Below are 230,686 nucleotides of genomic sequence, written 5' to 3' on the forward strand. Positions count from 1 at the left end.
GCTATAGGTCACTTTGTCGAAATTAAAGGTTGGGATGTCGCTATTGATGCGTTTGCTATTGTTAATAAGCGTATGCCAAATACAAAATTATTATTAATTGGCAAGAAAACATCAGAAAGCTTTTATCAAAAAATCAGTGCTCAAATTGCTGGATATGGCTTACAGGAACAAGTGATTATTGCAGGTAATCGAAGTGATACACCTGAAGTACTTAAAGCGAGTGATATTTTTATACTGCCTTCACGGTCAGAGGGCACCCCTGCCGCGCTGGTTGAGGCGATGGCTGTTGGTTTACCTTGTGTCGCCACTGCAACTGGTGGAATTCCGGAGGTAATAGAAGATGGTGTAAGTGGATTACTCTTTGAGCGAGAAAATGCAAATGAGCTTGCTGAAAAAATTCTTGAACTTGCGTCTAACCCGACATTTAAGGCCCAAATCATCGATAATGTGCAGAAAGGTTTACATAAATATTCGATATCGGCATATGTTGATACGGTGTTTGGGCATTATCAGCACTTATTAGAAAACAATAAATAATGTTATTCAGTATAAGTTTTGAAAAATTTTTGCAGTTTAGCCTTTGGCCTGTGTATATTGGAGCTTGTGATGAAAAGTAAGCGGTTTTGTAAAAAAATGCTAGCCACTTTCTTATCGAGAACTGGATTTCTCTCTTTTTTACACCATAAAAATCGCCATAAAATTTGCGTCTTGATGTTACACGGTGTGATGGAAGAAAATTACAAAGCAAGCTGGACTCCATTACGGCCTCAATTAACCCCCGGTGAATTAAAAAGAACACTTACGCTTCTTTCTAAGAATTATCAGTTTGTTACTATTGAGCAAGCGGTTGATATGCTGTCTGGAAAGCTTGCATTGATTGATAACGCAATGCTTATCACTTTTGATGATGGTTACCGCAATAACTTAAAATTTGCTTTGCCTATTTGTGAGCAATTCTCTATCAAGCCTGTATTATTTTTAACCACTGGCAATGTTGATTCAAGGTTACCATTTTGGGTAGATCGGTTGGATTATGCATTACAACAACATATGGGGGAGATCATTTCTTTTTCATATGGTGGCATTACTTATCAATTTGATGCGACTTCTCGCCAATCCCTTAAAAAAAGCTATAAACAGTTTCGTGACGGCTGTAAAAATAGATTCAGTGATGAAATAAAGATGAACCAATTGATTGACGCACTATCTGAAAAGCTTGAGCTACAGTCGGGTAAGGCGCTCGCTACGATATGTGAACAAGATGATTGGTCTGCTATCGTTGCTTGGGATCAACTAAGAGATGTGGTGAAAAGCAAGCGTATTGATGTAGCAAGTCATACTGTTGATCATTGGCGGTTAAACTGCCTTCCTGAAGAATATATTTCATCACAATTACAGCAATCAAAAGTCCGCATAGAGCAGGAGTTAGCAGTAAAATGTCAATTTTTTTGTTATCCTAATGGGAATTACAATGATGTTGCTATTAATCTTGTAGAAAAAATAGGTTATAAAGCCGCTTTTTCTACAGATGTCGGGCTGTGTGGTCTCAAGGATGATTTAATGACGTTAAAACGTTTTAACTTCCCTTCTGATAAATCAGAGTCTGAATTATTGTATTTGCTCAATCGATAATTATTAGAACTTGTACCTCTTTACTTTTTAATTTTCAAACGCTTAGGTTTATAAATAATCATGTTAAACATATGTCTGGTTGCACATTTTGCATACGATGCGGTTAAAGGTGGCAATAATGGCTTTATTGGTGGCGTAGAGCGTCAAACCACATTAATGGCAAAATGGCTTGCAGCAAAGGGGCATAAGGTTTCTTTACTCACTTGGTCTGATGGTAATCGCGAAGATGAAGTCATTGATGGTATTCAAGTTATTAAAATTTGTCGAAGCGATGCTGGTATACCAGGGGTACGATTTTTCTATCCTCGTTGGAGTGGTTTAATTAGTGCGATGAAGCGTGCTGATGCGGATGTATATTATCAAAACTGTGGTGAATACATTACCGGCCAGATAGCAATGTGGTGTAAGCATAACAATAAATCCTTTTTATACTCGCTTGCCAGTGACGCTGATGCCGATCCTGCTCTGCCTGTCATGACAAAGCTACGAGAACGTGTTTTATATCGGTATGGCTTGCGTAATGCTGATTATATTTTATCGCAAACGGAAAAACAGGTAGGCATGCTCTCTTCTGGATTCCAATTACAGTCAACCGTTATGCCGATGCCTTGTCCTGGGCCCGGAGACGATGAGTATCAACCACTAGCGTTTAAAGAAGGTAAGCCGACTGTATTATGGGCGGCAAGGATCCACCCGTGTAAAAGGTTAGAGCTTTTACTAGAGGTTGCCACATCATTACCTGAGTTTAATTTTGTTGTTGGGGGAAGTCCTTTAGAAGAGGATGATTATTCAAGATCCTTATTAAGCAAAATGCAAAGCTTAGAAAACGTGTCTTATCTTGGCATGGTAGGTCGTGCCGATATGCCCGCTTTATATCGTTCAAGCTCTGTATTCTGTTGTTCTTCTGCCTATGAAGGTTTCCCAAACACATTTCTTGAAGCATGGAGTCAAGGGCTTCCTATCGTTTCTACTTTTGATCCCGATAATCTAATTCGTGATAAACAGCTTGGGTTTCCTGCTGATAATAAAGATGAACTGATTGCTGGTATTAGAAAACTATGCACAGATAAAGCATTGTGGTTAGCGCATTCGGCTAATGCACGTGCTTATTATCAAAATAACCATGCTGTGGATGAAGTGATGCAACGCTTTGAAAATATTTTCCTTAATTTATCTAAATAAGAACCAACAATATGACCGTTACTAAACTTGCTTTTGTTACTCAATTTCCGATTGATTCAGATCGTCCTTTAGGTGGTGTGGAAGCGGTTAGTGTTAACCTAGTTCGCTCTCTCTCAGCTTATACCGATCTACAGATTGATGTGTTGACGCTGTGCCCTGAAACATCAAAGCAAACAACGGAAAGTTGGGGGAAAGTAAAAATTCATCGTTTACCTAAGCCTAATGGAAGTGAGCTTCTTAATGCCGTCACTAAAAGTAAAGTATTAATCGAGCGCTACATCAAACAGCTACAGCCGGACTTGATTCATGCGCATGATACCTACGGAATAATGGTACAAGATATTGATATTACGAAAGCCTTTACAGTACATGGTTTTATTTACGGTGATACGCTGTTTTCTAATGGTAAGTTTAGGTGGTTACGCTCAAAAATATGGGAAAAAATAGAAAAAGGCAGTTGGGCTAAACAACCCAATATTATCTCTATTAGTCCCTATGTGCGTGAGCGAGTCTCGCCGGTTTCTGATGCTATTGTTTATGACATTGACAACCCTATTTCTGACCAATTTTTTAATTTAACACGTGATGAAATAGCCGGAAGAATATTTACTTCTGCTGTGATTTGTCCTCGCAAAAACACCTTACAATTGGTTAAAGCAGTGAAGTTACTCGTGGATGACAATATCGCAGTCGAGCTTCGTATTGCAGGGAGTGTTGGTGATGAACAATATATGCAGGAGATGTTGGATTATATCGCGCATAACAATCTCGATAAGCACATTAAAATTCTCGGGCGAATATCGACGACAGAGGTGATGAAGGAGCTGATGCATTCATCGATTTATGCACTCGCTTCACTTGAGGAAAATTCACCAATGGGCATTGAAGAAGCGATGGCTGTTGGTATTCCTGTGGTGACCTCAAATCGTTGTGGAATGCCATACATGGTTAAAAATGGTGAGACGGGTTATCTTGTTAACCCATTTAATGAACAAGATATTGCTAACAAATGTAAGCGCATTTTGGTTGATGGTGAATTAAAGGATGCGATGGCAAAAAAATCGACTGAATTAGCAAGAGATCTGTATCACTCTGAAAGTGTCGCAAGACGAACTTATGCGGTATACCAAGAGTTAAGCATGAATGCTGAGCGTAAATTTTGATAGCGCCTTCGAAGGTCATCAATTTAGTTGCCTTAATCGGTTTAGCATTGATTTTCTTTATCAATGGCGCAGTTTTGCTTACCATTTTTGATGAGTGGAATAGCAACGGCCCCTTTAGCCATGGTTTTCTTGGTTTTGCAGTGGTGTTGTATATTTTATGGTTAAAGCGTGACTTTTTTCAAACTGCTACACATCAACCATCTATAGCTGCCACTGGCTTACTGCTATTAAGTGCATTTGGCTTGCTAGTTAGCCAGTTAGCGAGCGTGCAACAGCTTCAGCAGCTGATGTTATTTGCGCTGATGACTTCCTTCTTAATTAGTATTTATGGTTTTCGTCTTTTACGAGACCAGTTTTTCCCACTGCTAATGTTAGCGTTGATCTTGCCCGTCTGGAGTCTCTTTCAAACACCACTACGAGAGTTATCCACAATTGCCGGTGATATTGGCCCGAGTATTGTTGGTATTGAGGTATTACGTGACGGTTACCGACTCTCTACCTATGGCGGATTATTTGATGTTGAGCCTGCTTGTTCTGGCTTAGGGTTCTTTATGGTTGGCGCGCTTTTTGCGGCTTGTGTGAGCTTCTTTAACCATCTTTCTCTGAAAAAGAGCATCCAATTTTTAGTAATTTGTCTCTGCTTTGCTATTTTTGCGAATTGGGTACGTATTATATTGATTATTATTGTGGGCAGTTATACTCACATGCAACACTTTATCGTACAGGATCACTTAACCTTTGGTTGGGCGGTCTTTGCTGTGTTCCTTGTGCCACTTATTTATCTATCGCGTCACTTCTTCGATAAGCCGATTGATGAGCAGGTTAAACCTGTAAAAACAACGAATCAGAATGTAGCGATCAATAAAAAACAGTTGTTATTTAGTTACTCCATCCTACTTGCTTTTATCTTTGCGAGTTACTGGATCCCATCGCGTTTCGATGCAAACTATCAATTTAAAATGCCTGCATTAGAAGGGTATAACCTTGTTAGTACAAATAAAACATCAAGTCCCAATTGGAAGCCTCTCTCACATGGCGTGAGCTCTGAGAACTTCAGTTTCTTTGTTAAGGGTGAGGTTGGGATTCAAACTTATCTGGCGAACTATGTTAAACAAAGCCAAGCGCATGAAATGATCTTTGTGGAAAATAAACTGTTTGATAAACATCGCTGGTCAATTGTCGATCATGACTCTCTGTACCTTGATAACAGTGAAGTGAAGCTGTTTACCCTGAATCGCAGTGGCGAGCGAGGGCGTTTAATAGCCTATTGGTATGTTGTTAATGGAGTGCATACCAGCAGTAAAAAGTTAGCAAAGCTAGAGGAAGTGAAATCGGCGATTTTAGGCACGCCTGGTGCGACATTAATCGCATTCGCCATTGATTATCGAGCGGGTGGTCATGGTCAAGCTGTTACCCAGATACAACATTTCACACAAACATTTTTTAATCAGATAGAGCAATAAGAGAACTTCATGCAATCAATTACTTGGTACGTTAAACGCATTCAAATGATGTCACCTAAAGAGATCATCTGGCGTGTCACTTCACTCACCGATGCATTTGTGGAGCGCGGGCGCGTGCAGTTTAACTTAGTGCCAACAGAGAAATATCAACCTTCTTACGATCCCGATGCTAATTTTGTTGGTGGATTCGAAGTGTTCACCGGCGAGGTAGAACAATTTCAAAATGAGTGGAAAAATGAACTTATCAAAAAGTCTGAGATGATTCTTGATCATAAACTGAGCTACTTTGATCTAAAAGAGCACGATCTTGAAACACCTATCAATTGGCATAAAGATCATTCCGCGAATATATTTTCTAGCTTGAATCATATTGTTTCCGTAAATTATCGTGATTTTGCCAATAATGGCGACTGTAAGCTTGTGTGGGAGCCTAATCGCCATCATCAGCTAGTCGTTCTTGGCCGTGCGTATAAAGTCACTGGCGATACAAAATATGCGCAGGGTGTGATTGATCAGCTAACAGCATGGCTAGATGCAAATCCTTATGGCTATGGCATGAATTGGCGAAGCCCATTGGAGCTTGCTATTCGTTTAATCAGTTGGGTTTGGGCTATTGATTTAATTAAGGGCTCTGGACTTTTTGCAGGCGACATAAAAGCACGACTACTCAACAGTGTATTTCTACACTGTAGAGATGTTGACGGTAAGTATTCACAGGGGACTTCTGCGAATAACCACTTAGTGGGTGAGGCTGCCGGCGTTTATATCGCAGCTAGCTATTTCGATATGCTTACGGATGCACCACAATGGCAGGCGAGAAGTAAAGCGGTGCTTGAACGTGAGATTCAAGCACAAAGTTTTGCCGATGGCTGTACGAAAGAGCATGCTTTTTCTTATCAATTTTTTGTTTTTCAATTTTATCTATTCACCGCATTAACTGGAAAATGGCGAAAAGATGATTTCTCTGCTCAGTATTGGCAAACCTTAAGCAGTATTAGTCGCTTTATTGCTCAGGTTGCAGAGGGAGGTAAACACTACCCAATGCTTGGCGATCAAGATGATGGTTATGTATTAGACTTGGGCGATCATGTCCATAATATCAATGCGCTGTGTGACATTTCCGGTTATTTCTACAGTGATGAAATATTCAATACTGGCTTTAAAAAATCCACTGAGTCTGCCTTTTGGTTGTTTTCTGGCAGAGACACGCGTTTATCACCTTCCGTTAATGATACTAAGCCCTTAAGCTCTGTTGCTTTTAAAGAATCTGGTTATTACCTATTGCAAGCAGGCTCATTAGCGCAAGGTAATCAGGCGAGTGTTTTGTTTGATTGTGCTGAGCTTGGTTATACTGCAATTGCCGCGCATGGCCATGCGGATGCGCTAAGCTTTGTGATGCGTATTAACAAGAATGATCTGTTTGTTGATACCGGTACCTACGATTATTTCAGTCATCCGCAATGGCGTAACCACTTTAGAACCACTAAAGCGCATAACACCTTAGAAGTAGATGGTGTCGATCAATCTGTGATGACCGGGCCTTTTATGTGGGAGCAGCACGCACAGGCAAATTGTATTGAATGGTCCCCTACTAATAATGGTGGAACAGTGTTTGCTGAACACAGTGGTTATCTTCGCCTGAGTGAGCCCGTTAATCACCAGCGTGCAGTACAGCTCGATGTTGAGCAGAAGAAGATTATAATTAGCGATCATGTATTAACCAGTGGCACGCATGATATTGCATTATATTTTCATCTCTCTGAAGATTGCCAAAATATTGAGCTGAATGAAGGTGTTTGCACACTAAAACTGGGTGATGATCAGATTGCAATACAGTTACCGATGGGAATGCGAACTGAAGTTGTGACTGGCCAAGAGAGCAATGATAAAGAAACGCCCGCATTAGGTTGGCTGAGCCGTGGATATCATCAAAAAGTGGCTATTTCTACGTTAGTTTTAAGAACAAGAGTCTCTGCTGATAGTAAGTTTGAAACGATTATCAACTGGTAAAAGTAGCTTAACGCGTTGCTATTCTTAGCAACGCTTTATAGCACTAAGCCTCATTAAGATATGCGCCCGTGGGCCAAATCTTTTTTAGCTTGAAAGGTAAATTTTTAAGCTTATTAGGAAAAATAAAAACATGGCAACCCTGACGTTTTTCCGCTAACCAGCGACGTTTATGGTTGCTATAAACACCTAAAAAATCATATTCTGCGATCTGTTCCTGCAGGTTTTTTTGAAAAGAAAAATAACGTAATACTTGCCCCGCACCGGCTAAAAAATCGGGATTAAATCCTTCTTGAATCGCTAAAAATCGATTGTTATATACATAGCCGATTTGCATGGCTTGAATTTCCCCCTCAACTTCTAATTTTAACAATCTCAACCAGCCTGTTTTGAGAGCATGTTGTGCAAACTGTTGATAAAAAGAGGCCATTGCTGGGCGTCGTTCAAAGGAGCCTTTTAGGCCAGCTTGTTGCCAGCGCTTATTGTGCAGTGAAAACAGGGTATTAAGATCATCTGATAAAGTAGATAGATCTTCGGTTACTGATACCTGCCATTCTCCTTGGCGCGATAAATATTTTTGAGTTTGTTTAATATTGGTTCGTAAGCTTTTAGAGAGGCTCGGCAGTATATCGTTATTCAATGATGTTAATGGCGTTGCGCTAAAATCAATTTCACGCTGGTGGAAATTAAGTTCGTTGATACTGTTGAGAGAGGTAATTAAGTTTTTTCCTCCCGTTGTCCACTGCTCAATATTGGTTAGCCAAATAAAATCCCACTCTTTTTTATAGGCCAGTAAAGCCTGCCAACACTGTTTTTTTAGTGGCTCACTATTATCGCGTTGTACAATAAAATTACTGTATTCTGAGCCAATACCTTGATCACCTGCAAAGCGTAACGCGTTGTATTTTAATCCATTTACTAAGCGGTAGGGTTGTTTATAGAAGGGGGCGATAGCAACAATATGACCATCTTTTTTTAAAATAACAATATAGGGGCTGATCGGGGTTGCACTGGTTTTGCGCCAGCAGTTTAGCCAATCCCAACGTAAAAAAAGATTATCTGCATCAGATTGAACTAATAGATCATCCCAAATCGTCTGTAACGACTCAAACGCTTCCCAGGTTGTTAGTAGTTCACTTTTTACGTTCATTCTTACACCTCATATCAACAGGTGTGATGATACTTAGATTTTTTTTAAAAGTAAGTGCTTTTATATAAAAGGGAGAATAGCGCCACTCTATAAAAGAGGGCGCTATGAAGATCGGTTAATTAAGCGATATCTTTGCTAAATTGAGGGCCTGCACTGACAAGATCTTTACCTTGTTGTTTATCGGTGTAACGTTCAAAGTTATCGATAAACAGTTGCGCTAACTTTTCAGCTTTTTCATCCCACTGTTGTCTATCTGCATAGGTATCGCGTGGATCAAGAATCGCACTATCAACACCTGGTAATGCGAGTGGTATGGTAAGGTTAAACAGAGGTACCTGTTTAGTTTGTGCCGTTTCGATTGAACCATCCAAAATAGCATCAATGATGCCACGTGTATCTTGAATTGAGATACGTTTGCCAGAGCCATTCCAGCCAGTATTCACTAAATAAGCTTCAGCACCACAGGCTTCCATACGTTTCACCAGTTGCTCCGCATATTGTGTTGGGTGTAACGTTAAAAACGCTGCGCCAAAACATGCAGAAAAAGTCGGTGTAGGTTCTGTAATACCACGTTCAGTACCGGCTAATTTTGCAGTGAAGCCAGACAAGAAATGATATTGTGTTTGCGCCTTAGTGAGCTTAGAAACGGGTGGTAATACGCCAAAGGCATCGGCAGTTAAAAAGATCACTTTCTGTGCGTGACCACCTTTAGAAATAGGTTTTACAATGTTATCAATATGGTAAATAGGGTAGGAAACGCGTGCGTTTTCAGTTTTGCTCGCATCGTCGTAGTCAACGACGTTTTGTGCATCGATCACGACATTTTCAAGCAACGCATCACGACGGATTGCCCCGTAAATATCAGGCTCCGCTTCTGCACTTAAACGAATCGTTTTAGCATAACAGCCACCCTCGAAGTTAAATACTCCATCATCATCCCAACCATGCTCATCATCACCGATTAAAGCGCGTTTTGAATCGGTAGAGAGTGTTGTTTTTCCTGTCCCAGAAAGACCGAAGAAAATGGCTGTATCGCCTTGTTCACCAATGTTTGCCGAGCAATGCATCGATGCCATGCCATTTAACGGTAAAAGGTAGTTCATTACTGAAAACAGACCTTTTTTCATTTCGCCACCGTACCATGTGCCACCAATGACTTGCACTTTTTCTGTGAGATTAAAGGCAACAAAATTTTCGGAGTTTAACCCCTGTGCTTGCCAATCGGGATTGGTGGTTTTAGAGCCGTTCATCACCACAAAATCAGGTTCAAAATCGACTAGCTCTGCTTCGCTAGGGCGAATAAACATATTTTTGACGAAGTGTGCTTGCCAAGCCACCTCAACGATAAAACGTACTTTAAGACGAGAACTTTCATTGGCACCACAATATGCATCAATGACAAACAGTCTTTTATTAGATAACTCAGTACAAACTAATTGTTTAAGGTGACTCCAAGTGTTTTCATCGATAGGTTTATTATCGTTTTTGCCTTGATCGTTCCACCAGATGGTATCGCGAGTAGTATCATCTTTTACGATGTACTTATCTTTTGGTGAGCGTCCTGTGAAGATGCCTGTGTCAACAGCTACCGTGCCGTTTGAAGTGATAATTCCTTTTTCAAACCCCGTTAAACTATCCGCCATTTCCTCTTCGAAAAGGGTTTCGTAGCTAGGGTTATACACAATCTCAGAAACACCGGTTATGCCATATTTGCTTAACGAATTCGTTGCTAATTTAGTCATATTCAGTTCCTCTTAAGTGATTGAAATATCACTATTGAGAGTAGGGGAATCTGAGGGAAATAGGTGAGATCTAAGTCATAAAAATGATTAAAAAATAGTCGTTATGTAAACTAATTGCTGCAATGTTAAGCAGTTTCTTTGATAGGCAATAAATTCAATTTAATTACCTACCAAAGCACAAGTTTTGGCATTCTTAATGTTGTTGGTTATCTGTACCACCAAGCAATATTTGTAAGTCATTTACCTCAAAACGATAATCTGATGCACAATATTCACAATGCATCTCAATGGCGCCATGCTCTTTAATTAGCTCATTTATCTCTTCTGGTGCGATAGAAGCAAGAGATGATAAACAGCGCTCTTTTGAACATGAACATTTGTAAGTGATTGGCTGCGTGTCGAAAAGACGAACAGTTTCTTGATGATATAAACGAAATAGGAGATCTTCAGGAGTTAAATCATAAAGTTCTTCTGCTTTTACGGTATGTGCTAATGCGCAAACGTGTTGAAAATCTTCTTCATGGGTTTCACTGCTTGCAGGCAGTGTTTGAATTAAAATCCCTGCAGCTTGTGCTTTAGGTGCAATGCCTGCATGTAAAATAACACGCGTCGGTAATTGCTCTGATTGCTGGAAGTAATTTTCCAAACAGCTACTTAATGAATCATTGTTTAAATCAACAATACCTTGATAACGTTCACCATCATCTGGGGTAATGGTGATCATCATATGTCCTTTACCGACAAGTTGTGAGAAAGACAGCCCTGCTGTTTCTCCCTCTACACGTGCTGTACCACGTACTTGTAAATTTTGATCGGCATTAATGACTGCCATTTTAAGTGGGCCATCGCCTTGTAACTGTACCGCGATTTTTCCTTCGAATTTTAGCATCGCAGTAAGTAGTGTGGTCGCAACGAGCAACTCACCCACTACATTGGCAACCTCTGGCGTAAAATCGTGATTTTTGACGATTTCATTAAAGCTATCATTAGCATGTGCGATTTCGCCACGGATTTGGAAGTCATCAAAAAGGAATCGTTGTAATTGATCTGTCATTATCATTATCTCTATTTAGTCAAAGTTAGCGCTATTACGTTGGGCTTTTGCTTGTATTAGTTCTCTGCGCTGTTTTTTGTTCGGTTTTTTGTCTGGGTGAGGTGCATTTTGCAAACTGAGTTTGCGTAAAACGGAGTACTCTTCACGTTTTTTAATGCTATCGCTGGTTTCTTGATAAAGGGTTGTTGCGATAGGTGCACCGCGTCGTTGATCTGATAATATTTCAATATTGACTTGTTTAGACACATCGCCTTGGCGAATGGTTAATAGGGCGCCTAGCTCTACTACTTTACTCGCCTTAGCCCGCTGACCATTATAGTGTACTTTGCCACCATTAATCATATCGCGTGCAATGCTACGTGTTTTATAGAAGCGTGCTGCCCATAACCATTTATCTAAGCGAATTTTTTTATCAGACATCGTTACCCACTTGTAAAATATTGTGTCATTAAATCAACGACATTTAACCTTAACCCCGAAGTGGCTCTAGTCGTGCTGTATTTTGCCATAAATTAGTGTAAATGGGCATTGATGTCGAGTGTTTATTACTTGCTATTAAAGTAATCGTTAGAGATTAGTGTCACTGTAATTTTGTTTGCGTATGTGAATAGATAATGTTGCACCTATCTATTAATAAGAAGATTTACTGTTTTTTATTTTTATTGTCATTGCGGGGATGTTAAGCCTTCCATTATTGCCAGAAACAAACTTAATGTATCCATGTAGTCTATTTTTTATATATTGCAAATAAAAAACTATTTTTTTTGGGCTAAAATACACTGTTTCGCGATGATTAATCCTCCTAGCCCACATAATTCGAGTGATTTGCTTGTTGCTAACGCAGCCCTGAGGTAGCATGCTAAACTATTATATTTGTATGAAAACAGGGTTGTTACTCGTGCCATTAGCTACTTTTTTACAAAAATCACCAATGGTTGTTTTGGCAATTATTGCATCGTTATTAGCCTATCAGCTGGCTATTTTAACATGGGCATTTGTGCCTGATCAGAAACCTGCTTTGTTATGGAAGCCGGTTGCGAGTAATAAGCAACAAAAAGGTTCGCAAGTTAATACATCGCAATTACAACAGCAACATCTGTTTGGCGTTAAAGCAAAAGAAGCGAAACCTGTCGTGCCTAAAACGACCATTGATAATGCACCTAAAACACGCCTAAACTTAAAATTAGTTGGTGTCGTCGCCGCCACAAACCCCAAAAATTCAAGTGTAATCATCGACCAAAAAGGTAAGCAAAGCAGTTACTTTATGGATTCAAAAATCGATGGTACAAGTGCAGTGATTACCCAAATTTATCAGGATCGTATTATTTTAAAAGTGGGTGGTGGCTATCAAACGTTGATGCTTGATGGCGTAGAAAAGCTCGATCAGCAACATAAAAATCATGAAAAGAATCGTCCGGCGAAGCCGAGAAAAAAAGATAATAAAAGCGTCTCAAAGCCAATTAAAGGCAAAGTGAAAACGGTTAATTTAGATCGTCAAGCGTTACTTAGTAACCCTGGGAAATTAACCGATTATATCCGCATATCTCCGGTACGAGAAAATGGTGTAGTAAAAGGCTACCGAGTTAAACCGGGTAAAGATAGAGCCCTTTTTGAAGCGTCTGGCTTAAAAAGCGGAGATTTAGCTGTTGAATTAAATGGGGTTGATTTAACGGATACGCAACAAGCATTTACTTTAATGAAAGAGTTTCCAACTATGACTGATATGACCTTGTCTGTTGAGCGTGGTGGGCAATTACATGAGCTGTATTTCAGCATCCCTTAGGGTGTGAGAACTTTTATTAAATTGTAACTTTACAAAATTAGTGACATCTGGAGTAGTATTAAATGGTATTTTTAGGGATGAAAAAGAGAGTTGGCAAACTGCTTAATTTAGGGCTTTTTGCGACCGTTTTGAGCGTTGGTTATGCTACTTCTGCAGTTGCCGCCGAGTATTCTGCAAGCTTTAAAAATGCGGATATTAACGAGTTTATCAATATTGTTGGTAAAAACCTCAATAAAACAATTGTCTTAGATCCAACAGTACGTGGCAGCATTAATGTGCGTAGTTACGACTTGTTGAATGAGAAACAGTATTATCAATTCTTTTTAAATGTATTAGAAGTATATGGTTTTGCTATCGTTGAGATGGAAAACGATATCATCAAGGTCATTAAAGCTAAAGACGCCAAAGTGTCTGCAATCCCTGTGGTTGATGATGGCAACCAGTACAAAGGTGACGAAATGGTTACCCGTGTTGTGCCAGTTACCAATGTTTCTGTAAGACAACTTGCGCCACTACTGCGTCAGTTAAATGATAATGCCGGGGGCGGTAACGTTGTCCATTACGATCCTTCTAACGTAATTATGATCACCGGCCGCGCAGCAGTGGTAAACCGTTTGGTTAAAATTATTGCGCGTGTTGATAAAGCTGGCGACCAAGAAGTTGATATCGTTAAACTTAAGTTTGCAAGTGCACTTGAGATGGTAAAAGTAATCAACTCGATTCAAAAGCCTGCCACAGGTGGCAAAAATACTACGCCAAGTATCTTAATGCCACGTCTAGTTGCTGACGAGCGTACCAACTCCCTTATTATTAGTGGTGAAAAGAAAACTCGCCAACGTATCATTGAACTGGTTAAAAAGCTGGACAATGAACTTAAGAATAATGGTAATACACGTGTTTTTTACTTGAAATATGCCAAAGCAGAAGAAGTGGTCAATGTATTAAAAGGTGTGAGTAAATCATTAGAAAAAGCAGAAGGTAAGAAAGCAGCAAGCGCTTCTAGCCGTTCAGAATTAAGTATTGAATCACATGAAGGAACCAACTCCGTTGTTGTTTCAGCACAGCCTGCCTTAATGTCATCACTAAGCAATATTATTCGTCAGTTAGATATTCGTCGTGCGCAAGTATTGGTTGAGGCGATCATCGTAGAAGTTTCAGAGGGTGACGGTATTAACTTGAGCGTACAATGGGCCTCACCCGTTGGCGGAACACAGTTCCAAGATAATGGTGTAACGACCGGTGAAGTGCTTGGCGCAGCTTATCAAGTGCGAAATGATGAAGATGATTTAAGTGCAGTTGTGAATGTTATTTCTAAAGTAGCCGGTGGTGTTGCCGGATACGTTGGTGATGACTGGGGTGTAATGTTGCAAGCAATTAGTACTAATTCATCATCTAATATCCTTGCGACGCCAAGTATTACCACCTTAGATAATCAAGAGGCAAGCTTTATTGTTGGTGACGAAGTGCCTGTATTAACGGGTGCAACCTCAAGCTCATCGAATGATAACCCTTTCCAGACCATTGAGCGTAAAGAGGTCGGTATAAAATTAAAAGTAACACCGCAGATCAATGATGGTGATGCGGTACAGCTGGTAATTGAGCAGGAGGTTTCAAATATTAAAGGTGAAACTTCAGTAGATGTTATTTTTGCTACGCGCTCAGTAAAAACTAGCGTTTTAGCGAAATCGGGAGAAACCATTGTTATTGGTGGTTTAATTGATGAGAAAGTTAGCGAAAGTGTTAGTAAAGTTCCTCTATTAGGCGACATTCCATGGTTGGGTCACTTGTTTAAATCAACTAAGAGCAGTACTGAAAAACGTAATTTAATGATTTTCTTACGCGCGACCATTATTCGAGATGATCAAACGATGAGTAACCTGAGTACACGTAAATACGGTCTAATGCGTGAGATTCAATTAGGTCGTCGTGAAGATGGCATTGGTCTAATGCCTAATACAAACGCACCAGTATTACCGGCATGGGGTGAAAGTCATGAAATAAACCCTGCTGATTTTCTTCCAGAGAAAACACGTGCTAAAGCTCAGCAAGAGTTAACTGAAAAAGAGCAATCTGCTGTGCTTGATGAGGGTGATAAGTAATGACTGCGCTTGATGTAGATGGATTAGAAGGGATCACTGACATGGTTTCAGACCATGCTGATGTGACCCCGCGTGGACAGCTACCCTTCCCGTTCTCTAAAAAGCATTCTCTAGTGGTGTTTTATGAGGGGGAGAAAAGCGAACTGTGTTTTAAAGAGATGCCAAGTGCAGATCTGCTATTAGAGGTGCGTCGCGTATTAGGGCATACCTTTAAATTGACCCAAGTCGACGAAGCTCGTTTTGATCACTTAGTTGGTATCGCTTATCAGTCATCTTCTTCAGAAGCGCAGCAACTGATGGAAGATATTGGTAGTGAAGACTTCTTTACACTAGCAGAGGAGCTTCCGGGCGAAGAGGATTTACTTGAAGCAGAAGATGATGCCCCTATTATCAAATTGATCAATGCCATGCTGGGCGAAGCGATCAAAGAGGAAGCATCGGATATTCATATTGAAACCTTTGAAAATTCATTAATCATTCGTTTCCGTGTGGATGGCGTTTTACGTGAAATCCTTAAACCGCAACGTAAATTAGCCGCGTTACTGGTTTCGCGTATTAAAGTTATGGCGAAACTTGATATTGCTGAAAAACGTATTCCACAAGATGGTCGTATTTCACTGCGCATCGGTGGCCGTGCTGTAGATGTGCGTGTATCGACGATGCCTTCAAGTCATGGCGAACGTGTCGTATTACGTCTGCTTGATAAAAATGCGATTAAATTAGATTTAGATACCTTAGGAATGACCACCGCGAATCATCACATGTTGCGTGATCTTATTCATAAGCCACACGGTATTATTTTGGTGACGGGCCCAACGGGTTCGGGTAAAAGTACCACCTTGTATGCCGGCCTATTAGAAATTAACTCGCGCGATCGCAACATCTTAACTGTTGAAGACCCGATTGAGTATGCGATTGATGGCATTGGTCAAACGCAAGTAAACAGTAAAGTAGATATGACCTTTGCGCGCGGTTTACGTGCCATTCTTCGTCAAGATCCCGATGTGGTTATGATTGGTGAGATTCGTGATTTAGAAACTGCACATATTGCGGTACAAGCGAGTTTAACGGGTCACTTAGTATTATCAACATTGCATACTAATACCGCTGTTGGTGCGGTCACACGTCTGCGTGATATGGGGGTTGAACCTTTCCTACTCTCTTCGAGTATTCTCGGAGTATTGGCACAACGATTGGTGCGCCGTTTATGTAAAGAGTGTCGCGAAGCTCATCCTGCTACAGAAAAAGAGCTACAGATTTTAAATATGAAAGCTTCAGATAACCCGATGGTTTATCGTGCGATAGGTTGTCCGAAATGTAATAACAGCGGTTATAAAGGGCGTACCGGTATTCATGAATTGTTAGTAGTGACTGATGAAGTGCGTGAGCTGATACAAAATGGAGCCAGTGAACAAGCTGTTGAAAAAGTGATTCGTAAAACCTCTGCCAGTATTCGTGATGATGGCCTTGCTAAAGTATTAGATGGCCAGACAACACTGGAAGAGATCTTACGTGTAACAAGAGAGGATTAAGGTGGCAACTTTTGCTTATAAAGCCTTTGATGCGAATGGCAAACAGAAAAAAGGCACATTAGAGTCTGACTCTGGACGCCTCGTACGACAACAGTTACGTGCAATGGGTTTAACCCCTATTGAAGTTGAGCCTGTTGCAAACAAAGCTACAAAATCAGGCTCAAATTTATTGCGCAGTAAAATTAAAACCTCTGAATTAGCACTTATTACACGTCAGCTTTCAACATTGGTTGCTTCCTCTATTCCTATTGAAGAGTGTCTAGGCGCGGTTGCAGATCAATGTGATAATCCGAAAATAAAAACCATGGTCTCTTCGGTGCGTAGTGCAGTGATTGAAGGTAATACACTGGCTGACAGTATGCGTGGTTTTCCGCTTATCTTTGATAACCTCTTTTGTGCGATGGTAGCAGCAGGTGAAAAATCGGGGCATCTTGATAAAGTATTAGATCGCTTGGCTGATTATGCAGAGCAACGCCAAGAGATGAAAAGTAAAATGATGCAGGCGATGATCTACCCAATTGTTTTAACTTTAGTTGCTGTGTCGGTAGTGGCTATTTTGCTTACCTCTGTAGTACCTCAAGTTATTGGCCAATTTGAACATATGGGTGCTGACCTCCCTGGATCAACACAATTCTTGATTGCTGCTAGTGATGCCTTAAGTGATTATGGATTGTATTTTGTCATCTTTGTTATTGGTTGTATTTTTGCCCTGAAATTATGGCTAAAAAAAGAAAAAAACCAACTTCAGTTTGATCAATATCTCTTAAAAGCGCCAGTGATTGGACGTGTTGCCAATGAACTAAATACCGCCCGTTTTGCACGTACGTTAAGTATATTGAATAGTAGTGCGGTACCATTATTAGAGGCGATGGGGATTGCCGGCAACGTGCTTAGTAATCAATTTATTCGTCTGAAAGTAGGCGAGGCGACCAACTTAGTACGCGAAGGAACGAGCCTGGGTCGTTCACTTGAGAGTACCAAGCTTTTTCCACCTATGATGTTGCATATGATTGCCAGTGGAGAAAGAAGTGGAGAATTAGGCAATATGTTGGAACGATCTGCAGATAATCAGGACAAACAGTTCTCGGCACAGGTAACTGTTGCATTGGGGATTTTTGAACCTGCACTTGTTGTTTCAATGGCGGGTGTGGTGTTGTTTATTGTTGCTGCTATCCTGCAACCAATTTTACAGCTTAATAATATGGTATCAGGCTAATTGTCTTTTCTGATGCTATGACATTTATATTTAATTTTTGATAAGGAAATATCGTGAAACATAATAATAAAAAACAGACCGGTTTTACATTGCTAGAAATCATGGTTGTTATCGTGATTCTTGGGGTACTTGCTTCAATGGTTGTACCAAACTTAATGGGTAATAAAGATAAAGCTGACCGTCAAAAAGTGGTTTCAGATATCATTGCATTAGAAAATGCACTCGATATGTACCGATTAGACAACAGTCGCTACCCAAGTACTGAACAAGGGTTAGAAGCATTACAAAGTAAGCCAAGTGGCGATCCTGAACCACGTAACTATCCAGAAGATGGTTACATCAAACGTTTACCAGAAGATCCATGGGGTAACGCTTACATTCTTGTTAGCCCTGGGGAAAAAGGGAAAATTGATGTGTTTTCAGTGGGTCAAGATGGTGAAGAAGGAACTGATGATGATATCGGTAACTGGAATCTTGATGGCAAAGAAGATAATTAATTAAACGTGCTTAAAGCTACCCCCACTTCCTATTTCCAGCAGGGTTTTACTTTGTTGGAAATCATGTTGGTTTTAGTCTTGATCGGAATGGCCTCGGTTGGTGTCATGATGGCCATGCCCCAGCATACCAATGAAAAAGAGAGTGTGGACTGGCAAGCACAACGCTTCAGCACTTTATTACAGTTTGCTGAAGATGAAGCGCTAATATCAGGAAAAGAGTTAGCGCTTGTTTTTAAAGATAATACTTATCGATTTGCAGCTTACGACTATGAAACTAAAAAGTGGTTGGCGCTAGAATCGGAACAAATTGGCGAGATTATTGAAATCCCTGAATCGATGCGTTTTGAATATACGTTGTTAGGCTCTGTGTGGGATGAGATAGAAACGCAAGATGATGACGTTTTTATCGATGAAGAATATTTAGTACAAATAGACGGCGATGAAGACGAAGTAAAAAGCTTAGAGCCTCAAGTCTTTATTATGTCTAGCGGTGAAGTGACTCCTTTTCGAGTGATGTTTGTGGAGGCTGATACAGGGCCTGATAAACGTAAAAGTCTATTGGAAGTGAGTATGAGTGGCGCAATAACAAACCCAGAGTCGGATGAGCAATGAACTGGTTTCGTTCGGTTAAAAAACAGCAAGGGATGACGCTTTTAGAGGTAATGTTAGCACTGGTGATTATGGCCACCTCTGGCGTGGCAGTAATGAATGCAGCTTCTGGTGCATTAAATAGCCAATCGCACTTACAAAACAAAACCTTTGCGTTATGGGTTGCGAGCAATCGTTTAACTGAAATTAAATTACAAAAAATATGGCCTGCTGCAAGCTGGCGGTATGATACGACAGAGCTTGCCGGTGTCACGTGGTATTTACGTTACAAAAGTGTTGAAACTGGCGATGCAAATTTTAAAGCGTTAGATATCGAGGTTAGTGATGTTGAGCGTGGCCGTGCACTCGCTTATATGAGGACTTACATTGCAAAACCGTAACGCTTCTAGGCGAATACAAGGGTTTACGCTTTTAGAAGTACTTATCGCTATCTCTATTTTCGCATTAATGAGTATGGCGGCGTATCAAGTGTTACAAGGTGTTATTCGTAGCGGTGAGTTAAGTAAGCGGCACAGTGATAATCTCATACAAATACAGCGCGCGATGTTGATTATTGAACAAGACTTTACGCAAATTATTGCACGTGCTTCGCGAGATGAAAGTGGCGATAGTGAAAATATTCGTCTACTGACAGCGGGAAAATCTCGCTTTGACTCAGAAGATGAAGGCATTGAGTTTACCCGCTTAGGCTGGGCCAACCCATTAAATTTGTTACCTCGTTCCAATTTGGTGCGTGTACGTTACCGACTTTTTGATGGGCAACTACAGCGTCAGTATTTTTTATACCCAGATATTGTGGCTGGGCAAAAACCTGAAACACAGATTTTACTTGAGGATGTTGAAAAACTGTCTTTCCGATATTGGTCTGAAGGGTGGAAAACATCGTGGAATGATGGCAAAAAACTACCAACTGGTATCGAGATAAGTTTTACCAGCAAACAATTTGGTGAAATAAGTCGCATGTTTCTTGTCTCTGAAAGTAAGGCTGGCAAGTAATGAGACAAGTAATGCAAAAGCAACGCGGTATTGCACTCATTACAGTGTTAATGATTTTAGCCATCATGGTCACCATTGCCTCGACAATGACAGGCCGTTTGACTTTGAGCTTGAAGCGTACAGAAGGGCTTATTTTTTCACAAAGTGTATATTGGTATGGGCAAGCTGCTGGTGACTTTGGGCGCATGGTTTTAAATCAGGACTTCAGTGACAGTGATGTAGTCAGTTTAGATCAAAACTGGGCAATGCCTGATATGGTTTTCCCGCTTGAAAATGGCAGTATTGCAGGCGACTTTAAAGATATGCGTAGCTGTTTTAATCTCAATGCTTTAGATGTAAAAGATCAAGGCAATGTGCGTGCTACACCTGTCACACAGTTTCAGGCTTTATTAGAAGCAATTGGTGTCAACGACTACACCTCAGAGATGATTGCTGAATCGGCACGTGACTGGGTTGATCAAGATGATATTAGTAATGCGGCGCAAGGCGCAGAAGACAGTATTTACCAAGCGCGCGCAGTCTCTCATTTAGCGGGTAATAACATGATGGTAGACATCAGTGAATTACGTGCAGTGCAAGGTGTAGGGCAAAAGATTTATGAACGAATTGAACCATATCTTTGTGCTATTCCAAGCGTTGATCAAAAGATTAATGTAAATACTGTCAAGGTGGAACATGCTGCAATTATTTTTGCCATTTTTGATCGTGATTTTGACTTGGCATTAAGTGACTTTACGCGTGTATTAGAAGAGAGGCCGATCAGTGGCTGGAATAATATTGATGATTTCTTAGCTAACAGTGTTTTTAGTGGTTTAGCGATTTCGGAAGAGATAAAAAAACAACTCAGTGTGAGTAGTGAGTATTTTCAATTAAATGGTGCGGCCGAGTTTGAAGATCGTATTACCGCAGTACAGATATTATTTGAAATGGATTCAAACAAGGCCAAAGTGATCCGATACCAATCGGGCGGGCTTAAATAGATGGAGAGTATAGGTGAGTGAACGATTAATAATCCGCCTAGCAAGTGAAGCTTCGCAAAAACAGCATTGGCTGATCTGGTCTGATAGTGAAAAAGAGATCATCGCATCGGGCGAAATTGATAATGCTGAACAGCTAAAAACATTAACTGAAAAAGCAGCCACGCGTCATGTTGTCTGTTTGTTACCAGGTGTTGATGTTGCCATTAAAGCCGTGCCAATCACGGGAACATTCAACCGTCAGATGCAACAAGCTTTACCTTATTTGATTGAGGAAGAGTTAGCTGGTGATGTTGAAAAATTACACTTTACTGTCGTTGCTAAACGTACCGATATGGTGCATGTTGCGGTATGTGATAAACAGCGTATGTATAACTGGTTAGGTTGGTTAGCAGATGCACAAATTGTATGTCGACAGTTTATCCCAGAAGGGCTGACGTTGCCTTTTCCTGCAGACAGAAACTGGCAGGCAGTGCAGTTGGACAATTACTGGATTGTTCGTGAGAGCAAAGAGGTTGCATGGAGCTGTGAGCTTTCCATGCTTGATGTGATTTTAGCCAGTAAAATCGAAGAAGATAGTAAGCAGATCATCGAAAGTTATAGTCCCATCTTAGAAGATCACCGTGGTGATTGGATGAATGATTTCCCAACTATGCCAATGGAATTATTAACGTCAGGGACTATTGGTTGTAAAATTAACCTCCTAACTGGTGAATTCAAAGTAAAAAAAGCGGTTAATCAAAATTTATTAAAATGGCGATTACCGGCAATTTTGGCTGCTTTATTCTTTGTAGTTAGTTGCATTAACTTATATATCGAAAGCTATAAAGTAGAAGCACAGGTTGACCTTGTAAAAGGACAAGTCGAAAGTGTTTATAAACTGGCTTTTCCAAACCAAAGTAAACTTGCTTATTCACGCATCAAACGAAAATTAACCACCATGCTTGGTGAAATTAATGAGGGTAATGGATCGGCGCAATTCTTAGAGATGCTTGATGATCTTGCGCCTGTATTTAAAAACAATAAACAGCTCACGCCAAGCACGTTGAAATATGATGCTCAAAAGCAGGAGATGCGAATTCTTGCTGTTGGTGCTAACTTCCAAGCATTTGAAAAGTTTGCAAGCGCATTACCTAAGCCTTATGCAGTGCAACAGGGCGCATTAAACAGCAGTAAAAACCAAGTAAGCGGTTTACTGACAATAAGGAAAGAGTAGCCATGGAACAATTTAAAGCGTGGTGGGAAAGCATTTCGCCAAGAGAACAGCAACTCGCTGTAGCCAGTGCGGTTGTGATAGGCATTGCAGTATTGTATTGGGGTATTTGGACGCCACTATCAAATCAGTTAAGTGAAGCCCAAAAACAATTAACGCGTGCTGAAACAAGACTGGCCTGGACACAAGAAAAAGCAACGCTATTACTCAAGTCCGGTGCAGGTAAAGCGACTAAAAGACGTGGTAACTTGACACAAATTTTAAATAGTAGTGCAAGACAAAACCAGATAACCTTTTCTCGTATCGTCAATAAAAAAGATAAGATTGAAGTGTGGATAAATGAAGTAGAGTTTGATGCTTTTTTAGCATGGCTGACCAAGCTGAGTAATCAACATGGTGTTGCCGTCTTAAATGCAGATTTAGCAAAAACCGATCGTACCGGTTATGTCAAAGTTAACCGCCTGTTACTTGGCTATTAATAGGTGAGAGAACCATTATGAAATTAAAAATTAGTTTAGCGTTTGTAGCGCTTTATCTTATCTCGTTAGTGCTTACTGCACCGGCAAGTATGATAACGCGGTTTATTCCTGCTGATGCAGGTATTCAAGTCGGTTATGTTTCTGGGTCAATCTGGAACGGAAAACTGTCACAGGTTGATTATCGTAATCAATTTCAATTGCAAAGAGTTACTTGGCAATTTGATTGGTTGGCACTGCTGACCTTAAAGCTCAAAGCAGATATTAAATTTAATAATGGCCGTAAAATATTGAATGGGACAGGAGCTGTGGCCTATGGCTTTTCAGGTTTGACTTTATCCGACGTTAATGTGGATATGAAAGCAACTGAAATTATTCCTTATTTAAAACTACCTGTGCCTGTGACACCATCTGGTAAATTTACGCTAGTAATTGAAAATGCGACACAGGATTTACCCTACTGTAGCGAGTTAGATGGCTATTTAGTGTGGCATGAAGCCAGAGTAAAAAGCCCAATGGGTAATATTGATTTCGCTACTCCAAGTGTAGACTTAAGTTGTTCAGAGGGGAATTTGGTAGCTTCTTTAAAGCAACATTCAGAGCAACTTACCACTAATGCCAATATTTTATTACTAGAGGGTGGTGCGTATCAGCTTCAGGGTAATATTATTGGACGTGAAAAACTTGACCCATCAATTTTACAAGCTCTTTCATGGCTTGGGCCGAAAGATGAATCGGGTGCTACTGCGCTTAATTTCAAAGGACGATTATAGTTCAATGAATCGTAATGCTTATCTTGCTTTCTTGGTTGTCATATTATCTGGTTGTTTTAACAATGAAAGTCAGCAACTGAGTCATCTCTATGATGATGGTAACGATCAAGCGGAAGCACTTTTAAAAGGTGCTGAACATATCGAATTTTTATATAAACAACAACGTGGTGGTGTATTAGTCACCAGCGTTGGGCGCATTACAAAGATATTGGATAATCAACAAACGCCATATGTTTCGCAACGTATACTTATTCGCCTCAGTTCTGGTCGAAAGATACTGATTCAGCATAACCTCAACGAAGCTCCAGCAGTAAATAATTTAGCGATAGGTGAAATGATCACTTTTAGTGGAATTTATAACTGGAATAGCCAAGGCGGTATGATCAATGCCACACATCAAATAGCTGATCTTCCCCAGCGCTCTGGTTGGTTAAAATATCAAGACATTACTTACCAATAGGTTTATTAACCTTAATTCTGACTAATGGAAGCGTTATCGTTTTTTGAGCCAGAGAATGATGATTTTTAATATACAGCGCCGTTATAGCAAACGAAATAAATCGCTGATCTATTTTACTGGTTAAAATATCTCATCTCTTCGTGAGCTTTCTCAAATGTAATAACCATTTACCCTTTCGGCTAAGTTATTTTCCAGCGCAAAATTTGGCTTACATGCTCCTTTCGATTGGTATTAGCTTTGCGTAATTCAAGGTGAATAATCGTCACAATAACGGGTTATTGGTAGATGATTTAACGCCAAAATTCGCGCAAATAACAATATCGTAACGTTTTGCTTATCCATAAATGAGGTTTATTACTCAGATCGCTAGAATATTACTCTGTATAGATATACACTGTGTATGTTTACAGTCAATAATTGATAGCGGGGTAAGTAATGAAAGATTTAACTAAACGCCAAGGTGAAGTATTAGATGTGATTAAAGATTGCATCAATAAAACGGGCATGCCTCCAACGCGCGTTGAGCTGGCAAAAATTCTTGGATTTCGAAGTGCCAATGCAGCAGAAGAGCACTTAAAAGCTTTGGCCCGTAAAGGCGCAATTGAAATTTTATCGGGTACCTCACGTGGTATTCGTATTGTTGAAGAGCATAAAAGCAATGTTATCCCCATTGAAGAGGGATTGCCTTTAGTGGGCATGGTTGCTGCTGGTGAGCCAATTTTGGCTGCTGAGCATGTAGAGTCTCATTATGATGTTGATCCTGCTCTATTTCACCCCGCTGCTGACTTTTTATTACGCGTGCAAGGCGAGAGTATGAAAGATATCGGTATTATGGATGGTGATTTGCTCGCGGTGCATAAAACCAAAGATATTAATAACGGACAAGTTGTTGTTGCCCGAGTTGAAGACGATGTGACCGTGAAGCGTTTTTACCGCGAAGGCAGTCAAGTGACATTAAAAGCGGAAAATGTTAAATTCTCTCCTATTAAAGTAGATCTTGAACATCAAGTTTTTGATATCGAAGGGATCGCCGTGGGTGTGATTCGTACCGCTGATTGGATGTAGGAAAAATAATGAAAAAAGGTTGGGTAATTGGTTTGCTTGTGGTCGCCACAGCACTGCTGGGGTTTATACTATTTAATTCAGTAAAAAATATTTCCGATAACCCTTCCTTGGTATTACAGAAAGAGGGTAAGCGGTTACCCGATTTCAAATTTGAAATGGCTAATAAACAGACATTTACCAACCAAAATTTACAAGAACATTGGACACTTTTTTTCATTGGCTATACCTTCTGCCCTGATATCTGTCCAACTACTTTATCTGATTTAGATCGTGTCTACCCTGAATTAAGCAAGCCCCCATACGAGAATGTACAAATTGTTTTCGTTTCTGTTGATCCTAATCGAGATAAAGCCAATAACCTTGCTGAATACGTGAATTATTTTAATCCTGCCTTTATTGGCACCACTAGTACCCATGAAAAACTGTTCCCATTTTCACAGGATCTCGGGCTTATTTATAGCATCGTTGAAGAGGGCGATAATAAAGATGATTACTATCTAGTCGATCATAGCGCTTCCCTGGTACTAGTAAATCCCCAGGGCGAGCATCAAGCAACCTTTAAAGCGGTATTGAATGAAGATGGTATTCCTCATGTGGATATGGACTTGATGGTAGAAGATATCCACAAAATCATCGAGCTAAATCGATAGCGACTAAACGAACGGTCGATTTTTATTAATCGGCCATTACCTACTTTGTAAGCGTTATCATGTTAAAAAGTGCCTTTCTAAATTTCAGTAATCATCAAAAAATTTTCGCCATTGCTTTACCAATGATGCTCTCTAATATTAGTGTGCCTTTGCTAGGGCTAGTTGATACTGCAGTGATAGGTCACCTACCTGAGTCCTATTATCTCGCGGGTGTTGCGGTGGGGTCGATGGTAGTGACATTAACCTTCTGGATTTTAGTCTTTTTACGTATGTCGACTACTGGACTTGTGGCACAAGCGGTAGGGGCGAAAGATCATCTACAGGTATTACGCCTGTTAATGCAATCCATGTTTATTGCTTTGCTACTTGCGCTTACCATTCTGATGTTGCAAAGCCTCATTTCTGGTATCGCTTTTCATTTTGTACAAGGGAGTGAAAAGGTTCTATTTTATGCACAACAATATTTTGATATACGTATCTGGAGTGCGCCAGCAGCCCTATTGAATATGGTGCTACTAGGTTGGCTATTAGGCATGCAAAACGCCAAAGCACCGATGTTACTGTTGATCGTAACCAATAGCGTTAATATTCTCTTAGATATTGTATTCGTAGTATTTTTTGAGTGGGGTGTAGCAGGTGTTGCATGGGCCTCATTGTGTGCTGATTATATTGCCCTTACCTGTGGTCTTTGGATTGTCTACCGACTTGCTCGGCCCTTTTATAAAAAAGGCGATTTTACTCGCCTAAAAAAAGAAGCGATTCGCATTGAAGCACTTGCCCCTTTTATTCTTCTAAATCGTGATATTTTTATTCGTACTTTATGTTTGCAGGTAACTTATACCTTTATGACAATGCAGGGTTTAAAATTGGGTGATGATATAGTATCAGCTAATTCAGTATTGATGCACTTTTTGCTTATTATCTCTTTCTCTATGGACGGGTTAGCCTATGCAGTAGAAGCGTTAGTAGGTAAAAATATTGGTAGACGTTGCTTGGATAAATTAAAAGAGAGTATCTATTTGACTCTCTTTTGGGCGTTTATTTTTAGCCTATTACAGCTATTAGGTTTTTATCTTTTTGGTGTTTGGATAATTGAACAGATCACCTCCATTAAAGCAGTGCAGCTCGAAGCGATCAATTACCTCCCATGGTTAATATTGATTCCGCTTACTTCGATGTTGGGGTTTGTTTTTGATGGCGTATTTATTGGTATGGCACGTGGTACTGAGATGCGTAACAGTATGTTGTTTTCATTGCTGGTGGTGTATTTTCCTGCTTGGTTTCTGTTTGCAGAAACAGGCAATCATGCGCTTTGGATCGCGATGAATGCCTTCATGTTGGCACGTGGCCTGAGCTTATGGTGGATCTTTAGAAAATTAGAGCGTAAGCAACAGTTAATCCTTTAAAGATTTACTCCAAAATAGAGCACTACCATGTGTCGGATCTAGCTGATAATCAGAATACCCCTGTTTAATATAGGCATTTTTAGCGATCTCATTGCCAGAAAGCACCTCAAGCGTTATTTTACAATAATCACGTTGCTTAGCTATTTTCTCAATTTCAGTGAACAATAGGGTCGTTAACCCTAAACCTCTAAACTCCTTAAATACTGCAACATCATGGATATTAAACAGTGGCTTACAAGCAAATGTTGAGAATCCTTCAATGGCCGTTAGTAGTGCGGCTGGTTGCTTATCTTTAAATACCAACAAAATAACCACATCGCTACGTTTTAATAATGTACTCACTAAGTTCTGCTTGGCGAAATCAGATAGATCTTCAGCGCCTCCCATCGGATCACATGCGTAATGTGACATAAGAGTTAAGTACGCATTTGCATGCGCTTCATTGGTTAAATCGGCTTCAACAATAGTAAACATTTCAGGTCCTTATATTCATTTGGAGCTTTGATACTATCATCAATCATCAATTGGGGTTAGATAATAAATGTGTGTTCACTTGAAAATGATGTTAGACTTCTAGATGGCTAAATTAAAGTTATTAATCTATGGAGTTGCTAATGCCTATTCGTATCCCTGATGATCTACCTGCTTCTGGTATTTTAAAATCTGAAAATATCTTTACCATTTCTGAATCGCGTGCAAGCCATCAAAATATTCGCCCACTTCGTGTTTTAATTTTAAATTTAATGCCAAAAAAAATTGAAACTGAAACGCAATTAATGCGCTTGTTATCTAATACTCCCTTGCAAGTTGATATTGAATTGGTTCGAGTAGATGCACGTGCTTCTCGTAACACGCCACAGGAACACCTTGATAAGTTTTATGGTGATTTTGACCGTGTTAAAGACCAAAAGTGGGATGGCTTTATCATCACAGGCGCACCATTAGGTAAAATTCCTTTTGAAGATGTTTACTATTGGGATAAATTTAAAGAGATTGTTGATTGGTCTCACCACAACGTCACCTCAACACTTTTCCTATGCTGGGCAGCACAGGCCGCGCTTAATCACCTTTTTGATATCAAAAAAGAGACGCGTAAAAAGAAACTTTCTGGTATTTATAAGCATACAACCTATAACCATCACCACCCTTTAGTTCGAGGTTTTGATGATCAGTTTTGGGCGCCACTGTCTCGTTTTGCAGAGTTTAATGCCAAGGCGATCAAAGCCAATAGCGACCTGACTATTTTTGCTGCCGAAGCGGAAGCAGGGGTATATTTAGCCGCTAGCCCCGATTGCCGTCAGGTATTTATTTCTGGTCACCCTGAGTATGATGCAAATACTTTAAATAATGAGTATCTCCGTGATCTTGATGAAGGGCTAAAACCTGAGTTACCAGCTAATTATTATCCAGAAGATGATGAGAACCAAATTCCGCGTGCTAAATGGCGTAGTCACGGTAACTTATTGTATAGTAACTGGTTAAATTATTGTGTTTATCAGGTCACGCCATACGACCTTAATGAGCTAAAATAAAAACTGTGATATAGCTTAAAAAGCGTTTTTAAAACTACCTTTTTTTATTGGCATTAATTAGCTTACATTCTACACTTATTAGTAATTCAATGAGTGAGAGGAGATTAAAAATAGTACCTAGCACAGCAATCAATGAATGGCCTTTTAGGCAACTGACAACTCACGAAGTTCGACATAATAGATGCAACTTCACCTCGCTTTAATTGCGAATATTGTCAGAAGATTTTTTTGTTGAGAATCTAAAATAAAGAGGAGGAGCATTATTACTTCTTATCAGTTTTTAGTAAGGCATACACCCACTTTGAAGTTATCTAGGTAACTTATTTGTCCAACGGGACACTCGGGAAAAGCCTTTTTTGTTTTATCAGTTAGCTAAGTGAGTAACAGTTAAAATAAAATGCTGGTTGTCGATTCAATCATTACATGGAGGAATAATTATCAGTACTTCATATCAGTTTTTAGAGAAGCGTAATAAATTTCTGGGGATTGTTTTTTTAAACAGCTCAACGCCTTAATAGGCTTTTTAGTTATGCTTCTTTACTACACGTGATAGTTGGTTATAAATTAAATATTTATTGTTTTAGTGTGGATTTTTCACGTTACCATCTTTATTAGCAAGTCTGTTTTTTGTAAACACTTTCTTGATTTAAGTTTATGTTTATTAAGGCAATGGAGTAGAAATGCTTAAGGAAGGCGAAAGATGAGAAGCACTGGAAGGTAAACTTATTTAATATAATGACATTACAAACGCTCTTTTAAGATAAAGCGAACTTGTTTAAGTTCGCTTTTTTTATGTCCTAAATTTATCACTCGATTTTCTCACGTTGTTTATAGAAATATTTCAATTTAATGATCACGCATAGAGAAGTACTGTTTGTCACTTTTATGTTAAACTTCGCGTTCTATTTTTATGAATAAGACGTAAGGGAACATAATGTCAGTCAGCGATCGCAGTGCATTAATCAAATCACAGCTAGAAAAACACATCCTGCTTATTGATGGTGGTATGGGTACCATGATTCAAGATTATAAGCTTGAAGAGAGCGATTACCGTGGTGAACGCTTTGCGCAGTGGAAATGTGATGTTAAGGGTAATAATGACCTGCTCGTTTTAAGCCAGCCACATATCATTGAAAATATTCATAAAGAATATTTAGACGCCGGTGCCGATATTCTTGAAACGAATACCTTTAATGCGACAACGATTGCAATGGCTGATTATGAGATGGAATCGCTGTCTGCTGAAATCAACCGAGAAGCTGCGCGCATTGCACGTAAAGTGGCAGACCAAAAAACGGCTGAAACACCAGATCGCCCTCGTTTTGTTGCCGGTGTTTTAGGCCCAACTAACCGTACTTGTTCTATCTCTCCTGATGTAAATGACCCCGCTTTTCGTAATGTCACTTTTGATGAGTTAGTTGAAGCTTATACAGAGTCGACTTTAGCGTTAATCGAAGGGGGCTCTGACCTTATTCTTGTTGAAACTGTTTTTGATACGTTAAATGCAAAAGCCGCCGTGTTTGCGATTAGTGGTGTTTTTGATCAGTTAGGTTATAAGTTACCTGTGATGATTTCTGGCACTATTACCGATGCCTCTGGTCGAACGCTATCAGGTCAAACCACCGAAGCATTCTATAACTCACTGCGCCATATTGAGCCAATCTCATTTGGTTTAAACTGTGCATTAGGCCCTGATGAATTACGTCAATATGTAGCGGAGATGTCGCGTATCTCTGAAACCTATGTTTCTGCGCACCCTAATGCTGGTTTACCTAACGCCTTTGGTGAATATGATCTTGAAGCTAAAGAGATGGCAACACATATTAAAGAGTGGGCTGAAAGTGGCTTTTTGAATTTGGTTGGTGGTTGCTGTGGAACAACTCCTGCGCATATTCGCGCTATGTATAAAGCGGTTGAAGGTATTACACCCCGTGCGATTCCTGAAATAGAGGTTGCATGTAGACTGAGTGGTCTCGAGCCATTAACGATCAGTAAAAGTTCGTTATTTCAAAACGTAGGTGAACGTACCAATGTTACCGGTTCAGCACGTTTCAAGCGTTTAATTAAAGATGAACTTTATGATGAAGCCTTAGATGTTGCACTGCAACAGGTAGAGGCGGGCGCTGATATTATCGATATTAATATGGATGAAGCGATGCTTGATTCATTGTATGCGATGAAGCGTTTCTTAAACCTATGTGCCTCTGAACCGGATATCTGTAAAGTGCCAATTATGGTCGATTCTTCTAAATGGGAAATTTTAGAAGAGGGGCTTAAGTGTGTGCAAGGTAAAGGTATTGTTAACTCAATCAGCATGAAAGAGGGGGTGGACAACTTTATTGAGCAGGCCTCGCTGATTCGTCGTTATGGTTTCGCAGTTATCGTAATGGCCTTTGATGAAGTTGGTCAAGCTGATACGCGCGAACGTAAATTTGAAATCTGTCAGAAATCCTACGATATCCTAGTTAATCAAGTGGGTTTCCCACCTGAAGATATTATTTTCGATCCGAATATTTTTGCTGTTGCAACGGGGATTGAAGAGCATAACAATTATGCCGTTGATTTTATTGATGCAGTAAAAGACATTAAAGATAACTTACCGCATGCGATGATTTCAGGTGGTGTTTCCAATGTATCTTTCTCGTTCCGTGGTAATAACCCGGTGCGTGAAGCGATACATGCCGTATTCCTGTATTACTGTTTTAAAAATGGTATGGATATGGGCATCGTGAATGCCGAACAGCTTGCTATTTATGATGATATCCCTAAAGAGCTAAAAGATGCGGTTGAAGATGTTGTTCTGAATAAAAATCCTGATGCGACCGATGCGTTGCTTGATCTTGCTGAAAAATACCGTGATTCAGGGCAGGAAAAAATAGACGATGGCAGTGCTTTAGAGTGGCGTAACTTGCCAGTCAATGAGCGTATTGCACATGCCTTAGTAAAGGGTATCACCGAATTTATTGAAGAAGATACCGAAGTCGCACGTCAAAATGTAGATATGCCAATCGAAGTAATTGAAGGGCCGTTGATGGACGGTATGAATATCGTTGGTGATCTGTTTGGTGCTGGTAAAATGTTCTTGCCTCAAGTTGTTAAATCAGCACGTGTAATGAAGCAGGCAGTTGCCTACCTAAACCCTTATATTGAAGCGACTAAAGCGGTTGGTGATACCAACGGTAAAATCGTAATGGCGACCGTGAAGGGGGATGTACACGATATCGGTAAAAACATTGTTGGTGTTATTTTACAGTGTAATAATTATGAGATTATCGACCTTGGTGTCATGGTACCAACGGAAACGATTATTAAGACAGCGATTGCTGAAAATGCAGATATGATTGGTCTTTCTGGATTAATAACGCCTTCATTGGATGAGATGGTTTATGTTGCCAAAGAGATGCAGCGCCAAGGCTTAAAACTGCCGTTACTAATTGGTGGTGCAACTACCTCAAAAGCCCATACAGCAGTAAAAATAGAGCAAAACTACGATGAGCCTGTGGTCTATGTTTCGAATGCATCACGTGCGGTAGGTGTGTGTCAGTTATTGCTTAATGATAAAACCAAACCTGCCTTTGTTGCAAAGTTGAATACAGACTATGAGCGTGTTCGTGAACAGCATGCCAACAAGCGCCCACGCAGTAAACCTATCTCATTAGAACGTGCGCGTGGCAACGCAGCTAAAATTGATTGGACTACCTACGTGCCTCCTGTTCCTAATAAATTAGGTACTCAGGTGATTACTAAGATGTCGATTGATACCTTAAGTGAATATATCGATTGGACGCCTTTCTTCATGACATGGGGCTTAGCAGGAAAATACCCGCGTATATTGACCGATGAAGTGGTTGGCGAAGAAGCAACACGCCTGTTTGCTGATGCACAAAAAATGCTAGAAACAGTAAAAGCAGAAGGTGAAATTTCAGCATCTGGTATTGTGGGTATTTTCCCTGCGAATAGCGTTGGTGATGATATTGAAATATATACCGATGAGTCTCGCACTGAAATTGCACAAATCAGTAACCAATTACGTCAGCAAACTGAGAAAAAACCACCATTTGTTAACCATTGTTTAGCGGATTATGTTGCTCCTAAATCGTCAGGTGTTGCGGATTATATTGGTGCCTTTGCGGTAACGGGGGGGATTGGTGAGCGCGAAGTGGCAAATCGTTACAAAGAAAATAACGATGACTATAACGCTATTCTTGTGCAAGCTGTTTGTGACCGTCTTGCAGAAGCTTTTGCAGAATACCTACACCAACAGACACGTAAAGATTACTGGGGCTTTGCAGCCGATGAAACCTTAGATAATAACGACATGATCCGTGAAAAATACCAAGGCATTCGTCCAGCACCGGGTTATCCTGCTTGTCCTGAACATACGGAAAAACAGATCATTTGGGATTTGATGGACGTTGAAAAAGAGATTGGTATGGAGCTGACTTCTAGTTATGCAATGTACCCAGGCGCCGCAGTTTCTGGTTGGATATTCTCACACCCTGAAAGCCGTTACTTTGCAATAGCGCAAATACAGCACGATCAAGTGGAAGATTATGCACAGCGTAAAGGCTGGGATTTACTGACTGCCGAGCGTTGGTTAGGTCCAAACATTAGCTAGTTTTTTCATCTTCAAGATTGTAATAATGCTACCTTAATCGGTAGCATTATTATTTTTAGCCTTTATCGCTTTCTACATTTTGGTACTGCTCAGTTTTTATTAGGCGTGCAAAGCCACTCACTTCAACACGTTTAATGTTTCCCGCATCCACCACGACCTTAGCCTGCAATAATGAAGGGCTATCCATTGATGCCCCTTGCTCAAAAGTGAAAGTGGTCTGTTGTAAATGCTGATAAAGATAACAAGCTAAAGCGCCACATGCACTGCCTGTCGCAGATTCTTCTTCTATACCGACAAGTGGTGCAAAGTTGCGACAATTTGCTGTTATCGCGTTTGTTGGCGTATTTAATTCAAAGAGGTGTAAGCCAACAATGTCATGTGTCGAGCAAAAGGCCGTTATCTTTGTTAGATCGGGCGTGATGTTATCTAATATCCCGAGTGGAACTGGAATAATAAGATCGCAAAGGCCAGTTGATAACGCTTCAATAGGCAGTGTGGATGACAACTGTTCTGTACTGAGGTTTAACATCGGTGCAATTTGCTGAGCAGAAAAACCTTTCAGTCTCTTGGGGAGTTGTTGTTGCATGGTCACTAAACCATTGGATGCTATTGTCACTGTAAAAATACCGGCCTGTGTAATAAAACGATAACTGCCTGTTGTTATCCTTTGTTGCTGGTGGAGTAAATAAAACAGTGCAAGGGTTGCGTGACCACAGAATGCGACCTCTTCAGTCGGTGTGAAAAAGGAGATAGAAAAGTCTACATTTTGAGGGGTATTAGTTTCCTCAGTGAAAGCACTTAAAAAAACCGTTTCAGAGTAGCCTAGGTAACTAGCAATCTGTTGTTTTTGATCTCGTGAAAGGTTATCGGCATCAAATACGACACCCGCTAAATTGCCTCCCAGAGCATTTTTGGTAAAAGCGCTGACGGTGTGCAGTGTAATGGTCAAATCAACTCCTTGATAACAACAAATGAAAAACATTCATTATTACAGTTGCGTCTGTTATGTAAACGTTTCCGTGTGATTTAGGGAAAAAGAGTTTCATTTTAAAAATAACTCATTTTTTAATTTTGATGTTACAAATAACTTTTTAGGCCTTCCTTTCTAGGCAATATCTCTCTATCATTAATGATCCATTTTTACAGTTGGTTACCTAGATGCCTAAGATCACTCAGCAAGACATTTCCACCAGTTTTGGTCGTAATATTATCGACCGCGGCAGCCGTTATTTTAAAGAGAGCCGAGTATTATCTTGCGAGTTTGATGAACAAAATAGTAAGTTAAGTGGTAGCGTTAAAGGTAGCTCTGAAACGCCTTATCAAACCAGTGCTACGATCAAGCCTTCGAATAAAGGTGGTTTTATTATCCACAGTACCTGCTCTTGCCCTGTGGGTTGGAACTGTAAACATGCCGTTGCACTCTTGCTTGCTTATCAAGCAGATACTCCAAATTATAATATAGAAAACAGCTACCAAACTTGGTTTGAAATGTTGCAAGGGCAATTAGATAAAAAACAACCTGCGCCTGTTGTTAGTGCCTACGAAGGTTACTTTCGTCTCTCCTTTGTAAAAACGGCCTACAACCACGCATTACAATATATTCAAGTGGAATATGGCTCGGTGCGTTTTCTAAAAAGTGAAAATGTCAGTGTCTTTGCAGAAAAAGATCTTATTTCAGTGGTTGATAATGAAACTTGGATGGAAAGTTATAAGTGGGTAAAACCTGAAGATATTAGTATTTTACAACTGTTACTTGCTAAAGAGGGGCGAGTTACTAAGCTAGCAAAAACCACATTACATACTCAGCATGATCAGCTTGCTCTACAGCAAATATTAACCACAGGACGCTGTTTCTGGCGTGAAATTACCCTGCCTTTGACTGAATCTGAGCCTAAAGCATTGCAATTAGACTGGCATGATGAAGAGGATTTAAAACAGCTTGATGTCTCACTATTAGGCTGTGAAAACTGGTTATTAATCCCAACGCCGACACCTTATTATATCGATACCGATAATGGTCAGATTGGTCAAATTGAGAGTGAGTTTGACCGTGATTGGATCCTTTCTCTGATTCAAACGCCACCTTTAGCGGCTGAGCAGTGTCAGCACTTTACAGAGCAAGTTTCTCTGCGTTTTCCACATGCAGTGCTACCTAATCCTATTCGTTATGCAACTCGTACCTTAGATGATTCATTACGCATCGAATTTAGTTTAACAAGCAAAATAGTGAAGGGTAACCCGCTATTTATCGCTCGCCTGTCATTCTTTTATGGAGAGTTGCGCTTAGACCCCAATGTACTTGACGATAAAACGCGTAATCAATTTATGTTAGAGGGTGAGATAGCAACTATACAGCGTGATGTTGAAGCGGAGATGATTGCACTTAAAGAGTATCAAAATCTATGCTTATTAGATCTATTTACCTACGATGATAAACAACCGAAATCCAACCAATTATTGGGTATTTTACCTCCTGAGCTTGGTGGTTCGCAGCAATTCCAATGGTTGTCTTTTCTGACCGCACACAAAGCACGTTTAGAAGTATTAGGTTGGCAGTTTAATATCGACAGCGATTTGGTATTAGAAAGTGAGCAGATTGATAGCATCGATATCGCCATTGCTGAGCAAGGGCATTGGTTCGATTTAGGCGTATCGATTGAAGTTGAAGGTAAACGTATTGAGCTATTACCACTGTTATTGGAATGGTTACGTAATAACGAAGACTGGCAGCAAAACAATTTTGATATTTTATTAGCACAAGCTAATGGGCGTCCTTTGCGTGTGAAACGTAGCTCGATTCAGCCGATCTTGTCGATTTTACAAGAGCTGGGTGAGGTGAATAATGACAATATCAAGTTGCCTCAAAGCCAAGCTGCACTCTTAGCGCAGTTACCTGAGATAAACAGATGGGTGGGCGGTAGTCACGTGAAAGCGTTGGCAGATAAACTGACTAACTTTAGTGGTATCGAGGCGGTTGATCCTCCTACTGACTTGCAAGCAACTTTGCGTGATTACCAGTTAAGCGGATTAAATTGGTTAGTATTCTTAAATGAGTACGGATTTTCTGGCGTCTTAGCAGATGATATGGGCCTAGGTAAAACGGTTCAAACTTTGGCTTATCTACTTTATAAAAAACAACATCAGCAATTAGATAACCCTGCGATTGTGATTTGTCCGACCTCTTTAGTCGGGAACTGGGTCAATGAAGCGACAAAGTTTACGCCAGATCTATCGGTACTGGTGTTACATGGTGCGGAGCGACATAAACATTTTGATAGCATTGCTAATTATGATCTGGTGATCACAACTTACCCGTTGGTAGGGCGTGATTTTGCACAACTTGCGCCATTAACATTTTCTGATCTTATTTTAGATGAAGCACAAACCATTAAAAATCCGTTGGCTAAAATGACCAAAAGCATTAAACAGCTGAATGCTAAGCAACGTTTATGTTTAACGGGTACACCGATGGAGAATCATCTGGGTGAATTATGGTCGTTATTTGATTTCTTGATGCCCGGTTTCTTAGGCACGCACACCACTTTTAATCGTTTTTACCGTAAAGGCATTGAAGGTGAAGGCAATCAACAGGTGCAAGATTGGCTAATTCAGAAAACGCAGCCATTTTTACTGCGTCGTACTAAGGATGAAGTGGCAAAAGAGTTACCCGCTAAAACAGAAATTGTGCATAAAGTGGTACTGCCAAATGATCAGCGTACATTGTATGAGAGCATCCGTATTACGATGGAAGCGAAGGTACGTGACCTGTTAAAAGAGAAAGGCATGGCGCGAAGCCGTATTGAATTTTTAGATGCGCTGCTTAAATTACGTCAGGCTTGTTGCGATCCTCGTTTAGTGAAGCTTGAACATGCGCAAGGGATTAAAGGCTCTGCGAAGCTAGATTTCTTGATGGAGATTGTCCCTGAGATGATTGAAGAGGGCAGACGCATTTTAATCTTCTCTCAGTTTGCCACCATGTTAGGTTTAATTGGCGATGAGCTAGAAAGCCAAGGCATTAACTTTGTTAAACTCACGGGACAAACCCGTAACCGCAGTGAAATTATCGATAAGTTCCAAGCGGGAGAGGTGCCTGTTTTCCTTATATCGCTTAAGGCTGGTGGTGTTGGATTAAATTTAACCGCAGCAGATACGGTTATTCATTATGATCCATGGTGGAACCCTGCTGTTGAAAATCAAGCGACGGACCGTGCTTACCGTATCGGCCAAGATAAACCTGTTTTTGTTTATAAGCTGATTTGTGAGCAAACGGTTGAAGAGCGTGTGCTAGCGTTACAGGCACGTAAGCAACAACTTGCTGATAGTGTTTATGGCAAAGAGCAGGAAGATAAATTTGCACCGGATAGCAGTGATGCATTACTGAAACTATTTGAGCGATATTAATAGTTTAGTGTCTGATAATATAAAGCGAAGCATCGCTTCGCTTTGTATTTAACCTCAATTCTGGTTAATAGAAGCGTTATTGTATCGCTATGCTTATCCAGCATTGAGGTTATTTAATCTTTTATCACGCCTTGTTTTATTAAGCGCATAAACAGCGAGTTTGCTTCTTTAAATCCGTCATCCATTTTGATCATACGACTATTTTTATTACACTTCCCCACCACTTTCATTGCTGGTCGAAAGAATAATTTATAGTGCTTTTTATCCTCCTGTAGACAAAACTCATCCTCAGAAAAGTCACTATGTTCTTTCAAGTCATAGGTACTAAAGATATCTACGAGTGCTCCCATTGTTGGGCCTGAAATTGTATGTTGAGCTAATGTCATGCCAGCTGCATTTGATATCATCACTTCAAAAGGAGTGCTCCGATAGGCAAGAGTGGTATAAAGTTTACGTAGTTGTTTAGAGGTGGGTTTAACGGCTGTGTGGATACGACCATCGATACAGAAACGGATCAGCTTTTCCTGCGCCATAAAAGCGATCATATCAGTATCAATAATGGAGTGTTCTTGTCCTAAGAAATCTGGCAGTAGCTTTAAGACATCGAGATGATTTTTACGTTTAAAACAGTTGCTCCGATCGAGATGCAAAAGGCGACCATCGGGTAAAATATAACCCGCTTCATGAATATCATTGGTTAAACCAAGCACTTCAATGAGCTTGTCTGTATCATTCGTTGGAATCTCGCTATGATCGTGTTCTGTTTCCATGCAAACCCTTATTATTAATGATTCAGTTTAATATCCGACAGTGGAATGCAACTGCAAGCAAGAACATAACCCTGCTCTATTTCTGTTTCCGTGAGCGCTTCATTGCTGAGTGTTAATACTTCGCCATCAACTAGTTCGACTTTACAACGTCCACATTTTCCACCTCGACAAGAGTAAGGGATGTTAACGCCCGCTTGCTCTGCTTGATCTAATAATAGTTGCTGATTATCACCTGTCACGGTAATGGATGATGTTTGATAATTAATTTGCAGCGAACGGTTTTTATCGCTCTGCATACCCGCTTGTGACCCATATACAATCGCTTCTTGCGTTGCTAATACCTGCACTTCGTCACCGGCTCTTATTATGCCTGTGTTAAGCGGTATCAAGTTCTGTCCAAAGTCGATATCGCCTTGGTGGTAACGAAAAGACGCGAGTGTTGCTAGTGGTTCATTCTTTGCTGCAATGCCTGTTTTTGGATCGACATTGGTAAATAAGCAACGAGAGCAAGGTTTGCTTACCTCAAATTCAACTTCACCAATTTTGATCCGTGCCCAGCTATCTTCAATAAAAGGTAGTTCACCTTCGATAACAATATTAGGGCGAAAGTGTAGTGCGCTTACAGGCTTGTCGAGTTTAGCATTTAACTTAGCAACCGATGTTTGATTGATCAATAGTAACGGATAGCCATCGGCAAAAGTGACCGGAGCTGTTTTGTTTTTAACGCAACGTTGGCTATGTTCTGCAAAAAAGACCAGTTGGCAAGGTTGCTGCAAATATTGGCTAAACCAGTTATCGTAATCATAATGACAATGTAACGCGTTAACGTTGTCGCCCCATATTTGAGAACGTTGTACTTCACTTGAAAATGTTTCTGGATCAATAGTCAACGTATTCATTTTTGGCGCGTTTATTATCAAGGTGTTTTTTGAAAACTGAACATCTATCTGTGTTAACAGTGGCTGAGTTCGCCCTGTAATAAAAGCTCCATCTTGGTCAACCAGCATATAACGACGATCAAAACGAATTCCTGCTTGTTCAACAAATGCTGCTGGCTGGCTAATTGCTTTAACTGATTTAATTGGGTAGATATATATATCCGTTAAGGTCTGCATCTATTTGACTCGCTCTGCTAAATAGCCATGGTAATCTGGAATACGGGTATGATAGCTTTCATTAATATGCAGTGAATCCATAATAAAGTCTGCGGTAGAAATATTGGTGGCAACAGGAATGTTCCAAACAGCTGCTAACCGTAACAGTGCTTTTACATCCGGGTCATGCGGGGCTGCATTCATGGGATCCCAAAAAAAGATTAGCACATCTATTTCTCCTTCTGAAATCTTTGCCCCTAGCTGTTGATCTCCTCCCATTGGCCCTGAAAATAGACAGGTGATCGGTAACGAAAGTTGGCTTGATAAAATAGAGCCCGTTGTACCTGTGGCGTAAAGGTGATGTAATTTAAGGACTTCTATTCGCTCTTTAGACCACTTTAAGAGTGACTCTTTCATATTATCGTGGGCAACTAATGCAATACGTTTATGTTTCTTTAATTCTCGAGTGGTGTAGTTCATATTGAGTCCTGACAAACTTGTAAAGTGAGGGTTATAGATTAAGCTAATAGTGCAACAAACTTAAATGATTTTGGAGTTTCTATGTCAAATGGTGATCAATTACCGCTTTATACTGCAACGCAATTGCCTGTGTTATTTAGTGACGATGCAAGTTGTAAATTTATCGCGTTAAAAATCAAAAGTGAAGAAGACAATACTGCATTACATGCTATCTATATTGAGCAACAGTCGCAGCCTATTGAGTTTCCATTTGGCGCTTTGATTACGGTCACTGAGTGGGAAGGCAAGAGTGAGCGTGAAGAATTTTTTATTGAGGCAGAGAGTGTCGAACTGTTAATGGAGAAACTTCAACGCTTTGATGAAGTTAATAGTTTCGTTTTTCTTCAGGTTCCTAATTCTGTGACTATTGATACGGTGACTATGCAGCCACAGCAGCTATTCTGTTTGTTATTTCCTGAATTAGGGGGCTTTAATTCAGATGCGCCTGAAGAGATTAGATTTGGTTTGAAAAATAGCTCGGTAGCCTTGCTACACCGTTTAGAAAGCAGTAAAAGTAATATTTAACATCAATTCTGGTTAATGGAAGCGTGATGGTGTTTAAAATTATGGTGTTGCTACTTTAATAAAGTGCCGTTAGTTGACCGTAGTTCAAGGTAAATTATTGTTGCAATAAGGGGTTATTGGTAGGTGATTTAACGCCGAAATTAGCGGTATTGTATCATTTTGCTTATCCAGAACTGAAGTTATTTAAATTATCAATCTAAGAAAAGGGGCTCACTAATGAGCCCCTTTTATTTATGCTTCGTAATGATTATCTTTAAACATCCATTTGTACATTAACCAAATAGCTAATAATAGCGTGATAGTAATGGAGATAAAGTTTGACCCAAGCTCAGGGTATAAGGCACCCGTAAAAGCTGAATAAGCAAAAATGCCCATAAAGAACGTTGCCCAGGCAGGACGTATACTGACTTCATTATTCGCTTCTTTAATGTAAAAGCCGTAAAAGTGATTAACTGTAAAAAATAGGGTAAAGAACGGGAAGATAGAGAATTCGACCTGTGAAATGGTGAAAATAGATAAGCAGGCATTGAGTGATAAGCCAATTAAAAAAGTATAAAAGATCCATTTTAGCGATATCGAGTTTTTACTCATAGAGGTACCCTTAGCAAAGAAGTTGTAGATTAAAAATAACACGAAGGCTCAGATTTTTCCCCTTTTTTTAGTGCTTAATTTTTTATCAACTGCACTGCTCACGATTTGTTACTCCAATGTGTGACAAATGCAAATCAATTGTTAATATCAGCTTTTATTTTCTGCAGTTAAAGGTTCATCATGTCTAAATCAAAAAATAGCAACAATGCCACACCAAGTTATGATTACGATGCCATTGTGATTGGTACAGGCCCTGGCGGAGAAGGGACGGCAATGAAACTAGCCAAAGGCGGTCTCTCAGTTGCTGTGATTGAAAAATATAAAGATATTGGTGGTGGTTGTACCCACTGGGGGACGATTCCCTCAAAGGCGCTTAGACACAGTGTTAGCCAGTTAATTGAACTTAAAAATAATGCGCTGTTTGTTAATAATTACCCACAAAAAGCCTCTTTTACCTTTGCAGATGTGCTGCGCCATACAGAAGGTGTCATTAGTAAACAGGTTAATATGCGCAGTAACTTTTATAACCGTAATAACTGCACCCTGATTTTTGGTGAAGCCTCTTTTGTTGATAACCATAGTATTGCAGTGAAGGGCCGAGATGGCACCATTGATACGATAACAGCAAAAGATATTGTTATTGCGACAGGTTCGCGACCTTATCACCCTGATGATATCGACTTTGAGGCTGCCAATATTTATGACAGTGATACCATTCTTTCTCTCGACTACCAACCACAGCATATTGCTATTTATGGCGCAGGTGTTATTGGTTCAGAGTACGCATCTATTTTTAGGGGGTTAGGAGTAAAAACAGATCTTATTAATACACGTGATCGCTTACTCTCTTTCTTAGATGCTGAGATGTCTGATGCGCTTTCGTACCATTTCCGCCATTCTGGTATTATTTTGCGCCATGATGAAGAGTATGAAAAAGTGGAAAGTACTAAAGATGGGGTGGTCTTGCACTTTAAGTCCGGTAAAAAAATGAAAGCGGGTTGTTTGCTTTATGCGAATGGTCGAACAGGTAATACTGATAAGTTAAACCTTGAAGCGGTTGGCTTAAAAGCAGATGGTCGAGGCCAACTTGCTATTAATGAGTATTACCAAACTGAGACGAAGAATATATATGCGATTGGTGATGTGATTGGTTACCCAAGTCTTGCCAGTGCTGCTTATGATCAAGGGCGAATTGCGGCTCATGCTATTTTGATTAAAGAAGGTAAGAAGAAGCTGATAAAAGATATTCCAACGGGTATTTACACGATTCCAGAAATAAGCTCAGTGGGTAAAACAGAGCAGATGTTGACGCAACAGAAAGTACCTTACGAAGTTGGACGAGCACAATTTAAAGATCTTGCTCGTTCGCAAATATTAGGCTCTGATGTCGGCAGTTTGAAGATTCTTTTTCATCGTGAAACCAAAGAAATTTTGGGCATTCACTGTTTTGGTGAGCGTGCCGCAGAGATTATTCATATCGGACAAGCGATTATGCAACAAAAGGGTGAAGGCAATAATATCGAATACTTTGTTAATACTACCTTCAATTACCCTACGATGGCAGAAGCCTACCGTGTTGCCGCTTTAAATGGCTTAAACCGTCTCTTTTAAAGCTTTCATTGCTAATAGAAGCGCTGCGATACTACGCGCTTCTTGAAAATCATCACGTGCCAACAATTCATCTATTTTTGCAATAGGCCACTTTATCACTTCAAGTGGCTCGGGTTCATCACCCTCTAGCTGTTCAGGATAAAGATCAAATGCCATAAACAGGTGCATTTCGCTGCTAAAATAGCTGGGCGCCATGCTGACTGTTTTTAATGGTTGTAAACGTTGTGCGCCAAACCCTACTTCCTCTTTTAATTCTCTATTAGCGGCTACATCGGGCAATTCACCAGGATCGATAATGCCCTTAGGAAAGCCTAAACCATAACTGTGTGTGCCTGCGCCATACTCTCGAATCAATAATAAGGTCTCGTTATCGTAGAATGGAACCACCATAACTGCACCTTGGTTATAGCCCTGCATACGCTCAAATTCACGTTGCTCACCGTTGCTAAATTTAAGTTGAACAGCCTCAATTTTAAAAAATCGGCTACTGGCAATTAAAGTCCTTTTAAGAATTTCAGGTAATTGTTTCATGTTATCGGCCTCCTTGAACAGGTATCATAGTAGCTTATATGAGAATCGATGGAAAAGTTATGTTTATTCGCACTGAGATTGACGCTGTTTTATTAGATATGGATGGGACATTACTGGATTTACATTACGATAACCACTTCTGGCTACAGTTTGTTCCGCAGCAATATGCTCTGAAAAATAAATTGCCTTTAAAACAAGCAGAGCAGCATGTTTATGCTCAGTATGAAAAGGTACAGGGAAGTTTGAGTTGGTATTGTTATGATTATTGGAGCACTACTTTAGGGCTTGATATCCATGGCCTGCAACATAAAACTAAACATAAAATTCAAGTACGTAGTGATACTTTATGGTTTTTAGATAAACTTAAGCAACTTAACATTCCTGCTTATATCCTAACGAATGCACATCGCAGTGGTGTGCAGTTGAAAATGCAGCAAAGTGATTTAACCCCTTATTTCAAAAAAATCATATCTAGCCATGATTATCAGATTGCTAAGGAAGATTTACGTTTTTGGTCGTCGGTTGAAGAGGAGTTACAGTGCGATTTTTCTCGTTGTTTGTTTATCGATGACAGTGAAAAAATATTAGCGGTGGCTGAACAGGCAAAGGTGGGATATTTGCGTGGTATTGCAACACCAGATAGCGAAAAGCCTGCACAAAAGATGCAGGCTTATAAAGTCATTAAGCAATTTTCTGAGCTATTTTAGCGATTTTTGCGTTGCATTTGCATCTCAGCATATTGCGCTTTCTGTTCATCAGTAAGTAGTTGAAACATTTGATGTTTAGCTTTCATTTTTGCGAGTTTACGTTCGCCTTTTTTAGTTTGCTGCTTATTAATGAGTTCTTTCGCCTTAGCTTCATCAAAGACTTCAGCATGCATTAATGCTTGCATCTCTGCGCGTTGAGCTTGTCTTTCACTGTCACTTTTTGTGTTTTTCCCTTTTTGAGATGACATAATCGATTTCATCTCTTGTTTTTGCTCTGCGCTCAGGTTTAGTTTTTCAAAGCCCATTTGCTTGTTTTTATGCTTGCCGTGATGTTTTCCACGTTGCTTTTTATCCATCATACTACAGTCTTGCTTGCCATTCTGAGCTCCATCTTGATTTCCTGCAACTGCGTATGAAAGCCCACCAAGCGAAAGTGTGGTTGCGATAATGATTGCGCCAATAGTTTTAGTTTTCATGATTAACTCCTTGATAATTGAATTGATTGCTATGCTCTTTGCATGTTTATATTTAAGCACTTAGATTTGTCAGGAATTTGTCCAAAAGCGAGAAGTTTGTAATAGTTTGTGACGATTAGGCTATTTGACATACTTTGACACAAATTATTCGCAAAAATAGCGTAATCTTCATTTATACCAATCGAATGACTACGCTTGGTATTACATAGTGCAAAGCAGGAATGCCCCTTTAATCATTACCACTTAGTTTCAAAGTAAGGACAGAAAATGCACCAGCCTCATCTATTAATTGTCGATGACCATCGTGAAATTAGAGAACTATTGCAACGTTTTTTTGTACAGCATAACTATCGTGTCACGGTTGCTAAAGACGGTAAAGAGATGAAGCAACGGTTAAAAGGGGCACAAATTGACTTAATTGTATTAGATCTCATGTTACCGGGGGAAGATGGTTTAACATTATGCCGAGATTTACGATCTTCTTCGAATATCCCTATTGTAATGTTGACGGCAATGGGCGATGAGATGGATAAAATTATTGGTCTTGAAATGGGGGCGGATGATTATCTCGCTAAGCCTTTTAATCCACGTGAGTTATTGGCGCGCATTAAAGCGGTTTTACGCCGTGTTAATACACTTAAGTCGCCAACTTCACAGGTAGATGCTTACCATTTTGCCCAGTGGACTATCGATATCCACAAACGCGAATTAACAGATCAAGCGGGGGTGATGGTTACTTTAAGTAGTGCAGAATTTGATTTGTTAAGAGTTTTTCTTGAGCACCCGCAACGAGTGCTAAGCCGTGACCAGCTACTAGAGCTAAGTAAAGGACGAGATGGCGGTGTTTATGATCGTGCTATCGATACGTTAATCAGTCGTTTACGTAAAAAGCTGGAGATTGATGCTAAGCATCCTGAATTAATCAAAACGATTTGGGGGGGAGGGTATCAATTCACTTGTGAGGTTAACCATGATCAATAAACTACTTCCTAGTAGCTTGGTCGGGCAAATTAGCCTAATCATGTTACTGGGTGTATTACTGGTGTTATCTGTGTCGTTGCAACTTTACTCACAAGATAGGCAGCGAGCGCTGAATTTTGTCTCGAGTGATAGTACCTTAGAGCGAGTAAGCTCATTAATTACCATATTGAATAACACGCCAATTGCGTTACATAAAGAGATTATTAGTGCCAGTCAAGGACGTGGTTTTTACCTTTCATTAGACACTAAAGCAGTGGTCCTAGAGCAAGGAGAGCAGACCCTATCGAATAAGCTTAAAGCATTAAATCCTGATTCTACTATTGAAGATGTTCGCATTGTCACTGCACAAATTAAACGCCCTCCACGTAAAAACGGTAAACCTCACCCTCACGATGAGCGCCGATTAGAGAAGAAAAAAAAGCAACGCTATAACATTAAATTAACTGGTTCAGTTTTATTGTCTGAGCAACATTGGTTGAATTTTAGCTCGGCAATTGATGAACAGGTGGCGCACTTACCATTAAAAACAGTGCTTTGGGTTGTGTTGTTTACCTTGCTTATTCTTTTGTTGATGGCATGGACGGTAAAACGTGCATTAAAGCCTATCGAGACGTTGGCAAAAGTGGCTAAAAAAGTTGGCAGTGAACGAGACTTTAAAAATATTAATGAAACTGGGCCAAGCGAAGTTATCCCCGCTATTATTGCCTTTAATCAGATGCAGGAAAATTTGGCGAGCTTTATCGATGATCGCAGTAAAATGTTGGCTGCTATTTCTCATGATCTGAGAACTCCCATTACCAGTTTACGTTTGCGCTTAGAATTTATTGAACCCGGTGAAGATCAAAAGCGGATGTTGGAAACAGTACATCAGATGGAAAAAATGCTTAAGGCGACCTTGGACTTTGCTAAAGATGATGCACATAAAGAGGTTAAACAAGAGCTTGAAGTTGTGAGCCTATTAACCACTATCTGCGATGAATACCGTGATCAAGGCATCGATATTCAATTATCGAGTGCTGATAGATTGATTGTGCGCTTATGGCCTATTGCATTTCGTCGTGTAATTGAAAATCTTATTAATAATAGTGTCGCTTATGGCCAAAACGAGGATGGTAAGGTTTGTATTAGCATTGATGTGCACTTAGAAGCTGAAAACTTAGTGATTGCAATTAGCGATACCGGGCAAGGTGTTGAAGAGTCGTTTTTTAGTGAAATTATCAAGCCTTTTGTTCGTTTGGACAAAGCACGTGATACAGAGGACTCAAGTGTGGGCTTGGGACTTGCGATAAGTCATGGCATTGTACATGCACACGCTGGTGAAATGCTGTTTAGTAACCTAGCGAGTGGTGGATTTCGTGTTCAAATATCGCTTCCTAGGAATTAGGGCTGCTGATCTTTTTTTAATACACCGTGTTTTTGCTTTGTGTTGCGTGCCGTTGACTGGTTAAAGTGACTCATTGCGTCGTTGAAAATTTCGTGAAGGGAGTCATATACGTATTGAGTTAAGGCACTTTTCCTGCGCAAAATGTAGATCACATACTTAATTCGATTATCATAAGTAGTATTGTATTTTGAAGGCCATTACTATCTGATTCAAAGTACTATAACCCTCCCATTAAGTGGCATTGAGATTAGATAACCGCCCTTTATGAGAGCGGTTATCTAATATAGACTAAAATAGTTCGTTTTCTCCACTATAAGATGTTTCACCTTCTTGTGTGCTTCGCTGGGCATCAAAGTCATAGCGTGCAGGTGGTTCAACATATTCTGTTGGCATAGTGCCTCGTTTAAAGTATTCAAATAGACTCGTGTGATCCGTTTGACGAGTTAACAGCCCTGTTACAGCATCAATGCGCGCTGTGGAAATGGTATTAGGAATTGTCTTTCTAACGATGGGTTGTGAAAGTGCAGTTTGTTGCATAAAGTCTATCCAAGCGGGTAGAGCTGTTCGAGCGCCAAATTCTCCGCCATAGGTCTGCTCATCTCCAAGGTTTCTATTGATACTAGCTCGGCCTAAATCACGATTGTAGTTATCGAAACCTACCCATGAAGTAGCAACAACATTACCTACATAACCAGAAAACCATGCGTCTTTTGAATCGTTAGTTGTTCCTGTTTTTCCACCAATATCATGTCGTTTTAAAGCACGAGCTGCACGCCAGCCTGTTCCATTCCAACCTGTTTTATGTTGCCAACTTCCACCACCCCAAACCGCGCTGTAGAGCAGTTCTCGTGTTAAAAAAGCGGTTTCAGGGCTAATAACAGATGGTGCGATTTGATCTTCGCTAATCGGGGAAATCTTACAGATCTGTTGATCTGTATACTGCTCATAAGCGGGGGTATCATTTTCTGCTTGCTGTTCATATAAACGCGTACACTCTTCACAAACAATTTTGGGGTTAGCTTGATAAATCACGGTGCCATAAGCATCTTCGATACGTTCGATTGCATAGGGTTCGATAGCGTAGCCACCATTAGCAATGATTGCGTACCCTGTCGCTAATTTAAGCGGAGAGAGAGAAGCTGAGCCCAGTGCAATCGTATTACTTTCTGGTACTTTTTCGGTATCAAACCCATATTTCCCAAGTTGCTCTATTACTTTGGGGATGCCTAAATCTTGAACTAAACGGACGGAAACAACATTTTTTGATTGTCCTAAGGCACGCCTTAGGCGGATTGGACCATCGTAAACAGCTGGTGAATTCTTAGGTCGCCATGCTGCACTACCACTCCATTGATTGATTGGAGCATCATTTACTAATGTCGCTAAGGTATAGCCATTTTCTAATGCGGCAGAGTAGATAAATGGTTTAATGTTTGATCCAACTTGACGGTCTGCTTGCGTTGCACGATCAAATTTACTTTGAACAAAACTAAAACCGCCAACTAGGGAGGTAATTGCACCATCTGTGGGGTTTAATGAAACAAAGGCAGCACTGGCGTCTGGATATTGGGATAACTCTAGTTTTTCATCCACTTGACGCACCCAAATAAGTTCCCCAACGGCAACGATATCACTGGCACTTTTGGGCTCTCTGCCTTGTTTGGTATCGCTAATATAAGGACGTGCCCATTTTAAACCGTCCCAATCAATTTGTAGGCTAGTTTCTCCGCTAGTCTTACTTATCACTTTGATCGATTGTTCATCCACTTCGATAACAACAGCAGGTTCAAGGTCGGCAAAAGAGGGTTCTTTTTTTAGCTTGTTAATGATTTCTTCATTTGTCCAATTATCTTCAGGCGCTTCCCAGAGAATATCTGTTGCACCTCGGTACCCGTGTCGCATATCGTAATTATGCAAATTAGTCATTACTGCTTTGTTAGCCGCTTCCTGTGAAACTTTATCGATGGTTGTGTAAACGTTAAAGCCTTCGTTATATGCACGTTCTTTACCGTAAAGTTCAAGAAGTTTTTTATGTGCCATCTCGGCAACATAATGCGCTGATAATGTAATTTCGGCACCATGATATTTACCTGTTATTGGTGCTTGAGTTGCTGCTTCATATTCTGCTTTAGAAATATGCTTTTCTTCAAACATGCGCATTAACACAATGTTACGACGTGCTTTAGCATTGCTAGGAGAGTAGATAGGGTTATTGCTAGATGGTGCTTTTGGTAAACCGGCAATGACAGCCATTTCTGGGAGTGTTAACTGGTCGACTGTTTTTCCATAATAGACTTGTGCCGCTGCACCAATACCAAAGGAGCGATGACCTAATGAAATCTTATTTAGATATAACATTAAAATTTCATCTTTAGTAAGTAGTTGCTCAATTTGAACGGCAATAAAAATCTCTTTAATTTTACGTATAAAGGTTTTTTCACGGGTTAAAAAGAAGTTACGGGCTACCTGCTGAGTGATAGTACTTGCACCTTGTTTGGCATGACCGGAAGAGGCGTAAACAAAGGCTGCACGGGCGATGCCGATAGGGTCAATACCATAGTGTTGGTAATATCGGCTATCTTCAGTTGCTAAAAAAGCATTAATAAGTTGCTCGGGTACTTCATTGCGTTGAAGAGGAATACGGCGCTTTTCACCAAATTGCGAAATAAGCTCGCCATCAATGCTGAAAATTTTCATTGGCACTTGTAGCTTAATGTCTTGGATTGTTGCTACGTCAGGCAAGTCTGACTTCAAGTGGTAGTATATTCCCACAATCGATCCTAGGCCTAAAAGAAGCATTAACGCTGATGCGATGAATAAGCGTTTAATCCATTTTTTCATTTTATGTTTACCTTTAAAAAATTTGATAACTAACTGATATAACTCTACCTGTTTTTCACAGTATATAGTGATAATTAAGGATATAAAGAGGGAAGTGTGACTTATCACCTTGGAACTTGAATGATTTAGTCTTATCATTAAGGTCTATAGTAATCGTATGTTTTTCTGATAAATGTTAAAGAAAATCTACTTGCTAGAACCTACTTATACTAAAAGATGGCAAGGATGTTATGTTTTCAAGTCTTAAAAAAAGCTCAAATGCCCTAATTGGCATCGATTTTGGGTCAAATTCAATAAAGGCGGTTGCCATATCAAAAGGTAAAGGAACCTTTAGAATTGATGCTGTGGCTGAGGCCCCAATCCCTAAAGGCTTGATTGTTGATAATCACTTTGAAGATATTGCTAAACTTACTCAAATTATCAAACAGTTAAGAAAGAATTTTCCCGCGTCTTATAAAAACGTGGCGATGGCGGTTACAGGCGCAGATGTCATTACTAAAGTGATTGCGATGAACGCCAGTTTAAATGAACTTGAACTTGAAGCGCAGGTTGAATTAGAGGCTGAAAATAGCATCCCTTTTCCTTTAGATGAAATCTTTTTAGATTTCGAGGTGATTGCTCCCAATGCAGCGGATAAATCACTTCATGATGTATTACTTAGTGCCGCCCGAAAAGAAACCGTATTATCCCAAGTAAATTGTGTTGAAGATGCTGGGTTAACAACCAAGGTTGTTGATGTAGCAAGCCATGCTCAATCTCGAGCATGTGAGTTACTATTTGATCGTGCAGATTATGATAAAGGCATTGCTATTGTGGATATTGGTGCTTCGCAAATGATGCTTAATATTGTTCATCAAGGTAATGTGATTTTTTCACGTTCAAAAAACCATGGTGGTGCGACTTGCACACAGATGATGGCAGAGCATTATAGTATGAAGTTTGTAGAAGCTGAAAAAGCAAAAGTTGATCATGAGTGGCCCGTCGATTGTGATGTTGATGTTGTTGCTCCTTTTATCAATATGACCGTCAACCACCTTCGCTTCGATCTACGCATGTTTACTAATGCACCAAATAATATTCAAGTTGAAAAGGTTATTTTGACGGGAGGTTGCCAATTATTACCAGGTTTAGTTAGGCAACTTGAAGAGGAATTGGAGCTTGATGTTGAAGTTGCTAATCCGTTTATTGGTTTTGAATACAAGAATGATTCAGATAAAACCTTACTTCATAAAGTGGGTACAAAATACATGATGGCGCTTGGGTTGGCATTAAGGGGAGTTCAATAATGTCTAATATTAATCTACTGCCATGGCGTGAAGAGCATAAAAAGAAAAAGAAAAATGCCTTTTTTGTTGTTTTGCTTCTCAGCTCAATGTTTGTATTAGGGCTTTCTTATGTCGGAAAAATCTATATAGATTCAATGATAAGTGCACAAAAACAACGTAATCAATATCTACAGACGCAAACCATCATTTTAGATCGACGTATTGCAGAGATACGTAATATCAAAAAAGAGAAAGCGGAGCTGGAACGACGTATTAAACTGATTCAAAAACTAGAAGAAAAGCGTAACTATGCCACCCGTTTGTTTAACACTCTGGCTGAGCATGTGCCGGGTGGTGTTTATTTGAAAACCATTACTTTTAATGCTGAAAAGGTGGTGGTACAAGGTGACGCAGAGTCTAATAATCGCGTGACACGCATGATGAGAAATATTGATGGTTCCGGATGGCTAGGGGATTCATACCTACGCAACATTAAAGAGGGCCCAAGAAAACCGATTAAACTGTATAACTTTGGTATGGACTTCAGAGTTGTTCCTGAGAAAAAGGGAGCTAAATAATGGATATTAATGATTTAGATTTTGAGAATGTTGGAAGCTGGCCTGCGTTGTATCGCGGTGTCTTTATTGCTTTAGCTGGTGCGCTTTTTGCGGGAGCTTTTTATTATTACGTGACTATTCCGCAACTAGAGCAGTTGAAGGTTGTTGAAGATAAGGAGCACACATTAAAAGAAAACTTTAAAGTAAAAGCTGCCTTGTCTGCAAACCTTGAAGCATATCGTGCACAAATGGTTGAAATAAATATTATTTTTGAAGGGTTGATTAATAAACTACCTAGTACAAAAGAGATTGCCAGTTTACTTGATGATATTAGCTTTATTGGTGGTGATAACGGCTTACAATTTAAAAGTATCAACTGGGGGGCTAAAAAAGATGTTGGTTTATCCGTTGAAGTACCGATTAGTATCCAAGTCGTTGGAACCTATGATCAGCTTGGGAGTTTCGCTGCCGATATCGCAGCCTTACCGAGGATTGTTATTTTAGATAATTTGCGACTTTCAAAAGGCAGTAAGGAGCTACTCACGTTAAATGTGATTGCTAAAACTTACCGATATAAAAATAAAAAAGCTAAAAAGAAAAAGGGGAAGAAATAAATGAGAATTTTAATCACTTTGTTTCTCTCTTTTAGCCTTTTCTCCTGTGTCGAAGTTAAAACAGATGATCTTAATGCTTTTGTTGTTGACGCAAAATCGAAGGTTTATCCAATTAATGATAAAATACCTGAGTTGAAAAAAATCGATGCATTAGCTTTCACTGGTGATGAGTATAGAAATCCATTTACAAAACCTAAAGCGGAAGTTGTTGCACCAGTTAAAAATGCGCCGAAAAGTTGTCCTCAGCCTAATTTTAAACGTAAAAAACAGGCATTAGAGATGTATTCTCTTGATAATTTGCTGATGCGCGGTACATTACTGATAAATGAAGAATTGTGGGCATTAGTTCAAGTGTCTGGCGGTGAAATTCATAAAGTAAGACCAGGATATTACCTTGGTTTAAATCACGGCAAGGTACTAAAAATTACTAAAGCTAAGATAGAACTATTGGAGTTAGCTTCAGACAAAGATGGTTGTTGGCAAGAGCGAATCACGCAAATTACGCTACAATCACAATAAGCTTAGAACAGGGATGAGATTAAAATAATGAAAATAATAAACAGAAAAAAGCTAGTTACTCTTTTTTCAATAGCGGGGTTGTTGCTGAGTTCGTCTATTGCATTAGCAGAGTCACAGTTAACTAAGCTGAATGTAAATCCACTTACCGATGGTAAATTTGAGCTTAAGTTTGAATTCAATGAAGTCATTTCTGGATATACAGATAAGTTACATTATCGCCCTAATCAACTTGTCGTTGATGTAGAAGACGCTAGCTCAGTACTTAAATTAAATCCGATTAAGATTGAGAAAAGTGGAGTGAATAATGTTGAAGCTGAGCGCACTACTGATGGGCTTCGTTTAGTTATCGCTTTAGATATGTTAATGCCATATCGTATCGTGCAAGAAGATAAAGTTCTCTTTGTTCGTTTCGGTGAAAGTGTAGCTGCAACCACAGAAACAGATTCTGCTGAAACCGCTTTAGCAGCTGCGATTACACAGGATACAGGAAGTCAGACCGCAGTTACTCCAATGGCTAACAGTCAGAAAGAGAAAGCACCGGTTGCGGACACAATGAAAGAAACTCCAAAGGGCTATGTTAATAGTGTGAAATCTATTGACTTCAAACGTGGTTCTGAGGGGCAAGGGAAACTATTAGTTTACTTAGATAATTCAAGCGTAGCTGTCGATATTCGTCGTAGAGACCAACAGTTAATTGCAGAATTCCAAAGCACACATATTGCTAATGAATTTTTATACATCATGGATGTAGTGGATTTCGCAACATCTGTAGAAAAAATTGAAACCTTTAAAGAAGATGGTAAAACACGTTTTGTTTTCGACATTAAAGATGAATATAACTACCGCTATGATCAATTAGACACTCTGTTTATGATTGAGGTTTCTAAGAAGCTAGAAAATCAAAAAGAGAGCGTTTATCAAGGCAAGGCTATCTCACTTAACTTCCAAGATATACCTGTTCGTACAGTACTACAGTTAATTGCTGATTTTAACGGTTTTAACTTGGTAATTACTGACTCTGTAAGTGGTAACATCACATTACGTTTGGATGATGTGCCATGGGAACAGGCTCTTGATATTATTTTGAAAGTAAAAGGGCTTGGTAAGCGAATGGATGGCAACGTGTTAATGATTGCACCTGCTGTTGAATTAGCTGCTAAAGAACGTGAACAGTTAGAAACAGATAAGGAAGTAGAAGAGCTGGCGCCGCTTTATGCAGAGTTCATTCAAATTAACTATGCAAAAGTGAGTGATATTGCGTCGATGTTATCAAGTGGTAATGCAAGCTTATTATCTGCCCGTGGCGCTGTTAGTACAGACCAGCGTACTAATACTTTGTTATTAAAAGACACAGCTGCAGTTATTGATGCCGTGAAAGACTTGGTAAAAGTATTGGATATTCCTGTACGTCAGGTTGTTATTGAAGCTCGTATGGTTACAGTGAATGACTCTGTTGGTGAAGAGTTAGGTATTAAGTGGGGCGTGACTGCGACGGGAAGTGATAGTGCAACATCTGGTTCATTAGAAGGTGCAGATGCAGCTAATGGTGGCACGGTAGCCAGTATTGATGATCGTTTGAATGTTAACCTACCGATAGCTGGGGCTGCTGGCACAATTGCATTCCAAGTAGCTAAGCTTGCAGACGGGCAACTTTTAGATCTTGAGTTGTCAGCGTTAGAGCAAGAAAATAAAGCAGAAATTATTGCTAGTCCACGTATTACGACTGCTAATCAACAAACAGCTTATATCGAGCAAGGTACTGAAATTCCATATGTGGAATCAGCATCATCAGGTGCAACTTCGGTTAGCTTTAAAAAAGCAGTATTAAGTTTAGAAGTAACTCCGCAGATTACACCTGATAATAAAGTAATTTTAGATTTGGTGATCACGCAGGATTCGGTTGGGGAAACGGTCCCTACTGGTATTGGTTCTGCAGTTGCGATTAATACTCAAGAGATTGGTACACAAGTATTGGTTGAAAATGGTGAAACCTTAGTATTAGGTGGTATCTATCAACAACAAATTACAACAGGAATTCAAAAAGTTCCGTTGCTAGGCGATATCCCATACCTAGGTTACTTATTTAGAACAACTGCAGAAAATAGCAGAAAAGCTGAATTGTTAATTTTTGTTACGCCACGTATCGTTATGCAAACTAAGTATTAATTTATCTAGTTTTGATTAAAAAGCCTGAAGTTATATTCAGGCTTTTTTCGTTTTAGTAAGTCCTGTCAGCTACCTTGTAGTTTAGATCCTTTTATTCTATTCAAACTATACACCTCCAAAGTCTGCTGGTGTGGTAATATGACTTGCAATCAGTTATCAACAATTGCGATAATACGCAGCATTTCTTTTTTCAAAGGGAATTTCCAACACCCATTACAATAACTAATCATTGAGTACAAATTCAACATGGCAGAACAACGTAATATTTTCTTAATTGGCCCTATGGGGGCTGGTAAAAGCACAATTGGACGTCACTTAGCACAAATGTTACACCTTAATTTTCATGACTCGGATGCTGAAATTGAGAAAAAAACAGGTGCAGACATCGCTTGGATCTTCGATGTCGAAGGTGAAGAGGGCTTCCGTAATCGTGAATCAGACATGATTGATGAATTAACTCAGAAACATGGTATTGTTTTAGCAACAGGTGGTGGCGCAGTTGTACGTCCTGAGAATAGAGCATATCTTTCTGCACGTGGCATTGTGGTATATCTAAAAACCAGTGTTGATAAGCAGTTAGCGCGTACTTTGAAAGATAAGCGACGTCCGTTACTGCAAACCGAAAACCCACGCGAAGTGCTAGAAAATCTAGCGGAAAGCCGTAATCTACTTTACGATGAAGCAGCTGATTATACAATTGAAACAGATGAACAAAGTGCTAAAGTTGTGGCTAGTCAAATCATTACATTACTGGATTTCTAATGGATAAATTAACGGTTGATTTAGGCTCTCGTAGCTACCCTATTTCGATAGGTGAAAATTTACTTGCGCAGAGCGATCTTTTTGCAAGCGCAATCACTGGCAAAAAGGTGATGATTGTTACTAATGATGTCGTTGCGCCACTATATTTAGAAAGCTGTAAAGCGAGTTTAAAGCAGTTCGCGATTGATGAAGTCATTTTAGATGATGGTGAGCAATATAAAACACTCGCAACATTCGAAGTTATTTTGAGTGCATTACTTGAGAAAAAGCATGCACGAGATACTACTATAATCGCATTAGGTGGCGGTGTAATTGGCGATATGGCTGGATTTGCGGCTGCTTGTTACCAACGTGGTGTTCCCTTTATCCAAGTGCCGACAACTGTTCTCTCACAAGTTGACTCATCTGTAGGCGGAAAAACAGCTGTTAACCATCCGCTTGGGAAAAATATGATTGGAGCATTTTATCAGCCTCAATCGGTCATTATCGATATCAGTTGCCTTAAAACATTGCCAGTTCGAGAGTTTGCCGCTGGCATGGCAGAAGTCATAAAGTATGGCATTATCTATGATGCAGACTTTTTTAGTTGGCTTGAGCAGAATGTTCAGCAGATAAAAGAGTTACAACCTGAAGCGCTCACCTACATGATTAAACGATGCTGTGAAATAAAAGCAGAAATTGTTGCGCTTGATGAAAAAGAGCATGGTGTTCGTGCACTACTGAACTTAGGTCATACCTTTGGACATGCGATAGAAGCAGAGCAAGGTTACGGTAACTGGTTGCATGGTGAAGCTGTGGCTGCGGGTATGGTGCTAGCTGCTAAAACCGCGCTTATTTTAGGTTTAATGGAGCGCGCTCAAGTTGAGCAAATTATGTTGTTGATAAAACAATTTGAATTACCTCTTAATGCCCCTGAAAAAATGAGTTATGAACATTTTGCACAGCATATGCAACTTGATAAAAAAGTCTTAAATGGACAGTTACGATTAATACTTCCAACCTCTATTGGCAGTAGTGAGATATTTTCTGATGTCAGTGAAGCGGTGCTTCGTAGCGTAATCGAACATTAAAGAGCATGGTTGAACGTACTTTAATTTCATTTCCTTCTCAGTTGCAACTGATAGAAAGGTTGCAACATCTAATCTACCTATCTTCATCGATGGTGTTTATTTCTGGTGAAAAAGGCAGTGGAAAAAGTACTTTAATTGAACAGCTCTCAAATCAACTTCCTCACAAAACTCGGCAAGTTTTTATTACGCTTTCTGAGACAATCTCTATTCAGCAGGCGCGCTTAAAAATAATTTCACAGCTATTCGAACAACCTCTTTTTGATGCCGATGATAGCCTTTTAAATATATTGGTATTATTAAAAAAACAACAACCTGCAGATTTAGCCCGTGTTGTTGTAATTGACAATGCAAATTGGCTACCAGTAGAAATAGTTGATGAATTAGCGCAAGTGATTCATCAGAAAGCGTTGTTTACTGAAAACGAAATAAACTTTATCCTCGTCGGAGAAGAGCCAAGTAATCGCTCAATGGTGGACCGAATAAAGCATTTACCTGAACTGGAAAATGTCGCTACGTTAGCGTTTACGTTACCACCGCTTATTTTTAGTGAAGCTCAAAAGTTACTCTCTCATTGTCTTTCTCAGGCCGGTTATGTCGCAAAAGTACAACACCAAGATGCATTAGCAAAACAGTTGAAAAATTGCCAAGGAATCCCTGAAAAAATACTCGCGTTAGCATCAGAGATAAGCAACGGTGGTATTGAGGATAGTAACCCTTCTTGGCTAAAGCAGCGTTTCCCTGCTCTTCTGCTGATGGTTGTCATGCTTGCTATTGCAGGTGGACTTGCTTTTGTATTGTACCCACAGTTTATAAAAAAACAGGTAGAGTTTACCGAGATAGTTGAAACGCAAGAGGTACTACTAGAAGATATTCCATCTATCGGCATATCTCCTGATGAAAGTAGTCATTCACAATTAACTGAACCTTTAGCCGGAGAATGGTCTGCTGAAACCTCTGTAGTAATTGATAGCGAATTGAGCGTTGGTATTGCAGATAATGAAGAGCGCATAACGATTCCTGAAAGCGAGTTGCTCGAGATAGCCACTTCTGAAAGCTTAGCAACGATCGAAAAACAAGATGTTGAAATATCAGAGATTAATATTGCTCCAACTGATCAAGTTTCAGATGAATTACTTATATTTAGTGATGAGAGTGAGTCAATCAAAGATGAGGTAAAACTTGATGGATCCCGATCGAATGAAGTAAATCTTAAAGATGAGCTGGTAACTGAAGAGCCATTAATCACAGTTCAGCCTCTGAATGAATTAATCACTTCATCGAAAGATGCAACAACAGCTTCAAAACCTGATCATCAAGCAATAGATAACAACTTTTTTACTGCGAAAGAGCAACTCTTAGCTGTTGATGAAAATTTATATACGCTTCAGCTTTCTGGAATGAGCTCTTATAAATCATTACAAGATTTTATTAAAGTCCATCAGTTGCCTCAAAAGGATCTATACCTGTACCAAACGATGCGTAATGGTAAAAAATGGTATGTTGTTATTTATGGGCAATATCAAAATGTTCAAGCTGCGAATCGTGCTGCCAAACAACTTCCTGGTACATTAAGTCGATTAGATAGCTGGGCTAAAAGGTATGCCTCAGTGCATCAGGATCTTAATTAAATGAGCCATATCAAACATCGTGCTTTCCTGAAATGGGCAGGGGGGAAATTCTCTCTTACCGAGCAGATAAATCGTCGTTTACCAGAGGGTAAGCGCCTTGTTGAGCCCTTTGTTGGTGCGTGTTCTGTTTTTCTTAACAGCGATTTTGATGAATACCTTCTCAATGATATTAATGCTGACTTGATTGCTATGTATAACATCATCAAACGCAGGCCTAAGCAGTTTATTATTGATACTAAACACTACTTTCAGCCACAATATAATAATGAGCAAGCCTATTATAAAATTCGTGAGCAATTTAACGCCACAGATGATCCATACCTGCGCTCATTGCTATTTTTATACATGAATCGTCATGGTTACAATGGCCTGTGCCGATATAATCAAAGTGGTGGTTTTAATGTTCCCTTCGGACGTTATAAAAAACCTTACTTTCCTGAAAAAGAGTTGTTGTTCTTTGCGGAGAAAGCTAAAAAAGCAACTTTTGTTTGTAAACCTTATCAAAAACTTTTCCAATACTTACGTGATGATGATGTGTTGTATTGCGATCCGCCTTACGTACCCTTGAGCAAAAGCGCGTCTTTTACCGGTTATGCCAAAGAGGGGTTTAGCTTAGATGATCAAGCTAATTTAGCGCGCCTTGCACGAGAATCAAAGTGTGCCGTATTGTTGAGTAATCATGATACGACGTTAACACAAGAGCTATATCGTGATGCACAGTGCGATAAAATACAGGTGTCGCGTACAATTAGTCGTAATGCTGAAAGTCGTGAGCCAGTCGGTGAGATATTCGCCCTATTTAGTGCTATTGAAACTAATAAAAAATAGTTTGTTTTGCTTTGCTTCGGTAGAATAGCTATCACATTCTGCTACAGGTAAAAAACATGACTGATTATTTAATTGCTCCCTCTATTCTTTCTGCTGATTTTGCTCGCCTCGGTGATGATGTAAAAAAAGTCCTTGATGATGGCGCCGATGTTGTCCATTTTGATGTGATGGATAATCACTATGTTCCGAATTTGACCATTGGACCAATGGTGTGTAAAGCGCTTCGCGATTACGGCATTACTGCGCCAATTGATGTGCATCTGATGGTAGAGCCTGTTGATACTATGATTGTTGACTTTGCCAATGCTGGCGCTTCAATTATCACCTTCCACCCTGATGCTTCAAAGCATGTCGATCGTTCATTACAACTCATTAAAGATCATGGTTGTAAGGCTGGTTTAGTGTTAAATCCAGCGAGCTCGCTTGAAGAGTTAACGCATGTGATGGATAAGTTAGATGTGGTTTTATTAATGTCAGTAAACCCTGGTTTTGGTGGGCAATCGTTCATTCCACATACACTTGAAAAAATCCGTCAAGTGCGCAAACTGATTGATGCAAGTGGTCGAGATATTCGTTTACAGGTTGATGGTGGTGTTAAAGTTGATAACATTAAAGAGATTGCACAAGCTGGCGCTGACATGTTCGTGGCCGGTTCTGCTATCTTTAATCAACCTGATTACAAAGCGGTCATCGATGAGATGCGTAGTGAGCTAGCAAACGTATAGCCATGGCAAAGATAGAAAATATTAAACTGATCTGTTTTGATCTCGATGGCACACTAGTCGATAGTGTGCCTGATTTACGCTTAGCATTGAATGCAATGATGGATGATTTTCAACTACCTCACTGCCAAGACGAGCAGATCAAAACGTGGGTCGGTAATGGCCTACCAAAATTGGTTGAGCGTGCACTATTGCATGTTGGTAATCAAACAGTGAGTCAATCACAGGCGCTTAGCTGTTTCGAAACTCACTACCAGCATTACCTCAACAGCGCTTCCTGCTTATACCCCGAAGTTGCTGATACATTGCGCGCACTAAAAGCGCGGGGTTATCAGACAGCCTTGATCACAAATAAAGCAGAGCAATTTTTGCCTGAATTACTACAACACTTTGAAATCAGTGATTGTTTTGATTTGCTATTAGGCGGAGACACACTAGCTAAAAATAAACCGGATCCGATGCAAGTTGACTTTGCATTAGCCCATTTTAATGTGCAAAAGTCTCAAGCTGTGATGGTGGGCGATTCTAAAAATGATATTTTGGCTGGACAAAATGCAGGCTTGATAAGCATTGTACTGACCTATGGGTATAACTATGGTGAGCCAGTCTCATTATTAAACCCTGACTATATTATTGACCAATTTAATGATTTATTAGTGCTACTTTGAAGCACAGCAAGGAATAAAAAATGACTAAACCAATTGTATTAAGTGGCTGCCAGCCTTCAGGTTCTTTGACTATCGGTAACTACATGGGCGCATTACGCCAATGGGTGAAAATGCAAGAGACCAGCGACTGTCTTTTTATGTTGGTCGACCTTCATGCTATTACAGTACGCCAAGATCCTAAAGCGCTACGCAATGCGATTTACGATGGTTTAGCCATGTATCAGGCAATTGGTCTAGACCCGAAAAAAAGTACTATTTTCCTACAGTCGCAAGTGCCAGAGCATGCAGAGCTTTCATGGGTGTTAAACTGTCATACTCAGATGGGTGAACTCAATCGTATGACTCAGTTTAAAGACAAGTCGCAAAAGAACGTCACTAATATTAATGCCGGATTATTTAGTTACCCAGTATTAATGGCTGCAGATATTTTATTATATGGACCAAAACATGTTCCTGTGGGCAGTGATCAGAAGCAACATTTAGAGCTAGCGCGTGATATCGCAACACGTTTTAATAATGCTTACGGTAATACCTTTGTCGTACCAGAGCCCGCTATTCCAGAGCATGGCGCACGTATCATGAGCCTACAAGAGCCGACTAAGAAGATGTCTAAATCGGACGATAACGAGAAAAACTTTATCGGTCTATTAGAAGATCCGAAAAAAATAGCTAAAAAGATAAAATCTGCAGCGACCGACTCAGACGAGCAAGCACGTATCTATTTTGATAGCGCTGAAAAACCAGGCGTGTCTAACTTACTTACGCTATTGTCATGCTCAACGGGCACGAGTATTGAAAGTCTGATCCCGCAATACGAAGATAAAATGTATGGGCATTTAAAAGTTGATACAGCTGATGCGGTAGTTAACTTATTAGAGCCAATTCAAGCACGTTATAAAGAGTTACGTGAAGATGAAAGTGCATTACAAGCGATGGCGCGAGTAGGGGCAGAAAAAGCACGCGAACGTGCTGCGACGACTTTAGCTACTGTTTATGACCGTGTGGGTTTTTTGCCAAAATAGAGTCAAATTTATAAACAATAAATAAGGCCAGCATTGCTGGCCTTTTTTTATTTTTAGTTATCTAAAATATTAAATAGACTACAACTCGTTAACAATTAAAGTGATTGTTATTTTATTGGTGAGTTCTGTACCAAAAAGTGACATTAAGTTATGGTCAATGAAAGATTTAACTTATAATCATTGGAATCTTATTTTTACTTATACTATAAAAAGGAATTTGTATGCGATCTTTCTCCCTTTCCATAATAACACTATCGACGGTATTACTTACCGCGTGTGGTGGTAGTCTGGACGGTAACTCAAAAGAAACTACAACATCGACCGTTGCGGCTACATCATCTGCAGTTGCGACAATAGTTGCCCCCATTGTAGAGGAAGTATCAGGTGATCCTTCATATTTCACTTATGTAGGTGCGACCCCTGAATGGATTTCAATTAAAGGGACGGGTGGGTTTAACCGCAAAGAAACTGGAGCTGTAACTTTCAAATTAGTAGATGATAATGGTGAGCCTGTTGATGCACAGCCTGTTACTTTTGAGCTTTCAGGGCCAGATGGGGCGACAATTGCGATAGAAGAAGATATTAGTGATTCAGATGGTTTAGTGACTACTTTAATTAAAGCGGGTAATGCTGCTGGGCCCGCAACAGTTAAAGTTATTCTAGTTAATGATCCGACTCTTTTTAACACCTCTACAGGGTTATATATCTCAACGGGTTATCCAGATCAAGGTAGCTTCTCTATTGGAGTAGATAAGTCATCTGTTCCAGGAATAAATCACAACGATGCCAAAGTTGCGGTTACGGTTAATTTTGCAGATGCAGATGGAAATAATCCTATTCCAGATGGAACTGCTGTGTCATTTAGAGCCGAGGAGGGGAGAATTGAAGATAAGTTAACTGGTACAGTTGGTTCATGTACAACTATAAAAAGCGAATGTGTCATGACCTGGACATCAATTGGTGATATGCCTTCGGATGGTAAGGTAACTGTTTTAGCTTATGCTTTAGGTGTTGAAAGTTTTGCAGATGTTGCCCCTTCTAATGGCGTTTTTGATGAAGGAGAAACATACACTGATAATGCAGAGGTTTTCCACGATACAAACTATGATGGTATTTACAATGATGGTGAATGGTTCCATGATGTAGAGGATGCATCAGGACCAAAAGATCAAGCATATACACTTGGTGATGGTAAGTATACTGGCATGCAATGTACTAGTGATGTTGCTTATTGTGACCAACGTTTTATTCATATTTATAAACAGATAGAAATTACAGCAACCACTGATGAGTATCAGTGTAACTTTTCTGTCAGTAGTGTTGAGCTGACTGGATCAGCAAAACAAGCTATTGTAACTGTTGAAGTTTCTGATATGAATAATAATACGCCAGCAGTGGATACTGTGATCACTGCCTCTACAACGAATGGTTCGATAAGCGGAGATACTTCATGGACAGTGCCGAATGCAAGTGGGCCTTACTCATTTGATGTGGAATTGAGTGCTGACGACGAAACTAGCAGTGGTTTCTTGGCCATTAAGTCTGCAGCTCCTGAACCATCATCTCTTATAACGACCTGTAAATTACCGGTTAATGATTAATCGGTAATCCAAGAATGCACAACAAAAAAGGAGCCTCGGCTCCTTTTTTAATATCAGCATAAAAATGATTAATTAGCTTTTATGAAATTCACTCTGTAAAGCAAATTGAGTTAGCTCTTCAATCACTTGCCTTTTAATCTCAAGCTGCTCGTTGGCAGGAATATCATAACGTTCGCTTAACAGCTGGTAGTCATCGCCACTTAAGCTAACGGTTAAACGCGGGCGCTTGGGCTTTTTATGCGTAGGCAGGTCTAATAGATGTCGAATCTGCTCTGAAGGGCTAACACCTTTATCAAGTGCACTGCGACGAATACTGTATTGGAGCTTACTGTCCATATCAAAGGCAATCTGTACCGCTTTGACGACTTTGGCTGACTGTTGCCATGTTTCAGGTAATTTACCGTGTGGCATGATCACTCTCCTTTACTTTTTGGTTATTCATCTTTCGCCCATAACTCTGCAATTTCATTAGCAGGTCGTAGAAATGAAAGGTACACATCTGTGTCGCCATTTTCAAATATAAATATATCAATAAAGCGCTTTTCTTGATCGCCTTGTAGTGAATAATATTCAAACTCTTGGCCATGGCTATCTTCATTAAACTGCGGTGGTGTTGAGTTACGATAATCTTGACGATGGAAATATCCGGTGGTCATGAAATCTTGCTGAATATACTCCTCTGCAACCATATCCGCATAAGGGTGGTTTTTAGTGATTGGCGTTAAACGCGCATGGCCGGGCTGTTCGAAAATCTCCGAAAAATCATCCATATCGAACAATGCTTCAACCTCACTACGAGTCAATAATAGACTATATTTGATCATCTTTTGTGGATTATCAGGAAAGCTAAGGTAGACCAATTGTGAGCCACTACCTTGAGCAATTATCTGCGCATAATGGCTATGCTTGAACTCTAGGGTGTTAATATCAGTAACTTGAAGTTGCATTTTTCGCATAGCTTGGGGTAATGCAAAGCTATCTCCAAAGGTAAAAATATCTTTAATCTGTAATTCTGAAGCATGACTTAATGTACGTGTTGGTACTGGCTGTTTCTTTGCAAATAGTGATTTAAAAAAGCTCATCGGTTACCCCTTTTAAAACGCAAAAAACACGAGCCCTTAGAAAGGGGTCGTGTTGTTATTACGACTTTACGTTATTTAGTTTTTAAACGGTCTAAAATCGATTGTGCGCTTGATTGCTGTGCGCCAATGCCTGCTTCTTGTAGCTTAGTTTTTAACGAGCTATCGCCACTTTCTGCATCTAACTGTTCTGCTGCTTTTAACTTGTCATCAAAGTTAGCTTGTTTCTTTTTGATGCGCTCTAATGAGTCTTTAGCGCTCAACAGTTTCGAATTACTTGCTGAGAAGTTGTCAGTAATTGCAGACGTTGCTTTTTGCACGCTATCCGTTGTTTTAACCATGCTTAATTGACGTTTATAGTCAGTCAGCTGGCGCTCACTCTTTTTAATGAGCTCTTTAAGGCGATCGGCGCTTTTTAGAAAGCTTTCATTTGCTTGCTGTTGCTCTGCTGCGTTTGTTTCAAGCTCTGAAATTTTCTCTGCAACTTCAATCGCTAATGCTTCATTGCCTTGCTCAAGCGCTTGTAATGCGTAACCTTCATGCTCTTTAATACTGGTCTGTAATTGTGCTAACTCGCGTGCTGCTTGCATCTGTTTTGCCATTACATCGGTTAAATCACGTTTTGCGATAGTGATATGTTTTTCGCTATCACGGATCTCTTGTTCAAAAATACGCGTTGCATTTGCATCTACAATTGCTTCACCAGCTTCACTTGCTCCGCCACGTACTGCGGTAATAATTTTTTTAAATATGCTCATTATATTTTCCTTACTTATTTTAAATAAGTGTCCATTTCGCTGATCACTTCTAAGCTATTATCGCTTAATGTTACAATTTCAAGTTCAATATCATCAAGACTTGAGTTGATAGATAATGCGCCAAATACCACGTATTTCTCTTCAACTTTTGCAAAAGAGGAAAGTGGCATAGGAATATTCATTTCTAGCATTGCTTCCATCATATTTGCTTTTAATTCGGCTTTAACTTCATCTTCGCCCCATAAATAAGCGATACATAGGATTTGGTTATCACTGATAGAGAGGAAAATAGGGATCTCTTCACGACCGACGATTTCAACCTGCAATACATCAATGTCGCCATCGATAGGAGTGCAGTCAAAATTAAAACCAGTTTCTGTTTCGTCTTGTAACTGATTTAAGTGAGTCGCTATTGTATGAATATTCATAATGCTCCTTAGAGTAAAGACATTTAATGTCTCGTTGAAAGCTAATTTAGTCCGCTAGTCATTATATGTCAAGCAGTTCATTGATATTATTTTGTCTACCCCAGTAATATTGCGGAGTTAGCGCTATTTTTCAATGTTTAAAATCATTTATTACTGATCATCTGCCACACAACTGCTAAGTTAAACGCTTTAATGAACACTAATTAGGTAAATGTTATGACGCTAATTGTCGATTGTGCTTCTCATCATCTTAACCGTCTTCGCGAACGTATCGATCTCTCTTTTTGCAGTGCTGAGCAATTAGCTGAATTACAACAGGTACTTGGTTTAAGTGATTTTATTGCTGAATCTTTAATGAAACAGCCCAGTTTATTAGCTGAGATTTTGGCAAGTGGGCTTTTGTCATCAGCAGAGCGAATAGACTCTTTAAAAAGTGAGTTACAAACTCGATTGGCTGATACCAGTGATGAGTTGCAGTTGCACAAAGTATTGCGCCTATTTCGACGTAAACATATGGTTATCATTGCTTGGCGTGAACTACTGCGAAAAGCCGATTTAGCTGAGAGCTTTAAGCATATCTCGTTGCTGGCGGATGAGCTTATTTTGCAAGCGATGAACTGGTTGTATGAAAAACAGTGCACTGAACAGGGGACACCTTTTAGTCGTGATGGCGTACAACAAAGTATGTATATCTTTGCAATGGGAAAGTTAGGAGGAAGAGAGCTTAATTTCTCATCGGATATTGATCTTATCTTTACCTATCCTGAACATGGTGAAACCAAAGGTGGGCGACGTGTAATCGGTAACCAGCCTTTCTTTATCAAGCTTGGACAGCGATTAATTGCAGCTCTACACCAAATAACTGAGGATGGTTTTGTTTATCGTGTTGATATGCGTTTGCGCCCCTTTGGTGAGTCTGGTCCTTTAGTGACGAGCTTTGCATCGATTGAAGACTATTACCAAAGTCATGGTCGAGAATGGGAACGCTACGCGATGGTCAAAGCGCGTGTAATTGGAGCTGAGGGCGACTATAAACAAGAGCTAGAGGCAATGTTACGTCCTTTTGTTTATCGTCGTTACATCGACTTTAGTGCCATTGAATCATTGCGAAAAATGAAAGCGATGATTAGTGCAGAAGTGCGCCGTAAAGGGTTAAAAGATAACATTAAATTAGGCACCGGTGGGATTCGAGAAATTGAGTTCGTTGCACAGGCATTCCAGCTGATTCATGGTGGAAGAACGCCTGCGTTACAATGCAAAGGCTTACAACAAACTCTGAGAGTGATTGCTGAAATTGAAGCTTTGCCAGAAAATCGTGTTGAAAACTTATTAAATAGTTATCATTTCTTGCGTCGTGTAGAAAATGTTTTACAGCAAATTGGAGACCAACAAACACAAACGCTACCGACCAGCGAGTTAGATAAGCAACGTTTAGTTGAGGTCATGCAATTTAGCGATTGGCATCGCTTTTATGAAACCTTAAACGAAGTAATGGAAAACGTGCATGATGAATTTAATTGGGTTATCGGAGAAAGTGAAGAGGAACAGCAGTCAGATCAGGATCTAAATGAGTTATGGGCGCTTGAGTTAACTGCGCAGGAGACCACGACGCTGTTAGTCGATAAAGGCGTTGCAGAGCCTCTTGCGGAAAAGTTAACGACTATATTACTGAGTTTTAAAGATGATATCAGTAAACGCCCTATGGGCCCTCGTGGCCAAGAAACGATGGCGAAACTCTTACCAAAAATAGTAGAAAAGATAGCTTGTTATCAACACCCTGCCGCTTTGATGGAACGTATTGCTGATCTTTTATTGCAAATTATGCGTCGTACTGCTTATTTAGAGTTATTGAACGAGAATGATGGTGCACTAAATCAGTTGTTAAAACTGTGCCATGCGAGTCCGCGCGTTAGCTTGCAACTAGGTCGCCATCCAATATTGTTAGATGAGTTGCTCGACCCGCAACACCTTTATCATCCGACTAAAATAGGAAATTATAAGGCTGAATTGCACCAGTTTATGTTACGTGTCCCCGAAGAGGATATGGAGCAACAGATGGAAGCGTTACGCCAGTTTAAACAGATGCAATTTTTACATATTGCAGCAGCTGATATAGCGCGTGCAATTGAACTGCCTAAAGTAAGTGATCACTTAACTTATTTAAGTGAAGCGTTGATGGACTTTGTGGTACAAATTGCATGGGCGCAGATGGTCGAAAAATTCGGTGTTCCAAGTAATGTCGCGGGAACTGATCGTAAAGGTTTTGCTGTTATTGGTTATGGAAAAATGGGTGGATTTGAATTGGGGTATGGATCTGATTTAGATGTGGTGTTTTTACATGATAGCGATATCAGTGGACAAACGGATGGACGACGTGTAATTGATAACCAGCTCTTCTACTACCGTTTAGGTCAACGTATTATTCACCTGTTTAGTGCTCGTACTAACTCTGGTATTTTGTATGAAATAGATATGCGCCTTCGTCCTTCCGGAGATTCAGGCCCTTTAGTTGCAAGTATCGCAGGATATGAGAAGTATTTACGTAACGATGCATGGACATGGGAACATCAAGCACTTGTTCGCTCACGCGCCGTATTTTCAGATAAGCAAATTCTAACGCAGTTTAACAAAGTAAGATCTTCGGTGTTAGCTTTGCCGCGTGAAAGTGCTACCTTAGCTAAAGAGGTGCGCGAGATGCGTTGTAAGATGCGAGATCATCTTAACCGTGCTAAGCAGGGAGAGTTTGACCTCAAACAATCACCCGGTGGTATGGTGGATATTGAGTTTTTAGCACAATTTTTAGTACTAGATAATGCCGCCAGGGTTGATGACTCTTTGTGTCAGTGGTCAGATAACCTACGTATTTTTGAAACCTGCAAACAGTTAAATTTACTTACAGAAGTTCAGGAAAAAGCATTAACGGAAGCGTATTGCGCAATTCGAGATATGGCTCATCGGTTAACACTGAATAAAGAGACGCGGATTATTGATGCCACGCCTTTTGATAAGCAGATAAAAGCAGTTCGAGAAATTTGGCAACAGTTTCTTGAGCAGTAATATTATCAATAAAGGGTATGAAGTTTATCTTCATATCCTTTATTATAGAAATGTTACGAGTAGACTGAGGCTTCACCTTCGGGGCGAGTTTTGAAGCGTTTATGCATCCACATATATTGATCATCACACTCTAATACCATCTTTTCTATCTGCTGATTGGTAGCTGTGGTATCCGCTTCGATATCTTTGCTCGGGAAGTTCTCCATTGCAGGATAAAACACTAACTCATAGCCCTGTGAGCCAGGTAAACGTTTTAAAAATACAGGGATAACACAACTGTTTTTAACGCGTGCCAAAGTGCTTGTACCTGCAACCGTATTTGCATTTTCCACTTCAAAAAAAGGCGCAAAGATACTACTTTTATGTTTACCGTAATCGTGGTCTGGTGCATACCAAAGTGCATCGGCATTTTTTAATACACGTAACATGCCTTTAAAATCTTTTCTGTCTAGCATTGCTCTATGTTCACGCATCCTTCCCCAGTAAAACCAGTAATCTAATACGGCGTTACTGTGTTTACGGTACACCGCATTACAGGGTTGGGTAAGTCCTAATGCACGCGCCCCCATCTCTAAAGTGAGAAAATGAGCCCCTAAAAACACAATGCCTTGACCATTTATAATTGCTTTTTCTACGTGTTGAACATCTCGAATGGTGACTAAATTACGAACTCGCCAGCTTGGCCAAAACCATGCCATGCCCATCTCAAGTAATGCGATACCACTATTTTCAAAGTTTAAACGTACCTTTTCATCAAGCTCTTGTTCGGATAGTTTCGGGAAGCATAATGCGATATTACGCTTTGCGATGTGACCCCGTTTCTTTGCAAAAAAAGAGGCGCACTGTCCCATTAAACGACCTAAAAATAAGAGTGTGCTATAGGGTAATAAGGAACTTATAAACAGGGTTAAAATACCCAGCCAAGCAAGCCAGTATTTGGGGTGGCAAAAAGATGCGTTAAGTTTATATGCGTTCATAATCATCACTTAAATGTAAGGTAAGAAAATAATTCTACCGAATTATCTGATAAATGCCTATTTTGTCTCGGATTCTTTTCTGTGTTTTACTTATAATTGTTATTTTATATTAGACTGTTGATGGATTGATGGATGCTACATACTAAAGGTAACCGTTATTTTGAGGTGTTTTTTGCGCTATTAGGCCTGATTTTTTTCATTGGATTGGTCTATTTTGCAAATGATAATCAAGGCCAGGAGGCTCAGGTTAAACATGCACAAAAAGCGATCGAGCGATCTTATGGTAGTGCAATGGAGCAGAATAAAGACGCAGCGATTCTTCTATTTGAATTACAATTTAATGAGCCTGTTATTGGTGGCTTACTAAAGCAGGCAAGTGAAACAAATGACGCGCAACATTTAGAGTCATTAAAAGACAGTCTCTTTAAAGCATTGCATCTTAAATTTCAAACTAGCCGGGAGTATTTCCCTCAGCAGCAGATATACCTTGTCGATGGCCACCCTTTGTTACGTTTAGATTCGCCCTACAAAGAGTTTGATAAAGACACCGTTTATAATGTCGGCTTGCAAAAAGTGATCACAGATCATGTCGCTTACTCCGGCTTAGCATTGCAGGATGGTGTGTATTTATACCGTTTTTTCTTTCCAATTTATGATGACCACCATAGCTTAATTGCGGTGGCTGAATTTGGCTTACCGTTAATTAATATACAACGTTTTCTATTTGCAGGGCATGGCGCTGCTAGTCAATTTATGTTTTCTAAACGACAATTATTAGATATTCGTAATAAGTGGAAACTGTATGAAGAGTCTGTGCTATCCGATGATCATTATGTACTGAGCCGAGAAGATGCCAATAAAAAGCATAATATTCATTTAACAGGTCAGGAACTGTCTCACTTAAAAGGGCACTTTACTACGTCACATGAAGAAGCTTTATTGACCGATGAAATGTTCTCATTACAAGCAAGGCTTAGAGGAGAAGAAGGCTTTGCCAACTTTCTGCCATTAAAAAATATTAATGGTGACATAGTTGGTCACCTATTTACTTATTTACCGCAACAGAGCGCAACGGTTAAGAAAAACAATCGTGTGATTCTTATTTTATTACTGAGTAGCTTTTTTATTCTATTGGTTACTTTTATCTATCGACAACATCAAAAAAGCCAACGTCGACTTACCTTTCACAATAATATGTTTGATGCATTACCTTTTCCGGTATTTTGTAAAGATGAAAAAAATCGTTATCAGTGTGCAAACTCTGCTTTTTTTAAGCATTTTCTGATTCCGCCTAATACGATATTTTCGAATGGCGATAAGGCCTTTGAAAACGAGCCCGACTCTTTACAAATATCATCCTCTGAATTGATGGACTTAGGAGGGAGAAAGTCAATTAAGGAAACAGTGATTGATGAAGTGGGTGTTATCAATTTAGATACTACTCTGTTTTTGATAAAAAAAGAGAGCCAAGAAGTAGAAGGGTTACTGGGATATATTATCGATGAAACCCAGAAAGTTTCGACTGAAAAGCAACTGGCAGAGGCGCTTGCACTACAAACACAATTAATAGATAGCTTGCCAGTCGGTATTCGTATCTTTAATGCGGAAAAGCAAGTTAAATTAGTGAATAAAGCCTTCCAAGCATTGAGTGGCTTTAAAGGAGAGCAATTAATCGGCTTAGCCTGTGAAAAACAGTTTACTTGTATGCAGTGCAGTCCTGAAGTTTGCCCACTTAAAAAGGCAAAAGAAGAGAAAATGTTTACCCATGTTGAGACGATAAAATACACTCAAAACGGTGATATTCGAACACTCTCAGTTAATTTTCAACCTTTATACGACAATAATGGTGCATTAAACGGCATCATTGAAATTACTACCGATATAAGTAAAACCAAAAGCTTACAAGATAAAACCCACGAGCTGATTATTGCAGATGAATTAACCGGTTTATTAAACTTACGTGGCTTGATGAGCAGTGGTGAAAACTACTTTAGACTTGCACAGCGTACTAAAAAGCCTTTTTTTGCTGTGCATATTGATATTCATGGTATGCGAAAACTAAATTATCAATATGGTGAAAGCGCGGTAGATTCTTTAATTAAGGATTTTGCACAAATCTTACGTGATACCTTCCGAGATACGGATCTCATCGCGCGTATTGGTGGCGATGAATTTGTGGTATTGCTTAATGATAGTGATTACAAAGTGGTGGATAGTGGCCATTTTGCTCGCCTTGAATTAAATATTCAAAAATACAATTTACAACCTGAAAACAGATTAAAAATACTGATCGATACTGGCATTGTGCAGTACTCTGATAAAACCCATAACAGTTTAGATATGTTATTGGATCAATGTGAAAAATTAGTTTACGAGCAACAGCTTAAGCGCAATCTCAGTTAACAGTTTGCTGTTGGGTTTAAGGCCTGCCTGTTCGGGTAAATCAAAATAGTGTAGTGGTTGCTTAAAAGCGATCAGCTTATCTTTAATAAAAGCGCTTAATTGTGTTGGTTGTTGTGTTTTTTGCCACTTAATAAAAGCAACGGGACGGTGTCCATAGGTTGCATCGGGAATCGGCACTACAACCGCCTGTGTTACCGCTGAAAATTGAACAAGGTGTTTCTCAATCTCCTCTGGCTGAATATTTTCTCCACCAGAGATAAACTGTCTATCTTTACGGCCAATCACTGTCAGCGCCTGCTCGTTTATTTTACCGAGGTCAGCGCTTGCAAAATAATCTTGTCTATTAAGCCACTCAATACCAGCTTTGCCTTTGAAATAGCCAACAAATCGAGTTTCACCATTAAGCATAATCTCTTTATTGGCGATCTTTAATTGTCGGTAAGGTAGCAACTGCAATTTTTCATTATTGGTTGAGGTTGCTATCTGTGAAGCCATTTCCGTAGAGCCGTAACTGAGATGGTAATTAAAACCACGTTGCCTAGTTTGCTGAAGTTGTTCGCTGAGAAAGGCGCTCCCACCTAATAAAAGGTGTTTAATCGATAACTCACTGGATTGAAAGTCACTCTTATCAAGCAATTGTTGTAGTTGACTACTTACTAATGAAAGATGAGTGATCATGTTTCTTTTCAACTGCTCAATGGTGATTTTACCCGTGAGTAATCGCAACGTTGCTCCTGCTAGCATCGTCCGCATAACGGTAGCATAACCGCTGATATGGAACATTGGTAAAGATAATAAGTTTTTATCGCCTCCAACAAGCGGAATCACTGTTTGTGATCCTAGCGCGCTGTAATAATGGTTACTAAAGTGGTGCATGATCGCTTTAGGTGATCCACTGCTTCCTGAGGTAAAAATAATGCTTACGACTGCTAATGGATCAATTGTTACCGGCGAACTCACAGGTGGATCCGTAATAATACTCTCAAATTCTAGGGGTAAGCTACTCGGGTTACCTTCCTGCCAAATAAAATTGCTGTCAAGTAACGTTAAGCGTTGCATACGCTCTGCGTCACTGAATTTAGGGTTAAGCGGACAAAAGATAAAACCGTTACGCACACAGGTTAGCTGTAGCAATACTAGGGGGAGTCCATTGCTGGCGATGCAGACTAAACGGTCTCCTTTTCTCATGTTTAATTGTATTAACTGCTCACTCAGCGAATTAATACGCTGATTTAACGCAGCATAGCAAAGAGATTGAGTATCGCTTTCGATAGCTATTGCGTGTGGGGTGTTTAATGCTTGCCATGCAATTGGACAGTGATTGAGTTGTTTAGTTGGCTTAAAGGTATTCACTGGTTAGTCCATAAAATTGCTAATGCCCGACAATCACGCTCGATATTTTTTGCGTTATATAACAGCGGGCTATCGAAATATTTTAAGGTATCAATGCCTAAAGATATCTGTACTCCTTGGTATTCGGGCTGTGCTAAATAGTGATTGGCCATTTTTCGTAGCTGTTGTAATCCAAGCGCGCTTTCAAAGGAGGAACTTATGCTCAGTAAAATTCCCTGTTGATGTGCAACAGAAACAAGTTGGTCTATTTTATTCCTGTTACCAATAATGGTTGGTTTGATGACAAATGCGCGAATCGCCTCATGGTGTTCATAATAAAAGTCAGGTGCTTGTAGTGTTTCATCTAAGCCGAGGAAAATCTTGTTTTCTTCTGCTAGCTGGATATTAATAGCGTGATTGCTGGTGGGCTCTTCAATGTAATCGAGTTGTGGAGTATTGATCGCGTCAAAAAAATCAGATGCTTGCTTTTTATTCCATGCTTGATTGGCATCGCATCGAATTTTTAAATCTGGCGATAGTTGGCAAAGCAACTGGAAGTTAGCGATGTCAGTGGTAATGCTTTCTCGAGCGACTTTCAGCTTAATCACAGCTGGTCGATGAAGCGCTTCAAACTGGGCTAAGACTTGCTCAGTATCACCTTGAAGGAGAGCAATATTGTCCATCTCGATAGATTGTTGGTGATTGATACTTATTGGATTATTAAACAGTCCACTAAGGGCAAATTGCACACTTGGATAGGGGCTTTTATAGTCAGATAAACTTGCTAATGAAGTTGATATTTGCTGAATTATGTCTTGTGTTACCTGTTCCAGCGTTTCCGTGCTAAATCCGGGCAACGGTGCAATTTCAGTAAAATATGTCCTACCTTGGCCATCATTAAGCTGTAAAATTAACCCTTTGCGTTGCAGTAAACGCTGTGCTTTAAACTGCATCGCGGTCTTAAATGGTAACTGGTAAGTAAATAACGTTGCACTTGTTATTTCTGCCGCATAATCGCTAGGGGGCATAGTGCAAAGCAACACGAGAAGTCAGTTTCGTTACTAGTTCATAGGCGATGGTGCCAATGTGTTTTGCTACTTGAGTTGCAGGTAACCCTTCTCCCCAAAGGGTAACATTATCACCCACGTTATCTTGGCAATTTATACCTAAATCTACGGTGAGCATATCCATTGAAACACGGCCAACAATAGGTACTAAGCGACCATTAATTAAAACCGGCGTGCCTTCGGGAGCCATACGTGGATAACCATCACCATAACCGACTGCGACTACGCCCAGTTTAGTATCTGCTTTAGCAGTCCAACTGGCGCCATATCCGACACTTTCACCTGCTTGGTGATCACGTACCGCAATTAATTGTGATTGTAGCGTCATGACTGGTTGTAAATTAAAATCGTCTGCCGATTTGTGCTCGAAGGGAGAAACACCATACAAAGCAATACCGGGTCTAATCACATCTGCATGTGTTATTGGCCATGCCAGTGTTGCTGCTGAATTAGCTAATGAATTAAGGCCACTGTCTACTTGGATATGTGTTTGGAAGCAGGTTAATTGTGTTGCGGTAATATCGTTATCGATTTCATCCGCACAGTTAAAATGAGTCATTAAGTGGATCGGTTTTGCTACATTGTCGCTAGTTTGTAGCGCTTGATAAGCTTGATCAATTTCATGCTCATGAAAGCCAAGACGGTGCATGCCTGTATCGAGCTTTAACCAAACCTGTAAGGCTGTGGTTAATTTACTATTAACTATTGCCTCTAGTTGTTGCGAAGAGTGGATAACGGTTTGCAAATTATTAGCAACTAATATTTTTAGGTCGTCCGCATGAAAGAAGCCTTCAAGCAGAACGATCGGTGTCGTTATTCCTGCTTCTCTTAGTGTTAGTGCTTCGTTTAAACGTGCTACACCTAATGCGTAAATTCCTGAAAGAGTTTGTGCAATGCGCACCATGCCATGACCATAAGCATTAGCTTTTACAACTGCCAATATTTGGCTATTGGGAGCGTATTGTTGCAACACCTTTTGATTATGTTTAAGCGCACTTAAATTAATCACTGCACGGGTAATGCTATCACTATTCATCTTGGTATGCTGCGCCACTGTATTCATCAAAACGTGAATAGCGACCTTGGAAGGTTAATCGAACTTTACCAATTGGACCATTACGTTGCTTACCGATGATGATCTCAGCGATCCCTTTATCGCTACTATCTTCGTTATAAACTTCATCACGATAGATAAACATAATCAAGTCGGCATCTTGCTCAATAGCCCCTGATTCACGTAAGTCTGAGTTGATAGGGCGTTTATCGGCACGCTGCTCTAGACCACGGTTAAGCTGTGAAAGAGCGATTACTGGACAGCGTAACTCCTTTGCAAGCGCTTTTAGTGAGCGTGATATTTCGGAAATCTCTAAGGTTCTATTTTCACTTAGCGAAGGAACGCGCATTAGTTGTAGGTAATCGATCATGATCATACTTACCCCGCCGTGATCACGTGCAATACGACGTGCGCGTGAACGGACTTCGGTGGGAGTTAGGCCTGAACTATCATCAATAAACATTTTACCTTGATTAAGTAAAATCGACATGGTCGACGATAACGAAGCCCAATCATTCTCATCAAGAGCGCCCGTTCTAATTTTACCTTGGTCAATGCGCCCGAGTGAAGCAAGCATACGATTCATGATCTGATCTGCCGGCATCTCTAGTGAGAAGATGATGGTTGGTTTATCTGCATTTAAGGCAGCATGCTCAGCAAGGTTCATAGCAAAGGTGGTTTTACCCATCGATGGACGCGCGGCAACGATGATCAGATCGCCCGGTTGGAAGCCTGTTGTCATCTGATCTAAATCGTTATAACCCGATGAAAGTCCGGTAATACCATCCTGCGGGTTTTTACAAAGATCATCAATACGTGCAACAGTCTCTTTTAAGATATCTTTAAGTGCTTGTGGTCCTTCACTTTTATCGCTTCGTGCTTCCGCGATTTGGAAAACTTTGGTTTCTGCAAAGTCGAGTAGTTCCGCGCTATCTCGCCCTTCTGTTTCATATCCTGCTTCGGCTATCTCATTGGCAACCCCAATTAATTCACGTACCACTGCACGCTCACGCACAATATCAGCATAGTTATTGATATTGGCCGCACTTGGTGTGTTTTGTAATAGCTCGGCTAGGTAAGCGATGCCACCTACGCCTTCAAGTTCTTGCTTATTTTCAAGTTGTTCAGAAAGAGTTACTAAATCTACAGGTATGTCTTCGCTACTTAAACTTTCAATCGTCGCAAAAATAGTACGGTGTGCTCGATGATAAAAATCACGCTCAACAACACGTTCAGCGACATCATTCCATGCTTCATTGTTGAGAAGTAAACCACCGATGATCGCTTGTTCAGCTTCAAAGGAGTGAGGTACGGATTTGATTGCTGAAACGGTTTTATTTTTACTCTTGTTGGAGTAAGGGCTTTTATCGGCCATGTTAAATCCTAACGGTTTGGTGATATCAACGTGCTCATATTGATGTGCTTGATATTATGCTAAAAAGAGGATTTCAATCCAAATATAGGCTGTTAAAAACAGTGCGATTAATACGGCTGCTGAGCCTTGATCTTTCGCGCGTCCTGATAGCTCATGTTTTTCGCTACCGATTCTATCAACGACCGCCTCAATTGCAGAGTTAATTATCTCAATAATGAGCACTAAAAATATCGGTGCTATTAGTAATATTCGTTCAATATAGGTGACATCGAGGTAAAAGGCGACAGGGATAAGAGTCGCCGCTAATAGTAACTCTTGACGAAAAGCTGCTTCATATTTAAATGCACTTTTTAAGCCTTGCAGTGAATATCCTGTTGCAAGAAGGATACGTTTTATACCTGTATTCTTTTCCATTTCCATTCACCCTGTAGCTTAAATTATAAGGTGGTTACTTTAGCAAAAGGGCAGGGGAAGGTCACTTGTAATTTATCAACTGCATACTCCGACATTGCGACATCAATTTTATTTAATAAAGTGTAATAAATGAGTTGGGAGTAGGATATAAGGCGAAGTGATCTTTTAACTTCCAGAGATGATGATTTTACGGTAAGTACTTAACAGTAAAGAAATATATGCGTATATATTTGACCTTTATTTGTTTATAATTATTTTTATTAGATTTATATCACCATTATTTTTTATGATAATGAAGTGTATGGCAATAGCCATTACTTTGTGAAAAGGAGTTGTTTTGTTTAATTATCGCCGTGTATTTTTGTGTACCCTCTTTATTATCTTGTTGTCTTCATGCGCAACTCCCAAACCTGCGACACATCATTCGTTGGTCAACGCTCCTTTGCCTGAGCTAATTCACCTTAGCGATGTTGATGGTAGTGAGAGTGATACTTATCAATACCAACTGTCGCCAAATGGTAAAATGTTAGCTTGGGTTGCTTACACTAATTCTGCCTGGGGTCCTTACCCGACCGTTTTCTATAAAGATTTAGAAACAGGGAAAGAAGGGCGTTTAAAGGCTTATATTAATAATTTTGGTTGGATGCCAGATAGCAAAACAATATTTAACGTACTCATGTATCCCAATGAGACATCAAAGCTTTATTTTATTAATCTAAAAACAAGTTCATATGACACTCCTCCAGCGTATTCCGAAAAAGATACCGTTGTTTTTGTGGTTGATACACTTAAAGAAGATAAAGAGCATATTTTAATTAAGCATAATAATCGCAATGAAAGTGAGTTAGACCTTTACCGTTTTAATATAAAAACCAAAGAGACGCAGTTATTACATCAAAATGATGGCGCTTTAGTGAGTGGCTATCTATTGAATCCAGTGACGAAAAAAGAACGTATTTTTGCTTATATTCAACAGAGTAGAAGTATTGTTTTGCGTGAAAGTGGAAAGACAGTATTTGATGCTGGCGAAGGTGGTACCATCACGCAAGCTGATTATGATTATCATAAAAATCAAATTTGGTTAATTGCCAATAATAACGACGATAAAAAACAATTATTACGTATTGATCTGGATACCTTAGATATTGATGTGATTTACGCTGACCCAGATGTAGATGTCTCCTTTTATGATATTGACCATAATCTACAACCTTATATGCTCACTATGTACCCTGGGTATCAAAAAATAAAGGTGCTAGACGATAGGATAAAACCTTTGATTGAATATTTTAATACGTCTGACAAGGTACGTGTCAATATTCAAAGTAGCGATGCTAAGCAGCAACTATTTGTGGTGGCTAAAGCAACCAGTAAAGGCGTTGAGCGTTACCTTTATAATTTGCAAGATAACAGTAGCGAATTACTGGTTAAATCAGCATCTTTAGCACTGGAAAATAGACTCGTTGATATGAAGCCAATACGTTTTACCAGCCGTGACGGACTGGTTGTTAATGGTTATTTAAGCATGCCAAAAGGTATTGAAGCTAAAAATTTACCGATGGTTTTACTGGTGCATGGTGGGCCACACTCAAGGGATTACTGGGGGTTTAACTTAGAAGTACAAATGTTAGCTAATCGAGGTTATGCGGTGCTACAGGTTAATTTCAGGGGATCTATTGGGTACGGGAAAAGCTTTTTTGAAGCTGGTTTTGGTGAGTTTACCAAGGGAATGCACAATGACTTAATTGATGGTGTAGATTGGGCAATCGAGGAGGGCATTGCCGATCCTAATAAAGTGGCCATTATGGGAGCCAGTTATGGCGGCTATGCTACATTAGTTGGTATGACAAAAACAGCCGATAAATTTGCTTGTGGTGTTGATATTTTTGGCATTTCCGACATTAAACTATTTATTGACCATTACCCTGTATTTTGGAAGCAGCATAAGCCTGTTTGGGAAAACTATTTAGGTAACTTTAGCGATGAGAGTAATTGGGCGCAATGGGCTGAAAAGTCGCCTATTAATTATGTGCATAATTTACAGGCCCCTTTACTAATTATTCAAGGAGACTCTGACTATATCGTCCGCCCGGAACAGTCGAGAAATTTTGTTGAGGCTGCAGAAAAAGCAGGCAAAGAGGTCGACTACTGGGAGATGCCATTGGTTGGACATAGCTATGGTGGTACTGCGAATACACTTAAATTGCAGCGTAAAGTCGATAACTTTTTGCATCAATGTCTTGGTGGACGAAGCGCAGGTTAGAAGCGCGTATAGCAATGACATTGTAGATATTAGCGCTATCCTGCGTCGGAAAAATGTGCTGTTTTACTTACTAAAGAGGACCTCTATTTAGTGTTATTGCTATTAACAACCAGCATTGCTGATAATGCTGGTTGAGATTGTTATTAGGTACGCCACGCAATATTGGCACCGTAAAAAATAAATGGTCACAATTATCATTTCAGAAAAAAGGACACCACTTTACTCGCACAGGTAGATATTCGAACAATCACTTTATGTTATGATTTGATGCTAACCATTAATTGATAGAGGTTGCTCTGTGCTAGCAAAAGGTTCTCTTTTTTCGCGTATTATCAATCGTCTCTGGGTGAAAAGCCAGCATGTGCCTACGCAAGCAATTCAAGAGTTAAGTATTGATCTCGATAGGCCGGTTATTTACGTCGTCGAACAAAATAATGCCAGTGATCTACTTGGGTTACAGGCGAGTTGTAAAAAAGCGGGCTTACCTGATCCTTACCAGCCAATTACTGTGAATGGTGTACAGATAAGTGCGCTGGTCTATCTTCATAATTGGTCACTGTTTGCAGCCAAAGCACCACAACTACAAGACGCGCCCTATCTTGAGCAATATCAGCAGTTACTTGATTTACATAATGGCGATGAGAGCCTAGATATTCAATTAATTCCAGTTACGTTTTATTGGGGAAGAAATCCAGGCCGTGACGGTAAGAAGTCGTGGTTTGATTTGACTCAGCAGGGACAGGTCGGTCTATTTCATAAGTCACTGGTTGTACTGAGAAACGGTAAAGATCACTTGGTTCGTTTTAATCAACCAATTTCGATTAAAAAGCTGATTTTACGTAGTAACAATAAACCGCTTGCTTATAAATTAGCGAAAGTAGCGATGCGTTATTTTGATTTTCAGAAGCGCAGTAGTATAGGGCCTAAGTTGCCGAATCGTAAACAGATGATCGAAACGGTTTTAGCGCAAGCACAGTTACGAAAAGTGATTATTAACCATGCTGAAACACTAAATCTAAGTGAAGATCAGGTAGAGCAACAGTGTCGCGCTTATCTTAATGAGATAAGCACTAATTTCTCTTACTCCTTTATGCGTTTTTTTCGCCTTTTCTTAAGCGCTATTTGGAATTTTATTTATCAGGGTATCGAGGTAAACCATGCGCAAGCGGTGCGACAAGCTTGCCAGAGTGGTGCTGAAATAATCTATATGCCTTGTCACCGTAGTCACATGGATTATTTGTTACTTTCTTATCTGTTATTTGAGCAGGGTGTAGTTCCACCTCATGTTGCTGCCGGAGTGAACCTTAACTTTTTTCCCGCTGGTCCGATATTTAGACGCTCAGGCGCGTTCTTTTTAAGGCGTACCTTTAAGGATGATCCTTTATACGCTGAAGTATTTAATGCTTATTTTTCCATGCTGTTTAAGCAAGGCTATCCAATCGAGTTTTTCACCGAAGGGGGCAGAAGCCGAACAGGGTTATTACTTGAGCCGAAAACAGGGCTACTCTCCACCTCATTAAAAACCTATTTACGACAACCAGATCGAAACGTGGTGATTGTACCTATTTATATTGGTTACGATCACATAATGGAAGTGAACACTTACATCAATGAGTTGGCTGGCCAAAAAAAGGAGCGTGAAAGTGTCTGGCAACTATTAGGCATTGTTAAAAAACTGGGTAATTTTGGGCGTGCCTTTGTTAACTTTGGCGAGCCAATCAATGTCAAACAGCACTTTGATCAGTACCTTCCTGGATGGTCAAAGTCAGAGATTAGCGACAAACAATTTAAACAGCAGGTTACAATTATTGCGCAGCAGGTAATGACTAACATTAATGCGGCTACTGCGGTGAATGCATTACCTTTATGCGCTGCCATTTTGTTGGCAAATAAAAACCATCAAGTGGATAAAAATCAGTTTTTAGAACAACTAAAGTGGCATCAAAAATGGTTGTCAACACATGAAAAAGGTAGTTTGGTTACTTATCCAAAAAATAGTGGTGATGATTTATTGACCCAAGCACTCGCACAACATAAATTTCAGTGTCTAGATGATTGTATTAGTTGCTCTGCACAGCAGGCTTTAGCGCTAGATTATTATAAGAATAATATTGTGCACTTGTTTGTCTTACCAAGTTTAATCTTTCATGCTATTGCTCATTTAACAGCACAAAAACAATTTGCAGATCATAACCATATACTTGAGTGTTGTAGACAACCCTATTTGCAATTGCAAAAAAAATATTTTTTACCTCACCATACAGATGCTTATACGGTATTAGAAAAAACCATTACTTCACTGTTAACGATTGATGGAATAGCTGAAAAATCAGGTCAATATATTGTGTTAGATGAACTGTTAGCTCGCGTAATGGAAGGGCATATCAGCCCTGTATTTGATAATCCAAGCATTGCCATTTAAACTGGCGCCACTCTTATTGTTAAGGAAATAGATATGGCGATTAACGGTCGTACTTTAGTTGAACAGTTACGCAGTAACGTGAATGAATTATCTGTTATGCAACTACATGAAAAATTGAAACAAAATCCTAAAGCAGTATTAATTGATATCCGTGAAGTAAGCGAGACCAGTTTAGGGACCATCAACAATGCCACATTAATTCCGCGTGGTGTATTAGAGATGCAAATCGATAGTAATGAGTCAATTAAGCAACGTTTTGCCACGCTTGATGAGTTGGCTGAGCAGCCTGTGTATCTTCTATGTCGTTCTGGTGCCCGTAGTGTATTTTGTGCATTGTCGTTACAGCAAATGGGGTTTAAAGAAGTATATTCGATTGCGGGTGGCTTTTTAGCTTGGCAAGCGGCTGGTTATGAGGTGAGCAGCGCTTCGTGAGTGAACCCTATCTAGTCATCAGTGCTCCACTTCATTTCAGTGAAGAGATAAAAAAGAGTCGTTTTCTTACTTACCTCGCACCTGTCGAAAATAAGCAGGCTGCCCTTGATTATTTGCAAACTATTAAGAACTTACACCCTGATGCTCGCCATCACTGCTGGGCTTATATCGCAGCAAGCCCTAAAAATGGTGTGCTAATGGGCTGTAGTGATGATGGTGAGCCAAAAGGGACTGCGGGAAAACCGATGATGGCGCTGTTACAGGGAAGCAATATAGGTGAAATAATGGCTGTTGTAGTGCGCTATTCGGGTGGAATTAAACTTGGCACTGGTGGCTTAGTTCGCGCTTATAGTAATGGCATCCAACAGTTATTACCTCAAATAGAAACTCGTGAAAAACGTTTTTATCAGCAATATCAGGTGAGTTGTGATTATGCTCAAATGGCGCAACTAGAAAGCTTGTTAGTTCCGAATGTTGGACGTATTGTGCGGGTTGAATATCTACAATCTGTAGATGCATTGGTTGAAGTCGATCTGCAATTGGCTGAAGATTTTTTAAAGCAGCTACAATCAGTGACACAAGGAAAAGTGCATGTTAACAAAATATTGCCAACCCAAAGTTAAAGTGAGCTAACGTGGCCTTTCGTTCAATTATTCGTATTGTTGGCATGTTGATTGGTTTGTTCAGTCTGACAATGCTTCCTCCCGTTGCTATCGCTATGTTTTACGATGATGGTGGTGGACGTGATTTTTTAGCCGCATTTATCGTTACCTTGCTCATTGGTTTTATTTTATGGATGCCTAATCGACATTCCAAAACAGAGCTTCGTGTACGCGAAGGTTTTTTAATCGTAGTACTGTTCTGGGCAGCGCTGGGTAGCGTTGGGGCTATCCCCTTCTTAATGAGTACCAGTATTGATATGAGCTTTGCTTCGGCATTTTTCGAGTCATTTTCTGGTTTAACGACTACTGGTGCGACTGTGATTGAAGATCTAGACAGTCTGCCGAAGGCGATGCTCTTTTATCGACAAATGTTGCAATGGTTTGGTGGTATGGGGATCATCGTCTTAGCGGTCGCTGTATTGCCTATGCTTGGTATCGGTGGAATGCAACTGTATCGAGCAGAGACACCTGGGCCAGTAAAAGATTCAAAAATGACACCGCGTATTGCAGAAACCGCTAAAGCGCTTTGGTACGTTTACCTGTGCTTAACAGTTGCCTGTATGATGGCTTTCTGGCTTGCAGGAATGAGTCTTTTTGATGCGTTGGGGCACAGCTTTTCAACGGTATCGATTGGTGGGTTTTCAACTTACAATGACAGCATGGGCCACTTTAACAGTGATGTGATTAACTTTATTACTGTGTTGTTTTTGATTATATCGGGTATTAACTACGCACTGCATTTCAGTGCTTTTTCAGCGAAAAAATTCTCATTTAATATCTATAAAGAAGACCCGGAAGTACGTGCATTTATTTTTATCCAAGTTTTTCTAACTGGTATCTGTTTTGCCATGTTAATGAATCATGAGGTTTATGAGACGATAGAGCACACTTTTTCACAGGCACTTTTCCAAGCCGTCTCTATCTCAACGACGGCAGGGTTTACCACTACCTCTTTTGCAGACTGGCCACTATTTTTACCGGTTTTATTAATCATCTCTAGCTTCATTGGTGGTTGTGCAGGTTCAACGGGTGGCGGGTTAAAAGTGATTCGTGTTTTATTACTTAATTTACAAGGTATGCGCGAATTAAAACGTCTAGTACACCCCAAGGCTGTTTATAAGATTAAGCTTGGTAATAAAGCGCTACCCGATCGTGTTATTGAGGCGGTATGGGGGTTCTTTTCTACCTATGCATTAGTTTTTATCATTTGTATGTTAGCGCTCTTAATGACGGGAATGGATGAAATAAGCTCATTTTCAGCAACCGTTGCCATGCTTAATAATCTTGGGCCTGGTTTAGGGCAAGTCGCTGTACACTTTAATGAGGTCGGTGATGCCTCAAAATGGGTGATGGTGATGGCAATGCTGTTTGGTCGTCTTGAGATTTTTACTCTGTTAGTACTATTTACCCCTGTTTTTTGGAAAAATTAAATGACAACAAAGACTCTTGTTTTATATTCATCGGTTGATGGACAAACTCTAAAAATAATTGAACGTATTAATACGCTGGTGGAAGGTGAATTTAAATTATTTGATATTGATAAAAATCCCGATATCGCATTTGATGAATATGCCAAAGTGCTGATCGGGGCTTCAATTCGATACGGTAATTTTCGTAGCAATCTAATCGAGTATGTTAATACTCATAAAACACAAATTGATAAGCTACCTAATGCCTTTTTTTTAGTCTGTTTAACGGCTAGAAAGCCAGAGAAATCATTACCTAGTAATAATACTTATATGGCAAAGTTCAATGCGCTTTCGGATTGGCAACCGCGTTTGAAAGGAGTATTTGCAGGTGCATTATTGTATTCACGCTACAACTGGTGGCAAACACTGCTGATTCAGTTAATTATGAAGATGACTGGTGGCAGTACTGATAAAAGTAAAGATATCGAATTAACCGATTGGTCAAAAGTCGAGTCGTTTAGTAAAGATTTTTCAGATTTATAACGCTACAATGTGCTTTTAGTTTTTGAGTACCCCTGTCATGTCTGAACACCCATCTGTCTCTCTTCACCAACAGATCCTATTAGATGTCTTTGGTTATAATACCTTTAGAGAGGGACAGGAAGAGGTTATTGGACATCTTTGCGATGGCAAGGATGCGCTTGTGGTAATGCCTACGGGCGGAGGAAAGAGCCTCTGTTTTCAAATTCCTGCGCTAGCACGCGAGGGAATCTGCTTTGTTATCTCTCCGCTTATCTCTTTAATGAAAGATCAGGTTGATACATTACGTAACTGTGGTGTTGCCGCCGCTTATTTGAATTCTAGTCTCTCCTATCAAGAACAAAATCAAATCATCAATGAGATGCATACAGGGCAATTAAAGCTGGTATATATCGCGCCTGAACGACTATTACGTCCTGATTTTGTACAACGCTTAGAGAGTTTACCTATTAATCTGTTTGCCATTGATGAAGCGCATTGTATTTCACAGTGGGGGCACGATTTTCGTCCAGAATATGCCCTTTTAGGGCAATTAAAACAGCGTTTTCCAACAGTTCCTTTGGTCGCACTTACCGCAACAGCGGATCATGCGACCCAAAAAGATATTCTTGCGCGACTTCAGCTTGATGAGCCACTGGTTGCAATTCATAGTTTTGATCGCCCTAATATCGAATACCTACTTGTTGAAAAATATCGCCCTTTAAGCCAGTTGTTTAATTATTTAGAGGGGCATAAAGACGAAAGTGGCATTATCTATTGTACTAGCCGTCGACGTACAGAAGAGCTAACGCAAAAGCTACAAGCACAGGGAATAAAAGCGCGTTGTTATCATGCTGGATTGCCACTTGAAGAGCGCCAATCGGTACAAGATGCATTTATTAAAGATAGGGTCGAAGTCGTCGTTGCCACGGTTGCCTTTGGCATGGGAATCGATAAGCCTAATGTACGCTTTGTGGTCCATTATGAGATCCCTAAAAATATTGAATCCTATTATCAAGAGACCGGCCGTGCTGGTCGAGATGGGCTACCTGCACAGGCCATGTTGTTCTATGATCCGGCAGATCCGGCACGTGTGCGCGGCTTATTAGAAAAGAATGAAAATGAAGAGCAACTACGTATCGAACTACATAAACTGAATACTATGGTTGCCTTTGCGGAAGCACAAACCTGTCGTCGTCAGGTATTACTGAATTATTTTGGTGAATATAGCCATAAAGCCTGTGGTAACTGTGATATTTGTCTTGATCCGCCCAAAAGCTATGATGCGACCATAGATGCTCAAAAGATCCTTTCTTGTGTTTATCGTACGGGACAACATTTTGGCATGCATCATATTGTCGAAGTATTGCGTGGTGCGCAAACGGCGAGGATTAAAAGTCTCGGCCATGAAAAGCTCTCTACTTTTGGCCTAGGAAAAGATCAATCTACAGAGTACTGGTTAAGTTTATTAAGGCAACTTATTCATTGTGGTTTGTTAATGCAAAACTTAACGCGTGGTTCAGCGTTACAATTAACTGAAGCAGCTCGGCCAGTTCTGAAAGCGCAACAAGCACTTTACTTAGCAGAGCCACGCCTGAAAATGGTCAGTAAAACCAAGAAGAAAAAAGGTGTGCTAGCTAGTGTGGCTGATAACAAATTATTTGCCCGCTTGCGTCAGTTACGTAAGCAGATTGCAGATCGTGAAGAGTTGCCTCCCTATATTATTTTTAGTGATGTTTCATTAGCCGAAATGAGTGAACTGATGCCTCTTACTGAACGTGAATTCCTAAATGTTAGCGGTGTTGGACATATTAAACTCGAAAAGTATGGTGAAGAGTTTATGGAAATCATCAACGAATACGTGCAATCAGTTTAGGGGGATAAGAGCAAACGAAGTAAATAACCGTGCATAAAACAACTTGCAATCTAGCCAAAGTTGTTATGTTTATATAACAATGGCTTATGTGGTTTTTTCTTGAGTTAAGCCACTTTTCTTGCGTAAAATTTAGAGCGCATACTTAACTAGCCTCAATTTTGGTTGATGGAAGTGTTATGAAGTTTAAAATCATGATGTTGCTACTTTTATAACATAGTGCCGTTAGTTTTGCGTAATTCAAGGAAAATTATCGTCGTAATAACTGGTTATTGGTAGATGATTTAACGCCCAATTCGCGGAAATAGCGGTATTGTATCGCTTTGCTTATCCCGAACTGAGGTTATATTGGTATATAGTCATTACCTACCTAGACTAGTCGCTCAATTCATAAAATTGATAATCCCATTCTGTTTTTAATATCCTCAATAGCTTGCGTGGTATCAACTTTATCCATTGGGATTTGTTGTGGCTCGATAGCTCTCCAACGGAATTGTTCCTGCTCTTTTTCTGCGGCTGCGATTGAAAATTTAAAGGGGTGATACCCAGCAACGCCTAAACGTAAATCTGTAATTTGTAGCTCATTATTAACCTCATCAAAGCGTAACCAACCATGACTAAACCATTCTAATCGTGCTAAGTATTCCGGATCTGATGCGTTGAGTAGATTGCGATTGGTTTCATAACGTTGCCATATTAGTGGCTTTTTATCGCCTAAATAGGTGAATGCTTCATAATAACTGTCTTGATGATAACTTAATACACGCCAATAAATGCTGTTAAAAGGAGTGGGCATGACTAACATAGGTTGATGCTGAGCAACGTTATCATTTTTGACGCGTTCGCTGATCATAAACTGCGAAAATTGTCCCCAAGCTAAATACCCACAACTGAATATTAATGCCCATTGGTTGAGTTTTAACCAGCGTGTTTTATTTTTGCTAAACCACAAGCAAACCACCGTGATTAATAACGGTAGCGTATACAAAGGATCAATAATGAAAATGCTATGCCATGCAATTGGTGGCGAAGTTAAGGGCCATAGCAATTGCGTGCCATAGGTAGTAAAAGAATCTAATAGTGGGTGGGTGATCAAAGGCAAAAATATCACTAAAAAGAGGGCTACTCTATGATTGTGAAAATTTGGTTTTATCTTTAAAGCAATTAGGTATAGGGCGATTGAAATAGCAGTAAGTACCAACAACGAATGACTAAAGCCTCTGTGTGAAGTGTAGTTGTCGACGGCATTACCATAATCAATAAAAACATCTAAGTCAGGTAAAGTACCAAGAAAAGCGCCTGCTAATAGGGTTTTTCGTCCAAAGGGCTTGTAGCCTGCTGTCGCAGCGACGGTTGCACCTAGTGCAATCTGAGTAACTGAATCCATACTTTCCATTTCCGTCAATAAAATATTGATTATCATTGAAGAGAAGGGAAAGTGCGAGGTTTAGGGTGTTTTTTCTTAGCGCCTATTTGTCTATAGCTAATTAAATTGTTCTAAGCGCTTTAAAGCACATTCTAATATTTTGGGTGAAAGTTTTATTTGTAACTCGTCTAGTTCATAGCTGTTAAAAAGCTCCCCTAAAAAAGCGCACAGATAAGTAAGCGGTGCGTGGCAAAACAGTTTGGGGTTTGAGAGGTAATCACTACCTCTTTTTTGCATCCACTCTGCATTATCATGGGCTTTCATAAAACCAAGTTCATTGATGACATTTTTAAGCTTTGCGAGTAGTGCGTTATAATCTAAAGATTCTTTCTCAAACTCTGCGCGATAGATTGCAATTGAATTAATAGCTGCTTGGCTTGGAATGATCTCCATGGCATGAATGTTACACATACATAAAGTTCCTTATTATTTTTAGTGGAGTGCGATTCGATATTGATTCGCATCTGTGGCCCATTTCTGTAATGAAGAGTGTGATAACAATCGAATTAAGTACTTAGTGATGTTATTGAGCTAAATTAGCCCCTATACTTTAATAAAGTTGTTCTCATTCTGGCTCTTATAAAAGCCTTGTAAATATTGTGGTCTATTTTTGTGTGATTAATTGTAGTTTAATTTTTATATTTATTTGTGTTTATGATGATTATTATATGTAAAAAAATACAAAACATGATGTAGATCGTGCTTTGTAGTTATCTTATTTCACAGCTATCTGCTGGTATTTTTATCTTAGGGGTAAAGCGATGCTGTTAGAGCATATTGAAATTGTTGGCTTTAGAGGAATAAATCGTTTATCACTTAAGGTTGGTGAGTTAACTGCGCTTATTGGAGAAAATAGCTGGGGAAAGTCGAGCTTATTAGATGCATTATCACTCTTTTTATCTGGAACTCGTAAAAATTATAAACTTTGTAAAGAAGACTTCCATCAACCTCCTAATCCAGAAATCAGTAGTAATAAGCTAATTCACTTGGTTTTTATTTTTAAAGAGCAGTTTTCTGGGCAGTCCAACTTGCGTCAATATAAAACCATAGAAAAGGTCTGGAACAACGACAATGAGGCGCTAAAGTCTATTTATTACCAGATTGATGGTGAGTTAATGCCATCAGGCAATATTAAAACTAGTCGGTACTTTTTAACGGCGCAGGGGGAGGAAAAACAGTTTGCCAAAGATGAACTTGCTGATCTGGTCAGTGAGTTTATCTCATTTGTACCTGTGTTACGTATGGGGGCTGATATTCCATTAGTGATTGATGACGAGGATAAGCTTTCTCTACATAGTAAAAGGGAACGCTTTGAAGCACGGATTAAACATATTTTTCGACGTTTAAACTGTTCATCACAACAATTGCCAGAGCAACAAATGAAGCGTGGTTATGAAGCACTCTCTTATATCTTCGATCATTACTTATTTAAGCGCCATAGTGGTTTTGATTATCATCGTGTTGATTTTGAACATGATATTCATACTCAACAACCCTTTTCATTTAAGGCGATCAGTCATTTCCATGATCTTTTAAAGGAGGGAAATAAAAGCGATAGAGCGATGTTATTGCTAATTCTTGGTGAATTTTTAACGGTGCGTGGTGAACACCTTCTACGCCGTGGTGCCACGCCTATTTTATTGCTCGAAGAACCTGAAAATAACCTACATCCAGTGAATTTAGCGATCACTTGGCGCTTCTTTTCTTTATTGCCTATGCAAAAGCTAGTCACCACCAATTCTAGCCACTTGTTATCATTTTTCCCATTAAGTTGTATTCAGCGTTTAGTACGTGAACAATACTTAATAAAAAGCTATCGCTTAGATAGGGAGCATTACTCCACTAATGATTTACGCCGTATTACCTTCCATGTTCGTATGACACGCCCGCAAAGTATATTTGCACGAGCTTGGTTGCTGGTTGAAGGTGAAACTGAAACTTGGTTATTATCAGAATTAGCTAGATATTGCGGGCACCATTTAGTGATTGAAGGCGTTCAGGTGATTGAGTTTGCACAGTGTGGTTTATCGCCCTTGATTAAGCTTGCGAAAGATTTAAATGTGGAGTGGCACGTGTTAACGGACGGTGATGCTGCAGGGCAGAAGTATGCAGGTCGAGTTCGAGAGATGTTAGGTGAAACTGACTCGCTGGTTAATCGCTTAACAGTGCTACCGGCATTGGATATTGAGCACCTGTTCTTTGATAATGGTTTTGCAGATATTTATTTAAAAGCCGCTAATTATACGGAACAAGATTTGATACGTTTATCGGTAAACAAAGTGATTGATAAAGCGGTTCATCGCCACTCTAAGCCGGGGCTAGGGCTTGCTATCGCAACTGCGGTTGAGGAGCGGGGGGCAGAATCTATCCCACCGCTATTAAAACGTTTGTTTGCGCGCTTGGTTGCAATGGCTCGCACGCAGTCAGGGTAATTTATTTTAATGAATAAGTAAGCGTATGTTTGTCACCGGTGAGCAATAATTGTTGGTCTTTAATGCTTACTTCAGACCAGTTTGATAAAGTGCTACTAACGCTCATCTCAATATCGTTAACTTGAGGCTCACACATTTTTCTTGTGCTTCCCATTTTATCAATCCGCACTTTATTGGTATCGAGTTCGACGACGCCAAAGAAATTATTACACCCTAAATTACCTGATGCTTTCGCTTGCTCATCGATGCTCAAAGTGCTCTCTGTTTCAAGTGTTTTGCCATCAATACTGGTGAGTTGCCACTGTTTCTGAATATCTTTTAGTGCTAAAGGTGCGATGTTATTCGCTTCATTGCTACAGGCAAATAGAAGTGTGCTAACTGATAATAGAGCGATAGATGCAAATTTCATTTTAATGGTCCTCATTATTCATACGACGTTCGATAAAGCGTTTTTTACTGCTTCTTTTGATACTTTTGACGCTTTTTAGTTTTTTAATTTTTTTCATGATGCGCGACAAATGAATACGGTTAATCACGGTAATGGTGACATTAATGGAATAAATATGGTTTGGCAATTCAGTCGTTTGTAAATCTTCTACATTGGCATTACCCTTTGCGATGATATTAAACAGTTCAGCCAAACCCGCTTTATGATTTACCATCATAATATTAAGATCAGTGGAGTATTCATACTGATTCATAAAGTCCATATCCCATTCTACTGGAATATATTTATCGAGCTCATTTTTGAAACCGCTAACGTTATGGCAACCCGTAGAATGAACTACAAGCCCTTTACCTGAACTGCTATGGGCTACAATCTCATCACCTGGTAATGGTTTACAGCAGTTAGCATAGGAGATCATCATATCTTCAGTGCCTTTAATTGCACTTTGGCGATTTTGTTGTTTTAGCTTAGATTCGGTTAACTCTCCCGCATTACCGCGTAAACGGCGTGCAATAAGAATACTTAATAACTTTCCTGTGCCAATTTCATTCAACAGACTATTAAAATCAGTTAAATGATAATCCTCTAATACGCGATCGATATTTTGTTGAGGAATATCGGTGAGATTGGTTTGATTAAGGGCGAGTTTTAACAGGCGACGCCCCTCTGGAATGGATTGTTCGCGAGTAAGCTGTTTTAAGTAGTGACGGATACTTTGGCGCGCTTTATGTGTGGCAACAAAGTTGAGCCAATCGGCACAGGGTTGCTCCTCTTTACCAGTAATAATTTCAATCGTCTGGCCACTCTCGAGCTTAGCGCTTAATAGTGCAAACTCTTTATCTATTTTTACACCGGTACAACGGTGACCAATATTGGTGTGTAGTGCGTAGGCAAAATCAACTGCGGTAGCATGCGCTGGTAATACAATAATTTTCCCTTGTGGGGTGAGCACGTGTATTTCGTTATTGCCCAACTCTTGTTTGATGTTTTCTAGCATGACTAAGGAGTTGGTTGTATTGTCTTCTTGCTCTGTTAAGCCTTGGAACCAGTTACGTGTTTGCAGCTGTGCGGTGATGTTATTATTGCCACCACCCTCTTTGTAGCTCCAGTGTGCTGCAATGCCTTGTTTGGCGACTGCATCCATATCTTCAGTACGGATCTGTATTTCGATATTGACACCATGATGCGTAATTAATGTGGTGTGTAATGATTGGTAGCTGTTGGCTTTAGGAATCGCAATATAGTCTTTAAAGTATTCTAATTTAGGCTGATATAGGTGATGCATTTGGCCTAATACGCGATAACAAGTATCAAGATCTTGTACAACAATGCGGAAGGCATATACATCCATGACATCATGAAATTGGCAACCTTTTTTGCGCATTTTTCGGTATAAACTATAAAGGTGCTTTTCACGGCCAAGCACTGTAGCTTCAATACCAATGCCTTCTAGCTTGGCTGAAATTTCATCACAAATGCTTAGAATAAAGTTTTTACGGTTACCACGTGCTTTAGTGATCGCTTCTTGAAGTACATAATATCGTGCTGAGTTTTGTGCTTTAAAAGCGAGCTGTTCAAGTTCGTTTTTAAGGTGATGTAACCCTAATCGGTCAGCGATGGGGGTAAAAATCTCAAAGGTCTCTTGGGCAATGCGTTGACGTTTATCTAGTCTTAATGAACCTAATGTACGCATGTTATGAACACGGTCGGCAAGTTTAATGAGCATAACGCGAAAGTCTTTTGACATTGCAATCAGCATCTTTCTAATATTTTCTGCCTGAGCCTGTTCGCGGTTTTCAAAATTAACTTTATCAAGTTTAGTTACCCCCTCAACCAAGTCAGCAACACTTACATTAAAGGCATCTACCAGTTGCTGATGAGTCGTCTCAGTATCTTCGAGTACATCATGTAATAATGCAGCAGCAAGGGCTTCGTGGTCTAATTTCATAGACGCTAATATTTCCGCCACAGCAACGGGGTGAGTGATATAAGGTTCGCCACTTGCACGTTTTACGCCATCGTGTGCTACATAAGCATATTCATAGGCGCGCTCGATAAAAGCACACTGTTCTGGGCTCAGGTATGATTGAATGGAGTCGTTAAGTGCTTGGAAAATTGACATTTGTTACCCTGTAATTTGCTTTCTTGCCATGATTAACTCTGCTGTAACCTGTGTTTTATTATCATTATTGCTAAATAATATTGTTCACCTAAGTTGGCATTAGGCCGACACACTGTACATAAAAATTGTTACAGCTTATTTTGTAACGTAAATCATTGTTATTAATTATAGTAAAACGAGTTGCATGAGTTGCAAAGCAGAAACTGCGTTTATTTTGCCCATTCCTTTAATTGTTTAATTTCTTCGGCCCAAATATCAGAGTTAGTGGTTTCAAGCACCAATGGAATATCATTAAACCGAGCGTCTTGCATAATATATTGAAAACAGTCCCAGCCAATCTCACCCGCACCTAATGGTGCATGACGATCAACACGACTGGCAAAAGGCACTTTACTGTCATTAATATGCATTGCACATAAATACTCAAAACCTACAATATCAGAGAATGCTTGAAAAGTTGCTTCACAAGCTTGCGTAGAACTTAAATCGTAACCAGCCACAAAGGTATGACAAGTATCGAGGCAAACACCTACTCGGCTTTTATCATTTACATGTTCGATAATGGTCGCTAACTGCTCAAAACGATAACCTAAATTAGTACCTTGTCCTGCGGTATTCTCAATGATGGCTTTAACACCTTCGCATCGTGCTAATGCCCAATTAATTGATTCTGCCACGCGAACTAAACAATCATGTTCAGTTAGTTTGTTGAGGTGACTGCCAGGATGAAAATTTAGCAATGTTAATCCAAGCTGCTGGCAACGTTGCATCTCGTCTAAAAAGGCTAAGCGTGATTTTTCTAAAGCCTCTGGATCAGGATGCCCAAGGTTAATTAGATAAGAGTCATGGGGAAGTATTTGCTCTGCGGTATATTGATAGCGTAAACAAGCTGCTTTAAATTTTCTGATAGTGTCTGCATCGAGTGGCTTGGCTTCCCAGCGACGCTGATTTTTAGTAAATAGTGCAAATGCAGTTGCACCGATTGCGTAGGCATTTTTCGGGGCGTTAAATACCCCACCCGAAGCACTCACGTGCGCACCAATATATTTCATAAAACAACTCCTTAATACTGACACCAAACGAAATAAATAGCCTCTCTATTTTACTGGTTAAAATAACTTATCTCTTCGTAAAAATTATCGTAAAGGGAACAATTATTTACATCAAATTTCGCCTTGAACTAAGCCACTTTTCCTGCGCAAAATTTAGAGTACATACTTAACTCGATTGGTATTATGTATTAAGTATAGCAAACTGGTTTATTGAATGATTAAATTAATCAATCTGCTCGCAATCTGTGCGGTATGTTTATCTTGGTCATAGGTTGGGTTGTATTCGGCAACACAGGATATTTTGATTTTATCTGCACTATGTTTTTTGATGATGTAAATAAGGTGTTCAATCATATCGAGTTGGACACCGTAGGCATTTGGAAAGCTAACACCTGGTGCAACATAAGCGGGTAAAACACTGAGGTCAAAACTGATGTACAGGGCGTCTAAATGATGCATGAAGCTTTTTATTTTTGCCTCGAGTTGCTCTACATGTAACCAGCTCATTTTGGTGTCGTAAATATATTGTGCGTGGTGGACGCGTGCATGATTGAAGACAGACTGGGTATTGTATTGTTTATTAACACCTAGGCAAAGGTAGTTAAATTCGCGATCATTTTCTTGGCAGTATTCAGCAATCTGAGAGAAGGGGTTGAGTGAAGTAAGTTTATCGAGTTGATTCATGCCTAAAAAGGAGGAAAAATTAATGATGCCAATACGGCTATCTTGTGGCTCTGTTTCACACAGTGCAAGGAAGTTACCATAGGCCATTTCATGTCCGCCACCGAGTACCATCATGGTGTGTTTTTTACGCATGAAATGGGCCAATGCATTTGCTAAATCACGTTGTGCTTTTTGCAAATCAAACCATTCACAGTTGAGATTGCCTGCATCGTAAACATGTTGATCTTGATTAAGGTGCCAAGCGATATTTGCTAAGCTTTTACGAATGAACTCTGGCCCTTTAGTTGCCCCACTTCTGCCTTTTGCATGACGTATACCGAGATCACAAGGAAAGCCAAATAAACAGATGCCAGCGGGGCTGGTTTCTTTGTATTCTTCTACTTTGTCATGCCAGCGAAGATTAAAAGCACCGTTACCTTGCTCGGTGAGTCCTGTCCATATTTTATTTGTCATTGCTATTCCTTAATCGCATCTATTTTAATAGTGTAGCTAATAATGTTAGTGACATAATATAGTTGTTTTAAGGATGTGAGCTATGCCGAATTAGTGCCGTTCTAGCCAAAACTCCTCTTCATTGAAATTGACGAGAATACGATTTTTTTCATACTCATAAACTTCTGCACTATTTTGAATGGAGACAAAACCTGAACTTTTCTCGCCATTATTCGTTTCAGCTTTAAAGGCGATTGAAAGCAGTATATCTTCATACTCTAGTTCCCATTGACCTGTATATAGGAGATCAGATTTTTCATTAAGCGTCTGTTTGATAGAGAAAAAACCATCATCTTTAAATATCCACTCTTGTTGTTTTTTGGTACTTTTACTATAACCGACCCAGCGACTAATTAAAAAAGGCTTAGAAAGTTTGTCATTGGCAACTGTTACTGCTGGCTTGGCCTTTTCAGCAGCTTTTTCTGCAACAATTTCCGACTCAGGATCTTTTTCAACACTAATGGTTTTAATGTCATTGGTTGGCTTCGTTGGTTTGGTTTCTGAAAAATGAGTTACTCCATTTTCATCTTTCCAAGAGTAAATCTCTGCAGAGAGTTGGGTGGTAAATAGGGCTATTAAAAGCGTAATAAAAAGGCGCATATCCATTGCTCGTTTGAATAATCAGAAGAAAGATGTTGGCAGAATAGTAATTATCTTTTTTAATGGCAAGATAATTACTAATAATAGGTCAATAACCTATAAAAAATGAGAGGGGTGACATGGCCTGTAAAGATTGTGAAAGCAATATTTGGAAGCAAAAATTGGGACGTTGTAAGCGCTGTATGTGGATTAACTTTATTTTATTGTTAACTAGTGCTCTAGGTAGTTATTTCATGTTTCAAGCAGAGCCCAAGTCAGTGCAGAGTATTGCGCTATTTTTCACACTCTTTTGTAGTGGAATATTGATGTTGCTACATAGCATTGCATGGTTGTATTACTATTTTACTAAGGCAAGTAAACACAACCTAAAATAGCGTCTTTTTGTGCGCCGGTAACCGCTTTTAGTGGAATTGGTTTTTCCAGTAAACGTTGCTCCGCAAGCCAGGCAAAGGCAATGGCTTCAACATACATCGGATCTACATTTAAGGCATGGGTGTCCTGTACCTTATGCATCGTTAATTGTTGTTGTAAACATTGCATAAGCAAAGGGTTTAATGCGCCACCGCCACATACAAAAACATCGCCACTATCACTGTGTTGTTTTATCTGATCAGATATCGTTAGGGCACTAAACTCGAGTAGGGTACGTTGTATATCTACATCGCTGGCATCAATACCATTGAGCTGTGGTATTAGCCAGTTCAAGTTAAATTTTTCACGTCCAGTGCTTTTAGGGGCGTTGAGTGTAAAATACGGATCAGCTAATAGTTTAATGAGCAAAGGAAGGTGAACCTCTCCCTGTAATGCAAAGCTTGCTCCTTTATCAAAGCTATGACCTAAACATTTATCGACCCAAGCATCCATTAGCATATTACCCGGGCCAGTATCGTAGCCTAAGACGCTATTATCTGCGCCTAAGATGCTGATATTGGCAATACCACCGATGTTTAAAATGGTGCGTTGTTCGCCCTGTTGTGAAAATAGTGCTTGATGAAAAGCGGGAACCAATGGTGCACCTTGACCGCCATAGGCCATATCCATACGTCGAAAATCACTGATACAGGGAATGCCTGTTTTTGCTGCAATAATATTGGCGTCACCAATTTGCTGTGTAAATGGCATCGCACTTAACGGGCTATGGAAAATAGTCTGTCCGTGGCTACCGACCGCACTGATTTGTGACGCTTGCATACCTGCTTTGTGAAGTAATTGATTAACGGCATCGGCACAGGTGAGTGCAAACAGGTGGTCTACTTCACCGAGGGTTTGTAGGTCAGTGGCTTTATTACTGCAAATCGTCAGTAGCTGCGCTCGAAGTTGCTCGGGTAAAGTTGGTGCTAAGCCGGCTATTTGTTGCAAACCTTGCTCGGTGCGCTGGGCAATGACGACATCAATGGCATCAAGACTGGTGCCAGACATGATGCCAATATAGTAATTACCTATCATCTATATCACACGTGAAAACTGTTGCTGGCGCACTTTGTTGCGCAGATAAACATCAAAACACATACAAATATTACGAATCAATAGGCGTCCTTTCGGTGCAACGGCAATCTCATGATCATCGATATTGACAAGTTGATCATCAATAAAACACTGTAATAGTTTAATATCTTCTGCAAAGTAATCGCTAAAGTTAAGTGAGAATTGCTGTTCAATCTGCTTAATATCAAGTTTAAAGTTACAAATGAGCTTTTTAATGACTTCACGACGAATTAAGTCATCTTCATTGAGAGAAACACCTCGCCATTGTGCATGGCCCATCTCTTCAATTTGTGAGTAATAGGTTGATAGCTTTTTCTGGTTTTGCGAATAACTATGGCCAATTTGGCTGATTGCAGAAACCCCCATGCCTAATAGATCGGCATCTTCCTGCGTGGTATAACCTTGGAAGTTGCGATGTAAAACCCCTTGCTGCTGTGCAACGGCCAGTTCATCGGTTGGTTTGGCAAAATGATCCATGCCGATAAATTGATAGCCTGATTGGGTTAAGAATTCGATGGTATATTGCAACATTGCGAGTTTTTCTGCAGGTGCTGGCATATCATCTTCATTAATTTTACGTTGTGCAGCAAAGAGTGTGGGCATATGCGCATAATTAAAAATAGAAAGGCGAGCGGGATCAAGGGCTAATACTTGCTTAAGTGTATTGGCAAAACTCGCTTTGGTTTGTAATGGCAAACCGTAAATCATATCTAAATTGGTTGACTGAAAACCTTGCTCACGAGCACGCGTTAGCAACTTTTCAATAAACGCTTCATCTTGTTCGCGGTTAACCGCTTTTTGTACTGCTTTATTAAAATCCTGAACACCTAAACTGAGGCGATTAAAGCCTTCATTAGCGAGGTGATCAATGGTGGATAGTTCAATCTCTCGCGGGTCGACTTCAATACTGAGTTCTGCATTCGCTTTAAATGTAAATGCTTTACGCAACATCGCCATTAAGCGAGTGATTTGATGCGGTAATAAAAAGGTCGGCGTACCACCTCCCCAGTGCAGTTGTGATACTTGGCGATGTTGAAAGTAGGGCGCTTGAATCTGTATCTCTTTTTCAAGGTAATCTAAGTATTTATCTGCTTTTTCTTGGTGACGTGTAATGGTTTTATTACATCCGCAGAAATAACAAAGTTTATGACAAAAAGGGATATGGATATACAGCGAGAGTGGCCGTTCAGGATAAGTGTGAGTTGCTTTAATCAAATCTTGGTAATTAAAGCGCTCATCAAACTCTAGCGCAGTTGGATAAGAGGTGTAACGCGGGCCACTGTAATTATATTTTTCTATCAGCGCTTGATCCCAAACCAGCTTTTGCATCGATTTCTCTCTTTTAATGATAAAACTTTATAGTGAAAAATTTTCTAGAGATTGTGCTTCTTTAAGAATTGCCTCTTCAAGATCATTTTCGAAAATATGTCGTTGTTTATCTTGTTGTTTTAATGTCTTCTTATCCATGCTTTTACGTTCGGCATGGGTAGCAAAATCTTTCACTTTATCAAATAGCTCTGATATTGCTGGATAGCGCTTATCAATATCTATTTTAGGCTCAACGAGTAGCGTTTCTAATAATACGCTTAAACGTATTGCAGCTTCAGAAACGTTACACTGTTTTTGTGCGGTAGCGCGTGCGATGAAGCGGATGCTTTCACAAATATTATCATTGCGCTGTTGTTTCTTTAATGCGACTTGTTGAGCTTGTTCTGCTTTCGCCTGTTCAAGTTGATGCTTTTGTCTTTTAATACGATTGAGTAACATACCCGCATAAAATGCCAGTGCGATAATAATAAGGCTGGCAAAAACCGCCAGTAATAATTGAAAGTCCATTTTATCCTCTTTTTATTTAAACTCGTCAAGCGCTGAGCTTGCAGCTTCAAACTGCTGAATCAGATCTTCTTCACCGTCATCATCTAACCAACCTAGTTGTTCCATTAGTTGTTGGTGGCGTGCCATCTGCTTATCAACCCATGAGTTATCAATCGCAGAGATCTCTTCACCATTATCTAATTGTTCAAGCAGATCATTCAAACGCTGATCATTTTCAATTTGATTGAGCTCTTTCTCAGGTGAAATTTTCTTTTCGACAGTGCTTTTAATCACTTTTGCTTTAGGCTGTAGCAGTTTTCTTGGTGCTTCAACTTGCACCTCTTCTTGTCCCGCTAGCGAAACGGCTTTTTTACTGCCAACACGCTTGTCGTTTATCGCTTTTTTAGCATTTTGCTTTTGTGTCTGTTTAGACTCTAAAACATTTCGAGCGCCGGCTTTATTGCCTTTTAATTTAGCTTTTCGCTTACGTTCACGCGCTTCTTTTGCGCTTGCTGAGGTTTCTTTGCGGTTGCCGTTGAAAGCGGGTTCTGAATTTCCTGCAGTGCGACTTTTTTTAATACGAGACATTGTTATACCTTAAATAATGGGTGATCGCCGAAGGATCAATACCTGCGAAGAATAGCAGATTTTAATTTTTAACGCATAAAAAAAAGGCGCCTCACTCATTAAGAATGAAGCGCCTTTTTCATTTTATCTGCATTAATGTAATGCTGAGATATATTTTGATAATAATTCAATATCAGCATCAGTTAATTTTGCTGAAATATCCACCATCATGCCATTTGGATCATTGTTACGTGCTTTGCTACGGAACATTTCAAGCTGTGACTTAATATAAGCTGGGTGTTGATTTGAAATTTTAGGAAATTTTGCCAGCTCTAGCCCGTTTCCGCGAGGTCCATGACAAGCGACACAGCCAGGAATACCACGTTCAATATCGCCACCCATATAAAGATTTCGGCCCGCTTGTGCAACTTCAGGTGAAACGGTTTCTGGTGTTGGCGTTTGCGCTGCATAATAAGCAGATAAATCTTTCATATCTTGTTCTGAAAGCGTTGCTACCATGCCTGCCATAATGGCATTATTTCGTTCACCACTTTTGAATTGTATCAGTTGCTTTTCAAGGTAGCTTTTATGTTGACCGGCAAGTTTTGGATAAAGATCTGATGGAGCATTGCCATCTTCACCATGACAAGCAACACAGGTCGCAGATTTTGCTTTGCCCGCTTCGATATCTCCCTGTGCAAATGCCAAGTTAGAGAAGCCAAAAAGAGCAATTAACGTCACCAATAATTTATTCATAACTATCCATTTATTAAAGTATGTCCAAGCGTGTTATGATACACGCAAAAATAATGACCGTAGTTTACACAAGTTTAATAAAAGTAACAATTTTGCTACAAGGCTAAAAGCGAGGCATATCTTGGAATTTCCAAAAATACATTTTCAAAAAGCGCATTTTTTAATTAGTGCGCCAGATATTCGTCATCTAGACAAACATCTGCCCACTGAATCAGGCATTGAAGTTGCTTTTGCTGGCCGTTCAAATGCAGGTAAATCGAGTGCATTAAACCGTCTGACACGTCAAAAAAGTTTAGCGAGAACGAGTAAAACCCCCGGGCGTACTCAGCTAATCAATGTGTTCGAAGTTGAAAAGGGTAAACGACTTATCGACCTTCCCGGTTATGGCTTTGCAAAAGTGCCATTGGAGATGAAACTAAAATGGCAAAAATCACTTGGGGAATATTTGCAAAATCGAGAGTCATTAAAAGGGTTAGTGGTACTAATGGACATTAGGCACCCTTTCAAAGATCTCGACCAACAGCTCATTTACTGGGCTATTGACGCTGATATTCCTGTACTTGCATTGCTGACGAAAGCAGATAAATTAAAATCTGGTGCACGTAAAGCGACGCTACTTAAAATGCGTGCAGAAGCGAAAAATTTTGAAGGTGATGTTCAGGTTGAACTGTTTTCATCCTTAAAGGGTATTGGTGTTGATGTACTGGAGCGAAAAATTGCGCATTGGTATGCACTGGATGATCAAGCACAAGTTATCGAAAGTGAATCGCAAGCTAACGAAGCACTTTAACTTTTTAACTCATACCATTGATAAAATGTGAGTTTAAGCTCACGTTTTATCAATTATATTAATTTTTGTTTCCTTTTTTTCATACTTGCCTATTCTCCTATCTTAACTACTTTCACAAGGACGTTTTATGCGCTTCATATTATCTGGGCTAATACTCAGTTTTTTCTCTTTTAATACCATTAGCGTTTTTGCGACCACTAATAGCATGGCGCAAACTGGTTTTACTGGTTTATTACGCATTCCCCATGCAGATGCACTTCCCTTTGGTGATTTCTCTATTAATTATCAGTGGGAGGATAATATTGACTATGAAACTCCCTACGCCAGAGGAGCACATAAAACGATCTTAATGGGGGTTGGTTTATTGCCTGGTTTGGAATTTACGGTACAAAATACACATAAACAAATTAGTGATGGCCCTGGTTGGAGTGGTACACACTCTAGTGACCTCTCTTTTTCGGCAAAATATGATTTCAAGCCATTTTTGCCTGAAAACTGGTTTAGCTTAGCTGTCGGCGTCCAAGATTATGGTGGTGCAGCGAGCCATCATAAAAATGCTTATTTGGTTGCATCTAAATCCTTATTTCCAGCTACCTATTACCACTTTCGAATAACTGCTGGTTATGGTCAGGGCGATGTAGGTAACCAAATGGGAGCCGATTACTTGCAAGGTGCCTTTATGGGAGTTGAATGGCAACCATTACCCTGGCTACAGTTTATGGCTGAACATGATGGCACCGGTATGAATGGTGGCCTAAAACTATTTAGCGATGACAATTGGCTGCCTTATGGCTGGAAAGCCAATCTCACCTATCAACTTTACTCTGACTCATTAACTGCCAATAGAGACAATCAGTGGGTCGGTGTTGGCCTCACATTACCGATTGTTATTGGGGAGTCGGCGACTCGATATAGTCCACAGGGTATCGACGAATTTGCTTCTGTAGAGCAAGAGCATAAAAAACATGTTTCTGATAAAGCGGATACGAATACTTTTAAGGAAGCGAAAACGGTTGCTACCCTCCCTTCTGCAGAGCGGTTATCAGATAGTACGTTGAGTGATAATGAGGCGAAGCAGGTTTTGAAGGTATTGGTTGATTATGGTTTTGAAAATGTGCGTGTTGGCTGGTCTGGTGATGAGTTAGTCGTCGCTTTAGAGAATAATCTTTTTAATTGGAATGAACTTGATGGAATTGGTGTCGCATTGGGGTTAATCGTCAGTAATAGTGATGCAGAGTTTTTCCAGCTACAGCTATTAAACAATCAAATATTGGTTACTAATATCAAGGGTAACAGTGAGCAATACCGCACATTTTTGGCGCAGTCAGAGGAACAACGGCTTCTAGAGCATGGTTTGATTATCTCCAGTGAAAGCTCGAAAGATATAGATTGGGCTTCTGAACGCCAAGCATCAAGTCACTTTGTACCTCGTTTTATATTTTCACCCCACCTTAGGTCGGCAATGGGGACTGAATTTGGTGTGTTTGATTACTCCTTAGCGCTGAGCAGTAATATACAGATGTCGCTATGGAAAGGTGGCGTAGTTGATGTACGCCACCTTTTACCAATAGCTCACTCTGACAGCTATGCGGATGGTGAATACTTTGCAGGAGGACGCCATGAGAGTGAAGTTGATCGTATTTTATTTCATCAAGCTTTTGCATTACCTGCGAGCATCACTACGCAATTTAGTGGTGGACAGATTTATAAGAATTATATTGGTTTATTAAATGAATCACGTTGGCAGTCGCCACAAGGGACGCATCGCATCAAAACAGAAATAGCTAATTTTGAACATAGAGATAACGATTTTAGCTATCAGCCTTTACTCGCTTCTTATCGCTACTATTTTCGTCCTCTAGACGTCGCACTTGAAGGGACGGTTGGGCAATATTGGTCGGGCGATGTTGGCGGGAGTGTTAGTTTGAAACAATGGTTTGGTGATATGGCTGTCAAATTAACCTACCAAAATACTACTTGTGACCGCAGTAGAAGCGAGTATTCATGTTCACGTGATGGTTATGCTGATAATCATGAGTATGCTGGCCTGAACTTTAGTTTCCCATTTGGTACGCGTAAAAATGCTTCACCAAGTATTGGATTACAGGTAAAAACATTAGAGCAGTGGGCATATGGTTATCGCTCACGTATCAACAACCATGCTAATTATATTGGCGGTAATCGTTCTGCAACAACTAATCTACAATATAATATTGATCAGCAATATTATAATCGCGATCGGTTGTCAGCGACGTATATTCAGAGTCATGGTCAAAGGTTACGTGAGAGTTATCTCAAATATATAAAATAAACAGTAATTATGAACGAAATACTGGCAGATGAGTGAGTAGTAATTATACTCATTTTTATTTTAAATAAATCGGATTAAAAATAATCAATTATATGTATTTTATGCGCGTAATGAGCGTTATACTAAGTAACGATTACTTTTTATACTAAACATGGAAATTAAGGACATTAATAATGAGATTCAATAAATTAGTTATTGCGATGGGTTTAGCAACGGCAACATTAGTAGGCTGTGGTGGCAGTAGCGATAGCCCTGAGCCAACAGAAAATGTAAATAGTATTACCGCTATTGACGGTTATATTGTGAAAGGCAATGTAGAGCTTAAATGTAATGATGAAACCTATACTGGAAAGACTGATATTAAAGGTGTAGCTAAAATAGATATTGTTGATGAAATGATTGAAGATTGTGCTGTTAGTGTTGTCGGTGATGATGATACTTACGATTTTGATAAAGGCGAAGGAAGCTCTTGGAAGCATACAATGCGTTCCTTAAAAGGACAGCGAGTTATAAACCCTTATACTGATATCGCAGCTACTCTAGCAGACGATCCTACTAATGTAGGTAAATCTACAGAAGAGATAATGGGACTGGTGATAGATACATTAGGTCCTGATGCAGCTAATATTATTGGCGACTTTGATATTTTCTCTGATTTTGGTGCCAATACAACAGGCTCTAATGAAGCGCAAAAGGTACGTGTACTTGCGGAAAGTACCTTTGCAGTAACAATTAAAATTGCTAGCTCTTTAGAGGGCAAGGATACATTAGCGAACAGGCTTGCTTTATTTAAAAAAGTTTTACCTGTTGTGACCAAAGCAACTTCTGATGCTATCGATATTACATCAGATTTAGGTAATATTGTCTTTGTTCCAGTAGTTACCATCCCCACTATTGAATTTAATGACGATGGCGGAATTGATGCAGATAAACTAGCTTCGATAGTTATCCCACCAGTAACAATTGATAAAGTTGTGAAGCCTAAACCAGTTTCTCCTGTAACTACGCCAACGCCAGCAGTAACGCCAGTGGTAACGCCAACGCCAGCAGTAACGCCAACGCCAGCAACAGGTACAGGTACAGGGACAGGCACAGGTGGTGATGATGTTAACCAAGGCTAACATCGTAATAATGATGCCTCGCAAGTAAAGCGTTCTTTATTTGCACTAAAAAACCGATGCTTTAAAACATCGGTTTTTTTGTATCTGCCTTTTAGGTAAATAGACTAATCATTTAACCTAAATTCTGGTTAATGAAATATTTATGGCCTTTAAAATCATGATGTTACTGCTTATATAATACAGCGTCTCAGTTTTGCGTAGTTCAAGGCAAATTATCGTCGCAATAACTGGTTATTGGTAGATGATTTAACGCCAAAATTCGCGGAAATAGTGGTGTTGACAGAACTGAGGTTAAGTTATTGTAGATGAGATAGATGGCTACACCTTGCTATATTAGTTCGCTATCGTTATCAATGGATTGGGTTTACCAGTAGAATGAGGAAAGTAATCATTCTTGCTTGTAAAAATCATCCCTCAGTACATTGTTAGTCTTGAAGTTTTTTCAAGGCTCTCGCCTAATTAGTGATGACTTTTGCTATGCAATCACTGCACACTATTTTAATTCTTTTGGCATGACTTTATTGCCTATAAAGGTGGATAAAGAACCATTAATTATGAATACCATTTAATGGTTCTTTAATATTTACTGCTAGTTTATTGCTTGTATGGGATAAGGTAACGCCTAATTATTGCTTTCGACTGCTTTTTCTCTTAAGAATCCATGGTCTCTTTATAGGGAATAGCCATTTTAAAGTGTGCGCCAGATTCTCCCGCTACATACTGTATGTCACCTTTAAACAGTTGATTGACGATATTATAGACAATATGAGTCCCTAACCCGCTTCCCCCTGAGCCTCGCTTAGAGGTGACAAAAGGATCAAAGATTCGATCAGCAATATCACTTGGTATACCTTTCCCTGTATCTTTGTAATCGATATACAGTGTTGATTCACGTAGTTCTACATTGATGTAAATATCTCGTTTTCCACTCCAATCTTCAAATCCATGAATGATGGAATTGATAATTAAGTTTGAGTAAATCTGCACAAAACTACCAGGGAAACTATAGATAGAGAGATCTTCAGGGCAATCAATAAACACATTACAACGAGCTTGTTTAAGCTTGTGTTTTAGTGAGGTCACCACTTGATTCACATTTTCTTCTAGCTTGAAGGAGTAACAAGCCTCACTTGATTGATCTACGGCTACTTGTTTAAAGCTACTGATTAAATCAGCAGCACGTTTAAGGTTACTGTTTAACAAGCGACCAGATTCACCTACTCGACCAATTAAATCTTCCACATAGCTACGTGAAAGAGTGTTGCTGGCTAGCTTTTCACTTAAGTGGTTGATCTCTTCCTGTAAAAAAGAGGCTGCAGTAACACTAATGCCGATCGGCGTATTTATCTCATGAGCAACGCCTGCAACTAGCCCGCCTAGAGATGCCATTTTCTCCGATTCGACTAGTGTTTGTTGAGTGCGTTTTAATTGTTCTAATGTTTGCGTGATCTGCTGATTACTATCTGTTAGCGCTGCAGTACGTGTATTTACTTTTTCTTCGAGCTGATCATTAAGTTTTTTAATTTCTAATTCGACCTGCTTTTGTGAGGTGATGTCATGACCAAAACCGATTAAGTATTTAATTTTCATACCATCGTAAAAAGCAGAGAAGGTCCATAATAGGGTATTTACTTCACCCATCTGATCGTGCATCTCAATCTCAATACTATGAATCGGTTCGTTCTGTGCTAGCTTACCTAACAGTTCCTCTCGGCGATCTGGCAGTACAAAAATATCTAACCAATTCTTTTTATTTAGCTCTTCTTGACTATACCCGGTTAAAATAACGGCTGCAGGGTTAATCGTTGATATTCTAAAGTCTCGGTCTAAGCAACAGATAACCGTGCTCGATGAGTTAATGATGGTTGCTGAGAAGTCTCGTTCTTGTTGTAGTTCTTCAATTGCTATCTCTTTATCGGTGAGTTCAGCTACAATACGCTTTTGCATCTTATTAAGCAGGTAAACCAACTCATCTAATTCATCGCTTGAACTGGATATATGATGACTTCGCCCTTCTAAAATAAGATCTTTATTGTGGCTACTGAGTTTAATGTTACGTGTATAAAGTGCGATTTTATTAACATGGCGAATTACCATGTAATAGATAATAAACAGAATACAGATCGAAACCACCATGGTTTTGATGGTTTGACTGATCAATATTAATAATGATTTTTCAATTAAACGGCTGTAGACCTCCTCTAATGAGGCCGCCACAAAGAGTGTGCCGACGATTTCGCCTTGATAGGTCAGGTCAAACTTTTTGCTAATATCGAATTTTTCTTTCAGTGTACCCTGCTCAACTAATGGCACCTCAGAATTACCTAATACTTCATGAATTAATACATACTGCATATCCGAAAGGTTCATGATCCCTTCTATCTGAATTTGAATCTGCTCTTCATCAAGGTTCCATAAACTAGCCGCCATAGGTTGCAAAAAGCTTGATTCAATTTGGTTAATGCTGGCTTCAATTTTTCCAACATCTTGTTGAAAATCCCACATTAATTGAATCAGGGTTATTACGATAGCCAGTGCTGTACTGCATAATAAAATATATGAGAGCAGGCGAGTAGAAAGACTATTTTTAATTTTCAGGGGTTTAAAAAGTGAGAAAATGCTTTTTACTTTCATTGTGGGGAACCTGCGAGAGATAAATCTTGAAATAAGAGTGTTAATCTTGCCATAACTGAGCACTGCCCCCTACTTGAAGAGATGAAAAATGTTATCAAAAGCAAACTATTTACTGAGATATTTTTACACATCCTTCAATGATAGCGTAAGCTAGGTTTTTTATTCTCACTTTCCCATATTAGAAGAGATTTTTTATGAATAAACTTGAAAGCTGTGCATTAAACCAGACTGAACATCTGCCATTGTTTAGTGATATTAATGTAGACCATATTGTACCTCTTGTAACAGAAACTATTAAACAAAACAGAGCCTTAGTTGAAAAGTTATTGTCTGAATTAGATAGCTATACTTGGGATAATTTTATCAATGTGCTTGAAGAAGCGGATGATCACTTGGGAAAACTATGGTCACCTATTTCGCACATGAATGCAGTCGTTAGTAACGATGCTTTAAGAGAAGCACATGATAGTTGTTTAGCACTATTTTCTGAATACAGCACGTTTATCGGTCAACACCAAGGGTTGTATGAAGCGTATGTAAGTATTGCTGAAGGTGTTGCGTTTCAGTCATTAAAACCGGAACAGCAAAAAGTAGTTAGCGATGCGCTGCGTGATTTTAAGCTTGCTGGTATCGCATTAAGTGATGAGAAAAAACAGCGATATGGCGAAATAAAGCAACAATTAGCAACATTGCAATCACAATTTAGTAACCATGTCATGGATGCAACTCTTGCATGGAATAAATTAATAACTGATGCTGATGAACTTGCTGGCTTACCTGAAAGTGCGATTGCTGCAGCCAAACAAGCCGCCGAAGAGAAAGATTTACAAGGCTATTTATTAACACTGGAGTTCCCAAGTTATCTACCCGTAATCACTTATGCTAAAAATCGTCAGTTACGTGAAGAGGTTTATACTGCTTTTTCTACACGCGCCTCAGATCAAGGACCGAATGCAGGTAATTTTGATAACTCAGAGGTTATCGAGCAGGTATTGGCATTGCGTCATGAACTGGCTTTATTGCTGGACTTTAAAAACTATGCTGAATATAGCTTAGCGACGAAAATGGCAGAAACACCCGAACAGGTGATTAGCTTTTTGACTGATTTAGCGGATAAATCTTATCAACAAGCCTGCGGTGAGCGTGATGAAGTACTTACCTTTGCACGTGAAATGGATGGCCTTGAGCAACTAGAGTCATGGGACTTAAGTTATTATTCAGAATTATTAAAGCAACAACGTTACACCATTTCTGATGAGGAGTTACGCCCTTACTTCCCTGAAAGTAAAGTCGTAAATGGTTTGTTTTCAGTTGTGCAACGTCTATTTGGTTTGGAAATTAAAGAGAAGTTTGATGTCGATACTTGGCATAAAGATGTACGCTTTTTTGAGATTTACGATGCTCATCAAACTCACCTAGGTAGTTTCTATTTAGACTTATATGCACGTGAGTTTAAACGTGGTGGCGCTTGGATGAACGATTGTCGTGTGCGTCGCCGTCAAGTCGATGGTTCACTGCAGTTACCGGTGGCTTATTTAACCTGTAACTTTAATAAACCTGTGGGTGATAAACCAGCCCTGTTTACGCATAATGAAGTAGTGACTTTATTTCATGAGTTTGGTCATGGTATTCATCATATGCTTACACAAATTGAGTCTGCATCGGTATCAGGTATTAATGGTGTACCCTGGGATGCAGTTGAGTTACCAAGTCAGTTCTTAGAGAATTGGTGTTGGGAGCCAGAAGCATTAGCACTTATCTCTGGGCATGTAGAAACAGGTGAAACCTTACCTGCTTCGCTTTTAGATAAAATGCTAGCCGCTAAAAACTATAATAGTGCGCTTATGATGGTGCGTCAGTTAGAGTTTTCACTGTTTGATTTTGTCTTACATCATCAATACCAAGCGGGTGAGAAAGGGCAGGTGGAGCAAGTATTAACAGAAGTTCGTAACAAAGTTGCGGCTATCCAACCGCCGAGCTTTAATCGTTTCCAACATAGCTTTAGCCATATTTTTGCTGGCGGATATGCAGCCGGTTATTACAGTTATAAATGGGCTGAAGTATTATCTGCTGATGCTTTCTCTCGTTTTGAGCAAGAGGGAATATTTAATGCAGAAACAGGCAAGGCGTTCTTAGAAGCAATTTTACAAAAAGGAGGCAGTGAGGCCCCAATGACATTGTTTAAGCGTTTTATGGGAAGAGAGCCGAATACCGAAGCGTTATTACGCCATTCAGGGATTAAATAAGGTGATAAGGTAATAAGGCTGGAAAGCTTAAAGGCTGGAAGGTGGGGGCTTCCCTACCTTCTAGCCTTCCTGCATGTTTTTCTGCTAGCCTTTCGTTCTTACCACTCAATGCCTGCTTGTGCTTTTACGCCAGCTTTAAAGGCATGCTTCTCTTCTAATATCATACTATATGTATCAACAGCATCAATCAGCTCCTGCTTAGGACCTCGACCTGTGAGGACGACATTCATGGTATCCGGTCTATTTTTGAGTGCATCTAGAGTAGGCTGAATATCAAGGTACTGATATTTAAACATATAAGTTATTTCATCGAGGATCACTAGATTGTAGTTATCATCGGCAAGTAATTCTTCTGCTTTTTTCCATGCTGTTTCAGCGCTACGGATATCTTGGTCTCTGTTTTGTGTTTCCCAAGTAAAACCATCTCCCATTGCAAACCAATCCACGTTTTCATGGGTAGTGAAAAAGCGCTCTTCCCCAGTGCTCATTGCACCTTTCAAAAACTGTACAACGGCGACTTTATGCCCATGCCCTAGAGAGCGTGCTAACATGCCAAAAGCTGAACTACTTTTACCTTTACCTGGACCCGCTAAAAGAATTGATACGCCACGTTCAATGTTAGCAGCTGCTATTTTTTGATCTTGCTTTTCTTTGATAGCTTTCATTTTTTTTACATGTTTTTCATCTGTGATGTTAGTCATCTTTGTATCCCTATAAAGAAAAAGCCTGCGACTGCAGGCTTAAATTAATGCTAATGGTATTATACGAACCGACTTAGCTATCTGATCACACCATTAAGCAATTGGCTTGGCACGAATCAAAAGAATATAACCAATCAGGCCCGATATGAGTGATGCTACAAATACCGCGACCTTTGCAATCACTTGATGCTCTGGATTTGCAAAAGCTAAATCGGTAATAAATAGCGACATGGTAAAGCCTATACCTGCTAAGAAACCTGCACCAATAACATGTGTCCATGTTACACCAGATGGTAAAGAGCCCCATTTCAGTGCGATTAACAGTTTTGTAAATAGGAATATACCCAATGGCTTACCAACAATCAAACCAGCGGCGATACCGAGCACAATTGGATTAGTTAGCTCATTCAACATACTACCATCAATAATTACACCTGCATTACCTAGCGCGAAAAACGGTACGATAAATAGTGTTGAAATTGGGTGTAAGGCATCTTCTTTTAACTGTAGCGGGTTAGCTGCTTGATAGCTAAGCGATTTAACTTTTTTGAGTGTTTTAATCGCATGTTTACTGAGTACATCTTCGTCACATTCACGTTCAGCTTCCAGTCCTTTTAAAAGAGCTTTGGCTTTATCAAGATAGCTACTCATTGATATTTCACGGCGTGATGGAATAGTAAATGCTACCGCAACACCTGCAACGGTTGCATGAACGCCCGATGCTAAGAAACTCATCCAAACTACACACAGACCAATACCGTAATAGAACATTCTATTACGAACACCCATTCTGTTGGCAATCCCTAAAATGGCTAATCCGAGTAGACCGGCTATTAACTCATTCATAAAGATCTGTTCGGTATAGAAAATAGCGATAACAATTACAGCCATTAAGTCATCACCGATGGCCAGTGCAGATAGAAACACTTTAAGCGTTACAGGGACACGGCTTCCGACAATCGCTAATACACCAAGTGCAAAAGCGATATCGGTTGCCATTGGGATGCCCCAGCCATTAGCTGTCGGTAATCCTGCATTCATCGCATAATAGATACTAGCAGGGACAATAACGCCACCTAAAGCTGCGAATAGTGGTAGTGCAGCTTTTTGTATACTGGATAGCTCACCATCTAACAGCTCTCGCTTAATCTCTAGACCAATGAAGAAAAAGAAGATCGCCATTAAAAACTCATTGGCAATTTTGTGCAGGTTAATTTGTTGTATCTTGTCACTAAAACCAGATGAATGTTCCCATAAGGTATGGTGCCAAACATGGTGGTAATGATCTGGGGCGATATTAGCCCAGAGTAGTGCAATCATCGCGGCAACAACCAATAAAACCCCACCAGTAATAGGGCTATGTAGCCAGTGCCATTTATGTGAACTCATCTAAACTCCTGGAAAATAAACGTAAATATTTTTAATAAATTAGGTTTATCGCACAAATCTAATGGTGCGATAGTTATAATCTACAATGTTTATCGAAAACAATGAAGCAATATCGTGACATTTTAAGTCTTTGAATAAGGGGCAAGCATGAAAAAAATCGCTACCACATTGTTGATAATCGTCACTACTTGTTTGTTTATGATTTTTTATATAGCAAATGTGGTAGAAACGGAGATAAAAAACGCTTTTAACGCTCCTCATCACCCTGATTTTTCTTTACAGTTATTGACTTATAAGCGAAATTTTTGGAGTGCTAGCGCTAGCAGTAAACTCACAGTTAACGTTGATGCTCAAACTCGCCTTATTTTTAATATCGACTCGGCCATTTCCCACCTTCCTTATAAAGCCACAATAACTAATGTTATTTCATTGGATAACGCACAACTTGCTACAAGCGCTAAGGCTTATTTTGGCCGTGATGACTGGATCTCTTCACAGGAAAGCATTGATCTTTTCTCACAGTTAACTGGCAAGTTAGTCATTGCTGCTGGTAATCATAAAAGTGACTCAGAATATCTCTCCACCAAACCAGTATCGATCCATTATGAAATGGATTTGGACAGCTTACGTGGGAATTTTCAAATCACTTGGGAAGGTGGCGAAGGCCATACAAATGGCATAGCAATACTATTGCGCTCATTACAGTTCGATTCTTCTGTTGGTGAAAGATCGCCATCGAGTGAATATGATTACAATTTGATAGTTGAAAAAATAGAATTCGAGCAGAAAAAAAATCACTCGTTATTGGAAAATATTTTACTCCGTGGGGTAAATCAACGAAATAATGAACAAAAAACCATCGATACGATTAATGAACTTCGCATTGGCTCATATCGCTGGAATAAAGATAAGCACCATACCTTTACTAATAATAATTTAAAATTAGCTGTAAATGGCTTGTATCAGCCTGCATTTGAAATACTCAATACTGGCTCGAATGATAGCGGTGAAGTTGAAACCGCGTTGATTGAGCTAGTTTTCCATGGGGCACAATTGACATTGTCTCAGCTTAATTCTCAAACACCTTGGGGAGAGGTTGATGGTGATTTAGATTTGACCCTAGAGCAGGGCGCCGCATTAGTGGATATTCTTACTAATCCATATATTTTGTTTGACTACATCAGTGGTGATGCACGTTTAGTATTACCGGTGAGTTTATTGCAAGAGCCTCTATTAACAGAGCCTTTACAAATTGGTGTGATGGCGGGGTTTTTAGAGCAAAATGAACAAACGTTAAATTTAGAGACGAGTTTTCATCAGGGTGAGTTAATCGTAAATGGCAGGGTGATTCCACTTTAGTCTCACCCTGTATTAACGGTTTAACGTAAAAAAGGGTTACTCATTTTTTCACGACCGATAGTCGTTGTCGGGCCGTGGCCTGGGTAAACCAAGGTATCTGGATCAAGTGTTAATAGTTTATTCTTAATCCCACTCACCAGTTGGAACTGATCGCCACGCGGAAAATCTGAACGCCCAATACCGCCATTAAATAAAATATCACCGACAATTACCTGCTTGCTCTGTTCATCGAGCAATGCAATATGACCCGGCGTATGGCCTGGAATGTGTAATACCTTTAATTTAATATTACCCACTTCAACAACTTCTCCCTCTTTTAGCCATGTCGTCGGACTAAAACTAGTATGCAGTGGAAAACCAAAACGTTGGCTTTGTGCTTCAAGTTGCGATAACCAAAAGTCATCTTCTTTTTCTGGACCGATAATTGGCACGTCAAGCTGCTTGGCAATCGCCTCAGTACCACCAACATGGTCAAGGTGGCCATGTGTTAGCAATACTTTATCTACGCTGACATCGTGTTTTTTAACCATCGCTAGAATGCGCTCGATATTGCCTCCCGGATCAACAACGGCTGCTTTCTTAGTTGCTTCACAAATAATTAAACTGCAGTTTTGTTCGTAGGGGGTAACGGGAATAACAATGATTTTCATTCTATTTCTCTTTTTCAAAAATGGAAAAGGCAACGTAGTCGTTGCCTTTATTGATTATTTACATATGCCAGAGGTGTTTACACTTGCTCAGTTTGCAAACGTTGTTTCTTTTGCAACTCGACCTCTTTAGCTAAGTGTATATGGTTCATTACATGTACTAGTGCGAGTGCTGAAGACTCAATAATATCTGTTGATAAGCCGATGCCGTGGAATTTTTGCCCTTTGTAAGAAGCGACAATATCTACTTGCCCTAAAGCATCTTTACCTTCACCTTTACCGCTTATTTTATAAGAGTCCATGGTGATATCAAGGCCCGATATACGCATTAAACATTGGTAAGCTGCATCGATAGGGCCGTTTCCAGTGGCCGCTTCAACGACTTTATCTTCTTCACCTATCTGCATGCTAACTGTTGCCGTTGCCACTAAGCCAGAGCCAGACAATACGCTAATATTTTCCAACTTATAGAACTCTGGTTCACTATTTACTTGATTAAAGAACATCAGTGCTTCTAAATCGTAATCAAACACCTGTCCTTTTTTATCGGCAAGCTCAAGGAAGCTACTGTATAGCTCTTCCATGTCGAAGTCTTCGTCACGGTATCCGAGCTCTTGCATGCGATGTTGGATCACATGGCGACCTGAGCGTGAAGTTAGGTTTAATTTATTGGTTAATAGGCCGACACTTTCAGGTGTCATGATCTCATAGGTATTTTGCGATTTTAATACCCCATCTTGGTGGATGCCTGAAGAGTGAGAAAAGGCATTGGCGCCAACAATCGCTTTATTCGATTGAATCGGCATGTTACATAACTGGCTTACTAATTGGCTAGTACGTGAAATTTCAACCGGGTTAATATTGGTCGTAAAGCCCATTTTCGCTTTACGAGTCGCTAGAATCATTGCGACCTCTTCCAACGAACAGTTTCCTGCGCGCTCGCCGATACCATTCATCGTACATTCAATTTGACGCGCCCCGTTTTCAACGGCGGTAATAGAGTTAGCAACCGACATACCTAAGTCGTCATGACAATGTACCGAGATAACGGCTTGGTCGATGTTAGGGACGCGATCAAATAAGGTTTTGATGATGCCTCCAAACTCACTTGGAATGGTGTAACCCACTGTATCGGGAATATTAATCGTGCGTGCGCCCGCTTTAATCGCTTCTTCTACCATGCGACATAAATTATCAATCGGCGTACGTCCGGCATCTTCACAGGAGAACTCAACATCATCGGTTAAGTTACGTGCGTATTTAACAGCATTAACGGCCATCTCTAATACATCATCAAAGCTGCGTTTTAATTTGCTTTCAACGTGAATCGTAGAGGTTGAAATAAAGGTATGAATACGAAATGCGTCGGCCACTTTTAAGGCTTGTGCGGCTGCGTCGATATCTTTTGGCAATGCGCGAGAAAGGGCACAAACACGGCTGTTTTTAATCTCTTGAGCAATGGTTTGCACCGACTCGAAATCACCGGGTGATGAGATAGGGAAACCTACTTCCATAATATCTACACCTAAGCGCTCAAGAGCGAATGCGATCTGTAGTTTCTCTTTGACCGTTAGGCTCGCGCTAAGCGCTTGTTCACCATCACGTAAGGTGGTATCGAAAATTAAAACTTGATCTGACATAAGCATTCCCTCTTTTATTCATATCGTCATTATGTATAGGTATAAAAAAACCCGCGGCAGATGCGGGTTTATAGCGTGTTAATTGATGTTAGTACGGCACGCTTAACCCATTTATTATGGGTAAGTGTAGTAAAGCTGATAATCGCACAATGATAGAACCCATCAATTAATCTCAAAATTAGTTAATTGCATCTAATAATTACGCTTTTTAGTAAATGCGTCAAGCGCTTATTGGGATTAAACAAGGCGTTGCCATGCAAGTCACTTTAATGTGATACTGAGCAGGTAAACAAATAAAATAGATAGGAAAATGATGGCTAAATATAACAAACCAGCGCAACAACAGTTACGTGAGACACTGACCGAACTGCAATATGCAGTGACTCAAGAGGAAGCTACCGAGCCTGCGTTTAACAACCATTATTGGGATAATCAGCAACAGGGTATTTATGTTGATATTGTTTCAGGAGAACCGCTATTTAGCTCTCTGGATAAATATGATTCTCACTGTGGCTGGCCAAGTTTCACCAAGCCACTCGAAGCGCAATTAATCAGCGAAAAAGTGGACAACCGTTTATTTGCAACTCGTACTGAAGTGAGAAGTAGTTTTGCTGATTCACATCTGGGCCATGTATTTGAAGATGGTCCGACTGAAACGGGCGGACTGCGTTACTGTATCAACTCTGCTTCGTTGAAATTTATTGCTGTCGATGAGATGGAAAAATCAGGTTATGGCGAGTTGTTAGCCTTATTTAAAGACCATCAATAAAAGTGGCTGACGCTCGACATAATGGCAAAAGCGTTGTTGTATTCCTTCTGGGGCATCTTCTTGAGCTAAATATTTAAAGCCTAATTGTAAATAAAAGTGCGCAAGGTGTGGATAAGGAAAACAATAAATGGGTTGTTTTTGTTGTTTTAAAAGCTGACTGACCAGTTGGCTTGCATAACCTTGATGCTGATAGTCAGGATCACAAGCCACACCAGTTAATAGTTGTTGTTGATCAACGTTTTTTATTTTTGCGCTACAAATAATCTGTTGCTGTGATTTGAGTATAAAAACCGCTTCATTTTTAGATGCTACCCCTTTTTTATACACACGCTTATAAAATTGATTAACCAGCGGGAATTTTATTTTTTCTAATTCAATAAACTGGCAACTTGAATCTGTCATTCTCTTCCTAATATTATTGTCAATTTGATTAATCTTAATCGGTTAATACTAGATTGCTCAGCACATTAACCTGTAATATTGCTCAGTTATTGAGTGGATTTGGTATAAGCTAAGCACGCTATTTTTATAAGGTACAATCATGATAGAAACTCATTGCTCTCTCAAGTCATTTAATAGTTTTGCGATTGAAGCGCAGGCTGAACAGCTTTTTCACCTCACATCGCGTAGCCAGTTTCCGGCATTAATCACGCATATAAAACAAGCCAAGCAACAAAATATGCCGATCCTGATATTAGGCGGAGGAAGCAATGTTCTGTTTTGTGAAGATTTTGCAGGGCTAATTATTAAAGTCGAATTATTAGGTGTCGACATCACCGAGACAGCGCATGATTTTCATTTGTGCGTTGGCGCAGGGGAAAACTGGCACCAATTAGTTAGCGATTGTATTGATAAAGGTATGGATGGATTAGAAAATCTCGCACTCATTCCCGGTGTTGTTGGTGCTGCACCTGTGCAAAATATTGGCGCTTATGGCAGCGAATTTAAGGACTTTTGTCAATCGGTAGAATATATCGACCTTGCTAGCGGTGAAGTGCAGACGCTTAATCGTGAACAATGCTTATTTGGCTACCGTGATAGTATTTTTAAAACAACTGCATTTAAAAACGCACTGATCACACAAGTGCAATTAACACTGAGCAAACAATGGCAACCGCAAAGCCGTTATGGTGCGCTTAATGATTTAGATAAAACACAACCCGTGACCGCTAAACAAATCTACCAGTCGGTATGTGAGATCCGCAGTACTAAATTACCTGATCCAGCTTTATTAGGTAATGCAGGTAGCTTCTTTAAAAACCCAGTGGTGAAAAAAGAGCTCGCAGATGCTTTGCTATCTGCGCATTCGACAATGCCACATTATCCACAACCAAACGGTGACGTGAAGTTAGCTGCGGGTTGGTTGATTGATCAAGCCAACTTAAAAGGCCATCAAATCGGTGGCGCCGCGGTACATCAACAACAAGCACTGGTATTAGTAAACCGAGGAGAGGCTATCGCTGCTGACATCATCCAATTGGCTGCATTTGTACGTGATACTGTTAAACAGAAGTTCGATGTTGAATTAGCACATGAAGTGCGTTTTATTGGCGCACAGGGAGAAACAAACTTAGCAGAGGTATTAGCGAATGTCTGAGCTTAATGAACAGGGTAATAAATTACTCGCACTCCTTGCCGATGGTGAGTTTCACTCGGGTGAAAAAATTGGTGAGCTACTTGGTGTTTCGCGGACCTCTGTTAATAACTATATTAAAGGCTTACAAGAGATAGGCTTAGATATTTATAAGGTCCCAGGGCGTGGTTATCAAAGCGCTAGCCCAATTGATCTACTAAACGAGAAAGTGGTACGCGCCTTAAGTCGCTCTCAGCTCGTGAAGGTTGAACAAATTCTTGATTCAACCAATCAATGGTTACTCGATAAAATTCCCAATGTCCGAAATGGGCAGACCTGTATCGCCGAGTACCAATTAGCAGGAAGAGGCCGACGCGGTCGAACTTGGGTCTCTCCCTTTGCATCACACCTTTATTTTTCCTATTACTGGCGATTTGATGCGGGCATCGAAAAGTTATCTGGGTTGAGTCTGCTGGTGGGTATCGCAACCGTTAACGCACTTGAAAAAATAGGCATTCAAGGTGTCTCTTTAAAGTGGCCTAATGATCTTTATTTTGAAGGCAAAAAGTTAGCAGGTATTTTAATTGAACTTAACGCACAGGCAAACGAAGCTTGTCATACCGTTATCGGTATCGGTATTAACGTACGCATGCCACCTGAACAAGCAAAGTTGATTGACCAGCCATGGGTAGACTTAACCAGTTTAAGTCGTGAAAAGATCGATCGTAATTTATTAAGTGCGACACTTATTTTAGAGTTGCAAAAACTAATGCCTGAATATGAGAAGAGAGGGCTAAAACCTTATATCGAGCGATGGTTAGCATTAGATTATTTTCTTGATAAACCGGTTAACGTCTTGCTCGCAGAAACACAAAAAGCAGGTATTTGTCGCGGAATTGATGAGGCCGGTGCCTTGCTGTTAGAGGTTGATGGAAAGGTAGAAACCTATATCGGCGGTGAAGTTTCACTACGTTTAGCCTGATGTAGCCTATAAATAGACAAAAAATAAGCGCATTGTTTTCTTTTTGAGCATTCAAACAAAAAGATGTAAATAAAGCTTAATAAAGGCTTGCAAGGTTTCCAGAACTTCTCTATTATTCACCGCACTTAGACGGCGCCGACTTAGCTCAGTCGGTAGAGCAACTGACTTGTAATCAGTAGGTCACCAGTTCGATTCCGGTAGTCGGCACCATTTAAGTCTAGGAGGGGTTCCCGAGTGGCCAAAGGGAGCAGATTGTAAATCTGCCGCGAAAGCTTCGGTGGTTCGAATCCACCCCCCTCCACCATATTCTACTCACTTGCCACAGTGAGAAAAGTAAATAACAATGCCAAAGCATTGTTTTTTGCTTTTAGATGCACCTTAAAGCGGGCATCGTATAATGGCTATTACTCCAGCCTTCCAAGCTGATAATGCGGGTTCGATTCCCGCTGCCCGCTCCAAGTTTTACATCTATTAAATCAACCTTTTACGGTTGATTTTTTCGTTTCTGGCATCTAGTAAAATTCATTGGCGGGGTTGTGAATACTTGCCGCACGCACTACTTTCTCCATTTCTATTGCTCGCTTTCCACTACAGCTTCAAAAATTATTTCATCTGTTTTTATCTATTCGTGTTGGAAAATGAAATAATACCAATTCCATTAATATAGTGATCAAATATTACGTAGGAAAAAGGAGTTAGTTCAAGGCGAAAATTGATGCAAATGGTTGTTCCCTTTACGATATTTTTAACGCTGAAATAGCTTCTTTTAACCAGTAAGATTGATCAGTTATTTAGTGGATTTGCTATAAGTAGCTGCTCCCACTTTTGCATTATTCAAAAAACCAATGATACCCATAACCAACTACAAAGGCTGGAATGGCAGAGTAAAAGGTGGCAACTAAAGCTGCTTTGGGCACTAACGCTATTGCAGGGAATAATGCATCGCCATCATTAGAAATAGAATTAGATAGTTGCGCCGATAAAGGCACTGCTCCGGAAATATATAAACTTGTCACCAGTATTTGAGGACCACAACCGGGCAATAATCCAACTAGAACGCCTACGAATGGCATCCAAATACCTAACCCTGAAAATAAAAGTGGTAAATCGATAGCACTAAAGTGGATGCTCATCTCAAAGATAAGAAAAGCCACCACCACCCATGCGCTAACAAAGTTGGTAACTTGAGCCGCTTTTTGTAGCGGATGCGCATTTGCGATTTCATTATCCTCTGAGACCACAGATTGATAATCGTGTATCTCTTTGGTGAGCGCCCATAAAAATAAACAAGTAATAATAAAGACGCAACCAACCCATTCAATGGTTAAATCTGGCAAGGCGAATAAATTATTTACTTCAACTTGAAAAGAGCCCAGTAACGCCACAATGACCACGGGTACAATTAATAATTTCCAAAAATACCCTTGCAAATTAATCGCCGATTGTTGCATTTCATTGATCGAGTTATCACTATTGGCGGATAAAGGTGTTGTTATTGATTGGTGCGCTTTTGTTTCACCTTCATCTGGGCGTAAAAAATTATCGGTATGCAGCTGATTAACCATCCAACCTGAAACCGCGCCAACAACAATGCCGACCAATACCACTGAAAAGCCAACACTAGGGGTGCTTGCAAGCAGTAAAAAAGCCGCATCGCCCATGGTTGAAGTTAACACCGCGACCATCGCGCCAAACCCCACTCGACCACTGATAAACTGAGTGGTAACAATAATTGCCCCACCACAGCCTGGTAGTGCGCCTAATAAAGATGCAAAAAGCACCTGATAATTACGAGAGCCATGATACAAAGTTGTTAGCTTGTTGGTCTTGCTTATCCAAGCTGATAAATAATGGTAAATAAGTAAGGTAGATGCAACGTAAGCAGACACTGCCCAAAACGCATCGGATAACGTTGTCACGGTTATTTCACGCGTTGGCTCAAAGGTGATTAAAACTAATAGCAGAGTCGGTAGTAACATTCGCTTGTATTTAAAGGTAAATTGCGTACTTTTCTGGTCATTCGGATAGGGGAGAAATTTGAAAAACAGATATGGGCTATTCATAATACAACCTTGTAAATGATAATGATTACCATTACGATAGTTTGTAAGTTGAGAAATGACAATCATTATTTATTAAAATATATAAAGAGAGGTAGAAATGTTCTTATCCGAGTTTGAAAAAATGGATTCAGTCATACTAGTCAGCATTGTTAATATGAAACTACGAAATGAGTTTAATGGCCAACTTGATGACTTCGCAAAAACTTATGCGATTGATGAGCAACATCTTGTCGATAAGCTTGCAGGAGCCGGTTTTATCTATCATCAACAACTTGGTCGATTGATTGCTAAGTGATGTTGTTTTAAATTAAGATCAAAATTTTTTAATCGTCCTGAGAAAACAGTGCATCGTCGCTTAGTGCTAGTGCGTGCTTGAATAGAGTAGTGTGTTGGCAGGGTAATACTGACCATATTCATTATTCATTATTCATTATTTGGTAGCACTGACGGACCCTTTCATCCGTGACGATAATACCTCTCGCAGAGAGTCATTCTTCAATAGCTCGGCAGCTCTGCGTAACCGATAATTTGTACAATATAATAAGAATATCCTGAATGGATATTTGCGTTTTTATTGGAAGGTTTCCACATAGCTAATGCGAAGGTTCTCTCCCTATAGATCAGATGCTTAGGCTAAAAAGAAAGCAACAGCCCTTAAATGACAAACTCAATTAAATGCAATTGATACTTGTTATCATTTGGGTGTTGTTATATTGTAACGTTTTATTGATTGTTACAAAGGTAAATTATGAACAAAGATATTCACCCTAAATACCAACAGGTTGCATTTCACGATACATCTGTAGATAGCTATATTGTTGTCGGCTCAACACTGCAGACAGATAAAACAGTGGAGTTAAATGGTAAGGTTTACCCCTATTTTGCCATAGAGGTATCGAGCAAGTCTCACCCCTTTTATACGGGTAAGGAAAGTATTGCGACTCAAGATGGGCGTGTGGCTAAGTTTAATAATCGTTTTGGCAGTATTAAATCTTAGGATAAGTTCTGAAAGTATTAAGTTCATTAAAAAGTGCAAAAAATCGCCATCCAGATTGCCAGATAGTGAGACGAAAAGGGAAGCTGTTTGTTATTTGTAAAAGTAACCCTCGCTTTAAAGCGAGATAAGGTTAAAAATTAACTCGTTGCTTTAATCCTTGTGACTGGGCTATGCCCTTCTTTGTCTTTTTGAGTTAAACCAAATGAAACAATATGATGTGAAGCTGTTATATAGTGGCTTCACCATTAAATCCATTTTATGCTTCTGGATGCAAACTAAGGATCGCTTTTTCTCGTCTTCTATTTTTCGGAATCAATAGATAATTGAACATCTCCTTTCACTGTATTCTGCACATGAACCACTACGAGATGCTTATATTACGTTAATATGATGATTCACCTCGGTTGAACAGTTCAACTATTTCACGGGGTAGTCATTATAGCCAAGTTGTGCAGAGATATTTCGCCCAGCCTGATGCAGTAAACTGACATAGTGTGCTTTTTTCTGTTCATCAAAACGGATGGTTGGAAATGAAATAGAAACGCCTGCGATCACAGTGCCGAAACGATCGTACACTGGTGCAGCTATACAACGAAGCCCTGGCTCTTGTTCTTCGTTATCTTCCCCAAAGTGCTGTTGTTTTACTTTACTTAATTCATCAATTAATTGTTCGATGTTTTCTAATGTATTTTCCGTACTTTTTACAAATTCAACTTCAGCGAGTTGCTCTCGTACAAATTTTTCTTCGCGTTCTGCTAATAAAACTTTACCGATAGCGGTGGTATGCAGTGGGTTTCTGCGGCCGACACGGGAGTGCATACGTAACGAAAAGCTAGAATCAATTTTATGGATGTAGATAATGGAGCCATGATCTAATGCACCTAGGTGTATCGTTTCATTGGTCTCTTCGGAAATAACGCGCATCTCTTTTTCAGCAATATTGATCATATCAACCCACTCTAACGATTTTGAACCAAGTTCAAACATCTTTAAGGTCAGTGAATATTTATCTGTTTCACCCTGCTGACAAATATAACCTAGCATTTTCATTGTTTGAAGAAAGCGGTAGGTAGTGGCTTTGGACATCATCAAGCGTTGTGAAAGTTCAGAAACGCCAATTTCCTTTTGCTCTCCTAGGGATTCAAGAATATTAAATACTTTTAATACAGATGAAACCGATTCTGGCTGAGTGGATTTATCCATTTTTTATTCCTCATGAACTGGCTGACTACAAATTCAAGGTAACACTATCAGTTTTTTTTGAAAAGTCATTTCAATAAAAATAGAACTGAAAGCTGTTGCTATCCATTACAACCATATCTATTAAATCGCATCTTAAAAATTATTTTTGAAACGTCGGTTTGAAAATAATTGACCGTCGGTTTTTTATTGATTATATTATTAATTCAATTCCGTTGGTGAAATCAATATAGCGCTACAACAGTGAACATAATTGAGGTAAAGAGCATGATTTTAGAGTCATTTAATCTACAAGGTAAAGTTGCGATAGTTACTGGCTGTGATACTGGCCTCGGTCAAGGTATGGCAATAGGTTTAGCTGAAGCAGGTTGTAAAATTGTTGGTGTTAATTATATTGAGCCAACGGAAACCATTGAAAAAATGAATTTAGCAGGTCATCCCTTTTTAGATGTACGTGCAGATCTATCTGAGCAAGGTGATATTCCATCGATTATTAGCAACGCACTGTCTGCGTTTGGTCAAGTTGATATTTTAGTCAATAACGCGGGTATTATTCGCCGTGAAGAGGCGATTGATTTTTCAGAGAAAAACTGGGATGACGTAATGAATATCAACGCCAAAACCGTTTTCTTTATGTCTCAGGCTGTTGCCAAGCAGTTTAAAGCACAGGGGACCGGTGGAAAGATTATTAACATTGCTTCAATGTTGTCATTCCAAGGTGGAATACGTGTTCCTTCTTATACGGCTTCTAAGAGTGCGGTAATGGGCATGACACGGGCAATGGCGAATGAATGGGCTAAAGACAACATTAATGTTAATGCAATTGCACCTGGCTACATGGCAACAAACAATACACAAGCCCTGCGTGCAGATGCCGATCGTAATCAAGCCATTCTTGATCGTATTCCTGCAGATCGTTGGGGGACACCAAAGGATGTTGCCGGCCCATGTGTGTTTCTTGCCTCTTCTGCATCAGATTATATTAACGGCTATACGATTGCTGTAGATGGTGGTTGGTTGGCACGTTAGGAGTTATCTAACTTCCATTAACCAGAACTGAGGTTATTTAAGTAATACGTGAAAAATGTTCAATAAATACTTTTAAATGTGCAGTTATGCTGCAGGAGAATAAAAATGAAAATAGCATTAATGATGGAAAATAGCCAAGCGGGTAAAAATGCAATGGTTGCCACTGAGCTTAACTCTGTAGCGGGTGGTTTAGGACATGACGTCTTTAACCTAGGCATGACAGATGAAAAGGATCATCACCTGACTTATATTCATTTAGGCATTATGGCGAGTATTTTAATCAACGCTAAAGCGGTGGATTTTGTTGTAACAGGATGTGGTACAGGTCAGGGAGCGCTAATGTCGCTTAACCTTCATCCTGGTGTTGTTTGTGGTTACTGTTTAGAGCCTTCAGATGCCTTTTTATTCAACCAAATTAATAACGGTAATGCGATTGCATTAGCTTTTGCGAAAGGTTTTGGTTGGGCTGGAGAGCTAAATATCCGCTATATTTTTGAAAAAGCATTTACGGGTGAGCGCGGGCAAGGTTACCCGCTAGATCGTGCAGAGCCACAGCAAAAAAATGCAGCGCTTTTAAATGAAGTAAAAGCCGCTGTAGTGAAAGACAATTTTGTGGACTCTTTACGCGCTATCGACCAAGCATTGGTAAAAACGGCGGTAGGAAGTCAACGTTTCCAACAATGCTTCTTTGAGCATTGCCAAAATGAAGAAATCGAAGCGTATGTTCGTTCTATCATCGCTTAAACACCGAAGCTGGTTAGTTTGCGAGTGTGGGCATGCACTCGGTTTTGTATCTCTTTAATTTGCTTATTGCCTATTTTTACCACCAATAAATTTGTAATAAGCAAACAGTCTTTCATCATCTACTTTTTGTATAAAGAATAGTCAGGGTTAAAATGGAATCACATTTACTCGTTGCAGGCATATTAATCTTTTTCGGTTCTTTCATTCAGACGGTGACAGGCTTTGGTATGGCCGTGATAGCTGGGCCTATATTGATCGTTATTGCACCACAGTACCTTCCCGGTCCAATTATTTTAGTTGGTTTGTTTCTCGCACTTATTAATGTGCTTAAGTATAAAGAAAGTGTTTGTTTAACAAAGCAAAAATTTAGTTTTTTAGGGTTGATACCGGGCACGATAGTGGGCGCCTTACTGCTTTACATTGTTGATGTTGCGCAGCTTTCTATGTTTATCGGTGTGGTGGTGTTAGTCGCTGTATTACTCAGTTTATTGCCGATTAAAATACAGGAGACACCTAAGCGTTTAACCATCGCAGGTTTTCTATCCGCCTTTTTTGGCACAAGCTCTGGAATAGGAGGGCCACCGATGGCGTTACTAATGCAGCATCAAAAATCTTCTTTGATTCGAGCCAATTTAGCTGCGTTTTTTGTGGTTAGTTCTGTGCTGTCATTATTGATGCTGATACCTGTTGGTTACATGAGCTTACAGCACGTGTATTTATCTTTGCCGCTTTTACCTGCTAGTTATTTAGGTTATCGCGTGGCCATCATTGCTATAAACAAAATTCCTGAAAAAATGATCCGCACATTGTCATTAATCTTATGCTTAATTGCTGGGCTGTGTGCTGTCTACTCAGGTTTTATATCGATGTAATTAAGCAAACAAAGTAAATTGCTCTAAATCTCCTTGAAAACGAATAATTATTAATGAGGTAAGTATGAATAAAGAGACTAACTGGGTAGATGTAGCTTGGTCGGGCATTGTCACAAAGGTGAAGAAAACCAGTCAGGAGATGACCGTTCCTTTTCCTTCAATGACTGAGAATGGCGAGTATTGCAATACACATCAGCCTTGGGCGTGGGTAGTCGGTTTTTGGCCGGGTATCTTGTGGCTACTTTATGAAAAAGAGAGCTATGAACCTTTTAAAGAGATGGCAATTGATAGAGAAAATATCATGGATGGCCCACTCGATGAATATGTAAATATTCACCATGATGTTGGTTTTATGTGGCAATTAACCTCGGTTAAACAGTTTGAACTGTTGGCGACCCCTCAGTCAAGAACAAGGGCGTTAAGAGCCGCCAGTCACTTAGCAAGTCGATTTAATATTAATGGTCGTTTTCTAACGGCGTGGAATAAGAATGATGTCAGTGTTGCAGACCCGAGAGGGTTAAGTATTATTGATAGCATGATGAACCTACCGATTTTATATTGGGCTGCAGAGCAACTTGATGCGCCTCGATTTAAACTCATTGCAATGGCGCATGCAGATACTGTGCTCAAAGAGTTTATTCGTGAAGATGGCTCAGTTCGTCATATGGTTGAGTTTGATTACCTGACGGGCGAAGTAAAAAGTTATCATGGTGGACAGGGGGACAATAAAAATTCTGCATGGAGTCGTGGTGCTTCATGGGCGATTCATGGTTGTGCATTGAGTTATCAATACACCCAAGAGCCTCGTTACTTAGAAGCGTCTATGAAAACGGCTGATTTTTTCATTAGTCAGTTACCTAAAGATTTTGTTCCACACTGGGATTTTAGAGCGCCCATCGATGAAAATACGCCACGAGATACTTCAGCCGCAGCTTGTGCTGCAAGTGGCTTATTGTTGCTCGCTGATTTGCTAGATGATGTGGATAAAAAAGCGCATTATGCAGGTGTTGCGAATAAGGTGTTGGAAAGTTTATATCGACAATACGCTACATTTAATGATGATACGCAACAAGGTATTTTAACAGGAGGTGCTTTTAATTGTCCGAAAAACTTGGGGATCAATTGTTCGTTAATTTATGGTGACTATTATTTTGTCGAAGCCATTTCTAAGATGAAAAATCGGTGTTCAGGTGCTGATAACCCCCTTAATATGATTTAACTTACTCCCACTCTTTTCTACATATATTAAAGCTATTTTGAAAAGAGTGGATGTTGCCACATTTTAGATAAAGTGAGCAATGAACCGTGTATTTTTTTTAGGTTTACTAAGCAAAGCAGAAAATTTGTGTCGCTATAGTAATCATATCGCTTTATACCCTCCATTAATTCGTCAACTGCAAATAATTATCTGTACTGTTAAGCCTTCACAGTGGCTGAAAATGCATACACTTCTGTTTTCATCATAAAAAGGACTTAACTGGATATGAAAACGCGTTACGGTATAGTGACAAAGTGCGTCGCGCTAACGTTGAGCCACTGAATTAAAAGTATAGGGATATTGTTATGAAATTATCACAATTTTCACAGTTTAAGCAGAATGCAACACGCTTTCAGGAGATTGTTGCGATCCTTAGTAAATATGGGTTGGCGAACTGGATCAAAGAGAAAGATCCCGACTTCTTAAATGGTTTATTTACTGACGCTTCAGGTAAAAGTTTTGCCGGTTTATCGCATGCGATCAGGTTACGTATGGCTTTGACTGAGCTAGGTACTACTTTTATTAAACTCGGTCAAATGCTCAGTACACGTGCGGATCTTATTGGCCCTGAAGTCGCTGAAGAACTATGCCTGCTACAGTCAGAAGTCCCAAGTGATTCAGAGAGTACGGTACGCACAGTGATTGAAGATGAGCTTGCCGCACCATTGGAAACTATTTTTAGCAACTTTAATTTTACACCATTAGGCTCTGCATCAATTGGTCAAGTACACGCCGCCACATTACAAACTGGTGAGCAGGTAGTGGTGAAGGTACAGCATGCTGGTATCGAGGAAAAGATTCGTGCCGATATTGAAATATTAGGCTTATTAGTCACACTCGCTGAAAAATATGATGCGCAATTGCAGTTATATCGTCCCAAGAGTTTGTTAAAAGACTTTGCTAATAACCTGCTTAAAGAGCTTGATTATAATAAAGAGCTTAACAATATCGCACTCTTTAAAAATTACTTTAAAGATCATCAGCAGATTCATATTCCAGATACCTACGATGCATTGTCGGGGCAAAAAGTGCTGGTGATGGAGCGCCTTAAAGGGGTAAGTATTGGCGATAAAAGTCAACTTAAATGCACCCCTGAAGAGGGTAAAGTACTCGCTAAAATTGGTGTCAATCTCTATCTAGATATGATTTTTAAATACCGTGTTTTCCATGCTGATCCACACCCAGGAAATATTTGGGTATTACCTGGTGATCAGCTTGGTTTGTTAGATTTTGGCATGATTGGTCGCTTAGATGATAATTTGCATGAAGCGATTGAAAATATGTTAATGGCAGTATCACAAAAAGATGTCGTCGAAGTAACGCATCAAATAACTACTATTTGTAGTGTACCTAAAGGTTTTGATCGACAGCAGTTACAAGAAGATGTTGGCGAATTTATTTTTGAATACTTTTCGAGCTCACTTGATTCTGTCAACGTCACTGAAATGCTGAATTGTTTAACTGGCATTATTCGTGCTCACCACCTTGTTATGCCAACAGGGATCTCTTTATTGATTCGAGTACTGGTTTTATTAGAGGGATCATCACAATTATTAGATCGTAGTTTTAGCTTTAATGATGCGGTTGTCCCTTACACGCATAAAATGCGAATGCGCCGTCTGAACCCTAAAAGAGTAGCCAAAAAATTGGGTAAATCACTGAGCGCTTGGGAGCGTTTACTGTCTGCATTACCTGCCGATTTAGAAACACTGATGTCACAAATGCGCAGTGGTGACTTTGATGTTAACTTAAAACATCGCCACTTAGATGCTGTCGTTAATCGCTTAGTATATGGCGTGTTAACGGGGTCCATGTTACTTGGTGGAAGTATGCTATTAAGTAGTAAAGCGCCACCATTAATTAATAATATTTCAATTTTAGGCGCCGGATTAGTGGGAGGGGCAGTGGTACTTGGTTATAAGTTATTGAATGCGATTAGCAAATCAGGCAGCTTGGTAGATAGTGGCAAACGTTAGCGTTTCAATGAATATAGTCTTTTGTAGTTGAGAGTATTTGTTAGATGCATTGCTATAAAGTTGTTCAACAAAGAAACGTCAATTTGAAATTAAAATCTACATTTATGATTTTAAAGTGGGCTACCTAAGTAGCTATTCATTAGTGCTTTGTTAATAATAAATGGGAGTTAAGTAAAAAGCCTTTTATTTCATGTTTTGTTGTTTTTTATGTCGATTTACATTACATAAATATAAATAAAAGGGCTTTTTAATATAAAAAGGCCTTTATAACAATGGCTTATGTTGTTGGTATGTAATTTGCTTTAAGTGTGGGTTCTATATGTATAGGAACATACATATGAATTAATTACACATTTATGGAGAAAACTAGCAATGAATAAATTTACTTTGTCGTCGGCACTACTTTTAGCGACAACTACAATGAGCGCAAATGCGACGTTACTTAACTTTACTGGTGACATCGCGAACCACAACGATGTTGTTTACACGCAATTCACATTAGATGATGATTCAAATAATGTTAGAGTTTGGACAGATTCTCATCAAGGTGGTATTAACTTTGACCCAATCACTGCGCTATGGAATTCTGATGGTGATTTAATTCGTGAAGATGATGATAATGCGTCTGTAAACCCATCGACACAAACCAGTTATGACTCTGGTTTTGCGCTGAACTTTTTAGCTGCTGGTACTTATACCTTCACTGTTGCTACGTATAATAACTTTGCTACTGGTGGCAATCTTTCTGATGGCTTTAGTTTCGATAGTGAAGCACCTATTGCGCTATCTGAGTGGAGTCAACCAGCAAGTAGCTTGAATATGGGGACGCATTGGAGCGTTTGGCTAGATGGCGTAGATAGTGCAACAAGTACTCCTGTTCCAGCTCCTGCATCAATTGCTTTGTTTGGCCTTGCTTTAGCTGGGCTTGGTTTCTCACGTAAGAGCAAAAAATCATAGTTATTCATCAATAATTATTTATTGAATGTAAAAACCTAACGATTTAAATCGTTAGGTTTTTTTATGCCCTGATATTTATAGCAATGAGCATTTTATCCACTGTTTGACCACTACTGCAACAAGCCTGATTTTCTCCTAAAGCATATTCCAATTCCTTAGACTTAATGTTAATATTTCTGTAAATGATAATCACTATCAGGTGCGTCTAATGAAAAAACCACAACCAATCGCATTGCGCGTAATAAACTCCGTCAAGTTAAGTGCGAATATGCAGCGTATTACCTTACAGGGTAAAGAGCTCGCTATTTTCCCTGACGATTGTCAGGGAGGCTATGTCAAATTACTCTTTAATGCACAGGGAGGGACTGACCTGAGTCAGGTAGCGCCTGAACAGCGCCCTGTCATGAGGACTTACACAATTGCTCACTATTCGCCATCGGCACTCACTATTGATATCGATTTTGTACGCCATGAGACACCTGATTTGAGCTGTGGCTTCGCGGCTCGTTGGGCAAAGAATGCAACAGTGGGCGCGTCGATTTCTATTACAGGCCCAGGCTTACTGATAGATATGAAGCACAATGCAGATTGGCTCTTTGCCGTTGCTGACATGACCGCATTGCCAGCGTTAGCTGCAAAAATCGCTCGGTTGCCTAATGATGCTTGTGGTTATGCGGTGATTAAAGTGCTGAGCCACGACGATATCAGGTCGCTCGAAATGCCAGAAAACATTGAAGTAATTTGGCTACTTGATGGCCAGTCTTTAAGTGAAAAAGTGAGGGCGCTTACTTGGCTAGGCGGAGAACCTTTTGTATGGGTTGCCTGCGAGTTTGAGTCTATGCGTGCATTGCGCGCCTATTTCCGTAACGAAAAAGCAGTCCCTAAAGAGGATATCTATATCAGCAGTTATTGGAAGCAAGGCTTAACGGAAGATGGTCACAAAGTGGTGAAAAGAGAGGATGCCAGCGCACTGTTGTCACAACAGTGAGGTTATTAACTGCGTTATTATAGTGCGACTATCGTACTCGTTTATCCCCGTAATCGAGCAACTTATTGCTATTCGTTGACCTATTCACGGGGTGATGATTAATTACTGATCCTAAAGATTAATCACAGTAAAGGCGGGCTAAATCGTGATAATGATCGATACGTCGATCACGGAAAAATGGCCAAATACGTCTAATATTTTCGGTACGTGCCAGATCAATATCAGCCATAATAACGGCCGATTGATCCTCCGGTGCTTGTGCAAGTATTTCTCCTTGCGGGCCACAAATAAAGCTGTTTCCCCAAAACTGAATACCTGCACTGGCTTGGCTACTATCAGCTTCAAATCCGACACGGTTACAAGCGAGCACTGGTAAACCATTTGCCACTGCGTGACCCCGTTGTACTATTTCCCAAGCGTTCTGCTGGCGTTGTTGCTCATCGTTTGTGTCTTGTGGATCCCAACCAATCGCCGTGGGATAAATAAGGAGTTGTGCGCCGGACATTGCCATTAAACGAGCTGCTTCTGGAAACCACTGATCCCAGCATACCAATACGCCTAATTTTCCTAATGATGTTTGAATTGGCTTAAAGCCCCCATCACCGGGTGTAAAATAAAATTTTTCATAAAACCCGGGATCATCGGGAATATGCATTTTTCTATATTGTCCTGCGATTGCTCCGTCTGTATCTAATACAACTGCAGTATTGTGGTAAATCCCTGGGGCTCGTTTTTCAAATATAGATGCGACGATCACGATATTCAATGATGAGGCAACGCTGGCAAGACTCACTGTTGTTGTGCCGGGAATGCTTTCTGCTAAATCAAAGTGCGCGACAGATTCTATCTGGCAAAAGTAGAGTGAGCTGTGTAGCTCTTGAAGCACAACGAGGTTTGCTCCATTTTTTGCCGCTTTTTTAATTTCTTTGATGCTGTTTTCTAGGTTTTTTTGTTTATCTGCCGTGTTACTTTGTTGAATCAAGGCAGCTGTAATTCGTGTCATGAGAGTTCCTGTCTTAGTCTTTTATCGTGCCAAGAAATCCTTGTGGTAACTGCATTGTTAAACAGTGCAGACTTCCAAATTGTTCGATGATGGGTTGACAATTAATGGCGATAATTTGGTGTTTAGGGAATGCTTTTGCAAAGCGATTAAGGGCAATGTCATCTTCTGGCACTTGGTAGGTAGGGACTAACACCGCGTTGTTAATGATTAAAAAATTGGCGTATGTTGCCGGTAAGCGTTCATTATCGAAATTATATTGTGCACTCGGCAAAGGTAACTCAACTAACTGATAGGGTTGCTCAAGGCTATTTGTAACTCCCTGTAATTGTCTTTTCATCGCTTTAAGTACGGGGTAATGCGGGTCATTTTTATCTTGGCAACCTTGAAAAATAATTTGATTGTTAGGAGCAAATCTGGCCAATGTGTCGATATGTGCATCGGTATCATCACCCACTAAAGACCCTTGTTCTAACCACAATATTTTTTTTAGTTGAAAGCGTTTTAATAGGTACGCTTCAATCTCTTTTTGCGATAGATGTGGGTTTCTATTTTGATTTAATAGGCAGGTTTTAGTGGTTAATAAACACCCTTGTCCATCGCTTTCGATTGCCCCTCCTTCTAGCACAAAATCGAGATGTTGATATTCTGTTATTGCTAACTGCTCCAGTATGGCGTGATTTATTTGGTTATCTAGGTCACTGTTATATTTATTGCCCCAGCCATTAAAGGTAAAATTTAATACGCGAATTGCTTGTTGATCATTGATTAACGTAATAGGACCATGATCACGCGCCCATGTATCGTTGCTAGCAGCAATAACAAAAATGATGTTAGTAATATCTTCTCCTATTTCAGTAAGTTGAGATATGACATGCTGTTGCAACAAAGGTGTGTGGCAGACAATCACAACGCGTTGAAATTGGCTAATGATGGTAACTAATTGCCGGTAAATAGATTCTATTTTAGGTAATTTGTCAGCCCAATCCGTCTCTTGATGGGGCCAAGTTAATAGTGTGGCATCTTGTTTCGCCCACTCTGCGGGTAAGTAGTATGAGTTACTCATTTGATTTATATACCGACCACGTTTTTGAGTGGTGCTTCACTTTGTTGATAAAGTTGTTGCATCAGGTAGCGATCACGATTGAGGGTTTCTTTGCAATCTCCTCCAAACCATTCCAATGAAGCATCGATGCTTTTGATGTGCGTCTCTCTATGTTCATTAACGTATTGTAAAAAAGCTTTGTAGTTTACTGCACCTTCGAACAGCGAGATCATCCCTTCTCGAGATCCCGAAGCTGAATACACTGTCGTTGGTGTGAAGACATCTAAGTACTCCTCCGAGATAATATTTTTTAAATGAAAGTGATCGATATGTTCGAGCAAAGCCTCTAAGGCGGGTATTACCTCTGCCTTTGATTCCCAAATATGTAGGACATCAAAGTTAATTTTAAGGTTGCTTCTTGCAACATGTTTAAGCAGTTCCAAAGTAGAGTCGACAGTGTCTGCATAAGTATTGGGGTGGGTTTCAATAATCAAACTTAATTGATAATGTGCTAGCCAATCACACGCTTTTTGTAACTGTGCGACGAGTTGTTTAAAGGACGCTGGCGAGGTTGCTTTACTTGCGCTTCCTCCTGCAAAGGTGCGAATTTTTTTTGCCCCCCAGTGTACCGCTAATTGTGCTAATTGTTGCACTGATGCTTTTAATACCGGCTCAGGACTATCGAGCGGTAAATAATCGCTGATCATCGTTGTTCTTAGGTTATAGCCTGCTAACCATTGCTCATTATAGCGCGGCTGGTCGGCTAAATTTTTAGCGTGTGCTCCCCAAAGTTCAATACCTTGAAAATGATTTTTTTGTGCCCAATCCGCTATCTCTTCAATAGAGATAAGTTGATGGCGAAAGGAGATGGTACAAATGGATAGGTTCATTATAATGCCTCTACAAAACAAGTTGTGGCAACGGTTTCACTGTGCTTTAGTGCTTGCTTTCGCCATTGCGTAAATAACATATTTAGTTGTGCTTTGATGCGGTACTCTCTTTCATCTTGTTGCTCAAGTAGCGTGAATATTTCATTTTTCTCTGTTTCAAAATGCTTACTTTGATGGTCATGAGAGGCTATTTTCATCGCTCTAAATTGAATTTTTTTATACGTTTCAACAAGCGTCTCAATAACGTCACACCATTTTTCAAATTCATCAAATTTCTGCTCAAATACACCGAGCTCTGTCCAGAAAAAGGCGAGGCCATGTTCATAGGCATATTTTCTAATTGCAAGTACGGGTAATTGATTGAGTGCAGATGAGAGTTCACTCAGTGTTGCGTTGCTAATATGGTGTTGAATAATGCTACGCACTGCATCTGTCATTGGATTCGTGTCAGCATTAAAACAGGCAATATAGTAATCATAAATAGCTTGCGAGGGTGTCGGTCTAATTTCTGAGCTATCGAAGTAATAGCCTCCGGAAACGGCAGGGGAGTCGATTGAGGTTAATACTTGTGCCTTATTTTGTCTGCCTTGCCAACGAAAATCGGGATCAATCATCATTAACGAATCAGGATCTTCGCAGTTTTCAAGCAAGACATAATGCGGGAAAGGGTTTTGGTTAAACTTATTTTCACGTTCAGGTAGTAAAAACATATCTAGCATGACCATTACATTTTGGCTTGCTGTTTTGTTATCTAGCACCTGTAACAAGCGTTGAATATTTTGCTGTTTACTGCGGTTATCTTGGTACCAAGCTGTTAGTGTCACGCCATAAAGCGTTTTATACCATTGTTTGAAAAAGTCATGGTTAATGTTTTCGGAGTGATAGTTAATGTGAACGTTCTCATCAACAACAACATCAGCGTCCCAGACACCAAAATAGAATGGTCGGTGATCAACACGTGCATCGGCTTTGATCATTTCACATAGGCAACTGACGAAACAATGTACCTTTATATCTTCAAACTCTTCATCATCTGCTGTTCCTGTTGCGTTACTATGTGGCTGAACAGATTGACCGCTCTCGCTTTGTTTTAATAAAAAGTCAGCAAGGCTGTTGACGGTCGCGAAATCAGCTTCGCTAAAAGCCGTGTCAGGCACCTCAATGCATAAATTAACTTCTAAATTGATCAGCAACTGCATTAATAACACGGAATCTAAATACAGGTCTTCATTTAAACGGGCCTCTGGACTAAAAGCGGAAACGGTCGATAAATTTAACTCTGCAGTGAGTACATGTTGAATCGCGTCGATAATGGCTTTTTTTTGTATCGCATTTTGCATGGTTATAATTCTTACTGGTTGTTGGTCTTAAGCTGGCTGTAAGGCTGACTGTTGACGTTGCGTTTGAAAGTCATTGGCTATCTGTTTACGGTTCACTTTGCCATTTGCTAAGCGCGAAATAGTGGTGACTTGTTGTAGATGATGTGGGACTTGATAAGCGGCTAATTGTTGACGACACCAATCCCTCATTTGTGCTTCATCGATATTATGTTCGCTTCGGTACTGCAGACAAACTCGCTGACCTGCAAAGGGATCCTCAATTTTAAACACCACTGCATCAATGATCTGCGGGTGGGTCAATATGATATCTTCGATCTCTTGTGGGTAGACATTGAGGCCAGCGACAATGATGGTGTCATCTAAACGGGCAATAAAGCGTAAGGTAAGATCGCCCTGATTGTTTTCTGCTAGAAAGCCTAAATCTTGTGTATGAACGCAATGCTGTGTGCCATTAATATCAATCTGGGCAATAATCTCCGCAGGTTGGTTTTTGTTAAGGCTACTATCGATTGAAATATGAGGAAGTGGCGTACCGATATCATTGGCATATTGCATCGATTTACTGATACTAATACAGCCTGCCTCTGAGCAACCATATTGTTGATATAAATGTGTAATACGTTGTTTTAACTGATCGAATAAAGGCGTGCTCATGATCGTCCCTGAGGTCATTGCTGCCGGTAGTTGCGTATTTTTAGGCCATAAACGCATGAGTCCCTGTAACATAGTCGGTGACGTGTAAAGTAATGGCGATGCCACACTTTGTAAGGTTTTAATGAGAAATTTAGGGTTAATATTCGTGACAATGATTGGCTGTTGACCACGTTCAAGAGCAACCATTACACCAGAGATTAGCCCATACGAGTGTGTGACAGGGCAGGCAATAACAGGTGTTGTTGTCGCCGTTTGCTTAAAACAACTTATGTAATTTTTGATCTCTACTTGAATCGCTTCCCAGCTTCGTTTAATGCATTTAGGCTCACCGGTGGTGCCAGAGCTCATCTGAATTAAACCAGCTTGATGTTCATCTTGCACAGTACTGTTTAGCGTATGAATATTCCCTAAATCTTGATAAAACAGCACACTACAACCTGCTTTCACTGCTAATTTTTTAGCGGTGTGTAATGGAGTGCTTGGATGAATAGGCATTACTGATAGACATTTTTTTTGCGCATATGCACACAGTGCTAGCCAGATAATATTCTCCGTTAAACAGACTGCTATGTTGTCTGCATCGGTTAGTTGCTCCATCTCTGCAAAACGTTGTTCATATTGTGCGAAGTCAGCTTCGCTGTAGTAGGTATCGTTAATGGTTAGCATGTCAGGCTCCGTGTTTTTGTTACGTGCAGAGGAGAAATGATGGGAGAAACGCGGAGCAAGGGGTTATTGACCGTGTGATGAAACTCGCTGGCAGCAGTCGGGCTCAATTTCTTTTTGATCAAAGACTCAGTTTGTACGCTAGGCTGATGAATATCCATTTTTCGAATACGTGCTTCATCGGTTTGACCTGTCTGTTGATAATCAACAAAGGCTTGATAAATATGTTGCCAAAAATCACTTTCATTAAATTGGTAGTGATCTTCAAGTAATGTGGCTAAGTCACTTAAATTAAAGACAAATAGTGTATCAATTACCAGCTCTCTTAAGGCTTCTACATCCTCCATCCAATAATATTGATTTGGTTCTGCGTGTTGATAAACCGCTTCTAACGCTAAAAAGTCAGGTGTTAATGCTGGCGTTTTTAAGAAACTGGGCACGTACTCTAGGCTTTCGTGAAAATCTCGTAGTGTGATGTGGGTTGGCCAGCCTTGTTGGTGTTGCAAAATTAAGTTTTGTGCATGTGCTTCTAGGGCAATGCCATGATGTACTAGCAAATGCCAGATAGGTAAAACTGCTGTTTTAATTAATTGTTCTAACCAAGCTTGGCAACCATATTCTTGAATCCACGGATCAATAAAAGGCAAAGTGTCCTTTTCAATAATGCTAAGTGCAACAAAAGGAACGCTATTCATCGGCGCATGTTTATTCATTAAACTCTCGCGGAAAATAACACCCGTTTGGCCATCAAGCGCATGTAACCATGCAAGAGGTGATTCATCTGTTTGTGTGCGCATACGAATGCCTGCGTATTCAGGCAACAATGTTATATGCCGCTGTAGGTATTGATCGCTTTTAACAATCTCTGTTAACCAGTTTGTTAATATTGGTGCCGTGCAAATAGAGTGACTTTCAATGGTGCGTAATGAAGAGGTATTAACCATATTCAGCGGTAATTTTATATTGGCCTTTTTAGGTTGGCTGATATTTAATAGAGTACGCACTGAAATACTGGCTTGGTAGTGATCTCCGGCACTGCCTAAATCGATGATCTCTTTAGTCGCTAGAGGGATAGAGAACTGTGTTTGTAGATTTTGCCATTGCCAAGGGTGAATGGGTAATAAACTATATTTTTCAAAGGTTGCCTGTGCATCGGTTAAGCGTTGTTGTAATTGCTGATATATATTCTCGCCTAATTCTTGTAACCAGAATAACTGTATGTCCTCGCTATTAAGTTGGTGTTTTAATAACGCACGATCAACCGCAAGCCAATGAAGCTGAAAAGGATTACGTGATTCGGGGCCATAGTCATGGTGATCTTGCGCAGTAAATCCCGTTCTGGCTTTGAAACAAGGGTGATACGGATGCCCCTCATCAATGGCAGATTCTAGTTGTGTATAAGGCAATTCACGTCGGCTAGCGAGTCTAGGTAAATTCTGCTGATTCCAGTTACAAAGCGTGATGGTTTGCATTAATTCTGTGCGTAATTTTTTTTGTAAACAAGCCGTTGTGGGTAACTGCTTCACTAACTCATCGATTTTTGGTGCGTGCCACTGTTCGCCTATTTTGCAGAATATTTTATCTGCATGTAAACGAATACGCGCAAATCCAGCTATTTTACCCGTCGCCTTATAATCTTGGTTATTTAGTTGAAAAGTAAATACGCCATGTTGTAGCTGGTAATTAATCACACCTTCAAAAAGTAACGCTTCAATAAGTTGCTTAATAACGCGTTGCTCGCTGCTTATTTGAGTCACTACTCGGTTCGTTTTAAGCTGATTCAAGGTAGGCCTCATTTTTGTTGTTCATTAGGTCTATCACCGTTGCCGAAAAGCGGTAAAGCGGGTTTTTTATCGCGGTATAAATTGCTAATTCTTGGTCTGCTTGTAACTCATCTACATCACTAATACGTGTTAATAAATTTCCTTTACAGGGAATGTCACGACGCGTTAATAATGATTCTACAAGGGGTATACCAACACTGTTCAATTGCGCTAGTAACTGTTTTAACTTATGTTGCGTGACCTCCAGTAATTCATTTTCTGAAACTAATTGATCGATTCCAAAACGGTTGATCACTGAAAATAATTGATTAATAAATAAGTAATAGCTGAAGCGATCACAAATCACTTCATCGTCATAGAAGAGATCTAAAGTTTTATGCAGGTTGGGCTCCATCGCTAATAATTGTTCGCGTAGATGATTAGAAAGATAGAAGCCTTGGTTATCGCGATAATAATAGCGACTTGGTATCCCATCGCTCACATCTAATAGTGAGTTTTGCTGGTGGGCTTCGAGCGCAATACCATAGCTATCATATAGCTTGATAGCAGACTCAATTGCACACTGCCAATAAGCATCAAACCATTGCAAACTGGCTTCTCTTTTGCTGATATTGCTTTTACTGGCCAGCGTTGTAATGATTTTTGTTAATGGTGAATCTTCCGTTGGATTTAACGGCGCTTGCATTAAGGCCGCAATAGATTGCACGTTGACACTTTTACTGTCTGAATTTGCACCTGCATAAAAAGGATTTTCTCTGATGATAAGTTCAAAACCACTCTCTACTTTTTCAGGCAAGGTTAAAGTCATATAAGCGGGATCATCGATCGTATTAAAATGTGGGATAGTGTCTGAGAAATCATGATTGCGTAGCAAATTCCCCATGTTTAACCCTGCGTCGAGTTCATGCTCCATATTTTTACGTAATGAATTAGTGATTTTGACTGGGATAGACAACTTGATCATGAACGGCAGATCATCACAATAGAGTGTTCGTACTGAAGAGGTCGGTGTAAAAGTTGCTCCCATTGCGCCAACATCTGTGATTGCTCCCTGTGTGATTAACGTTTTAATGTCGTCTTGATGTAATAACCATTGTGCTTGAAGTGGATGTACCGGAATAAGTTGTTGTGTATCGTTGAGTGATGCTAGTCGCTCTTTATTAGGCGCTTTATCGACGATAAGCTGAATAATATCCGCTGCTGTTTCTGGCAAAATAGAGGATTCACGCACTAATGTGCGGTCTACTGCAAAAAAATGCAATTGAAATTCAGACGCCAGCTCTGGCGTGTAATGTTGATGTTGCCACTGATGAATTCCCTGTCGAGACTTCGGAGTTGGGTGTAGCCAATGACCAAAAAGTATTGATTGCTCAGAATTAATAAAAGAAGGGGTCTGCAGTGACGGATCTTCAAAGCGTGCCGCAATATAATCTTGCATCACTTGATGGCTTTCTAGCGTGCGTGCCAGTAGCTCCATTTTATTTTGGTTCAGTGATTCACTGCAATGAACGTCATCTGCATGGTAAATGTTGTTAATTAATAACAAAATAGTGGAAAGATGATCAATCGCTTGCCATTGCCAATGGTTATTCTTTTTCTGGTAGACATCACTAACAACATGGCGACCAACGAGTGAATAATAGGTCAGCCCTATTGCTAAGGAAGTCTCCACATTGTTTAGTTGTAACTCTAAAACGTAAAACGTATCAGGACTAAAAGATAAGCTTGTTTTTTGTTGCCAGTCACTATTGATATGCAATACGCCCGCATCAATTTCTCTTAAGTAACAATTTATAAATGATTGAAATGAAGCATTATTTGCTATTTTTTCAGCAACTACAGTCATTTTATCTTCCCTGTTTTATTAAATAATATTGGCAGGCATACTAATGATAATCATTATCACTTTCAAAAGGTTTTACAATTGTTACTTTATTTCTGCTGGCGAATAAGCAAAGGCAGGCTTTTCCGGATAAATATCTATTATAGAAGGGGATTTAGAGGAAAATTTCCCCTTTGAAAACAGTGAAAATATGCTTCAAAGGGGGAGGTGAATTAGGTAACTTTCGGCCAATGACGATAGCAAAACCAAAGTGCAATTAGAAAAGCCAGCCACTCTGCAATGGGCAATGCAATTAAGAAAAGAAATGCAGAGTCGTGTTGTTCAAATAACAAATAGCAGATGAGCAAAAGCGTTATCGGTAGTATTAACCCCCTTAATAAAGCGATGATCGTAGAAGGGGCCGGCTGATGAATCGCGGTTAAATAACAGCTTAAGATAATATTTAACCCATTCACTAAAAATAAAGGCCAAATTAAAAGAATAAGTTGTGAGGTCATCACTGCAACATTGTCAGCATCATGATTTAAAAACCATGATATAGCGGTTTGTTGCCAAATTAGAATCAGCAAAATAATCAATACACCGAGTGCCAATGTAGTACTAATAGCGGTAAGTAAAAATTGGCGCATTCGCAGTATGTTTTTAGCTCCAAAATTTTGGCTAACCAATAGATGCAACGCATCAGCAATACCGTAACTCAGCATCACACTCAGGAAAATAAAGTAATTAACGACGGTAAAAGCAGCTACGCCATCAATGCCTAAGCGAGAAATCAGTAATATGTTAAGTAATAAAAATAGCAAGCCAACGGAGGCTTCGTTAACAAACTCTGAAATACCGTTATAGGCGGAACGAAGAAACATATGCCAATCACGTTTTTCTAGTGCGAATATCAAGGTCTTTCTGGGGCTGATAAAATATCGCGCTAAGATTAAAAATTGTATTAATTGCGCGATAGCAGTGGCATAGGCTGCGCCAACCAAGCCTAAGTCTAAGCCTAAAATAAACCACGCATCCAAGACAATATTTACCACTGCACCGCTTACTAAGGCGGTTGTCGCTAATTTAAGATGGTCGTCGGCGCGAACAAAATAATACAGCACCATGGTAAGTAACTGGAGAATAAATACCCATCGAATAACTGAAAAATAGCTCTGAACTAAATCGACCATTGACTCTGGAACATTCAGTAAGCTGAAAAGTTGTGTTTCGAAAATCAGACTTAATAATGAAAAAAACAGGGTGATCAGCACTACGGCGATCAATGATTGACTAAAGATCTTTGAAGCGGAAGGTGTATCCTGTTCGCCAATAAACTTTCCTGCACTTACCGCGCCTCCGATCGCAATCATCAAAGCCACAGATATCATCAGCGTAAAGTAGGGCATTAATAGTGTAATCGCGGCTAGCGCATTAGCACCGACTGCATTACCGACAAAAATACCATCAACTAAACTTGCTGTTGTAATGGCAACGAGGCCAATAATAGAGGGCAGTACATAATAAAAAAAGGTACTAACTATACGTCCTGTTAATACAGGGCTAGTGCTTTGCATACAAAAATATCCTAATAGAACAACCGCTATTTTGAGCGAACTCAAAAGGGAAGTGTGAATAATATTGGCTGACTGTTAGCCCTGCTGGGTAGGTAACTCCCCTGTGGGTTTAGTCATAAAATGTGTTTAATGGGCGAGTTAACGTGAGTCTTTACATTTTAAGTAACCTGTATTTTTATAAATAGAAGAGGATAAAAAATACAGGTTTTATTTTTTATCCATAAAAATCAGATAGTAACGATACGCTTTATTTTTATGTTCTCCCAAAACTGGCGCCATGATATAAATATAAAAAATATATTGCAAACGATATTGATTCTTATTATTGTTAATAGAAGAGAAAATATTAAAGGATTGTACTGTGTCAAATAGCAAGGTGCTTATCATTGATGATGACGCCAAATTCAGTGAAAAATTATCTGCTGTATTACAAGATAACGGTTTTGATGTTGAGCAAAGTTATTCTAGTGAAGAGGGATTAATCGAAGCAAAAATGTCGCATTTTCAATTGATTATGGTGGCGACCATCTTACCTGCGTTAGATGGTTTTTTTGTATTAGAAAAGTTACGTAAACAAAGCGATATCCCGGTTATTATGCTGTGTAATCGAGATTGTGAGCAGTTGCGCCTTGAGGGCTACAGAAAGGGAGCAGATGATTATTTAGTTAAATCATTTAGTTTCACTGAGATAATGGTACGTATTCAAACTTTATTGAGACGTACTTTAGGTGTCCCTTTTAGTCAATCTGAGAAGCTAGAGTGCAACGGGTTAATGCTTCAAAAACGCGAGCAATTAGTGTGTTATGACAATAAAAATATCATTCTTACACCAATTGAATTTAGATTACTTTGGACCTTAGTCGACAGTCGCAAGCAAGTATTAAGTAAGCCCTATTTGTATCAAATTGTTTTAGATCGACCCTTTAAACCCTTTGATCGCACGCTAGATATGCACCTCAGTCGTATTCGTAAAAAGCTGGTGGAAATTGGCATGAATGGCGATTGTTTACGCACAATTCATGGCAAAGGTTACCGCTTTTCTTAGCCTAAGTGCTGATTTTGCCCAAATGGCTCTTTTACGAAAAACGTTATCTTTTTTATGGCTAGGGCAGATCCTCGCGAGAGGATCCTTCTCGTTTTTATTCATCGGTATGAATTAAAGTAATCGAGTTGAACTGGGTATTTAAGCGCTTTAGGGCGTAACGCTTGTACTTCTTTAATCACTTTTTCAGCAGGCCAACCAAAGGCTAAAAGAATCAAACCAATTACCAAACCAGTTCGACCTGAGCCACCTTTACAATGTACTGCAACGGTGCCTTTATTATGGATAACTTGCAGGATCTCTTCTTTATGTTGGTGCCACTTATCTTCAAATGCTTTTTCTGGCGCAGCATCATCTAAAATAGGCAGTTGTAACCATCTAATATCATGCTGTGCACATTGTTCTGGTAACGATTGTGCATTATTTTTATGACGCTCTTCATCAAACATTAACGTTAACAGCATGTTTGTGCCTGCCTTTTTTAATGTACTTATTGAGGCGTCTAATGAAGCATCTTTAGTGCCAGGGCAAGGGGTGAAAATAAGTTGAGCGCCATTCTCTAGTGTTAAAATATCGTAAGGGTGTATTTGCATGGTAATGTCCATTTTATTTAAACCAATGTTGTGTGCGATTAATGATAGCAACCAGTGAAAGCATGATCGGTACTTCGACTAAGACACCAACGACAGTGGCAAGTGCTGCGCCTGAGTGTAAGCCGAAGAGCGAAATAGCAACGGCTACTGCGAGCTCAAAGAAGTTAGAGGTACCAATTAAACTCGCTGGGCCTGCGATGTTATGAGCTAATTTCATCCATTTTGCGATGGCATAAGTGATAATGAAAATAGCAAACGTTTGAAGTGTGAGTGGAATGGCGATCAACAAGATGGTGAGTGGTTGGGCAATAATCGTTTCTGCTTGAAAACCAAAGAGTAAAGCGACAGTTGCTAATAAACCGATCATCGACCAAGGCTTCATTTTCTGCAGTAAAGACGGCAGCGCATCACTACCGCGTTTATTGAGTATTTTTCTGGTTAATACACCGGCAATTAACGGTAATAGAACATACAAAATGACAGAGTAGAGTAAGGTTTCCCAAGGCACCTGAATATCACTGACACCAAGTAAAAAGGCAGAAAGTGGGGCAAAGGCAAAAATCATAATGATATCGTTTACAGACACTTGAACTAGGGTGTAGTTAGGATCGCCTTTCGTAAGCTGTGACCAGACAAAAACCATGGCTGTACAGGGGGCAACACCGAGCAATATCATACCTGCAATATATTCTTGGGCAGAAGCTGGGTCTACAAAGTCGATAAAGAAAACACGGAAAAATAACCAGCCAATTGCGGCCATCGTAAAGGGCTTAATAAGCCAGTTAACGATCACGGTTAAAATAAGTCCCTTAGGGCTTTTACCTACATTTTTAATCGCTGAAAAGTCTATTTGTACCATCATTGGATAAATCATTACCCAGATACAAAGCGCAATCACAATATTGACATGCGCAATTTCTAAGTTAGCAATTTGTTGAAAAATAGCGGGTTGCCATAAGCCCAATAACACGCCTGTAGCGATACTTATTGCTACCCAGACAGAAAGATAACGTTCAAATATCCCCATCTTAATTTCCTTAATCATTAATGTATCAATTAGCCACAAATAGCGACTTTATTAGGGCGAGTTTGCATCTTTGCTAAACGCTGTAATGACTCGCTGATAAGCGAACAGTTGTTTTCTGTTGTTTGTGCGATGACGGATTTAGCCCATTGTGGTAACTCATAATTAATGCGATAAAATACCCATTGTCCATGCTTTCTTGTGCTGAGAATGTTTGCTTTTTTTAATACCGCGAGGTTACGTGAAACTTTCGGTTGGCTATCTTCTTGTAGCGCATGCATTAATTCACACACGCAAAGCTCACCATGGTAATGGGTGAGCATTAGCGTCTTTAAACGAATATCGTCGGTTAAACACTTATAAAAAGAGATCGGATCAAAAGTTGACTCTGTTTCTTTATTCGAATCTGATTTAGATACAATTAATAGAAACATAGATATGCGGCTATTTAATTCATTCAGTGTGCTTATAAAAGGGTTATCAGTTAAACGTGTTTTTGGATCTGGGAAATCCCAGGCTAATTGTTGTATGGCACCTGGATAATGCCGACATTCATTATTCGCTTTATCGCAAAGAGTGATCACGTAATCAAACTGCTTTCCTGAAAATTCACTGATGTTTTGTGATTTAAGATCTTTGCTTGATAAGCCAAAAACCTCAATTGCATTAAGCGCGCGCTCATCAATTTTTTCAGGGTGAGTGCCTGCACTATAAACCTCAAATTTATCAGCTGCCTTAAAGCGCAATAATGCTTCTGCCATTTGCGAGCGAGCAGAGTTGCCTGTACATAGGAATAGAACACTTATTTTTTTATTTTGGGACATAAAAACTCTCACAGGAATGTTATATTCGATATAGTGTATATATGTTTTGTTGTATGTTCAATGCGAAGGGGTAATTAAGTATATTAGCCACTATGGAACCCTTGAAATGCCAAGTGACAAGCATTGTTGATAACGAATAGCAGTGCTCTTTTATTATTTTCCGTGTAGGAAAGGTGAGCATGGCGAGTTTAAAAAAATGTTGGTCACTATTCTTTTTTACAGTGGCGAGAGCGACGGTCAACACACAGAAATTGCAATGTTAAATTGGCTCGTAATAGGTCCTTTGATGTTATGGGTTTCATAGGTACAAAATTGAATTTTTTTTATTATTAAGCTATCCAGTGGCAATGCATTGGATTTTCCTGCCACGGTTTCTAGGTTATCGATAGTCACCTCCTTTGCATAGTAGCCGAGGGTAATGTGCGGTTCGAAAACATGCGAATCATCGCCCTGAGAAATAGAGTGAAGCAATTTTCTTATTTTTGACACGCCATTCTTTGCAGAGTAAACGCTAACAATCGGACAGTGTGCATAGGAAGCGACACCCCGCCAGCAAAGTTCAATGTTGTTATCATTAGCGCGGTGTAATAATCTCATTTGGCGCTCAACGGTTTTCCATTTATCCGAGTCCATAAGCCCAACTGTTGCAATCGTGACATGGAAGAAGCGTTGATAGTTAGCTTGAAGGTGGGGACGAAAGGCTGATTCCAGCTTATTCAAGCGTTCAAGCCAAGCACCATCTTCAATTTTGATGCACCAAAAGCCATAGTCTTTCACACCTCGATGCCACTCTACATGGTCAATATCCGCAAGCACTTTAGTTGTTACAGCGTCTGTTAAGTGTTCCATTTTATATCTTATAAAAGTATGAATGGTGCAGTATTACATATTGTTCTGGCTAAGTATTCTTGATGGCCTAGGGTCTGTTGACCTTTCGAGTTTATTTTTGCAACACGCTCTGACCTTGCTCTATTTGACTACGTCAAACAGTACGCAAGACAAAACTAAAAGACGTTTTGCTATCTGTTAGATGAAATTCGCTTAGAATGACTAAGCCACATTCCGTCTTTCTTGCTCAAAACGCGTTGTGTTGAACAAAATTTAAAGGGCAAAGATCAACAGACCCTAGCACATTACTTTTCACACTTAATAAGCAAAATCAGAAAGGTGACTTTCCTCAATTATCTGTTGTAGTTTTTTAAGGTCACTCTTTGTATTTTTTATTAATTCTCGATTGAAAATAAAGGCGGGGACGTTACCTGCGGGGTCTATCCATGTTTGGTATTGGACCTCTAACACTGAATCAGACAGTTCACGTAACTGCCACTTGGACTCTACTGCCTGCAGCCGTAAATAATCTTCGTTTTCTGGCACCCTATCACTACAGGAATAAATATTAATGATTGTTAATGAGTCTTCAAAGGCGGTCTCAACACATGTAATTAATTCTCTATCGCGAAAGGGCCAAGGGCTATTAAGCAGGGTTCTTAGCAAGTATTGGTGGTTGTTATATACGGCTAATACTTGTAAGTCTTCTACGCGGGTTAACCATTGTGAAGTTTTATCAATATCAGATAACACTCTAAAAACCAGCGCGCGTGATTGATTGGTCTGAAAGCGCGCCTCTACTTGTTTAAAGTGACTGTGTGCAAGTTCGTTTAATTGTATCTCTATAGTCGATTCAGGAGGGGGTGATGTAGCAGGTTTAGGATCATTTACCAGTACGCAAGCCGATAAGAATAAACAACCCACAGAGATGAGATAGGCTCTTAATATTTTTAAATTTATCATCGATGTTCAACCCCAAGGTTTTAAAGTAACCATAGTTTAAAACACAGCAGGTCGCTGTGTTTTATTCAATACGTAACAAAGCAATAAACGGGGTGTTATTGTTAAGCATTTAGTTTGAGCATGGGCAATTTTAAAAAAACATCTCAGAATAAACTTAAAAGGTGACTATATCTCTGAATAATATAGTTAAATCGTTATACCTTAGAAAACCTCGCTTGGTGAGGCGTTAATTCACTACCACTTGCTTGTATAATTGGCGTATATAAATCAGGTCTTCGCCCTCGAATCCAACGCCTTCCAGTACACATATCAAGGGTTTTTGCTTCCAGTTTGGCAACAATAATATCGTCTTCGACACTTGTAGGCTTAGCTATCTAAATAAGTGAAAGAGAAGGGGATACTTGAGAAAAAACTACTGCGCTTTAGTGGTCTCTTTTTATCACGGCTTCATCGCATTGCTCATCTTTAGGTGTTACCTCTGGTATTTAACAATGTGTAACAGTTGTAAAACTAGTTTTCTTCAACAATATAAATAATCATAATGCAAATGATTATCATTTGGTTTGGTGCGTTGTTGTCACGACTCTATGCAAATGGAAGAGGTGATGACAGGTTTATCTTTGTATTCTTTTTCCTCCATTAACAACAATAGGCACTTAAGAGCTGAACTTATTCAGTTTCTTCGACCATGTTATCAAATACACCACGCTATTTTGCAATGGTTACATTTGTCAGTGTTAAGGAAGATTGAACTATATGGACGCTAAGATTAATAAAATTAAGTCATGGAATATTCACTCAGCAAGAAAAACCTATGGTGTGAAAGACTGGAGTAATGGCTACTTTGACATAAATGAGCAAGGTGATGTGGCTATTATGGATCCACAACATAGTGAGAGCAACGCTGTTCCGCTAATGAAAATAATTGAAGGGATGCAAGACAGAGAGCTTCAGATGCCAGTGCTGTTGCGCATTGAGAACATTCTTGATCAAAGCATTAGCGACTTAAACGAAACCTTTCGCCGTGTCATTAAGCGGGTTGGTTACGATAACGAGTATCGTGGTGTTTATCCGATAAAGGTTAATCAGCAGGCGCAGATAGTTGAAGAAATTGCGCATTTTGGCTCTCGTTATCAACACGGGTTTGAAGTTGGTAGTAAGGCGGAAATGATTGCTGCTTTATCGACCTTAGAAAATATCGACAGCATGATTATTTGTAATGGTTACAAGGATCAAGAGTTTATTGAGTTAGGGCTTGAAGCTACTAAACTCGGCTATAAATGTGTTTTTGTGGTTGAAACTTTAACTGAGTTACCCATTATTGTTGAACGCAGTCGCGCATTAAATATTCGTCCCCATATTGGTGTACGTGTCAAAATGACCTCCAAAATTAGTGGTCATTGGGGGGCAACAAGTGGCGAGCGAAGCGTCTTTGGTCTGTCATCCAGACAGCTTATTGAGGCGGTTGATTACTTAAAAGAAACTCAATTTCTAGATTGTTTACAGTTATTACATTGCCACCTTGGCTCGCAAATTCCTAATATTCGCGATATCCGTATGGGGGTTGTCGAGGCGTGTCGATATTATGCAGACCTTTGCAAAGAGGGAGCAGCACTAGCGTATATCGATTTAGGTGGTGGCCTCGCAGTTGATTATACCGGTAAGCAATCAAGTAGCGACCAAAGTCGTAACTATACGCTGGAAGAGTATTGTGAAGATATTGTCGATACAATCAAAAGCACACTCGACGAAGCCAATTTACCTCACCCCACTATTGTCACAGAATCTGGTCGTGCGACCGTCGCTTACACCTCTGTGTTGCTTTTTAATGTACTCGATGTGAACCGTTTTGATGCTTCTGCTGTGCCTGATGAAGTGGCTAGCGAGCATGAGCTACTTAAAAATATGCGTGAAGTGATCGGTTATTTGAAGCCACAACGATTACAAGAGTGTTATAACGATGCAGTTTATTACCGTGATGAAGTACGAGAGCTATTTAAGCGAGGTCACATTGATTTACGCATGCGCTCGATTGCTGAAAACTTATACCTAACAATCTTGCATAGCATTAAAGATATGCTTGCAGATATGCCCCGAGTACCTGAAGAATTAGCTGCAATAACCGCGTCTTTGGCTGATATCTATTACGGTAATTTTAGTCTATTTCAATCCTTGCCTGACAGTTGGGCGATTGACCAACTGTTCCCTATTATGCCTATTCACCGCTTAGATGAAGAGCCAACAAGGCGCTCTATTTTGGCAGATATTACCTGTGATTGTGATGGCAAGATTGAACGTTTTGTTGTTGACCAGCAAATTGAAAATACCTTGCCGCTACATGCCCCTAAATTAAATGAAGAGTATTACCTTGGCGTCTTTTTAGTCGGCGCATACCAAGAAACGCTGGGTGATTTACACAATCTATTTGGCGATACCAATGTAGTCAGTGTGCGTTTGAATGCTGACTCTAGCTTTGAATTTGTCAAAGAGGTCCATGGCGACAGTATTGCTGATGTGTTGAGTTATGTGGAATATCAACCACGTGAAATGCAGATGCGTTTCCGTAATAAAGTAGAGGCTGCAGTAAAAGAGGAGCGAATTACTGCCAAAGAGCGACAGCAAATGATGAATACCTTTAATGCCAGCCTGCAGGGGTACACCTATTACGAAAAAGAAACCATTGCAGAACAGCAAAGTCGCATTGCAGTGTAGTCAAAATAACAAATAAAGCAGTTGCTTAACCTAGGTTTATAGCTATTAGTTTGAATGAATAATGGAGTTAAAAAATGAATAAAATCCTGATTATTGGTGCAGGTGGAGTAGGCCAAGTTGTCGCGCAAAAATGTGCGCAAGTATCAGAAGTCTTTAAAGAGATTACCCTCGCCAGTAGAACAGAATCTAAATGTATCGCGATTGCTAAACAAGTAAAGAAAAGTACTGGAATCGATATTGCGACGGCACAAGTCGATGCGGATAATGTTGAAGAATTAGTGGCATTATTGAATCGACTTAATGTGGATTTGGTGATCAACGTAGCACTGCCTTATCAAGACCTAACTATCATGGATGCCTGTTTAATTGCCAAGGTGCATTACATGGATACTGCAAACTATGAACCGTTAGATAGTGCTAAATTTGAGTATTCATGGCAGTGGGCTTACCAAGAAAAATTTAGCAAGGCTGGTCTAATGGCATTGCTCGGTTCGGGGTTTGATCCCGGTGCAACCAACATGTTTACTGCCTACGCAGCGAAACACTATTTTGATGAGATACATACGCTCGATATTATCGATGTGAATGGCGGAGATCATGGTTATCCATTTGCGACGAATTTTAACCCTGAGATTAATATTCGTGAAGTGACGGCGGCATGTCGCCATTGGGAAGAAGGAAAATTTGTTGAAAGCGATGCCTTATCAACAAGTCAAAGGTTCACCTGCCCAGATAACGTTGGAAGCTTTGATATTTACCGTATGTACCATGAAGAGTTAGAGTCGTTAACAAAGCATTACCCAAGCTTAAAAAAGGCACAGTTTTGGATGAGTTTTGGTGAAAGCTATTTAAAACACCTAGAGGTGCTTGGCAATGTAGGCATAACTGCGATTGAACCTATCCAGTTTCAAGGTCAAGAAATCGTGCCTATTCAGTTTTTAAAGGCACTGTTACCAGACCCTTCAACATTAGGGCCTCGCACGAAAGGAAAAACCTGTATTGGCTGTGTTGTAACCGGGATTAAAGCAGGTAAAGAGAAAACTGTTTATGTTTATAACATCAAAGATCATCAACACTGTTACCAAGAAGTTGGTTCGCAAGCTATCTCCTATACAACAGGTGTCCCAGCGATGATTGGTGCCAAAATGATACTGCAAGGAAAATGGCTCAAAGCGGGAGTTTGGAACATTGAGCAACTAAATCCCGATCCCTTCATGGAAGCAATGAATGAATATGGTTTGCCGTGGAAAGTGATTGAAAACCCTCAGTTTGATTTAATGAAGTAATGACATGATAAAAAGTAATCCCTTTTTAAATTTTGACTGCACGCGCGTTCCTTCTCCATGTTATGTTGTGGATGAAGTTGCAGTGGAAGCGAACCTTAAAGTTTTGGCGCGTGTGAAAAATGAGTCTGGTGCAAAAATATTATTAGCACTAAAAGCATTTTCTATGTTTAGTTTAGCGCCATTGATCAACCAATATTTATCCGGTGTGTGTGCCAGTGGTTTATATGAAGCACGTCTTGGAGCTGAAGAGTTTGAAGGGGAAGTACACACCTACAGCGCTGCTTTTAAAGAGCCAGAGTTAAGTGAAGTTCTTACTCTATCAGATCATGTGGTGTTTAATTCATTTAATCAATGGCAACGCTTTCAACCTTTATTGCAAAAAAGTCGCGTTAAGCGTGCAGGTATACAATTCGGTCTACGCGTTAATCCGATGCACTCAGAGGGAGCAACTGCACTTTATGACCCCTGTGCACCAGGCTCAAGATTAGGCATTCCATTCAGTGCATTTAAAGGACAATCTCTAACAGGGATAAGTGGCCTCCACTTTCATACGTTATGTGAACAAGGTTTTGAACCTTTAGCGCGCACCTTAGATGTCATCGAACAACAGTTTGCCAATATCCTTCCAAGATTGGAGTGGGTTAATTTTGGTGGAGGGCATCATATTACCGAACAGGGTTATGATGTTGATGCGCTAATTTTGCGTATTAAAGCCTTCCAAAAGAAATATAACTTGCAGGTTTATTTAGAGCCTGGAGAAGCCATTGCAATCCATAGTGGCGTATTGGTTTCTGAGGTCTTAGATATTACCCAAAATGACGGGGATATTGCCATTCTCGATACATCGGCAACATGCCATATGCCCGATACAATAGAGATGCCGTATCGCGCGGAAGTGCTTAATAGCGCAGGTAAAGGCGAAAAAAATTATGATTTTCGTTTAGGGGGGCAGACTTGTCTTGCTGGCGATGTCATGGGCGATTATTCTTTTGATTTACCATTGCGTGTCGGTCAGCGCCTTATGTTTGATGATATGTCGCATTATACAATGGTAAAAACAACAACCTTTAATGGCATTGGCTTGCCGGCCATCGCTCTGTGGAACTCTAACAGTAATGCGCTGAAAATAGTGCGTGAGTTTGGATATCGTGACTTTAAAGATCGATTATCATGAATGACTCATTCAACATTGCTTTATTCACTTTCTCTATTTTTAGATGTTATGTGGGTTAGTTCATTTGTTAAATAGATGTTTTTTTATAGGTTAAATCATCACTTCCTAATTCAAAAAACGATGAAACTTGCATTGAGCTTAAGTATTTTTCTTTGCATTTTAATTAATAAATAGGCTTTGTCAGTGCAAGGCTCGCTGTTATTTCATCTTTTTAAATGTAACAAATGTAAAAGTCATTTACCTGTCGTTAATAATCATTATCATTCGCAACCAAGGAAATGATAATTATTATCATTAATGAAAATGAAATGGAGACAACAGTGATTAAAGCAAATATCTTCAAACTTACACCAGTTGCAGTAAGTTTGTTATTCCTCGCGAACCCAGCCTATTCTGAAGAAGATGTTGAAGTAGTAAAAGTGGTTGGTAATACCACTGAAGTGACTGATGCATATATTGATGCGAGCGAACTAGATAAAAGCATGGCACAGGATCTCAATGATGTTTTCCGTAAGCAAGCGGAAGTCAGTGTCGGTGGAACAACTGCGGTATCGCAAAAGGTTTATATCCGCGGTATTGAAGATACCATGATCAACATTTCGATTGATGGTGCTGAGCAATCAAGCAGTCTTTATCATCACCAAGGTAGCCTATCGATTGAGCCTGAATTACTAAAGCAAGTTGAAGTCAGTGCTGGTGCCGGTAGAGCAACCGATGGCTTTGGTGCAATAGGTGGTGCGATTAAATTTAAAACCAAAGATGCACATGACTTATTAAAACAGGGTGATAAATTTGGTGCGATCACCAAAGCCGGTTACTACAGCAATACAAACGGCTATAAAGTATCTGCAAGCTTTTTTGGTGAAGTCACTGAAGGGCTAGGTTTATTAGGATCTATTTCTGGTTTAGCTAATGATAACTATGTCGATGGTAACGGCGATGAACAAGCCTACACCGAGAGTGATCAATTATCGGGGTTATTAAAGTTATCTGGGCAGTTAAATGATAACAACTATGTCTCGCTTTCATTAGATATGCGTAACGACAGTGGTGAGCGTTTACATCGTCCACAATGGGCTGAAACACCACGAAATCCTGCTTTTGATCAGTCATTTACACGTCAAACTATCTCATTAAATCATGCTTATACAGGCAATGACTTTTTGAACCTTGATAGCACGCTTTATTACACAAGTGCAGGATTGTTACATGATGAGCATCCTAGATTCGGTAAAAGTGATGGAAGCATTGATACCTACGGACTTAAGTTTCAAAACCAGAGTGATTTTTCATCTAACCAGCTAGTTTACGGTATTGAATTCAAGAGTGATAACAGTAGTTTCCACAATGCTGCTGATGGCGGAGAAACAACAGAAGAAGGTTCGATGGCTGCTGTGTTTGTTCAAGATGATTGGCGTATTACTCAACAGTTAGTATTAACTGCGGGTGCCCGTTATGATTGGTATCAGCTTAAAGATAACTTAGAACAAGATTTCGACTCTAGTGGTTTCAGTCCAAATGTCGGTTTGAATTATTCATTAATCGACGGTTTAGATCTGTTTGTAAGCCATGCCCAAGCTTTCCGTGGTCCGCAAGTTAAAGAGCTATACGTTATTTATAAGAAAAATGATGCCGATCTTAAGGGTGAAAAAGCACAAAATAATGAAGTTGGATTTAGTTACCAACATGCGAACTTCATTGCTGGCGCAAATTACTTCAATAGTACAATCAAAGACACCATTGCTTACTCTTATGATTCACGCAACATTACCAATGTAGGTGAGTTAACAACTACCGGTTTTAATGTATTTGCTGGGTATAATACCGATCTCCTCGCTGCGAGCTTGAATTACAACCAATCAAATCCTGAGCTAAATGGTGAAGCACTTACCGATGACAGTACAAGTTTAGGTACCTCAATGGGTGATAAGTGGATATTAGACCTGACTTACTTTGCTAGTGAGACACTGGATATGGGCTGGACAGCTACTTTTGTTGAACGATACGATGATGTTGATACATCGATTAACCCAGAAAAACCAGGTTATGGCGTCCATGATATTTATGCACAGTGGTTACCTGTTGAAGATCTTACTGTCACGCTTTCTGTGAAAAACTTATTTGATAAGTACTACAAAGATCATGCTTCTTACTCAGAGTATATCGGTTCTCCGCTTGCGATCGGCGGTGCAAACCCTGGGCGTGATTTTAGAATAAATGTTGCGTACAACTTTTAAGTGAATGTGGATGTTTAATAACAAAGTGACGAAGTGGTTAGTGGCATCTTTCTTTGCCATGAGCCACCTCTGTTTTGCGCAAGCGATAACTGTGTCTCACCCATTGGGTGAGACACAGTTAAAAGCAACACCAAAGCGTGTTGTGGTGCTTGGAATGGACAGTTTAGATAGCCTCGATGCCTTAGGTATTGAACCGATAGGTGTGGTTAAATCACCCGCACCCACTTATTTAAAAAAATATCAAAGCGAAAAATATAAATCGGTGGGCACATTATTTGAGCCTGATTTTGAAGCCATTTATACGCTCAAGCCCGACTTAATTATTGTTAGTAATCGCAGTTCATTATCGTTTGATGCTTTATCTAAGATTGCACCGACAGTGTCGTATATGGCCGACCCTGCTGATTTTTGGAAAACAACAACCGCTTCATGGCGAATGTTAGCCACAATATTTGCTAAACAAGCACAAGTTGAAGCGTTAATTGCACAACAAAAATCCGCTATCGATGCGATTAAACAACGTAATCAAGCCGATGATGCTAAAGCATTAGTGGTGATGAGAAACGGCACCAACTTAACTACATTTGGGGCGATGTCGCGCTATGGTGTTATTTTCGATTTGTTTGGTTTTAAAGAAGCGTTGAGCAACGATACGCGATATCAACATGGTGATTTAATTAGCTTTGAGTATATCACTCAGGTAGATCCGCAATACATGTTAGTGCTCGATAGAGATACGGCTATTGGACATGCGAATAAGTCTGCAAAGGAAAGCTTCAATAATCCATTGATCAATAAGCTCTCTGTGTACAAAGATGATCACATCCATTATTTGAATTCACATGCTTGGTACATTTCGGCAAGTGGCATTCAAGCAACGCAACTGATGATTGATGATATGAATGCTATTAATGGTAATGGCGAAAAATAATGATCGAGACATCCGTGGTGATTGATTCATGAAGATGTTTTATCTGAGCATTGCTTTAGTTATGTTAAGTGTTGCATCTTTATTCGTTGGGGTCAGTGAGTTATCGATTACGGCATTAATAAATAATGAGCATAACGCACGAGACCTGCTGTTCAGTAGCAGAGTACCGCGTTTACTGGCAATTTTATTGGCAGGTGCTGGGTTAAGCCTTGCTGGGCTTGTGATGCAGCAGATAAGCCAAAATAAATTTGCAGCCCCCTCTACGGCAGGGACAGTCGAGTGTGCAATGCTTGGCTATGTTTTAAGTCTGGTGCTTTTAGGTGACGGTGGTTCGCTATGGTTACCTTTTGTCTGTGGCATTATTGGCACCTTTATCTTCATTAAATTGATCCAATCTATTCAATTTAAAAACGCGGTATTTGTGCCGTTAATCGGTATTATCTGGGGTAACATTGTTGAGTCACTAGTGACCTTTATTGCTTATAAGTATGATCTCTTACAAAACCTCTCAGGATGGACAACGGCTAATTTTGCTAACCTATTGCAGGGCGACTATGAGTTGCTTTACCTCGCTATCCCGATTGCCATTTTTATCTATTTGTATGCAGCGCGTATCTCTGCCGTGGGTATTGGCAAAAACTTCGCCATTAATCTTGGCTTAAATTATCAAAAAGTGCTCATGATAGGCGTGGTATTAGTCTCTGTGATGGCTGTCACCGTGGTGATGATTGTCGGGCAACTGCCTTTTTTAGGGCTCATTATTCCTAACATCGTTTCCTATTTTAATGGTGATGACTTGAAAAAGAATATCCCGCTAACGGCTGCATTAGGTGCTGTTGTAGTGCTCGTTTGTGACCTGTTAAGTCGAGTATTGATATTCCCCTATGAACTACTCATTTCAATGATCATCAGTGTACTTGGTGGCGTGGTGTTTATCTATTTCTTAGTAAAAAGAGAAGCACATGACCGATAAGCAAAAAATAATTTTATTGTGCGCCATAAGCCTCAGCTTTTTAGTGTTGTTATTAGGAACAGGCCTAACACTTGATAACTATGCCTTTTTCTTATCGCTGCGTATTCCGAAGGTGATTGCCATTGTGCTGGCAGCTGTCGCTATTGCGTTATCGTCATTGGCATTTCAAACGATTACCAGTAATCGCATACTCACCCCAAGTGTTATGGGATTCGATGCGTTATATCTGCTAACACAAGTACTGATTGTATTTGTGGTGGGTAGCGTGAGTGTTTTATATATCAACCCTTATATTAATTTTATCGTGTGTGCGTTGACCATGGTGCTTTTTTCTTTGGCACTTTTTCACTTCTATTTTCGCGCAGGCAACCATAATTTACTGGTTTTATTGTTACTTGGCATCATACTTGGTCAAGTGTTTTCCAACTTAACATCAATGCTGGCGATGATGCTTTCCCCGAATGATTTTGCTTCGCTACAGGCGAATATGTTTGCCAGCTTTAATCACGTTAAAGTCGAGTTAATTTATATTTGTGCACCTGTTATTACCTTTGCCGCCTATTCTCTTTTTAAAATGCATCAAACGCTCAATGTGCTATGGCTAAATCATGATAATGCCACCAGTTTAGGGGTTAACGTTCTCGCTACCAACCGTAAAGTATTGTTATTGAGTACCTTACTGATTGCTGTTTCCACCGCGTTGGTCGGCCCTATTTTATTCTTCGGTTTTTTGGTCACTAACCTCACGCGAGAATGGATACAAAGTTACCATCACCGTACGTTATTTATCGCCTGTGTATTAATTGCTACCTGCACATTATTGATCGGACAATTTTTTATCGAGCATCTGTTTGAACTTCAAACAACGCTGAGTGTGGTCATTAACTTTATTGGTGGGGTTTATTTCCTGCGTATATTATTAAAAAAACAGATCTTGTAGGTGCGAAGTGATTAAAGTTAAACAGTTAAATAAAATGTTTTCAGAACAAGCCGTGGTAAAAAATACCACGGTTAATTTTGAAAAAAACAGAGTAACCTCAATTATCGGGCCTAATGGGGCGGGTAAAAGCACCTTATTATCGATGATCAGTCGCTTACTTGAAAAAGATTCAGGTTCAATCTGCATTGATGGACAAGCATTAGAAGAATGGGCAACAGAACTGTTGGCTAAAAAGTTGGCTGTGTTAAGGCAAGCTAACAATGTCACCATGCGTTTTACGGTCAAAGAGTTGATCTCTTTTGGACGTTTTCCTCACTCTAAAGGAAAATTAACGGCGGATGATCATCAGGTGATTGATAATGCGATTAACTATCTCGACTTAACGGATATTCAAGATCGTTATCTAGATAAATTAAGTGGCGGGCAAAGACAATTAGCGTTTATTGCCATGGTGATGGCGCAGGATACCGATTACATTTTGCTAGATGAACCGTTAAATAATTTAGATATTAAACACTCACTGCAAATCATGCGTAATATTCGAAGGCTCGCCTACGAACTTAAAAAGTCTGTGATTATTGTTATTCATGACATCAACTTTGCAGCCAGCTATTCGGATCGTATTATCGCCATGAAAAAAGGTGAAGTAGTGATTGATGGCAGTACTGAAGAGGTTATTAATACCACCGTACTAGAGAGCATATATGAAACCCCTTTTACGGTAATAGAGCAAAATGGCAAACGTATTTGTACCTATTATTAATAGCGCGATAACCTGTAGATAAGATACGTTATTATTTTTCAGGTTATCGATATAACACTTTGTTTTTTTAGTGGTTTAAAAACCACTACCAAGACTAATGTAAAAAGCACTCTCTTCTTCACTAAATGCGATATCTGCACCAATACTTAAGCCATAACGACGTGCTATTTTATAGCGAAAACCCGTCCCATAGCCAGCAGCTAAATCTTCATGATTCTGCTCCCCTTTGTCTAATGCGCGGCCAACACCATAGAAAGCAGAAATGTTCCAACGCGGTGTGATGTCATAGGTTACTTGACCTTGCACTGTTTGAATTTCATCTCCCTGAAAACGGTAAGCCGAAATACCGCGTAAATCCACATAGGGTTTAACTGTCGGTGGCAAGATAATGTCATTGCTATCAAAGTTCTGATAATTACCAGCAAAAGCTACGGTCCAATTTTGGGCAACTGGGATATATACTTCAGCATTAATATTGAGGTTATTGTAATTGTGGTCACTGCCGATCGCTTCGTTATAAACCATATATTCGGCACTCACTTGATAACCTTCACTTGGATAGAAAAAATTATTTCGAGTATCGTAATCGGCTAATAAGCCTAAACCAGAGCTGACCGTTTCAGTACCAATGGTGTAATCCAACAAGTCATTAAGTACTTTGCTATCGGTTTCTACCTTGGATTTTGATGCAACTTGTTTTATTCCTAGCATTAAAGGGGTATCTGCAATTCGTACTTGTAACTTTTGCATCATGACGATCCCCGATGTCTTTGTACCAAATGAAAGGGTTTTATCAATGGGAGCAATGGGCCCAAACCCAGGAAATGAGAGGTCTTTGTAAATATTCAGATTTGCTACGCCAACACCTGCTCCACCTAAGTATCGAATTCGATCTTTAAGCCAAGAATGTTGGTGTCCTGCAAAAGCAAACCAAGTACCATTTTCAGTGCCGCCAGCACCGACTAAGGTAATAGCAGACGGCATTAAACGCGCTCCCCCATCTCGTGCATTCAGAGCAGCTTCTTTTCTTACTTTTTTCTCTTCCTCTGTTTCGTGTAAAAACAGACCTGCGATGCCTCCACCATAACCAACAGCTGGTTCGGTAATGATGATTGGTATCGGTAAAAAGCCGGTAGCATTTTCGGCGATGTGGTGACCAAGATCTAACTGGTTGTCTTCTTCATCAAAAAATGAAGCAAATGGTGTAGTTGAGTACAAACATGATAGTAAACCTATCATAGTGGCTGTTAATCTAGTTTTCATAGGGCTCTACTTTAATATTTAACGGTAAATTGTTGTAATACCAATCGAATTAAGTATGTGATCTAAATTTTGCGCAGGAAAAGTGGCTTAACTCAAGGCGAAACTTGACGTAAATGGTGTTCCTTTTACGAAAGTTTCAACGAAGAGGTAAGTTGCTTTAAGCAGTAAAATAGACCCGCTATTTATTTCGTTTGGTATAAGTTTTGTTGCTGGTGAAGTTAATTACATGGGCAATTCTGTTTGCCATAATTCGCCTGCCACCACCTTGTTATATCCATATTGATAAATGACTTTCATATAGTGGCTATCAAAGAGGTCTCGACTCTTTTTTTGGTCAGAAAAATCTTTGTCGATATAGGCAAATTGCATGTCAATATTTTCAATTTCACTGAGGTATTTCATACGGTAGATATCACCACGGGCTTGCAGTGTGGTTAAGCTAGATAAGCTTTTAGTAATCAGAGGGATACCTTTATCAGCAACCGCTTGATAGGAGGATTTCAGTTTACCATTTCGAATAACATCTAATCGAGGTGACCGTGTCAGACCTAATGATTGTGATAGTTTATAGTAATCAAAGTTTGCTGGATTAAAGAACACCTGTGTCGCTAGCCCACCATCAACGTGCATCTCTTCAAGTTGTTCATTATTGTCATTTACATCGAAAAATTGCGGTGGAAATACCCCCGGAATAGCGGTTGTGGCTGCTAACACTTGATGGATTAATAATACGCGCTGTGGCAACTCGCTATTGGCGATAGCGCCGATATTCCATACCATTAACTCTCCTGAATCAAAATGCGTAGTACCAATAAACAAACGTTTTCCGTTACGGTGTTGCGCTGCGATCTCCTCAATCATCTGATCAGAATAAGTATTTTTAATAAAGGTAAGCATTTTATCTTTTTGACTAAATGCGTCTTTAGTTAAGGCATTTATAAAATTCTTTTTACCGATCAATGTCTTGTCATTAATATTTAGTATCACAGAAGGTAATGCCTCTAGTGTTTCCCCGCCCACAAACACAAAGGGTGCGAGTAGCCCGCCGACACTAATACCGGTAATAACTGAATAATCCGGAAGTTGCCCTTTTTCATGTAGCCCTACTAATACACCTGCACCAAATGCACCATTGGCGCCTCCACCTGATAAAGCCAGGATAGAAAACTGTGTTTGATGATCAACATGAAGGTTGGTAGTACGACTGTTTTGATACAAAAAATCAGGTTGTTGTGATGCCCAAAAGCGAATTGGCTCACCTTGATTTTGATCATGCAAGATGGTTGCGTGTTGATAGTTCTGTTCAGTTGTTCTCTGCTCAATACGATGTTGAGTGCTACATGCAACAACCAGTAGCGACATCGATATAATCAAAAGGTGATTGATTTTTTTCATTACATTTTTCCCAGTGTTTTGTGGTTATCGATAACGACTTAGTCATCATTTACTGGGCAGATATTAATCAACTTTTTGTGGGTTATTGAATCTCTATTGTAGGATCTTATCCATCATCTTTAAAAATAGTCGCTGATATATCAGATGAGGACATTAATATTCTTTTCATTTGATATTTAAATGTCCTTTGTAGGGTGACGTCCTACACATGCGATTCAATTAATCTGTAAATACCTCGTATTCTCCTCATCACTTACCACTTCCGAGTGAAATCATTCGCGAGTAACTAGTGGAAAAAGCATTTAACTATATGTCCTAGATAACCTTATTTAGGTGGGTAAACGATAAGTGGAAAATAACATGGCATTTATAAAATATATCAAAACTTCTGCAATAAAACATTCAGCTTCAGCAATGATGGTTTCAGTGATGTTAGCCTGCTCAAGTAATGTGTTTGCAGAAACAACTTATTATGAAGAAAAAGGTTCAAATTTAATTGAAGCCAAATCTATTTTTGCAAAATATGGCATTGATAATGACTTACCTAAGCTTGGTGTTAGCTCATTAGTTCAGGGGGAACACTTGGTTGAACACGTACAGCGAGAAATTGATGTTGATGGAGAAAAGCACCTATCTCAAGTCTTTTTGATTAAAAAAACAGACGATAAAGGCAATATCGATTTACGTATTAAATATGACAGCGATAACCTAGATAACAATGAAAATGTCATTAATGAAATTGAAAAAAGTACGCGAATTCAATACCGCTTGCGTAACTGGGCGCAAAGTTATGATCCTACTTCGGTCAAAGCGATTGATAAAGGGAATGGTGAAGTTGAGGTTAGCTTTAATTACTCTAAATATGGATTACCTCAAGACATCGCATATTTTCGTTTCTTAAGTGTTGTCATTAAAATCGTTGATGGCCAACCAAAAAATATGATTATCACCAATAACAAAGCGTTTAAATTAAATGCTTATCAGGTTGAAAGCTACCGCCAGAAAATCACCTTCAGTACCTTAAAAAGTGGCAAATTAATTATCCATGAAAAGTATCTCGAGATGAAAGGCCGTAAAAAAAATAAGCCCGCTATTTTGACTGAAACCATCAAGCCAGTTGCTTTTTATGGAAATACTCATGAGATTGAAATATTAGATGAAGAGCGTCTTTCACAAATATCTGATCCGCGTTTACATGAAGAAAAAGTTGAAGTTAACAGAGTGTTTCCACTTATGGGCGACATGGTCAGACAGCAAGGGATCGACTTACCATTACCCTTCGGATTATCTGTCACTTATCGAAAGCAAGATATGAGTATACCAACTAATGACTTTGTTATCGGTGGAGTGCGTTTAAATGAGTTTTTTGATCCCAATGATACCTTTGCCAATGTTACTGCTGAAGCACTGACTTTACGTGGAGATGTCAACATTTTACCGTTTTGGAATACCTTCGGTTACTTCGGGAAAATTAATGTCGATGCCAATGTGGATGCTTCTTATACCGGCGAACCGGGACAAATCATTAAAGATAAATTGAATAATAAACTTGATGGTTTAGGGGATGCTTTTTGTAAAGGAGTATCGGTCTTATGTGATAAAGGACGCCTAGATGTGCCTTTGCACTTAGAGTACGACCTAATCGGGTTGGGCACAACATTATCAGTAGGTTACAAAGAATTTTTTGCTTCATTAACAGCTACCTACTCAAAAACGAGATTAGAAGGCTCGGATAATTGGGGAGATGGATTACTAACAGCTCAACCGATGCTTGGTTATCAATTAGTAGATTACCGTGCACAACTTATTGTTGGTGCGGAATACCAAGGCCTTAAAAATCGTATGCAAGGCACTGTTATCACTGGTGATATTGAATTCGATTATGACGTGGGTGTGGACTTAAACAGTTGGGCATATTTGGTTGGTTTTAACAAACAAATCGGCAAGCACTACAACATAACAGTGTTGTATAACAAGGGTGAAACTCGTGATTCATTGACTTTAAACCTAGGTTATCGCTTCTAATTTAGAAGGGGGGCCTGCGGTTAATTATCGCGTTGACAGATCATGTAGGAGTTGATCCTACAGATGTGATTATCTGTTTTTTGTTCGGCCTTATAACATGTACTCAACTTAATTCGACTCACCTTTGTGAATAATTATATTTTTGATGTGGATACTTTTATGACTTTTTTTACTCGTTCTTTATTAGCACTTGTTATTAGCTCTTTTGTTGTGGGGTGTGGTAACGAAGTAGAGCCAACCGTCCCTATGCCAGAAAAACCACCGGTGATTGAGCCTGAGCCTGCACGGCAAGAAATATTTCAAATTGGCAATGTAGAAGTGCTTGGTACTGTTGAATCTGTACTCATTAATGACCAGATGGGGAGCCAAAAATTGGTTAGCATTGATACCTTCAAAGGGATTCAATTTGCTACTCAGTCTCGTTTTCAACATAGCAAATACGTAACTATGGAAGAGACCCTTAATAGCGATGGTCAAGTAGATGCAACCAATTACGGTGCATCATGTCCGCAAGCACAAAACAAGACTACTCAAACGATTGACGAAGATTGTTTATATCTTAATATTTGGCGACCTAGTGGGGCTGAAAGCGGTAAAACGTTACCGGTCTATGTATTTATTCATGGCGGTGATTTTGAATACGGCTCTGGATCTGAGCCTGTTATTGAAGGCGATACTATCGTTGCGCAAGGTGCTGATGACAAAAAAGACTTTATTTACGTTAGTTTTAATTATCGTTTAGGGTTACTAGGAAGTTATTGGGTTGATGGCGCGAATAATACTGAAGGTGGAAACTTTGGATTAGGTGACCAAAAACGCGTATTAGAGTGGGTTTCAAATAATATTAGTAAATTTGGCGGTGATGCGTCAAATGTCACCTTAATGGGACAGGGCGCTGGTGCGATGTCAGTGGGTATTTTACAGAGTCAGTTTTCACAAGAAGTCGTCGCAGGTGAAACCTTTCAGCGCGCGATCATGCAAAGTAACCCCTATGGCTTTGAATATAAAAACGATGATGCAGCGAAAAGCTATCGTAAGTCAATCTGTGAAGAGTTCGATTTAACAAGGCCAATTTTTGGTTGTACGAATGATGCAGATGAAAAAATAAAAGAAAAAAGCATTGAGGAAATTTTAACCGCGCAAAATGAATTGTTGAACCCTGTTAATAAATTGGTTGATTGGTTAGCTGAGAATGTACTCGGTGGGAAAACAGCGACGCCAATGCATAACTTCATGCCGTTTGCTCCATATATTGAAAATGATGGCGATCAAGCTGGCTATCATTTTACCGAAGCACCTGCGCAAGGTGGATTAACAGTTGATACGGTGATTGGTAATAATGCCAATGAGGCAAATAGCTTTGCTATGTTACCTAGTTTAACTTTCTTAATTCCTCTCGTTATTTCAGAGTTATGTGATAACACGGACAATATTACAAGATTATCACTGTGTGGGGGGGACCCAATACTTGATGAGTCTGGGCAAGCACAGTTGGTCAAAGCATTGTCTAGGTGGTTAGATAATACTGATAATAAGCGTTATTTAGCACAAAAAGTATCACAAGTGTCGTTTGATAATGTGGCTAAAGAAACGGAACGCTTGACTGCTTATGGTGTTGTTACACAGTTGTTCTTTGGTTTGGGTAATCGTGAAAGTATTAATGAATTGTTGAGCTTAACTGATTATTACCCTGAATTAGAAAATGAGTTGGGTGGTTCAGTCGCGAATATGAAAATGTATAAAATGCTAATGAACGACTTACTTTTTAATGGGCCTGCACGTGAGATGGCTGCTAATAGTTTAGAGCAGGGTGGGGATGCGATCATGTACCAGTTTGAGGTGGCACCAAGCTTCAATATTTGGGGAGATCCATCAGAAGCGACTGATATCTTTAAGGCGATTGGTTGTATTAGTGGAGCCTGCAGCGGGTCAGAGCTTGCCTTTGTATTTAATAAAGCGTTACGTCTCGATGGCAGTGAAGTGAAACCAAGCAGTAAAGAGCTAGCATTAATGAATAAGCTGTCTCGTCTATGGTTTAGTGAAGCACTATTTCAAAGTGAGCATTACAACGCCAATAATGACAATGTCATCATCATTGAAGATTCTGGACAAATAAATACCGAATATGATTGGGATTTTAACAACCATCAGGGGATTGACCCATTGTTACGTAACGGACGCCTTGAAGGTCTAAAAGAATTAGAGCTCACACTTCATCATCTTTTTTAATCTCTTTTCATTTTCATCACACCAAAGGGAGCTTAGCTCCCTTTGGTGTCTATAAAGGTAGAGTTTGCAATGAATAAATTCCATTTTTCACTATTTTTGATGACGTTACTAAGCGCTATATTGACAGGCTGTGCGCAACCTTATCCAAATGTTGAGGAAGGGTTTGAAGAAAACTGGCAGAGTGAATCTTATCCAGCTCAAGTCTATTTGTTACCAAGTGCAGGCGCCGCTTATGCGCAACGTGTTGCTTTAATACGTACCGCCAAATCATCGCTCGAAATGACCTATTTCTCATGGGATAAAGATACATTAGGGCTGATGCTTCTTGATGAAGTAAAACAGGCTGCAGATCGTGGTGTGAAGGTGCGTTTAATTCTTGATGACCTATTAGTTTTTAATGAAAAATGGCTCGCAGAGCTTAATCAACATCCTAATATTCGCATTAAAATTTTTAATCCTTTTAGCGCACGTAAGAGTGGTTGGTTAGGTAGGGCAGTGAACTTTAGTCGCGATCAAAAAAAGCTTGATAACCGCCTGCATGAAAAATACTTCAATGTGGATCATGAATATATGATCTTAGGTGGCCGTAATATCGGTGATAGTTATTTTGGTTATAGTTCTCAAGCTAACTTCTTTGACATGGATGCACTATTTAAAGGGGCTGTTATTGAGGCGTTTGCAAAACATTACCAGACGATATGGAAAAGTGCCTACAGCGAAGGTATTGAACACCACATTAAGACTAAAGCGAATAATGCTTATGCGCAGTTCAATAAAGCATTACGTAAAACGTATAAAGAAAATGCAATCGTATTGGCCGATGTGAATCAACAAATTCAAACATTAGCGACACCTTATTTTAAAGAGGTGAAGGTTACGCCTATTTTTGATTCGCTACAAAAACTAGAAAACAATAACCCCTATTTTAGAATACGAGCAGAGCGCACTATTCAAAATCATATTGATAATGCCAAACAAGTATTGATCTCAACCCCTTATATTGTGCCTACTCAAGGTGAATTTTCAGTGATTGATCAGCTATTGAATAATCGCGCAAAGGTAACGTTATTGACCAATTCATCTGCGTCTAATGACTCTGGGTTTATTCCTGCCTATTACGACAAACATCGTAGTACGTTATTAGATAAAGGGGTGAATATTTATGAGTATAAAGATGATGCTATTAATGATGACCACCTTTATCATGTTGCTACTTATTACCACAATAAAACCATTATTCTAGACAATGAAATTACTTTTATTGGCTCTTCAAATTTTGATCCTCGTTCTGACTTTTTGAATATGGAAATAGGTGTTTTTATCGAAGGGGAGGGGTTTGCTAGCCAGGTTAGTGATTACTTATTAAAAAATAAAGAGCGGCTCTATTGGCAAGTCTCTCGTGACAGTGAAAATAACATTATTTGGCGCTCAGGGAAGTTACTACATCATGATAACCCAAACTATAGTAAGTGGCACGAAGTGACTAATTGGTTGTTTAGGAAAATGGATGCTGAGATGGAGTTATAGCTAAGTCTGCTCATCATACCAAATCCACTAAATAACTGATCATTTTTACTGGTTAAAAGAAGCTCTCTCTGCGTTAAAAATTTTGCAAATAGAACAACTATTTACTGTAACTTTCGCCTTGTGCTACCTCTTTTTTCCTACGTAAAATTTGAACACTATATTGGTGGAATTGTTATCACAAAAAGCTTCTACGGTGATGAGCGCAGAACATATTAGCTTTTGAATTGATCTCTTATCTCTAACGCAGACATTTTCAGTGAATCGATAATGGTTTGCTTTATCTCTCGATTGGATTTCGCATGTGGGCACCATAAAGAGATAGCAAATTTAAAACCTTCAGTCATTTCTGAAAAGTTAATTGCTTCAATATTGTCGGTAACATATTCAGATGCACTAATTATTTTGGGTAATAATGACCAACCTGCATCCATACTCACTAATTTAATGATAAGTGCAAGTTGCTCGACTTCTTCATGTAATGAGCTAAGTAATATTTTATCTTGCAGGTTCTCTTCGCGAAATGACTTTAAAATAAACTGTCGTTCAGTACTTAATACTGCGTGTGCCTCATTTGCTTTAAGCTGAGATAACCTTCCTCCTTTTTTAACGAAGGGTAAAAACTCAATATGTCCGAGAAAGGAAGCATCAATGCTGTTCATTGCTCGACTGTAATGTGTATTTACTAAAGCAAAGTCAATAGTGCCATCATTAATGCCTATTTTTAACTCTTGTTGGTTGCAGACAATAAAATTAACACGCATTAATGGAAATTCTTTGGCTAATTGTATGCGCATATTCGCAAGTACCCCGTGTGGAACAAAGCTGGGATAGGCAATAGTAATGTTTTCCATGGCACCAAAGGATAGGCTAAGTGCGACATTATCAAAAGTGCGGGCATGCTCAATAGTTTGCTTAGCATAGTGATAAAGAAATTCACCATCTTCTGTGGGAATTACCGTTCTGCCAACTCGTTCGAAGAGGGTTACTGCGAGTTGATCTTCAAGGTTAGTGACAACCTGACCAATAGTGGTTCTATGTTTATTTAATTTGACTGCTGCTTTACTAAAGGCGCGTTCATTATAGACGGTGACAAATGCTAACAATTGCTCAAAACTAAAGTTCATCTGATTTATCCTTAAAGCTGATATTTGTAATATATTCCATTGCTTAGGTGGTGTTGAACTTTGCCGTTTAAATATTCTTTAATACCACGCATTTTGAGCAAAAAAGCGGAATGCAGTTTAGTCATGTTAAGCGCAACAGGCCTTTTAATTGTGTATTGCATGCTGTTTGGCGAAGAAAATAGACAATAGATTGTTGCAAAAATAAACTTGAAAGATCAACAGCCCCTAGAAGATAATACAATATTTGTTGATTATCTAGCCACGAACAGAATAAGAGAGGTAATTGAGGCTTTTAACTTCATAGCAGGATAAGCAAAGCGACTTAACGGCACTATTTTCGCAGAAATGATACGTTAAATGAGCAATCAATAATCTGTGATAGCTAGATTGTTAATGACGCAATTTGAAGGTGGTCGCGGAAATATGCCAATATAAGCTATTGGCATTAATACAAGGCTTATCCTATTCGTTTGGGTTCGAAATCGTAAGTAGGCTCAACAAATTCATACTGACCGCTGATGATTTGTAATTCCCATAACTTTTGTTCTTGAGTATGCTTTAAAATACCATAAACGGCATTGTTAGTATGACGGAATGCAAGTACTGGTGACATATCTTTAGTAAGGCAAGCGGTGAATACCGCGGTAATTAAATCGCCTACACCGACAGGCGATTTATCAAACGGTAGCGATGGGCGTTGTACTAAATAGCAACTCTTAGGTGTCGCTAATATAGTGGTAAATTCTTTATCTGATATCGAGTGTAGGTTTTTTACTAGGATGATTTTGGGGCCTAATTCAATGGCTTTTTTACACGCGGTTACTGCGTCATAAATGGAATTTATTTCCATGCCTGTAAATTGAGCCAATTCAAATTGATTGGGTACAATAACATCAGCAAGAGGCATTAAATGTTCAGTAAGTGCCTCTGTTACCCCATCAGGCAAAATACAGCCTTTGTCAGGATCGCCCATCACTGGATCACAGACATAAAGGGCTTGGTGATTGGCTTGCTTTACCCTACGTACAGCCTCTGCAATCGCACTACACTGTTCTGGGCTACCGAGATAACCAGAAATGAGGGCATTACATTCGCTAAGTTTATCGATCTTGTCGAGCCCTTTAATGAGGGTGCGTATATCATCAGATCCAAACCGTTGTCCTGTCCAACCCTCTTGATATTGTGTGTGGTTAGAATATTGAACGGTATGAATAGGCCATACCTCTATTCCCATTCTTTGTACTGGAAAAACAGCCGCGCTATTTCCTGCATGGCCATAGCTAACATGGCTTTGTATTGACATCACTGCTTTCATTATTTTCTCTGAGTCTGTTGTATTTGAATTGATTTTAATGTGAATAGCTGTGCAGAGGTAATCGCCGATGTAGGATGTGATCCTCAAGTAGTAATGCTGAACATATTTTGCTGTTCAGCATTACCATACCAAAAACTGAAAAAATTCATAAAAGTAAGGATCTATTTCGCTTGGCATTTTATCTAACACTAAATTTTCAAGTATTAATGCTTGCTGATAAAACAAAAATAAGAGTAACAAAGTCATGCAATAGGCGATAGCCAATACTCTATTTGTTGTTTGTGAAAAGGGCGAGCGAAATAACGTGATTGCTGGGCCGATATAAATAGTCGCAATCCACACAATTGCACCTATCGATTTAATACCAACCTGAAATATTATCAATGGTGTGAGTTGTGGATCTTTTTCGATAGCATATAAAAATGTGTCATTTAATGGAGAAAAAAAGCCGGTGACAGTACAGGCCAGCCCTAAATACATTAGTAGATCACCTGCAATAAAAGACCAATGATCACAGACGCTTTTATTATTTATCGAGGTGGCGCTAATAAATGCAACGAGTGCAAGCATTGAGCTGGCTAGTGCGACTAGCAGTGCGATATCAGATCTAAAGTGAATCGCATGTTCAAAGCCGGTTAAAAAAACACCGCCTTGCATATTTATTAGTGTGGATATTTGAAAGGAGACAATAGCAATATTAAAGCCAACTACGGTTAAACGTGAGCGCATCACATTAATGGCAATTTGAGGTCGTGTCGTAGTATTCATACTCATTTATTCTCAAGTGGAAATGAAAATGCTAGCCCATAGCAAGCAATATAGCTTGCTATGGGCTAGCATGAGAGACTGTTTATTGTAGAGCTTGTTGTTGCAACCAGCTTCACCCTTCGCGTTCAATACAATAGGCTTTGTGTTGAACAAAATTTAAACGGCAAGGATCAACAGCCCCTTGTTAAGAAACGTAAAATATTAAGAAAATACCATAGCAATATAACCGAGAATCAAAACGACTGCAGAGGTCAAAGCATAGGGAACGGGGTAGGCGACAGCCGCAATACCGCTTTTAGATTGATCTTGAATACCGAACAGTGCAGGCGTGCTATTTCGTCCTCCAGCACAAGCACCCGCTAAAATAACAGGATTCATTTTTCTGAAATAATAGCCGTAAATCCAAGCAAGGAAGGGGGGGACTAAGGCGCCGAGTAATCCTAATACTGCAATCCAAATGACGACTGTGCCTTGGAAAGAAGACATGATTTTAGGGCCAACACCCGCTGCTAGTACAGCAACAAACATACTCAAGCCAATATCATTAAGAAACGATCTCGCCCCTTCACTGGTAGGGCCACCAAAGTCTGGGTTTCTAGTACGTAACCAAGACACTAAAATACCCATTAACATGCAGCCTGCAGAGGTACCTAACGCAAAAGGAATACCGCTAATTTCAACGCTGGCATGGCCTATTACAAAACCCACGAATAAGGCCAATGACATGAAGGAGACTTCAGTATAAGTACTTTCAATAATAGGTACCGCTTTTAAGGCTTCTGCCGCTTTATCTACACACCATTTAGGGCCAGCAAGTCTTAGGACATCCCCTTTTTCAACGATGGTTTTAGCAAGGTGGGGGATAGCAACGCCCGCGCGAAACATCGATTTAAGGTGTACACCAAAACCAATCTCAAGGCCGACTTGCTCTAATGTTTTACCTGCAAACTCGCTTTTACCCACATGAATGTCGGCCACTTCTATATCGACCATGCGTGCGCGAGGGTCTGAAACTTCATGACCTAGCGTTTTATCTCCCTTAAGCAATAAGCTGTAATCACCGATTACACCGACAATATCGCCCATTTTTAATTTAGGATCATCTTGTGCATCAATCACGTCATCATCGCGAATCACTCTCAAGATTGCCGCATGTGGATTTTTGCGGAATAACTGATGTACAGATTGCCCAACGAGTTCTTCGTGCTCAACAACATAGGCGCGAATTTGTTTGTCAGTAAAGCCTAAGATTGATGCACCAGCCGTACCTGGCAAAGCGCCACCGTCTTCGCCCACATTAAATTCACTTTCTGCTTTTTGCGCTTCAAGGACCGCATCGCGACCAAACATCTTCGGTAAATATTTAATTAACAAAATAATAAAGATTGAAGACAAGACATAACTGATTGCATAACCTGCCGCCATATTTGCGCCAACCATATCAGCAGTGACGCCTTCTGGTAGCGTGAAAGCACCAGTAGAAACGGCTGATTGTGCAACGCCCATTACAGCGGTCACGGTATAGCTACCAGAGATAATACCCGCAGCATAACCTGGACCAAGATCTAGTATTTTTACGCCTAAAAAGACGATTAAGAAATTAGAGAAAACAACGATGAGGCCAATTATAATAAAGTCCATGCCACCACGTGCTAAACCAGAGAAAAACTGGGGCCCTACTTTCATCCCTAATGCATACATAAATAACATTAAGAAAATGTCTTCAACTAAGCCGGGAATATTGTAAGTAATACCGTATAAGGCACTAGAAGCTAATGCGATTAAAATGCCTGTTACCAGTGTACCTGCTGTTGCGCCTAGTGAAATTCCGCCGACAGAGATTCGCCCAATAGGATAACCAATCGCTAAGGTTAAAAATAAGTAGGCAAAAGGGTTTTGAGCGAGGTAGCTTAGTGCCCAAGAAATTCCGCTGTGTGAGTCTGGCGCGACTGTCGCTGCATAGGCACTGCCAAAGAATAAAGAAGCCAGAAAAAATAGCCCTAAAACTAGACTAATAATATGTTTCGGAGGATTAGAAAATACCCCAATAATTTTTTTTTGTGTGTTCATGAGTTTGTCGCCTAACGAGTGAAACTAAAGGCAGTCAAGGACTGCCTTTAGTTTTATAACAATATGAAATGATGAATTAGCATTTACCGGAAGAAACTTTATGGAGATCATGTAGTTTTGGTGGTGTTGCATTACCGCCATGCTCCTCTAAGTATTCGCAAGCCATTTCAATATCACGAACCAAAATCTCGGCTGCATCTTTATTAAGGTGTGGTCTCACCACAATACGTAAGCTATTTACTTGTTGAGCATTAGCAGGCATTGAGTAAGCAGATAAAATCCAACCGTGTTCACGTACTTTGTTAGAGATATCAAACTCATTATATTTAGTAACAGACTCATCAAGCGTTAATGCAACCACAGGAATACGTTGCGTCTCGTTCATTATTTTGAATTTACCGGTCGCTAATAAACGATCACGGATGAACTCTGCATTTTCAACAGTTTTCTTCATGATGTTTGTATAACCTTTACGGCCAAGGCGAATGAAGTTGTAGTATTGCGCCATAATGGTGGCAGAGCTTTTACTAAAGTTCAGCGTCGCAGTTGCTGCTTCTCCGCCTAGGTAGTTAACGTAGAAGACGAGATCTTCATTGAATACTTTACGCTCACGGAAGATTATCCAACCTAACCCTGGAGGCACTAGGCCGAATTTATGTCCTGATGCATTAATAGATTGCACACGAGGCAGACGGAAATCCCATTCATAATCTGGGTACAAGAACGGATTTACAAAGCCACCTGATGCTGCATCGATATGCATTGGAATTGAGATACCTGTTTTTTCTTCGTAAGCATCTAACCAATCATGAATTGCTTGGAAGTCATCATCTTCACCGGTAAATGTTTGTCCTGCAATACCTACAACACAGATTGTATTTTCATCAACATACTCATCAAGTTGCTCTGCTGTTAAACGATATTGTCCTGGTTTTAATGGCACGATGCGTGGCTCAACGTCGAAATATTTTAAGAATTTTTTCCATACTATTTGTACATTGCCACCAGTTACCATGTTTGGTTTTGAGCTATCTTTACCTGCTTTTTCTCGTGCTTGGCGCCAGTTCCACTTATGTGCTAAACCTGCCAACATGCAAGCTTCCGATGAACCAATGGTGGCCGCACCGTAGGCTTCAACATCTTTTGGGCCATTCCATAATTCGTGTAACCAATTCACACATTTTTCTTCAGTAGCTTTGGTATGTGGATACATATCTGGGTCAGCAAAGTTTCTAAATGAACCATCTTTGAAAATTTCAGCTGCTTCTGGCTCCATAAATGTAGTCACAAAAGAAGAAAGATTTAGCATTGGATTAGCATCTGTCCAGCATTCGCTTTTGATCACTGCAGCCGCTGCGCGAGCGGCCATTCCTTCTTCTGGAAACTCTTTTGGTAATTCAATATTGAACTGTTCGAACATATTTAAATCTGCGTGTTTTTCAATTGACATGATTTTTCCTTTGTATTGTTTAAATGAAATATAATATTAGTTTGTTAAATGCCACTTATTGGTGGCGACTGAATTAAGGTAGGGCCATATTAGATAACTTTTTCACAGCATAACAATCTCAATTGAATGACCAAACCCATCAAAATTTTTCTTTAGTGTATCGGTAATAGGCGTTTTAATGACTTTTAGAGGAGTGCTAAAAACTGTTAAGTAATTATTTTTTATGAATTTTTGTGGCGTTTTAAAAAATTAAAGTGCAATGGTGGGAGCTCTTAATTACAACATTTATTATGGGTAAAAAATGACAGGCTCGGTTTATTTAACGATCGCCTAGTAATTAGGACGATTAACTGAAATGAGAGAGGCTGGGGCGTGATTTTTTGTTTAGCATTGGGCTGATTGAGCAATCGTTAAAAAGTATCTATTTTTAAAATTATTTACGATGTGAATGTCACCAAGGTGAACAGCCGAGAAACCGTTCCTTGGTGAAGGATAATTAGTAGAAAGTACTTATTTAGTAATACTGTAACTTTCCCTAGGGTGAAATAGGCTGGAAAAAGTTTTAGCAATCAGCAGTATGGTAAGCAGATAAACAACCATCATTATCGGGATGCTGAAACTAAAGCTTGGTGTTAAGTTTAAAGCTCCTGATGATAAAACGAGTAATAAATTTACACCCACTACTCGAAATATAAGCAATCGCGCTGAATCAAAGACTTTCCAAATGGCCACAATGTTAATAAAGTAAAAAGCCGCTAGTTGCCATAATTCAGTGAAGGAGGGCATGAGCAATAAATATTGAGCGAGATAAAAGCTCCCTAAACCTATTATCGACCAAAATATGTCTCTTATCACCGAGATCGGAAGTGGCGGCAAGTTGGTTGCAAAGATCCCCGCCATCATTGGAAACACATAACCTCCTGGTACAGGGAGGTATATCCAAAAATAGACTGATGCAATAAAGGTGCATACACCTTGGGAAACTTTTAAGGCGTCATCTTTAATGTGCTGCTTGAAGGTACGGTGATACGAAAAGGGCTTGTCTTTAGCATTGACCGGGACGATATCTAATAGGTCAGCGGGCAGCAGTGTTTGAGTTGCTATTACGCTATCATCGTTACTTACATTGCGCTCAATCTCGGGGAGGTAATTCTTTGATTGCTGAGTCTTATTTTGTTCTTTACTCAGTAAATATGCGATCACGTTAATTTCGTTAAGGCGTTGCTGCCATTGATGGTGCTGAAGTTGTAAATTATAACTACCATTATTGGGAAGCATTAATAAATGTTCGAGCTTATTCGTGTTTTGTTGGATTTTTTCAATGTCGCCAGTTGTTAATTTACCGTTATTAAAGTCACTTAATGCCTGCTTGATAGTTAGGTGTAACGCTTCATATTGGCGAACAAAAATACTTTCTGTGCTAATTGGCCAAAGCAGTTTATAGACACATGAAAAGACGACTATTCCTAGCACAGTTTCTTGAAGCCGTAATACGATAACGTGAAAGGTATAGGCACCATCGAAGCCTCCCATACAACATAGAATGGTACATACAGTGTAGCTTTGAATAAAGAGGTAACCATATTTTTCATCACTGGCCATAAACAGGCTTAGCGCAAGCAATATTGTATAAAAAGAAATAAACAGAAAACGGTCCTGTGCGAATAAAGAGATTAAAAACACCGCGTAAATGAATCCTATTAATGCCCCAATAAAACGCTTTCTTCCTTTTTGTAGTGAATGTGCGAATGTCTCATTAACGGCCATGACAGCAACAGCAATACCTGCCCAATATGGTTTTTCCCACTGAAACCAGATTGCGATACACAGCGCGAGCACGATAGCTAATGCAATTTTAATGGCTTCTTTTGATGATCTGCTCAACATCACTTCTCCCGTTAATCTTTAATGATTTTAATCGATGCGGTCATGCCTACTCGAAGTTGAATGTTATTAGGTAGATCTTTGAGCATTACTTTCACTGGAATGCGCTGCGCTAAACGAATCCATTGAAAATTGGGGTTGACGTTTTGTAGTAGGTTGTTGCCCGTCGTACCATCTTGATTGGCGATGCCATAACCAATACTGGTGACCTCTGCTTTTAGTGTTTGGTCTGTGTCTGCTAATAACGATACATAAGCAGTATCTTGAGGGTCTACATTTTCAAGGTCGGTTTCTTTAAAATATCCTTCCACCCAAAAGCTGTTTGAATCAATCAGTGCGACAACTGGTGAATTAGCAACTACTTGCGAACCAATCGGCAAATTTAAATTACTAATAAAACCATCTGTAGTCGCAAATACCTTAGTGTGCTCTAAATTAAGTTTCGCTTCTTCAACCATCGCCGTTGCAAGACTTAAGTTTGCTTTAGTCGCCTCAACGGCATTACTAAGGTTATCTAGTGTCAAAACAGGTACAGAGCCTCTTTTTAATTTTTCTAATCTCAAGGTACGCTTTTCTTCATTAAGTGCTCTGTCCAATGCTGTTTTTGCTTGTGCTTGAGATGCGAGAGCTTTGTGATAGGCGACTTGATAAAGGCTATCGTCAATTTCGAACAATAGATCTCCTTTGCTTACCTTGCTGTTATCTACAATATGAATATCAGTCACCTGCCCAGTAACACGAGGTGCAATAAAAACAATATGCGCGTTAACACGGCCATCTCGAGTCCATGGGTTATGTGTATAAACAGAATAAAAATTGGCAATAGTAGTGCCAGCAGCAAGTACCAGCAATAAGGTTATGAAATAACGTTTAAACATAATTTGTTACCTTAAAAAATATTAATAAAGCGACTGAGAACACCGGTGAATATGATCGTGAGACATATTTCAGCAATAGCAGGTTGAGCGACATAGCGATGCCAGCCCGCTTTTACAATGGCAGTAGTTATGACTGTTGTTAAGCTATAAGCAAGGGCGACGACTAGTAATAAAGGCGGGAAGTAGACCTCTCCCCAAGCAAGTTCATGTGGTATAGCGGGCATAATTTTTTCCGACTGTTATTTAATGAAGGTGATCCTATCTAAACAGTAAAAAACAATGTAATCCCATATGTAGGATCGCATCCGTCAGATAAAGTCAGGATTCAAAGATAGCGCGTAATGAAAGGCTGTTCGAATTAATAAAAGTGGCATCTAGGGCGATAAAAATCGTGATGGAAGGAGTGCTGACTTGATCAGCAGGGGAACCCCTACAAAGCGATTCATTTTCGATGAAATTTTCTATGATACTGAGCCATTAAAATGAAACAAATATTTTATCTATTCAGTATTTAAGAAAACGATGATGACGGAGTGAAGAAACTAAAACCCACCAGTAAAATTTGTGTTGAGCTTTCTTATCGCTTACTCCATTATCACTGTTTATCTCTTTTTTAGGACACGACTATATGAATGTATTCATTATTTTAGCGGTGTTATTTGCCGCCATTGCCTTGATGGTTATTGTCGTAGAACGCTTTGCTAAGCCTGTTGATGAGCAGAAACAAGCCAAATACAGTAAAATTCTACCTATTTTAGTGTTTATCATGTTGTTCGCTTCGTTGATAAAGGCAATTATTTGAGGCGAAAAGGCTTGCTCTTAAGGTTCTGTTTGAGTTTGGTAATCATACTTTTAGCGCATTAACGGCAAAGGCTATCTGCCTCCAGAAATTCGCCCTTTCGTAAAAAGTGCACTATCTGCTGAATCACTTTGTTATTAAACATCATAAAAGCATGAGTAACGGGGAGCGTAATATGCGCTTTCATACCTGCTAGTTTAGTACTTTCTACTGATACTTTTCCATCGTTTTGACCACCTATTATTAACGACAAAATTGGATTTACGGTGCGCTTTCCTGCAATGATGCCAAGCTCGAAATTTGCACGGCCTAACTGTTGGCTAATCCCTCTTTGAGTGCATCCTAGTTGCATGCCTGCTTGGTGTTTAAAAAGGTTATTACCCAGTATTTGACGCGCGTAATCTATGAGTGGCGAGCCTTGATTTGGAGGGCCTAGCATGACCACTGATCCTAGTTGCTCAATAGTATTATCTTGTAAGTATAAACGCACCAGAATGCCACCCATTGAATGGGTGACAAAGTGTATTTTAGTTGTGTGTCGACATTGTGTTAATGCATCGGTTATTACCATCTCTGCTAGTTGTTCAATAGGGTATTTTAGCGAGGGGTAACTGTAATTTATTACTTGATAACCCTGTTTATCTAATACCCACTGTAGCTTCTTCATATCGTATTTGCTTTTGGCGAGTCCATGTAAGAGCACCACGCATTGTGTTGTTTTCTCCATACTAACTCCCCTCAATTAATGAGGTCGCCAATTTTTTGGCTTGGCTAAAGTCTGTTTTACCTGAACCTAGTTTGGGGACTTCTTCAACCATAAAATAAGACTTTGGAAGCATTAATGGGTTACAGCCGTCTGCTAACATCGTTTGTTTTATCTGTTTTTTATCTATTTCACCTTGGTGTAATAGCACAATGTTTTCGCCTTTTTGTGGGTCTTTACAGGCAATGGCGACGACGTCAATATCTTGCTGTACGGCGTTTAAAACCGCTTGCTCTACGGCACCTAAACTGATCATTTCTCCACCTATTTTTGCAAAGCGGGAGTAGCGATCTAAAATAGTTAAGAAGCCATCTTCATCTAACTTACCTTTATCCCCAGAAACGTACCAACGCTGATTATCTATCTCTTTAATGACCTGTTGTGTTTTTTCGGGGGCACCTAAATAACCTAACATCACCTGTGCACCGCCAATTAATACTAACCCCGCTTCACCGATTGCTAACGGTTGAAAGGTTTCGGGATCAACTATTTTAAAGCTGGTACCGGGCAGAGGCATACCGACAGTGCCTGCCTTGCCACCAACTTGTACTTGCCAATCATTTTGATGTAACTGATCTGGCATATTGACACTGGCAACGGGGGTTGTCTCTGTGGTGCCATACCCCTCTAAAATCTTTTTGTTAAACTTACTTTCAAAGTCGGTTTTTACTTGTTCGTTTAATTTTTCTGCCCCTGCAACTACGATTCGTAGAGAGGCAAACATCAATGGATCCACTTTTCTATTTTTGGCATACAAACGCAGGAAGGTTGAGGTGCCACACATGATGGTGGCTTCGTGTTTAGCAACTGTTTTTGCCACTGCCACTGCATCGGTTGGATCCGCACAACATACTAAGGGTAATCCTTCGACCAAAGGCATTAATTGTGTCACGGTTAAACCAAAAGCATGAAATAATGGTAATGAGCCTAACACTACGTCTGTTTCTTGTGTGTTGAGGACGTCGGAAACTTGTTTTAAATTGGCCATTATATTTTGTTGGCTGAGCATAACCCCTTTAGGTGTACCTTCGCTACCACTTGAAAAAAGAATAGCCGCAGGCTGGCTGGCTTTTGTTTTAGTGGCATATAGCCATTTAAGCGCAAAAGCAGGCAGTACTTTAATTGCTAATAAACGACCTATTTTCTGTTTTTGACTCACCATTGCGAATAGGTCTTCGACGTAAATAACCTGCTGTGTCTGTAAAGCGGAGCTTAAGTCGATACCACGTTGCTGTAGTTTTTTAAGAAAGCGCTTTGAGGTATAAACATGGCTTAATTGTGCCTGATCTATTGCCCCAACTAAGGCGCTTTGACTTGCCGTGTAATTTAAGTTTACTAAGGTTTTACCTGCTAAGAGGCTTGCCATATTAGCGATCACACCACCTGCACTAGTCGGCAATAATAATCCGATGTTATCTTGCTTTACGTTCTTTTTAATGTGTTTGCTTAAGCTAATTGCACCTACTAAGGTTTGCTGTGCGGTTAAGCTCATACCAGTATTGTCAGATAATACCGTTTTTGTTTTTACACGTTTTACGGTGTCTATCCATGCGTTACTAATATTCGGTAGCTCTGCGACATGCTCTTGCCAAGAAGAAACAGAGAGATTAAATACTTGTGATTTAACCTGCTGTGCGTTGCTCTGTTTTTCCATGGCAGGTGCAAAGGCAACAACTAAATCACGAAACATACCTTGTGTGCGCACCTCTTTAAGCTTATCTGATGAGCGACTAAATTTACTGCCCCACAAACCTCGAATGTAAAATGGCACGATTTTTAAAGGTTGTTGTGCTTTTTTGCAGGCTAACTCAAAACCACGTTTAAACTCTGATAAATGACCATTGCGACTAATATGTCCTTCAGGGAAGAGCGCAACCACATCACCGTTATCTAATATTTGTGCAATAGTGGTTAATGAGCGTTTACTCGAAGCCGAAGCATCAATTGGGATACAACCTAGGGCCTTGAAGAACCAACTGATATACCAACGAGAATAGATTTTTCTGTCCATCACAAAACGCACTGGGCGTGGGCATGCAATTTGTAAAATAGCCCAATCCACCCAACTAACATGGTTTCCCAGTAATAATACCCCTCCCTGTTCGGGGATATTTTTCATACCTTGTACTGACACTTTGTAGTGACGTGAGATTGACCAATTTAAGACTAAACGCACTAAGCTTTGTGGTAATTTATAAATGGTATATAAACCGCCAAGCATCGCCACAACAGCAGTAAAGGTGAGCAGGAATTCACTGTTAAAACCAAAGTAAGCAAAACAAGCGGTGATGGCCAAGAAGGTCGCCATTCCGACACTTTGTACCCAGTTATTAACGGCTAACACCTTGCCCATTTCATCTCGACCAGCATGAAACTGAATTAGCGCGTTTAATGGCACAATAAATAAGCCACCCATTAACCCTACACTTAAAAAACATAGTGCTTGTGTCATTGAAGACTGCATTAAGGGTAAGCACCAAAGTGAAACTGCAACACCCACCGCGCCAAATGGAATTAAACCTATCTCAATATGATTTCGTGAAAAGCGTCCTGCAACCCATGAGCCGACAGCAATACCGATACCTGTTGCCGCCATCGTTGCTTGAATCACAAGCGTATTTGTTTCCGCTAAGCTTTCTTTAGCATAAGCAGGAAAGCTCGCTAATAACATCTGCCCAATCGACCAGAACATAGTTAAACCAATAATTGATAAGCGAATTACTTTATGCGTTAAGAGTGGTTTTAGACTCTCTTTCATATAACTGCCTGAACGGTATCTTGCCCAATCAAATTGTTTTTCTTGGTGTTCTTCGAGTGTCGGCAAGCGATAGGCCATGATTAACTCGATAATTGAATTAATCACCAATAACCATGCTAGTGGGGCCATGGTTTGTAAAATCATCGCCGGCGAAGTTGATTCAGCTTGGTAAAGTGTTTCGAAAAATAGTGAGTAGACAACGGTGCCAGTTAAAATGGCAATAATCGATGCGGCTTGTACTACTCCGTTCGCCTGTGCAAGCTTCTCTTTACCAAATAACGGCTTGATGTAACCGTATTTCGCAGGTGAATAAAAGGTTGATTGCACTGCGAGTAAAAACGTCATAGCAAAAGCTGGCCAGAATAATCCTAAGTAGTAACAAGCGGTGATTGCCAGGGTGAGCAATACTGCAAAACAGGCGCTAATACGCATTACTTTATTTTTGGGGTGTTTATCAGAAATAAAGCCCGCAGGGGTTAATAGCAAGATAAAAGGTAATAATATTAATCCGTTAACTAAAGTCGTTAACAGAATTTGTAGCTCTCCATCGTAGCTTTTAAAGATGGTATTTTGAATAATGATCTTATGGCCTAGATCGACAAATGAATTTAAAAAAAGCGCAAATAGGTAAGGCCAAGCACCTTTAATGTTTATTAATTTTTTCATCTTAAAAATTCCCTTTATCACTGTTTGATAGGCACTGATTATGACCTGCTTCAAACATCCATCAAGTGACACTTACTAAGTATACCTATACTTGCTAAAAGGTATTATTTATTGCTACTTACCAAGGTTTACTATGTCACAAACGAAAAGCTTGATTATCGCTTTAAAAGCGCAATTAAAGGCACACGGAAAAACCTATCATGATGTTGCATTGCATCTAGGTCTGAGCCAAGCCTCTGTGAAGCGTATGTTCAGCGAAAATAATTTAAGTCTGTCGCGTTTAGAGTCAATTTGTAATTACATCGATCTACCTTTTACTGATCTTATTTTATCGATGAATACTGAAAGTAATAAAATCGCCAGCTTAACCTTAGAGCAAGAACAGGTAATTGCAGATGACCTTTTGTTATTGCTAGTGACTGTTTGTGTTATTAATGGCTTTACCTATCAAGATCTATTACAGGAATACGAGTTATCAGAGCATGAATGTATTCAAAAATTGGCTAAACTCGACAAATTAAAGCTCATTGAGTTATTACCCGGTAATCGTTTTAAATTAAAGATTACACGTCATTTTGCCTGGTTGGCAGATGGACCTATCCAACGGTTTTTCTTAAATCGGGTTCAGAACGAGTTTTTTAACAGTCGCTTTAATAAAGCGACTGAAAAGTTAATTGTTGTGAATGGTTTGTTATCGTTAACCAGTAATGGCGAAGTGCAAAAGTTGATGCAAAAACTCTGCAATGAGTTTGTCGAAAGTCGCCAAGAGGATAGTCCTTTACCACTATCAGAAAAACATGGCACCACCATGGTACTGGCTTTACGACAATGGAACTCTAGCTTGTTTAATGAAATTCGCAAAAGCAGATAGATTCAAAGGAAGGGTTAAGCATATTGATGTAAACCGATTAAAGCGAAGAAGCGTTGTTGTCAAAAAAAGTTATTTACAATTCCTGTATTAGGTTGTTATCCTAGCTTCTGGGCTTGCAGGACGCCCACCTCGTGAAAGTTAATCCACCTGTTATGTAAGAAAACTTACTTACTCTATGAATAGGCCCCCCACGAGATAGGCCAACAGTTCGATGGAGTTTGTATGCATAGTCGAAAAATACCTCATGGGTCAACACCCAAGAAACAACGAAAAACCAATGATCAAATTGAAGCCCTACTGCGAGAAGCGCGAATATTACATCGTGTAGCCAAAGCAGGAACTATATCTCAAGCATTGCCCATTTTACGGCGATTAAAAGCGGCTGGCGCTGGTCATAATCAATCACTTTCAACGCTATTTAATCAACGTAATACACTACAACGAAAACATTTTTTAAGGGTCTTAGCGCTTGAAGCCGGGTACCCAAGTTGGGAAAAATACAAACCCGCATTGTTAACAAAAGCACAGCAAACTTCATTTGATTTTGCGCATAATGGGAATGATATCGCGACGTTAAATTTGTGGTTTTCTTCGCATCAAGAAGCCCAAGAATATGCCAAATTACAGGGGGGTAGGGTTTTAAATTATGGCCAGCAAGCGGTTGTCATTGCTGATAACAGCAGTGAGGTATATGCCGATGAACGCTAACCTTGCTTTTGAAATTGGCAGTAGTTTGGCCCTGTAAGGGTGGTTATGCTTAGGGTCTGTTGATCTTTGCCGTTTAAATTTTGTTCAACACAACGCGTTTTGAGCAAGGCAGACGGGATGTGGCTTAGTCATTCTAAGCGAATTTCGTCTAACACAGGGCAAAGCGTGTTGTGTTGAACCCGAAGGGCAACATTTGTTGACCATTTTTACTGCGTTTTCGCCTATTGATGTGGAATAACCACACGGCATAGGCTCAGCCTTGTATAAATAGCCAACAAATTGTTGCAAAAATAAACTCGAAAGATCAACAGACCCTAGCGATAGGCTCGATAAATATAAACAAGAAGTCGATTGACTGGTTATTACTGATAGGTGGTCGAATAGTCCCGATAGCACTTTCTATATTGTATGTTGTTTTACTGATTATATTTTGGGGAAGTTCGCCAGACGGTGGTTTTTCTAGTCTCGAAAGCGTCGCTATTTTATTTGAATCCGAAGGTAATTTAGCTACAGGTTGGATACATTTCTTGGCTTTAGACTTACTGGTCGGGCGTTGGATGATTGATGATATCAACCGCACAAACAAAGCGAAGTGGCGATTGATCCCCTGTTTGCCGCTGACCTTTTTTTATGGGCCAGCGGGTTTACTGCTGCATCTATTATTGAATGCCATCGTAAATCGCAAACAATCAAATGTGTAGATTACTTTTAAGCATAATACTGTAAAAGGATAAAATACGATGGCCAGATTAATGATGGTTTGTGGACCGACTGGAGTAGGAAAAACCACTTATTCGCTTGCGCTTTGTAAAGAAAGTGACGCAATACGATTCTCAATTGATCCTTGGATGCAAAACTTATTCTCTAAAGATATTGTTACCTTGGATTATGATTGGATGATAGAGCGTGTTAATCGCTGTTACGCTCAAATTTGGGAGGTCAGTGAGCAAATTCTTTCCCTTGGTGGTGCGGTAGTGCTCGACCTTGGCTTCACCACAAAAGCACAGCGCCAGCATTTTGTTGACTTAGCCAAGGTATTAGGGGTAAATGCGGAAGTACATTATTTGCACGCACCAACAGAAATACGTTGGCAACGTGTTAAAAAGCGCAATGCTGAGCAAGATCCTAGTGTCTTTGCTTTTGAAGTTACAAACGAAATGTTTGAATTTATGGAGCCTAGGTTTGAGATCCCAGATGAGCAAGAGCTTAAATATGGTTGTAAAGTGAGTACATAAAATAGGCTAAGCAATACTATTTTGTACTTGTATTTAGGTCATCATCTTACAAGTATTATTATTTGTAAGATGATTTTTATCCATTTTATTGCCTGCTTAAGCTTAGTTTTGGCCTTATCGGCATAAATAAAAACGCCTCAATGTTGTCTCGCTAATGTTCCTTTAAAGGTATTGCGATTAAATCAATATTTAATCGAACAAGATCGATAAGCTAGATCCGTTAATAACAGATAGAGCGCAAATATCTCGCCACAAGGTAGCGTATTTTGCCACTTTATGACTTCCACTTTATTATTTTTTAATACCCCCCTATAAGTTCTCCTGTCTTAACTTAAAAGGAGTTCACCATGAAGTATTTTAATTACAAGCTCATCGCCACACTGCTCATCCTCTTTGTCAGCCAAAGTAGTTTTGCTGCGGGCTTATTAAAAGCTAAAAATGCAAACTATCAAGATCTGCAAATTAATACCCATGATGTGCATGTTATTGTCCAAGATGGCTATGTACGCACTGCCGTTGAGCAAACATTTTATAACCCTAATAACACGTCATTAGAGGCGTTATATACTTTTCCTGTACCTGAAGGGGCAGCAGTGGGGGAGTTTAGCTATTGGATAAACGGTCAAGAAGTGATCGCTGAAATAGTTGAGAAAGAGCAGGCTAAGCAGATCTATCAGCAACAAAAGCAGGCAGGGCAAGAGGTTGCGTTAGTGGAGCAAAATAAACAGCAAGCATTCGCCATTAAAGTCTACCCGGTTCCCGCGCAAGATGAAGTGAAAATTCGCCTGGTCTATTTACAACAAGCGACCATTGATACCGGGTTAGGGCGATATGTTTACCCGCTAGAAGAGGGCGGTGTTGATCAAGCTGCACAGGATTTTTGGACACGTAATGAGAGTGTTAAACAACGATTCTCTTTTACAATGGATATTCGTTCTAGCTATCCACTTGATGGTATACGTTTGCCTGCACATGCAAACGCGGTTATTACAGAGCAAGATACACATCAATGGCAAGTTCGTTTAACCAATAGCGAACAAGCGCTAGCTGATGAGCAAAACAACGAAGAAAAAGCAACAACGAATGATATTAACAATGCGCTAAAACTTGATACAGATATTCTTGTATATTGGCGCCACCAGCGCGATCTACCCGGACGTGTTGATTTAATTACCTACCGAGAGCCGGGAAAAAAACAGGGTACTTTTAAGCTTACTTTAACGCCTGGAGATGATTTAGCTTTGAATCAAGGGCAGAGAGATTGGATCTTTGTGCTAGATAAGTCAGGTTCTATGGCGGGTAAATATGAATCATTGTTAGAGGGAGTGCGCCAAGCGCTTGATAAGCTACCAAGCGAAGATCGCTATCGAATTATTACCTTTAATAATCAGGCCGACGATATCACTTCAGGTTACCAAACTGTCAGTAAAGAAAATGTACAACAAAGTTTGAATAAGCTACTTAGCGATGGTGTAAATGGTGGAACAAATCTTTATGCAGGCATAAAAACAGCGCTTTCTTCATTAGATAGTGATCGTGCTAGTGCACTGATTTTAGTCAGTGATGGCGTCGCTAATGTCGGTGTTGTAGAGCGAAAAAAATTCTTAAATTTATTAGATAAAAAAGATGTGCGCTTATATTCATTTATCATGGGCAACAGTGCTAACCGAGCTTTGTTAGAGGGAATGAGTAACGTTTCAAATGGTTTTTATGCAAGTATCTCTAATGCTGATGATTTGATGGGACAAGTAATGTTAGCCACAAGCAAAATGACTCATCAAGCGATGCGTGATATTCAATTTAATATTGATGGAGTTAAGGCGACTGATCTTAGTCATAACCATCTCAATACGTTATACCGTGGTCAGCAACTTACATTTTTTGGCCACTACTATGGAGAAGGTTCTGCCAATATTGAATTAACTGCAAAAGTGAATGGAAAAAATGTCAGCTACCAAACAACAATAAAGTTTGATAAAGCATCCACTGCACATCCTGAATTAGAGCGTTTATGGGCATTTAGTAAAATTAAGCAATTACAAGCAGAGAAAAATTATCTCGGTGAAGGTAATGCCGATAGTGAGCAGGCGATTCGCGATATTGCCCTACAATATGGTTTAGTGACTGAATATACTTCTCTCATCGTCGTCGAAGATGCTGTTTTTGAGCAGTTCGCGATTGAGCGTAGCAACAAAAAACGTGTTGAGAAAGAGCGTGTCGCGCAACAACAGAAACAGAAACAAGCGGTACAAAGTAACCGCGTCGATAAAGAAAAACCAATGTTTAATAGTCCTAGCCCTAATCTGGGAGGAGGAACAATGAACCTGCTGTGGTTATTACTATTGGTATTTGCTGGTGGAATAAAATTGCTACTTAGGAAAGGTAAGTAAGCTTAAAGGATTATTTGTACAAGGTATTAATATCTTGTACAAATTTTTATTGTTTGAAAGTTATCGACTCGAAATTAAATCAATACTATTCAGAAATAACCTCGGGTTAGCAATTTTATTGAGCATCGCTGTCGTTGGTAGGCAATCAGCGTCGACATAATCAGCATAATCTGAAACACAATCAAAGACTAAAATGTCCAGCGCCAATCTGTCTAAACCATATAAACCACGGTGGATCATATCAGCGGAAAAAACCAATACATCCCCTGCCTCTAAAGGAATTTTTTCACTATTAGGAAGCGCTTCATTGCTGTCTCTTCCGTTGAGTTCATGGCGGACGTTCAGTTCTTCATCGTTATCCCAGCGAAGATGTGTACCGGGAATAAGTTCCATGCCTAATTCAACAAATAAAGGCACGCGCAGGTGCACAACCTGTGTCTCTTCAATCACTTTCCTTTGATCAGCAATCTCATAATCGTATTGGCAATCTCGATGCCAAAAATCCTGTTGTTGCGGGTTAACCGGATTAAAAAACAGTTGCGTATTCATGAATGCAGGCTTGTTAACGATCACTGAATCAATCACCTGCATCATTTTTTCTGCGCTGATAAAGTTAAACAGTGTTAAGCGTTGTGTTTCACTCAAATATTGTGTGCCGGTGATCAGTGAAGAGTTAAAGGCTTCCTCCTGGTAAAACTGGGCGTTATCTTGCTTCCACAATTCATGAAAACTTAAAATCACCGCTCTGAGTGATGCCATCTCGTCCGTTGTAAAATAGTTGCGCAGTACAAAATAGCCCTGCTCTTCATATTGCTGTTGTAGGTGATGGAGATTACTCATTAACTCGTTGTGCCTTATATTAATCGTCGCGCCTATTACCTTGTTTATTATCCTTATATCAATGCTCTCTATCAAACACAGTTGATACATTTATGCATAAATATCATTCGTAAATCAAAGTATCTAAGTAACAACTTTGTCAGTAAGGTGTTTGCACTTACGTAAATGATTAATTTATCAGGATGTATCTCTGATAAATGTTTGAATAACTCCTTGGTTATGGAAAGTAGATGAAATTATTCCCTTTAACACTAAAGAATTTTAGTAACGCTTCGCTTGGCTTTATTTGTTGTTTATTAGTCGCTTGTGGTGGCTCAGATAGTTCTTCAGCTAAAGATCTGATCTTAAAGGAACCAAGTAATCAAATTACTCATGCCTATTTTCTGGATCAAGATGCAATGGCTGACAAAATCTCTGGCAAAGTGGTGATTCAAATTACTGATCTGTCCGACAATGAGGCCTCTCAAGCAGAGTCAATTTGGGCCTATTGGGCAGACTCAGAGGGGAATAAAGTCGGTGATGTGTGGTTAAAAACAGATAAGGCATCAATTTATGATTTGCAAATACCAGCTACGACAATACCTGAAAATATTTCAGCATTACTTTTATACCCAACAAATAGTGTTGGGCAGGCGAATAAAGGCAAACTTATAAAATTTCGTGACTTTACTGGTAATGCTCTGTTGTCGGGTTTAGGAGGTAATGAGAAAAACAGATGGGAATATGGTTTACAGCGACCTAAGATTGCGATCAAGCGTCTTAGCGATGGCTTATGTATTTTTGATAACGGCTTAATCAGTGTCACTAATATGCATAACAACAAAGATATGAACAATCACCTCAGTGCATTAACAGCAAATCAAATTGATGATAAAGCATTTCCTGCCGAGTCCTTTTTATGTGATGAACACCCCGTGTATAACAATGATTCTATTAGCGATGATGTAGGGGTTTGGACCTATTCAGCTGTCAATGATGCTATGTTTTACGGCACGTTAGCTTATAACACCGCAGTAAAATATTTGGGTGAACCACCTTGGGATGAGAAGGTGCGTTTACGTGTACATTATAATCATTTATATGATGATAATGCATTTTGGGATGGCGCTTATGTTAACTTTGGAGATGCCTATTATCAGTTTTACTCTACAGTATCGTTAGACATTGTTGCCCATGAAATTGCACATGGTGTGCTAAGTCGTATTTCACCCCTAAATATTTTTCAATCAGAGCTGAGCCCCGATGCGCGAACTGTGCATGAGGCTTTTGCGGATATCAGCGGAGTAATGGCAAAATATGAGTTTACCGGTAGCAATGATAATTGGATACACGGTGAAGCAAGCCATGGCCCAACTCGTCAATTAAACCAGATTCAAACAGAAGTTAATGCGGTTGCTAGTTATTTAGATTATGACGATGCACAATCAAACTATTATTTACGCATAGGGTTAATAACTTACCCATTCTATTTGCTATCAAAAGAGTGGGGGTTAGAGCAGGCATATGGTGTTTATATTAATGCAGCTAAATCTTGTTGGCCAACTACAGTAACACTGCCACAAGCTGCGCAATGTATTAAGCAACAGGCTGGCCATGCTGGTTTATCGCAACAGGCGGTGGTTAACGCCTTTAAATCGGTGAAAATTAAGCTCTTTGAAGAGGGCGTGTTGAGCCATTTTAGCGCAGAACAATTTAAGCTTCGTGTTGAATTTAAAGATACCAGTCAAACCAGTCACCAAGTGACGCAGTGGCATTGGGATTTTGGAGATGGCCAAGTGTCTGATCAGCAAAACCCTGAACATACCTATACGCAAGCTGGTACTTATCAGGTTAGCTTATCGGTGACAGACCCATCACAACCACAGGCGTATGCTCAAGATAGTTTTCAGCGCACGCTGACTATCAGCGATCAATACTGTGCCATAAATTCGATGCCTGCAGATAACCAAATTACTGCTGTGACGATTAATGGTATAGATATGGATTATTTTGCTAACGAGTCCGATTATACAAATACGCTGGTAGATGTTAGTGAAGATAAAAGCTTACTCATTGATATCAAGGGAGATACTAATTCAACCTTAACAGCAATCACTTGGAAGGTTTGGCTGGATCTTAACGATAATGGAATTTTTGGTGATCATCCTGAAGAGCTTCTTATCAATGAAACCACTGAAGCATCGCAACCTTATCAACTAAGCAAACTGCTTAATCTATCCTCATTAGCAAACGATCAAACACCTAAATATATGCGCATATCTGGCGAATATAGTGCTATTACTTCGCCTTGCTTTTCGACTCTTGGTGAAGCGTTGGATTTAAGAATAAATTGGTAATTGAATAAAAGGAAACTAGAAATGAAAATGAATTATTTTGTATTTGGCACCAACAATATGAACGCCGCAGTTGAGTTTTATGATCTTATTTTTAAAGGAGGTGAGATGACAAAGCTAAACAATGAAGGCCGAATGACGCTATGGGCCGGGACTGATTTTTTCTTTGCGCTCGCTGAACCCTTTGATGGCAAACAAGCTACTGCCGGCAATGGCACTATGGTTGGTTTTAATGTTTCAGCATCGGAAGTGAAACGTTTGCATCAGCTTGCATTAAGTATTGGGGGGACTGATGAAGGAAAACCCAGTATCCGTTCAGATAGGTTCTCCGCTTATGTGCGAGATTTAGATGGTAATAAAATCTGCTTTTTTGAATAATGATATCAGCCACTAAATACATCGAACTTGAGTGGCTGAATTGCTCTTATTTTTGATATATCGCTTCTAATTCAGCAGAAAGAATATCAAACACACGTCTCACCCTGAGACTTGTTCGTAACTCTTGATGGCAAACCAACCAAACAGGTAGCGTCATAACTGGCCCCATATATTCAAATGCGCGTGTTAGTTGGGGCTCTGCATCACCCATCTGTTCCGGGAAAAAAATCAAGCCTTGCCCCTCTTTACACAACTCAAGTTGTAACAATTGAAAAGGGGTAATAATTGGAAAATTTTGCTTAGATAAGTTCCAGCCCTGCTGATTAAGGATATCGGTAACCGCACTACTACGATCAAAGCCAATCAATTGGATGTTGTGCAACTCAGAAAAGTGACTTATTTTCGGTTGTGATGCGATATACGTTGCACTGCCATAAAGCCAAATAACTTCATCGCCAACCTTTTTGGCAATCAAATCATTTTGTTTAGGGTGAAAACTACGAATTGCAATATCAGCTTCACGGCGCTTTAAATCACTCGGTTCATTGGTGACCACCACTTCAATGTTAATACCAGGCTCTATCAGGCGTAACTTAGTAATGATTTTCGGTAACAGATAAGCTGCCGTTAGCTCGCCAGCAGAGACGACCACCGTCCCCTCGATTTGTTGTGATTTTCCGCAAGCAGCTAACGAAAAAGCTAAGGCCGCATCGCCCATTTCTCGTGCATGTGCTAACAATGATAAGCCACTTTCAGTTAACACTAAACGTTGTCCGACACGCTCAAAAAGAGTGATATTTAATGCACTTTCAAGTGCGCCAACTTGTCTGCTGAGGGTCGGTTGTGTCGAATTTAATGCTTTAGCGGCTGCGGAAAGTGTTCCCTCTTCAGCGGTCACTAAAAATGCTCGAATATGGTTCCAATCAAAGTTTAAGGAATGCCAGTTCATACAATTATGTATACCTATAATGTAAATGATGAAGTATTAATGTTTATATTGTATAGATAAAATTGCACCACATGAAATTATTTAAAGGGAAAGAGATGACAACACTTGTCGTAGGTGCCAGTGGTGCAACGGGGCGTTTACTGGTTGAACAACTATTAGCAGTGAATGAACCTGTAAAAATAATTGTGCGGTCATTATCTGCTTTACATGAAATTTTACCGTCCAATGTATTACAAGATGAACGCTTAAGTATCACTGAGGCAGATATTTTGGACTTAACAGAAGAGCAACTCATCAAACAGGTTAAGAATTGCCAAGTGGTTATTTCATGTTTGGGACATAACTTAACCTTGCGAGGAATGTTTGCCTCTCCTCGTCGTCTAGTGACACAGTCTGTGCAACGTTTAGTGTTTGCCATTCGACTCTGTTCGCGACAAAAAGTACCGGTTAAATTTATTTTAATGAATACAACTGGAAACAGGAATCGATTGGCAGGGGAGAAAGTCTCTTGCTTAGAGGCGCTAGCAATGTGCTTAATTAGAGTATTATTACCGCCACATGCTGATAATGAGTTGGCTGCTGATTATTTACAAAATAACTTACATCGGTTGCATAATATCGAATGGGTGGTAGTACGGCCTGATAGTTTAGTTAACAGTGATGTAGTGAGCGAATATGATATTTACCCAAGCCCTACTCGAAGCGCTATTTTTAATGCAGGTAAAACCAGTCGTATTAACGTCGCCCACTTTATGTGTCAGTTAGTCATCAATAAAGTACTTTGGCGACATTGGAAAGGGCAAATGCCAGTGCTTTATAATACGTTTAACTAACGCTTAATAAGCAATGCGAAACAGTGCTACAACGTCAGCGCTTTTCCCGTTAAATCATCTGGTCGGCTTTTGGTGAGGCGATTATTGCGTATCAAGTTCAATACGATCTCGGCCATTTTCTTTAGCTTTATAGAGTAGCTCATCTGCACGACGAACTATTGAATCACTGTTGTCGTTCGCTTTGCGAATGACGATGCCAACACTTAGGGTAATAATAATATCGTTATCTTGGTGTTTGATAGGCATCGATTTCAAGCGCTGTTGTAAACGTTCTACAAAGGTTTTAGCTCCCATTAAATCGGTCGATGGGAAAATAGCGAGGAACTCTTCTCCTCCCCAGCGACCGTAAAAATCACCTTCACGGCTCATTTTATTAATAAGATCCCCAAATAATTTTAAAGCTTGATCGCCAACATGGTGGCCATAGGTATCATTCACTACTTTAAAATGGTCGAAATCAAAAATAGCGACCGACATAGAAAGGTTATAACGGTTGCTGTTAGCGAGCTGTTTTTGTAACGCTTCATCAATACTGCGTCTGTTCGCAATTCCAGTGAGCATGTCTGTATTTGCTAACAACTCCAACTGCTGTTGTGCTTCCTTTAGTGCGTTTAAGTCATGGTTTCTGGCTATTTCGTGTCCGACCCATTCTGCAAATAAACGCACTAATTCAATATCTTGTTTAATAAAAGGGCGGGTAGGCTCTGGGCTAGAGAAGTTGAGCGTGCCATAGCGCTCTCCATCGACAAAAATTGGTGCACCTAAATAAGCCTCGAGACCAAAGTTACTAAAACAGGGATGCGATGAGATATGGCTTTTGGAAACACAGTTGAACCCTTGGACATCATTCGCGAGATAAACATGACTACAATAGGTGATCCCTAATTCAAACTCCATGCCGATCTCTAAGGCATCATCGGGGTGAACGGCTTGCTTAATTGTGTATTTATCACCTGTTATTTTGCTGAAAATAGCAATAGGTAGCGCAAATTGTTCACAACCTAATTTTAGAATAGCGTCAACGCGCTGGGTGAAATCTAAGTGTCGAGACGAGGTAATTGTATGCAGCTTGCCAAGCGTGTCTTCAGCTTTTAAACGGTCGGACTCGTCCATAATAGAAGCAACGTAAAATAGGATTTTTCCTGTTTTATCTTTAACTGGCCCACCTGTGGTATAACCTTTAAAAATTCGTCCAAATTTACTTTTATACTCAATTGCGTAGGTTTCATTTGAATATTCTGCTAAAGGATTAAATCGCTGCCTACCCTGTTTTTCATGATCACTGGGATCCGCATATAACACCTTGGTACTGCTGTTATTTAACTCATTATGCGAATAAGCAAACAACGTTTCTGCTGCTTGATTCATGGTAACAATTTTGCGGTCAACAGAAGCCAGAATATAGGCTGTAGGTAAGTGCTCAAATACTAATGTGAGCGTATTTATATCTAGCTCTGATGTTAATTCTAGTGGCTCTGACTTCACATGAGCTCCTTTACTAATGGTAATGACTTGCATTTAGTATTGCTTAAGCCACTAAGATGTCAAATAGCCCCAACCAATGTAATTTATTCGAAAAGGAGCTGCTTCTTTTTATTCTGTGAATTACGATTAGTTTACAATTCCATTTGACTGAATAGATAGGATCACGTTATTGTTCGGCCTCCTTTGGATATCGTGTTTAAAAACGATGCATTTATTAGCAGTAATAAGTGTTTGGGAACTTGGTCAAATACCAAGGCTGCCCCCGCAACGGTAGAGTGTTTGTAGCAATATAAATACTAAGCCCGGATACCAAACCATTGGATGATACATGCACTTGATGCATGTACCGTGGTGTTGCGGAGGGCTTCACCGGTTGGTTATTTTTTTGATATACAAACGCATTCATATTTTTAAATGCATTAAAACGATTGCCATCTCCTCCACAACTTCGCCTGTAATTTAATCAGACGGAGCTTTATCTGTGTTCACTTTAAAAAAAACTAATACCTTAAAAAGACTATTTCGCCCCCTTACGCTGTCATTGTGCTGTGCTTTACCATTGTCTGCACAGGCTCATTTTCAGATGCTTTATACCCCTGAATTATTGCGCGACAAAGGTGGAGAGATAAGTTTTAAACTTCCTTTTACACACCCCGCTGCCAGTGGTCATGTCATGAATGTTGCTAAGCCACAGGCATTCTATGTGATCAAAAAAGGCAAACAAACAGACTTAATCAACACCATTTCGAATATCGAATGGGCAAGCTCAGTTGATAAAGGTCTTGCCTATCAAGCTGATGTCACGCTACGTGGCTTAGGCGACTATGTGTTTATCGTGCAGCCTTCTCCCTATTTTGAAAAAGAAGAAGATATCTATATTCAGCAACTGACTAAAACCATTGTAAATGTTGGCAACCTGCCTACAGATTGGAACCAAGACTTTGGTTTAACAGCTGAAATTGTGCCTTTAACTAAACCCTATGCGATTTATGAAGGTGGTATTTTTAGTGCCGTGGTTAAGTCTAATGGACAGCCTGTGCCCTTTGCTGCAATCGAGGTTGAGTTTATGAATTACACCCCTGATATGCAAAGCAATGCCTTTGCCAAAACACCCACCATGACACCACCTGCAGATGTTTTTGTTACCCAAACTATCTATGCCGATGCTAATGGTACCTTTCACTTTTCGCTACTAAAAGCGGGGCAATGGGGATTTGCTGCTTTAGGTGTAGGTGAACAAAAAACCTACAAAGGCAAAGAGTTATCGCAAGATGCTGTGATTTGGGTGCAAGCAACCAAGTTGCCGTAACGCATAAAAATAAGCCTGTTGCGGGACTTATAGCAAACGGAATAAATAGATGATCGATTTTACTGGTTGAAATAGCCTACCCCTGTGTTGAAAGTTGAGTAAAGGTAATAACCATTTACATTAACTTTCGCTCTGGAGTGGGGTCTTCGCCACACAAAAATTTAGAGCATATTATGATTCGATTGCTATCAACAACGCATTAGCAACAGGCTTTTTCATGATTGAAAAGGGATATTTATGCATATTGTTGATGGTGCTTTAGCTGCCCCCATTCTGCTTAGCGGTGCTGTATTGGCGATCGCCGGTGTTTATATTGGCTTGAAGAAAATGGACTATGAGCAGCTCCCATTGGTGGGGGTGTTAGCTTCGGTTTTTTTTATCGCGTCTTATATGCATTTACCGCTTGGTTTTTCGAGCGTGCATCTGATCATGAATGGGTTATTAGGTATTTTGCTCGGTTGGGTCGCTTTTCCGGCGCTACTTGTTGCACTGCTCTTACAAGTTATCTTCTTTGGATTTGGTGGCTTGTTAGTGCTTGGTGTGAACACCTTCAATATCGCTTTACCGGCGGTGATTATCTATTACCTTTGTGGCCCAGGAATTCGTCATTCAAGTGCCAAGGTAGCTGCTATGTGGGGCGCAATCGGCGGTGCTGGGGCGATTATCCTAACCTCGGTGATGGTGGCATTTTCATTGGCGCTGTCCGGTGAATCTTTTGTCTTGGCAGCTAAAGCCGTATTGCCTGCTCATATCCCTATTATGGTGTTAGAAGGGTTTGTTTCTTACGCTGCCGTCTACCTTATTCATACCGTAAAACCCGAATTTATTACTAAGGAAGTTGCTCAATGAAAATCTTTTTCGCATCACTGTTGATGCTGTTTATGCCTTCAACGTTAGTTGCCCACAATGTCGTTGGTGGTGTTTATGCCAGTGGCGCTGTGATTGAGGGCGAAGCAGGTTTTTCAAATGGTTCGATGGCGCCAGAAGGTTCAGTAGTGAAAATTTATGATAAAAAAGGAACCCCGTTAGGGGAGGTGTTAACGGATGCCGAAGGAGGCTTTAAGTTTACTGCGCAAAAACGTATTACACATGTGTTTAAGGTAAATATGGGAGCAGGGCATGGTTTAACGCTACAGCTCCCTGCGAGTGAACTACCTGATAATTTAAGCCCAACGCTAGTGACTAAAAAAAGCCCCCAAGTTGCTCCGACAAAGAGTGTGTCGGCTACACCTTCGATCTCTAAAATCGATATAGAGAAGGCGGTCGCCAAACAGATAAAACCTTTGCGTCAAGAGATTCAAGCATTAAAAGAGAAGGCGGGTTTGCGCGATATTATTGGTGCTATTGGTTACATTTTTGGCCTACTTGGCTTAGTGGCCTTCCTTCGTGAGCGCAAACTAAAAGCGAAGCAAACATGTCACAAGGCTTAGAGCACAGCTTAACCTCTTGGTCTGGGCAAGCACTGAAACATGAAGCCTCTTGGATTGATGCTGTCGATGCACGCGTGCGTATTTTATGCAGTGCATTTTTTGCTCTCGTGGTGGTTTCTAGCCCTCATTTTTTGCCGGTATTACTGGGGCTTTTTATTGCCCTTTTCTTAGTAAAAATAAGCCGCTTAAATATTAAGCGAGCATTGCGCCGAGTGGTGGCAATGGATCTGTTTATGCTGACCTTAATCTGTGTTTTACCCTTTACCACTCCGGGTGATGCGATGTTTAGTGTGTTTGGTTTAAGCGCTAGCTGGCAAGGGTTAGCGCATGCATTGCTAATCACCTTTAAAGCTAATGCCGTGTTATTAGTGCTCTTTTCATTGGTTGCGACCATGAGTGCATCGACATTAGGGCATGCGCTCGCGCACTTAAAAGTACCCGATAAATTGGTGCATCTATTGCTATTTATGGTGCGTTATTTAGATGTTATCAGTGATGAATATAAGAAGATGCGCCGCGCAATGCAGGCGCGTGCCTTTGTGATGCAGACGAATAGACATACTTGGAAAAGCATGGGCTACCTGTTTGGAATGTTATTGATTCGCTCAATAGAGCGTGCTGAACGTATTGCTAATGCCATGAAGTGCCGTGGTTTTTGTGGACGATTTTACCTAAACGATGAGCTTAAACTTAATCGAATCGATCGACAGTTTAGTGCCTTTTTTATCTGTTTTTTAGTGTTGTTAATAGGGCTTAATTTCTGATGGAAAATACAAACAAAGCGTTACTTGAAATCGCTAATTTAAGTTATGCCTATCCTAAACAAAACAAAGTATTAAATAACATTCACTTTGTCTTAAATCGCCATGAACGGGTTGTTATCAATGGTGATAATGGCGCAGGTAAAACGACGTTATTGCATTTAATTGTTGGTCTTAAAAAAGCCAAGCAAGGCGAGATTATTGCCTTTGGCGAACATTGTAAAACTGAAAAACAGTTTAATAAAATGCGCGTCAAAGCAGGGTTGGTATTTCAAGATCCTGATGACCAACTATTTTGTCCGACGGTATTAGAAGATGTGATGTTTGGCCCCCTTAATCTCGGTTTTAGCAAACAGCAGGCGATTAAAAAATCATTACAAACCTTAGATAGCTTAGGTTTGAAGGGCTTTGAATCTCGAATTACTCATCAACTCTCTGGTGGCGAAAAGCGTTTAGTGACCTTAGCTAGCGTGTTAGTGATGCAACCTGAAGTATTGATTTTAGATGAGCCAACCAATGCATTAGATGAAAAAGCAAAAATACGTTTACTTCATGTGTTAAAAGCTTTGCCTCAGGCGATGATTATTATCTCTCACGATAAAGACTTTTCTCGTCAACTGGCAACACGTGAACTGTGTTTGCATGAAGGTCGGTTAAGCGAGTCTAGTTGCCAGCGTAACCTCATTGAAGCGGTGGCGTAATGAAAAACAGTCAACCAAGCAGTGATCTATCATTCCCTTTCTCAGCGGTACAGGGGCAAAATGTCTTTAAGCTGGCGTTGTTATTAGCAACGATTAATCCTGCCTTAGGTGGCGTATTAATATCAGGGCCACGTGGTTGTGCGAAATCGACATTAGCAAGAGCAATCGCAGATCTTCTTCCGGTAAAAACGGAACTGCCCCCTGCATTTATTACCTTGCCACTCGGTGCTAGCGAAGAGATGTTGATTGGTAGTCTCGATTTAGAACAGGTTTTACAGCAGAAATCAGTACAGTTTTCACCGGGATTATTAAAAAAAGCTCACGGTGGTGTATTGTATGTCGACGAAGTCAATTTGTTGCCTGATCACCTTGTGGATCAGTTACTTGATGTCGCCAGCAGTGGTGTTAATCGGGTTGAGCGTGATGGTGTTAGTCACAGTCATGATGCGCGTTTTACTTTGATAGGCACAATGAACCCAGATGAAGGGGAACTAAGACCGCAGTTAAAAGATCGTTTTGGATTGATGGTTGAATTAGACAATCGTTACAGTGTGCAAGAGCGGGTCAACATCATCACCACACGGCAGGCTTACGAGCAAGATAAAATCGCTTTTTGTCAGCGCTATCAAACTCAGCAATTACAATTACAGCAACAGATCAGTGATGCCCAGCAACGCTTACCACAGGTCAGTTGCGATCAAGCTTGTTTGCTTGAAATTGCCACACGTTGCCAGCAAGCAAATGTTGAAGGATTACGCGCAGATATTATGATGCATCGCGCTAGTTTGACACATGCTGCATGGTGTGCGCGAGATGCTGTGACGCTGGAAGATATTCAACAAGTCGCGCCTTTGGTACTGCTGCACCGCGAGCAACAAAATGGCGATGCCTCTGGCCCTAGCAATAAAACACCACCCCCTGAGCAGGGCGGTGGTTTTTCTCGTCCGCCACAGGCAAATGACCATCAATTACCTAGCCATCAATCATCTAATGATAAAAATGAGGCACCATCAGCGCAGTCACAAACCTCGCAGGCGGGTGAATGGGGAGCAATGCCTAATAATAACGGAGAAGCACAGCGAACTGATACGACGCAAAACATAACGCTGCCTGAATACCAATATACCCCGCTAACAGAAGCTCTAAAACCTGAGCAATACCTCGCCTTTCATGCAAAGCAGGGGGCGCTGACCAACAGTGTGGGATATAAAAAATCATCACTTATGAGCAGTAAACCTGACTGGTTTAGCACCTTAAGGCAGAGTGTCGGAGAGTGGCCACCTAAACGTTTAGCGTTTAAAAGGCTTGCTCTTGGTGAACAAAAATTGCATCTGATTTTGCTCGATACCTCCGCTTCTACACTAACCCATCAGCTTTCTTCTATTGCCAAATCGGTAGTGATGAAAATTACCGATAACGCGTATCTTCGTCGTGACAAATTGAGTGTATTAGGTTTTGGTAATGACCATGTAGAAACACTTATAAAAGCAGGGCGGGCACCTAAAAATGTACAACATAAACTCGATAATCTCTGCGCGCAGGGGGGCACGCCGTTACGTCTTGCATTGCACCAAGCACACAAACAGATAACAAAATTACAGCAACAGTTTCCGGCTATTTCGCTGTGTTGTTATTTGATAACGGATGGAAGAAGTCGCGTTAACGTTGATGATTTAAAACTGTCTGTGCCGACCTTGCTGGTGGACATTGAAAAAGCGCAAATAAAACGCGGCCGTGGCAAGGTACTCGCGCAACAACTAGGGGCGCAATATGTTGCGTTACAGGCATAACAATGAGTAATAATAAGCAAGCCAGTTGTCCCGCACTGTTTCTGGCAGCCCCTGCATCAGGGCAAGGAAAAACCACTATTACCGCTGCTATGGCGCGTTACTTTTCTGAGCAAGGTTATCGGGTGCGGGTCTTTAAAACTGGCCCAGATTATCTTGACCCGCAAATATTAGCACAGGCCTCCCATAGCCATGTTGAGCAGTTGGATATGTGGATGGCAGGTGAGCAATATTGCCAGCAAAAGCTTTATGAAGCAGCGCTTGAAGCGGATCTTATTTTAGTCGAAGGGGCAATGGGCTTATTTGATGGCGAGCCTTCTAGTGCCGATTTAGCATCACGTTTTAATATCCCCGTGGCGATTGTGATGGATGTTAAAGGGATGGCGCAAACGGCAGGGGCCATTGCTATCGGCTTAGCAAATTACCGAGCAGGCAAAGAAGAGCAGTTTAAATGCGCTGGTCTTATTGCGAATAATTGCAGTACAGATAGGCATGCACAATTAATTCGTGAGGCGCTTTGTGAGCATTTACCCTTGCTAGCCTGTTTGAAAAAAGATGATCATATTGCACTGCCTGAGCGTCATTTAGGGCTCGTGCAGGCCAGTGAAGTTGCCGAGCAGTTAGAACAAAAATTCACGGATGGATGTGATTGGTTAATAGATGGTGTGGAGCGGGCACAGTCGCATAGCCCGCTTCTTGCTTTACCTAAGCCCGTCGATTTTTATGCTACACAAGCGATTGACGTTAACTTGTTAGGCGATAATAAGTTAGGCGGTAAAAAAATTGCGATTGCCCGCGATAACGCTTTCAGTTTCATCTATCAAGCGAATACCCGTTTATTAGAGCAGATGGGGGCAAGCTTAGTTTATTTTTCACCGCTCTCGGATAGCACACTCCCAGAGGCGGACGCATTATGGCTACCCGGCGGTTACCCCGAGCTATATGCAAAGCAATTGGCTGAAAATTATCCGCTACAGGAGCAACTGAGACGTTTTTATCTGGCAGATAAACCCATTTTGGCTGAGTGCGGAGGCTTCTTATATTGCCTACACGAGTTAGTGGATTTAGAAAATCAGCATCACCAAATGTTAGGTCTGCTTAACGGGAAAGGTTCGATGTCGGGTAAGCGTGGATGTCAGGGGATGCAAAAAGCGCGTTTACCAGAAGGGGATGTTCGTGGTCATGCACATCATCGTTCGCGTGCCATTATGTCCTGTGATGCGATCGGCTACGGGCAACGACAACGTCACCCCGCTCCCGGTGAAGCGATCTATCGAGATAAAAAACTGACGGGAAGTTATTTACACCTGTTTTTCCCTTCTAATCCTGCTGTGATTGCAGATCTTTTTTTAGGCAACTTACAAGCGGTTGATCGTCAGCAACTTAGCCAGTGGGAAAACTATCAATCGCCACAAAGTGCGTCTGTGGTGGGTGGTTAACGACTATGTGGCCTGAATCGAGCGAAAGCCAACAACCATTACGAAATGGTTTAACCACAGGAAGCTGCGCGACTGCTTGCTGTGTGGCTGCCGCGCGTGCGTTATTAGCAGACAAACAACCTGCGACGGTTGAGGTGAGCTTACCCCGTGGCGAGAAGGTCAACCTTAGTATTCTTGAATATAGCGCCATAGAGCGAGGCATTCGAACCGCGACAGTCAAAGATGCAGGAGACGATCCAGATGCAACTCATGGCGCCACGCTGTTTGTTGAACTGCGCTTAACTGTGCAACCGGGCATTGTTTTTAAAGCCGCCACTGGTGTTGGCACGGTCACGCGAGAGGGGCTGGTGTTAGATATTGGAGAGCCTGCAATTAATCCTGTGCCACGTCAAATGATGCGCAACCATCTGCAACATTATGCACACACTTACCATTATCAAGGTGGATTTGAAGTGTCCGTTGGTATTGAGAACGGTGAGCAGATCGCCAAGCACACCATGAATGGTCGTTTAGGCATTATTGGTGGATTATCTATTTTAGGTACGACCGGCATTGTGCGCCCTTACTCTTGCTCTGCTTACATTGCCTCTATCCATCAGGGTATCGATGTTGCACGTGCCAATGAATTTACTCACCTTGCGGCTTCAACGGGCATTGCCAGTGAACGCGCAATTAAAGATCACTATCAAATGCATGAAATCAGCCTGATTGAGATGGGTGATTTTGTCGGGGCGATGCTCAAATATCTGCGACGCGAAAAGATAGATAGTCGTACTGGCAAGCAGATCAAAAAGTTAAGTATCAGTGCCGGGTTTGGCAAGTTGACCAAGCTCGCGAATGGGCATTTAGATTTAAACAGTCGCCAATCAAGTATCGACTTTCAACAATTAGCAGACATTGCAGGCATGTTAGGCGCATCAGCTTCGCTACAAAATGAGCTCCTGAACGCTAATACCAGTATCGAAGTATTAAATAAAAGCAACGCCGTTGGGCTTGATATCGCGACGGTCATTTGCAAAAACGCCTTGGCCGTCGCGCGCAATATTGTGCATGAGTCGATTGATATAGAAGTGTGGGCCGTGGATAGAAAAGGGTTATTTGTCGCTAATTCATATGGGCATACATTTAAAAAAGGAATAAAACAGTGAAAGTGTTAGTGATTGGTGGCACTGCTGATGGGCGCTATCTAGCAACAGAGCTACATGAATTAGGTTTTAATGTTACCTACAGCATCGCAGGTATCGTACGTCAGACAAATTTAGCTTGTCCCGTTATCAGTGGCGGTTTTACTCAGTTTGGTGGTCTCGCACAATATGTTATCGACAATAATATTACCCACCTTGTCGATGTAACACACCCTTTTGCACAAACAATGAGTAATACCATTGCTGAGGTGAGTGCGGGTTTCTCATTACCATCAATCCGATTTCATCGTAAACAATGGTCGCAGAAAGAAAATGATCAGTGGATTGAGGTCACGCACTGGGATGAAGTGATACAAAAAATGGCGAACCATAGATCTGTGTTTATTACTTCAGGGCAAATAAGCCAAACAGTGATTGATAAAATCGCCACAAAAGTTGAAAACATATTCATTCGGACGGCAATGCCACTAAAGATAAATTTACCTGATAATGTGACTTGGATTAAAGCGATTGGCCCCTTTCAATTAACGAATGAACAACAACTGATTAAACAATATCAGATAGATGCCATTATCAGTAAAAACAGTGGTGGCGATGCGACCTACGCTAAGATCCAAGCCGCTGCCGATGCTGGTATTCCCGTTTATCAATTCAAACGTCCTCAACTTTTACCCACATTATACCAATTCGAAGATGCAGTCAGTTGCTTAAAACTACTGTTTTGCTTTAAAGGGGCAACCAGTGAAATTTGATTATATCCACGATCCTATGTTGATCGAGCAAGAGAGCTTTCGCCAAATTAGAGCCTTAACCGAGCTACAACAATTATCATTACAAGAGCAGCAAGTGGTGATGCGAATCGTGCACAGTGTTGGTATTCCAGCTGTTGCAGCGCAGGTGCGTTTTAGCGATTTGGCTTGTCATGCTGGTATGCAAGCTTTGCAGCAAGGAGCGCCAATTCTGTGTGATGTCGAGATGGTCAAGCAAGGTATTACGAAACGTATGATCCAAACCGAGCCGTTGTGTTTTTTAAATCATCCGGATGTGCCCGAGCGTGCTAAAGCGACGGGGGAAACGCGCACAATGGCGGCTTTAACTGCTTGGTTACCTTATTTAGCTGGCAGTGTGGTGGTTATCGGTAATGCACCAACGGCACTGTTTCGATTATTAGAGATGATTGCTCAAGGAGCGCCTAAACCCGCACTGATTATTGGCATGCCGGTCGGGTTTGTTGGCGCTGCTGAATCTAAACAAGCACTTTGGGATTGTCACCAGCAACTCGGTATTGAGTGTATTACCTTACTGGGTCGTGAGGGAGGTAGCGCGGTTTCAAGTGCAAGTTGTAATGCTTTATTGCGCTGTATTAAAGGCGAAATTTACTGATGTTAGACACGCATAATAAACAACATATTTCGGTATTAGGATTAGGTGTCGCTGAAGATGCGCTATTAAGTGAGCAGGCAATATGCGCATTAGCGCAGGCCGATTTAGTGATTGGATCAGCGCGCCAATTACAAACATTGAGTAAATTACTTGGCTCACAAAAAACCGCACTGTTACCTAAATTAGCACAATTAAAAGTCTTAATTGAAAGCGCGCAAAATGTGCTTATTTTAGGCTCTGGTGATCCGCTCTATTACGGCATTGGTACGTGGATAAGTAAACAGTTTAGTGAGGCAAACGTACAATTTTTCCCTGCAGTCTCGAGTCTGACACAGGCTTGTCATTGTTTAGGTTTCGCGCAGCAAGATATGAATGTCGTGAGCTTACACGGTCGCCCTTTAGCTAAATTAAAGGTCGCATTAAAAGCGCAGCAAACACTCTTGTTGTTAACCGATAAACACAGCCAACCGCAACACATTGCAGCTGTTTGTGTTGAAACGGGGTTTAACGATGCGCAGATTATCGTCTGTGAACGCCTTGGTTATACAGAGCAAAAAATATCGACGTTTAGTGTGCTGCAGTTAATTGAAAGTCCTCAATGCTTCGATACGTTGCACGTGACTTTTGTTGTTTGTGGAAATAATCAAGGCTATTTACCGACATTTCCAGGTATTAAAGATGAACATTTTGAGACTGGTGAATTAGGCGCTAAAGGCATGATCACTAAGCGCGAGGTACGTTTAGCAATACTGTCATTATTACAATTGCAAAAAAACGATCTTGTCTGGGATATTGGCGCAGGTTGTGGTGGTGTGGCGGTTGAACTTGCCTATTGGCAGCCGTTGGCACGCATTTATGCCATTGAACATAACGAAAAGCGTTTTGATTGCTTACAACAAAACCAACAAAAATTTGGTGTGGTGAGTAATCTAATCCCGACTTTTGGTCGTGCTCCCGCTGTTTTATCTGAATTATCTGAATTACCTCACGCGAATAAAATCTTTATCGGTGGCAGCGATGGTGAGTTACCGACGTTGCTGGACTCTCTATGGCAAGGCTTGCCCGAGGGCGGTCAAATCGTTGTTTCTGCGGTAATGGAACAAACCAAGTTTCAATGTTTTGATTTTTATAGGCAACGCGCCGAACAAGATGATTGTTGTTCTGAAACCCTACAGATCGCGATAAACAAAGGTGCAACCTTAGCGGGGCAGTTAATTTATCGTCCTGCGTTACCCGTCAATCTATTTAGTTTTATTAAAAGGAGTGTTTCATGAGTGCGTTGTTTATTGGCGTGGGCGTTGGGCCGGGCGACCCGGAGTTATTAACTCTTAAAGCCTTTCGCGCTATCCAAGCAGCTGATGTTATCTGCTATTTAGAAAATGAAGCGGGTGAGTCACAGGCCTTAAATATTGCAGTTGAAGCATTAAAAAATCCCATTAAAACGCAGCAACATCTAGGGGTGCGCTTTGCGATGTCGCGTGAGCGCATTGCCGCGAATCGTGCTTACGACAAAGCCATTACACAAATTCAAGCAGAGCTTTGCCTTGGTAAAACCGTGGTGTTTTTATGCGAAGGTGATCCATTGTTTTTTGGCTCTTTTACCTATTTATTAGAGCGCCTAGAAAACCAATATGACTCACAAGTGATTCCAGGGATTCCTGCCTTTGTCGCAGCAACCGCCACACTACAATTACCGTTAACGGTATTAAAGCAGTCCTTTGCGGTGATTACAGGGCGCCACAGTGATGAGAAAATTAAAACCGCTTTACTAGAGCATGATGCCATCGTGATTATGAAGGCTGGCATTGAACGTCCTCGTTTACTGGCATTACTTAAAGAAACAAACCGTTTTGATGATGGCCATTATTTGGAATATATCAGTCGTGATAATCAAAAAGTGATCACTGACCTAACGCAGCTAGAAAACAAAGTGGGCCCATATTTCTCATTATTTGTAATAACCCGACCTGAGAAAACAACAGGGGAGTTAATACGATGATACGCATCATCTGCTTAACAGAGCCGGGTTTACAACTTGGCAAACGATTAAACAAAGTCTTAATAAACAGCGAGATTAGTTTTAAAGCACAGCCTTTTAAAGAAACAGTGCAAGGCTATTTTGAACAGGGTGAACAACTGATCTTTATTTGTGCCACGGGCATTGTGATGCGCACCTTGGCACCTGTTATCAAAGACAAACACAGCGACCCAGCTGTGTTAGTACTTGATGAGTTAGGTAAGTTTGTGATTCCACTGTTATCTGGTCACGAAGGGGGGGCGAATGAGTTTGCTCGCCAAGTCGCTGAGTTACTTAAAAGCCAGTTGGTTATTACCACTGCAAATAACTATTTAAAACCTGTTTACGTCGTTGGCATGGGGTGCGAGCGACATTGCCCTGAGTCTGTATTACAGGGGTTATTAGATGAATGTTTATTAAAAGCAGGCTTAAACATTGCCGATATTAGCGCCATTTGTAGTATCGATATTAAAGGTGATGAATTGGGGCTTATTTCTTTAGCGAGTAACTTAGAAAAGCCTTATTTGACCTTTGATACAACACAACTCGCACAAGTTGAAGATCGTCTATCAACTAAATCCGATTACATTTTTAACACCGTCGGCGTTTATGGCGTAGCGGAATCTGCCGCGCTGTATCAAGCACAAGTAGCGACCGGGAATTGCAGTGAATTGGTCTTAAACAAAAACAAGAATAAACAGGCGACATGCGCGATAGCCAGATCATACAGCTAGAAAGCCTGAACGCTAGAAGCTGAAGGCTAGAAGCTGGAATGCTAGAAAGCTAGAACGCTTCAAGCCTTAACGCCTTCAGGCATCTTTGTCTTCGAGCCTTAACGTATTATTAAATATGGGAAAATTATGAGTAATAAAAAACAACTTTTTGTCGTGGGGATGGGACCTGGCGATGCTGATTTAGTGGCACCCAAGGCACTGAAAGCGATTCACCAAAGCACCGACCTTGTCGCTTATGGCCTGTATTTAGACCTGCTGGGTAGCGCATGTGATAACAAAATACATCACGATTTACCCCTAGGTGAAGAGATTGGGCGCGCACGGTTAGCGCTAGATTTAGCGGCTAGCGGTAAAACCACGGCATTAATTTCTAGTGGTGATATTGGTATTTATGCCATGGCGACATTAGTTTTTGAATTACTCGATAGACAGTTGCAGGGGCTTGAAAATCATCCTGAATGGTTGGATGTGGAGATCGATGTGATTGCCGGCATTTCAGCGATGCAGGCAGGAGCGAGTCGTATCGGTGCAATGCTAGGTCATGATTTTTGTACGGTCAGTTTGTCCGATTTACTCACACCATGGGAAACCATTAATAAACGTATTCACAGTGCGGGTGAAGGCGACTTTGTTATCTCGTTTTATAACCCTGTATCTAAAAAGCGAGATTGGCAGCTTAACCATGCGCGTGATGTGTTACTGAAATATCGCCCCGCTTCAACACCGGTTTTATTAGGTCGTCAATTAACGCGCGCAGATGAATCAATTCGTATTATTCGCCTTGATGAACTCGATGCAAAAGATGTCGATATGTTTACGTTAGTGAGTGTTGGCAATAGTGAATCGAAACATATTATCAACGGCACGCGAGAATGGGTATATACCCCTCGCGGCTATAAAAAGAAGCTTTAAGGGAAATAGCTAGAAGGCAAGGAACGCTTGAAGGCAAGGAATGCTCGAAGGCAGGAACGCTTGAAGGCAAGGAATGCTAGAAGGCAAGGAACGCTTGAAGGCTGGAAGGAATTATAGCCTTCAAGCTTCTAGCCTTTTAGCTTTTAACCTTCTGGCTTTTAGTTTTTAGCATTATTTAAAAAGGAAGAGAAATGACTGTTTATTTTATCGGTGCAGGTCCGGGTGATCCTGAATTGATGACCCTTAAAGGGGCGCGTTTATTAAAGCAGTGCCCGGTGGTGTTGTATGCCGGATCATTGATTCCGCGTGAAATATTACAAACAGTAGAGGACACCGCAGAGCTGATTGTTGATACCGCCAAAATTAACCTTGATGAGATGGAGGCTTATTTTGTTGAGGCTGCCAGTGCCGGTAAGGATGTTGCGCGTCTTCAATGTGGCGACCCTGCCTTGTATGGCGCCATTGCAGAGCAAATTCGTCGTCTTGAAAAACATGGCATTGATTATCAAGTAGTACCGGGCGTGAGCGCCATGGCTGCATCGGCTGCCTATTTAGGCAAAGAGTTAACCCTTTCTGGTGTCTCACAAACGGTGATCATGACTCGTTATGAGGGCAAAACCCCTTTCCCAGAGCGTGAGCGTTTGCCGCAACTCGCACAAAGTGGCGCGACTTTGGCGATTCATCTTGGCATCACCAAAATTCGTAAAATAGTGGCGGAACTTATCCCTCATTATGGCGAAGATTGTCCGGTTGCTGTGTGTTATCGAAGCTCATGGCCAGATCAAGATAAAGTCACTGGCACGCTGGCAGATATTAGCGACAAAGTAGAAGCAAAGGGCTTTAAATTAACCGCACTTATTTTAGTCGGTCATGTATTAGATACTGATAATTTTCAAGATTCTTATCTTTACCATAAAGATAAACCCAACATTTTCCGTCGCCGTAAAGGCGCACTATCCATTGAACAATTAGAGGCTCAAAATGTCATCAAATAACATCTTATCAACTACCCCTGCGTTAAATAAAGTCCCCACAACCGTGGTGACGGGGTTCCTAGGAAGCGGTAAAACTACGTTATTAGCGAATCTGCTTAAAAAGGCAAAGGGCAAACGTATTGCGGTGATCATGAATGAGTTTGGCGAACTAGATATCGACTCTGAACTACTGCGTACTTGTCCCTTTGAAGCGGGCGAATGTGAAGACGATGCAGCGCAATTAGTGGGTGCTGGTGATGGCAGTAGCGATGGTATTTACGAATTGGCGAATGGCTGCATTTGCTGCACCGTCGAAGAGGAATTTTTACCGGTGATGGAAAAGTTGGTTGAACGTCGCGATCAAATTGATCACATTTTAATTGAAACATCGGGGCTTGCGTTACCAAAGCCATTAGTACAAGCCTTTAACTGGCCAGGTATTAAAGAGCACTGCACCGTAGATGCGGTGATCACCGTGGTTGATGGGCCTGCTATTGCCGCCGGGCGTTTTGCAAATGACGAAGAAAAAGTCCAAGCGCAACGCGCATTAGATGACAGTTTAGATCACGACCCAAGCCTACAAGAGTTATTGGATGATCAACTTAATTCAGCAGATTTAGTGGTGGTCAGTAAAAGTGACCTATTAAATGAAGGGCAACAATTAAGCGTCCAAGAGGTGCTTAAAACGCGCTTACCTAATAGCGTAAAAACAGCTTATGTGAATAATGGTAATGTGCCCCTTGAAGTATTAATTGGCATCAATGCTGAATCAGAAAAGAGCATTGATGCGGTGCATAATCATCACGATCACCACCATGCACATGGTGCACATCATGATCACGCCCATGATCACTTCGACTCGATGGTCATTTCCTTAGGCACGGTCAATGCACAAAAGTTAACGGCTTGTGTTGAAACCCTACTCAATGAATATAACTTGTTCCGCATTAAAGGCTTTGCTGCCGTTGAAGATAAACCGATGCGCCAAGTATTACAGGCGGTGGGCAAACGTTTAGACACTCATTTCGACCGTTTATGGAGCGTACAAGAAACCGCTAAAACCGAGCTGGTATTGATTGGTAAGGGATTAGATGAAGCGTCAATCACCTCACTACTCAAAACTGCAGAGGTGTAAAACAGCATGCATTTATTAGCAGCACAACCGGGTGGATTTACAGAGCAAGAGGGGATTGTCGATTTAGCACAATCACCTGCTCCGATGGTGGTGTTTAGTGCTGCTGATAGTCAGTTAACGGCGCTTTCTGCAGGTTACCAACAAGCGAGTGATGCATGTATTGAGCAATCTCCACTGGTTGATGTGCGCTTGGTCAATTGGACGCATTTATTAAAACCGGCTGCCTTTGATTTATATGAGCACAAAGTGTTGCAACACACTACCTTAGTGGTTGTGTCGTTATTAGGTGGCAAGGCTTACTGGGAATATGGCGTTGAAAGGTTGTTACATTGGGCTGAAGAGCTACCCGAGCGGACGCTTATTTTAGTGCCCGGTGATGACCATATCGATCCGCAATTAGTTGCACTTTCAAATTGCAGTGCATCGCAACAGCAGCAGGTATGGCGATATTTTCGCGCGGGGGGAATCGAAAATAGTCAGCAGTTATTTATCTTTTTAAATCAACACTACTTTGCACATAAACCTGTGAATGCGATTAAAGACGCGCAATTTTTACCGGTCGCACAGCTTTATAAAGCGTCGACAGAATCTTGGGTTGAAGGCCAACCTGTTGTCGCTTTGCTGTTTTACCGTAGCCATTTACAGTCGGCAAACTGTCAGATGTTTGAGCAACTGATCGCCTTGATGAGCAAGCAGGGGTTAAATCCATTACCTATAGTGATTAGCTCCCTAAAAGATAAACAGGCGCTGGATATCGTTAACCAGTTGCTCTGTGAGCATCACTGCTCATTAATCTTAAATAGCACCGGCTTTGCATCAAACTCGGTCAGTACACCCACTTTAAGCTCGCAACCCAACAGCTTTAAACGCCTGTTTAATAGAGATGTGCCGATTCTTCAACTGGTGTTGTCGAGTAGCACATTGCAAGACTGGACTGACTATAAACAGGGCTTACGCAGTCGTGATATTGCCATGCAGGTCGTGTTACCTGAGATGGATGGTAAAGTATTAACACGCGCGATTAGTTTCAAAAGTGAAACCTATTATGATGCCAAAACAGAGATTTCATTGGTGCAATATCAGTTGCATCCTGAGCGTGCTCTGTTTGTGATTGAGTTGGCTAAAAAGTATGTGCAGCTGGCTAAAACGGAGAATAAAAATAAACGTATCGCGCTGATCTTAGCCAATTATCCGACCAAAGATGGACGCATTGGTAACGGTGTCGGACTAGATACGCCTAATTCGACCATTAATATTTTAAAGGCTTTAAAAGCCGCTGATTATCCGGTGGGCAATGTGCCGGACAATGGCAATCAACTGATTGAGCAGTTGCTGCAATCAGTCACCAACAATCCAAATACCTTACACCATCTTGCTTGTTGGCAAAGTTTGTCTTTAAGTGATTATAAAAAAGCCTTTGCGACACTGCCCAGTGTTAGCCAACAAGCGATAAACGATCGCTGGGGAAGGCCCGAAGAGGATATAAAATGCCGAGATGGGCGTTTGATGATCGCTGGCATTCGTTTGGGAGAAACCTTTGTGGGCATTCAGCCTGCACGTGGTTTTAATATCGATTTATTAGCCAACTATCACGATCCAGATTTAGTACCACCGCATAACTACTTAGCCTTTTATTTTTGGCTGCGTTTTCAATACCAAGTCAACGCAGTGATTCATGTTGGGAAACACGGAAATTTAGAGTGGTTACCCGGCAAAGGCTTAGCGTTATCCAATGAGTGTTGGCCAGATGCCGTGCTGGGGCCGATGCCCCATTTTTATCCTTTTATTGTTAATGATCCAGGTGAAGGGGCGCAGGCAAAACGGCGCACTCAAGCGGTCATTATTGATCATTTAATGCCGCCCATGACCCGCGCAGAAACCTATGGTGAGTTGGCTGAATTAGAAGGGTTAGTGGATGAGTATTATCAAGCACAGGGATTAGATATTCGCCGTGAACAGTGGCTTCGTGAGCAGATATTAAGCAAGGTTCAAGATACCCATATTTTAGATGAACTAAACGATACGGCCCGTGAAGATGATGGCCAAGTGCTAGAGCAATTAGATACTTATTTGTGTGATATTAAAGAAGCGCAAATTCGTCATGGTTTGCACATATTAGGGCAACTGCCAGAGGCGCATAAAGTAGCTAATACCTTGGTGGCATTGTTACGTTTACCCCGCGGAGAAGGGGCCATTAACCAAGGCATATTGCACTGTTTAGTGGACGATTTTGCACTGCGCTGTGATGCTAACACGGCCTTTGACCCACTAACGTCAAGTCGTGAAATATGGTCAGGAGAAAAACCGATATTACTCGCGCAAATAAGCGATGCGTTATGGCGTAGCCATGCAGATACCCGTGAACGTTTAGAGCTAGTTGCATTAGATTGGGTGCAACGCTACTTAATTGAAACGCAAGATTTACAGGCGTTAAATGCTTACCCTGCCACGCAGCAACTGTTTTTCTATGCCCAAAGTACGATTAAAAAAGCATTACAGCAAAGCGTGGAAAATGAGATGAGTGCCATCATCGATGGCTTAGCTGCTAAGTTTATCGATGCAGGCCCGAGTGGCGCACCTACCCGAGGTCGCTTAGACACCTTACCCACTGGGCGAAATTTTTATTCTGTGGACAATCGTGCCATCCCTTCAAAAGCGGCTTGGGTTTTAGGGCAACAATCAGCGCAAGCTTTGCTTCACCGTCATTTACAAGAGCATGGTGATTACCCGAAACAGTTAGGTTTATCGGTGTGGGGAACGGCCACAATGCGCACCGGGGGAGACGATATTGCACAGGCATTTGCACTGATGGGTATTAAACCTATCTGGGCGCAGGGGAGCCATCGCGTTATCGATTTTGAAATTATCCCCTGCCAATTATTAGGCCGACCTCGTGTTGATGTCACCCTACGAGTGTCGGGTTTTTTCCGTGATGCATTTGCCAATGTTATGGCGTTATTTGATGCCGCAGTGGTTGCCATTAGTGAGCTCGATGAACCGGGCAATGGCAACATAATTAAACAACATATTAGTCAGCGTGAAGCACAATTGATTGCCGATGGTGTGGCGATTAGCGAGGCTAAACGTCAAGCGAGTTATCGTGTTTTTGGCTCTAAACCAGGCGCTTACGGAGCGGGTTTACAAGGGCTAATTGATGAGCGTTGCTGGGAGAAAAAAAGCGATTTAGCCGAAGCGTATCTTAATTGGGGCGGTTACGCCTATGGCAACAGTGGTAAAGATGGCGTGCAAGCTAAAAATGCTTTTTTACATCAATTAAGTCACTTGGATGTGGTGGTGCAAAATCAAGATAACCGCGAACATGATCTTTTAGATTCCGACGATTATTACCAGTTCCAAGGTGGCATGAGCAACGCAGTACAGGTTTATTCGGGAAGTGCACCGAGTATTTATCACAGTGATCATAGTAACCCTAGCAAGCCGGTTATTCGCACCTTAAAGGAGGAGTTGAATCGCGTATTGCGTTCGCGTGTTTTAAATCCTAAGTGGATAGAAGCGATGCGCGAGCATGGTTATAAAGGCGCGTTTGAGATGGGAGCGACGGTCGATTACCTATTTGCCTATGATGCCACCACCGATCTCATTGCTGATTATCAGTATCAGCAAGTGACCGATACTTTATTGCTGGATGAAACCAATCAACAATTTCTGCGTGACAATAATCCACAAATAATGGAAGAGATGGCGGAAAGGTTAATGGAAGCGATGCAACGTGGCTTATGGCAAGCGCCAGAGCAATACCAGCAACAACTACAAGATTTGTTATTAGCGTGCGATGAGATGCAAGAGAGTAAATAGATGATCAGTAAACACAGTTATACACAAGCAGAGAAACAGGCGCTTTATCGAGCGATTGCGGAGCGACGCGATATGCGTCATTTCATTGAGGCACCTTTAGAGGAGGGGCTATTAAAGCGGCTATTGAGCGTTGCGCATCAAGCGCCAAGTGTTGGTTTAATGCAGCCATGGCGTTTTATTCGCATTACCGACCAGCAATTAAAAGTGAGCATTAAAAGCTTAGTGGAAAGTGAGAGAAATATTACCGCTGCGCAGCTCGAAGAGCGTAAAAATGAGTTTCTGAAATTAAAAGTTGAGGGAATTTTAGAGTGCGCAGAACTGCTTGTGGTAGCGCTACCCGCGGACAGAGAAAAGCATATTTTTGGGCGTAGAACGATGCCAGATATGGATCTTGCCTCCGTTTCCTGTGCCATTCAGAACATGTGGTTAGCGGCTCGCGCCGAAGGTATTGGTTTGGGCTGGGTTTCATTGTTTGACCCCATTGAATTAGCGCAATTATTAACTATGCCTGCAGGCAGTCGACCAGTTGCAATTTTATGCACTGGTCACGTTGAAAAGTTTTATGAAAAACCGATGCTAGTGGAAGAAAATTGGATACAGCCGATTGAGATAGAAGAATTTTTGTATGAGAACCATTGGCCAATTAAATAATTACATTTAAATACGATAGAGAGAGTTAACAATGAGTACAGCAGTAACCAAACAAGGGATCATGGTTTGTGGCCATGGTAGTCGCGATAAAGATGCAGAAAGAGAGTTTGCCTTAGTGGCTAGTGGTCTTAAAAAACGCTTTCCTGAATTACCGATCGAATACGGATTTTTAGAGTATTCTGCGCCAAATATTCACATGGGCTTAAACAGTCTTATTGATCAAGGTGTTGAACATATCTATGCGGTACCGGGTATGTTGTTTGCAGCGACACATGCTAAAAATGATATCCCTTCTGTATTAACGACTTTTGAAGAGAAAAATGCAGGTTTGAATGTCAGTTATGGTCAAGAGCTTGGCTTACAAAAGCCGATGATTGATGCTTTTCAAGCGCGTATTTATGAGTCCTTAGGCTTAGATGCTGATAACCCACCCGATGCACTTTACGATACGATGTTAGTCGTGGTTGGGCGCGGTACATCAGACAGCGAAGCGAATGCAGAAGCGGCTAAATTAACACGTATTGTCAGTGAAAACATGGGCTTTGGTTGGGCGGATACGGTTTATTCTGGGGTCACTTATCCCTCAGTGGGAGTGGGACTCGAAAAGCTGTTAAAACTCGGTTACAAACGCATCGTGGTTGCACCTTATTTCCTTTTTACCGGACGCTTGATTAAGCGTATTTATGGTTACATTGACAAAGTTGCATCGGAAAACCCGCATGTTGAATTCTTAAAAGCGGCTTATCTACGTGATCATGAAAAAGTGATTGATGCCTTTGAACATCGTATTCGTGAAATTATGGAAGATAAACAAACGAGTGATGAGGGATTAATGCAAACCTTTAAGCGTCGACTGGCCGCAGGTGAAGTTGATGTGCACCATCATCATGCTGAATATCAAGATCCGGCACATAGTCATGCTCACGATCATAGTCATTCTCACGATCACAGCCACGATCAGGCACATAGCCATTCTCATTCGCACAGTCATGAACACGGCCATGGACACAGCCATGATAATGTCGAACCTCATAGTCATGGTGTTTATAAACATATCTGGCATCCATTGGGGCCAAGAACCATGATTGGTGAAGGGATCTGTAACTGCTTTATGAGCCAATTTCCGCAAGAGTTATTAGCAGAAGAGGTCGAGCGGATTAACAATGGTGTGCAGGGCGAAGCGTTAGCACATCGTAAGTAAATGTTTATCTCTGTTAAATTGAAGCAAGTGTCCGTTTCAATTTAACAGGTTCTGCTTTACTCTGTTTGATAGCGCGAAGCCACTCACCTTGTTTCAAGCGGGCCGTTTCAGATTCGCTTTTTAATAAAGCCAACGGGTACCACAATAAAAAAATGAATCCATTATGATACTGATAACGCTATTGTGTGCGCTACTGATTGATCACCTTTTGGGTGAGCCTAGGCGTTTTCACCCTCTGATTTTTTTTGGTAATTTGGCGCGCAAATTAGAGAAACGATTAAACCAAGGTAGTCACCGGAAACGTTTACTAATGGGTATCGCAGCATGGTTAATACTCGTTATACCTATCCCGTTATTGGTTGTTGCTGTTTTATCCTTTGTGCCATTTTATATCGCTTTTTTGATTAATGTTTATGTGGTTTATTGGGCAGTTGCCTTAAAAAGCTTAACTGAGCATGGCATGCAGATATACCAACCATTAACAGATAATAACCTCTCACAGGCGCAACATTACTGCGCTTATATCGTCAGTCGTGATACCAGTGAGTTAGATGCGCAAGCGATCAGCCGTGCGACCACCGAGTCTATGCTAGAAAATGGTCACGATGGTGTTACCGCCACCCTTATCTATTTTGTCATTGGCGGTGCACCGCTGGTTATTATGCATCGATTAAGTAATACCTTGGATGCGATGTGGGGTTATCGTACGGCGCAATTTAACTATTTTGGAAAATGCAGTGCAAGAATGGATGATCTGCTTGGTTTTATCAGCGCGAAAGTCACGACTCTATTATTTGCCATCGTAGGTCTATTTAATGGCACAGCAAAAATGGCGCTATTTAATGCTTATCAACAAAGTAAAACCTATAAAAGTCATAATGGTGGCTGGGTTATGGCTGCTGGCGCGACGGTGATCAATGTCTGTTTAGGTGGTACTGCGATCTACTTTGGAAAATCAGTTCAGTCACCACAACTTGGTCAAGGCGAGGCCGTACAAAGCAAGCATATTAAAATGAGCCTGACACTGGTGAGACAAGCGGTATGTGTGGGTTTGATCATCCTATTCTTTTTACAATGGATACTTTTTTAATGGCTATTTTACATGGTGGGCAACTCGAACGGGTGGCGACACAATTTAATATTCCTCGCGCACAATGGTTAGATCTGTCGACCGGCATTGCGCCTTACAGCTACCCAATCCCCGATATTCCCGCGCAAGCGTGGCAACAATTACCACATATCTCTAGTCGCTTAATCGCAGTTGCTAAGGTTTATTATCAAGCGCAACATTGTTGGCCTGTTGCAGGAAGCCAGCAGTTAATCGAAAAGCTACCGCAATTATGGGAAAAGCGTTTATCCGCGAGCAGTAAAGAGATGCCCTGCAAACATGTTTACCTGCCCAAGGTTGGTTATAAAGAGCATCAACATGCATGGCAACAAGCTGGCTACCAGCTGCACTTTTATCAACAAAGGCTACCTGAAGTATTAGCGCCCAACAGCGTGGTGGTGGTGATCAATCCTAACAATCCGCTTACCGATCAATTTACCGTTGCGCAGTTACAAGCCTTAGCTGAACGTTGCCAAACGCAGCAGGCATTACTGGTCATTGATGAAGCCTTCGCAGATATTTTTGATGCGGACTTTAGTTATGTCCCGCATTTAAGTGAGGCGCAGCAAAATGTGATTGTATTACGCTCCTTTGGTAAGTTTTTTGGATTAGCCGGATTGCGCATAGGTTTTGTTTGTAGCAGTCAATATTGGTGCGAAGTGATCCAAGAAAATATTGGACCGTGGTCAGTTAACGGCCCTGCGCTATATATTGCTGAGCAGGCATTAAGCGATACGGCGTGGCAAGTTAAACAGCAACAACGGTTGCAGGTGCAGCGTCATAAAATGCAGCAGTTATTAAGCGAGATCTGGCCAATGTATCGTATTGAAAGTAATGCCTTATTCATGACCCTGTTTACTGAATATGCACCGCTTATCTATCAACAACTTTGTCAGCACGCGGTTTATGTACGTTTGACCGATGAAAAAAATGCGCTGCGATTTGGTATTGCCGACGAGAAACAGTTACAAAAGCTGCAGGAGGTATTTATGCTATCCCGTAAAGCATTATCAAAATGATCAACCTTGCCTGCTAAACTTTACAAGCCGAACAACCTCTAACATCAATTTCCACTTTGAACTAATACCAAATCCACTAAATAACTGTTCAATCTTACTGGTTAAAAGAAGCTATTTCAGCGTTAAAAATTTCGTAAAGGGAACAACCATTTGCATCAATTTTCGCATTGAACTAACTCCTTTTTTCTGCGTAATATTTGATCACTATATTAGCGGAATTGGTATAACCCCTCCTTCCTGCGCAATATGTGATCACCATTATTAATGGGGGGGGATCTCACTTTTTCCTATTTCCGCAAAATATTGTTGAATCTAATTATGATAATGATTATCATTTGCATGTCATTTAAATTAATCGGGAAAAAGGAGATTCGATGCAAAGTGATAAACAGGAAAAACCGCTATTACAGGTCAAAGACTTGGTGGTGGAATACGTTACCGATGACGGGGCTTTCCGTGCGGTTAATGAGGTCAGTTTTGATATTGCACCTGGCGAAGTTTTTGGTTTAGCGGGTGAGTCTGGCTGTGGCAAAAGTACCATCGCATTTGCGATCACGCGTTTGCAAAAGCCACCGGCAATTATTCCTAGTGGCGAAATCTTTTATAAAGGCACTAATCTGCTCAACCTCTCTGATAGTGAGCTACAAGCTTATCGTTGGACACAAATTGCGATGGTTTTTCAGAGTGCAATGAACTCATTAAACCCGGTTATCAGCATTGAAGAGCAGTTTTGTGATGTCATATTGGCGCATACCAACATGAGCCGAAGTGACGCAATAGAGCGCGCTAAAAAACTCATGGATGTGGTTAAAATTCCACGTGAACGCATACGCGATTACCCACATCAATTTTCTGGTGGCATGCGCCAACGTTTGGTGATTGCAATTTGTTTGGTGCTTAATGCAAAACTGATTGTTATGGATGAACCTACTACGGCGTTAGATGTGGTGGTACAGCGAGAGATCCTGCAGCAGATTTACCAATTAAAAGATGAGTTTGGCTTTTCGATTCTCTTTATCACCCATGATTTGAGCTTGATGGCACAGTTCTGCGACCGTATCGGCATTATGTATCAAGGAAAATTAGTTGAGGTGAATGATGCGCAAGAGATACGTAATTATCCGCGTCATCCATACACTAAAAAGCTTTGGTCTGCTTTTCCTTCTATTCATGAAGGGCGCAAAAATTACCAAGCAAATAGTGATTTTATTCCTAAAATTGTTAATGCATAAGCGAGGTTTACATGTCTGATTTAAATACACCTATTTTAGAAATGAACAATATTGTTAAAGATTTTCACAGCAAAGGTTTTTCTGGCTCATCGGTTTTTAGAGCGCTGAATGGGATTAATTTCAAAATTTATCAAGGCCGTGCGCTTGCACTTGTTGGTGAATCGGGTTGTGGTAAAAGTACCTGCGCTCGTTTGATAACTAAAATAGAAACGCCCACTGAAGGGGAGATTTTGTTTCATGGTCAAGATATTGCAACGATCAGTAAACGTGACGAAGTTTTAAATTACCGTAAAAACGTACAAATGATTTTCCAAGACCCATTCAGCTCACTTAATCCAACGCATACTATCTACCATCATTTATGTCGTGCGTTGTTGATCCATGATCGATGCGTCAATAACCCTAAAAAATTACGTAGCCGTATTGAGGAGTTATTAGCGCAGGTAGAGTTACCCAGCTTAACCGCAGATAAATACCCTTATGAGTTAAGTGGTGGTCAACGTCAACGCGTCAATATGGCGAAAACATTAGCTGTCGGTGCTGAGTTGGTACTCGCTGATGAGCCGACTTCAATGTTAGATGTATCGATTCGTCTTGAGGTGCTAGATACCATGAAGAAGATGAAGCAGGAGCATGATATGGCGTTTTTATATATCACCCATGACTTAGCAACTGCGCATTATATTGCTGAAGAAACTGCAGTTATGTACAAGGGGCAAATCGTGGAGTGGGGCGATACGCATGAGGTTATTAATAATCCACAGCATCCTTATACTCAGTTATTAATTTCTGCGGTACCTGATCCGGAAGTTAAATTTAGAGAGGTGATGGAGCAAGATCTGGATTTCTCAATACATGCCGAAACCGTGCGTGCGCAAAGTGGTCATAAGGTTAATCAAGCGAAACAGATTAACCATAACCATTTTGTGCGCTTGCTAGCCAGTTAAGGAGTAGGGGAGTTTATGTCATCATTTTCAATCGGGCAGTTTTCACTTGAGTATTGGCAGTCATTAACTGAAGAAGCGCAAACCAATCTAAGCCTCGGTGAATATTACCAAGCAGAGGAGTGTTACGGACATGCGTTAACCGAAGCGCAGAAGCTGATTGATGATCTCAGTTTAAGTGCTCAATATGAACACAGCGCACGGTTGTATAAAACGGCTTGTTATAATTTAGCGCGTGTTTGCCAATATCAAGCGCGCACCGATGATGCCTTTTATTATCATCAACTTGCACATATACAAATCCAGCAGTTTGCGGATAAACAGCAGCTGACTCCGGTGACGCGTTACTCCGCCTTGCAAGTCTTAGACGGTACAATTGTTACCCTGTTAGAGTATTATCAGCAATCCAACGTGAAAGCGTCGAAAAAGTTTGCCGATGCACTTATTAATGAGCATGTTGCCTTCATGGAAAAGCATAATAATATGAACCTATTAAGCGAAGCGCCACAGGAAACGACAGGATGCGGGCAATGTGAAGGCTGTGTGGTTCCCGATACAGAGAATGCGGTGATTCATTAATTTACTGCGCAGGGTAGGGGAATTCAGGGAACAGGCTGTAAAACGCTGTTCCCTGAGAAATAATAACGAGATGAGTGCGTTATCATTACTCCTGATAGCGGTTGTTTACTGTTTATTGCCCCACTCGCTTGGGTCCGTTACATAGGTAACACCGCCATCCATCATAATATCGCTGGTGGTCATAAACGCCGAATCATCGCTGGCTAAAAATAGCGCCGCCCCTGCAACCTCTTCAACTGCGCCTTTACGACCTAGTGGAATACCCTCTTTAGCCGCTACTTCAACCTGTTCACGGTAATCGACTTTATCCCAAATATCTGTATCTGTTACACCAGGAGAGATGGTATTAGCGCGGATCTTTTTAGCTGATAAACCACAGGCAAAACTTTTCGTTAATGAAGAAATAGCCGCTTTTGATGCATTATAAGGTGCTTGATTCCAGCTTGCATGCAGTGCGCCAACGGAAGAGATTGAGATAACCGATGCACTTTCATTAAGTAATGGCGTCGCATATTGCATGGTAAAAAACGCCCCTTTTACATTAAGATCAAACATCGTATCGAAGTCTTGCTCGGTTGTATCGGTAAACGGTTTTAACTGATAAGCACCTGCGTTGACCACTAAAATATCAAGGCTGGCAAACTCTTTAGTGATCAGCTCGTAGGCCTTAGCAATTTCACTGACAGAAGATATGTCAGCGACCACTTCTAGTGCTTTACCGGCAAAAAATTGTTGGTTAAGTTGGCTTAGTTTCTGTGCATTTCTACCGTTAATAGCGATAGTTGCGCCCTCTTCAAAGTAACGTTTAGCGATTGCTAAACCAATGCCAGAGGTTGCACCGGTGATAAAAGCTTTCTTTCCTGATAATTTCATAGTTATCCACTTATTGATTAAGGCAAGGGAGGGCGTGGTTGAGCATCGCCATATTATTTTCTTCGATTATATACAGATGGTGCGACTTCTCCAACCAACGAAATATTTTGCTGGTGGTGATGGTTTTCAAATAAAACAAGCGTTGCAATTTTATTGCTAAACAAGCTTTTATGAAGCTTATCAATATATGCTGGCGATTATTTATCTACTATCAGAGCACGCTTAATTTTTATCACTGAGGTAAACAATGCAAAAGAACCTGTTTAATACTCCTTATTTTTCTGACTGGCCCAAAATAGACTCACAGATAAAGCAAGATCCTACCGTTGAACAAGCCATTATAAAGATACTTAAACAGATGACCTTGCAGGAAAAAATAGGTCAGATGGTGCAACCGAATCTGCGTGGTGTGACGCCTGAGCAGGCGAAGCAGTATAAATTAGGCTCGATTTTAAATGGGGGCGGAAGCTGGCCAAATGAAAATAAATACGCCTCTGCGCAAGAGTGGGCAGATAAGGCGGATGAGTTTTGGTTCGCAGTAAAAGTCGCATTTGCCGATCGCCCCTTTGATATCCCTTTTATGTGGGCAACCGATGCAGTACATGGGCATAACAATGTTTATGGTGCCACGGTGTTTCCACATAATATTGGTTTGGGTTGTGCGCGCGATGCTGATCTTATTCAGCGTATTGGCGAGATCACCGCGATTGAAGTGGCTGCAACGGGGTTAGATTGGACATTCGCACCGACCGTGGCCACACCACGCGATTTAAGGTGGGGCAGGGTCTATGAAGGATATTCTGAAGATCCGAGTATTACTTATCTTTATGCTGCAAAAATGGTGAAAGGTTTGCAGGGCGATAGCGAAGCATTACAGGGTGATACTAAAGTTATCTCTAACGTAAAACATTGGGTTGGCGATGGAGGCACTTTGCAAGGTGTCGATCGTGGCATCAATGATTACAGCGAAGCGTTGCTACGTAATATTCATGCGATGGGGTATTTTAGTGGCCTAACAGCGGGAGCGCAGGTAGTGATGTCCTCTTTTAATAGTTGGAAATCACCACTCAATTATGATCATACCCCTATGGTTGGTGGTGAGTACAATCATAAAATTCATGGCAGCCACTACCTGTTAACCGATGTGTTAAAAAAGAAAATGGGCTTTGATGGGATAATAGTCACTGATTGGCATGGTCACGCAGAGGTCAGTAAATGCAGCGATACCAATGCCAGTTATGCGGTGAATGCTGGTAACGATATTCTAATGGTGCCAGAATCTGAGCATTGGATGGATCTTTATCAGCAAACCGTTGCAGATGTTGAAGCTGGGATTATCGATATGTCACGTATCGATGATGCGGTAACGCGCATTTTACGTGTCAAAATGCGCGCCGGTCTGTGGCATAAAGGGCAACCTTCAAAACGCTCACTTGCCGGAAAAGAGGGATTGTTGGGGGCAGAAGCACATCGAGATGTTGCGCGAGAAGCGGTCAGAAAGTCTTTAGTATTATTGAAAAATAAAAATCAGTTACTGCCTTTATATCGCGAGCAGAAAATATTGTTAACTGGCAGTGCTGCCGATGATCTAAATAAGCAATCAGGGGGCTGGAATCTTACTTGGCAGGGCGATGAAAATAAACTCTCTGATTTTCCGGGCGCAACAACATTACGTATGGCACTTGAGTCGGAATTAGGCGCTGAGCAAGTTGATTTTGATTTAGCGCTACAAAATGATTTAACACAATACGATGTTGCTGTCGTTGCCTTTGGCGAAGACCCCTATGCAGAAATGATGGGAGATATTAAAGAGTGGCAAAGCCTTGAGTTTTCATCTTTAAAGCGAAAATATCGTGCTGACTGTGAACGGATTGCAACACTGCATAAAGCCGGAGTAAAAGTTATCTCTATCTTCTTTAGTGGTCGCCCTTTATATGTGAATCGAGAAATATCGCTCTCTGATGCTTTTGTGGCTGCTTTTTTACCGGGCAGTGAGGGCGTCGGCATCACAGACCTATTATTACGTAATGCAAAGGGAGAAATAAATTACGACTTCCAAGGTAAGCTTTCCTACAGTTGGCCAAACAAAAAGCGCAGTGCGCGCGTGAATTGTTTGCCAAGTCATATTGAAAACTACCAAGTGCCTGCGAATGAGCAAGACCCGCGTGGAGAACATAAACCGTTATTTGAATTTGGTTATGGCCTCACTTATCAGGATAACAAACAGCCAATGTTGGATTTAGATAACATTGAATTAGATGAACTTTCATCGGGAGAAAACGGTGCTGCTAACAATCTTGAAATCTATGGTGTGCGTTCAATTATTGGCGATTATCAGTTAAAAGCCAGCCCGTCGATATTTACGGAAGGTGAGCTCATTTCTCGTAATAACCCAATGCAATTTAAGTACTTAGCAACCCGTCCTTACAACTATTTACAGCAGCAGGATGCCGTTGAGCTGAGTTTTAAAGGGCAAGGTGGATGTGTTTATATTGAAGCAAGCGATGGCGTTGCAGAGCAGATGGGTGACTATTTTGAGCAAGGCTATTTAAGTTTTGAATTAAAAGTGAGTCAATTACCTACTGAGCCATTATTGGTGTCGATTAAAGGGTGTGATAAAAACATGCAACACGCGCTGTTTGGTAATGTCGATATTAGCCGCGAATTGAATATCTGCGATGAGTTTATCAGGCTTAACATACCTGCTAAAAAATTCACTGCGAGGGGACTAGAGCAGGTCGATAAACTATTCTGCTTACAGGTGTCGGGGCAATTTACAGCGGTCATTGCCAATGTAAAATGGTGTATTTAGGTTAAAAAAGCCCCCTGACAGTTCATCTATCTGGGGGCTTTTAAGGTCTAAGAAGCAATTTAAACTATCATTTTACGCCGAAGTTCGCGGAAATAACGTTATTTTATCGCTTTGCTTATCCAGAACTGAGGTTATTTAGATTTTACCAACGAGATCAAGTGATGGTGCAAGTGTTGCCTCACCCTCTTTCCATTTAGCTGGGCAAACTTCACCCGGATTCGCTGCAACATATTGCGCAGCTTTTACTTTACGTAGTAGGTCGTCTGCATCACGGCCAATACCTTCAGCGGTAATTTCCATTGCTTGGATGATACCTTGTGGGTCAACTAAGAACGTTGCACGGTCTGCAAGCCCTTGCCCTTCACGCATTACACCGAAATTGTTAGTTAGGTTACCTGACTGATCTCCAACCATGAAGTAATTGATTTTACCAATTGTTTCAGAGCTATCGTGCCATGCTTTGTGAGTGAAGTGTGTATCAGTTGATACTGAGTAAACTTCAACGCCACGTTTTTGTAGCTCTTCGTAGTGGTCTGCAACATCACCTAGTTCAGTTGGGCAAACAAAAGTAAAATCAGCTGGGTAGAAGAAAAAGATAGACCATTTTCCTTTTACGTCTTGCTCAGAGATCTCTACAAATTCGCCTTGTTTGAAAGCTGTCGCGTTAAACGGTTTAATTTCAGTATTAATCATGTCGTTATCCTATTAAGTGAATTACTCGTTTTTACTTCGTTGTCTGCTTAGTTCTCCTAAGCGATGGAAAGAGTATGAAATAAACTTTTGAATAGATAAATTCGTTTATATCTATTATTTTAATAGTTTATAGCTATGGAGTTATTTGTCCGTGCTAAGTCGTATTAAGTGATCTATCTATTTGCTTATTTCGTATTTATGAGCAAAATCAAGAGTTAATAATGTGTATCAATCGCTTCTTTTTCATGCCGTTATTGATACTTTGCTTAATTTCTTAAATCAACATGGAACGATGATTCACTATGTCTGTAAATATTCGATCAAGACTGCCTTTAATCCTCTTATCTTTAGTGCTTATTGCTTTTATTGCTTACCTATTGATGCCCGTTGAAAACAGTGCTCGAGAGCGCCGATCAAGAGTGGTTAGCGTGAAAACAGTGCCTGTCGTGAATGGCACTTTTAGCGATGAAGTTGAAGCGTTAGGTACAGCGAAAGCAAATGAAGATGTTGTCATTACTGCGCAATACACTGATATTGTTGAAAGTATTCACTTTAATGACGGCGATAGAGTGAAAAAAGGACAAGTGTTAGTTGAGCTGATGAAGCGCCAAGAGATAGCTAAAGTGGAAGAATTACAAGCGAGTCTGACCGAATTACAATCGCAATTAGATCGCTATGAAGCCTTAGTATTAAAAAGTGTCACGGCGATTTCAGTATTAGAGGAACATCGCGCTAAAACCAAATCTCTGCAAGCGCAACTGCGTAGCGCGCAGGCTGTGTTAAGTCATTTGACTATTCGCGCACCCTTCGATGGCCAGCTAGGGTTTCGTCAGGTGAGTGTTGGTGCCTTAGTCAGTAATGGGGATGTGATCACTTCCTTGGATGATATCGATATTATTAAAGTTGATTTTTCAGTGCCAGAACGCTTTTTGCCGACATTACGTGTTGGCCAAGAAATATCTGCACGCAGTATCGCTTATGAAGAGCATCCATTTATGGGAGAGATAACCAGCATCTCGTCACGAGTAGATGCCGCTACTCGCACGGTGTTGATTCGCGCCAAAATCGATAATAAACAACATAAATTACGCCCGGGTATGCTGATGGCTGTGAATATTGTTCGCAATACTGACAATGCATTGCAATTACCAGAAAATGCAGTTATTCCCTTTGAAGATCGTCATTTTGTTTTTGCCATTGAAAATAATATTGCGCAACGTAAATATATTGAAGTTGGTCGTCGCATGCCCGGCATTGTTGAAGTATTGAGTGGTTTAGAAGCTGGAGAGAAAATTGTTACAGAGGGCGCATTGAAGCTACGTGAAGGCGCTAAAGTTAAGGTTCAGGGTGAGCAGGTGGAGCAACAACAATGATTCTATCTGACTTATCTGTAAAAAGACCGGTCTTTGCAACGGTACTTAATTTATTGATTGTTACCTTTGGTATTGTGGCTTTTTTAATGTTGCCACTGCGTGAATACCCTGACACCGATAAACCGATTGTGAGCATTTCAACCTCTTATCCGGGGGCTTCTGCTACTATTGTTGAAACCAAAATAACCAAAATTTTAGAGGATAAGATCAGTGGTATTGAAGGGGTTAAAAATATCACCTCTACCTCCCGCGATGGCCGTTCTAATATCAGTATTGAATTTGAGATCGAGCGTGATATCGACGGCGCTGCTAATGATGTACGCGATAAAATTTCCTCGGAACTAGGCGGTCTGCCGGAGCAAGCTGATCCGCCTGAGGTAAAAAAAGCCAATGATGATGGTGATGTGATCGCTTGGTTTACGCTACAAAGTGATGTGTTTAATACCCTTGAATTAACTGATTATGCAAATCGTTATATTGTGGATCGTTTTGCAGTGGTTAATGGTGTCGCCGAAATCGTGGTTGGCGGTGGCCGAAACTATGCGATGAAAGTGGTCTTAGATCGCAACGCGATGGCTGCTCGTGGGATTACTGTTAATGATGTTGAATCGGTATTACGCACAGAAAACGTAGAGTTTCCTGCCGGTGAAGTGAAATCTATCGAACGTGATTTTAGCGTTCGCGTTGCCAGAACCTTTCAAACTGAAGATGATTTTCGGCGCATGGTTATTGCACGTGGTGAAGACAACGCTTTAGTACGACTTGGCGATATCGCGCAGGTTTCTATTGGCTCTGAAGACGATGAAACCCTGTTTAAAGGTAATGGACGCAACATGGTCGGCTTAGGTATTGTTAAGCAATCCACTGCTAATACCATTGATGTCGTTGAAGCTGCCCGTGAAGAGATGTTCGCGATTCAAGAAAACTTGCCCGTTGGCACGATTATTGTGCCCAGCTATGACTCTAGTATCTTTATTAAAGAGTCAATTGATGAAGTTTATAACACCCTTGGGATTGCCATGTTGATGGTGATTTCAGTGATTTTTATTTTCCTTGGCAACATTCGCGCTACGCTCATTCCTGCAGTCACTGTGCCGATCGCACTGATTGGCTCGATGATGTTATTAAGCCTATTGGGCTTCTCTATCAATCTGCTGACTTTGCTGGCGTTAGTGTTGGCGATCGGTTTGGTGGTTGATGACTCGATCGTTGTACTAGAAAATATTTATCGACGTATAGAGAAAGGTGAAAAGCCGATATTAGCCGCTTATAACGGTGGGAGAGAGGTCGCTTTTGCGGTGGTTGCCACCACGCTGGTGTTGATCGCGGTGTTTGTACCGTTGATCTTTTTATCGGGCGATATTGGCCGTTTATTTACCGAGTTTGCTTTAGCGATTGCTGCTGCCATTGTTTTTTCAAGCATTACCGCGCTGTCATTGACACCAATGATGTGTTCTAAATTACTGCATCATCGTAAAAGAAGCTCCTCTTTTGGGCAGCGGTTAGATCGTGGTTTTGCTAAATTAGAAGCCACCTACGGTAATGCCTTAGCATCGGTGATCAAACAGCCGATTATGATTGCAATCGTAATGATATTGGCCTTTGCTAGCCTTTATATCGTTGCAGATAAAATTCCTTCAGAATACGCACCTAAAGAAGATCGTGGCGGTGCATTTTTGATCATGAATGGCGCTGAGGGGGCAAGCTTTGAGAGCAATGCTCGTAATATGAAACAGATAGAAGAGAAACTGATGAAACACTATGATGACGGCGCATTAGATCGCGTTATCGTCCGTGTTCCAGGATTCCGTGGTATGGGAGGTATCGCAATTGTAGGTTTACCAAGTTGGCAAGAGCGAGAGATTTCCACTTTTGACTTTGTGAAAAACTTCAATCGCGAGTTAGCTTCGGTAACCGATGCACGCGCTTTCATTATGATGCGAGGTGGACTGGGAGGTCGTAGCGGTAGACCGATCAGTTTTGTATTGCAGGGCAATACCTATGAAGAGCTCGCACAGTGGCGTGATATCGTGTTAGCGAAAGCGCAAGAAAACCCGAATATCATTGGCTTAGAAAGTGATTACAAAGAAACTTATCCGCAACTGATGATCAATATTAATCGCGAAAGAGCGGCTGATTTAGGTGTATCGATTACTGATATTGGCCGTGCCTTAGAAACCATGTTAGGTGAGCGTCGCGTCACAACTTATATTGATAACGGCGAAGAATACAATGTGTTACTTGAGGGCGATGAAGAAAAATATCGTTCGCCAAGCAGTATCGATAACATTTATGTGCGCTCCACTGAAACGGGGGAGTTAATTGCGATGTCGAACTTAATCTCGATCGAAGAGAGTGCAACTTCCGCGCAACTCAACCGTTTTAACCGTTTACGTAGTATCACTTTAAGTGGCAATATTTCGGCGAATTATACCTTAGGAGAAGCATTAGATTTCCTTAATGAAGTGGTGAAAGAGGAGTTACCGGTGGAAGCATCGGTTGATTACTCTGGGCAGTCACAAAAATTTAAAGACAGTGGTAGCTCGATGCTGTTTATTTTTGCACTAGCCATTCTCATTACTTATTTAGTATTAGCTGCCCAGTTTGAAAGCTTTATCCATCCTTTTGTTATTCTATTAACAGTACCATTAGCACTAGTTGGCGCCTTAGCTGGGTTATATTTAATGGGGCTGACCATTAATATTTACAGCCAGATTGGTATCGTGATGCTCATTGGTTTAGCTGCTAAAAATGGCATCTTAATTGTTGAGTTTGCCAATCAGTTACGCGATGCCGGTGAAACCTTTACCGATGCAATTATCAAAGGGGCGCAACAACGCTTAAGACCTATCGTGATGACCACCTTTACCACGGTAATGAGTGCCGCCCCGTTAGTCTTAGCTTCTGGTCCTGGTTCTGAAAGTCGTGCTGTGATTGGCGTGGTTATCTTCGCTGGTGTGTCATTAGCAAGTGTTTTTACCCTGTTTATTGTGCCCGGTGCGTATTACTGGCTATGTAGAAATACCACATCACCAAATATGATCAGTAAGCAACTTGCTAAATTAAATGCAGATTAATTTAGCAAGTTGCATCATAAAGTGAGCATTTATGAAAACCATGTTAATTCGACAAAGATTACGTGGTTTTTATGCTTTAAAAGTATCGCTTACTTTGGTGTGTTGAGCCGGAAGGGCAACATTATTTGCAAAAATAAACTTGAAAGTTCAATAGACCTCAGGCTATTCAAATGTTGGCAATAAAGCTCGAATACCATCAATGAACATTTGTAACGACATAATCAGTAGCAACATGCCCATTAATCTTTCTAATGCCGTTAATCCCTTCTCTTTTAATACCTTATACAATAAAGATGAAAATAGCATTACCGCTGCACAAAGCCCCCAAGCGATTAATAGTGACACAAATAATGAGCCTGAATGTTCACTATTGGTTTTGGCTAAAACTAATAGTGTGGCTAGTGATGCTGGGCCGGCAATCATTGCAATTGGTACTACTAAAGGTTCATCACCTTTTTTAGTGACAAACATATCGCCACCATTAGGGTTAGGGAAAATCATTTTTAATGAAATAATGAAAAAAATGATACCACCTGCAATAGTGATAGATTGTGTGTCAAGGTGAAATAGGCTTAAAAATTGCTCCCAAAAAAATAGAAAAGAGACCAAAATAAGTAACCCAATCAGTGTTTCACGGATGATGACTTTTGAATGTCGCTGTTTATACCAAATCCACTAAATAAATGATCAATCTTGCTGGTTAAAAGAAGCTATTTCAGCGTTAAAAATTTCGTAAAGGGAACAACCATTTGCATCAATTTTCGCCTTGAACTAACTACTTTTTCCTGCGTAATATTTGATCACTATATTAGCGGAATTGGTATTATCTATATTCTTTAGCATGCTTAGCAATAACGGCACATTACCGAAGGGATCTAAAATAAAAAACAGGAGAACGGCTGTTGAAAAAATCGGGAAACTATTTTCCATTGTTTTGATCCTTTATGGTGTGTGTTTATTGAGAGATTATGGCTGATTATATTCGTAAAATCTGGGTTGTGCCTTAATAGTGCTCATTAACCTTTGTGCTAGATAAGCAAAGCAATAGCATTACACTATTTCAGCGGGCCTCTGTGTTAAATGATCTTTTTCCTCTTTTATTCGTATTTACTAGCAACTCTGATAAATAGATGATTTTTATGCTTATTCAAGTTATAGCTTATTTTGGTACCTACTTTTAAATTAAGGCAATGAGTTACTTCAATAAATACCTTGAGCTTGAAGGTTTATCCCAGACTAAATTGTGCACATATTTATCGGCAATGCGACCAGTAGTTAAAAGTGATGAAATAAAATTGGAGAGAGTGAATGAATATTTTTATTTTGGATGATGAGATCACGCGTTGTGCGCAATATCATTGCGATCAGCATGTCGTTAAGATGATCTTAGAAAGCGTACAGCTGTTATGTACCGCTCTGAATAAAAAAGGATTTGAAACGCCTTATAAATCCACTCATATTAAACATCCTTCAGTATTATGGGTTGAAAAATCCTACGATAATTTTTTATGGTTAAAAGCCTTAACCATTGCGCTAAACGATGAATATAAGTTTCGCTATGATAAAACTGAGGATCATAAATCGATGGCAACATTGAAAAAAATAGAAGGCATTACGTTTCCTGCTATCGGGTTAACTCCTTTCCCACAGGCAATGCCAGAGCAGTTTAAAGTCCCTAATGATGCCATCACTGCCTATCGAAACTTTTATAACGGCGATAAAGCGAGATTTGCGAAATGGACAAAACGTAATCCACCTCATTGGTTTAATTCATCATTTGACGGTTAAATATCGTTTTGATGTTGTAAAGCAAATTGCTCAAGTTGATGTTTATCAATCGGCTTAGAGAAATAATAGCCTTGGTAAATATCGCAATCTAGTTTATCTAAGGCCTGTAACATCTCTTTACACTCTACCCCCTCTGCCACCGTTTTCATCTTTTTATTTTTAGCTAGGGAGATGATAGTGTTGATCATCGCACGTGTGTCTTTATCGTTAATGACATTATCAACAAATGACTTATCGATTTTTAATTCATCAATCGGTAAGTTATTTAACAGACTGAGTGATGAGTAACCGGTACCAAAATCATCCAATGAAAGGCGAATTCCTTGCTCTTTTAGGTTTTTCATTAAGTCTTTTATGCTATCGACATCCTCAATAAGTACGCTTTCTGTGACTTCAATTATTAGCCTTTCTGTTGCAAAATCGAATTGCTCAATACGTTGCATTAACTGTTTGAAAAAATGAATGTTGTTGAATTGTTTAACCGATGCGTTAATAGACAGACTAAAGGGAATAGTGATACGTTTTTGAAGTATGCTCATATCGCTAAGGCTACGCTCGATGACAAAATTACCAATTTTATCCATCATGCCTAGCGATTCTGCAATAGGAATAAATTTATCAGGGGGCATCATGCCAAGCTTTTCATTTTTCCAACGGATCAGTGCTTCGACACCAACTAGTTTGCCACTGGCCGTAACCTGAGGCTGATAGAGCATGAAAAACTCTTGATTTGCCAGCGCTCTTTTTAGTTCGTTTTCTATATTGCATTGCTCTAAATAAGCATTAAGTAAGACCTGATTAAAGAAAACCGTGCAGTTACGCTCTTTTTTAGCGTTATCCATTGCTAAATCTGCATTGCGTTTAATCTCCTGTGGATTATCGCTATCTTGTGGATAAAATGAGACGCCAATGCTTACGCTGAGCATTATTTCTGCCTCATTAATGCGTATTGGTTTATCTAACGTGATACGTAATCGTTCGCAAATAACTTCTGT

Annotated in this window: 195 protein-coding genes, 3 tRNA genes, 1 pseudogene and 1 riboswitch (2 of these 200 only partly in view); of the genes and pseudogenes, 123 read left to right on the top strand and 76 right to left on the bottom strand. The window is 40.2% G+C overall.

Translation table 11 applies throughout. The features are described 5' to 3' along the window. From CW745_RS08860 to CW745_RS08885, 6 genes are all read left to right on the top strand, one after another. Positions 1–537, top strand: the 3' portion of a protein-coding gene (locus CW745_RS08860; protein WP_193755570.1) for a glycosyltransferase. The gene continues 510 nt to the left of window position 1, outside the view; 537 of the gene's 1,047 nt are visible here — the last part of the coding sequence; its start codon lies off the left edge, out of view; it ends in the stop codon at positions 535–537. 69 nt (positions 538–606) lie between these two features. Continuing rightward, on the top strand, positions 607–1,632 hold the full coding sequence (locus CW745_RS08865) for a polysaccharide deacetylase family protein (RefSeq protein WP_101108297.1): 1,026 nt from the start codon (positions 607–609) through the stop codon (positions 1,630–1,632). 60 nt (positions 1,633–1,692) lie between these two features. Further along, positions 1,693–2,814: a glycosyltransferase family 4 protein gene (locus CW745_RS08870; protein WP_101108298.1), complete on the top strand. Its 1,122-nt coding sequence runs from the start codon at positions 1,693–1,695 to the stop codon at positions 2,812–2,814. A gap of 11 nt (positions 2,815–2,825) precedes the next feature. Next, positions 2,826–3,977 carry a glycosyltransferase family 4 protein gene (locus CW745_RS08875; RefSeq protein ID WP_101108299.1) on the top strand — a complete coding sequence of 384 codons (1,152 nt, stop codon included), beginning with the start codon at positions 2,826–2,828 and terminating at the stop codon, positions 3,975–3,977. Further along, positions 3,974–5,440, top strand: a complete 1,467-nt coding sequence (locus CW745_RS08880) for an exosortase C-terminal domain/associated protein EpsI (protein WP_101108300.1) — start codon at positions 3,974–3,976, stop codon at positions 5,438–5,440. Before CW745_RS08875 ends, CW745_RS08880 begins: the two co-directional genes overlap by 4 nt. A gap of 9 nt (positions 5,441–5,449) precedes the next feature. After that, on the top strand, positions 5,450–7,450 hold the full coding sequence (locus tag CW745_RS08885) for an alginate lyase family protein (protein WP_101108301.1): 2,001 nt from the start codon (positions 5,450–5,452) through the stop codon (positions 7,448–7,450). Between the two features lie 43 nt (positions 7,451–7,493). Here the strand turns inward: CW745_RS08885 and CW745_RS08890 are convergent, their stop codons facing one another. From CW745_RS08890 to hslR, 4 genes are all read right to left on the bottom strand, one after another. Beyond that, positions 7,494–8,597, bottom strand: coding sequence for a GNAT family N-acetyltransferase (locus CW745_RS08890; RefSeq protein ID WP_101108302.1), 1,104 nt, complete (start codon positions 8,595–8,597; stop codon positions 7,494–7,496). 119 nt (positions 8,598–8,716) lie between these two features. Beyond that, on the bottom strand, positions 8,717–10,339 hold the full coding sequence (pckA, locus tag CW745_RS08895; protein WP_101108303.1) for a phosphoenolpyruvate carboxykinase (ATP): 1,623 nt from the start codon (positions 10,337–10,339) through the stop codon (positions 8,717–8,719). A 193-nt stretch (positions 10,340–10,532) separates the two neighbouring features. Then, on the bottom strand, positions 10,533–11,393 hold the full coding sequence (gene hslO / locus CW745_RS08900) for an Hsp33 family molecular chaperone HslO (protein ID WP_193755571.1): 861 nt from the start codon (positions 11,391–11,393) through the stop codon (positions 10,533–10,535). Between the two features lie 15 nt (positions 11,394–11,408). Beyond that, positions 11,409–11,813 carry a ribosome-associated heat shock protein Hsp15 gene (hslR, locus tag CW745_RS08905; protein WP_101108305.1) on the bottom strand — a complete coding sequence of 135 codons (405 nt, stop codon included), beginning with the start codon at positions 11,811–11,813 and terminating at the stop codon, positions 11,409–11,411. A gap of 436 nt (positions 11,814–12,249) precedes the next feature. Between hslR and gspC the strand changes: the two genes are divergently transcribed. From gspC to CW745_RS08985, 16 genes are all read left to right on the top strand, one after another. Next, positions 12,250–13,176, top strand: coding sequence for a type II secretion system protein GspC (gspC, locus tag CW745_RS08910; RefSeq protein ID WP_238596765.1), 927 nt, complete (start codon positions 12,250–12,252; stop codon positions 13,174–13,176). Between the two features lie 77 nt (positions 13,177–13,253). Further along, positions 13,254–15,275 carry a type II secretion system secretin GspD gene (gspD, locus tag CW745_RS08915; RefSeq protein WP_101108709.1) on the top strand — a complete coding sequence of 674 codons (2,022 nt, stop codon included), beginning with the start codon at positions 13,254–13,256 and terminating at the stop codon, positions 15,273–15,275. Between the two features lie 41 nt (positions 15,276–15,316). After that, positions 15,317–16,807, top strand: a complete 1,491-nt coding sequence (gene gspE, locus CW745_RS08920) for a type II secretion system ATPase GspE (RefSeq protein WP_193755587.1) — start codon at positions 15,317–15,319, stop codon at positions 16,805–16,807. A 1-nt stretch (position 16,808) separates the two neighbouring features. Beyond that, complete coding sequence (gene gspF / locus CW745_RS08925) at positions 16,809–18,023, top strand: type II secretion system inner membrane protein GspF (protein WP_101108307.1); 1,215 nt, start codon at positions 16,809–16,811, stop codon at positions 18,021–18,023. Between the two features lie 53 nt (positions 18,024–18,076). Continuing rightward, positions 18,077–18,520, top strand: coding sequence for a type II secretion system major pseudopilin GspG (gene gspG, locus CW745_RS08930; RefSeq protein WP_101108308.1), 444 nt, complete (start codon positions 18,077–18,079; stop codon positions 18,518–18,520). Between the two features lie 6 nt (positions 18,521–18,526). Next, positions 18,527–19,132 carry a type II secretion system minor pseudopilin GspH gene (gene gspH, locus CW745_RS08935; RefSeq protein WP_274521241.1) on the top strand — a complete coding sequence of 202 codons (606 nt, stop codon included), beginning with the start codon at positions 18,527–18,529 and terminating at the stop codon, positions 19,130–19,132. Beyond that, positions 19,129–19,509 (top strand): type II secretion system minor pseudopilin GspI, encoded by a 381-nt coding sequence (gspI, locus tag CW745_RS08940; protein ID WP_101108310.1) that lies wholly within the window; start codon positions 19,129–19,131, stop codon positions 19,507–19,509. Before gspH ends, gspI begins: the two co-directional genes overlap by 4 nt. Continuing rightward, positions 19,496–20,125: a type II secretion system minor pseudopilin GspJ gene (gene gspJ / locus CW745_RS08945; protein ID WP_101108311.1), complete on the top strand. Its 630-nt coding sequence runs from the start codon at positions 19,496–19,498 to the stop codon at positions 20,123–20,125. Before gspI ends, gspJ begins: the two co-directional genes overlap by 14 nt. Then, positions 20,125–21,105: a type II secretion system minor pseudopilin GspK gene (gene gspK / locus CW745_RS08950; protein WP_238596766.1), complete on the top strand. Its 981-nt coding sequence runs from the start codon at positions 20,125–20,127 to the stop codon at positions 21,103–21,105. Before gspJ ends, gspK begins: the two co-directional genes overlap by 1 nt. 13 nt (positions 21,106–21,118) lie before the next feature. Next, positions 21,119–22,318 carry a type II secretion system protein GspL gene (gene gspL / locus CW745_RS08955; protein ID WP_101108312.1) on the top strand — a complete coding sequence of 400 codons (1,200 nt, stop codon included), beginning with the start codon at positions 21,119–21,121 and terminating at the stop codon, positions 22,316–22,318. Positions 22,319–22,320: 2 nt separating this feature from the next. Continuing rightward, on the top strand, positions 22,321–22,794 hold the full coding sequence (locus CW745_RS08960) for a type II secretion system protein M (RefSeq protein ID WP_101108313.1): 474 nt from the start codon (positions 22,321–22,323) through the stop codon (positions 22,792–22,794). A 17-nt stretch (positions 22,795–22,811) separates the two neighbouring features. Continuing rightward, the gene (locus CW745_RS08965; protein ID WP_101108314.1) at positions 22,812–23,564 is read left to right on the top strand and encodes a type II secretion system protein N; all 753 of its coding nucleotides are present in this window, start codon (positions 22,812–22,814) and stop codon (positions 23,562–23,564) included. Positions 23,565–23,568: 4 nt separating this feature from the next. After that, complete coding sequence (locus tag CW745_RS08970; protein ID WP_193755572.1) at positions 23,569–24,024, top strand: DUF3465 domain-containing protein; 456 nt, start codon at positions 23,569–23,571, stop codon at positions 24,022–24,024. 435 nt (positions 24,025–24,459) lie between these two features. Continuing rightward, a complete protein-coding gene (gene lexA / locus CW745_RS08975; RefSeq protein ID WP_101108316.1) occupies positions 24,460–25,089 on the top strand; it encodes a transcriptional repressor LexA in 630 nt (209 codons plus the stop codon). Positions 25,090–25,097: 8 nt separating this feature from the next. Beyond that, positions 25,098–25,739, top strand: coding sequence for an SCO family protein (locus CW745_RS08980; RefSeq protein ID WP_101108317.1), 642 nt, complete (start codon positions 25,098–25,100; stop codon positions 25,737–25,739). Positions 25,740–25,798: 59 nt separating this feature from the next. Beyond that, complete coding sequence (locus CW745_RS08985) at positions 25,799–27,145, top strand: MATE family efflux transporter (RefSeq protein ID WP_101108318.1); 1,347 nt, start codon at positions 25,799–25,801, stop codon at positions 27,143–27,145. Here the strand turns inward: CW745_RS08985 and CW745_RS08990 are convergent. Further along, positions 27,134–27,619: a GNAT family N-acetyltransferase gene (locus CW745_RS08990; RefSeq protein ID WP_101108319.1), complete on the bottom strand. Its 486-nt coding sequence runs from the start codon at positions 27,617–27,619 to the stop codon at positions 27,134–27,136. The two genes, CW745_RS08985 and CW745_RS08990, sit on opposite strands and share 12 nt — an antisense overlap. 140 nt (positions 27,620–27,759) lie before the next feature. On the opposite strand from CW745_RS08990, the gene metA reads away from it, so the two are divergent. Both metA and metH read left to right on the top strand, forming a co-directional pair. Next, complete coding sequence (gene metA, locus CW745_RS08995; protein WP_101108320.1) at positions 27,760–28,677, top strand: homoserine O-succinyltransferase; 918 nt, start codon at positions 27,760–27,762, stop codon at positions 28,675–28,677. Positions 28,678–29,611: 934 nt separating this feature from the next. Further along, entirely contained in the window at positions 29,612–33,295 is a 3,684-nt protein-coding gene (gene metH / locus CW745_RS09000; RefSeq protein ID WP_101108321.1) for a methionine synthase, read from the top strand. Between the two features lie 55 nt (positions 33,296–33,350). Here metH and CW745_RS09005 read toward each other — a convergent pair whose 3' ends face one another. After that, on the bottom strand, positions 33,351–34,244 hold the full coding sequence (locus tag CW745_RS09005) for a PhzF family phenazine biosynthesis protein (protein WP_238596767.1): 894 nt from the start codon (positions 34,242–34,244) through the stop codon (positions 33,351–33,353). Positions 34,245–34,453: 209 nt separating this feature from the next. Here CW745_RS09005 and CW745_RS09010 point away from each other — a divergent pair, with 209 nt between their 5' ends. Further along, the gene (locus tag CW745_RS09010) at positions 34,454–37,696 is read left to right on the top strand and encodes a DEAD/DEAH box helicase (RefSeq protein ID WP_101108323.1); all 3,243 of its coding nucleotides are present in this window, start codon (positions 34,454–34,456) and stop codon (positions 37,694–37,696) included. A gap of 113 nt (positions 37,697–37,809) precedes the next feature. Here CW745_RS09010 and CW745_RS09015 read toward each other — a convergent pair whose 3' ends face one another. The 3 genes from CW745_RS09015 to CW745_RS09025 are packed head-to-tail and all read right to left on the bottom strand — an operon-like array spanning position 37,810 to position 40,040. Continuing rightward, positions 37,810–38,466 (bottom strand): hypothetical protein, encoded by a 657-nt coding sequence (locus tag CW745_RS09015; protein WP_101108324.1) that lies wholly within the window; start codon positions 38,464–38,466, stop codon positions 37,810–37,812. 14 nt (positions 38,467–38,480) lie between these two features. Then, positions 38,481–39,581 (bottom strand): YcbX family protein, encoded by a 1,101-nt coding sequence (locus CW745_RS09020; protein ID WP_101108325.1) that lies wholly within the window; start codon positions 39,579–39,581, stop codon positions 38,481–38,483. Beyond that, a complete protein-coding gene (locus CW745_RS09025) occupies positions 39,582–40,040 on the bottom strand; it encodes a methylglyoxal synthase (protein WP_101108326.1) in 459 nt (152 codons plus the stop codon). An 81-nt stretch (positions 40,041–40,121) separates the two neighbouring features. Here CW745_RS09025 and CW745_RS09030 point away from each other — a divergent pair, with 81 nt between their 5' ends. Beyond that, entirely contained in the window at positions 40,122–40,604 is a 483-nt protein-coding gene (locus CW745_RS09030; protein WP_101108327.1) for a hypothetical protein, read from the top strand. 231 nt (positions 40,605–40,835) lie between these two features. Here the strand turns inward: CW745_RS09030 and CW745_RS09035 are convergent, their stop codons facing one another. Further along, positions 40,836–41,195: a DUF1422 family protein gene (locus tag CW745_RS09035; RefSeq protein ID WP_101108328.1), complete on the bottom strand. Its 360-nt coding sequence runs from the start codon at positions 41,193–41,195 to the stop codon at positions 40,836–40,838. A gap of 180 nt (positions 41,196–41,375) precedes the next feature. On the opposite strand from CW745_RS09035, the gene sthA reads away from it, so the two are divergent. Continuing rightward, complete coding sequence (gene sthA / locus CW745_RS09040; RefSeq protein WP_101108329.1) at positions 41,376–42,806, top strand: Si-specific NAD(P)(+) transhydrogenase; 1,431 nt, start codon at positions 41,376–41,378, stop codon at positions 42,804–42,806. Here sthA and nudE read toward each other — a convergent pair. Beyond that, positions 42,789–43,337 (bottom strand): ADP compounds hydrolase NudE, encoded by a 549-nt coding sequence (gene nudE, locus CW745_RS09045; RefSeq protein ID WP_101108330.1) that lies wholly within the window; start codon positions 43,335–43,337, stop codon positions 42,789–42,791. The genes sthA and nudE overlap by 18 nt on opposite strands. A gap of 59 nt (positions 43,338–43,396) precedes the next feature. Here nudE and yrfG point away from each other — a divergent pair, with 59 nt between their 5' ends. Then, positions 43,397–44,044 carry a GMP/IMP nucleotidase gene (yrfG, locus tag CW745_RS09050; protein WP_101108331.1) on the top strand — a complete coding sequence of 216 codons (648 nt, stop codon included), beginning with the start codon at positions 43,397–43,399 and terminating at the stop codon, positions 44,042–44,044. Here yrfG and CW745_RS09055 read toward each other — a convergent pair. Then, on the bottom strand, positions 44,041–44,520 hold the full coding sequence (locus CW745_RS09055) for a Spy/CpxP family protein refolding chaperone (RefSeq protein WP_101108332.1): 480 nt from the start codon (positions 44,518–44,520) through the stop codon (positions 44,041–44,043). The two genes, yrfG and CW745_RS09055, sit on opposite strands and share 4 nt — an antisense overlap. Positions 44,521–44,787: 267 nt before the next feature. Here CW745_RS09055 and CW745_RS09060 point away from each other — a divergent pair, with 267 nt between their 5' ends. Both CW745_RS09060 and CW745_RS09065 read left to right on the top strand, forming a co-directional pair. Continuing rightward, positions 44,788–45,501, top strand: a complete 714-nt coding sequence (locus CW745_RS09060; RefSeq protein WP_101108333.1) for a response regulator — start codon at positions 44,788–44,790, stop codon at positions 45,499–45,501. Further along, positions 45,491–46,885: a HAMP domain-containing sensor histidine kinase gene (locus tag CW745_RS09065; protein WP_101108334.1), complete on the top strand. Its 1,395-nt coding sequence runs from the start codon at positions 45,491–45,493 to the stop codon at positions 46,883–46,885. The genes CW745_RS09060 and CW745_RS09065 overlap by 11 nt, the downstream gene beginning before the upstream one ends. 288 nt (positions 46,886–47,173) lie before the next feature. Here CW745_RS09065 and CW745_RS09070 read toward each other — a convergent pair whose 3' ends face one another. Continuing rightward, positions 47,174–49,726, bottom strand: coding sequence for a PBP1A family penicillin-binding protein (locus tag CW745_RS09070; RefSeq protein WP_101108335.1), 2,553 nt, complete (start codon positions 49,724–49,726; stop codon positions 47,174–47,176). 230 nt (positions 49,727–49,956) lie between these two features. Here CW745_RS09070 and CW745_RS09075 point away from each other — a divergent pair, with 230 nt between their 5' ends. The 13 genes from CW745_RS09075 (at position 49,957) to CW745_RS09135 (ending at position 63,148) form a co-directional block, all read left to right on the top strand. Continuing rightward, on the top strand, positions 49,957–51,012 hold the full coding sequence (locus CW745_RS09075) for a pilus assembly protein PilM (RefSeq protein ID WP_101108336.1): 1,056 nt from the start codon (positions 49,957–49,959) through the stop codon (positions 51,010–51,012). Continuing rightward, positions 51,012–51,569, top strand: a complete 558-nt coding sequence (locus CW745_RS09080) for a PilN domain-containing protein (RefSeq protein WP_101108337.1) — start codon at positions 51,012–51,014, stop codon at positions 51,567–51,569. The genes CW745_RS09075 and CW745_RS09080 overlap by 1 nt, the downstream gene beginning before the upstream one ends. After that, on the top strand, positions 51,569–52,162 hold the full coding sequence (locus CW745_RS09085; RefSeq protein ID WP_101108338.1) for a type 4a pilus biogenesis protein PilO: 594 nt from the start codon (positions 51,569–51,571) through the stop codon (positions 52,160–52,162). Before CW745_RS09080 ends, CW745_RS09085 begins: the two co-directional genes overlap by 1 nt. Next, positions 52,163–52,681, top strand: a complete 519-nt coding sequence (locus CW745_RS09090; protein ID WP_101108339.1) for a pilus assembly protein PilP — start codon at positions 52,163–52,165, stop codon at positions 52,679–52,681. It abuts the gene before it with no gap. A 27-nt stretch (positions 52,682–52,708) separates the two neighbouring features. Next, positions 52,709–54,847: a type IV pilus secretin PilQ family protein gene (locus CW745_RS09095; RefSeq protein WP_101108340.1), complete on the top strand. Its 2,139-nt coding sequence runs from the start codon at positions 52,709–52,711 to the stop codon at positions 54,845–54,847. A 246-nt stretch (positions 54,848–55,093) separates the two neighbouring features. Continuing rightward, positions 55,094–55,609 carry a shikimate kinase AroK gene (gene aroK / locus CW745_RS09100; RefSeq protein ID WP_101108341.1) on the top strand — a complete coding sequence of 172 codons (516 nt, stop codon included), beginning with the start codon at positions 55,094–55,096 and terminating at the stop codon, positions 55,607–55,609. Continuing rightward, a complete protein-coding gene (gene aroB, locus CW745_RS09105) occupies positions 55,609–56,679 on the top strand; it encodes a 3-dehydroquinate synthase (protein WP_101108342.1) in 1,071 nt (356 codons plus the stop codon). Before aroK ends, aroB begins: the two co-directional genes overlap by 1 nt. A gap of 5 nt (positions 56,680–56,684) precedes the next feature. Then, entirely contained in the window at positions 56,685–58,307 is a 1,623-nt protein-coding gene (locus CW745_RS09110; protein WP_101108343.1) for an AAA family ATPase, read from the top strand. Then, entirely contained in the window at positions 58,308–59,135 is an 828-nt protein-coding gene (locus tag CW745_RS09115) for a Dam family site-specific DNA-(adenine-N6)-methyltransferase (RefSeq protein WP_101108344.1), read from the top strand. Between the two features lie 56 nt (positions 59,136–59,191). Then, positions 59,192–59,860 carry a ribulose-phosphate 3-epimerase gene (rpe, locus tag CW745_RS09120; protein WP_101108345.1) on the top strand — a complete coding sequence of 223 codons (669 nt, stop codon included), beginning with the start codon at positions 59,192–59,194 and terminating at the stop codon, positions 59,858–59,860. 2 nt (positions 59,861–59,862) lie between these two features. Then, positions 59,863–60,525, top strand: coding sequence for a phosphoglycolate phosphatase (locus CW745_RS09125; protein WP_101108346.1), 663 nt, complete (start codon positions 59,863–59,865; stop codon positions 60,523–60,525). A 20-nt stretch (positions 60,526–60,545) separates the two neighbouring features. Then, complete coding sequence (trpS, locus tag CW745_RS09130) at positions 60,546–61,547, top strand: tryptophan--tRNA ligase (protein WP_101108347.1); 1,002 nt, start codon at positions 60,546–60,548, stop codon at positions 61,545–61,547. A 221-nt stretch (positions 61,548–61,768) separates the two neighbouring features. Beyond that, positions 61,769–63,148, top strand: coding sequence for a hypothetical protein (locus CW745_RS09135; protein ID WP_101108348.1), 1,380 nt, complete (start codon positions 61,769–61,771; stop codon positions 63,146–63,148). A 72-nt stretch (positions 63,149–63,220) separates the two neighbouring features. On the opposite strand, the gene CW745_RS09140 is transcribed toward CW745_RS09135, so the two are convergent. From CW745_RS09140 to CW745_RS09155, 4 genes are all read right to left on the bottom strand, one after another. Continuing rightward, positions 63,221–63,559, bottom strand: a complete 339-nt coding sequence (locus CW745_RS09140; RefSeq protein ID WP_101108349.1) for a hypothetical protein — start codon at positions 63,557–63,559, stop codon at positions 63,221–63,223. 23 nt (positions 63,560–63,582) lie between these two features. Beyond that, complete coding sequence (locus tag CW745_RS09145) at positions 63,583–64,230, bottom strand: hypothetical protein (protein WP_101108350.1); 648 nt, start codon at positions 64,228–64,230, stop codon at positions 63,583–63,585. A gap of 71 nt (positions 64,231–64,301) precedes the next feature. Further along, positions 64,302–64,985, bottom strand: coding sequence for a PspA/IM30 family protein (locus CW745_RS09150; RefSeq protein WP_101108351.1), 684 nt, complete (start codon positions 64,983–64,985; stop codon positions 64,302–64,304). Between the two features lie 14 nt (positions 64,986–64,999). Next, on the bottom strand, positions 65,000–65,413 hold the full coding sequence (locus tag CW745_RS09155; RefSeq protein ID WP_101108352.1) for a YjfI family protein: 414 nt from the start codon (positions 65,411–65,413) through the stop codon (positions 65,000–65,002). Positions 65,414–65,629: 216 nt separating this feature from the next. On the opposite strand from CW745_RS09155, the gene glnE reads away from it, so the two are divergent. Further along, positions 65,630–68,470, top strand: coding sequence for a bifunctional [glutamate--ammonia ligase]-adenylyl-L-tyrosine phosphorylase/[glutamate--ammonia-ligase] adenylyltransferase (glnE, locus tag CW745_RS09160; protein WP_101108353.1), 2,841 nt, complete (start codon positions 65,630–65,632; stop codon positions 68,468–68,470). 53 nt (positions 68,471–68,523) lie between these two features. Here glnE and lpxL read toward each other — a convergent pair whose 3' ends face one another. Beyond that, complete coding sequence (lpxL, locus tag CW745_RS09165; RefSeq protein WP_101108354.1) at positions 68,524–69,447, bottom strand: LpxL/LpxP family Kdo(2)-lipid IV(A) lauroyl/palmitoleoyl acyltransferase; 924 nt, start codon at positions 69,445–69,447, stop codon at positions 68,524–68,526. A 132-nt stretch (positions 69,448–69,579) separates the two neighbouring features. On the opposite strand from lpxL, the gene CW745_RS09170 reads away from it, so the two are divergent. Next, positions 69,580–71,850, top strand: a complete 2,271-nt coding sequence (locus CW745_RS09170) for a diguanylate cyclase (protein ID WP_101108355.1) — start codon at positions 69,580–69,582, stop codon at positions 71,848–71,850. Here CW745_RS09170 and CW745_RS09175 read toward each other — a convergent pair. Genes CW745_RS09175 through CW745_RS09195 form a run of 5 tightly spaced genes read right to left on the bottom strand, consistent with a single transcriptional unit; the run spans position 71,812 to position 77,098 of the window. Next, positions 71,812–73,203, bottom strand: coding sequence for an AMP-binding protein (locus CW745_RS09175; protein WP_101108356.1), 1,392 nt, complete (start codon positions 73,201–73,203; stop codon positions 71,812–71,814). The two genes, CW745_RS09170 and CW745_RS09175, sit on opposite strands and share 39 nt — an antisense overlap. Further along, positions 73,200–74,210, bottom strand: a complete 1,011-nt coding sequence (gene menC, locus CW745_RS09180) for an o-succinylbenzoate synthase (protein ID WP_101108357.1) — start codon at positions 74,208–74,210, stop codon at positions 73,200–73,202. Before menC ends, CW745_RS09175 begins: the two co-directional genes overlap by 4 nt. Beyond that, on the bottom strand, positions 74,200–75,285 hold the full coding sequence (gene alr, locus CW745_RS09185; protein WP_101108358.1) for an alanine racemase: 1,086 nt from the start codon (positions 75,283–75,285) through the stop codon (positions 74,200–74,202). The genes menC and alr overlap by 11 nt, the downstream gene beginning before the upstream one ends. Beyond that, positions 75,278–76,678: a replicative DNA helicase gene (gene dnaB / locus CW745_RS09190; RefSeq protein ID WP_101108359.1), complete on the bottom strand. Its 1,401-nt coding sequence runs from the start codon at positions 76,676–76,678 to the stop codon at positions 75,278–75,280. Before dnaB ends, alr begins: the two co-directional genes overlap by 8 nt. Positions 76,679–76,732: 54 nt before the next feature. Beyond that, positions 76,733–77,098, bottom strand: a complete 366-nt coding sequence (locus CW745_RS09195; protein WP_274521242.1) for a diacylglycerol kinase — start codon at positions 77,096–77,098, stop codon at positions 76,733–76,735. 331 nt (positions 77,099–77,429) lie between these two features. On the opposite strand from CW745_RS09195, the gene CW745_RS09200 reads away from it, so the two are divergent. From CW745_RS09200 to recQ, 7 genes are all read left to right on the top strand, one after another. Further along, positions 77,430–79,355, top strand: a complete 1,926-nt coding sequence (locus CW745_RS09200) for a S9 family peptidase (RefSeq protein ID WP_101108361.1) — start codon at positions 77,430–77,432, stop codon at positions 79,353–79,355. 298 nt (positions 79,356–79,653) lie between these two features. Then, positions 79,654–81,777, top strand: a complete 2,124-nt coding sequence (plsB, locus tag CW745_RS09205) for a glycerol-3-phosphate 1-O-acyltransferase PlsB (RefSeq protein WP_101108362.1) — start codon at positions 79,654–79,656, stop codon at positions 81,775–81,777. Positions 81,778–81,810: 33 nt separating this feature from the next. Further along, positions 81,811–82,209, top strand: a complete 399-nt coding sequence (locus tag CW745_RS09210) for a rhodanese-like domain-containing protein (RefSeq protein ID WP_101108363.1) — start codon at positions 81,811–81,813, stop codon at positions 82,207–82,209. Continuing rightward, entirely contained in the window at positions 82,206–82,832 is a 627-nt protein-coding gene (locus CW745_RS09215; RefSeq protein WP_101108364.1) for a YigZ family protein, read from the top strand. The genes CW745_RS09210 and CW745_RS09215 overlap by 4 nt, the downstream gene beginning before the upstream one ends. An 11-nt stretch (positions 82,833–82,843) precedes the next feature. After that, positions 82,844–84,301 carry a TrkH family potassium uptake protein gene (locus CW745_RS09220; protein WP_101108365.1) on the top strand — a complete coding sequence of 486 codons (1,458 nt, stop codon included), beginning with the start codon at positions 82,844–82,846 and terminating at the stop codon, positions 84,299–84,301. Further along, the gene (hemG, locus tag CW745_RS09225; protein WP_101108366.1) at positions 84,302–84,823 is read left to right on the top strand and encodes a menaquinone-dependent protoporphyrinogen IX dehydrogenase; all 522 of its coding nucleotides are present in this window, start codon (positions 84,302–84,304) and stop codon (positions 84,821–84,823) included. A gap of 37 nt (positions 84,824–84,860) precedes the next feature. After that, positions 84,861–86,675 carry a DNA helicase RecQ gene (gene recQ, locus CW745_RS09230; protein ID WP_101108367.1) on the top strand — a complete coding sequence of 605 codons (1,815 nt, stop codon included), beginning with the start codon at positions 84,861–84,863 and terminating at the stop codon, positions 86,673–86,675. Between the two features lie 385 nt (positions 86,676–87,060). Here recQ and CW745_RS09235 read toward each other — a convergent pair whose 3' ends face one another. Together CW745_RS09235 and CW745_RS09240 are read right to left on the bottom strand one after the other, a co-directional pair. Then, positions 87,061–88,059 (bottom strand): metal-dependent hydrolase, encoded by a 999-nt coding sequence (locus CW745_RS09235; protein ID WP_193755573.1) that lies wholly within the window; start codon positions 88,057–88,059, stop codon positions 87,061–87,063. Positions 88,060–88,155: 96 nt separating this feature from the next. Further along, a complete protein-coding gene (locus CW745_RS09240; RefSeq protein WP_101108369.1) occupies positions 88,156–88,509 on the bottom strand; it encodes a hypothetical protein in 354 nt (117 codons plus the stop codon). Between the two features lie 350 nt (positions 88,510–88,859). On the opposite strand from CW745_RS09240, the gene CW745_RS09245 reads away from it, so the two are divergent. Next, the gene (locus tag CW745_RS09245) at positions 88,860–90,530 is read left to right on the top strand and encodes a DUF2813 domain-containing protein (protein ID WP_101108370.1); all 1,671 of its coding nucleotides are present in this window, start codon (positions 88,860–88,862) and stop codon (positions 90,528–90,530) included. Position 90,531: 1 nt separating this feature from the next. On the opposite strand, the gene CW745_RS09250 is transcribed toward CW745_RS09245, so the two are convergent. The 5 genes from CW745_RS09250 to CW745_RS09270 all read right to left on the bottom strand — a co-directional run bounded on the left by CW745_RS09250 (position 90,532) and on the right by CW745_RS09270 (position 95,928). Continuing rightward, positions 90,532–90,939, bottom strand: a complete 408-nt coding sequence (locus tag CW745_RS09250; RefSeq protein WP_193755574.1) for an META domain-containing protein — start codon at positions 90,937–90,939, stop codon at positions 90,532–90,534. A gap of 1 nt (position 90,940) precedes the next feature. After that, positions 90,941–93,100: a RelA/SpoT family protein gene (locus CW745_RS09255; protein ID WP_101108372.1), complete on the bottom strand. Its 2,160-nt coding sequence runs from the start codon at positions 93,098–93,100 to the stop codon at positions 90,941–90,943. 209 nt (positions 93,101–93,309) lie between these two features. Continuing rightward, the gene (gene nfo, locus CW745_RS09260; RefSeq protein ID WP_101108373.1) at positions 93,310–94,152 is read right to left on the bottom strand and encodes a deoxyribonuclease IV; all 843 of its coding nucleotides are present in this window, start codon (positions 94,150–94,152) and stop codon (positions 93,310–93,312) included. Between the two features lie 207 nt (positions 94,153–94,359). After that, positions 94,360–95,289 carry a formimidoylglutamase gene (gene hutG / locus CW745_RS09265; protein WP_101108374.1) on the bottom strand — a complete coding sequence of 310 codons (930 nt, stop codon included), beginning with the start codon at positions 95,287–95,289 and terminating at the stop codon, positions 94,360–94,362. A gap of 90 nt (positions 95,290–95,379) precedes the next feature. Continuing rightward, positions 95,380–95,928 (bottom strand): DUF4124 domain-containing protein, encoded by a 549-nt coding sequence (locus CW745_RS09270; protein ID WP_193755575.1) that lies wholly within the window; start codon positions 95,926–95,928, stop codon positions 95,380–95,382. A gap of 119 nt (positions 95,929–96,047) precedes the next feature. Between CW745_RS09270 and CW745_RS09275 the strand changes: the two genes are divergently transcribed. Continuing rightward, positions 96,048–96,302: a DUF3624 domain-containing protein gene (locus CW745_RS09275; RefSeq protein WP_101108376.1), complete on the top strand. Its 255-nt coding sequence runs from the start codon at positions 96,048–96,050 to the stop codon at positions 96,300–96,302. Here the strand turns inward: CW745_RS09275 and CW745_RS09280 are convergent. The 5 genes from CW745_RS09280 to CW745_RS09300 form a co-directional block, all read right to left on the bottom strand. After that, on the bottom strand, positions 96,274–97,374 hold the full coding sequence (locus CW745_RS09280) for an anhydro-N-acetylmuramic acid kinase (RefSeq protein ID WP_101108377.1): 1,101 nt from the start codon (positions 97,372–97,374) through the stop codon (positions 96,274–96,276). The genes CW745_RS09275 and CW745_RS09280 overlap by 29 nt on opposite strands. Continuing rightward, positions 97,375–98,742 carry an oxygen-independent coproporphyrinogen III oxidase gene (gene hemN, locus CW745_RS09285; protein ID WP_101108378.1) on the bottom strand — a complete coding sequence of 456 codons (1,368 nt, stop codon included), beginning with the start codon at positions 98,740–98,742 and terminating at the stop codon, positions 97,375–97,377. It lies immediately after the preceding gene. A gap of 27 nt (positions 98,743–98,769) precedes the next feature. Next, a complete protein-coding gene (locus CW745_RS09290; protein WP_101108379.1) occupies positions 98,770–99,249 on the bottom strand; it encodes a DUF2489 domain-containing protein in 480 nt (159 codons plus the stop codon). Between the two features lie 12 nt (positions 99,250–99,261). Beyond that, positions 99,262–99,816, bottom strand: a complete 555-nt coding sequence (gene yihI / locus CW745_RS09295; protein WP_101108380.1) for a Der GTPase-activating protein YihI — start codon at positions 99,814–99,816, stop codon at positions 99,262–99,264. 132 nt (positions 99,817–99,948) lie between these two features. Then, positions 99,949–100,551: a c-type cytochrome gene (locus CW745_RS09300; protein WP_101108381.1), complete on the bottom strand. Its 603-nt coding sequence runs from the start codon at positions 100,549–100,551 to the stop codon at positions 99,949–99,951. A 121-nt stretch (positions 100,552–100,672) separates the two neighbouring features. Between CW745_RS09300 and yihA the strand changes: the two genes are divergently transcribed. From yihA to CW745_RS09315, 3 genes are all read left to right on the top strand, one after another. Beyond that, a complete protein-coding gene (yihA, locus tag CW745_RS09305; protein WP_101108382.1) occupies positions 100,673–101,341 on the top strand; it encodes a ribosome biogenesis GTP-binding protein YihA/YsxC in 669 nt (222 codons plus the stop codon). 127 nt (positions 101,342–101,468) lie between these two features. Further along, the gene (locus tag CW745_RS09310) at positions 101,469–103,652 is read left to right on the top strand and encodes a YjbH domain-containing protein (RefSeq protein WP_101108383.1); all 2,184 of its coding nucleotides are present in this window, start codon (positions 101,469–101,471) and stop codon (positions 103,650–103,652) included. A gap of 173 nt (positions 103,653–103,825) precedes the next feature. Next, complete coding sequence (locus tag CW745_RS09315; protein ID WP_101108384.1) at positions 103,826–104,773, top strand: hypothetical protein; 948 nt, start codon at positions 103,826–103,828, stop codon at positions 104,771–104,773. A gap of 651 nt (positions 104,774–105,424) precedes the next feature. Here the strand turns inward: CW745_RS09315 and CW745_RS09320 are convergent. Beyond that, on the bottom strand, positions 105,425–107,407 hold the full coding sequence (locus CW745_RS09320) for an ATP-binding protein (protein ID WP_101108385.1): 1,983 nt from the start codon (positions 107,405–107,407) through the stop codon (positions 105,425–105,427). Between the two features lie 194 nt (positions 107,408–107,601). Here CW745_RS09320 and prlC point away from each other — a divergent pair, with 194 nt between their 5' ends. Then, on the top strand, positions 107,602–109,653 hold the full coding sequence (gene prlC, locus CW745_RS09325) for an oligopeptidase A (protein WP_101108386.1): 2,052 nt from the start codon (positions 107,602–107,604) through the stop codon (positions 109,651–109,653). A 98-nt stretch (positions 109,654–109,751) separates the two neighbouring features. On the opposite strand, the gene cobO is transcribed toward prlC, so the two are convergent. After that, positions 109,752–110,354, bottom strand: a complete 603-nt coding sequence (cobO, locus tag CW745_RS09330; protein ID WP_101108387.1) for a cob(I)yrinic acid a,c-diamide adenosyltransferase — start codon at positions 110,352–110,354, stop codon at positions 109,752–109,754. A gap of 93 nt (positions 110,355–110,447) precedes the next feature. Continuing rightward, positions 110,448–111,743, bottom strand: coding sequence for a Na+/H+ antiporter NhaA (nhaA, locus tag CW745_RS09335; RefSeq protein WP_101108388.1), 1,296 nt, complete (start codon positions 111,741–111,743; stop codon positions 110,448–110,450). Between the two features lie 147 nt (positions 111,744–111,890). On the opposite strand from nhaA, the gene CW745_RS09340 reads away from it, so the two are divergent. Next, entirely contained in the window at positions 111,891–113,102 is a 1,212-nt protein-coding gene (locus CW745_RS09340; RefSeq protein WP_101108389.1) for a DUF945 family protein, read from the top strand. Between the two features lie 20 nt (positions 113,103–113,122). Here the strand turns inward: CW745_RS09340 and CW745_RS09345 are convergent, their stop codons facing one another. Together CW745_RS09345 and leuA are read right to left on the bottom strand one after the other, a co-directional pair. Beyond that, positions 113,123–113,752, bottom strand: a complete 630-nt coding sequence (locus CW745_RS09345) for an MBL fold metallo-hydrolase (protein ID WP_101108390.1) — start codon at positions 113,750–113,752, stop codon at positions 113,123–113,125. 77 nt (positions 113,753–113,829) lie between these two features. Further along, positions 113,830–115,389 carry a 2-isopropylmalate synthase gene (gene leuA / locus CW745_RS09350; protein WP_101108391.1) on the bottom strand — a complete coding sequence of 520 codons (1,560 nt, stop codon included), beginning with the start codon at positions 115,387–115,389 and terminating at the stop codon, positions 113,830–113,832. 328 nt (positions 115,390–115,717) lie between these two features. On the opposite strand from leuA, the pseudogene msrB reads away from it, so the two are divergent. Next, positions 115,718–116,158, top strand: a pseudogene (gene msrB / locus CW745_RS09355) (peptide-methionine (R)-S-oxide reductase MsrB); the annotation flags it as partial. Here msrB and CW745_RS09360 read toward each other — a convergent pair. Beyond that, positions 116,138–116,560 (bottom strand): GNAT family N-acetyltransferase, encoded by a 423-nt coding sequence (locus tag CW745_RS09360; protein ID WP_101108393.1) that lies wholly within the window; start codon positions 116,558–116,560, stop codon positions 116,138–116,140. The pseudogene msrB and the gene CW745_RS09360 sit on opposite strands and share 21 nt — an antisense overlap. A 139-nt stretch (positions 116,561–116,699) precedes the next feature. On the opposite strand from CW745_RS09360, the gene murB reads away from it, so the two are divergent. From murB to CW745_RS09385, 5 genes are all read left to right on the top strand, one after another. Continuing rightward, complete coding sequence (gene murB / locus CW745_RS09365; RefSeq protein ID WP_101108394.1) at positions 116,700–117,755, top strand: UDP-N-acetylmuramate dehydrogenase; 1,056 nt, start codon at positions 116,700–116,702, stop codon at positions 117,753–117,755. Next, positions 117,748–118,713, top strand: a complete 966-nt coding sequence (gene birA / locus CW745_RS09370; protein ID WP_101108395.1) for a bifunctional biotin--[acetyl-CoA-carboxylase] ligase/biotin operon repressor BirA — start codon at positions 117,748–117,750, stop codon at positions 118,711–118,713. Before murB ends, birA begins: the two co-directional genes overlap by 8 nt. Positions 118,714–118,847: 134 nt before the next feature. Continuing rightward, positions 118,848–118,923, top strand: a tRNA-Thr gene (locus tag CW745_RS09375). Between the two features lie 10 nt (positions 118,924–118,933). Next, positions 118,934–119,017 (top strand) — tRNA-Tyr (locus CW745_RS09380). Positions 119,018–119,096: 79 nt separating this feature from the next. Then, positions 119,097–119,171 (top strand) — tRNA-Gly (locus CW745_RS09385). A gap of 372 nt (positions 119,172–119,543) precedes the next feature. Here CW745_RS09385 and CW745_RS09390 read toward each other — a convergent pair. Next, entirely contained in the window at positions 119,544–120,776 is a 1,233-nt protein-coding gene (locus CW745_RS09390; RefSeq protein ID WP_101108396.1) for a putative manganese transporter, read from the bottom strand. A gap of 97 nt (positions 120,777–120,873) precedes the next feature. Between CW745_RS09390 and CW745_RS09395 the strand changes: the two genes are divergently transcribed. The 3 genes from CW745_RS09395 to ykgO all read left to right on the top strand — a co-directional run bounded on the left by CW745_RS09395 (position 120,874) and on the right by ykgO (position 121,901). Continuing rightward, positions 120,874–121,071 (top strand): DUF4250 domain-containing protein, encoded by a 198-nt coding sequence (locus CW745_RS09395; RefSeq protein WP_101108397.1) that lies wholly within the window; start codon positions 120,874–120,876, stop codon positions 121,069–121,071. A 453-nt stretch (positions 121,072–121,524) separates the two neighbouring features. Then, complete coding sequence (locus CW745_RS09400) at positions 121,525–121,773, top strand: type B 50S ribosomal protein L31 (protein ID WP_101108398.1); 249 nt, start codon at positions 121,525–121,527, stop codon at positions 121,771–121,773. A gap of 8 nt (positions 121,774–121,781) precedes the next feature. Next, positions 121,782–121,901: a type B 50S ribosomal protein L36 gene (gene ykgO / locus CW745_RS09405; protein WP_101108711.1), complete on the top strand. Its 120-nt coding sequence runs from the start codon at positions 121,782–121,784 to the stop codon at positions 121,899–121,901. Positions 121,902–122,190: 289 nt separating this feature from the next. On the opposite strand, the gene kdgR is transcribed toward ykgO, so the two are convergent. Continuing rightward, complete coding sequence (gene kdgR / locus CW745_RS09410) at positions 122,191–122,976, bottom strand: DNA-binding transcriptional regulator KdgR (RefSeq protein WP_101108399.1); 786 nt, start codon at positions 122,974–122,976, stop codon at positions 122,191–122,193. A gap of 264 nt (positions 122,977–123,240) precedes the next feature. Here kdgR and kduD point away from each other — a divergent pair, with 264 nt between their 5' ends. The 7 genes from kduD (at position 123,241) to CW745_RS09445 (ending at position 130,797) form a co-directional block, all read left to right on the top strand. After that, positions 123,241–124,002: a 2-dehydro-3-deoxy-D-gluconate 5-dehydrogenase KduD gene (gene kduD / locus CW745_RS09415; protein WP_101108400.1), complete on the top strand. Its 762-nt coding sequence runs from the start codon at positions 123,241–123,243 to the stop codon at positions 124,000–124,002. Between the two features lie 105 nt (positions 124,003–124,107). Then, complete coding sequence (locus CW745_RS09420; RefSeq protein WP_101108401.1) at positions 124,108–124,746, top strand: RpiB/LacA/LacB family sugar-phosphate isomerase; 639 nt, start codon at positions 124,108–124,110, stop codon at positions 124,744–124,746. Between the two features lie 152 nt (positions 124,747–124,898). Continuing rightward, positions 124,899–125,618, top strand: coding sequence for a sulfite exporter TauE/SafE family protein (locus CW745_RS09425; RefSeq protein ID WP_101108402.1), 720 nt, complete (start codon positions 124,899–124,901; stop codon positions 125,616–125,618). A 64-nt stretch (positions 125,619–125,682) separates the two neighbouring features. Then, a complete protein-coding gene (locus tag CW745_RS09430; protein ID WP_101108403.1) occupies positions 125,683–126,837 on the top strand; it encodes a glycoside hydrolase family 88 protein in 1,155 nt (384 codons plus the stop codon). 344 nt (positions 126,838–127,181) lie between these two features. Beyond that, a complete protein-coding gene (locus CW745_RS09435) occupies positions 127,182–128,852 on the top strand; it encodes an AarF/UbiB family protein (protein ID WP_101108404.1) in 1,671 nt (556 codons plus the stop codon). Between the two features lie 372 nt (positions 128,853–129,224). Further along, positions 129,225–129,809: a DVUA0089 family protein gene (locus CW745_RS16925; RefSeq protein ID WP_101108405.1), complete on the top strand. Its 585-nt coding sequence runs from the start codon at positions 129,225–129,227 to the stop codon at positions 129,807–129,809. Between the two features lie 208 nt (positions 129,810–130,017). Further along, the gene (locus CW745_RS09445; protein ID WP_101108406.1) at positions 130,018–130,797 is read left to right on the top strand and encodes a siderophore-interacting protein; all 780 of its coding nucleotides are present in this window, start codon (positions 130,018–130,020) and stop codon (positions 130,795–130,797) included. Positions 130,798–130,915: 118 nt separating this feature from the next. Here CW745_RS09445 and CW745_RS09450 read toward each other — a convergent pair whose 3' ends face one another. The 8 genes from CW745_RS09450 to CW745_RS09485 form a co-directional block, all read right to left on the bottom strand. After that, positions 130,916–131,800: a carbon-nitrogen hydrolase gene (locus tag CW745_RS09450; protein ID WP_101108407.1), complete on the bottom strand. Its 885-nt coding sequence runs from the start codon at positions 131,798–131,800 to the stop codon at positions 130,916–130,918. A gap of 13 nt (positions 131,801–131,813) precedes the next feature. After that, positions 131,814–132,863 (bottom strand): agmatine deiminase family protein, encoded by a 1,050-nt coding sequence (locus CW745_RS09455; RefSeq protein WP_101108408.1) that lies wholly within the window; start codon positions 132,861–132,863, stop codon positions 131,814–131,816. Positions 132,864–132,868: 5 nt separating this feature from the next. After that, positions 132,869–133,732: a TIM barrel protein gene (locus CW745_RS09460; protein WP_101108409.1), complete on the bottom strand. Its 864-nt coding sequence runs from the start codon at positions 133,730–133,732 to the stop codon at positions 132,869–132,871. Further along, positions 133,732–135,072 carry a DUF6005 family protein gene (locus CW745_RS09465; RefSeq protein ID WP_202973181.1) on the bottom strand — a complete coding sequence of 447 codons (1,341 nt, stop codon included), beginning with the start codon at positions 135,070–135,072 and terminating at the stop codon, positions 133,732–133,734. Before CW745_RS09465 ends, CW745_RS09460 begins: the two co-directional genes overlap by 1 nt. 27 nt (positions 135,073–135,099) lie before the next feature. Then, the gene (locus CW745_RS09470) at positions 135,100–136,392 is read right to left on the bottom strand and encodes an AMP-binding protein (protein ID WP_101108410.1); all 1,293 of its coding nucleotides are present in this window, start codon (positions 136,390–136,392) and stop codon (positions 135,100–135,102) included. Beyond that, entirely contained in the window at positions 136,386–138,146 is a 1,761-nt protein-coding gene (locus tag CW745_RS09475; protein ID WP_193755576.1) for an IucA/IucC family protein, read from the bottom strand. The genes CW745_RS09470 and CW745_RS09475 overlap by 7 nt, the downstream gene beginning before the upstream one ends. A 13-nt stretch (positions 138,147–138,159) precedes the next feature. Then, positions 138,160–140,019 (bottom strand): IucA/IucC family protein, encoded by a 1,860-nt coding sequence (locus tag CW745_RS09480; protein ID WP_101108412.1) that lies wholly within the window; start codon positions 140,017–140,019, stop codon positions 138,160–138,162. 209 nt (positions 140,020–140,228) lie between these two features. Beyond that, on the bottom strand, positions 140,229–141,572 hold the full coding sequence (locus CW745_RS09485) for an MATE family efflux transporter (RefSeq protein WP_101108413.1): 1,344 nt from the start codon (positions 141,570–141,572) through the stop codon (positions 140,229–140,231). 361 nt (positions 141,573–141,933) lie between these two features. Between CW745_RS09485 and CW745_RS09490 the strand changes: the two genes are divergently transcribed. Next, entirely contained in the window at positions 141,934–142,617 is a 684-nt protein-coding gene (locus tag CW745_RS09490; RefSeq protein ID WP_193755577.1) for a response regulator transcription factor, read from the top strand. 98 nt (positions 142,618–142,715) lie between these two features. Here CW745_RS09490 and CW745_RS09495 read toward each other — a convergent pair whose 3' ends face one another. The 5 genes from CW745_RS09495 to CW745_RS09515 all read right to left on the bottom strand — a co-directional run bounded on the left by CW745_RS09495 (position 142,716) and on the right by CW745_RS09515 (position 146,846). Next, complete coding sequence (locus CW745_RS09495) at positions 142,716–143,207, bottom strand: tyrosine-protein phosphatase (RefSeq protein ID WP_101108415.1); 492 nt, start codon at positions 143,205–143,207, stop codon at positions 142,716–142,718. A gap of 13 nt (positions 143,208–143,220) precedes the next feature. Continuing rightward, positions 143,221–144,234, bottom strand: coding sequence for an ACR3 family arsenite efflux transporter (gene arsB / locus CW745_RS09500; protein ID WP_101108416.1), 1,014 nt, complete (start codon positions 144,232–144,234; stop codon positions 143,221–143,223). A 29-nt stretch (positions 144,235–144,263) separates the two neighbouring features. After that, positions 144,264–145,055 carry a metalloregulator ArsR/SmtB family transcription factor gene (locus tag CW745_RS09505; RefSeq protein ID WP_101108417.1) on the bottom strand — a complete coding sequence of 264 codons (792 nt, stop codon included), beginning with the start codon at positions 145,053–145,055 and terminating at the stop codon, positions 144,264–144,266. A 237-nt stretch (positions 145,056–145,292) separates the two neighbouring features. Continuing rightward, positions 145,293–145,904: a hypothetical protein gene (locus CW745_RS09510; protein ID WP_101108418.1), complete on the bottom strand. Its 612-nt coding sequence runs from the start codon at positions 145,902–145,904 to the stop codon at positions 145,293–145,295. Positions 145,905–146,201: 297 nt separating this feature from the next. Beyond that, complete coding sequence (locus tag CW745_RS09515) at positions 146,202–146,846, bottom strand: SRPBCC family protein (protein WP_101108419.1); 645 nt, start codon at positions 146,844–146,846, stop codon at positions 146,202–146,204. A gap of 756 nt (positions 146,847–147,602) precedes the next feature. Between CW745_RS09515 and speA the strand changes: the two genes are divergently transcribed. From speA to CW745_RS09555, 8 genes are all read left to right on the top strand, one after another. Continuing rightward, positions 147,603–149,558 (top strand): biosynthetic arginine decarboxylase, encoded by a 1,956-nt coding sequence (gene speA / locus CW745_RS09520; RefSeq protein ID WP_101108420.1) that lies wholly within the window; start codon positions 147,603–147,605, stop codon positions 149,556–149,558. A gap of 74 nt (positions 149,559–149,632) precedes the next feature. Further along, a complete protein-coding gene (locus tag CW745_RS09525; protein ID WP_101108421.1) occupies positions 149,633–150,844 on the top strand; it encodes a saccharopine dehydrogenase family protein in 1,212 nt (403 codons plus the stop codon). 4 nt (positions 150,845–150,848) lie between these two features. Then, a complete protein-coding gene (gene nspC / locus CW745_RS09530; protein ID WP_101108422.1) occupies positions 150,849–152,018 on the top strand; it encodes a carboxynorspermidine decarboxylase in 1,170 nt (389 codons plus the stop codon). A gap of 278 nt (positions 152,019–152,296) precedes the next feature. Next, positions 152,297–154,255, top strand: a complete 1,959-nt coding sequence (locus CW745_RS09535) for a TonB-dependent receptor (protein ID WP_202973182.1) — start codon at positions 152,297–152,299, stop codon at positions 154,253–154,255. 10 nt (positions 154,256–154,265) lie between these two features. Continuing rightward, on the top strand, positions 154,266–155,186 hold the full coding sequence (locus CW745_RS09540; RefSeq protein WP_101108423.1) for a siderophore ABC transporter substrate-binding protein: 921 nt from the start codon (positions 154,266–154,268) through the stop codon (positions 155,184–155,186). Between the two features lie 28 nt (positions 155,187–155,214). Further along, complete coding sequence (locus CW745_RS09545) at positions 155,215–156,159, top strand: iron chelate uptake ABC transporter family permease subunit (protein ID WP_274521244.1); 945 nt, start codon at positions 155,215–155,217, stop codon at positions 156,157–156,159. Then, positions 156,149–157,099 carry an iron chelate uptake ABC transporter family permease subunit gene (locus CW745_RS09550; RefSeq protein ID WP_101108424.1) on the top strand — a complete coding sequence of 317 codons (951 nt, stop codon included), beginning with the start codon at positions 156,149–156,151 and terminating at the stop codon, positions 157,097–157,099. Before CW745_RS09545 ends, CW745_RS09550 begins: the two co-directional genes overlap by 11 nt. Before the next feature lie 7 nt (positions 157,100–157,106). Beyond that, the gene (locus tag CW745_RS09555) at positions 157,107–157,862 is read left to right on the top strand and encodes an ATP-binding cassette domain-containing protein (RefSeq protein WP_153069756.1); all 756 of its coding nucleotides are present in this window, start codon (positions 157,107–157,109) and stop codon (positions 157,860–157,862) included. Positions 157,863–157,937: 75 nt separating this feature from the next. Here CW745_RS09555 and CW745_RS09560 read toward each other — a convergent pair whose 3' ends face one another. After that, positions 157,938–159,125, bottom strand: coding sequence for a BamA/TamA family outer membrane protein (locus CW745_RS09560; protein ID WP_153069757.1), 1,188 nt, complete (start codon positions 159,123–159,125; stop codon positions 157,938–157,940). Positions 159,126–159,347: 222 nt separating this feature from the next. Next, on the bottom strand, positions 159,348–160,520 hold the full coding sequence (locus CW745_RS09565) for a patatin-like phospholipase family protein (protein ID WP_101108425.1): 1,173 nt from the start codon (positions 160,518–160,520) through the stop codon (positions 159,348–159,350). 360 nt (positions 160,521–160,880) lie between these two features. On the opposite strand from CW745_RS09565, the gene CW745_RS09570 reads away from it, so the two are divergent. The 3 genes from CW745_RS09570 (at position 160,881) to CW745_RS09580 (ending at position 166,301) form a co-directional block, all read left to right on the top strand. Continuing rightward, positions 160,881–162,545, top strand: a complete 1,665-nt coding sequence (locus tag CW745_RS09570) for a hypothetical protein (protein ID WP_101108426.1) — start codon at positions 160,881–160,883, stop codon at positions 162,543–162,545. A gap of 159 nt (positions 162,546–162,704) precedes the next feature. Continuing rightward, positions 162,705–164,774: a carboxylesterase family protein gene (locus CW745_RS09575; RefSeq protein WP_101108427.1), complete on the top strand. Its 2,070-nt coding sequence runs from the start codon at positions 162,705–162,707 to the stop codon at positions 164,772–164,774. A 69-nt stretch (positions 164,775–164,843) separates the two neighbouring features. Then, positions 164,844–166,301: a phospholipase D family protein gene (locus CW745_RS09580; RefSeq protein ID WP_101108428.1), complete on the top strand. Its 1,458-nt coding sequence runs from the start codon at positions 164,844–164,846 to the stop codon at positions 166,299–166,301. A 212-nt stretch (positions 166,302–166,513) separates the two neighbouring features. Here the strand turns inward: CW745_RS09580 and CW745_RS09585 are convergent, their stop codons facing one another. From CW745_RS09585 to CW745_RS09620, 8 genes are all read right to left on the bottom strand, one after another. Continuing rightward, positions 166,514–167,425, bottom strand: coding sequence for a LysR family transcriptional regulator (locus CW745_RS09585; protein ID WP_101108429.1), 912 nt, complete (start codon positions 167,423–167,425; stop codon positions 166,514–166,516). A gap of 457 nt (positions 167,426–167,882) precedes the next feature. Further along, on the bottom strand, positions 167,883–168,740 hold the full coding sequence (gene pdxY / locus CW745_RS09590) for a pyridoxal kinase PdxY (protein WP_101108430.1): 858 nt from the start codon (positions 168,738–168,740) through the stop codon (positions 167,883–167,885). Positions 168,741–168,860: 120 nt separating this feature from the next. Further along, on the bottom strand, positions 168,861–169,514 hold the full coding sequence (locus CW745_RS09595; RefSeq protein WP_202973183.1) for a hypothetical protein: 654 nt from the start codon (positions 169,512–169,514) through the stop codon (positions 168,861–168,863). Positions 169,515–169,709: 195 nt separating this feature from the next. Next, positions 169,710–171,578, bottom strand: a complete 1,869-nt coding sequence (locus tag CW745_RS09600; protein WP_101108431.1) for a transporter — start codon at positions 171,576–171,578, stop codon at positions 169,710–169,712. Between the two features lie 76 nt (positions 171,579–171,654). Then, complete coding sequence (locus CW745_RS09605) at positions 171,655–173,028, bottom strand: glutamate decarboxylase (protein WP_101108432.1); 1,374 nt, start codon at positions 173,026–173,028, stop codon at positions 171,655–171,657. 510 nt (positions 173,029–173,538) lie between these two features. Continuing rightward, on the bottom strand, positions 173,539–174,915 hold the full coding sequence (locus CW745_RS09610) for an FUSC family protein (RefSeq protein WP_101108433.1): 1,377 nt from the start codon (positions 174,913–174,915) through the stop codon (positions 173,539–173,541). Positions 174,916–174,926: 11 nt separating this feature from the next. Continuing rightward, positions 174,927–175,790, bottom strand: a complete 864-nt coding sequence (locus CW745_RS09615; protein ID WP_101108434.1) for an HlyD family secretion protein — start codon at positions 175,788–175,790, stop codon at positions 174,927–174,929. Between the two features lie 11 nt (positions 175,791–175,801). After that, positions 175,802–176,014 carry a DUF1656 domain-containing protein gene (locus CW745_RS09620; RefSeq protein WP_101108435.1) on the bottom strand — a complete coding sequence of 71 codons (213 nt, stop codon included), beginning with the start codon at positions 176,012–176,014 and terminating at the stop codon, positions 175,802–175,804. 404 nt (positions 176,015–176,418) lie between these two features. Between CW745_RS09620 and CW745_RS16675 the strand changes: the two genes are divergently transcribed. After that, positions 176,419–176,592 (top strand): hypothetical protein, encoded by a 174-nt coding sequence (locus CW745_RS16675; RefSeq protein WP_193755578.1) that lies wholly within the window; start codon positions 176,419–176,421, stop codon positions 176,590–176,592. A 58-nt stretch (positions 176,593–176,650) separates the two neighbouring features. Here CW745_RS16675 and CW745_RS09625 read toward each other — a convergent pair whose 3' ends face one another. Both CW745_RS09625 and CW745_RS09630 read right to left on the bottom strand, forming a co-directional pair. Beyond that, positions 176,651–177,316 (bottom strand): alpha/beta hydrolase, encoded by a 666-nt coding sequence (locus CW745_RS09625; RefSeq protein ID WP_193755579.1) that lies wholly within the window; start codon positions 177,314–177,316, stop codon positions 176,651–176,653. Position 177,317: 1 nt separating this feature from the next. Continuing rightward, on the bottom strand, positions 177,318–180,776 hold the full coding sequence (locus CW745_RS09630) for an acyl-[ACP]--phospholipid O-acyltransferase (protein WP_101108436.1): 3,459 nt from the start codon (positions 180,774–180,776) through the stop codon (positions 177,318–177,320). Positions 180,777–180,909: 133 nt separating this feature from the next. Between CW745_RS09630 and CW745_RS09635 the strand changes: the two genes are divergently transcribed. The 4 genes from CW745_RS09635 to CW745_RS09655 all read left to right on the top strand — a co-directional run bounded on the left by CW745_RS09635 (position 180,910) and on the right by CW745_RS09655 (position 185,980). Then, positions 180,910–181,647 (top strand): helix-turn-helix transcriptional regulator, encoded by a 738-nt coding sequence (locus CW745_RS09635; RefSeq protein ID WP_101108437.1) that lies wholly within the window; start codon positions 180,910–180,912, stop codon positions 181,645–181,647. Between the two features lie 222 nt (positions 181,648–181,869). Beyond that, positions 181,870–182,355: a hypothetical protein gene (locus tag CW745_RS09640; protein WP_101108438.1), complete on the top strand. Its 486-nt coding sequence runs from the start codon at positions 181,870–181,872 to the stop codon at positions 182,353–182,355. Between the two features lie 740 nt (positions 182,356–183,095). Further along, complete coding sequence (locus CW745_RS09650; protein WP_101108440.1) at positions 183,096–183,590, top strand: ATP-binding protein; 495 nt, start codon at positions 183,096–183,098, stop codon at positions 183,588–183,590. Positions 183,591–183,937: 347 nt separating this feature from the next. Next, positions 183,938–185,980 (top strand): VIT and VWA domain-containing protein, encoded by a 2,043-nt coding sequence (locus tag CW745_RS09655; RefSeq protein WP_101108441.1) that lies wholly within the window; start codon positions 183,938–183,940, stop codon positions 185,978–185,980. Between the two features lie 60 nt (positions 185,981–186,040). On the opposite strand, the gene CW745_RS09660 is transcribed toward CW745_RS09655, so the two are convergent. Beyond that, the gene (locus tag CW745_RS09660; protein WP_101108442.1) at positions 186,041–186,820 is read right to left on the bottom strand and encodes a phytanoyl-CoA dioxygenase family protein; all 780 of its coding nucleotides are present in this window, start codon (positions 186,818–186,820) and stop codon (positions 186,041–186,043) included. A 230-nt stretch (positions 186,821–187,050) separates the two neighbouring features. On the opposite strand from CW745_RS09660, the gene CW745_RS09665 reads away from it, so the two are divergent. Next, positions 187,051–189,156 (top strand): PKD domain-containing protein, encoded by a 2,106-nt coding sequence (locus CW745_RS09665; protein ID WP_101108443.1) that lies wholly within the window; start codon positions 187,051–187,053, stop codon positions 189,154–189,156. 21 nt (positions 189,157–189,177) lie between these two features. Next, positions 189,178–189,531, top strand: coding sequence for a VOC family protein (locus CW745_RS09670; RefSeq protein ID WP_101108444.1), 354 nt, complete (start codon positions 189,178–189,180; stop codon positions 189,529–189,531). Between the two features lie 46 nt (positions 189,532–189,577). On the opposite strand, the gene CW745_RS09675 is transcribed toward CW745_RS09670, so the two are convergent. Continuing rightward, entirely contained in the window at positions 189,578–190,480 is a 903-nt protein-coding gene (locus tag CW745_RS09675; protein WP_101108445.1) for a LysR family transcriptional regulator, read from the bottom strand. Positions 190,481–190,575: 95 nt separating this feature from the next. On the opposite strand from CW745_RS09675, the gene CW745_RS09680 reads away from it, so the two are divergent. Then, entirely contained in the window at positions 190,576–191,313 is a 738-nt protein-coding gene (locus CW745_RS09680; protein WP_101108446.1) for an NAD(P)-binding oxidoreductase, read from the top strand. Positions 191,314–191,394: 81 nt separating this feature from the next. Here CW745_RS09680 and CW745_RS09685 read toward each other — a convergent pair whose 3' ends face one another. Beyond that, on the bottom strand, positions 191,395–192,798 hold the full coding sequence (locus tag CW745_RS09685; protein ID WP_238596769.1) for a diguanylate cyclase: 1,404 nt from the start codon (positions 192,796–192,798) through the stop codon (positions 191,395–191,397). Between the two features lie 195 nt (positions 192,799–192,993). Next, a riboswitch (cobalamin riboswitch) is annotated at positions 192,994–193,131 on the top strand. A gap of 148 nt (positions 193,132–193,279) precedes the next feature. Here CW745_RS09685 and CW745_RS09690 point away from each other — a divergent pair. From CW745_RS09690 to CW745_RS09805, 24 genes are all read left to right on the top strand, one after another. Further along, the gene (locus CW745_RS09690; RefSeq protein WP_202973184.1) at positions 193,280–194,107 is read left to right on the top strand and encodes a DUF4198 domain-containing protein; all 828 of its coding nucleotides are present in this window, start codon (positions 193,280–193,282) and stop codon (positions 194,105–194,107) included. Between the two features lie 237 nt (positions 194,108–194,344). Further along, positions 194,345–194,956, top strand: a complete 612-nt coding sequence (gene cbiM / locus CW745_RS09695; protein WP_101108448.1) for a cobalt transporter CbiM — start codon at positions 194,345–194,347, stop codon at positions 194,954–194,956. Further along, positions 194,953–195,537 (top strand): DUF4140 domain-containing protein, encoded by a 585-nt coding sequence (locus CW745_RS09700; RefSeq protein ID WP_101108449.1) that lies wholly within the window; start codon positions 194,953–194,955, stop codon positions 195,535–195,537. Before cbiM ends, CW745_RS09700 begins: the two co-directional genes overlap by 4 nt. Then, positions 195,522–196,301, top strand: coding sequence for a cobalt ECF transporter T component CbiQ (cbiQ, locus tag CW745_RS09705; RefSeq protein WP_101108450.1), 780 nt, complete (start codon positions 195,522–195,524; stop codon positions 196,299–196,301). The genes CW745_RS09700 and cbiQ overlap by 16 nt, the downstream gene beginning before the upstream one ends. Beyond that, positions 196,301–196,999 (top strand): ABC transporter ATP-binding protein, encoded by a 699-nt coding sequence (locus CW745_RS09710; protein ID WP_101108451.1) that lies wholly within the window; start codon positions 196,301–196,303, stop codon positions 196,997–196,999. Before cbiQ ends, CW745_RS09710 begins: the two co-directional genes overlap by 1 nt. Continuing rightward, positions 196,999–198,789 (top strand): AAA family ATPase, encoded by a 1,791-nt coding sequence (locus CW745_RS09715; protein ID WP_101108452.1) that lies wholly within the window; start codon positions 196,999–197,001, stop codon positions 198,787–198,789. Before CW745_RS09710 ends, CW745_RS09715 begins: the two co-directional genes overlap by 1 nt. 2 nt (positions 198,790–198,791) lie before the next feature. After that, positions 198,792–200,225: a cobyrinate a,c-diamide synthase gene (locus CW745_RS09720; RefSeq protein WP_101108453.1), complete on the top strand. Its 1,434-nt coding sequence runs from the start codon at positions 198,792–198,794 to the stop codon at positions 200,223–200,225. Between the two features lie 5 nt (positions 200,226–200,230). Next, positions 200,231–201,373, top strand: coding sequence for a cobalt-precorrin-5B (C(1))-methyltransferase (locus tag CW745_RS09725; RefSeq protein ID WP_101108454.1), 1,143 nt, complete (start codon positions 200,231–200,233; stop codon positions 201,371–201,373). Continuing rightward, the gene (locus CW745_RS09730) at positions 201,370–202,122 is read left to right on the top strand and encodes a precorrin-6A/cobalt-precorrin-6A reductase (protein ID WP_101108455.1); all 753 of its coding nucleotides are present in this window, start codon (positions 201,370–201,372) and stop codon (positions 202,120–202,122) included. The genes CW745_RS09725 and CW745_RS09730 overlap by 4 nt, the downstream gene beginning before the upstream one ends. Beyond that, positions 202,112–202,753, top strand: a complete 642-nt coding sequence (locus CW745_RS09735) for a precorrin-8X methylmutase (protein ID WP_238596770.1) — start codon at positions 202,112–202,114, stop codon at positions 202,751–202,753. Before CW745_RS09730 ends, CW745_RS09735 begins: the two co-directional genes overlap by 11 nt. After that, entirely contained in the window at positions 202,753–204,027 is a 1,275-nt protein-coding gene (gene cbiE, locus CW745_RS09740; protein ID WP_101108456.1) for a precorrin-6y C5,15-methyltransferase (decarboxylating) subunit CbiE, read from the top strand. Before CW745_RS09735 ends, cbiE begins: the two co-directional genes overlap by 1 nt. Continuing rightward, entirely contained in the window at positions 204,024–204,752 is a 729-nt protein-coding gene (cobI, locus tag CW745_RS09745; protein ID WP_101108457.1) for a precorrin-2 C(20)-methyltransferase, read from the top strand. Before cbiE ends, cobI begins: the two co-directional genes overlap by 4 nt. Beyond that, on the top strand, positions 204,749–205,504 hold the full coding sequence (locus tag CW745_RS09750) for a cobalamin biosynthesis protein (RefSeq protein WP_101108458.1): 756 nt from the start codon (positions 204,749–204,751) through the stop codon (positions 205,502–205,504). Before cobI ends, CW745_RS09750 begins: the two co-directional genes overlap by 4 nt. Before the next feature lie 126 nt (positions 205,505–205,630). Next, complete coding sequence (gene cobJ, locus CW745_RS09755) at positions 205,631–206,416, top strand: precorrin-3B C(17)-methyltransferase (RefSeq protein ID WP_101108459.1); 786 nt, start codon at positions 205,631–205,633, stop codon at positions 206,414–206,416. A 191-nt stretch (positions 206,417–206,607) separates the two neighbouring features. Continuing rightward, positions 206,608–207,411: a precorrin-4 C(11)-methyltransferase gene (gene cobM, locus CW745_RS09760; RefSeq protein ID WP_101108460.1), complete on the top strand. Its 804-nt coding sequence runs from the start codon at positions 206,608–206,610 to the stop codon at positions 207,409–207,411. Then, a complete protein-coding gene (gene cobW / locus CW745_RS09765; protein WP_101108461.1) occupies positions 207,398–208,525 on the top strand; it encodes a cobalamin biosynthesis protein CobW in 1,128 nt (375 codons plus the stop codon). Before cobM ends, cobW begins: the two co-directional genes overlap by 14 nt. 6 nt (positions 208,526–208,531) lie before the next feature. Beyond that, on the top strand, positions 208,532–212,341 hold the full coding sequence (gene cobN / locus CW745_RS09770) for a cobaltochelatase subunit CobN (protein ID WP_101108462.1): 3,810 nt from the start codon (positions 208,532–208,534) through the stop codon (positions 212,339–212,341). Next, positions 212,342–212,992 carry a 5,6-dimethylbenzimidazole synthase gene (bluB, locus tag CW745_RS09775; protein ID WP_202973185.1) on the top strand — a complete coding sequence of 217 codons (651 nt, stop codon included), beginning with the start codon at positions 212,342–212,344 and terminating at the stop codon, positions 212,990–212,992. 31 nt (positions 212,993–213,023) lie between these two features. Beyond that, on the top strand, positions 213,024–214,193 hold the full coding sequence (locus tag CW745_RS09780) for a sirohydrochlorin chelatase (RefSeq protein ID WP_101108463.1): 1,170 nt from the start codon (positions 213,024–213,026) through the stop codon (positions 214,191–214,193). Between the two features lie 163 nt (positions 214,194–214,356). Further along, positions 214,357–215,283, top strand: a complete 927-nt coding sequence (cbiB, locus tag CW745_RS09785; protein ID WP_101108464.1) for an adenosylcobinamide-phosphate synthase CbiB — start codon at positions 214,357–214,359, stop codon at positions 215,281–215,283. Continuing rightward, on the top strand, positions 215,283–216,320 hold the full coding sequence (gene cobD / locus CW745_RS09790; protein ID WP_193755581.1) for a threonine-phosphate decarboxylase CobD: 1,038 nt from the start codon (positions 215,283–215,285) through the stop codon (positions 216,318–216,320). Before cbiB ends, cobD begins: the two co-directional genes overlap by 1 nt. Before the next feature lie 374 nt (positions 216,321–216,694). Next, the gene (locus CW745_RS09795) at positions 216,695–217,552 is read left to right on the top strand and encodes an ABC transporter ATP-binding protein (protein WP_101108466.1); all 858 of its coding nucleotides are present in this window, start codon (positions 216,695–216,697) and stop codon (positions 217,550–217,552) included. A gap of 11 nt (positions 217,553–217,563) precedes the next feature. Continuing rightward, the gene (locus CW745_RS09800) at positions 217,564–218,499 is read left to right on the top strand and encodes an ATP-binding cassette domain-containing protein (RefSeq protein WP_101108467.1); all 936 of its coding nucleotides are present in this window, start codon (positions 217,564–217,566) and stop codon (positions 218,497–218,499) included. A gap of 15 nt (positions 218,500–218,514) precedes the next feature. Then, a complete protein-coding gene (locus CW745_RS09805; RefSeq protein WP_101108468.1) occupies positions 218,515–219,075 on the top strand; it encodes a hypothetical protein in 561 nt (186 codons plus the stop codon). Positions 219,076–219,180: 105 nt separating this feature from the next. Here the strand turns inward: CW745_RS09805 and CW745_RS09810 are convergent, their stop codons facing one another. Next, complete coding sequence (locus CW745_RS09810; protein WP_101108469.1) at positions 219,181–219,948, bottom strand: SDR family oxidoreductase; 768 nt, start codon at positions 219,946–219,948, stop codon at positions 219,181–219,183. A gap of 247 nt (positions 219,949–220,195) precedes the next feature. On the opposite strand from CW745_RS09810, the gene CW745_RS09820 reads away from it, so the two are divergent. Beyond that, positions 220,196–222,760 carry a glycoside hydrolase family 3 N-terminal domain-containing protein gene (locus CW745_RS09820; RefSeq protein ID WP_101108471.1) on the top strand — a complete coding sequence of 855 codons (2,565 nt, stop codon included), beginning with the start codon at positions 220,196–220,198 and terminating at the stop codon, positions 222,758–222,760. 135 nt (positions 222,761–222,895) lie between these two features. Here the strand turns inward: CW745_RS09820 and ahpC are convergent, their stop codons facing one another. Next, the gene (gene ahpC, locus CW745_RS09825; RefSeq protein WP_101108472.1) at positions 222,896–223,453 is read right to left on the bottom strand and encodes an alkyl hydroperoxide reductase subunit C; all 558 of its coding nucleotides are present in this window, start codon (positions 223,451–223,453) and stop codon (positions 222,896–222,898) included. A 302-nt stretch (positions 223,454–223,755) separates the two neighbouring features. Between ahpC and CW745_RS09830 the strand changes: the two genes are divergently transcribed. Next, the gene (locus tag CW745_RS09830; protein WP_101108473.1) at positions 223,756–224,826 is read left to right on the top strand and encodes an efflux RND transporter periplasmic adaptor subunit; all 1,071 of its coding nucleotides are present in this window, start codon (positions 223,756–223,758) and stop codon (positions 224,824–224,826) included. Beyond that, positions 224,823–227,903, top strand: coding sequence for an efflux RND transporter permease subunit (locus CW745_RS09835; protein WP_101108474.1), 3,081 nt, complete (start codon positions 224,823–224,825; stop codon positions 227,901–227,903). Before CW745_RS09830 ends, CW745_RS09835 begins: the two co-directional genes overlap by 4 nt. 162 nt (positions 227,904–228,065) lie before the next feature. Here CW745_RS09835 and CW745_RS09840 read toward each other — a convergent pair whose 3' ends face one another. Both CW745_RS09840 and CW745_RS17005 read right to left on the bottom strand, forming a co-directional pair. Next, positions 228,066–228,575 carry a MarC family protein gene (locus CW745_RS09840; protein ID WP_101108475.1) on the bottom strand — a complete coding sequence of 170 codons (510 nt, stop codon included), beginning with the start codon at positions 228,573–228,575 and terminating at the stop codon, positions 228,066–228,068. 99 nt (positions 228,576–228,674) lie between these two features. Beyond that, complete coding sequence (locus CW745_RS17005) at positions 228,675–228,833, bottom strand: MarC family protein (protein WP_101108476.1); 159 nt, start codon at positions 228,831–228,833, stop codon at positions 228,675–228,677. 378 nt (positions 228,834–229,211) lie between these two features. On the opposite strand from CW745_RS17005, the gene CW745_RS09850 reads away from it, so the two are divergent. Next, positions 229,212–229,691 carry a pyrimidine dimer DNA glycosylase/endonuclease V gene (locus CW745_RS09850; protein ID WP_101108477.1) on the top strand — a complete coding sequence of 160 codons (480 nt, stop codon included), beginning with the start codon at positions 229,212–229,214 and terminating at the stop codon, positions 229,689–229,691. Here the strand turns inward: CW745_RS09850 and CW745_RS09855 are convergent. Further along, positions 229,688–230,686: the end of an EAL domain-containing protein gene (locus tag CW745_RS09855; protein WP_101108478.1), read on the bottom strand. The gene runs 1,278 nt beyond the window's last position; the window shows 999 of its 2,277 coding nt (coding positions 1,279–2,277); the start codon falls outside the window, past its right edge; its stop codon occupies positions 229,688–229,690. The genes CW745_RS09850 and CW745_RS09855 overlap by 4 nt on opposite strands.

Origin of the sequence: Psychromonas sp. psych-6C06 (assembly GCF_002835465.1) — a bacterium.
GTDB lineage: Bacteria > Pseudomonadota > Gammaproteobacteria > Enterobacterales > Psychromonadaceae > Psychromonas.

Coding starts and splice junctions, on each gene's coding strand:
- CW745_RS09060 (WP_101108333.1), top strand. CDS start 44,788: ATGCACCAGCCTCATCTATTAATTGTCGATGACCATCGTGAAATTAGA.
- hutG (WP_101108374.1), bottom strand. CDS start 95,289: ATGACAAATAAAATATGGACAGGACTCACCGAGCAAGGTAACGGTGCT.
- CW745_RS09505 (WP_101108417.1), bottom strand. CDS start 145,055: ATGTCCCAAAATAAAAAAATAAGTGTTCTATTCCTATGTACAGGCAAC.
- CW745_RS16675 (WP_193755578.1), top strand. CDS start 176,419: ATGAATGTATTCATTATTTTAGCGGTGTTATTTGCCGCCATTGCCTTG.
- CW745_RS09710 (WP_101108451.1), top strand. CDS start 196,301: ATGGAAAATACAAACAAAGCGTTACTTGAAATCGCTAATTTAAGTTAT.
- birA (WP_101108395.1), top strand. CDS start 117,748: ATGTCTGAGCTTAATGAACAGGGTAATAAATTACTCGCACTCCTTGCC.
- lexA (WP_101108316.1), top strand. CDS start 24,460: ATGAAAGATTTAACTAAACGCCAAGGTGAAGTATTAGATGTGATTAAA.
- pdxY (WP_101108430.1), bottom strand. CDS start 168,740: ATGAAAGCAGTGATGTCAATACAAAGCCATGTTAGCTATGGCCATGCA.
- CW745_RS09620 (WP_101108435.1), bottom strand. CDS start 176,014: ATGCCCGCTATACCACATGAACTTGCTTGGGGAGAGGTCTACTTCCCG.
- CW745_RS09575 (WP_101108427.1), top strand. CDS start 162,705: ATGACTTTTTTTACTCGTTCTTTATTAGCACTTGTTATTAGCTCTTTT.
- gspI (WP_101108310.1), top strand. CDS start 19,129: ATGAACTGGTTTCGTTCGGTTAAAAAACAGCAAGGGATGACGCTTTTA.
- CW745_RS09420 (WP_101108401.1), top strand. CDS start 124,108: ATGAAAATAGCATTAATGATGGAAAATAGCCAAGCGGGTAAAAATGCA.
- CW745_RS09725 (WP_101108454.1), top strand. CDS start 200,231: ATGTGGCCTGAATCGAGCGAAAGCCAACAACCATTACGAAATGGTTTA.
- CW745_RS08960 (WP_101108313.1), top strand. CDS start 22,321: ATGGAACAATTTAAAGCGTGGTGGGAAAGCATTTCGCCAAGAGAACAG.
- CW745_RS09570 (WP_101108426.1), top strand. CDS start 160,881: ATGGCATTTATAAAATATATCAAAACTTCTGCAATAAAACATTCAGCT.
- CW745_RS09630 (WP_101108436.1), bottom strand. CDS start 180,776: ATGAAAAAATTAATAAACATTAAAGGTGCTTGGCCTTACCTATTTGCG.
- murB (WP_101108394.1), top strand. CDS start 116,700: ATGATAGAAACTCATTGCTCTCTCAAGTCATTTAATAGTTTTGCGATT.
- CW745_RS09560 (WP_153069757.1), bottom strand. CDS start 159,125: ATGAAAACTAGATTAACAGCCACTATGATAGGTTTACTATCATGTTTG.
- CW745_RS09395 (WP_101108397.1), top strand. CDS start 120,874: ATGTTCTTATCCGAGTTTGAAAAAATGGATTCAGTCATACTAGTCAGC.
- CW745_RS09445 (WP_101108406.1), top strand. CDS start 130,018: ATGAAAAAACCACAACCAATCGCATTGCGCGTAATAAACTCCGTCAAG.
- nhaA (WP_101108388.1), bottom strand. CDS start 111,743: ATGAGTTCACATAAATGGCACTGGCTACATAGCCCTATTACTGGTGGG.
- CW745_RS09075 (WP_101108336.1), top strand. CDS start 49,957: ATGTTTTCAAGTCTTAAAAAAAGCTCAAATGCCCTAATTGGCATCGAT.
- CW745_RS09460 (WP_101108409.1), bottom strand. CDS start 133,732: ATGAACCTATCCATTTGTACCATCTCCTTTCGCCATCAACTTATCTCT.
- CW745_RS16925 (WP_101108405.1), top strand. CDS start 129,225: ATGAATAAATTTACTTTGTCGTCGGCACTACTTTTAGCGACAACTACA.
- CW745_RS09485 (WP_101108413.1), bottom strand. CDS start 141,572: ATGCAAAGCACTAGCCCTGTATTAACAGGACGTATAGTTAGTACCTTT.
- CW745_RS09535 (WP_202973182.1), top strand. CDS start 152,297: ATGATAATTATTATCATTAATGAAAATGAAATGGAGACAACAGTGATT.
- CW745_RS09275 (WP_101108376.1), top strand. CDS start 96,048: ATGGCCTGTAAAGATTGTGAAAGCAATATTTGGAAGCAAAAATTGGGA.
- CW745_RS09155 (WP_101108352.1), bottom strand. CDS start 65,413: ATGAATATTCATACAATAGCGACTCACTTAAATCAGTTACAAGACGAA.
- aroB (WP_101108342.1), top strand. CDS start 55,609: ATGGATAAATTAACGGTTGATTTAGGCTCTCGTAGCTACCCTATTTCG.
- CW745_RS08990 (WP_101108319.1), bottom strand. CDS start 27,619: ATGTTTACTATTGTTGAAGCCGATTTAACCAATGAAGCGCATGCAAAT.
- CW745_RS09715 (WP_101108452.1), top strand. CDS start 196,999: ATGAAAAACAGTCAACCAAGCAGTGATCTATCATTCCCTTTCTCAGCG.
- CW745_RS09020 (WP_101108325.1), bottom strand. CDS start 39,581: ATGCAGACCTTAACGGATATATATATCTACCCAATTAAATCAGTTAAA.
- CW745_RS09820 (WP_101108471.1), top strand. CDS start 220,196: ATGCAAAAGAACCTGTTTAATACTCCTTATTTTTCTGACTGGCCCAAA.
- CW745_RS09675 (WP_101108445.1), bottom strand. CDS start 190,480: ATGAACTGGCATTCCTTAAACTTTGATTGGAACCATATTCGAGCATTT.
- speA (WP_101108420.1), top strand. CDS start 147,603: ATGGACGCTAAGATTAATAAAATTAAGTCATGGAATATTCACTCAGCA.
- CW745_RS09750 (WP_101108458.1), top strand. CDS start 204,749: ATGATACGCATCATCTGCTTAACAGAGCCGGGTTTACAACTTGGCAAA.
- cobJ (WP_101108459.1), top strand. CDS start 205,631: ATGAGTAATAAAAAACAACTTTTTGTCGTGGGGATGGGACCTGGCGAT.
- CW745_RS09135 (WP_101108348.1), top strand. CDS start 61,769: ATGCGATCTTTCTCCCTTTCCATAATAACACTATCGACGGTATTACTT.
- CW745_RS09400 (WP_101108398.1), top strand. CDS start 121,525: ATGAACAAAGATATTCACCCTAAATACCAACAGGTTGCATTTCACGAT.
- CW745_RS09430 (WP_101108403.1), top strand. CDS start 125,683: ATGAATAAAGAGACTAACTGGGTAGATGTAGCTTGGTCGGGCATTGTC.
- kdgR (WP_101108399.1), bottom strand. CDS start 122,976: ATGGATAAATCCACTCAGCCAGAATCGGTTTCATCTGTATTAAAAGTA.
- cobM (WP_101108460.1), top strand. CDS start 206,608: ATGACTGTTTATTTTATCGGTGCAGGTCCGGGTGATCCTGAATTGATG.
- prlC (WP_101108386.1), top strand. CDS start 107,602: ATGAATAAACTTGAAAGCTGTGCATTAAACCAGACTGAACATCTGCCA.
- CW745_RS09830 (WP_101108473.1), top strand. CDS start 223,756: ATGTCTGTAAATATTCGATCAAGACTGCCTTTAATCCTCTTATCTTTA.
- CW745_RS09800 (WP_101108467.1), top strand. CDS start 217,564: ATGTCTGATTTAAATACACCTATTTTAGAAATGAACAATATTGTTAAA.
- CW745_RS09340 (WP_101108389.1), top strand. CDS start 111,891: ATGAAAAAAATCGCTACCACATTGTTGATAATCGTCACTACTTGTTTG.
- pckA (WP_101108303.1), bottom strand. CDS start 10,339: ATGACTAAATTAGCAACGAATTCGTTAAGCAAATATGGCATAACCGGT.
- CW745_RS09255 (WP_101108372.1), bottom strand. CDS start 93,100: ATGTCAATTTTCCAAGCACTTAACGACTCCATTCAATCATACCTGAGC.
- CW745_RS09150 (WP_101108351.1), bottom strand. CDS start 64,985: ATGAGCATATTTAAAAAAATTATTACCGCAGTACGTGGCGGAGCAAGT.
- lpxL (WP_101108354.1), bottom strand. CDS start 69,447: ATGAACGCATATAAACTTAACGCATCTTTTTGCCACCCCAAATACTGG.
- CW745_RS09850 (WP_101108477.1), top strand. CDS start 229,212: ATGAATATTTTTATTTTGGATGATGAGATCACGCGTTGTGCGCAATAT.
- CW745_RS09495 (WP_101108415.1), bottom strand. CDS start 143,207: ATGCAAATACACCCTTACGATATTTTAACACTAGAGAATGGCGCTCAA.
- CW745_RS09660 (WP_101108442.1), bottom strand. CDS start 186,820: ATGAGTAATCTCCATCACCTACAACAGCAATATGAAGAGCAGGGCTAT.
- alr (WP_101108358.1), bottom strand. CDS start 75,285: ATGAATAGTGATAGCATTACCCGTGCAGTGATTAATTTAAGTGCGCTT.
- CW745_RS09015 (WP_101108324.1), bottom strand. CDS start 38,466: ATGGAAACAGAACACGATCATAGCGAGATTCCAACGAATGATACAGAC.
- CW745_RS08870 (WP_101108298.1), top strand. CDS start 1,693: ATGTTAAACATATGTCTGGTTGCACATTTTGCATACGATGCGGTTAAA.
- CW745_RS09425 (WP_101108402.1), top strand. CDS start 124,899: ATGGAATCACATTTACTCGTTGCAGGCATATTAATCTTTTTCGGTTCT.
- CW745_RS08980 (WP_101108317.1), top strand. CDS start 25,098: ATGAAAAAAGGTTGGGTAATTGGTTTGCTTGTGGTCGCCACAGCACTG.
- CW745_RS17005 (WP_101108476.1), bottom strand. CDS start 228,833: ATGGAAAATAGTTTCCCGATTTTTTCAACAGCCGTTCTCCTGTTTTTT.
- kduD (WP_101108400.1), top strand. CDS start 123,241: ATGATTTTAGAGTCATTTAATCTACAAGGTAAAGTTGCGATAGTTACT.
- CW745_RS09480 (WP_101108412.1), bottom strand. CDS start 140,019: ATGACTGTAGTTGCTGAAAAAATAGCAAATAATGCTTCATTTCAATCA.
- CW745_RS09540 (WP_101108423.1), top strand. CDS start 154,266: ATGTTTAATAACAAAGTGACGAAGTGGTTAGTGGCATCTTTCTTTGCC.
- dnaB (WP_101108359.1), bottom strand. CDS start 76,678: ATGGCCGATAAAAGCCCTTACTCCAACAAGAGTAAAAATAAAACCGTT.
- cbiM (WP_101108448.1), top strand. CDS start 194,345: ATGCATATTGTTGATGGTGCTTTAGCTGCCCCCATTCTGCTTAGCGGT.
- sthA (WP_101108329.1), top strand. CDS start 41,376: ATGTCTAAATCAAAAAATAGCAACAATGCCACACCAAGTTATGATTAC.
- CW745_RS09390 (WP_101108396.1), bottom strand. CDS start 120,776: ATGAATAGCCCATATCTGTTTTTCAAATTTCTCCCCTATCCGAATGAC.
- recQ (WP_101108367.1), top strand. CDS start 84,861: ATGTCTGAACACCCATCTGTCTCTCTTCACCAACAGATCCTATTAGAT.
- CW745_RS09585 (WP_101108429.1), bottom strand. CDS start 167,425: ATGAACTTTAGTTTTGAGCAATTGTTAGCATTTGTCACCGTCTATAAT.
- CW745_RS09210 (WP_101108363.1), top strand. CDS start 81,811: ATGGCGATTAACGGTCGTACTTTAGTTGAACAGTTACGCAGTAACGTG.
- cobN (WP_101108462.1), top strand. CDS start 208,532: ATGCATTTATTAGCAGCACAACCGGGTGGATTTACAGAGCAAGAGGGG.
- CW745_RS09450 (WP_101108407.1), bottom strand. CDS start 131,800: ATGACACGAATTACAGCTGCCTTGATTCAACAAAGTAACACGGCAGAT.
- gspC (WP_238596765.1), top strand. CDS start 12,250: ATGCTAAACTATTATATTTGTATGAAAACAGGGTTGTTACTCGTGCCA.
- yihI (WP_101108380.1), bottom strand. CDS start 99,816: ATGTCTCGTATTAAAAAAAGTCGCACTGCAGGAAATTCAGAACCCGCT.
- CW745_RS09610 (WP_101108433.1), bottom strand. CDS start 174,915: ATGTTGAGCAGATCATCAAAAGAAGCCATTAAAATTGCATTAGCTATC.
- aroK (WP_101108341.1), top strand. CDS start 55,094: ATGGCAGAACAACGTAATATTTTCTTAATTGGCCCTATGGGGGCTGGT.
- CW745_RS09650 (WP_101108440.1), top strand. CDS start 183,096: ATGGCCAGATTAATGATGGTTTGTGGACCGACTGGAGTAGGAAAAACC.
- CW745_RS08865 (WP_101108297.1), top strand. CDS start 607: ATGAAAAGTAAGCGGTTTTGTAAAAAAATGCTAGCCACTTTCTTATCG.
- CW745_RS09515 (WP_101108419.1), bottom strand. CDS start 146,846: ATGATAAATTTAAAAATATTAAGAGCCTATCTCATCTCTGTGGGTTGT.
- leuA (WP_101108391.1), bottom strand. CDS start 115,389: ATGTCAGATCAAGTTTTAATTTTCGATACCACCTTACGTGATGGTGAA.
- CW745_RS09085 (WP_101108338.1), top strand. CDS start 51,569: ATGGATATTAATGATTTAGATTTTGAGAATGTTGGAAGCTGGCCTGCG.
- CW745_RS09320 (WP_101108385.1), bottom strand. CDS start 107,407: ATGAAAGTAAAAAGCATTTTCTCACTTTTTAAACCCCTGAAAATTAAA.
- yrfG (WP_101108331.1), top strand. CDS start 43,397: ATGTTTATTCGCACTGAGATTGACGCTGTTTTATTAGATATGGATGGG.
- CW745_RS09240 (WP_101108369.1), bottom strand. CDS start 88,509: ATGTGTAACATTCATGCCATGGAGATCATTCCAAGCCAAGCAGCTATT.
- gspD (WP_101108709.1), top strand. CDS start 13,254: ATGAAAAAGAGAGTTGGCAAACTGCTTAATTTAGGGCTTTTTGCGACC.
- CW745_RS09795 (WP_101108466.1), top strand. CDS start 216,695: ATGCAAAGTGATAAACAGGAAAAACCGCTATTACAGGTCAAAGACTTG.
- CW745_RS09170 (WP_101108355.1), top strand. CDS start 69,580: ATGCTACATACTAAAGGTAACCGTTATTTTGAGGTGTTTTTTGCGCTA.
- CW745_RS09035 (WP_101108328.1), bottom strand. CDS start 41,195: ATGAGTAAAAACTCGATATCGCTAAAATGGATCTTTTATACTTTTTTA.
- cbiQ (WP_101108450.1), top strand. CDS start 195,522: ATGTCACAAGGCTTAGAGCACAGCTTAACCTCTTGGTCTGGGCAAGCA.
- nudE (WP_101108330.1), bottom strand. CDS start 43,337: ATGAAACAATTACCTGAAATTCTTAAAAGGACTTTAATTGCCAGTAGC.
- CW745_RS09110 (WP_101108343.1), top strand. CDS start 56,685: ATGGTTGAACGTACTTTAATTTCATTTCCTTCTCAGTTGCAACTGATA.
- rpe (WP_101108345.1), top strand. CDS start 59,192: ATGACTGATTATTTAATTGCTCCCTCTATTCTTTCTGCTGATTTTGCT.
- hemN (WP_101108378.1), bottom strand. CDS start 98,742: ATGCAAAAGCTGGTTTGGGATCAAGCGCTGATAGAAAAATATAATTAC.
- hemG (WP_101108366.1), top strand. CDS start 84,302: ATGACAACAAAGACTCTTGTTTTATATTCATCGGTTGATGGACAAACT.
- CW745_RS09360 (WP_101108393.1), bottom strand. CDS start 116,560: ATGACAGATTCAAGTTGCCAGTTTATTGAATTAGAAAAAATAAAATTC.
- CW745_RS09615 (WP_101108434.1), bottom strand. CDS start 175,790: ATGTTTAAACGTTATTTCATAACCTTATTGCTGGTACTTGCTGCTGGC.
- CW745_RS09665 (WP_101108443.1), top strand. CDS start 187,051: ATGAAATTATTCCCTTTAACACTAAAGAATTTTAGTAACGCTTCGCTT.
- CW745_RS09680 (WP_101108446.1), top strand. CDS start 190,576: ATGACAACACTTGTCGTAGGTGCCAGTGGTGCAACGGGGCGTTTACTG.
- trpS (WP_101108347.1), top strand. CDS start 60,546: ATGACTAAACCAATTGTATTAAGTGGCTGCCAGCCTTCAGGTTCTTTG.
- nfo (WP_101108373.1), bottom strand. CDS start 94,152: ATGAAATATATTGGTGCGCACGTGAGTGCTTCGGGTGGGGTATTTAAC.
- CW745_RS09245 (WP_101108370.1), top strand. CDS start 88,860: ATGCTGTTAGAGCATATTGAAATTGTTGGCTTTAGAGGAATAAATCGT.
- cobD (WP_193755581.1), top strand. CDS start 215,283: ATGGCTATTTTACATGGTGGGCAACTCGAACGGGTGGCGACACAATTT.
- CW745_RS09565 (WP_101108425.1), bottom strand. CDS start 160,520: ATGAAAAAAATCAATCACCTTTTGATTATATCGATGTCGCTACTGGTT.
- CW745_RS09670 (WP_101108444.1), top strand. CDS start 189,178: ATGAAAATGAATTATTTTGTATTTGGCACCAACAATATGAACGCCGCA.
- CW745_RS09625 (WP_193755579.1), bottom strand. CDS start 177,316: ATGGAGAAAACAACACAATGCGTGGTGCTCTTACATGGACTCGCCAAA.
- arsB (WP_101108416.1), bottom strand. CDS start 144,234: ATGGGGATATTTGAACGTTATCTTTCTGTCTGGGTAGCAATAAGTATC.
- CW745_RS08985 (WP_101108318.1), top strand. CDS start 25,799: ATGTTAAAAAGTGCCTTTCTAAATTTCAGTAATCATCAAAAAATTTTC.
- CW745_RS09025 (WP_101108326.1), bottom strand. CDS start 40,040: ATGAACTACACCACTCGAGAATTAAAGAAACATAAACGTATTGCATTA.
- menC (WP_101108357.1), bottom strand. CDS start 74,210: ATGCCCCCTAGCGATTATGCGGCAGAAATAACAAGTGCAACGTTATTT.
- CW745_RS08970 (WP_193755572.1), top strand. CDS start 23,569: ATGAATCGTAATGCTTATCTTGCTTTCTTGGTTGTCATATTATCTGGT.
- CW745_RS09835 (WP_101108474.1), top strand. CDS start 224,823: ATGATTCTATCTGACTTATCTGTAAAAAGACCGGTCTTTGCAACGGTA.
- CW745_RS09195 (WP_274521242.1), bottom strand. CDS start 77,098: ATGGAAATGGAAAAGAATACAGGTATAAAACGTATCCTTCTTGCAACA.
- CW745_RS09125 (WP_101108346.1), top strand. CDS start 59,863: ATGGCAAAGATAGAAAATATTAAACTGATCTGTTTTGATCTCGATGGC.
- CW745_RS09805 (WP_101108468.1), top strand. CDS start 218,515: ATGTCATCATTTTCAATCGGGCAGTTTTCACTTGAGTATTGGCAGTCA.
- CW745_RS09600 (WP_101108431.1), bottom strand. CDS start 171,578: ATGAACACACAAAAAAAAATTATTGGGGTATTTTCTAATCCTCCGAAA.
- CW745_RS09090 (WP_101108339.1), top strand. CDS start 52,163: ATGAGAATTTTAATCACTTTGTTTCTCTCTTTTAGCCTTTTCTCCTGT.
- hslO (WP_193755571.1), bottom strand. CDS start 11,393: ATGACAGATCAATTACAACGATTCCTTTTTGATGACTTCCAAATCCGT.
- CW745_RS09080 (WP_101108337.1), top strand. CDS start 51,012: ATGTCTAATATTAATCTACTGCCATGGCGTGAAGAGCATAAAAAGAAA.
- CW745_RS09465 (WP_202973181.1), bottom strand. CDS start 135,072: ATGCAAAATGCGATACAAAAAAAAGCCATTATCGACGCGATTCAACAT.
- CW745_RS09345 (WP_101108390.1), bottom strand. CDS start 113,752: ATGAAAATCATTGTTATTCCCGTTACCCCCTACGAACAAAACTGCAGT.
- CW745_RS09780 (WP_101108463.1), top strand. CDS start 213,024: ATGAGTACAGCAGTAACCAAACAAGGGATCATGGTTTGTGGCCATGGT.
- CW745_RS09635 (WP_101108437.1), top strand. CDS start 180,910: ATGTCACAAACGAAAAGCTTGATTATCGCTTTAAAAGCGCAATTAAAG.
- CW745_RS08965 (WP_101108314.1), top strand. CDS start 22,812: ATGAAATTAAAAATTAGTTTAGCGTTTGTAGCGCTTTATCTTATCTCG.
- CW745_RS09115 (WP_101108344.1), top strand. CDS start 58,308: ATGAGCCATATCAAACATCGTGCTTTCCTGAAATGGGCAGGGGGGAAA.
- CW745_RS09510 (WP_101108418.1), bottom strand. CDS start 145,904: ATGGAACACTTAACAGACGCTGTAACAACTAAAGTGCTTGCGGATATT.
- cbiE (WP_101108456.1), top strand. CDS start 202,753: ATGTTAGACACGCATAATAAACAACATATTTCGGTATTAGGATTAGGT.
- CW745_RS09290 (WP_101108379.1), bottom strand. CDS start 99,249: ATGGACTTTCAATTATTACTGGCGGTTTTTGCCAGCCTTATTATTATC.
- cobO (WP_101108387.1), bottom strand. CDS start 110,354: ATGACTAACATCACAGATGAAAAACATGTAAAAAAAATGAAAGCTATC.
- CW745_RS08885 (WP_101108301.1), top strand. CDS start 5,450: ATGCAATCAATTACTTGGTACGTTAAACGCATTCAAATGATGTCACCT.
- CW745_RS09030 (WP_101108327.1), top strand. CDS start 40,122: ATGTCAAATGGTGATCAATTACCGCTTTATACTGCAACGCAATTGCCT.
- CW745_RS09280 (WP_101108377.1), bottom strand. CDS start 97,374: ATGATAGGTAATTACTATATTGGCATCATGTCTGGCACCAGTCTTGAT.
- CW745_RS09010 (WP_101108323.1), top strand. CDS start 34,454: ATGCCTAAGATCACTCAGCAAGACATTTCCACCAGTTTTGGTCGTAAT.
- gspK (WP_238596766.1), top strand. CDS start 20,125: ATGAGACAAGTAATGCAAAAGCAACGCGGTATTGCACTCATTACAGTG.
- CW745_RS09640 (WP_101108438.1), top strand. CDS start 181,870: ATGCATAGTCGAAAAATACCTCATGGGTCAACACCCAAGAAACAACGA.
- CW745_RS09810 (WP_101108469.1), bottom strand. CDS start 219,948: ATGAAATTATCAGGAAAGAAAGCTTTTATCACCGGTGCAACCTCTGGC.
- CW745_RS09270 (WP_193755575.1), bottom strand. CDS start 95,928: ATGCGCCTTTTTATTACGCTTTTAATAGCCCTATTTACCACCCAACTC.
- CW745_RS09545 (WP_274521244.1), top strand. CDS start 155,215: ATGAAGATGTTTTATCTGAGCATTGCTTTAGTTATGTTAAGTGTTGCA.
- CW745_RS09140 (WP_101108349.1), bottom strand. CDS start 63,559: ATGCCACACGGTAAATTACCTGAAACATGGCAACAGTCAGCCAAAGTC.
- CW745_RS09310 (WP_101108383.1), top strand. CDS start 101,469: ATGCGCTTCATATTATCTGGGCTAATACTCAGTTTTTTCTCTTTTAAT.
- bluB (WP_202973185.1), top strand. CDS start 212,342: ATGATCAGTAAACACAGTTATACACAAGCAGAGAAACAGGCGCTTTAT.
- metA (WP_101108320.1), top strand. CDS start 27,760: ATGCCTATTCGTATCCCTGATGATCTACCTGCTTCTGGTATTTTAAAA.
- CW745_RS08875 (WP_101108299.1), top strand. CDS start 2,826: ATGACCGTTACTAAACTTGCTTTTGTTACTCAATTTCCGATTGATTCA.
- glnE (WP_101108353.1), top strand. CDS start 65,630: ATGACGCTAATTGTCGATTGTGCTTCTCATCATCTTAACCGTCTTCGC.
- CW745_RS09250 (WP_193755574.1), bottom strand. CDS start 90,939: ATGAAATTTGCATCTATCGCTCTATTATCAGTTAGCACACTTCTATTT.
- CW745_RS08890 (WP_101108302.1), bottom strand. CDS start 8,597: ATGAACGTAAAAAGTGAACTACTAACAACCTGGGAAGCGTTTGAGTCG.
- metH (WP_101108321.1), top strand. CDS start 29,612: ATGTCAGTCAGCGATCGCAGTGCATTAATCAAATCACAGCTAGAAAAA.
- ahpC (WP_101108472.1), bottom strand. CDS start 223,453: ATGATTAATACTGAAATTAAACCGTTTAACGCGACAGCTTTCAAACAA.
- CW745_RS09580 (WP_101108428.1), top strand. CDS start 164,844: ATGAATAAATTCCATTTTTCACTATTTTTGATGACGTTACTAAGCGCT.
- CW745_RS09720 (WP_101108453.1), top strand. CDS start 198,792: ATGAGTAATAATAAGCAAGCCAGTTGTCCCGCACTGTTTCTGGCAGCC.
- CW745_RS09055 (WP_101108332.1), bottom strand. CDS start 44,520: ATGAAAACTAAAACTATTGGCGCAATCATTATCGCAACCACACTTTCG.
- CW745_RS09455 (WP_101108408.1), bottom strand. CDS start 132,863: ATGAGTAACTCATACTACTTACCCGCAGAGTGGGCGAAACAAGATGCC.
- cobI (WP_101108457.1), top strand. CDS start 204,024: ATGAGTGCGTTGTTTATTGGCGTGGGCGTTGGGCCGGGCGACCCGGAG.
- CW745_RS09700 (WP_101108449.1), top strand. CDS start 194,953: ATGAAAATCTTTTTCGCATCACTGTTGATGCTGTTTATGCCTTCAACG.
- CW745_RS09095 (WP_101108340.1), top strand. CDS start 52,709: ATGAAAATAATAAACAGAAAAAAGCTAGTTACTCTTTTTTCAATAGCG.
- CW745_RS09550 (WP_101108424.1), top strand. CDS start 156,149: ATGACCGATAAGCAAAAAATAATTTTATTGTGCGCCATAAGCCTCAGC.
- CW745_RS09145 (WP_101108350.1), bottom strand. CDS start 64,230: ATGAGCTTTTTTAAATCACTATTTGCAAAGAAACAGCCAGTACCAACA.
- CW745_RS09235 (WP_193755573.1), bottom strand. CDS start 88,059: ATGGATTCAGTTACTCAGATTGCACTAGGTGCAACCGTCGCTGCGACA.
- CW745_RS09605 (WP_101108432.1), bottom strand. CDS start 173,028: ATGTCAATTGAAAAACACGCAGATTTAAATATGTTCGAACAGTTCAAT.
- cobW (WP_101108461.1), top strand. CDS start 207,398: ATGTCATCAAATAACATCTTATCAACTACCCCTGCGTTAAATAAAGTC.
- CW745_RS09470 (WP_101108410.1), bottom strand. CDS start 136,392: ATGCTAACCATTAACGATACCTACTACAGCGAAGCTGACTTCGCACAA.
- gspE (WP_193755587.1), top strand. CDS start 15,317: ATGGTTTCAGACCATGCTGATGTGACCCCGCGTGGACAGCTACCCTTC.
- CW745_RS09655 (WP_101108441.1), top strand. CDS start 183,938: ATGAAGTATTTTAATTACAAGCTCATCGCCACACTGCTCATCCTCTTT.
- CW745_RS09435 (WP_101108404.1), top strand. CDS start 127,182: ATGAAATTATCACAATTTTCACAGTTTAAGCAGAATGCAACACGCTTT.
- hslR (WP_101108305.1), bottom strand. CDS start 11,813: ATGTCTGATAAAAAAATTCGCTTAGATAAATGGTTATGGGCAGCACGC.
- cbiB (WP_101108464.1), top strand. CDS start 214,357: ATGATACTGATAACGCTATTGTGTGCGCTACTGATTGATCACCTTTTG.
- CW745_RS09070 (WP_101108335.1), bottom strand. CDS start 49,726: ATGAAAAAATGGATTAAACGCTTATTCATCGCATCAGCGTTAATGCTT.
- CW745_RS09065 (WP_101108334.1), top strand. CDS start 45,491: ATGATCAATAAACTACTTCCTAGTAGCTTGGTCGGGCAAATTAGCCTA.
- CW745_RS09300 (WP_101108381.1), bottom strand. CDS start 100,551: ATGAATAAATTATTGGTGACGTTAATTGCTCTTTTTGGCTTCTCTAAC.
- CW745_RS09595 (WP_202973183.1), bottom strand. CDS start 169,514: ATGAGTATGAATACTACGACACGACCTCAAATTGCCATTAATGTGATG.
- CW745_RS09315 (WP_101108384.1), top strand. CDS start 103,826: ATGAGATTCAATAAATTAGTTATTGCGATGGGTTTAGCAACGGCAACA.
- CW745_RS09525 (WP_101108421.1), top strand. CDS start 149,633: ATGAATAAAATCCTGATTATTGGTGCAGGTGGAGTAGGCCAAGTTGTC.
- nspC (WP_101108422.1), top strand. CDS start 150,849: ATGATAAAAAGTAATCCCTTTTTAAATTTTGACTGCACGCGCGTTCCT.